We start from the raw sequence: 230686 nt of genomic DNA on the forward strand, positions 1-230686 counted from the left end.
TGTTTTTCCGAAGCGGCCCGAAATGGGACGCCGCTTGCAGGCCGGCCAACCCGTCAGTTCGGCCGCAGGAAAATTGGCCATGCAATCATGGCGCAGAGCGCGCCCACCAGCCAGACGCCAGGCCACGACCAGATGAGCAGCAAAGCCGGAATGGCGGTCGGCACCACGAAGAAGGCGATGAAGACGAAGCTGTTGGCAAGACCGAGCGCGGTTCCGGCGCGGCTGGCGCCGGCAAGCGTGGCGAGTTCGGTGTAGGCGACGCCATGCCAGGCGGAGACCGAAATGCCGGCAACGACCAGCAGCACGTCGATCGCCGGGATCAACGCGGCATGGGCGTCTGGCGTGGCTCCTGCCGCCAGGACCAGCAGGCCGACGGTCGCGAAGCCAAGCGCGCTCGTCATGCTGCAGAGGCGCAGGAACCAGCGGCGGTTGCCGTTGCGGTCGGTGTAGCGGCCGCTCCAGACGCGCATCACCATCGCGCCGGTCTGCACTGCGGCAAGGCTGGCGCTGATCGTGAGCGTGGCCATGCCGGCGAAATCGTGCAGGAAGACGGAGGCGAAGGTGAGCACCGCCACTTGCGGAAAGCAGAGCAGGCCGATGGCGGTGGCGATGCGCCAGACCTCGACATTGCGCAGCGGCGCCGGACCGCCCGACTTTGCCATGGCCATGCTGCCGGCATTGTCCAGTTCCGGCGGCTGGTGCAGCCACCGCCAGGCAAACAGCGCAGAGACGGCGTTCATGGCGGCCAGCAGCCCGAAGACCGCCGCGAAACCGTGCACCGATGCCAGCGACGGCAGGACCAGCGCGCCGAGCCCGCCGCCGAGCGGCACCGCGGTCTGCCTGATGCTCATGGCAAAGCCACGTTCGCCTTCGTGGAACCAGGCCATGATGGCGCGGCCGCTGGAACCGTTGACGCTGCCGCCGAGCAGGCCGGCGACCAGAAGGCACGCGGCCAGCATTGCGACGCCAGGCACATAGGTCACTGAGGGCACGATGAACAACCCCATCAGGGCGAGCCACGCCGCGGTCGCACCAAGGCCGGTCAACAGCACGCCGCGATCTCCCCAGCGGTCGGTGAGCAGGCCCCAAGGCAGTTCGCTCAAGGCGACGCCCAGTCCGAGAAGGCCGAGGACCAGACCGAGATTGCCATTGCTCAAGTGATAGCCCGACCGCAGAAACACCGCCGCCGCCGGTATGCCGGCGAAGGTTGCGGAGAAACTGGCATTGGCGGCAACGCCGATGCCAAGCACCTTCCAGCGATGATTGGCGCGAAATCGTTCAGCCTTCGACGTGACGGCGGCGGCTCGGCCAACCCGGCCTGGCTCACAATTTGCGTCGGCAATCGACATGGCGGGACTCCTGTTGATGCCCTTTCGGGACCTTGACGCCTCGTCTTTACCGCCATAACTTCATCCCGAATATCGGGAAGTTTTTGACAATTTCTCCCGAAAAACAGGATCGTTATGATGCGCCGCGTAACCTTCGACCTCGATGTCCTCCGAAGCTTCGTCACCGGCATGGAACTCGGCAGCTTCGCCAAGGCCGCCGACCGGCTTGGACGCTCGACCTCGGCGGTGAGCGCGCAACTGAAGAAGCTGGAGGACCAGGCGGCGACGCCGATCTTCCGCAAGTCGGGCCGCGGACTGGCGTTGACGGAAGCCGGCGAAACCATGCTCGGCTATGCCAGGCGGCTGCTCGAGTTGAACGACGAGGCGGCCTCGGCCATCCACGATGTCGAGTTGGAAGGCTGGGTCAGGCTCGGCCTGCAGGAGGATTTCGGCGAGGCGGTGCTGCCGGAGGTGCTCGGACGCTTCGCCCGCGCGCACCCCAAGGTCAAGATCGAGGCGCGGATCGGGCGCAGCTATGAACTCGCCGAGCGGATCACATCAGGCAATCTCGACATTGCGCTGGCCTGGGACAGCGGCCAGGCGCTGCCTTACAGCCGGCATGTCGGCGACGCGCAGTTGCGCTGGATCGGGCCGGCAAAGCTGATCGAGACCAGGCTGCGCGAGGGCGAGGCACTGCCGCTGGTGGCGCTGGAAGCGCCATGCCTGCTGCGCACGGTGACGACGGAAACGCTCGACCGCGCCGGCCTGCCGTGGCGGATGGCCTTCTCCAGCCCCAGCCTTGGCGGCATCTGGGCGGCGGTCGCCGCCGGCCTCGGCCTGACGATCCGCACCGATATCGGCCTGCCGGCCAATGTCAGGGCGATGGCACCGCAAACGTTGGGCTTACCCGCGCTGCCGACCATGGCGCTGGTGATGCACCAGAAAGACGCCGAACTGGACCCGGTGGCGGCGCGGCTGGCGGATATTTTGTGGCAGGCGGCGGTGGCGGCGCTGCCGCAGGACGAGCGGTTGAGAGAGGTCGCTTAGACGGAAGCGGCTGTCCAGCGTAGCGTTCCGTCACACCCCCCTCTGTCCTGCCGGACATCTCCCCCGCAAGGGGGGAGATTGGATCTCGCGAATGCTTTCGCCAATTTTCAACGTTGCAAGAGAGGCTCCAAAGACGAAACGACTGATCTCCCCCCTTGCGGGGGAGATGCCCGGCAGGCAGAGAGGGGTGCTGTCCCGCCAATGTTGCGGAGAATTTCGCAACCGTCACCGCTCACTTGCGCTTGTTCGCTCTCCCCGCGAACGGGTTGTCCGAAGTCCGCAGCGCTATCCGGATCGGCACGCCGGGCATGTCGAAGGCTTCGCGCAGGCTGTTGGAGAGGTACCGGACATAGGATTGCGGCATCGCGTCGGGCCGCGAGCACTGGACGACGAAACCCGGCGGCCGGGTCTTGGCCTGGGTGACATATTTGACCTTGAGCCGGCGGCCGGCGACAGCGGGCGGCGGGTGATGCGCCAGAATGCTTTCCAGCCAGCGGTTGAGCTTGCCGGTGGAAACGCGGCTGTTCCACACCTTGTGCGTCTTGATGACGGCATCCATCAGCTTGTCGAGGCCGCGCCCGGTCTCGGCCGAAACGGTCACCGCCTGGATGCCGCGCACCTGCGGCAAAAGCCGTGTGGTCTTTTCGCGCAACTCGGCCAGCAGTTCCTGCGGATTGTCGATCAGGTCCCATTTGTTGAAGGCGATGACCGGCGCCCTGCCCTCCCGGATGATCAGGTCGGCGATCTGCAAATCCTGCTTCTCGAAAGGGATGGTGGCGTCGAGCACGATGATGACGATCTCGGCAAAGCGGATGGCGCGCAGGCCGTCCTGCACCGACATCACTTCCAGCTTCTCGTGGATCCTGGCCTTGCGCCGCATGCCGGCAGTGTCGAACAGTTTTAGCCGGCGGCCATGCCAGTCCCAGTCGACGGAGATGGAATCGCGGGTGATGCCGGCTTCCGGGCCGGTCAACAGCCGCTCCTCGCCGATCAGCGCGTTGATCAGCGTCGACTTGCCGGCATTGGGCCGGCCGACGACGGCAATGCGCATCGGCTTGGTGTCGTCATAGGCGGGTTCGGCGTCGGGATCGGTGATGTCCTCGCCGATCAGCACCTCGCTGGCGGCGACGTCCTCGGCCTCGTCTTCTTCCTCGCCGAAGGCGCGGTCTTTGCCCAGCGCCTCGATCACCGCGTCGCGCAGATCGGGCATGCCCTGGCCATGCTCGGCCGAGACTGGGATCGGCTCGCCCAAGCCCAGTTCCCAGGCTTCCAGCATGCCGCCCTGGGCGCCCTTGGCCTCGGCCTTGTTGGCGACCAGCACGACCGGCTTGCCGGACTTGCGCACGATTTCGGCAAAGGTGCGGTCGTCGGGCAGCAGGCCGGACTTGGCGTCGATGGTGAAGAAGATCAGGTCGGCCTCGCGGATGGCGATCTCGGTCTGCGCGCGCATGCGGCCGGGCAGCGTCGAAGCGGCGGCGTCCTCGAAGCCGGCGGTGTCGATGACATCGAAATGCAAATCGTAGAGTTTTGCCGCGTGGACGCGACGGTCGCGGGTGACGCCCGGCGTGTCGTCGACAAGGGCCAGCTTCCGTCCGACCAGCCGGTTGAAAAGCGTCGATTTGCCGACGTTAGGCCGGCCGATAATGGCGACTTTGAAGCTCATCCGGCTATCCATATCATCGCCCAAACCGCAGCGCGCCCTTGGGTCAGGCCCGAGGGCAGGCTTTGGGCGATGCGTATCATGACGCGCCCGAGCCGCGGATCAATTCCGACATCAGCGTCGCCCGCTGGCGCGCGTTGCGCGGCGCGCCGTCATCGGCGGCGATCTGGTCGAACAGTTTCAGCGCATCCTGGGTCTTGCCTTCCTTCCAGGCGGCAAGACCGAGCGCTTCGCGCGCCGTGTGGCGCAGCGTGTTGTTGTCGGCGGTCAGCGCCTCGACGCGGCTGGAGACATCGGCGAAGGAGCCGTGGTCGACGAGCAGCAGGGCGGCCCGCAGGCGCGCCATGTCGCGAATACCCTGGGGAATGGCGTTGTCGGCGGCGACGCCATCGAAATCGGCGGCGGCGGCGGCAAAGTCGCCCTTGTCGGCCTTGACGGTTGCCGCGCGCATGCGGGCGAGCAGCGGATAGGCGCCGTAGCCATCCTTTTCCAGCTGTTCGAGGGCGGTCAGCGACTCGTCGCTCTTGCCGTCATTGGCAAGCTTCAGCGCCTGCGAAAACGCATCGCCCGAGCGGTTGGCGCGGGTCTCGTCCCAATAGCGGTAGCCGACGAAGGCAGCGGTGCCGAGCACCACCAGGACGGCGAGGACAAGGATCGCCGGGCCGAAACGATCCCAAAGCACCTGCGCCTTTTCGCGACGGATCTCGTCGTTGACTTCGCGGATAAAACTGTCGTCGGACATCAATCAAAACCATTGCTGCCCCAACAGGGGCGCTTCTTGAGCCCGCGTTTTAGCGAAATTTCGCGGGCATGGAAGGGGCTCGGCAGGAAAATCGGCTAATCGCCGGGCGCATAGCTGCCGACGTTGATCGCACCCACGCCACATTTTGCCGATAGCCGGCTTGGACTGCCTCCAGATCAAGCCCAGATTGCCGATGCCACGTTTGTCCCGCGTTGTTGCGTTTTCCTCAGCCGTGCTTGCCATGGCTGGTGCGGCTTTCGCCGACCCGCCGGCGCCGCCTGCCCCGGCAAAGCCGAAGCAAATCGTCATCATCTCGTTCGACAGCGCCCGGGAGATCTCGCAATGGCAGCGCAGCCGGGCACTGGCCAAGGTCACCGGCGCGCATTTCACCTACTTTTTGTCCTGCGTGTTCCTGTTGTCGCAGCAGACGCGCGCCGAATACACCGCGCCGGCCAGGTCCGCGGGCAAATCCAACATCGGCTTTGCCGTCTCGAAGCAGGAAGTCGCGGACCGACTCGACCAGATCGGGCTTGCCGCTGCGGAGGGCCATGACATCGCCAGCCATGGCTGCGGCCATTTCGACGGCAAGGACTGGAGCAAGGCCGACTGGCTGAAGGAATTCGCCTCGTTCGGGCGCATTCTGGAGAACGCCTATACGATCAACGGCCTTGCGCGCGAGCCGGCACGCTGGCGCGCTACTGCCCATTCGGTTGTCGGCTTTCGCGCACCCTACCTCTCGACCGGCAAAGGGCTCTACGAGGCCCTGGCTGAAGCAGGCTACGACTATGACGCCAGCGGCGTTTCGAACGGCCCGGTCGAGCCGCCGACCAGCGGCGGCCTCACTCGCTTTTCGCTGCCGCAGATCCCGGAAGGCCGGAGCGGCAGGCCGGTGATCGCCATGGACTACAATCTCTATGTCCGGCATTCCGGCGGCTTCGAGCGGCCGAGCCAGGCAGCCGAGTTCAGCGATCGGACCTACCAGGCCTTCCGTGCTGCCTTCGACAAGCAATATCAGGGCAAGCGCATCCCACTGGTGCTGAGCTTCCACTTCACCTTGATGAACAACGGCGCCTACTGGGACGCGCTGGAGCGCTTTGCCGGCGAAAACTGCGTCAAATCAGATGTCGAGTGCATCAGTTTTCGCGATTATGTGCAGCGGCAACGTGGTAGCGAGAGGCAGGCGGCGGTGGGCGGCTGAGCCGCCAACCGTCTATGCAGATAGGATCAAGCTGGGTCGGGTTCCTTTGCCTGTTCCTGACGCTCCATGAAGTGGCGGTCAATGTCGGGCAGCGGCTCGCCGCGAATCGTCGCCTCGAAGGCGCGAAGGCGCTTGTGAACTGACAGAAGCTCGACAATCGTCGACCAAGAATTGACGAGATACTGGAATGAGTTGGTTACCTGACTGAAGGCTGAACTGACCTGGTTGATGAGACCCAGCGTCAGCGTTCCAGCGATCATGGAAGGCACCATCAGGAAGTAGGAGAAGACGTTGTTGGTCTGAAGATAAAGATAGCGGACCACGTTGAAATACACATAGTGGAAATACAGGCGAAAGTAGTTTTGCCGCACACTCGCAAACAGCTCCGCGACGGTCGGCGGCTGCGCCCGGGCCGGATCGTCCTCACCGTAGACGAGTTCCTTGCGATATGCTGCCTCGACGCGCTGGTTACGAAACTGCAAGCCAGGAAGCTTGATGCCTGCGGTCGCAATGATGACTGTACCGAAGACTGCCCAGAAGATCGCAGCCAAAACCAGCGGCTGAGGAACATGACCGATCAATGGCAACTCTGTGACATGCTTAGAATAACTGAGCAGGATCGGCATGAAAGCGATAAGCGTCATGATGGAATCGACGAAGCTAGTGCCAAGGTCTTCCATTATCTTGGAAAACCGCATCGTGTCTTCCTGCACACGCTGTGCAGCGCCCTCAATATGGCGCAGCTTCGGCCAATAGGACATGTAGTAATTGTTCATCGCAGTGCGCCAGCGAAACACCCAGTGGCTGACGAAGAAGTTTGTCAAAACGAACACGGTAACCGCGACAAGAGCGATACCGAGGAAAGTGATTATTTGAGCGTAAAGATCAGCCTCGGTTGCCTTGACCGTTTTGCTAACGATGCCCTGAATGAGGTCCCAGAATGGTCCATACCATGCGTTGATCGCCACGCTTACCTGCACCTGAAAGTAGGTCGTGAACAGGAGCAGCGAACTGCCGAGGATAGACCATTGGTCCCACGGGTGCGGAGAATACCAGTGCCAGAAGCCATAGAATATCAAAACGCCAAGCGCATAGTAGATGTAGAACCAGAGGAACGGAGGCGACCAGAACACCGAGACGCCTATGATGGGCGGCGCGTCGGCAAGAGCCGGAGGCAAGCCGAGAAACGCGCCAAGCTGGTCAGCACCGAGGAACCAGGCTGCCACGAGAACCGCAGTCCAGACGACGGCCGAGATGAAAAACAGCTTCGGCTGCGGGAAGAAGGATACGAACACTGTGGTGAAATCCTCGGTCGGTGCGCAAATCAGCGGGGTTCGGCGGGCATAAAGTCACACATTAGGTGGAAAGCAAATGCCCGTACCCGATGCCCGGCATCGAGCAAGACCACAATCATGGCGATTTTGGCGCGGCCGACCAGGTGATCCCAGCAGATACCAGCAATACGCCAGCAGCGACGATCGAGGCCAGGAAGAAGTTGCCCGAGGCTTGCGCCAGCAGTCCGGCGACGATCGGGCCGACGATCTGGCCGATGCCGAAGGAAGCGGTCATCAGCGCAAAAATCCGGCGCGGCGCCTCCGGCACGAGCTGCCTTGCCGTCTGCAGGCCGAGCGCGGTGATGGCGATGAAGGTGCCGCCGAGCAGGACGCCCGCCAGCAGCGGCCCGGCGGTGCCGCCGATGGCGACGCTGGCGGTGACGCCGACCACCTCGACCAGGCAGCCCACGGCATAGGCGGTATAAAGCCCGATCCGTGCCGCTACCTTCTGCCACAGCCAGACCGAGGGAAAGCCGGCAAGGCCGGTGACCATCCAGACGCTTGCCTCGAAGACGCGGCCGCCGCCGCCCTGGCGCACGATGGCGACCAGGAAGGTCGCCGTCACCACATAGCCGAAGCCGAACAGGCCGTAGGCAACGATGACTTTTGCCAACGACCGGTCCCTCGGCAGTGCCGGTTCGCGGTCGGCCACGCCGCGGCCAGGTGCGGTGCCGCCGGCGAGCAAGGCGACCATCGCAAGGCCGCCGGCGGAAATCGCTGCCGACCACAGCCAGCCCGAAGCCCAGCCGGCATGTTCGGTGACCAGAACCGCCATCAGCGCTGAGGATGCCGCGATGCCGAGGCCGACGCCGCCGAAATGCAGCGCCTGCAGGTCGCTTCTGTTGGCGGCTGCCAGGTGACCGAAGACGATCGAGGCCATGAACACCATGACGAAGGCGCTGGCGAGACCGGCAAGGAAGCGGAGGACGACAAAGGCGGTCATCGTCTCGCTCAGCCCCATCAGGGCGGCGAGCGCAGCACTGGCGGCAAGGCCGCCAAACATCAGCAGGCGCTCGCGCCCATGCGCCCAGCCGCCTGCCGCCGCAAGCGCGCCGACGAGGTAGCCGAGATAATTGGCCGACGCGATCCAGCCGGCATCGGCCGGCGACAGATGCAGTTCTTCCATCATTCCGGGCAGGATCGGCGTGTAGACGAAACGGCCAATGCCCATGGCGACGGCCATGGCGATCATGCCAGCGAGAGCAAGGCCCAAGGGTGATGGAGCGGCGTTCATTGCAGCGCACCATAGAATTGGCGACCGATGAAACAATCCGCTTTGTGTTGGGCCAGCGGGCGCGACTAACGCCCCCGCATCTCAGCCGCAGCCGAGCGCCCCGGTCTCGTAGGCGGTGCGGCGCGCCGTCAGCCGGAACGGGATATCTCCGAGTTCGCGTTCCGACATGGTGTCCAGCACCGGATGCGACAATGGGTCGGTAACCCAGTCGATGACATCGCCGCCGTGCATCCCATCATAGCGGTCCGGCCGGAGGCCGGCAGCGGCTAAGATCTTGAACAATGATACGATCGTCATCCTCGCCTCCTCGGTCTGACTGTCCCACTAAAATCTGCCTTGTCGGGCTGTCTTTCAATTGAGATTTCAGCCGCGCCGGTTTAGAAAAACTGAAATGGCTATGCTGAACCGCGTCCATCTCAACGGCCTGCGCGCCGTCGAAACCGTCGCCCGCCTCGGCTCGCTCGCGGCGGCGGCCGGCGAACTCAACGTCTCGGTCAGCGCCGTCAGCCAGCAGATCAACCGCACTGAAAAGCAGCTCGGACAGGCGCTGTTCGAACGCACCGCAAGCGGGCTGGTGCTGACCGAATTCGGAACGGTTTTTTCCGCCCGACTGGGCGCCGGTTTTCGCGAGCTGGCGCAAGCGGTGGCGCTGGCCGACGAGGCGAGCCAGTGCACGCTGGTGGTGTCGGTGGCGCCGGCCTTCGCTTCGAAATGGCTGCTGCCGCGGCTGTCACGTCACTTCGACCGGCATCCCAATGTGCTGTTGCGCATCGACGCCTCGGTGCGGCTCGCCGATCTCGAACGCTCCGACATCGACATCGCCATCCGGCTCGGCGACGGCAAATGGCCGGGCGGGCGGGCGGAGCTGCTTCTGGCGCAGGAAGTTTTCCCGGTCTGCGCGCCGGTGATCGCCGAGAAACTGAAATCGATCGAAGACCTCGCGCAGACCTGCGCCATCACCGACGAGCGGGCGATGATCAATTGGGAGAGCTGGTTCAAAGCCGCTGACGTCGAACCAGTCACCTTCCGCAAGGGTGCGCGTTTCACCGACCCGATGCTGTGCCTGGAATCGGCGATCGCCGGCCATGGCGTCATGCTCGGCTGGCAATTGCTGGCCGCCGATGCGCTGGCCGACGGCCGCCTCGTCGCGCCTTTCGGCGTGCGGGCGCAGAGCGGCCTCGGCTACTGGCTGGTGACCTCGGCGACCAAGACCGAAAGCCGCAAGGTGCGCGATTTCAAGATCTGGATCCGCGAGGAAATCGCGGCGACCGTGGCGCAGTTCAGTGCGCTGGAAAGCGCTGCCTAGGGCTGTCCGTCGCGACGGTGCTGGAAAGCACAGCCGCGCCGATCTATGTTGGAAGCTTCACCTCCAAGACCAAGGCAGGCAGGATCATGACCACACATTCGCGCGGCGTTTCCGCAACCATCGACCCGGTGAAGCTCGACAGGCTGGCGGAAGTCGCCATCAAGGTGGGGCTGCAATTGCAACCGGGGCAGGATTTGGTGCTGACCTCGTCGATCGCAGCCCTGCCGCTGACCAGGCGCATCGTCGAGCACGCTTACAAGGCGGGCGCCGGGCTGGTAACGCCGATCTTCAATGATGACGAGATCACGCTGGCGCGCTTCCGCTACGGCGCGGATGCCGGCTTCGACCGCGCCGCCGGCTGGATATATGAAGGCATGGCGAAGGCCTTTTCCAACAATGCGGCGCGGCTTGCCGTGCGCGGCGAGGACCCGTCGCTGTTGTCGGCGCAGGACCCGGCGAAAGTGGCGCGCGCCAACAAGGCGAACTCGATGGCCTACCAGCCGGCGCTGGAAAAGATCACCGGCTTCGACATCAACTGGAACATCGTCGCCTACCCGGATCTCGCCTGGGCCAAGCAGGTCTTCCCCGGCGATGCCGACGATGTCGCCGTGGTCAAGCTTGCCGATGCGATCTTTTCGGCATCACGGGTCGATGTGGAAGACCCGATCGCAAACTGGACGGCGCACAATGCAGCGCTGCGCGGCCGCACAAAGTGGCTGAACGAGCACAATTTCCATGATCTGCATTTCAGCGGCCCGGGCACCGACCTCACCGTCGGGCTGGCCGATGGCCATGAATGGATGGGCGGCGCCTCGACCGCCAAGAACGGCGTCACCTGCAATCCGAACATCCCGACCGAGGAGGTCTTCACCACGCCGCATGCACGGCGCGTCTCCGGCCATGTCTCCTCGACCAAGCCGCTGTCCTACCAGGGCACGCTGATCGACGATATCTCGGTGCGTTTCGAAGAGGGCAGGATCGTCGAGGCCAAGGCTTCGAAGGGCGAGGACGTGCTGAAGAAAGTGCTCGACACCGACGAGGCTTCGCGCCGGCTCGGCGAGGTGGCGCTGGTGCCGCATTCCTCGCCGATCTCGGCCAGCGGCCTGCTGTTCTTCAACACGCTGTTCGACGAGAACGCCGCCTGCCACATCGCGCTCGGGCAGTGCTATTCAAAATGCTTCGTCGACGGCGCCTCGCTCAGCCAGGACGAAATCGCCCAGCGCGGCGGCAACAAGAGTTTTATCCACATCGACTGGATGATCGGCTCGGACAAGATCGACATAGACGGCGTGCACAAGGATGGCCGCCGCGTGCCGGTGATGCGCAAGGGCGAGTGGGCGTAAAGGGGGCGGATGGCCTTCGACCTGACGGTCAAGCGAATTTACGAAGCACCCGCGCCCGATGACGGGCAGCGGGTGCTGGTCGATCGCATCTGGCCGCGCGGCGTCAGCAAGGAGGATGCCGCGCTGACGCTGTGGCTGAAGGACATCGCGCCGAGCGATGAATTGCGGAGGTGGTTCGGACATGAGCCGGCGCGGTGGGCGGAGTTTCAGGTGCGGTATTCGGTCGAACTGGATGGGAATAGCGAAGCGGTGGCGCAACTGCGTGGCTTGCTCGGCAAGGCCAAGGTGACGCTGCTTTATGGCGCGCATGACGAGGCGCATAACAATGCGGTGGCGTTGGCGGGGTATTTGCGCGGGACGGGTTGAGAGACAGCGAACCGCTGCATACGCCGCAAGCGAAAGCCTTCACAATTAGCGATCGCCCTCCACGCGTTCGTCATCCTCGGGCTGACCCGAGGATCCTGTGTGTTGTTCCCATGCTATGTTTGGGGTGGGAAGGAGACCGACAGGATCCCATGGTCTGCGCTGCGTCGCTTCGAACCTAGCTTCGCCACAGGATGACGAAGCGAGGCTACGCTACTTCACCACCCCTTCATAAGCCTCCGGCTTGAACCCCACCAAAATCTCATCCCCGACCTCGAGCACCGGGCGCTTGATCATCGTCGGGTTGGCCAGCATCAGCTTCCTGGCCTTCTTCTCGTCGAGCCCTTGCTTGTGCTTGTCGGGCAGTTCGCGGAAGGTCGTGCTGCCCTTGTTGAGCAGCTTTTCCCAGCCAACCTTGCCGATCCATCCATCCAGTCTGCCCACCTCTATCCCCTCGGCCCGGTAGTCGTGAAAACGGTAAGGCACATCGTGGCCCTCCAGCCAGGTGCGCGCCTTCCTGATCGTGTCGCAGGTGGTGATGCCGTACATGGTGATCGTCAAAACGCACTTCCCTTGGGCTGATGGTCGAATCCGCCGGACAGCCTAAAACCGTCCTTCCCGCTTTGCCAGCACCCCGGTCACATCAGCCCATTTTTAGGGCTTGCCAATACTAAGGAATTTTCCTAAGTATATTTCTATACCCGTCGACGGACCTCAGGATCGCCCATGCCAAGCCTCCACGCCCCAACTACAAGTCTCCCGCCGATCGACGGCATCTTCCGCGCGCTGGCTGACCCGACGCGGCGGCGCGTGGTCGAGCGGTTGAACCGCAGTCCGGCCTCGGTCAGCGAGTTGGCGCAGCCTTTCGAGATGGCGCTGCCTTCCTTCATCGAGCATCTGAAAGTGCTGGAAGGCTGCGGTCTGGTGCGATCGGAAAAAATCGGCCGCACCAGGACCTATCAGCTGGCGCCCGAACCGCTGCAGCTCGCCGAAAACTGGCTGGCCGAACAGCGCACGCTGTGGGAGCGCCGACTCGATCAATTCGACGCCTATGTGATGAGCCTCAAGGAGCAAGAAAAGTGAGCTATCCCTTCAAGCCCGACCCCAGACTGGACCTTGTGCTGGAGCGCAAGCTCGACGCGCCGCGCGAACTCTTGTGGAGCGCGATGACGGTGCCGGAGCATGTCAAGCAATGGTTCACGCCCAAGCCCTGGCTGATCACCGATTGCGAGATCGACCTTCGTCCGGGCGGACTGTTCCGGACGCGCATGCAATCACCCGACGGCAAGGAGGTCAACGACCGCCATTGCTGCTATCTCGAGATCGTGCCGAACGAGCGGCTGGTGTGGACCGATGCGCTGCTGCCGGGCTATCGGCCCTCCGGCGAGCCCTTCATCACCGCAGTCATTTCGCTTCAGTCGGATGACAAGGGCACGCGCTACACGGCAACGGCCATCCATCGCGACGAGGCTACCCGCAACAATCATGAAGAGATGGGGTTCTTCGACGGCTGGGGCACGGTGGCCGATCAGTTGGCGCAGTATGTGAAGACCATTTGAGCTTTTCCCACTGCGGCCAGGACTTTGTCCCGGCCGCCTGGTTTTTGGGTCGTGCAGCGAAGTGCGCCGGAACCCTACGGCACCCGGGCTCAGTAGTAGAAGCGCTCTTCGGTGATCTTGCCGTTCTTGACCGTGTACAGGCCAACCTCGTCCATGGTGACCCGTTCGCCGGTGGCCTTGGGCGTTATGTCGAACTTGAAGCGCACCGCGAACTGGTCGCCGTTGACATAGGGGCCTTCGACAGAGCCGCCATGGACTTCGTGGTTCGCTTGCCACCATTCGCCCTTTTGCCTGAGAGCTTCCTTGCCACGGGCAATGGCCATCGGGCCCTCCATCGCTTCGAGGCTGACGATATCATCGGCATTGTACTTTTCACCAGCACCCAGGTGATCCCCCTGCTGGAGCATTTCGGTGAAATCCTTGGCAACATCCGCGATGGTCATGTGTGTTCCTCCTGTTCAGACTGGTTTGAAGTAGGGAAGCGCTTGCCGGCCCGCCACCTTTACCCGCACGACAGCTGACAAGGTGTGTCAGGACGATGATACAGCGCGGCTGTGTGACGACGATTGCGGCGGCGTCGGACAGCGACTTCGGTTGCAGACAAAAGCCAATTCCGCAATGCTGGGTGCATGTGCAACCTCTACAACATCACGACGACGCAAGAGGCGGTCCGCCAATGGACCCGCACATTGCGCGATATCAGCGGCAACCTCGAACCTTCGCTTGATGTCTATCCCAATCAACCTGGGCTTGTCGTTCGCAACAGGGCGGATGGGGAGCGTGAACTGGCGAAACTGCTTTGGGGTTTGCCAACGCCGCCCGAGCGCATGAAAGGTAAGGCCGACTACGGCACCACCAACGTTCGCAATCCGCAATATTCGCACTGGCAGCAATATGTGGGCGTCGAGCACAGATGTGTCGTGCCGGTGACCAGCTTTGCCGAGCCCAGCCCTGCGGCGAACGATAAAGACCCGGAAACAGGAATCCAGCGAAATTACTGGTTTGCCCGTGGCGAGAGCCGGCCGTTGTTCTTCTTCGCTGGTTTCTGGACGTCTTGGCAGGGCGTGCGAAAGGTCAAGGACGGTCCCGGCGACTTCGAGCTATACGCCTTCATGACCACCAAGCCTAATGCTCTCATTGCGCCGATCCATGAGAAGGCTATGCCCGTGATCCTCACCACGCCGGAGGAAACCGAGGCTTGGCTGACGGCGCCATGGTCGGAAGCACGGCATTTGCAGCGGACGGCGCCCAACGACGCGTTGGTGATCGTTGAGAAGCCAGCCACACAGATCAAGTTCCCACCACGGGCCCCGGCCCAAGGGTCTCTGTTTTAGCCCGAAATCGGCTCTCCTCAATCGTCGTCTCGCCAGATTACCCGGCGAACCATGCGGATTTCGACAAGACGTCTGACGCGAATTTTAAGGCGTTCAGCAGCGCTTGGCAGAATGATGCCTGCATCGAGCTCACGACCTTTGCAGCGCTCGCACCGCATGTGCCGCTCCACATCCCAAAAGGGGATATCACCAACCAGCTTTGCGAGATCGCCAGGCAGATAGTGTCGAGTGATGTTGCAGTTCCGACATCGAACACGAATTAGCTGCCCGACTTCATGCGCCAAGCAGAGGGTTTGCACATTTCGGCGCGGTCGGGTGCTTAGTTCGGGCATCCCGCAAAGTAGGAATATGTTCCTTTGCGAGTCAATTCACACTTAATTCCACCTTGGCGATCTTCACAGCAGGTTAAATCCAACCGTCGATGAAGGGATTGGGTTGGATCAGCTCGGCAGCATAGGGCAGTTGGCACCACGGCGCAGGCTGATATGCGCCACGTCGCCGACGCTGAATTGAAAGCCCTCGGCCTGGCGCGGCGCATCGATCACCACCGGCAGCCCCTGCCCGAGTTCAGCATGCAGGCGCAGCGTGCGGCCGTGGAAGACGATGGAGTTGACGCGCGCCGGCGTGGTGCCGGCGGCGGCGTCGGTGGTGGCCAGCAGATCCTCCGGACGGACGCCGATGGTGTGCGTCGCACCTTCGCCGGGCGTGTCGCCGGTTTCGGATGTCGCCTCCAGCGAGAGCCCGCCGGCGGCGAAGCGCAGGCGGTCGCCATCGCGGCCGATGAAGCGCGATTGCAGCAGGTTCATCGTGCCGATGAAGCTCGCGACGAATTTCGTCGCCGGCCGGTCGTAGAGCGTGGCCGGCGGCGCGATCTGCTCGATGCGGCCCTTGTTCATGACGACGATGCGGTCGGAGATCGACAGCGCTTCGGTCTGGTCGTGGGTGACCATGACGAAGGTGGTGCCGAGCCGCGACTGCAGCCGCTTCAGTTCAACCTGCATCTGTTCGCGCAGATGCGCATCGAGCGCCGACAGCGGTTCATCGAGCAACAGAACGCGCGGCTCGCAGACTATGGCTCGGGCGAGCGCGACGCGCTGGCGCTGGCCACCCGACAGTTCGGAAACGCGGGCGCCGAGCTTGTCGGCGAGGCCGACCATGTCGAGGGCTTCGCGGACGCGCTTTGCCTGCTCGGCGCCGGACAGTTTGCGCAGCGACAGGCCGAAGCCGACATTCTCGGCGACGTTCATATGCGGGAACAGCGCATAATCCTGGAACACGGTGTTGACGGGACGGTCGAACGGCCTGAGCGCGGTGATGTCGCGACCATCGAGCAGCACCTTGCCGCTCGACGGGCTCTCGAAACCGGCAATGACGCGCAGGCTGGTGGTCTTGCCGCAGCCCGAGGGCCCGAGCAGGGTGATGAACTCGCCGCTGATAATGTCGAGATCGACGGCGTCGAGCCCGACAATGCCGCCGGGGAAAACCTTCGAGACCGTGTCCAGGCGTACCAGCGCATCAGGCGCCATCGCGAACCTCGGACGGCTTGGTGGTGTTGACCCAGAGGATCTGGCAAGGCTCGGTGCCGGGATTGCGGAAGGCGTGCAGAAGCGTGCTCTTGAAGGCAAAGGAGTCGCCGCTCTTCAGCACGTATTTTGTCGAGTCCACCACCAGTTCGACCTCGCCCGACAGGACATAGCCGAACTCGTGACCGATATGCGCGTAGGCTTCCGCCGTGCCGCCATCGGCTTCCACGGTCACCAAGAGGCCGGTCAGCGCCGCGCCCGGCGGCGACAGCAGCGCCTTGGCGATGCCTTCCGACTTGACCGGGAGCTGCCGCCTTTTGTCGGCGCGCACGCAATAGAGATCGTTGGCGGCTTCGTTGCCGTCGGTGATCAGCGCCGAAGGCTCGATGTCGAGCGCGGCCGCAAGCGGCCAGATCACCTTGACGCGCAGCGAAGACAGGCCGCGCTCGATCTGGCTCAGCGCACCGATGGAGACGCCGGCTTTTGCTGCCAGCTCGGCCAGCGACAAATTGCGCTCCAGCCGCAGCGCCCGCACGCGCCGGCCGACGCGAATGTCGGCGTCGGCCTTTGGTTTCGCTTCGAGCATGTCCATCAGTTGGTCCTTGTTGCAGTCTTTGGCGCGGCGGCAAGACCCGCGGGCTTCAGGAGATTAGTCACAATTACCTGCCGTCGGCGCTGCCCCTCCCTGCCGGACATTTCTCCCCGTATAGTGACGGGGAGAAAGCGGCTGGTCGCAAACTCGGCGCCATTTCTGCAACGTTTGCGGTTTGCGAAATCGCTGGTGACAGCGCCCCTCTCCCCGTCTCTATACGGGGAGAGGATGCCGGCAGGCAGGTGAGGGGCAGCGCAACCGTCGGCGATGGATCCCTCACCCGCCCGCCTTCACTTTCTCGAACATCTTCGCCACATCGTCGTTCTGCTTCATCGGGCCGGTGAAGATGGTGGTCTTCAGCATCACCTCCGGGTCGGCCGGCAATTGCAGCTTGTCCAGTTCGTCCTTCGCCACGCCGGCGAAGGCGGTGCTCAGCGAGCTGCCATAGCCGTAGGCTTGGATCAGGTACTTACCCGAGTCGGCGTCGAGCCGGCTGTTGATGAAGTCATAGGCGAGGTCGACGTTTTTGGCGTCCTTGAGCATGACGAAGCCGCAGGCCCAGGTCAGCATGCCCTCCTTCGGCTTCATGAACTCGACCGGCACGCCCTGCTTCTTCAGCGAGGTTGCCGACGCGTTCCAGGTCATGGCGGCGACCAGCTGGCCGCTGGCCAGCGCCTGTTCGACCGAGGTCATGTCGGTGGTGTAGTTGGAGAGCAGCGGACGCTGCTCGCGCAATTTTTCCGCCACCTTGTCCATCTGCTCCGGCGTCATATCGAAGGGGTTTACGCCGGCCAGAAGTGCTGCAACGATCGGCGTGTCATGCACGGCATCGATGGTCGCCATGCGGCCGGCATATTGCTTGTCCCACAGAAGGTTCCAGCTCGCTTCCGGGTTCTTCACCAGATCGGTGCGGTAGAGGATCGAGGTGTTGCCCCAGTCCCACGGCACCATCCAGACCTTGCCGTCGCCGGCCTGGATGTCGGGCAGGTTCTTGAACACCGGGAAGATCGAATCCCAGTTCTTGATGCGCTTGGTATCGATCGGCTGCAGCAGGCCTTCCTTGTTCCAGCGCGCCACCTTGTCGTAGCAGGGATGGGCGATATCGGGGCGGAAGCCGGCCTTGACCTTGGTGAAGGCATCGTCGTCGTCGCCGAAGATCGAGGCCTCGACGCCATCGGGATGGGCCGTCAGGAAGCTCTTGTTGAAGTCGGGCAGTTCATAGCCGGACCAGGTGAAATATTGCAGCTTGTCGGCGGCGAAGGCGACAGTCGACGACAGGACGATTGCAAGCGCGGCAAGCCCGGTGCGGGCTGTCTTTGCAGTGATCGATTTCGGGCCAGTGATCGATTTCAGCCCAGTAATTGATTTCGGGTCGAATGCCATTTCGGTTCTCCTCTTTTGTTATGGTTCAGGCTGGACTGGTGGGCGCCNCGGGCTGTGCTCAGCCCGCGATGGCGCAGGATTTCGGCGATGCCGGCGATGATGACGGACACAGCAAGGATAGCTGTCCCCAGCGCCATCACGGTCGGCAGCGAGCGAGGAAAACGCAGTTGGCTCCAGATGTAGAGCGGCAGCGTCGGCTCGGTGCCGGCGAGAAAGAAGACGACGATGAACTCGTCGAAGGAAATCAGAAAGGCCAGCATGAAGGCCGAGACGATGGCCGGCAGCGAGAGCGGCAACATCACCCGCCGGAAGGTCGTCCAGTCGGAAGCGCCGAGATCGAGTGCGGCCTCGCGAATGGTTTTCGGAATTGCGGCAAACCGGCTGCGCATGATCACCACGGTGGTCGGCAGCGCCACCAGTATGTGGCCGAGAACGATGGCGATGCGCGACGGGCCGAGGCCGATGAGATTGACGAGGATCAGCAACGATATGCCGACGATGACGCCGGGGATCAGGATCGGCAGCCTGGAGATGGCGCTGATGGTGGCGGCGAGCGGCGAACGACCGTAGAGGTCCATATAGGAGACGGTGATGCCGCAGAGCGTGGCGCCGGCGGCGGCCACGACGCCAATGACGAGACTGTTCAAAAGCGCGCCGGACAGCGCCGGATTGCCATAGAGCGTGGCATACCATTCGAGCGTGAAGCCCTGCAGCGGAAACGCGGCCTGGATGGAGTTGTTGAAGGAAAACAGCGGGATCAACAGCACCGGCAGATAGAGGAAGACGAGATAGGCAAGCACATAGACGCCGAGCCAGCCGCGGCCATCATCTCTCCGCGCCGCGCTCATGTGCGGCTGCCGAATTTGCGGTCGGCGCCGCGTGCGACCAGCACCACGCAGAGGATGACCAGCATCACGCAGACTGAAAGTGCCGCCCCGAACGGCCAGTCATTGGCCTTGCCGAACTGCGACTGGATCAATGTGCCGATCATGGTGCTGGCGGGACCGCCGACCATGGCCGGGGTGACATAGTCGCCGACCGTCGGCACAAAGACGACGAGGGCGGCCGCCAGAACGCCCGGCATCGAATTGGGCAAGACGACGCGGCGAAACGCCGTGAACGGTCTGGCGCCGAGATCGGAGGCGGCTTCGAGCAGTGATTTCGGGATGGTGTCCAGCGCCACATAGATCGGCAGGATGGCGAAGGGCGCATAGGCATGCGCCAGCGTGACGACCACCGCCGCCGGCGTGTTGAGGAAGGCCAGCGTCGGCTCCGACCAGATGCCGCTTTCGATCAGCGCCGAGTTCAAGACGCCGTTGTAGGCGAGCACGATCTTCCAGGCGAAGACGCGCAGGAGATAGCTGGTCCAGAACGGCAGGGTCACCAGAAACAAAAGCAGGCTGCGGCGGCGGCCGGCATAGAAGGCGAGATAGTAGGCGACGGGATAGGCGGTGACGACGGTCGCCAGCGTCACCAGGCCGGCGATCACCAGCGAGCGCAGCGTCACCGTCCAGTAGAGCGGATCGGAGACCACGGTGATGAAGTTGCCTGCCCTGAAGCCGGCGCCGAGCAGCGAACCGTCATTGCCGCGAAGTGAGAGGAAGAGCACAAGGCCAAGGGCAAACAGGATCAGGAACAAGGTGACCAGCCCGCCCGGCAGCAACATGGCGAAGCGGAAGCCTCGGGACGACCCTGCCGGCGCTTCTGTTGCAACGATGCTCGACATCGGACTGCTCAACGGAAATATGAAATCGGCTTAGCTTTTTTCATATTTGTGAAACTGTCAAGCTGAATCCACGAGGCCTAGGCGACCGGCGCCCAATCAGCGCTCGAAGGCGTCGAGCATCCGGTACCAGGCGATGGTCGCGGCGACGCCGACCTGGCGGAAGGCGTGGAACGGGATCGGCCGGACCGGCGACAGCGGGAACGGCAATTGATTGACATCGCCGCCCGCGAGGTAGCCCGCCATGCGTTTTCCCAGCGCGGTCATCAGGCCGACGCCCCTGCCCTGGCAACCAACCACGGCGAGCAGGCCCTTTTCCGGCTCATGGATGTGCGGCAGGTGATCCGGTGTCATCGCCACGCGGCCGAACCAGCGCTTCTCGATGACGACATCGGAGAGCGCCGGATAGAGCCGCACCAGCGCGCGCTGCAGATGCGCCCAGTCGGCCTCGCTCCTCAGCCGCGCCATGCGGCCGCGGCCGCCAAGCACCAGATGGCCGTCGGCTGTTTTGCGGTAGTAGACGAGAATGCGCCTGGAGTCGGACACCGCCTGCCCTTCCGGCAGGATCGTCGCCGCAAGGTTGGATGACAGCGGCGCGGTCGCGACCTGGAAGGAATGCAGCGGCACGATCGTTTCCGCGAGGCCCGGAAGCAGTCCATCGGTATAGGCGTTCGTCGCCAGGACAACCGCTTTCGCCCGCACCTCGGCGCCGCTTTCGGTTGAGACACGCCAAAGGCCGGCCTCCTTGCGGAGTTTCACCACCTTCTGCCGCTCGGCAATGCTGGCGCCGGCGGCGGCGGCGATGCGCGCCAGTTCCACTGTATAGGCGAGCGGATCGATGATGCCGGCGCGGCGGTCGAGCCAGCCGCCGAGATAGCCTTGCGCGCCGGTCATAGCGGCGATCTCGCTTTCATTCAGAAGCCGGACATCGGCGCCACGCGCCCGCCATTGACGATCCCTGTTCGCCGCCGCTTTCAATGCGGTTTCGGTATGCGCGGCCTGGATCCAGCCCTTGCGCGTGAACGGCACCGCCAGCTTTTCGTCTTGGATGAGATCGAACACCGTATCCGCCGTCGAGGCGGCGAAATCGACCAGCGCTTGGCCACGCTCGGGGCCGAAATGCTCGAGCAGCCATTCGGGATCATATTTCAGGCCGGGAATGACCTGGCCGCCATTGAGGCCCGAGGCGCCCTGGCCGATCTCGCCAGCCTCCAGCACCTGTACACCGAGACCGAGCCGGGCTGCGTGCAAGGCGGTCGACAGGCCCATGAAGCCGCCGCCGACGATGGCAACGTCGACCGGCGCAGTGACGAGCAACTGGAAGGCGGATGCGGTCTGCGGCTTCTGCCAGATCGGAACGGAAAACGGTGCGGGCAAGGCTTCACCTGGAGTATGCGGAAAATGAAAATTCTAGTGCCAGTTTCATTTTTTTGAAAGAGCGGGCCTCATGTCAGAACCGACAATTGCCTGCGCCACGGGATAGACCTTTGGCGTGAATCCGGTGAAAGTGCAGCGGCCCAGCTGCCATCTCGATCATCAAAGGACCGTAAGCCATGACGAACCCAACGCAGCTTCCCGCCGACGGGCTCTTCATCGGCCGAGCCAAGGCAAGCGATGCCTCGCATCCGCTGGTGGTCACCGTGCGCGACGGCATCGTTTTCGACGTCACCTCGACCACCGCAGCCACAGTGCGCGACATCTGCGAGATGGCCGATCCGGCCGGACACGTGCGCTCTGCCAAGGGCGAACCGATCGGCTCGCTCGACGCGATCGCCGCCAACAGTTTTCAGGCCACCCGCGATCCGGCAAAACCCTATCTGCTCTCGCCTGTCGACCTGCAGGCGGTGAAGGCGTCGGGCGTGACCTTCGTGGTCAGCCTGCTCGAACGCGTCATCGAGGAGCAGGCGCGCGGTTCGGCGGAAAAGGCCGACGCCATCCGCGCCGACATTGCCGGGCTGATCGGCCACGATCTGTCCAAGCTGAAGCCCGGCTCGCCTGAGGCGATGGAGATCAAGGCCAAGCTCATCCAGCGCGGCGCCTGGTCGCAATATCTGGAAGTCGGCATCGGCCCCGACGCCGAGATCTTTACCAAATGCCAGCCGATGGCGTCCGTCGGCTTCGGCGCCGATGTCGGGCTGCATCCGGTGTCGACCTGGAACAACCCCGAGCCGGAGATCGCCATGATCGCCGCCAGCACCGGCAAGATCGTCGGCGCCACCATCGGCAACGACGTCAATCTGCGCGACGTCGAGGGACGCTCGGCGCTGCTGCTCGGCAAGGCCAAGGACAACAATGCCTCGGCCTCGCTTGGGCCCTTCATCCGGTTGTTCGACGCAAGCTTTTCCATCGACGATGTCAAGCGCGCCACTGTGCGGCTGAAGGTCGAGGGCGAGGACGGGTTTTCGCTGGAGGGCGCGAGCTCGATGGCCGAGATCAGCCGTTCGCCCGAAGAGCTGGTCGCGGCCGCCATGGGGCCGCACCACCAGTATCCCGACGGCTTGGCGCTTTATCTCGGCACCATGTTCGTGCCGTCGAAGGATCGCGGCGAGAAGGGCAAGGGATTCACCCACAAGATCGGCGACATCGTCACCATCTCGTCGGAGAAATTCGGCGCGCTGGTGAACCGCGTGCTTCTGTCGCCCGATTGCCCGCACTGGACCTACGGCGCCAGCCATCTCATGCGGGACCTCGCCAAGGCCGACCTGATCTGATTTCGGAGCAGCGGGACGAACGGATAGCCGATAAACGTTCGTATCCGGTCCCTGTAAGCCGTTTGTTAGCGGAATCCGGGTGACTGTATCGGAAATTCGCTCCAGGATCGGGGCGCGGTCTGTGGGGGCCGAATCGCATGCTCGGTTTGCCGATGATATCGGTGCGCAATCTCGCCATGCGTTATGGCGGCGTTGTCGCGCTCAGGGATATGAACCTGTCTGTCGGACAGGGGACCATCCATGCTGTCGTCGGTGAAAGCGGCGCCGGAAAGTCGACGCTGGTGAAGGTGCTTGCCGGCGTGCTCCGGCCCAACAGCGGCACCATCCGCGTCGGCGACCAGATCGTCACCGTCGACAGCCCGATCGCTGCACGCAAGCACAGCTTCGGCGTCGTCCACCAGGGGCTCGGCCTGTTTGCCGACCGCTCGGTGCTGGCCAATCTGTTCGTCAATCGCGAGCCGTTGCGCAATGGCTTCGTCTCCAGGCGCGAGATGGAGGCACGCAGCCGCACCTTGCTTCGGCAACTCAAGCTCGACGTCGATGTCCACGCTCCTGTGGGACAACTCGGCATGGGCGAACGGCAATATGTCGAACTCGGCCGCGCAATTCTGGAAGGCCCGAGGCTGCTGATCCTCGATGAACCGAATTCTGCGCTCGACCGGCGCCAGACCGAGCACCTGTTCACCGTACTAAGTGACCTCAAGGCCAAGGGCACGAGCGTGCTCTATGTCTCGCACCGGCTGGAGGACGTGTTTGCGATCGCAGACCAGGTCACCGTGATGCGCAACGGCCGTGACGTGCTGACAAGTGAGCGCTCGGCGTTGAGCGAAGCCGATGTGATCGACGCCATGATCGGCCAGCAGCGCGGCAGCCTGTTCCCGCCTGCACTGCCGGCCAATGCCAGCACGATAAGGCCGCGGATCACGGTGGAGGGTCTGAGCGGCGGCCGGATTTCCGGCGTCAGCTTCACCGCCCGCTCCGGCGAGATCCTCGGCTTGGCCGGGCTTGAGGGGTCGGGCGTTGAAGACCTGTTCGAGATGCTGTTTGGCCTGCGCGAGGCGCAAAGCGGCAGGGTGCGGCTCCCCGACGGCTACGGCTTGCCTGGAAATCCGACCGAAGCGGCGCGGCGCGGCATCGGCCTGGTGCCGGCCAACCGCCTGTGCAACGGCCTGATGCCCGACCGGTCGCTGGCCTTCAACATAGGCAACATCGCTACCGGCGCCCGCAACTGGGGGTCTCGCCGCTACTCGCCCAAGGCCGCGATCGCCGCCGCCGCAAGGCAGATCGATGCGCTGCGCATCAAGGGCCTGCCGGACGCGCCGGTGAATTCGCTGCTGGCCGGCGATCAGCAGAAGATCGTAATCGCCAAATGGCTGGAGACGGCGCCGCAAGTGCTGCTCCTAGACAATCCGGCTGGCGGTATCGAGGCGGCTGCCAAGCGCAAGATCTATGCGCTGATCCGGCAGATGGCGGCCAATGGCTGTATCGTTTTGCTGCGTTCGGTCGAGCCGTCCGAACTGACCAACCTCAGCAACCGCGTCCTTGTCTTCCACCGCGGCCGGGTCGCCGGCGAGCTGTCCGGCGCCGAGATGAAGCGAAGGACAGTGCTGCAACTGACCACCACCGGCGAGATGCCGGAGGCGGAGCGGCCGAAAAAGAAACTCGTGGGAGCCATGGCATGACACGATTGGATCCCATGCTACAGCTTGCCAGTTCGGCTGCCCACCCGAAGCGCAGCCTTCACCTGCCCGTCGAACTCAGGCCGCTCATCGGGCTCGTTGTCCTTGTGGCGATTACAGGCTTTGCCCGGCCGGATTTCCTCGACGAGGCCAATGTGCTGTCGTTGCTGGAAACCGCTGCGTATCCCGGCATGCTGGCGATCGGCATGGTGTTCGTGCTCGCACTCCGCGAGATCGACCTTTCCGTCGGCTGGATATTCCATCTCGCGGCCCTTCTCACCGCATTCCTTCTGGCCGCCGGCATTGACCCGTGGCTTGCCGCCCTTTCCGGCGTGCTGCTCGGCGCCGGGCTCGGCCTCGTCAACGGCCTGCTGGTGGTGGCGCTGCGACTGCCGGCCATCGTCGTTACGCTGGGCACCTTTGCAATGTTCCGGGGCCTGGCGGCGGTGGCCGTCAAGATGCAAGCGACAGCTCCGGCCAGCCCAGGCGGCGACTTCTTTGAGATCGTTCACGGCAAGCTGTTCGGCCTTGTGCCGACGGCTGTCTTTGTCTTCGTCACAATGGCGGTGGTGATGCACCTCGTGCTTCACCGCAGCCGCTTCGGCTACCGGATCCAGGCCGTCGGCAGCAATCCGCAGGCGGCGCTCTATGCCGGCATCCCGACAGGTGCTGTGCGGCTGCAGACGCTGGTGCTGATGGGCATCGTCTCGGGGCTGGCGGGCGCGCTGTGGCTTGGCTCTCCCGTTACCGACGTCGACCAAGGCGGCGGTTTCGTGCTGATGGCGATTGCCGCGGCGATCATCGGCGGCACCTCGCTTTCCGGCGGGCGCGGCACCGTCTTCGGTGCGGTGATCGGCATGCTGATCGTCCAGGTCATCTTGAGCGGCGTGACCCTGTTCGGCATCGACGCCGCATGGAGCCCCTTCGTGATCGGCGCGGTGATGGTGCTGGCGCTCGCGCTCGACCGGCTGGCCAAGGTGCTGCGCAACCGCCAGGCCGAGCACTTTCAGGAAAATCCGCGCGCCTGAGTTTAAGCCCCGCCTGCTTGCCGGGAAATATCTCTATCTCTTGGTTGACGCAATTCCGGACGGAAAACCGTTTCACACTTTTCCTGGAATCGCCCTCTAACTGATGCGATCTGATGGGATCGATGATGGCGCGTTGCATCGCGCCACCATCCATTGGGCGGATGGAGGCTTGCCATCGGCCGCAAAAGAAGATGCTCTGCGCATCCGGGTCGGCGCTGGCAGGAGGAGAGGATCAAGGGCATGGCCCGGATCATCGCCGGACGTGGAGGTCGTTTTTCAACATGGGAGGAAAGCAAATGCTGACGAGGCTACGATTACTCGTGCTTGGCTTGATTGTGGCGCTGGCCGTTCCGGCGGCGGCACAGGCCAAGACGTTCTACTGGATTTCGCATGGCGGCCCGGCCGACCCGGTCTGGACCTACTTCCTGGCCGGCGCCAAGCAATGGGCGAAGGACACCGGCAACACCGTCAACACCTCGTTCCACAATGGCGACGTTGCCTCGCAGCAGGAGGCCGTGCGCGCCGCGATCTCGGCAAAGGCCGACGGCATCGTCACCACCAGCCCCGATCCGGGCAGCCTGATCGAAATCGCCAAGGAAGCCAACACGGCCAAGATCCCGATCATCAACTTCAACACGCCCGATCCCAAGGCAAGCTTCGACGCCTATGTCGGCGGCGACAACGTCACCTTCGGCAAGCACTGGGCGCAATATCTGGTCGACAAGGGCCTGGTGAAGAAGGGCGACTTCGTCTGGATGCCGGTCGAAATCCCCGGCGCCACCTACGGCGTCCAGGAAGAGGAAGGCATCAAGAGCGTCTTCGAACCGCTGGGGATCACCTATGAGATCACCGAAGCGACCCTCGACCAGGCCGAAGCCATCAACCGCATGGTCGACTATCTCACCGCCAACAAGGCCAAGGTCAAGGCAATCATCGGCCTCGGCGATCTGGTCACCGGCTCGATCAAGCGGGTGTTCGACCAGGCCGGCATCAAGCCGGGCGAAATCCCGGTCGTCGGCTGGGGCAACTCGCTCGACACCACCCAGGAAGTGCTGACCGGCTACGTCAATGCCGGCCAGTGGCAGGACCCGCAGGCGACCAGCTACGTCGCGCTGTCGCTGGCCAACATGGCGGCGTCAGGCATTCCTCCGGGCTTCAACGTCATCACCGGCGCGCTCTATGAAAAGGACACCGCGCAGGTCTACGACGACATCCTGTCGGGCAAATAACCCAGACCTTCAACAGTCGCGGCCGCAGCCGCGGTCGCGACTGTCTTTTCGCCGAGCCCTTCGCGTTGCGCGCTGGGCTCAGCCTTCCCCTTCCTGTCGCAGGTTATCAGTGGAAAACCGTTCGCTCATCCAACGCCTGATCGCGAGGCCGGAATTCGGGCCCTTCGTTCTGCTCATCGTCGAAATCGCGGTGTTCTGGAGCATCAACCACGATTTCCTGTCGCCGCAGAACATCTCCAACACGCTGGCCTTCACCGTCGAGCTCGGGCTGATCGCGCTGGCGATGACGCTGTTGATGACGTCGGGTGAATTCGATCTGTCGGTCGGCTCGCTGTTCGGCTTTTCGCCGGTGCTGATGTGGACGCTGTTCAACAGCGGCCTGACCTCGCTGGAGGTCGGCTTCCTCGCCGCGCTGCTGATCGCGGCCTTCATCGGCCTGGTCAATGGCTGGTTCGTCACGCAGCTGAAAATCCCATCCTTCCTGGTGACGCTCGGCATGCTGCTGGTGGTGCGCGGCACCGCGCTGTTCGTCACCGACGGCTTTCCGCAGCGGACGTGGAGCGCCGAGGGCAGCTGGCTGGCCGAAGCGCTGGTCGGTGATTTCTTCATCGGCCCGTTCCGCATCTACATGTCGCTCTTCTGGTTCATCGCGGCGGCCATCGCACTGGGCTACGTGCTGACGCAAAGCCGGACCGGCAACTGGATCCAGGCAGCCGGCGGCAATCCAGGCGCCGCAAGGGCGCGCGGCGTCAACGTCAGCGGCGTCAAGATCGGCCTGTTCGTGCTGTCGTCGGTGATGGCTTCGCTTGCCGGCGTCATCTCGTCGCTGCGCACGTCGGCCGCCAACCCCAACAGCGGCACCGGCTACGAGCTCGAAGTCATCGCCATGGTGGTGATCGGCGGCACGGCGCTGACCGGTGGGCGCGGCACCATCATCGGCACCGTGCTCGGCATCCTCATCCTGCGCGTCATGCGCAACGGCATCGTGCTGATCGGCGTGCCCGGGCTGGCCTACAACATCTTCATCGGCGCCATCATCCTCGGCATGATGGCGCTGCACTCATGGCTGGAACGCCGGCATCAGGCAGGGACCTAGAACCATGGCTGAACCGCTCATCCGCATGTCCAACATCAAAAAGTCCTACGGGCGCGTGCAGGCGCTCGAAGACGCCAATTTTCATGTCAACGAAAGGGAGATCGTCGGCCTGCTCGGCGACAATGGCGCCGGCAAATCGACGCTGATCAAGGTGTTGTCGGGGGCGGTGCCGCTGACCAGCGGCGACATTTTCATCCGCGGCAAGAAGGTCAATCTGCGCAGCACCAGCGACGCCATCGCGCACGGCATCGAGACGATCTACCAGGATTCGGCACTGGTGACGCAGCTGTCGATCGCGCGCAACCTGTTCCTCGGCCGCGAGCCGATCAAACCGCCGCGCTTTTTGAACCGCATGGACCAGGAGGCGATGAACAATGTCGCCCGCGACCTGCTGAAACAGGTCGGCATCTCCAAGAACATCCCGCCGACGACGCCGATCGGCTCCCTGTCCGGCGGCGAGCGGCAGGCCGTCGCCATCGCACGCGCCATGCACTTCGACAGCGACCTGATCATCCTCGACGAGCCGACCAACAATCTCGGCGTCGCCGAGACGCAAGGCGTGCTGAGCTTCGTGCGCAACGCGCGCGATTCCGGGCATTCCTGCATCTTCATCGCCCACAACATCCACCATGTCTTCCAGGTGGTTGACCGCATCGTCGTCATGCGCCGGGGCAAGGTGGTGGCCGACGACATCGACCCGAAGAAGACCAGCGTGGCCGAGGTCGAACGCATCATCACCGGGATGTCGGACAAGGAGATCCGCGACGCCATCATCGAAGGCGGGCCATCGCACGGCTGAACCGTCTTCGCGCCGTCTGGCACGGAAACGCATCCGCTCTAACTCGTTGTAGAGCATGACCTTTTGACAAAACGGTTCCCGTTTGTCCGAGAAAACCGGCTTCCCACTTTTCGGGATCATGCTCTATGACTGCAGCCATGAAAGCCACCGTTGCCGACATAGCCAGGAGCTGCGGCCTGTCGACCGCGACCGTCGACCGGGTTCTGAACAACCGGGCCGGCGCGAGCGCCGCCAACCGCCAACGGGTGATGGAGGCGGCCAAGCAGCTCGGCTATTTGCCGGTGGTCGATCAGGTGACGCTGCCGTCGCGGCCGGCGCATCTTGAATTCTTCCTGCCGATCGGCGCCAACGGTTTCATGATCGACCTCGCCGGGCACATCGAGGACTATGCGGGACGCCTGCCGCTGGTCGCCTCGTGCCGGATCCACAATCTCGGCGGCATCTCGCCGGCAGCGCTGCAGGCGGCGGTTGAAAATCTGTCGCTGAAGGCCAATGGCGTCGGCGTCATTGCCGTCGATCATCCGCGAACGCGCAACATATTGCGCGATGTGGTCGAGGCAGGCATCCGCCTTGTCACGCTGGTCTCCGACGTTCCAGCCGCCCCGCGTTCGGCCTATGTCGGCATCGACAACCGGGTTGCCGGACGCACGGCGGCGCTGTTGATGGGGCGCTTCCTCAACGGCCGCCAGGGTCATCTGGCGATGGTCGTCGGCTCGCGTTCCTATCGCGGGCACGAGGAGCGCGAAATGGGTTTTCGGTCGGTACTGACAGAGGAATTCCCCAATCTCACCGTCTCGAGTGCGGTCGAGATCAATGACGAACCCGAAGGCAGCTACACAGCAACGATGCAGGCGCTGCACAACGAGCCGGAACTGCTCGGCATCTATTGCGTCGGGGCCGGGCGCTCAGGTGTGGCGAGAGCGCTGCTCGAGGCCAAGCCAAAGAAGAAGCCGGTCTTCATCTGCCACGACCTGACCAAGGAAACGCGCGGCTATCTCGTCGACGACCTCGCCGATGTCGTCATCGACCAGAATGCGCGGCTGATCGCGGAGCAATCTGTGATCCGCCTGCTCGGCTCGATCGCGTCCGCCGCGCCCTACCTGACGAAGAAGTTCATCGAGCCACGGCTGATCTTCAAGGAAAACGTGCCGGTGCAGTGAAGTCGCGCCGTGGCGGTTTGTCCGATTTGTACGACAAGTCGGGGTAGATGCCGCAAATCTGCACAGCAGCCATGCAACTTTCATTGTTGCCGAATCATTGGGCAACCCGTACTCATCTGGGTGTCGGCCATCTACTCCTCCCAGATGCGATGCCGACGCTGAGCGCGGTGCACCTCCTCCCGCATCTCGTTCGAAATCGAGCCCGCTGCCACCTCCTCCCGGCAGCGGGCTTTTTTCATTCTCAAATGAATCTAAATTAGAGTTGACGGGCAAGTTCGGAGAATAGCCAAAAGCCCCGCCGGATGATGGGGACTCCTCAACTCCGAAAGCTGGAATTCAGCGCGCCCTGAAAGAGCTGATCAGGCCTTCAGCCATGCGCACGAACTGCGTGCTGGGGCCCTGGCAGCCCATGGTCTGCACGCTGACGCGCGCCCCTTCGAACAGCAGCGACAGCGTATCGGCCAGAAGCTCGGCCTGACCGATGCCCGCATCCCGGCATAGCGCAGCAAGGCGATCGCGCTGAGCGCTCTTGAGCTCCTTGATCACGCTCCTGGCGGGATGGTCCGGCTCGGTCAATTCGGCGGCGGCATTGGCCATGTCGCAGCCGCGACCGTCAGCCGCCAGGCAAGCAGCGGCCATGCGAATCCAGGCATGCAACTGGGCGAGCTTGTCGCCGGGATGCTCAGCCTCGAATTGGTCCCACATCGCGGCGCCTTTAGCCGCCGACGCGCGCAGGCACTGGACGATCAGTTCGTCCTTGGACTCAAAATGACGGTAGAGCGTCATCTTGTTGGTGCCGGCGGCTTCCGTGATGGCGTCGACACCGACGCCCTTGATGCCATGCTTGTGAAACATGTCCTGCGCCGTCTCCAGGATTCGGTCCCGGGGGCGCACGCGATCGGTAATGCCGTCTGCCATCGCAGTCTCCTTGTCTCCCTAAAAATTCGGTTCACCTCTTGACTAGGGTGTTACCGGTCTGTAACTATCCGAATGTTACTTACTGGTAACACCTATGTGGCCTTCCGTCAATAACAAGGCCGTGAACTGGTCCTGCCAGATCACAAAGGGTGAAAATTGCAGGTCATGCGGCTCCGGCCGGTGAAGAGATGAAAACCGGTTCGCGATCGTCCGATGCGAATCGCTGGAATGGAGACGCTCCAATGTCGCAGCGCAAGGATTTGACCATCGATGAAGCCATCCGGGATCCGATGATCCGGTTGGTGATGAAAGCGGACCGCGTCAATCCGCGCGCCTTCGAAGCGATGCTGAGGACCGTTGCCGATGAGCAGGGCCTCAGCGGTGCGGCGCCGTCTTCGTATTTTTTGCAAGACCCGGGTTCGGTGCGCGGCCGGCGGCAGTCCCGGTCTGCCAATTCTTTTAAAGAGGCCGGTTCTTCTAAAGAGGTTTGCGTGTCGTGGTAAACTTTTTCATCCATCGTCCGATCTTCGCCTCGGCCATCGCCATCATCATGGTGCTCGCCGGGACGATTTGTTATTTCCTTTTGCCGGTTTCGCAGTTTCCCGACATCACGCCGCCGCAGGTCGTGGTCAGCGCGCATTATCCGGGCGCCAGCGCGCAAGTGGTCGCCGATACGGTGACGACGCCGCTGGAGCAGCAGATCAACGGCGTCGAAGGCATGACCTACATGTCGTCGTCGAGCTCCAATGACGGCTCCTCGACCATCACCATCACCTTCGATGTCGGCTATTCCTTGAGCACCGCGGCCGTCGACGTCCAGAACCGCGTCTCGCAAGCGGCCTCCTCGCTGCCGGCGATCGTCAACCAGGGCGGCGTGACGATCAAGAAGCAGAACCCGAATTTCGTCCTCATCGTCAACCTGACCTCGCCCGACAGTTCGGTCGATCCGGTGGCGCTGAGCAACCTCGCCTATCTGCAGGTCGTCGATCCGCTGAAGCGGCTGCCTGGCGTCGGCGACGTGCAGATATTCGGCGAGCGCCGCTATTCGATGCGCGTCTGGCTCGACCCGGACAAGCTCGCCAATCTTGGCATCACCGCTGTCGATGTCCAGAACGCCATCTCGGAACAGAACGTCCAGGTGGCGGCCGGCAAGATCGGCCAGTCGCCGGCGCCCGCCGGCACCGCCTTCGAGATGCAGGTCAACGCCGTCGGCCGCCTGAGCGACCCCAAGGAGTTCGGCGACATCGTCGTGCGCGCCAACACCGGCACCGGCTCGCTGGTGCGACTGCGCGACGTCGCCCGCATCGAGCTCGGCGCGCTGCAATATTCGTCGTCGGCCTTCTTCGGCAAGGACCCGACGGTGGTGCTGGCCGTCTACCAGATGCCCGGTTCCAACGCGCTCGATCTGCAGCAGCACGTCAAGGACAAGATGCAGGAACTGTCGGCACGGTTCCCCAAGGGCGTCAGCTACGCCATGCACTACGACACCACGCGCTTCGTGTCGGCATCGATGCATGACGTGCTGATCACGCTTGGCGAAGCGCTGGTGCTGGTCGTGGCCGTGGTGTTCATCTTCCTGCAGAGCTGGCGCACGACGATCATCCCGACCATCGCCATTCCGGTGTCGCTGGTGGCGACGATGGTGGTCATGGAAATGATGGGCTTCTCGCTCAACATGCTCTCCCTACTCGGCATGGTGCTGGCCATCGGCCTCGTCGTCGACGACGCCATCGTGGTGGTCGAGAATGTCGAGCGACAATTGGAGGCGGGCCTCAAACCGCTGGCGGCGACCAAGGCCGCGATGGCCGAGGTCACCGGACCAATCATCGCCACCACCGCAGTGCTGATGGCCGTCTTCGTGCCCGTCGCCTTCATTCCCGGCGTCTCCGGCAAGCTCTACAATCAATTCGCGCTGACGGTGGCGATTTCGGTCGGCATATCCGCCTTCAACTCGCTGACGCTCAGCCCGGCGCTGAGTGCCGCCTTCCTGCGCCATCGCGGCGAGACGCAGTTCGCCCCGTTCCGCTGGTTCAACACGGGCTTCGACAGACTGTCGCATGCCTATGCGCACGGCGTGCGTATCCTCATCCGGCTGCGCTGGATCATGCTCGGCCTGTTCGCGGCCGGCCTGGTGGCCACCTACTTCGTCTGGCAGAAGCTGCCCTCGACCTTCCTTCCGGTCGAGGACCAGGGTTACTTCTTCGTCGTCATCCAGCTGCCTGACGGCGCCTCGCTGGAGCGCACCGACGCGGTGGCCCAGAAGGCGCGCGACATATTGCAGGCTACGCCCGGGGTCGAGATTGTCGGTTCGATCAGCGGCCTGAACTTCCTGACCAGTGCGGCGCAGTCGAACTCGGCTGTCGAGTTCGCCATCCTGAAGCCATGGGAAGAGCGCGGCCCCGACCAGAGCGCGTCGAAGCTCGTAGCCGACGTGCGCGGCAAGCTGATGCAGATTCCGGAAGCCTTCGCGCTGTCCTTCGATCCGCCTTCGATCCCGGGTATCGGCACCACGGGCGGCTTCGAATTCGTCGTCGAGGATCTCACCGGGCGCGGCAGTTCAGCCCTCAACGACGCGACGCAAGCCGTGATCGCCGAGGCGCGCAAGCAGCCGGAAATCAACCCGCAGCAGCTGTTCTCGCCGTTCTCGACCTCGACGCCGCAGTTCAACTACGACCTCGACCGCAGCAAGGCCAAACTGCTCGGCCTCAACCTGCCCGACGTCTTCAACACGCTGCAGATCTATCTCGGCTCGCTCTACGTCAACGACTTCAACCTGTTCGGCCGCACCTTCCGGGTGACCATCCAGGCCGACAAGGATGCACGTGCCGACGCAGGCGACCTTTCGCGGCTCTATGTGCGCAACGCCTCCGGCGGCATGGTGCCGCTGAGCACACTGGGCAAACTGGTGCCGTTCGTCGGCCCGGAAACCGTGCCGCACTACAACAACAACGCCTCGGCCACGATCAATGGCGGCGCAGCCCCCGGCTTCTCGTCGGGCCAGGCGGTTGCCGCGATGGAACGGGCCGCCGCCACCGCTTTGCCCAGGGATTTCGGTTTCGAATGGACCGGGATCACCTTCCAGGAGCTCAAGGCAGGATCGATCGCGTCGGTCGTCTTCGGCCTCGCCATCGTCTTCGTCTTCCTGATCCTGGCGATGCAGTATGAGAGCTGGGCGATGCCGTTCATGGTGCTGCTGGCGGTGCCACTGGCCCTGTTCGGCGCCTTCGCAGCCCTGTTCCTGCGCGGCATGCAGATCGACGTCTACTCGCAGATCGGCTTCGTCATGCTGATTGGCCTCGCCGCCAAGAACGCGATCCTGATCGTCGAGTTTGCAAGGCGGCGGCGCGAGGAGGGACTGAGCATTGTCGACGCGGCGATGGAAGCTGCGCGGCTGAGGCTGCGGCCGATCCTGATGACGGCCTTCGCCTTCATCCTCGGCGTGCTGCCGCTGATGTTTGCGACGGGTGCGGGTGCGGCAAGCCGGCAGTCGATCGGCACCACCGTGTTTGGCGGCATGGTCGCGGCGACCATCCTGTCGCTGGTGTTCGTGCCGGTCTTCTACGCGGTCATCGAACAGCTGCGCGAAGGCCGCGTGCGCAGCGAACCGAACGCTGCTCATGACCAGGACAATAATGAACCGACTGCCGAACCAGCGCCGATGCGCCTGGCCGAAGCAGCCGAATAGAATTGGAGACCAAAATGCGTAAATGGAAAATAGCTTTGGGATCGGCCGTCGCCCTGGGAGCGATCTCGGTGGCAAGCGTCCACTTCCTCGACATGGGCAATCTCAGCCTCAATGCCGGCACGGCGGCAGCGACGGCAGCACCTGCGGCATTCGTTATGCCGGTGCCGGTGACGAGCGTGGTCAAGAAGACGATCCCGATCTACCTCGACTACGCCGCCCGCATCGAGGCGATCCGCAGCGTCACCTTGCAGGCCCGCGTGCCCGGCTATCTGCAGGAGCAGACGGCTAAGGACGGCGCGGATGTGCGCCAGGGTGATCTGCTCTACAAGATCTCGCCTGACGACTTCAAGGCGGCTCTCGACCAGGCCAAGGCCGAAGTGCAGCGCGACCAGGCGAGCCTCGACTATGCTCGCTCCAATCTCGGCCGCGGCTCCGAACTCGCCAAGAGCGGCTATCTGGCCAAGGATGGGTTCGACCAGCGTACGAGCACCTTGCGCCAGGCCGAAGCGTCGCTTGCCGTCAACCAGGCGGCGGTGCGCACGGCCGAGCTCAATTTGAGCTACGCCGAAATCCACGCTCCGTTTGCCGGCCGCGTCGGCCGCAACCAGGCTTCGGTCGGCACGCTGGTCAGCGTCGCCGGGACGGTGCTGAACACGCTGGTGCAGCTCGACCCGATCTACGTCACCTTCAATCCGAGCGAGACGGACCTGGCCGAAATCGAACAGGCCCGCGCCGCCGGCCCGATCGAGGTCGAGGTGCTGCTGCCCGGCGAGACCGAAGCCAGCCAGAAGGGCGAACTCACCTTCATCGACAACACGGTCGACCACTCGACCGGCACGATTACGGCGCGCGCCACCATCGGCAATGCGAAGTTCTCGCTGCTGCCGGGCCAGTATGTCCGGGTGCGGCTGCACATCAAGCAGCTGCCCGACGCGCTGATGGTGCCGCAGGTGGCGCTGGGTTCGAGCCAGCTCGGCAAATATGTCTATGTCGTCGGCAAGGGCAACACGGTCGACCAGCGCATCGTCTCGCTCGGCGCGACCAGCGGCGACCTTGTGGCGGTCCTCAGCGGCGTTGCCGAAGGCGACCAGGTGATAACGGGCAATCTGCAGAAAATCGGACCAGGAATGCCGATCTCGCCGTTGCCCCAGGAGAAACCGGCCAGCTGATAACCCCCATCAGCCCCGGTCCTGCGGCGCCTTCGGCTTCCACGCCGAGGGCGCCGTTTTTTTATGGAGCGCCGCACGCCGTTTTTGGAGTAACCGCAAGGCACAAGAATCCGGAACAATCATCTTGTAGGATTGTCGACAATCTGCTTGTCTCGTTTCCGGCTCTCACTGGAATGACGGAATGGCCAAGCTGGACTTCAGTCCGATCGCGGATACGACACGCCGGGCCGAGATCGTCGCGCTGTTGCGGCGCGCGATCCTGACCGGCCAGCTGGAACCCGGCCAAAAGCTCAACGAGCTGAGGATCGCCGAGCAGATGCGGGTCAGCCGTGCGCCGTTGCGCGAGGCGATGCGCGAGCTGGTGCAGGAAGGCATCCTGACCAGCATTCCCTATGCCGGCACCTTCGTCATCGATGTCACCGCCAAAGATATCGACGACGCCTATTCGCTGAACAAGGTGCTCGATGAATTCGCCATCGAGCGGACATGGAAGCTGCGCGACCAGCGCTTCTTCGGCGAACTCGACCGCCGGCACGAGGCAGTGAAGCAGGCGACGCGCGCGCGAGACACCACCCGCCAGATCGAAGCCGCGCTGCAATTGCACGGGCTGATCTATGAATGGGCCGACAATTCGGTGCTGCTGGAAACCTGGCAGCGGCTGACCAGCCGGCTGCAGATGTATTTTGCCCTGCACCAGCGGGCCCGCAACGAGCCGGTGCCGGCCGAAGATCTCCACGAGACCTATGTGCGGCTCTTGAAGGGCGCCGACATGCGCGCCGCCCAGCGCCATGCGCGCGAGCATATCGACCTCGATTTCGAAGAGCTGCTTGCCTATGCGCGTGGCCTCGAACAGCGGACATCGAAGGGCTGACCCTCCTCAACGCCTAGAGACAACGGACAGACAAGTGCAGATCAAAACCATCAAGGCCTATCGCGTCGTGCAGCCCTTCGTGGACGGGCCCTACCGCATGTCAAAGGGGCGGGTTGCAGACTGCTTCGATGCGGTGATCGTCGCCATCACCTCCGACAGCGGCGTGACCGGCTGGGGCGAGATGGCGCCGCTCGGCAATTTCTATTCGGCCGCCTTTCCGGCGGGAACGCGCGCGGGCGTGGTCGAGATTGCGCCGCACCTGATCGGCCAGGACCCGCGTGGCCTCGCCGGCATCGGCCGGCTGATGGATACGGTGTTCAAGGGCCATCCCTACACCAAGTCGGCGCTCGACATGGCCTGCTGGGATCTGGCCGCCCGCGCCGCCGACGTGCCGCTGGTGACCATGCTTGGAGGCCGCGAGAGCGACATGGCGGAGACCTACCGCGTCGTCACCCACGGCACGCTCGACCAGATGGCGGCACTGGCCAAAAAGATCATCGCCCAGGGCTGCCGCCGGCTGCAGGTCAAGGTCGGCGGCAATGTGCATGAAGACATCGAGCGGGTGAGCGCAGTCGCTTCGGCCGTGCCGAAAGGCACGGTGATTTTCTGCGACGCCAATGCCGGCTGGACACCCTACCAGGCGCGGCAGTTCGCCGATGCAACGCGCGGCATCGACTACACGTTCGAGCAGCCCTGCACGACGATCGAGGAGAACATGTCGGTGCGCCGCATGCTCGACAAGCCGATGGTGCTGGACGAGAGCGTCATCTCGCTCGAGGCGATGCTGGAAATCCATCGCCTGGGCGCCGCCGACGGGCTGACGCTGAAGATCTCGCGGCTTGGCGGCGTAACCAGGACAAGGCAAATCCGCGACGTCGCCGTCGATCTCGGTTTCATGATCACCGTCGAGGATACGGGCGGCGCCGAGATCGACACGGCGGCGATGGCGCATCTGTCGCTGTCGACGCCGGAAGAACGCCGGCTGCACGCCATCGCCTTCCATGAGTGGGTGACGGTGCGCACGGCCTCCAACGCCCCACCGGTCACCGGCAGCCACATGGGCATTCCCGACGGGCCCGGCCTCGGCATCGATGTCGTGCCCGACCTGCTCGGCAAGCCTTTCCTAGAGATCGGCTGAGATCAAGCGCAGCATGAAGCTGTCACCCCACGAATCCTCCGTGGGAGATGGTCCTGCAGCCATTCTCCGATTTGCGGGTTGAAATATTTTTCAAATGGAAATAGGAATGTTCAAAATGATGATTTGACGCTGCGGCGCGTCGTGACTGGAGGAAGCGATATGGCCCATCCGCAATTTGCAGCGGAACTTCTGCAGCGCGCTGAAGCCCAAGGGCCTATCACCATCGGTCTCGCCGGCGCCGGGCAGATGGGCACCGACATCGTCGTCCAGGTGGCGCTGATGCCGGGCATGCGGATCGGTGCCATTTCCGAGGTGCGCCCGCAAGCGGCGATCGATGCCGCACTGCTCGCCGGCCATGACCGCTCCGACATCGTCCAGGCTGCGACCGCCTCTGCCATCGACCGCGCCATCGAGGCCGGCAAGATCGCTGTCACCGAAGATCTGCATGCGCTGGCCGCGGCCGGCCGCATTGATGTCATCATCGACGCGACAGGCAATCCCAACATCGGCACGCTGTTTGCGCTCGAAGTGATGAAGAACGGCAAGCACATCGTTATGCTCAATGTCGAGGCGGACATTACGATCGGCCGCTTCCTCAAGGAGGAAGCGCGCAAGGCCGGCGTGGTCTACACCGGTGCGGCCGGCGACGAACCCGCCTGCACGCTGGAGATCATCGGCTTCGCCAAGAGCCTCGGCTTCAACATCATCGCCGCCGGCAAGGGCAAAAACAACCCGCTCAAGATCGACGCCATGCCCGCCGACTACGAGAAGGAAGCGGCCGAGCGCAACATGAATGCGCGCATGCTGGTCGAGTTCGTCGACGGTTCCAAGACGGCGATCGAGATGGTGGCTATCGCCAACGCCACCGGGCTGGTGCCCGACGTGCCGGGCATGCACGGCCCGACGGCGACGCTGGAGGAACTGGCCAGCGTGCTTTGCCCGCGCGAGGATGGCGGCGTGCTGCACCGCAAGGGCGTGGTCGACTATTCCATCGGCAAGGGCGTGGCGCCCGGCGTGTTCTGCATCATCGAAACGAGGCATCCGCGCGTGCTGGAGCGCATGGTCGACCTCAAGGTCGGCAAGGGCCCCTATTTCACGATCTACCGTCCCTATCACCTGACAAGCCTTGAAGTGCCACTGTCGGCGGCGCGCGCCGTGGTCTACAAACGCGCCGACATGGAGCCCCTCGACCATCCGGTCGCCGAAGCGGTGGCGGTGGCCAAGAGCGATCTCGGCGCGGGCCAATCGCTCGGCATGATCGGCGAGAACGACTATCGCGGCTTCGCCATGACCTGGGAGGACGCCCGCGCCAAGGGCGCGCTGCCGCTCGGGATTGCCGAACGCGCCAAGGTGGTCAAGCCGGTCAAGACCGGCGACTTCCTCACCTATGAAAATTGTGTACCCGACGATTCGATGGTGATAACGCAGATCCGCCGCCGTCTCGACCAGTCGGACGGACAGTTTGTGACCAACGCCGCCTGAACCTTCGGGATCTCCCTGTGATGGACGATGTCGTTATCGGGATCGATGCCTCGACGACGGCGGTGAAGGCGATCGCCTTCACCGGCGACGGCGCGGAGCTGTTCCAGGCGCGCGAGGCCTATCCGCTGGCCAATCCGAAGCCCGGCCATTTCGAGCAGGATGCCGAACATTGGTGGGCAGCCCTCATCAGTTCGCTGAAGCAGGTTGCCGACAAGGTCGGCGCAGCGCGCGTGGCGGCAATTGCCATAGCCCATCAGCGCGAGACCTTCACCCTGATCGATCAGGCCGGCACGCCGCTCATCCCGGCGATCCTGTGGCTTGACGAGCGCGCCCGGCCTCAAGTCGCCAAGCTGTCGGCCGAGCTTGGCCGCGAGACGATCCGCGACTGGAGCGGCAAGCCGCCGGATCCGACGCCGGCGCTCTATGCCATCGCCTGGCTGGCGGAACACCAGCCGCAGGTGCTGGCCAACGCCGCCGCCCTGGTCGATGTTCATGGCTTCTTCGTTCACCGGCTGACCGCACGGCTGGTAACCAGCACGGCAAGTGCCGACCCGCTCGGCTTGCTCGATGTCACGACAGGCGAATGGCACCCTGAGCTTGTCTGGGCTGCAGGGTTGCAGCCACGGCAGTTGCCGGCGCTGATCGGCCCAGGCGAAATCTGCGGCGGCCTTGCCGAAAGCATTGCCCAGCTGACTGGCCTCAAAGCGGGCACGCCAATTGTCGCCGGCGCCGGCGATGGCCAGGCCATGGGTCTCGGCATGGGCGTCTATGGTGCCGGCAGGAGCTATCTCTCGCTCGGCTCCGGCGTCGTCAGCGGCTGCTATTCCGGCACGGTCACCACATCGGATGCGTTTCGCACGCTGGTCTCGCCGACCGGCTCCGGCTTCATGCTGGAAACCGTGCTGCGCTCGGGCATGCAACTGGTCGACTGGATCGTGCGCACCACCGGCGCGTCTTCCGCGGCAGAACTGGAGAAGGGTGCGGTCGATGTTGCGGCCGGCGGCGACGGTCTTTTGGTCATGCCCTATTGGGCCGGCGTCATGAGCCCCTATTGGGATGGCGCGGCGCGCGGCGCCGTTGTTGGCCTGTCGCTCGACCATGAGCCCAGGCATCTCTTCCGCGCCACGCTGGAAGGCATCGCTTTGGAGCAGGCCATCGCCAGCGAGGCGATGGAGGCCGAAAGCGGCGGCAAGTCGGGAGAGATGATTTCCGCCGGCGGCGGCACCAATTCGGCGCTGCTGATGAAGATCATGGCCAGCGTGCTGGAGCGGCCGCTGTTCGTGTCGCCGGTCAACGAGGCGGCGGCCCTTGGCGCGGCCATGCTGGCTGCTTCGGCGATCGGCTGGTTCGCCTCGGCGGAAGACGCCGCCAAGGCAATGGCGGCGGCGCCGGCCAGGCGTGTCGATCCGGATATGACGCTGGTGCCGGCTTACCGGGCGCGCAAGGCGATCTACCGCGACCTCTATCACGCGACACGCGACATCCACGCGCGGCTCGGTGCGATCTGAGTTCAAGCGCAGCTTGCCTGCGTGAGGCTCCCATGCCCAACCTGCCCAGCTTGCCGATTTTGCGTCCTGCCCGGCCAATGCTAGACTCATCGGGCTCATGAAAGCAGTATTTCACCTTGCCGCCCTGCCCTGGATTGTCGCGCTTGCGGCAGCTCCGATGACGGCGCGTGCGCAGGACGAGCCGCCCTTCGAGGTCACGCTCGACATGGACAATGACGGCAGGATGGATCGGGCCGCGATCGCGGCGGATTCCGACACCGGGCTGGCGGATCTCTCGATCTATCTGGCTGCCGGCGAAGGAAAGCTCGATCCTTCGCGCAAGCCTGACTTTGTCAAAAAGGCGCTGACGCAGGACCGTATTCTCGGGCTCGAAAGCAAGGGCAAGGGATCGCTTGTCGTCACCTCGTGCTTCGGCTGCGGCGCCAACAAATCATGGGATACAACGCTGACCATCGTCTGGCGCGGCGGTAAATTCCTTGTCGCCGGCTACAGTCGCGACTGGGACTGGAATGTTCAGAAAGCCGACGGCTCGGTCGAGACGACGCTGGGCGGTTGCGACATCAATTTTCTCACCGGCAGAGGCGTTGCCTCAAAGGACCTGGACGACGGCAAACCGGTCGCGGGAAAATTCGTGCCGGTCGCGCTGGCCGACTGGTCGGACGACAGTCGTCCGGAGCCCTGCGAATTCTGACCGACGCCGGACAGCGCTCAACGGTTGAGCAGGCCTTTGGCCGCATCTTCATCGGTAATGAGAACCGAAATCCTGGTATTGGCGAGCGCGGCGCGCATGACGGCGACCTTCTCCTGACCGCCTGACACCAGGATGATGCTCGGAATATCGGACAGATCCTGCAGCGGATAGGCGCAGACGCGACGGTTGACCTCATGGTCGACAGAGTCGCCCTCGGCGTCGATGAAATGGCACAAGAGGTCGCCGACCGCGCCGGCCGCCTGCAATTCCTCGAGTTCGCTCGGTTTGATGAAGCCGTAATTGGCGATCGGGCTGTCCTTGGAAAACGAGCCGACGCTGAGCACGGCGATGTTGGCGCGGCGCGCGCGGAAGACGACATCCTGAACGCTGCGCTGGCTCATGAAGGCATCGCGCTGTTCCGGCTTGTCGGCATAGACCGGCACCGGCAGCAAGAAACATTCAGCGCCGATCTTTTCGGCGAACTCCCAGGCGCTTTCGGTCGGGTTGAGCGGCTGCGCGTGGGTGAGGCCGCCGAGCATCGAGACGACCGTCGTCCTGGCAATCGGCCGCCTCGGCAATTCGTTGATGGCGAATTTCAGCGTCCGGCCCCAGCCCAGCGCAATGACGTCGCCGGCATTGACGTTGTCGGCGAGATAGGCGGCAGCCGCGTGGCCGATCATCAGCGGCGCGTTGCTGCGATCAGCGGCTGATGGCACCACGACCGCCTGGCTGAGCCCGAAACGCTGCTTCAGGCTCTCCTCGAGCTGCACGCATTCGACGACACTGTCGCGAATGCGGAACTGGACAATGCCTTCCTCGCGGGCAGCCGACAGGATCCGGTGCACCTTGATGCGGCCGACGCCAAGAATCTCGGAGATGCGCTCCTGCGTCAGCCCTTCGACATAGTAATGCCAGGCGGCGCGGGCCTTCAGCTCGGCATCGGGGAAGCGCGAGGCCTTCTCATTTTCGACGGTCGCCATGCTCGTGCTCTCCCGCGGCAGATTTCGGAAATCTTTTCCGCAAAGCGCCGCCCCCTGGCCTTCCCTAGGACAAACCGCCCGGTGGCGCAAACCTTCGCCGAATGGCGCAACGGCTCTTGACAATTTTCTAATGAACAGTTTAGCTGAACAAAATTGCATATCAAAGATAAATTGTTCACAGGGAGGTGCCTGGTGAACAAGAGCGGACGGCAGGCCATCGTCGTTTCGCTGACGGAGGAGACGAAGTGGCCGTGAGTAATGATGCAAGCGAGTCGAAGGCTGGCGAGTTGAAAGCCGCGCCCGGCGCTCAAGGTGCGACGGCCGCGAAGCTTTCGGCGCTGTTTGCCGGAACCATGGGGCCGCTGATCGGGCTGCTGCTGCTTTGCCTGGCGCTGACGCTGACCACCGACACGTTCCTCACCGTGCGCAACATCCTCAACGTACTTGACCAGATCACGGTGCTCGGCATCATGGCAATCGGGATGACGCTGGTGATCCTGATCGGCGGCATCGATCTCTCGGTCGGCTCGGTGCTGGCGCTGGCCGCCATGGTGATGGGCTTTGTCTCCCACCCCGACTATCTCAATCTCGGCCTTGCGGCCGGCGTCGTCGCAGCACTGGTCGTCGCCGGCCTTTGCGGACTGGTGTCCGGCCTGCTGGTGACCGTCACCCGGCTGCCGCCGTTCATTGCGACGCTGGCGATGATGTCGGTGGCGCGCGGTCTTGCCAACATGATCACCGACGGTTCGCAGATCGTCGGCTTTCCCGACTGGTTCACCAGCCTGTCGATCATCCGCCATTTCGGCTTCCTGTCGGTCACAGTCGGGGTGATGATGGTGCTGGCGATCGTCTTCGCCATCTTCCTCAACTACCGCGCCACCGGCCGCAGCCTTTACGCCATCGGCGGCAGCGCCGAGGTGGCGCGGCTCTCCGGCATTCCGGTGAAGTCGCTGACCAACTGGGTCTATGCCATCTGCGCCGTGCTTGCGGGTCTTGCCGGCATCGTGCTCGCCGCGCGGCTGGATTCGGTGCAGCCGAGTTCCGGCCTGGGCTATGAGCTCGACACCATCGCGGCGGTGGTGATCGGCGGCGCCAGCCTGTCGGGCGGCATCGGCTCGATCGGCGGCACCGCGGTCGGCGTGCTCATCATCGGCGTGCTGCGCAACGGGCTCAATCTGCTCGGCGTCTCGCCCTTCATCCAGCAGGTGGTGATCGGCGTGGTGATCGCGCTGGCGGTCGCCAGCGATACCTGGCGGCGCAGGGCGCGATAGAGAACGGGGCACAATTGAGAATTCGCCCGGAGCGTCCGGGCGATAGACGGATCGGTCGATCCGAAACTGGGATGTTCCAAGGGGCGCGATGCGCTGGCGGGACAGTTTGACTATCAACGGAGGAAACACATGCTGACCAAACGTTCATTGCTGCTTGCCGCTGCCGCCATCATTCCTATGCTCGGGCTGACCGACATGGCCTCGGCCAAGGAGGCCAAGAAACTCGGCCTCGCGGTGGCCAATTTGCAGGCCGACTTCTTCAACCAGATCAAGCAGTCGGTCGAAGCCTACGGCAAGGAGAAGGGCATCGAGATCGTCACCGTCGACGCCAAGGGCGATTCAGCGACCCAGGTCAGCCAGGTGCAGGATCTGATCACGCAGAACATCGACGCGCTGATCTACATTCCGGCCGGCGCCACAGCCGCCACCGTGCCGACCAAGACCGCCAAGGCCGCCGGCATTCCGGTGGTCAATGTCGACCGCAACGCAGACGGCGCGCCCGGCGACACCTTCATCGCCACCAACAGCGTCGCCTCGGCGCAGGCGGTGTGCGACTACATCGCCAAGCAGGCCGGCGGCAAAGGCGAACTGATCATCATCCACGGCCAGAAGGGCACGACGCCGGAAGTGGATCGCTCGAAGGGCTGCGGCGAAGCGCTCAAGGCCTATCCCGATATCAAGGTGGTCGGCGAATTGTGGAGCGAAGGCTGGCACCAGGACGAAGGCTTCAAGCTGACGCAGGACCTGCTGCAGTCGCATCCCGATGTCTCCATCGTCATCGGCCAGGCCGATGCGCTGGCGCTGGGTGCGGCACAGGCGGTCAAGGTCGCCAATCCCGGCCACAAGGTCTGGGTTGCCGGCTTCGATGGCGACGTGGCCGCACTCAAGGCGCTGAAGGACGGCGTGTTCGACGTCACCGCGACGCAGCAGACGCAAGGCATGGGCCGGCTCGCCGTCGATGCGGCGATCAAGCTGGTGGCCGGCGAAAGCGTTCCGGCCGAACAGCTGCAGGATGCGACGCTGACCACCAAGGACAATGTCGAGCAGTTCATCGCCAAGCATCCGTAACGACCGGCACCGCTTAAGAGAGCGCCACGATGTCTCCTGATCCTCGCCACAGCGAAAGCCCGCACAACGGGCTCTTCGTCAACGGCCTTTGCAAGAGCTACGGACCGGTCCAGGTCCTGGCCGATGCAAGCTTTGAGGTGCGGCCGGGCGAGGTTGTGGCGCTGCTCGGCGAAAACGGCGCCGGCAAGTCGACGGTGTCCAATATCATCGCCGGCTCGACCCGGCCCGACGCGGGCACCATCATCTGGCGGGGGAAGCCCTATTCCCCCGCCTCGCCTGCCGCGGCAATCGATGCCGGTGTGGGCATGATCCATCAGGAACTGAAGCTGCTGCCGGATCTGTCGGTGGCGGAAAACGTCTATGTCGGGCGCCTGCCGATGCGCGGCGGTCGCATCGACCGCGCAGCGATGAACGCCAAGGCCTCGGCGCAGTTGAAGCGGCTTGGCCTCGACGTCTCGCCCGAGCGCAAGGTGGGCACACTGCGCATCGCCGCCCAGCAACAGGTCGAGATCGCCAAGGCGTTGACGCTGAATGCCGAATTGCTGATCTTCGACGAACCCACCGCAGCGCTCGGCGGCGAGGAAACGGAGCTTTTGTTCCAGCAGATCCGCAAGCTCAAGGCGGAGGGCATGTCCTTCATCTACATCAGCCATCGTCTCGACGAGATCGCGCAGATTGCCGACCGCGTGGTTGTGATGCGCGACGGACGCATCGTCGCCCGCCACGAGCGCGCCGATATTCCCGTGCGCACAGTGGTGGAGCAGATGGTCGGCCGCTCGGTCGAGCGGATGTTCCCGCATCTGTCGCCACCGCGCGAGGAGACGCTGCTCGAGGTCGACAACCTGTCTTCGCCGGAGAAAAGTTTCAACAACCTTTCCTTCTCGGTCAAAGCAGGCGAGATCCTCGGCATTGCCGGGTTGATCGGCGCCGGCCGCACCGAACTGGTGCGGGCGATCGCCGGCGCCGATCCGATCTCGTCGGGCTCGGTGCGCGTTGCCGGCAAACCGGTGCATCTCAGCGGGCCGGCGGCAGCCATCAAGGCCGGCGTCGTGCTGGTGCCGGAAGACCGCAAGGCGCAAGGCGTCGTGCTCGACCAGACCATCGGCGAGAATTTGGCGTTCGGCAATTTCGACCATGTCGCGCCGAAGGGCTGGGTGTTTCCGAAAGCGGTGCAGAAATTCGCCGAAGCCGGCATCGCAAGGCTCGGGGTCAAGGGCAAACCTGGCCAGGCGGTCAGCAAGCTTTCCGGCGGCAACCAGCAGAAGGTGATCATCGCCAAATGGGTGTCACGCCCGCCGAAGGTGTTCATCCTCGATGAGCCGACGCGCGGTATCGATGTCGGTGCGCGCGCAGCGATCTACGACGTCATCGCCGACCTCGCCCGTTCCGGCATGGCGGTGGTGGTGGTGAGCTCCGACCTCGAGGAGGTGCTGGGTCTGTCGCACCGGGTGCTGGTGCTGAGCCGCGGCCGCCAGCGCGGCATTCTCGGCCGCAGCGAGGCCAGCAATGTCGCGGTGATGGAACTCGCCACGAGCTGAGGACAGGAGTCGGAACAAAGCGCAGCAGGTGGTATCCTCCCAAGGACCGGACCGCGCGGGGCGCCAGCAAAGACTGGCGCCCCTTCATTTCAGGAGGGGGAACAACATGAAACTATTCGATCTCAGCGGCGACGTAGCGCTGGTAACAGGCGCCGGCAGCGGCATCGGGCAAGCGATCGCCATTGGATTGGCCGAAGCCGGCGCCGATGTCGTCTGTTTCGGCCACACCTCCAAGGGCGGGCTGGACGAGACGGCGCACAAGATTTCGGCACTTGGCCGCAAGGCGCTGGTGCTGACCGGCACGGTGACGTCGGAGGCCGATCTCGCGTCAGCGATCGAGCGCACCGAGAACGAACTCGGCGCGTTGACCATCGCCGTCAACAATGCCGGCATCGCCGGGGCCGAGCCGGCCGAGACGCTGCCGCTGGAGACGTGGCAGAAAATCTACGACGTCAATGTCAGCGGCGTGTTCCTGTCCTGCCAGGCCGAAGCGCGCGCCATGCTTTCACGACGCAAGGGCTCGATCATCAACATCGCCTCCATGTCGGGTTCGATCGTCAATCGCGGCCTGACCCAGGCGCATTACAATTCGTCGAAGGCGGCCGTCATCCATATGTCGAAGAGCCTCGCCATGGAATGGGCCGATCGCGGCCTGCGCGTCAATGTGGTGAGCCCCGGCTACACGCTGACGCCGATGAACAAACGGCCTGAGGTCGCGGAACAGATCAAGATATTCGAGCGCGACACACCAATGGGCCGCATGGCGACGCCGGAAGAGATGGTCGGGCCGACCGTGTTCCTGGCCAGCCGCGCCGCGAGTTACGTCACCGGCATCGACCTGATCGTCGATGGCGGCTTTGTCTGCTGGTAGGAGAAGAAAAGTGCAGAAGCGTTTTGAAGGCAAGACTGCTGTGATCACCGGAGCCAGCGGCGGCATCGGCGCGGCGATGGCGAAGCGCTTCGCCGCGGAAGGTGCCGCGGTCGTGGTCAGCGCCATCGATGCCCGCGTCGAAGAGGTTGCCGCCAGCCTGAAAGCCGCGGGCGCCAAGGTCGCGTCGATGCGCATGGACGTTACCAGGAAGGATGAGGTCACAGCGCTTTACGATCTCGCCGAGAAGGAATTCGGCCGTGTCGACATTTCGGTGCAGAATGCCGGCGTCATCACCATCGCCCGGATCGAGGCGATGACCGAAGCCGAGTGGGACAAGGTGTTGGCGGTCAACACCAAGGGCGTGTTCCTGTGCTGCCAGCAAGCGATCGCCCGCATCCGCAAGCATGGCGATGGCGGCCGGCTGATCAACACGGCATCGGGCCAGGCGCGGCAGGGTTTCGTCTACACGCCACATTATGCGGCGTCGAAGTTCGGCGTCGTCGGCATCACCCAGAGCCTGGCCAAGGAAGTAGCCAAGGAAAAGATCACCGTCAACGCGATTTGCCCCGGCATTATCGACACTGACATGTGGGCTTACAACGACGCCGCCTGGGGCAAGCTGATGGGTGACTACAAGCCCGGCGAGCTGATGGCCGAATGGGTGAAGAACATCCCAATGGGGCGCGCCGGCAGCGGCGAGGACGTGTCCGGCCTGGTCAGCTTTCTCGCCAGCGACGACGCCACCTACATCACCGGCCAAACCATCAATGTCGATGGCGGCCTGATCATGTCGTGAACGTCAGCTCCGGCGGTTGGCAATCGACCAGTCTGAAATTCCGCAGTGCACAGGGCATCAGCCGTTGCGCGGCATGAACGTTGGTATATATAATTTCATCCCATGAAACGGCCTTGGCGGGGATGGGGCTCGCCGGCCGAGACCATGGGACGTTGATGGCTCGCACGTCTGAGAGCGCCGCTGGAGCGGCGATCGATCTGTTGACGATTGCTCACGCAGCAATCCATCCGATGCCATGACGCGGGCCCGCCCGGCATCACATAAACACCAAGTCGAGGAACCATTTCGCCTGCGCAAGTTGCGGCCGCGGCAATGGCATGGTGCGAACGAACTTGCGCAACGACCCGCCTTTCCAACACAATCAAGAAAAGACGCAAGAAGGGAACGGTCAAGAAATTTCCACATGGTTTGACAGGAGAACAAGCATGTCATTTCGCAGTGTGATTTCGAACCTATCAATGGGAGCCTTGGCGCTTGCCACCGCAAGTGCGCTTACATCACCGGTCCACGCAGCAGCACCTGAATCCAACGACCCGATCAAGATCGCGCTGTTCGACTGGACCAGCGTCAACCTCAACGCCAAGATCCTTGGCGGTATCCTCGAAAAGCTCGGCTATACCGTCGAATATCCGACCGCCGACTACCTCTCCAGCCTGACCACCGGTCTCACCAATGGCGACCTCGATGTCGGCCTGGAGTTCTGGGACACGACGGCCGGCGAGGCGATGAAGGCTTCAGACGCCACCGGCCAGACCGAGCGGCTGGGCAAGCTCGGGCCGAAAGCCAAGGAGGAATGGTGGTTTCCCGAATATATGAAGGAGAAATGCCCCGGCCTGCCCAATTGGGAAGCGCTGAAGGACCCGAAATGCGCCGAGGCGTTCTCGACAGCGGAGACGGCGCCGAAGGGCCGCTATCTCGGCGGCCCGGTAACCTGGGAGGGTTTTGACGACGAGCGCGTCGAGGCGCTGAAGCTGCCCTTCACCGTCATCCATGCCGGCACCGACGCGGCGATGTTCGCCGAGTTGGACTCGGCCTATCAGCGCAAGGCGCCGATCATGCTGTGGATCTATTCGCCGCACTGGGCGCCGGCCAAGTACCAGGGCGAGTGGGTTGAATTCCCGGAGTATACGCCCGAATGCTACACCGATCCGAAATGGGGCACCAACCCGGATGCCAAATATGATTGCGGCAAGCCGCATGGCGAGATCTGGAAATACTCCTGGTCCGGCATGAAGGACAAATGGCCGATCGCCTACAAGGTGGCCAAGGCCTACACGATCNGACACCGATGAGCTCAACAAGATGAGCGGCGAGATCGATCTTGGCGGCAAGACGCCGGAAGACGTCGCCGCCGCCTGGATCGCTGCCCACGAAGCCGACTGGAAAGCCTGGGCGCAGTGATCGCCTGACTGGAAGCCAGACCCGGCCCTAGCGGCCGGGTCTTATCTCCATTTTCCAGAAGGACCATTGGATGACGGAAGCGACTGAACCGCAGGCAGTTGGCACGCCAAAGGATGCGCGGCCGATAAAGCTTGCTTGCCGCAATGTCTGGAAACTGTTCGGATCGAACGCGGCCAGCTTCATCCGCGAGCGTGACGGCAAGGCCAGCATGGCCGATGTCGCTGCCGCAGGACTGGTGGGTGCGGTGCGCGCCGTCGATCTCGAAATACGCCAGGGCGAGATCTTCATCATCATGGGGCTGTCCGGCTCCGGCAAGTCGACGCTGGTGCGCTGCATGTCGCGGCTGGTCGAGCCGACCCACGGCAAGGTCGAATTCGAAGGCAACGACCTGCTCAAGATTTCCGATGCGGCGCTGATCGAACTGCGGCGTCATCGCATGGGTATGGTGTTCCAGAATTTTGCGCTGCTGCCGCATCTTAACGTGCTCGACAACATTGCCTTTCCCCTGAGCATCCAGGGCCAGGACCGACCGACGCGCGAAACGAGAGCGCGGGAGGTGATCGATCTCGTGGGCTTACGCGGCCGCGAGCATTTCTATCCGCGCGAACTCTCCGGCGGCCAGCAGCAGCGCGTCGGCATTGCCCGCAGCCTCGCGACCAAGCCGGAGATCTGGTTCCTCGACGAGCCGTTCTCGGCGCTCGACCCGCTGATCCGCCGCGAGATGCAGGACGAACTGATGCGGCTGCAGACCATGCTGCACAAGACCATCGTCTTCATCACCCATGATTTCGACGAGGCGATAAGGCTTGCCGACCGCATCGCCATCATGAAGGATGGAGAGGTCATCCAGACCGGCACGCCGGAACAGCTGGTTGTCAACCCGGCGACCGACTATGTCGCCGAATTCACCCGCGATGTCGACCGCGCCAAGGTGATTTCGGCGCGCAGCCTGATGCGTGCCTGCGATGGCGCCGAGCACGGCGGCACGGTTTTGCCCGACGCCAAGATCGCCAGCTTCTCGGCCAGCATTGTCGCGTCGGGTAAGCCCTTCGCCGTGGTCAACGGCACCGGCAGGCCGATCGGCGAGGTGACGCCGCAATCGGTGATCGAGTTGCTGGCCGGTATCGAGCATACGAGAGCCGGCGCATGACGGTGACGGCAAGCGCCAGCCAAACGAGGCCACCGGTTCAGCGCTGGCTGCTGGTCTGGGCGCTCGCGCTGGCCGCCGTGCTGGTGGTGTTTCTGCTGCAGGACAGACTGCCCTGGGCCGTCAACTATCCGGCCGAGGCGGTTATCCCGGTCGCCGACTGGGTCAGTGCGCTGATGCGCTGGATCAAGTCGAACTTGTCCTGGCTGACCCGCTCGATCACCGCGGTGCTCGGCGTTCCCCTCGATTTCGCGCTCGACCTGCTGGCCAAGAATTTCAAGATTGGTCACGGTGCCGATGCCTATGTCCTGCCGCGCCTGTCCTGGATCGGCGTCTGCGCCGCCGCCTTCATCGCCGGGCATGCCGTGGGCGGTAGAAGACTCGGCATGCTGGTCGGCGGCTGCTTCCTCTACACCGCGCTGTTCGGCCAATGGACCAGCGCCATGCTGACACTGGCACTGATTTCCATCGCGGTGCCGTTCTGCATCGTCACCGGCCTGTTCGCCGGCATCTGGGCGTGGCGCAAGCCATGGGCCGAGCGGCTGATCATCTCACCTGCCCTCGATTTGATGCAGACCATCCCGACCTTCGCCTATCTCATCCCGATGCTGCTCCTGTTCGGCAACAGCCCGGTCTCGGCGATGATCGCCACCGCCATCTTCGCCACGCCGCCGATGGTGCGGGCGACGATGCTCGGCCTGTCGCGGGTGCCGTCAGAGATCGACGATTTCTCAGAGATGGCCGGCTGCACGGCGCGGCAGAAATTGTGGCGCGTGCTGCTGCCGTCGGCGCGGCCGACACTGATGATCGGCGTCAACCAGGTGATCATGCTGGCGCTGAACATGGTGATCATCGCCTCGATGATCGGCGCCGGCGGCCTCGGCTACGACGTGCTGCTGGCGCTGCGTGCGCTGAAGGTCGGCGAAGCGATGGAAGCCGGGCTCGCCATTGTGGCGCTCGCCATCGCGCTCGACCGGCTGAGCCAGGCGATCGCGCATAAGCAGGCAAAAGGCCACGTTCAACGGCAGGCGAACCAGAGCGTTTGGCGGCGCTATCCCAATCTGTCGCGGGCCATCGCCATCCTGGTCGTGACGACGCTGCTCGGCCTGTTCGTACCGGCCTTCGCGGCGGTGCCGAAGGCGATCACCTTCACCACTGCGCCACTGTGGAAGGCGGCGGTGAGCTGGGTGACGATCAACTTCTTCGACGTGATCGAAGCGTTTCGCGTGGCGCTCATCCTCAATGTACTGAACCCGCTGCGCGCCTTCTGCGAAGGCTTTCCGTGGCTCGGCGCGGTGGCCCTGCTCGGCCTCGCCGGCTACCAGTTCGGTGGCCTGCGTCTCGCCGCCTTCGTCGCCGCGCTGACCGCCTTCTGCGCCGTCACCGGCCTGTGGGAAAAGACCATGGCGACGGTTTATCTCTGCGGCATCTCGGCCTTCATCGCTTGCCTGATCGGCATCCCGATTGGTCTCGCGGCCGCGCGCAGCGACCGCTTCGAAAAGATCGTCACGCCCATCATCGACACGCTGCAGGTGCTGCCGTCCTTCTGCTTCATCATTCCTGTGGTGATGCTGTTCCGGGTCGGCGACGTCACCGCCATGATCGCCACGGTCGCCTTCGCCGTGGTGCCGGCGATCCGCTACACCAATCACGGCATCCGGCAAGTGCCACCGGCGCTGATCGAGGCGGCGAAGGTTTCCGGCTGCACGCCGCGCCAGACCTTCTTTCGGGTACAATTGCCACTGGCGCTTCCCGAAATCATGCTGGGCGTCAACCAGACGATCCTGATGGCGCTGGCGATGATCATCATCTGCGCCATGGTCGGCACACGCGACCTCGGCCAGGAAGTCTTCATCGCGCTGTCCAAGGCCGATTCCGGACGCGGCATTGTCGCGGGTCTCGCCATCGCTTTCATCGGCATCGTCGCAGACCGGCTGTTCAATGCCTGGACGGCGAAGGCGCGGGCAAGACTAGGATAATTGTTGAATGTCCAATCCCGGCGAACCGCCTTTTGCCGTACTCGTCTTCGACATGGCCAAGACCGGCGAGCCGGACGGGGAGCACGTAGTTTCGGGGTTTGAGACGCTGGAGGCGGCGACGTCCTACGCCATTGCGCGGGTTCGCGCCTCGGTGGAGGAGTTGCGCAAGCCCGGCATCGCCACTGCTGAGCTTCGCCAGCTCTGGCAGCTCTATGGCGAAGACTGTTCGGTGCTGAACGCCGGAGTGCGCGGCAGCGATCTACTCGACGATTTCATTGCGACGCCGGCGACGCCAGCCGAGTGCAACTGGCAGGCGCTGGCGCCCAGGCTGCGCCGCTTCCGCGCCTCGCTGCTGATCTCCAACGGCAACAACGAATCCGTCTGGGCGGGCGGCTTCTTTCGCTCGACCTACAGGCTGACGCGAGACGGCCTCCTCGAGCGCTTTGGCGACGACGCCATTGCCGCCTTCAAAGCCAAGGGGATCGAGCCGGCGGAGCCGACGAAGCTCATGGTCGCCAATTACTTCGAGCTTCCCGACCCGCCCTACCCGCCGCCAGGCTTGACGCTGCGATCCTGGAAGGTCGAGGTCGGTTTTGTCTGCCACGACGTGAAGTTCGGTGGCGACGCCGCCGGAATCTTCGCCTGGCCGCAAGAGCCGACCGACTGGGCGCTCAGAACCATGCAGTTCCTGCTGATGGCCGACATGATGGCCATGCGCGGCGATTGCCCCGACTGGGCCAACGACTGCGAGATACTAACCGCCAAGGTGACCGAGACGGAGGCGCCTCCCGACTATCCGCTGGATTGAAGTGATGATCATCACCTGCCCCGTGGCCGGCACACGCGATCTCGGCCAGAAAGTGTTCATCGCACTGTCCAAAGTCGCGGCATTGTCGCGGGCTGGCAACAACCTGCCATCGACATCATCGCGGTCGGTCTTCGACCCCTGAACCGCGAAAGCTCAAGCACGGCTCGGATAGACGGTTTCGCCTCTTCTGGAGTTCGCCTCTTCTGGAAATGGCAGGCCGCGCTCCAGCTCTTGACTTTGACGCATTTTCGCGCGGAAAGCTGCTTCATCCTCGACCAGCCTGAGCTTGCTGCCGAATGCCCGATCAGCGCGAACCGCCTTTTACTGTCGTCGTCTTCGACATGGCCAAGACCGGCGAGCATGTGGTTTCGGGGTTTGAGACGTTGGATGCGGCTACGTCCTACGCGATTGCTCGGGTTCGCGCCTCGGTGGAAGAGCTGCGCAAGCCTGGCATCGCAGCAGCCGAGCTCCGGCGGCACTGGCATATCCATGGTGAGGATTGCACGGTGCTGAACGCCAATGTGCGCGGCAGCGATCTGCTTGACGATTTCATCGCGACGCCGGGGACACCGGCCGAATGCGACTGGCGGGCGCTGGCGCCACGACTGCGCCGTTTCTACGCCGCTGTGAACGTCTTCAACAACGATGGCAAATCTATCCGGGTCAGCGGCTTTTTCCGCGCGACCTACCGGTTATGGCACGCTGGCCTGCTCGCACGATTTGGCGACGACGCCATCGCCTCCTTCAAAGCCAAAGGCATCACGCCGGCAGTGCCGACGAGAGTCTCGGTCGACCATCACTTCGAGCAGCCCGATCCGCCGCGCCCGCCGCTCAGCGATATCAGGCCGTTGCTGTCGTGGAAGGTCGAGATCGATTTCGGATGCACCGATGTGAGGTTCGGCGCCAAAACCGACGGCGTCTTCGCCTGGCCCGAGGAGCCGACCGGCCGGGCACTCAAAGACATGACACATCTGCTGATGGCTGACAGACTGTCCATGTACGGCACCGGCCCGGAGGGCGCCTATTATAGCGAATTGGTGTGGGTCAAGGTGACGGAGACCGATGCGGCTCCCGACTACCCTCTGAATTGAAACTGGGCCGGTGCCGGCGCATTGTTTTGCATCACGCCGACCTATTCCGCCGCCACGCCCTTCACCTGGAGATAGCTTTCCATCGAGTCGTCCAGCGCCTGCAGCCAGGGCGTATGGTGCGATGGCGCCATGGTGCCGGTCATCAGCGAGCGGTAGGCGTGGTCGCGGAAGCTCATAATGTCTTCCGCCTTGTGGTGCTCCCACTCCATGAAGGTCTGGTTGACCGCCTCGACGTCGAAGCCGGGATAGTCGGTCTGGTCCATCAATTCCTTGGTGTAGTCGCCCTGGAACCAGATCATCTGCTCGGCGTCTTCCAGCGTCTCTTCGCGTGCCCGCCACTTGGCGCCGTGCTCGGCCATCGCCTGTACCGACGGCAGCTTGATGCGGCCCATGATGACGTCACGGGCGAACCAAGCCTGGGCGTCGAACATGTTGAAAGTGTAGAACTGGTCCTGCATGCCGATATAGGACAGTTTCGGGTTCTTCTCCCACACGACGCCCTCATAGAGCCCGTCCGGCCACATGCGGTTGGCGGTCTTCAGCTTCAGCTCTTCCGTGAGGAACGGGAAGGAATGCAGATAGCCGGTGCACAGGATGATGGCGTCGACGTCCTTGGTGGTGCCATCCTTGAAGTGCGCCGTCTTGCCGACGACCTTCTGCAGCAGCGGCACTTCCTTCCAGTTCTCCGGCCATTTGAACCCCATCGGCTTGGAGCGGTAGCTGGAGGTGATAGATCTGGCGCCGTATTTGTAGCATTGCGAGCCGATGTCCTCGGCAGAATAGGAGCGGCCGATGATCAGTATGTCCTTGCCCTTGAACTCCATGGCGTCGCGAAAATCATGGCTGTGCAGGATGCGGCCGTTGAATGTCGAAAAGCCTTCGAAATAGGGAACGTTGGGAACGGAAAAATGCCCTGAGGCGACGACGACATTGTCGAACTCCTCGGAGTAGGTGACGTCGTTGGTGCGGTCATGCGCGGTGACGGTGAATTTCCTCGTCTCGTCGGAGAAAGTCACCATGCGCACCGGGCTGTTGAAGCGTACCCATTCGCGCAGGCCTGATTTCTCGACGCGACCCTTGATGTAATCCCACAGCACCGCGCGCGGCGGGTAGGATCCGATTGGGCGGCCGAAATGCTCCTCGAACGTGTAGTCGGCGAATTCCAGGCACTCCTTCGGTCCGTTCGACCAGAGGTAGCGGTACATCGAGCCGTGGACGGGATCGCCGTGCTCGTCGAGGCCGGTGCGCCAGGTGTAGTTCCACAGGCCGCCCCAGTCGGACTGCTTTTCGAAGCAGACGATTTCGGGTATCTCGGCGCCCTTGTCGGCAGCCGACTTGAAGGCCCTGAGCTGGGCCAGACCGGATGGCCCCGCTCCAATGACGGCAACGCGCGTTTTCATGGCAGGCCTCCCGGTGTCATTCGATTTTTGGAATTGCTCTTACGAAACAAATTTCACTCACAGGACAGTAATTGCCTCTTGGATGCTGTCAACAGGCCTTGTGGAGAAACCGCGTTTCGCCCCAGCGGATTTCCGGAAACGGATGACGGCGCAAATCCGGTGCGGACACCATTCGACTTAACGGGCTTGCTGCGCGGTTGCGTTTCTGTATCGGCACCGAATATGTTCACCTGGAGTGAAATAATCATGGGGATTCGGGGGCGAGATGGCGAAGACGAGTTCCGACTCCAAGACTGCTTCGACAAGGGCAAAGCCACCGGCGAAGGCATCCGTGGACGGGAAGACCATCCGCGCGCCGCTGACGCAGAACCCGCATGCCATTCGCGACACCCGCGAAAAAGTGCTGGAGGTGGCGATCGGGCGCGAGGTGCGCGCCTTCCGCAAGAAGCTCGGCATCACCGTCGCCGATCTCGCCGTCGCCACCGATATTTCGCTGGGCATGCTGTCGAAGATCGAGAACGGCATCACCTCGCCGTCGCTGACCACACTGCAGGCGCTGTCGAGGGCGCTCGGCGTTCCCGTCACCGCCTTCTTCCGCCGATTCGAGGAAGAGCGCAGCGCCGTCTTCGTCAAGGCCGGCGAAGGGCTAGATGTCGAACGCCGCGGCACCCGCGCCGGCCATCAATACAATCTGCTCGGCCATATCGGCTCCAACACCAGCGGCGTCGTCGTCGAGCCCTATCTGATTACGCTGACCGAGGATTCGGATGTGTTCCCGACCTTCCAGCATGAGGGCATGGAATTCCTCTATATGCTGGAGGGCGAGGTGGTGTACCGGCACGGCAGCAACCTCTATCCGATGAAGCCGGGCGACAGCCTGTTCTTCGACGCCGACGCGCCGCACGGGCCGGAGCAACTGACGAAACTTCCGATGCGGTATCTGTCGATCATTTGCTATCCGCAGAATAGCGCTGGGTAATCGGACCGCCGCAGCCCCCTCACCCGGATTGCCAAGGCCGAATTGCAAGAGCAATTCGGGGCAATCCGACCTCTCCCCGAGGGGAGAGGAGTCTGGCGTCAGCGCTGGCGATCTCTTCTCCGCTCGGGGAGAAGGTGGCCGCGCAGCGGCCGGATGAGGGGGCCTTTAGTCCGGCCCGAACCCCGGTGGCGTCGCACTGCCATCATCCAGCTTCGACAGCCATTCCACCAATGTCGGCCGATACCGCGTCAGGCCCTTGTAGGTGGCCAGCTCTTCCGGCAAATCCCGGATCACCCGGTGCAGTCGTCTTGCCCATTTCGGCTGTGTCACCAGTTCGTCCATCTTGATGAGATAGCAGCGGATCGGGAAGACGATGCCGTTCGAGCGCGGCAGCCGCCAGAAGCTTTGCAGTTCGACGCGCAGATGCACCTTGTCGCCGACATTTTCGGGCGTCACCGTCGCGCGGTCCGGGCCCCATTTGTGGTAATTCTCCGGGCTGGTGTCGAGGCGCGGGTTGATGGTCATCGTCCAGTTGAGACGCCGCGCCGGCTTGCCCTGCTGGATGTTGGTGAGGAACTTCAGCGCCCTGACGAAAATCCCCTTCTCATGCGCCAGCGGCACCGGCGCGTGCCATTCGAAGAAATTCATGCCGATGTCGAAATCGAGCGACCAGTCGGCCTGGGTGGTGACCATGCCGGCGTCCATCCACAGATTGCCGTCGCGCTGATCGAGGATGCAGAAATCGCCCTGGCTTTGGCGGGTGATGTACTCCATCGGCCCGTAAGGCAGTGTCGAGGTGTCGCCGAAGGTGAAGGTGTCGTCGATACCGAGCGGCCGGTTGATCCAGCGCCAGCGGCCGCCGTCGCGGGTCAGGGTGAAATGCTCGGGATAGCCAAGTGCCTGTTGCTCCATCAGGAGTTCGAGCAGGTCCCAGCCGGCCAGCGTCATATGCGGCAGCGACTGGCAACGCAGCGGATCCTCGGCCAGGACCAAAGCGCGGTCCTGCATCTCGGCGACATAGTGCTCGTCGACGTCGATCAGGTTTTCCAGCACGCTGCCCTTGGGACCGACGACATGCGGCTCGATGTTGACCGCATACATGTAGCTGTCTTCGTGGAACGGAAACGGAAACCGCCTGATGTGTTCCGGGCTGTTCCTGAAGGTGAAATCGTCGCGAAACGTTTCCTTGCGAAAGGTGATGCCCAAGCTCGCCTCCTATCTTTCCAGGACCAGCGACTTGCCTTCGAAGCGCGACACGCACGGCATGATCTTGCAGCCGGAACGGTGGTCTTCCTCACTCAGCCAGTGGTCGTTGTGGATGAACTTGCCGTCATGCGAGATGACGTTGGTCTCGCACTGGCCGCAGACACCGCCGCGGCAGAGATAGGGCGGATCGACGCCGGCGGCCTCGATCGCTTCGAGCAGGCTCTGCTGCTCGCCGACGCGGATGGTCTTGCCGCTGACGGCAAGTGTGACGTCGAACGGCAGGCCGGGCTGGGGTGCCGCGAAATGTTCGTAGTGCACGGTCTCCGCCGGCCAGCCGAGAGCCGCGGCGCGCTCGCGCACCCAGTTGATCATGCCGGCCGGGCCGCAGACATAGAGATGGGTGCCGAGCGGCTGCGAGGACAACAGACGGTCGAGTTCGATGCGCTCGTCGCGGTCGTCGTGATAGAGCCGGACGCGACGGCCATAGCGCTCCTGCAGCACATCGGCATAGGTGCCGAGCGAGGCGGTGCGGCAGGTGTAGTGCAGCTCGAAATTGCCGCCGGACCCGGCGAGCTGCGCGGTCTGCGCCATGAACGGCGTGATCCCGATGCCGCCGGCCAGCATCAGATGCTTCTTTGCCCTGAGGTCGAGCGAGAACAGATTGACGGGGTAGCTGACCACCATCTCCAGGCCAGGCTTGACGCTCCGGTGCATGAACAACGAGCCGCCGCGGCCGACATCGTCGCGGCGCACCGAGATGGTGTATTCGCGGGTGTCGAGCGGCGATCCCATCAGCGAATAGGGATTGAGCCTTGTGCGGTCGCCATCGCGCATCTCGACCACGACATGGGCGCCGCCGGAAAAGGTCGGCAAAAGCTCACCGTCACGGCGGCGGAAATGGAAGCGCGTCACCAGTTCGTTGACCGGGACGACGTCGCTGACGACGACATCGAGCTTGGTGGTGCCGGTGCTCATGGGAAGACCTCCTCGATGGGAGGGATCTCCGAGCGATCCTCGGCATTTATGCAGACGCCCTGGAATGCTGCCAGCCGTCGCGAATAGTGATCGCGCACCAGAAGCAGCAGGCCGCAATGCGCGCAGGTGGCCGGCTGCGTCGTCACATTTTCGGTGATGCCTTTGCAATGCACGCACTGCATGCGCCGCGCCAATGAGCCGCGATGCTCGGTCTGCATGGAGGTATGATCGATGCCGGCTTCGAGCGCCACCTGCATGGCCTGGCCGATCAGCCCTTCGGTGCCGGCGAGATAGAGGCGCAGGCCCATATGCGCGTTGGCAAGCGTCTGCTTCAGCCGGGGCAGCAGGCTGGCGAAGGTTGGCGCGACATGAAATTGCGCGGACTTCAGTGCCTCGAGAGCGGCAACGTGCTTGCCGTCGGCCCCGGGAATGAAGACCATTTCGGCGCCGTCGAAGAAGCCGGGGGGCGCCGTCCTTGCCATATCGACGATCGCCAGCGCGCCTTCCGCATCCGCCACGAAAAGATGATGCTTGCCGGGCTGCGGGGACAGGGTTCCGTAAATGGGCCGGCTGATGATCGTTTTGGCTGCCATTCTCTACTTCGTACCTCGAAACCCTCGCTGTCGATTGTGCCTCAGCCTTTCGCCGTGCGCTTGGTTTTTTTGGGATCGTCGAAGGGCAGAGGCTGCGCCGTCGCCCTGATCGAACCGCTCTTGTTGCGGATCTCGAGCCTGGTGTCCTTGACCGCGCAGTCGACGTCGAGGCGGGCGATGCCCATCGATTTCTCGACCAGCGGCGAATACATGGCGCAGGTGACCACGCCCACCTTTTTGCCGTCGCGATAGACCGGCGCGCCCTCATCCGCGGGTTGCTTGCCGTCGAGCAGCACGCCGTAGATCTTGAAGCGCTCCTTGCCCTTGAGGCGGTAATGCTCTTCGGCGCCACGAAAGCCGGTCTTGCCGGGGCTGACGGTGAAGTCGAGGCCGAGCTCCCACAGCGTGTCGCCGGGGCCTTCGTTCTCGAACGGATATTTCTGCGAGTTGTCATAGGGATAAAACAGCAAATAACTTTCGACGCGCAGCATATCGAGCGTGGTGAAGCGGCACGGAATGATGCCGGCGCTCTTGCCCTCGTCGAGGATCCTGTCCCAGATCGTGCCGGCGTCCTGACCGCGGCAGAATATCTCGTAGCCGCGCTCGCCGGTATAGCCGGTGCGCGAGATCATGACGGGAAAGCCGAACAGCTGCGCCTGCATATGATGGAAATAGTTGAGGTCGCGAATGCCCGGCACATGCTTTGAGAGATAGTCGACCGCGGTCGGCCCCTGCAGCGACAGATCGTGCAGATTGTCGTCGAAGCGCAGCGATACGTCGCGGCCGACGGAAGCGCGCTGCAATTCCTCATGGCCGGTGCCGGAGCCGTGCACCACTATCCAGGCGTTCGGCCCGGTGCGGTAGAGGATGCAGTCGTCGGTGAATTTGCCGGCCTCGTTCAGCATGCAGGCATAGGCCGACTTGCCGGGATAGATCTTCTCCACGTCGCGCGTCGTTGCCAGGTCTATGAGGTGTGAGGCGTGCGGCCCGGTGATGTGAACCTTCTTCAGGCCCGACACATCCATCAGCCCGGCCCTGGTGCGGATGGCGGTGTATTCCTCGTCGGCGTCCTTGTCGTAGGTCCAGGCGGTGCCCATGCCGCTCCAGTCTTCGAGCTTCGAGCCTAACGCGCGATGGCGATCCGCCAGGGTCGAAAATCTCCAGGATGCCGTCATGCGCAAATCCTCCGTTCGAAAATGCTATTGTGTTCCCGGCTCCCTGCGCGGAGGCGGAAGCATTTGGTTGAATTTGATCGCAAACGTCCTGATGCCGCAATACCCGCAAGCAAATAATTTCATTGTCAGGCAAAATTTGCCGCTGGGGACAAACGGTTAACCCAACGTAAAATCACCTTGACAATTGCTGGATTCGGCCCGAATTTATGAAAAAAATTTCACTCTGTTGAAAGAGGGCAGCGGGCGGCCAATTTGGGGTCAGGCGCTGGAAAAGGGGAAAACCGATGTCAGACCTGCAGCAGCGCATCGAAGCGCTGTACCGTTCCGACCTGCGCGGATCCGCGCTCCTGATCATCTGCCTTTGGGCGACGATCCTCTTCGTGCTCGTCATGACATGGCCCTACATCCCGGACACCGGGATCAAGATCGTCGTCGCTATCGCTGCCGCCGCCGTGCTGATCTTCAATACGGCCGCCATCCTGGCGATGGTCAATCACTACAAGGAAGACAAGGACTTCATCTACGGTCTCGACATCAAGAACGCCGACGCGGCCCGCAACCGCAAGTCCTGAAAACAGAACGTCCTGAGGGGTAGAAGTCATGTCGCGCTACACGCCGCCGGAACAAGGCAAGGCCGGGCAGATTTTCGATATCGTGGTCGTCGTGGTCGCCATTTTCGTGGCGCTGTGGCTGCCATTGAAACTCGGCCTGGCGGGTGCGGCGAAATCCATCGACGCGCTCGATGCCAAAACCTGGGAAGCGTTGGGACAGAACCCGACCATGGCCTCGATCTGGGAAAAGCTCGGCTATACGCCGGAGACCGCGCACGACATCATCCAGAACCGCTTCCACTACATCATCGACTGGCCGACGCTGATCATCATGGCGGCGGTGCTGATCGGCTATTTCGTCTTCCTGTTCCGCGCCTCCGACCGCGAATATCGCGACGTCATCAACGAAAAGTTCGACGACAAGTAACGCCAGAGATTTTGGGGAAGCACGCTCATGTGGGTCGCACTCTCTTACGCATCGTGGGGCATCTCGGTCGTGCTTGCGCTGTGGATGCTCTACGACTGGTTCAAGATCGACACGACCTATTCCGAGGAGGTGCTGACTTCCTCGCGCGAAGGCGAGCTTGAAGCCGCTTCCGAAAAACACCGGATCTGAGTGGGGATTGAACAATGACGATCACGCTTGAACCGGCAATACACGGCGACAGGGTTTCACTGCTACGCGTGCTCGGCCCGGCCCATGTCTGGGCGCTTGGCGTCGGCATCGTGCTGGTCGGCGAATTCACCGGCTGGAATTTCTCGGCCGACAAGGGCGGCGCACTGGCGGCGCTGATCGTCTGCTGGGTGGTCGGGCTCTTGTACACTTCGGTCGCCATGATCGACTCCGAGGTGACATCGACGGTTGCCGCCGCCGGCGGCCAATACGCGCAGGCCAAGCACATTGTCGGGCCGCTGATGGCCTTCAACGTCGCGCTGTTCCTGGTCTTTGCCTACACCATGCTGGAGGTTTCGGACGCCATCCTGCTCGGCGACACCATCGTCGCCAAGGCCGGCGTCGAAGGGCTCACCCACAACTCCTTCATTGCCGCCACCATCGTCGTGCTGGCATGGCTGAACTATCGCGGCGTGCTGATGACGCTCAACGTCAACTTCGTCATCACGGCGATAGCCTATGTCTCGATCGTTATCCTGTTCTTCTCGGTCAGCCCCTGGACGCAGGGTGCTGTGCTGAAGCTCAACGAACTGGTCACCCCCGGCAATGCGCTGCCCTATGGCTGGATCGGCGTCATCGCGGCCTTCCAGTTCGGCATCTGGTACTATCTCGGCATCGAAGGCACCACGCAGGCCGCCGAGGAAGTGCGCTCGCCGGCGCGTTCGCTGCCTTACGGCACCATGGCCGGCATGATCACGCTTTTGATCGCCGCCGCCATGACCTGGTATGTCTGCGCCTCGCTGATGCCCTGGGAGTACCTCGGTATCACCTATTATCCCTTGTGGGACGCCGGCAAGCTGACCGGCAGCCCGCTGCTGGAAAACCTGTTGTTCGTCGCCACGCTGCTCGCGGCACTGGCGTCGGCCAATGGCTGTATCAACGATGCGGCCCGCGCGTGGTTCTCGCTTGGACGCGACCGCTATCTGCCGACATGGTTCTCGGCCGTGCACCCGAAATACCGCACGCCCTATCGCTCGATCCTGTTCCTGTTGCCGATCGCGCTCGCCTTCGCCTTCATCGCCGACCTCAACCAGGCGATCACCTTCTCAATCCTGTCGGGCGTGCTGCAATACACCTTCATGAGCATAAACATCATGATGTTCCGCAAAAAGTGGCCGCTGGGCACGATCCGCCGCGGCTATACGCACCCGTTCCACCCGATCCCGGCGATCGTGCTGTTTTGCCTCTGCGTGGTGACCTTCTTTGCGATCTTCCTCGGCTACGGCACGCAGCTGATCGCCATGGTCGCCTTCTACTTCCTGATCTCGCTGTGGTTCCACTTCTACCGTTACCGCTATGTGCGCCGCGGCGACCAGTTCACCATGCCGTGGCCGAAGCCGCAGGGCTATTGACAGGAGAGGGCCTGCCGGTCTGGGCGGGCATGGCGTGACGAGGTGTCTGACGTGACGACAGCATTGCTGGCCGGGGCGGTCGCCGTGGCTCTCGTCCTGCACCTCGCCTGGCATACGCGCGCCAGCCGCAAAAAGGCCAAGGCTGATCTTGCAGCCGAGGCAGCCAGCATCCGGACCGTCATCACAGATGCCGTTGATGTCTCCGATGGCACAGCCGGCGTTGTCACCTGGGCCGGCACATGGAACGGACAGCGCGTGCAGCTGCGCACCATCGTCGACACGCTGGCAACGCGAAAGCTGCCGGCGCGATGGTTGAGTGTCACGATCACAGAGCCGGTTGCGGTGCCGGCGACCTTCGACATGATGATGCGGCCGGGCTCGCCGACGACCTTCTCCAATTTCGATCATCTTCAGCATACGCTGCCGAAGGCTCCGGGATTTCCGGCTGAAGCCGTGCTGCGAACCGACCTCAGGGCGGCGCGCTTTCCGCAGAACCTGATCGCCAGCCATCTCGACATCTTTGCCGAAGGCCGCGCCAAGGAACTCTTGATCACCCCGAACGGCGTGCGCATCGTCTGGCTGCTGGCCGAGGCCGAGCGGGCGCGCTACGGCGTGTTCCGGCAGGCCGCATTCGGCGGCGCAAGGCTGGATCCAACGCTGGTCGAGAGACTGCTGACCTCGGCCTCAGTGCTGCGCGATGCCATCAACCGACAGGAAAGGCAGGTCGCATGAGCGCACCCGCACCGACAAACCCGTATCTGGTGCTCGGCGCTGCCATCGTCTTACCGGCCAGCGGCCACGTCATTCTGGGCGTGCCCGTGCGCGGCCTGCAGTTCCTGTTCTTCATGGTGATCCTCGCCTGGGTGACGGCCAAGATCGCGCCGGCCGATGCCAGCTTCGTCGGCCGCCACGCCGGCGGCTTCCTGATCTATGCGCTGTCGATCCTCGATGCCTACAGAATAGCCCGCATCCGCACCGCCACATGGATTCACAGCGCCCGCGACGGCGGCGATAGTTCACAAGGCCGCATCGAGCCGGATACGTAACTACAGGAATATTTTTTTCATACGATTGAATTCGCACGACGCATTCGATACATCATCGTCTAGTGGTAACGTCGGGAGGCTGACATGTGTGGAATCGTCGGACTTTTTCTGAAAGACAAGTCGCTTGAGCCGCAGCTCGGCTCGATGCTGTCGCAGATGCTGATATCGCTCAGCGATCGCGGCCCCGACAGCGCCGGCATTGCCATCTATGGCGCGCCTTCCAGGAATGAAGCCAAGATCACCATCCAGTCCGCGAAGCCCGAGCGCGATTTCCGCGGCCTCGACGCCGAACTCGCGAAGGCCATCGGCGCGCCGGTGAGCATAGCGGTGAAGTCCACCCATGCAGTGTTGAGAACCGCGCCCGACAAGGTCGATGCCGCGCGCGAAGCGCTGCAGTCAATCCGCCCCGACGTGCGCATCATGGGCGCCGGCGAAGCGGTGGAAATCTACAAGGAAGTCGGTCTGCCGGAAGCGGTCGTCGACCGCTTCGACGTCCGCTCGATGACCGGCACGCATGGAATCGGCCATACCCGCATGGCGACGGAATCGGCCGTCACCACTATGGGCGCGCATCCGTTCTCGACCGGCGCCGACCAGTGCCTGGTGCACAATGGCTCGCTGTCCAACCACAACAATGTGCGGCGTGAGCTGGTGCGGGAGGGCATGAAATTCGAGACCGAGAACGACACCGAGGTCGCCGCCGCCTATCTCTCCTCGCAGATGGCGCATGGCAAGAACCTCGGCGAGGCGCTGGAAGGCACGCTGTCCGACCTCGACGGCTTCTTCACCTTCGTCGTCGGCACCAAGAACGGTTTCGGCGTGGTGCGCGATCCGATCGCCTGCAAGCCCGCCGTCATGGCCGAGACCGACCAGTATGTCGCCTTTGGCTCGGAATATCGGGCGCTGACCAAGCTGCCCGGCATAGACAATGCGAGGGTCTGGGAGCCGGAACCCGCAACCGTCTATTTCTGGGAGCATTGAGCCCATGCCGGCAACCAAACTTTCGAAGGCGGCGCAAGACCAGGCGTCCCGGGTCTTCGATCTTGATGTGTCGTCGCTGCGCGAGCTCAACCAGGCGCTTCACAATCTGACGCCCGGCTCCAACGAAACGGCGTGGGAAGTGCTGCACCCGAAGGGCAGCCATTCGGTTGCGGTCGGCGTCGACCAGCCTGTCAGCATCGATGTGCGCGGCAGCGTCGGCTACTACTGCGCCGGGATGAATGACGGCGCTGCCATCACCGTGCACGGCTCGGCCGGACCTGGCGTCGGCGAAAACATGATGTCGGGCTCGATCGTCATCAAGGGCGACGCCAGCCAGTATGCCGGCGCCACCGGCAAGGGCGGGCTGCTCGTCATCGAGGGCAACGCCTCGTCGCGCTGCGGCATCTCGATGAAGGGCATCGACATCGTCGTGCACGGCAATATCGGCCACATGTCGGCCTTCATGGCGCAGTCCGGCAATCTGGTGGTGCTGGGCGATGCCGGCGACGCACTTGGCGATTCCATCTACGAAGCGAGGCTGTTCGTGCGCGGCAAGGTCGAAAGCCTGGGCGCCGACTGCATCGCCAAGGAGATGCGGCCCGAGCACATCGAACTGCTGCAGGGACTGCTCGACCGCGCCGGCGTCACCGGCGTCAAGCCGTCGGAATTCAAGCGCTACGGCTCGGCGCGCACGCTCTACAATTTCAATATCGACAACGCCGACGCGTATTGAGGCAGCATGACCTACAAGAACCCGCCGACGACGCCGCGCAAATCCGCGACCTTCGACGACTACACGCTTTCCGAAATCCGCCGCGCCGCGGCGACCGGCATCTATGACATCAGGGGCGCCGGGGCCAAGCGCAAGCTGCCGCATTTCGACGACCTTTTGTTCCTCGGCGCCTCGATCTCGCGCTATCCGCTGGAAGGCTATCGCGAGCGGTGCGACACGTCGGTCGTGCTGGGCTCGCGCTATGCCAAGAAGCCGATCGAGCTGAAAATCCCGATCACCGTTGCCGGCATGAGCTTCGGGTCGCTGTCCGGCCCGGCCAAGGAAGCGCTCGGCCGTGGCGCTACGCTCTCAGGCACGTCGACCACCACGGGCGACGGCGGCATGACCGAGGAAGAGCGCGGCCATTCCAAGCAACTGGTCTACCAGTACCTGCCGTCACGCTACGGCATGAACCCCAGGGATTTGCGCCGTGCCGACGCCATCGAAGTCGTTGTCGGCCAGGGCGCCAAGCCCGGCGGCGGCGGCATGCTGTTGGGACAAAAGATTTCCGACCGCGTCGCCGAAATGCGCACGCTGCCGAAGGGCATCGACCAGCGCTCGGCCTCACGCCATCCCGACTGGACCGGGCCGGACGATCTCGAGATCAAGATCCTCGAGCTGCGCGAGATCACCGACTGGGAAAAGCCGATCTACGTCAAGGTCGGCGGCGCCCGCCCCTATTACGACACAGCACTTGCGGTGAAGGCCGGCGCCGATGTCGTCGTCGTCGACGGCATGCAGGGCGGCACGGCGGCCACCCAGGAAGTATTCATCGAAAATGTCGGCCAGCCGACGCTTGCCTGCATCAGGCCGGCGGTGCAGGCGCTGCAGGATCTCGGCATGCACCGCAAGGTGCAGCTGATCGTGTCGGGCGGCATCCGCAATGGCGCCGACGTCGCCAAGGCGCTGGCGCTCGGCGTCGACGCGGTGTCGATCGGCACGGCAGCGCTCGTCGCGCTCGGCGACAACGACCCGCGCTGGGAGGCCGAATACAATGCGCTCGGCACCACCGCCGGCGCCTATGACGACTGGCACGAGGGTCGCGACCCCGCGGGCATCACCACGCAGGACCCCGAACTGATGAAGCGGGTCGATCCGATCGCCGCCGGACGGCGGCTGGCGAACTACCTCAAGGTGATAACGCTGGAGGCGCAGACCATTGCGCGTGCCTGCGGCAAGAACAGCCTGCACAATCTCGAGCCCGAGGATCTCGTAGCCCTCACCATCGAAGCCGCCGCCATGGCTGGCGTGCCGCTGGCCGGCACCAACTGGATACCGGGGAAAAACGGCTTCTAAAAAACACATCAAAATAAGCGAGGAACTATAATGGGGAACGATCTCGCCGCATTCGCCAAAGAGAACGGCGTCAAATATTTCATGATTTCCTACACCGACCTGTTCGGCGGCCAGCGCGCCAAGCTGGTGCCGGCGCAGGCGATCGCCGACATGCAGAAGGACGGCGCCGGCTTCGCCGGTTTCGCCACCTGGCTCGACCTCACGCCGGCGCATCCTGATATGCTGGCGGTGCCGGATCCGGATTCGGTGATCCAGCTGCCGTGGAAGCCCGATGTCGCCTGGGTCGCCGCCAACTGCATCATGGACGACAAGGAAGTCGAGCAGGCGCCGCGCAACACGCTGCGCCGGCTGATCGCGGAAGCCGCCACTGACGGCATGCATGTCAAGACTGGCGTCGAGGCAGAGTTCTTCCTGATCTCGCCGGACGGCAGCGTCATCTCCGACAAATACGACACGGCTTCAAAACCCTGCTACGACCAGCAAGCGGTGATGCGCCGCTACGATGTCATCGCCGAGATTTGCGACCACATGTTGGCGCTGGGCTGGAGCCCCTACCAGAACGACCATGAGGACGCCAACGGCCAGTTCGAGATGAACTGGGCTTTCGACGATGTGCTCGCCACCGCCGACAAGCACTCCTTCTTCAAGTTCATGGTCAAGTCGGTGGCCGAGAAACACGGCCTGCGCGCGACCTTCATGCCAAAGCCTTTCCAGGGCCTGACCGGCAATGGCTGCCACGCCCATATTTCGGTCTGGGACAAGGCCGGCAAGGTCAACGTCTTTGCCGATAACGCGATGGAACTCGGCCTGTCGGCCAAGGGCAAGAATTTCCTCGGCGGCATCATGAAACATGCCTCGGCGCTGGCCGCCATCACCAACCCGACGGTGAACTCCTACAAACGCATCAACGCGCCGCGCACCATTTCGGGCGCCACCTGGGCGCCGAACACGGTGACCTGGACCGGAAACAACCGCACTCACATGGTGCGCGTGCCCGGCCCCGGCCGCTTCGAGCTGCGGTTGCCGGACGGCGCCGCAAACCCTTATCTGCTGCAGGCCGTCATCATTGCCGCCGGTCTCGACGGCATCCGCTCCAAGGCCGATCCCGGCAAGCGCTACGACATCGACATGTACCAGAACGGTCACACTGTGAAGGGCGCGCCGAAGCTGCCGCTCAACCTGCTCGACGCGCTTCGCGAATACGACAAGGACAAATCGCTCAAGGCGGCGCTGGGTGAGGAATTCTCGTCGGCTTATCTAAAGCTGAAGCAACAGGAATGGAATTCCTATGCTTCGCACTTCACGCAATGGGAGCGCGACCACACGCTGGACATATAATCGTCCTAGCGGTGCGAGCGACCTCGGAATGACCTGATGAAATATTCGATCTTCTCGCTCGCCCGTGCTGCCCTTTCCGGCCACAAGAACTGGCAGCGCACCTGGCGCGATGCGGCGCCCAAGGACCACTACGATGTTGTGATCATCGGCGGCGGCGGCCATGGGCTCGCCACCGCCTGGTTCCTCGCCAGCGAGTTCGGCATCAGAAACGTCGCCGTGCTGGAAAAGGGCTGGATCGGCTCCGGCAATGCCGGCCGCAACACCACCATCATCCGTTCCAATTACGGCCTGCCCGGCAATACCGGCTTCTACGAGCTTTCGATGAAGCTTTGGGAGCGGATGGAGCAGGACCTCAACTATAACGCCATGGTCAGCCAGCGCGGCGTCCTCAACCTCTATCATTCCGATGCGCAGCGCGACGCTTATGCGCGGCGCGGCAACACCATGCGCATCAATGGCATCGATGCCGAACTGCTCGACCAGGCGGCGCTGAAGAAGATGCTGCCGTTCCTGAATTTCGACCATGCGCGCTTTCCCGTGCAGGGCGGCCTCCTGCAGCGCCGCGGCGGCACCGCGCGGCATGACGCGGTGGTCTGGGGCTATGCCCATGCGGCGAGCGAACTCGGCGTCGACATCATCCAGAACTGCGAGGTCACCGGCTTTGTCCGGGACGGCAACGGCAAGGTGACTGGCGTCGAGACGTCGCGCGGCAAGATCGGCGCCGGCAAGGTCGGCATGGCAGTCGCCGGGTCATCGTCGCGTGTCGCAGCGATGGCGGGCATGCGCCTGCCGATCGAAAGCCATGTGCTGCAAGCTTTCGTCTCGGAGGCGATCAAGCCGCTCATCCCCGGCGTCATGACCTTCGGCGCCGGGCATTTCTATGTCAGCCAGTCGGACAAGGGCGGGCTGGTCTTCGGCGGCGACATCGATGGCTACAATTCCTACGCCCAGCGCGGCAATTTGCCTGTCATGGAAGATGTCTGCGAAGGCGGCATGGCGCTGATCCCGATGATCGGCCGCGTGCGGCTTCTGCGCCAGTGGGGCGGTATCATGGACATGTCGATGGATGGCTCGCCGATCATCGACAAGACACCGGTCGACGGGCTCTACCTCAACGCCGGCTGGTGTTATGGCGGCTTCAAGGCGACGCCCGGTTCCGGCTTCGTCTTTGCCCATCTTCTGGCGCGTGACGAAACGCACAAGGAGGCGGCGCTGTTTCGGCTCGACCGCTTCCAGCGCGGCGCCATGATCGACGAAAAGGGCCAAGGCGCCCAACCGAACCTGCATTGAGGCGGCCGGAACAAGATGCGTATCACCTGTCCTTTCTGCGGCGAACGCGAACTCGGCGAGTTCAGCTATCTCGGCGATGCCAAGCCTGTACGGCCGGCGGCGGATGCCGGCGAAGATGCCGTCTACGACTATGTCTATCTGCGCGACAACATCGCCGGCGTGATGGCAGAGAACTGGTATCACGGCGGTGGCTGCCGGGCCTGGCTGAAGGTCACCCGCAACACGCTGACGCACGAGATCTCGGCGGTGGAACCGGCGGCGGGGGCTGGTGCGAGCCAGGTGGAGACATGAGCTATTCTGTCGAGACCACAGCCGTCGCGAAAAGCGCCAGCCCCCTACCTCCCCCTTGTGGGGAGGTCGGACCGCAGGTCCGGGTGGGGGTCGGTGCCGCACCCCCACCCCCCTGCTGCGCAGCGGCCCCCCCCCCNCCGCACCCCCACCCCGCTGCTGCGCAGCGACCCCCCCCACAAGGGGGAGGGTGAAGAGCGCGACGGTCCCGCCTGGCATTGGATCGATGAGAGGCCGGCCATCGTGAGTTCCAGCCAATCCCATCGTCTCACATCCGGCGGTCTCATCGACCGCTCGGCGCCGCTCAACTTCCGCTTCGATGGCAAGAGCCTCTCCGGCTTCCAGGGCGACACGCTGGCGTCGGCGCTGGTCGCCAATGGCGTCAAGCTGGTCGGCCGCTCGTTCAAATACCATCGTCCGCGCGGCATTCTGACTGCGGGCTCGGAAGAACCCAACGCGCTGGTCGAACTGCGCACCGGCGCACGGCGCGAGGCCAACACCAAGGCCACGACGGCCGAACTCTATGAAGGCCTCGAAGCGGCCAGCCAGAACCGCTGGCCGTCGCTGCGCCACGATGTGATGTCGGTGAACCAGCTGTTCGCACCGATCTTCGTCGCCGGCTTCTACTACAAAACCTTCATGTGGCCGGCAAAATTCTGGGAAATGGTCTACGAGCCGGCGATCCGACGCGCCGCGGGTCTGGGTCGCGCGGCGGTCACCCCCGATCCGGATCACTACGACAAGGCCTGGGCGCATTGCGATGTGGTGATCGCCGGCTCTGGTCCGGCCGGTCTCGCCGCCGCACTCGCTGCAGGCCGCAGCGGTGCGCGCGTCATCCTGTGCGAAGAAGATTTTGCGCCCGGCGGCCGTCTGTTGTCGGATGGCGGCACGATCGACGGTCTGCCGGCCGCGGAGTGGCTGTCGCGCACACTGGCCGAGCTCAGCTCGATGCCGGATGTCCGCATCATGACCCGCACGACCCTGTTCGGCGTCTATGACGGCGGTACCTATGGCGCGATCGAGCGGGTCAACGATCATCTGCCGGTGCCGCCCGAGCATCAGGTGCGCCAGCGCCTGTGGCGCATCGTGGCCAAGCGCTGCGTCGTCGCCGCCGGCGCGATTGAGCGTCCCATCGTCTTTGCCGGCAATGACACGCCCGGCGTGATGATGGCGTCCGCCATCCGCACCTACGTCACACGTTATGCGGCGACGCCGGCAAAGCGGATCGCGCTGTTCACCAACAATGAGGATGGCTGGCGCACGGTCGAGACGGCACTCGGCGCCGGGCTGCAGATCGCGGCGGTGATCGACGCGCGGCCTGACGTCTCGCCTGCCCATCGTTCTCTCGCTTCCATGAACGGCTTCACCGTGCTGCATGGTTCGGTCAGCGGCGTCGACGGCGGCAAGGACGGCGTAAGAAAAATAGCGGTGTCGCTGACCGGCGGCGCGCGCGCCGAGGTCGAGGCCGACGGGCTTGCCGTTTCCGGCGGCTGGAATCCGGCGGTCGGGCTCACCTCTTACCATCGCGGCCGGCCGAAATGGCGAGACGACATCGCCGCCTTCGTGCCGGACGGCGCGCCGCCCGGTATGGTCGCCGCAGGTGCGGCTAACGGCGACTTCGGGCTAGGCGCCTGCCTGCGCGCAGGTTTCGAGGCCGGCGCCGCAGCGGCGCGGGAGGCGGGACGCAATGGCAATCCGGGCTCTGCAGCTGTTGCCGGCGACGAGTCCTTCTCACTGACCCCGCTCTGGCACGTCGCCGGCAAAGGCAAGGCCTTTGTAGACCAGCAGCATGACGTCACCGCGTCCGACATCGAGCTGGCGCAGCGCGAGGGTTTTGAATCGGTCGAGCATCTGAAGCGCTACACCACGCTCGGCATGGCGACCGACCAGGGCAAGACGTCCAATGTCGCCGGCCTCGCCATCATGGCGGCGGTGTCGGGCAAATCCATTCCCGAGACCGGCACGACCATCTATCGCCCGCCGTACGTGCCGGTCGCCATCGGCGCCTTTGCCGGCCACCATCGCGACGAAAATTTCCATGCGACGCGGCTGACGCCGTCGCATCACTGGGCGGCCGAACAAGGCGCGATCTTTGTCGACACCGGCCTGTGGAAGCGCGCGCAATGGTATCCGCGCGCGGGCGAGAAGGACTGGCTGGAATCGGTCACCCGCGAGGTCAAGGCGGTGCGCTCGGGCGTCGGCTTCTGCGATGTCTCGACGCTGGGCAAGATCGATGTGCACGGCCCCGATGCCGGCGCCTTCCTCGACCGCGTCTACATCAACACCTTCTCAAACCTTGCCGTGGGAAAAGCCCGCTACGGGCTGATGCTGCGCGAGGACGGCCTCGTCTATGATGACGGCACGACCTCGCGGCTGGCCGAGGACCATTATTTCCTCACCACGACCACGGCGAAGGCCGGGCTGGTGATGCAGCATCTCGAATTCTGCCGGCAGGTGCTATTCCCCGAACTCGACGTGCAACTGACCTCGGTCTCCGACCAGTGGGCGCAGTTCTCGATTGCCGGGCCAAGGACGCGAGACCTGTTGAAGGAAATCGTCGACCCTGCCGAGGACCTTTCGAACGAAGGTTTTCCCTTCATGGGCGTGCGCGAAGTCGCTTTGCGCGGCGGCATCAAGGCGCGGCTGTTCCGCATCTCCTTCTCCGGCGAGATGGCGTTCGAGATTTCGGTGCCGGCGCGTTACGGTGAAGCGATGGCACGCAATTTGATGCTGGCGGGAAAACCGTTCGGCGTGACGCCGTATGGCACAGAAGCCCTCGGCGTCATGCGCGTTGAAAAGGGCCATGTCGCCGGACCGGAACTGAGCGGCATGACGACCGCCGCCGATCTCGGCCTCGGCAAGATGATGTCGACCAAGAAGGATTTCATCGGTCGCGTCATGGCCGGCCGCGAGGCGCTGGTGGCGCCGGACCGGCAGGTCGTGGTCGGCATCAAGCCGATCGACAAGGCGCGCCGCCTGCGCTCCGGCGCGCACATCATCCCGAAGGGCCAGACGCCCGGGCCTGATAACGACCAAGGCTACGTCACCTCGGTCTGCTTCTCGCCGACGCTCGACCAGTGGATCGGTCTCGGCCTTGTCGAGCGCGGCCGCGAACGCATCGGCGAGATCGTCCACGCGCATGATCCGCTGCGCGGTGAAGACTATGATGTCGAGCTCTGCAATCCCGTCTTCTACGATCCCGATGGAGGGCGCCAGCGTGGCTGATTTTTCCTGGGATGTTCGTAGCCCGCTCGAGCGGGCACTTGTTGTCGGGCCTTACGGCGCGAACGGCAATGTCGGCGTGTTGCTGACCGAAATCCGCAATTTCGACCTGATCCAGGTGATGGCGCGGCGCGGCAAGGCGGGAGATTTGGCCAACGCTGCGAAGGCAAGCTTCGGTGTTGCGGCTCCTGAGACACCCAAGGCGGTGCAGACTTCGGATGCGACGCTGATCTGGTCGGGACCGGACCAGTTCTTCGTGCTGTTGAAGGGCGGCAAGCATGGGACTGAAGCACTCGCCCAGACGTTCGCGTCTTCCGCTTCGCTATCGGACCAGTCGCATGCGCGAGTGCTGATCAGTATCTCCGGTACCAAGGCGCGGGCGATGCTGGGCAAGCTGTCGTCGATCGATCTGCATCCCGATGCATTTCTGGTTGGGGCGGCTGCCGCGACCTCGATGGATCACACCAGCGTCACGCTCTGGCGCGGGAATGACCGGCCGGATGGGCAGGCGGTGTTCAACGTGCTGATGTTTGCGACATTTGCTGAAAGTCTGTGGCACACGATGCTGGATTCGGCGGCGGAGTATGGTGTCGAGATCGGGCATTCCGAGGATTTGGCGTAGCGCTTGTGCGCTTCTTCCTTCTCCCCTTGTGGGAGAAGGAAGATCGGCGCGTTAGTGCCGAGACGGATGAGGGGTGTTCCAGGGTACGCCAACGTCTCACCGCTGGAACACCCCTCATCCGTCGCCTGCGGCGACACCTTCTCCCACAGAGGGAGAAGGGGGAGCCAGCCTTGCCAAACGCAACTGCGCTGCTATTCTTGCAGCTAAAGTAATTTTACACACAGGCAAACTTGTTTCTCGAACCGCAAGGCTGAGATGAGCCAGTCGCCCTACCCTTCAGTGACAGCCGGGCCGCCCCGGCCAAGCCTCATCCTGCGGCCCGGCCAGATCGCGCTGCCGCCGGGCATGGAGCGGTATGCGGCCCCCGGTAACGGCGCGGTGCTGATCGATATCGAGGCCGGCGATACATTTGCCATCCGCAATGTCGAGGGCGGCCAGGCCTGCGAGCTTTTGGCCTGGGACAAGTCAGGCGCCACCGACCCCGCCATCTTCGGCGAAAAGTCCAATAGCAATGCCGCCGGGATCAAGGCGCTATTGGCCGAGGGCGACGATAGCCTCGCTTCCGTGCGCCGCGGACTCGAGCGCCGCCAGGTGCAGCTTGACCAGGCCAAGGCGGTGCGCGTCTTCGGCGGCGCCACGCCGGCAGGCACCGAGCAGGCCTTCACCGTCGCGCGCGATGGCGGCTTGCTGATTGCAGCGCCTAGCGGGCCGATGCTGGTCGACGGCCACGACACGGCAACGCCGCTCACCGTCATGGTGCGCCGCGCCACCGTGCGCCTGAAGACAAAGTCGCAGCTGGCCGATCCGCTTGCCGATCCGGTGCTCGATCTGCGCGTCCATTCGGCGACAGCCGAACCCTATTTCGTCAAGGCGGGCGACTACCTGCAGATCATCGATGTCGACGGCCGCCAGTGCACCGATTTCCAGTGCTTCTCGGCGCGCAAGCTGGACAAGGGGCTGGACCATCCGCTCGACGTAACGACCACGCGCACGCTGATGGGGTCGAGCTACCCGATGCCCGGCCTTCACTCGAAATATTACGACCAGGACATGGAGCCGTTGGTCGAGGTTATCCAGGACACATGCGGCCGGCATGACGCGTTCGCGCTGGCGTGTGCCGCCAAATATTACGACGACATCGGCTATCCCGGCCACACCAACTGCTCGGAGAATTTCAACCGCGCGCTGGCCGACAAGGGTGTCACCCCACGTGCCGGCTGGATGGCGATCAACTTCTTCTTCAACACGGCGATCGACGCCCATGGCGTCATGGTGTCGGATGAGCCGTGGTCGCGCGCCGGCGACTATGTCCTGCTCAGGGCGCTCACCGACATCGTCTGCGTCTCCTCCGCCTGTCCCGACGACACGACACCGGCCAATGGCTGGAACCCGACCGACATCCATGTGCGAACCTATTCCGGCCAACACAAATTCTCGCGAGCGATCGCCAGACGCATGACGCCCGATTCGGAACCGAAAATGACCCGCGAGACCGCCTTCCATTCAAGCTTCGCCAAGCACACCCGCAACTTCGTGGAATACCGGGGTTATTGGCTGGCCAATTCCTTCGCCAAGGAAGGCGCCATCGCCGAATACTGGGCCTGCCGGCAGGATGCCGTGATCATGGACCTGTCGCCGTTGCGCAAGTTCGAGGTCACCGGCCCGGATTCCGAGGCGCTGCTGCAATACACGCTGACCCGCGACGTCAAGAAGCTCGGCGTCGGCCAGGTCGTCTATTCCGCCATGTGCTACGAGCATGGCGGCATGATCGACGACGGCACGCTGCTGCGGCTCGGCAAGGACAATTTCCGTTGGGTCGGCGGCGACGACCTGTCCGGCGAATGGCTGCGCGACACCGCGAAAAAGCTTGGCCTCAACGTGCTGGTGCGTTCCTCCACCGATCAGATGCACAATGTCGCTGTCCAAGGGCCGAAGAGCCGTGACATTTTGCGAGAGGTGGTCTGGACCTCGCCGCTGCAACCGTCGATCGACGAACTCGAATGGTTCCGCTTCGCTGTCGCGCGCATCGGCGGCGGCAATGGCATTCCGGTCGTGGTGTCGCGCACCGGTTATACCGGCGAGCTCGGCTACGAAATCTGGTGCCACCCACGCGACGCCGAAAAAGTGTTCGATGCCATCTGGGAGGCCGGCCAGCCGCACGGGCTGAAGCCGATGGGCCTGCAGGCACTCGACATGGTGCGCATCGAAGCCGGGCTGATCTTCGCCGGTTACGAATTCTCCGACCAGACCGACCCGTTCGAGGCGGGCATTGGCTTCACCGTACCGTTGAAGGCCAAGACCGACGATTTCATCGGCCGCGAGGCTCTGATAAGGCGCAAGGAACATCCGCAGCACAAGCTCGTTGGCCTCGACATCGACAGCAATGTCGCCGTCGGCCATGGGGATTGCGTCCATATCGGCCGCGCCCAGATCGGTGTCGTCACCTCGGGCATGCGCTCGCCGGTGCTGAACAAAAACATCGCTCTGGCGAGGCTTGACGTCACCCACGCGGCAATCGGCACAGAGGTGGAGATCGGCAAGCTCGACGGTCATGCCAAGCGGCTGCCGGCGCGCGTCGTGGCCTTCGCCCACTACGATCCGCAAAAGACCAGGCCGCGATCCTGAGGGTTGCACCCCCGGCCCTTCGCAGGCTCAGGGCGTTCGAAGCTCGAAAGCAATTGGCTTCCGTCCGCTACCGCGGACCGCTTCTCACCCCACAAGGGGAGAAGGACAAAGCGAGCGTTTCGCAACCGTGATGTGCACGACGCCACAAATCACTTGACGTGAAAGCGCGCCGGATCAATCTTCACTGTTAAGAAAAAAATACGACTGAGTGGAAACACTGGAGTCGTGCGGTCATGTACCGGGGAACAAGCTTCGCGAAGCCGAGGCATCACCGGCCGGGAACACAAAATGGGGAATTCAGACAGATGAGCACGATTACCACTGCCCTGGAGCAGCCCGCTGAAGGCAAGCTGCTCCGCAACATCGACTGGCGCGGCGCCTTCTGGGTGGCGAGCGGCGTTCCTGCCCTTGTCCTGTTTTCGATCGGCGGCATTGCCGGAACGACGGGAACGCTGGCCTTCGGGATCTGGATCGCTTCCATGATCATGGGCTTCCTGCAATCCTTCACCTATGCCGAGATCGCCGGCCTGTTCCCGAACAAGTCGGGCGGCGCCTCGATCTACGGCGCCACCGCCTGGCTGCGTTATTCCAAGTTCATCGCGCCGCTGTCGGTGTGGTGCAACTGGTTCGCCTGGTCGCCGGTGCTGTCGCTGGGCTGCTCGATCGCCGCCGCCTATATTCTCAACGCGCTGGCGCCGGTGCCGCTGTTCACCGAGGCGTCGCCGGACGTCGTCGCCTATATCGCGGCGCATGCCGGAACGGTGCCTGCCGACGCCATCGCCGCGGTGACCGCGGCGGCCACGCCGGCGATCCGCAACTGGACGCTGTTCAGCCACACGCTAGGTCCTGTCTCCTTCACCCTCAATGCCACTTTCTTCATCGGCGCGGTGCTGATGCTGATCATCTTCTCGATCCAGCATCGCGGCATTCTCGGCACCGCCAATGTGCAGAAGTATATCGGCCTCCTGGTCATCATCCCGATGCTGATCGTCGGTGTCGTGCCGATCGTCACCGGCCAGATCAACTGGGCGAACTTTTCGCCGCTGGTGCCGCTGGCGGCGGCTTACGCGCCGGAGCCCGGCTCGTGGAACATTGCCGGCTGGACGCTGGTTCTAGGCGGCATGTTCATCGCGGCGTGGTCGACCTACGGCTTCGAGACCGCCGTCTGCTACACATCGGAGTTCAAGAACCCCGGCACCGACACGTTCAAGGCGATCTTCTATTCCGGCCTGCTCTGCATGCTTCTGTTCATCCTGGTGCCCTTCACCTTCCAGGGCGTGTTGGGCCTCAACGGCATGCTGGCGACGCCGATCGTCGACGGCTCCGGTGTTGCCGATGCACTGGCCGGCATGGTCGGGGGTGGCGCATTGATCCACAGCCTCTTGGTGATGCTGATGATCCTGGCGCTGGTGCTGTGCATCATGACGGCAATGGCCGGCTCGTCGCGCACGCTCTACCAGGGCTCGGTCGATGGCTGGCTGCCGCGCTATCTCAGCCACGTCAACGAGCATGGCGCGCCGACGCGCGCCATGTGGACCGATCTCGTCTTCAACCTGATCGTGCTGGCCATCGCCTCGGCCGACGCGACGAGCTTCTTCTTCATCCTCGCCGTGTCGAACTGCGGCTACATCATCTTCAACTTCCTCAACCTCAATGCCGGCTGGATCCACCGCATCGACAATGGCCACATCAACCGGCCTTGGAAGGCGCCGAGCTGGCTGCTCGGCCTCGGCGCCATCTTCGCCTATGTAAACGCCATCTTCATGGGCGCCGGCGCCAAGGTGTGGAACCCGATGGCGCTCTGGGCCGGCCTGATCACAGCCGCCTTGATCATCCCGGTGTTCTGCTACCGGCACTACGTCCAAGACAAGGGCAAGTTCCCCGACCACATGCTGGCCGACCTCGGCATGGCGGGCGCAGACCTCTCGGTCAAAAAGGCAGGCATGCTGCCCTACCTGACGCTGGTCGCCGGCCTGGTGGTGATGCTGCTCGCCAACTGGTACTTCGTCATCTGAAAGTGATGGCTTGAAAAGAATGGGCGCGCTTCGGCGCGCCCGTTTCTTTTTGTGGCAGACGTCAGCCGGCCTTGCGGATGACCGCTTCGGAGCCTTCGAAGAACCGGTTCGGCGGACGCTTCAGGCCGAGATTCTCGCGCAAGGTGGTGCCCTCATACTCGCGCCGGAAGAGCTTTCGCCGCTGCAGCTCGGGCACCACCTTCTCGGCGAAGTCGTCGAGCCCGGCTGGCAGATAGGGGAACATGACGTTGAAGCCGTCTGACCCTTCGGCAAACAGCCATTCCTCCATCGAATCGGCGATGGTTTTCGGCGTGCCGACGAAAGCAAGGCCGGAATAGCCGCCGAGCCGCTGCGCCAACTGGCGGACGGTCAAATTCTCCCGGCGCGCCAGCTCGATGACGCGCTCGCGGCCGCTCTTCGAGGCATTGGTTTCGGGGATTTCGGGCAAGGGCGCGTCGGGATCAAAGCCGGATGCGTCGTGCCCCAGCGCGATCGATAGCGAGGCAATGCCGCTCTCGTAATAGACCAGGCTGTCGAGCTTGGCGCGTTTGGCCTGTGCTTCCTCGACACTGTCGCCGACGATGACGAAGGCGCCGGGCAGGATCTTGATGTCGTCGCGCGAACGGCCAAGCTTCTCGGCCCTGCCTTTGACATCGGCGAAGAAGCGCTGTCCGGCTGCGAGATCGGAGTGGGCGGCGAAGATCACCTCCGCCGTTTCGGCTGCCAGCTGCCGCCCGGCCTCAGACGCGCCGGCCTGGACGATGACCGGCCAGCCCTGCACGGGGCGCGCAATGTTGAGCGGGCCGCGCACCGAGAGATGCTCACCCTTATGGTCGAGCACATGCAGCCTCGCGGGATCGAAATAGAGCCCGCTCTCGGGGTCGCGGATGAAGGCGTCGTCGGCAAAGCTGTCCCAGAGGCCGGTCACCACATCGTAGAATTCCCGCGCATTGTGATAGCGCTCGTCGTGCTCGACATGCTCGTCGAGGCCGAAGTTCAGCGCGGCGTCGGGATTGGATGTGGTGACGATGTTCCAGCCGGCGCGGCCGCCGCTGATATGGTCGAGCGAGGCGAAGCGGCGGGCAATGTGATAGGGCGCGTCGAAGGTTGTCGATGCGGTGGCGACAAGGCCGATATGATCAGTGACGGCGGCGAGCGCCGACAGCAGCGTGAACGGCTCGAACGAGGTCACCGTGTGGCTGCGCCGTAGCGCCTCGATCGGCATGTTGAGAACGGCCAGATGGTCGGCCATGAAGAAGGCGTCGAACTTCGCCGCCTCAAGCGTCTGCGCGAAGCGCTTCAGATGGGCGAAGTTGAAGTTGGCATCGGGATATGAGCCGGGATAGCGCCAGGCCCCGGTGTGAAGACTGACCGGACGCATGAAGGCGCCGAGCCGCAATTGCTTATTGTCTACCATGGGATGATCACCTGATGCGAATGAGCGTTGCCGCTCCGATATGTAAGCAGGATCGGACGGCTTTGCCGTCCTGGAAAGGAATTCTGTTTTGCAAAACCGGCGCCGCGAAGCATTTTCATACAGGTGGCCGTTCAACCTATTTTGATGAACCCGCCTGGTGTTGAGATACTTGCCGAGGTGCTCGGTGCCACCGGCAACGAGAAAGCCAGAACGCCGCACGTCAAGCGTACGGCGTTCCAGCCTTTTCCAAGGTGCATCCTGTGCGCCGGCAGCGCTTACTCGGCGGCCAGGGCAAGTGGCGGCCTGTCATTGTCCTGCACCGCCTCATCAGCTGGCTTCTTGCCTTGCTTCGGCTCGCGGCCGAAGAACAGCGCGTAGCCTGCCGGCAGCACCAGGATGGTGAGTACGGTGGCGACGAGGATGCCGCCCATCATGGCGTAGGCGAGCGGTCCCCAGAACACCGCACGCGAGATCGGGATCAGCGCCAGCACCGCCGTCATCGCCGTCAGCACGATCGGCCGGAAACGGCGCACCGCCGAGCCGATGATGGCCTCCGATCGGTCCATTCCCCTGGCGATGTCCTGATCGATCTGGTCGACCAGGATGATTGAGTTGCGCATGATGATTCCGAGCAGCGCGATGACACCGAGGATGGCGACGAAGCCGAACGGCGCGCCGCTGATCAACAGAGCCGCCGCCGCACCGATGATGCCGAGTGGACCGGTGGCCAGCACGAGCATCGCCTTGCCGAAATGCTGCAGCTGGATCATCAGGAGCACGACGATGACGGCCAGCATGATCGGCGCCTTGGCGGCAATCGAGGCCTGGCTTTCGGCGGAATCTTCCGCACCGCCCTGGATCTCGATCTTGTAGCCGGGCGCCAGGCCGGCGCGCATGCCCTGCATGTCATTGTAGAGCTTGGTGACGACGTCTTTCGACTGCACGCCATCCGGCAGCGTGGCGCGCACCGAGATGGTCGGCAGGCGGTCGCGCCGCCATTCGACGCCTTGCTCGAGCACCGGCACCACCTTGGCCACCTGCGACAGCGGCACGAAGCCGCCGAAATCGGTCGGGATATAGACCGAGTCGACCGAGGACAGCAGGCTGCGGCTGGCGTCCGGTTCGCGGGCGACGATGGAAACCGTCTCCTCGCCATCACGGAAGTCATCGAGCGGCGCGCCGGACATCGCTGCCTGCAGCATCTGGCGGATGCGCTGCGAGGTGACGCCAAGCGCACGGGCGCGGTCCTGGTCGATGACCAGCTTCATCGCCGGTACCGGCTCCAGCCAGTCGTCATGGACGGCGCCGAGCAGCGGATTTTCGGCGAATTTCGCCTTCACCTGGTCAGCGATGCGGCGCACCTCCTGGCGGTCCGGACCCATGATGCGCATCTGCACCGGCCAGCCGGTCGGCGGGCCGAGGAACAGACGGTCGACCTTGGAGCGGATCGAAGGGAAATCCTGCGCCAGGACTGAGCGCAGCTTGAGGATCAGCCGCTCACGTGCCGGCTCGTCATTGGCCATCACCAGAAGCTGCGCATAGTTCGGATTGCGCAATTGCTGGTCGAGCGGCAGGAAGAAGCGCGGCGCGCCTTCGCCGATATAGGTGGCGATGAAGCGCTTGTCCTTGTCGTCCATCATCCGGGCTTCCAGCGCTTTGGCCTGCGTCTCGACCTCCTTGATCGAGGTTCCCTCAGGCAACCAGAGATCGACGAGGATTTCCGGCCGCGAGGATTGCGGGAAGAAGTTTTGTGGGATGAACTGGAACGCCCACAGGCTGGTGGCGAAGGTGACCAGCGTCATCACCAGAACGATGATGCGGTGGCGCACCGCCCAGCCGACCGTGGCGCGCAGCCGCCGGTAGAAGCCGGTGTCGAAGGCGTCATGATGGTTGCCGGCGTGTTTGCGCTGCTTGAGGATCATGTAGCCCAGCCACGGCGTGAAATAGACGGCGACGAACCACGACACGACCAGCGCGATGCCGACCACATAGAACAGCGTGCGCACATATTCGCCTGCGGTCGAGGCGGCGAAGCCGACCGGGATGAAGCCGGCTATGGTGATCAGCGTGCCGCTCAGCATCGGGAAGGCGGTCGAGGAATAGGCGAAGCTCGCCGCCTCGATCTTGACCAGCCCCTCCTCCAGCTTGCGCTCCATCATCTCGACGACGATCATGGCGTCGTCGACCAACAGCCCGAGCGCGATGATCAGGGCGCCGAGCGAAATGCGCTGCAGATCGATGCCGAGCTCGTACATGATGGCGAAGGTGGCGGCCAGCACCAGCGGAATGGCAATGGCGATGACCAGGCCGGAACGCCAGCCGATCGACAGCAGCGAGACAGCAAGCACGATCAGCAGCGCCTCGCCGAGCGCCTCCATGAACTCGTTGACGGCGTCCTTGACAACCTCGGGCTGGTTGGAGATCTGGTCAACCGCAACGCCGTAGGGCAGCGCTTCCTCAAAGCGCTTGTAGGTCGCCTCGACATCCGTGCCGACGTCCCTGACGTTAAAACCCTTGGCCATGACGACGCCGACCTGGACGCTTTCGTGGCCGTTGAAGCGGTACTTGCGCTGATAGGGATCTTCGAGACCGGAACTCACGGTGGCGATGTCGCCAAGACGTGTCACCTGACCACCGGCGCGCAGGCGCAATTCCCTGATGTCGGCAGCCCTGGTGACATCGCCCTCGACCGAGATGCGCACCGAGCGCAGGCCGGTGTCGACGGAGCCCGCCGGATCGACATTGTTCTGGCCCTTGATGGCGTTCTGCAGGTCGGTCAGCGTCAGGCCGCGTTCGGCCAGGGCCTTGGACGAGACGTCGATATAAAGCTTCTCCGGCTGGTCGCCGATGATGACGGCCTTCTCGACGCCCGGCGTCGTCAGCAGCATGTCGCGAGCCTGGGTGGCGAATTTCTTCAGCTCCGGATAGCTGTAGCCGTCGCCGCCGATCGAGTGCAGGGTGATGAAGGTGTCGCCGAACTCGTCGTTGAAATAGGGCCCGAGCAGGCCTTGCGGCAGGTCGCCGGAGATGTCGCCAACCTTCTTGCGCACCTGGTAGAAGGCGTCCTTCACCTCCTCTGCATTGGTGTCGCCCTTGATCTGGACGGTGATGATGGCGCTGCCGGCGCGGGTGTAGGAACGGACGAAGTCGAGGTGCGGCGTTTCTTGCAGCTTGCGCTCGATCTTGTTGACGACCTGGTCTTCCATCTCCTGGATCGAGGAGCCCGGCCAGATCGCCTGGACGACCATGACGCGGAAGGTGAAATCGGGGTCTTCCTTCTGGCCCATGCGCATCAGGCCGAGCGCGCCGGCAATGATGATCAGACCGAACAGGAAGCGCGCGATCGAGGGATGGCCGATGGCCCAGCGCGAAAGATTGAAAGGCTGCTTTTCAGTGCTGTCGGTGGTGGTCATCGGCGTCAGTCCAATTCGTTGATCGTGCGCGCATACGCTTTGCATGCAGCTAAAATATTCCGATGCTGGCTTCCGGGCGGCGAGGCTTTCCGAGCGGAGAGACACTCATCGCGGTGGGACGCGCGGATCGATGCGGGGGAACTCGATCTTGGCGTCTCGACCATCGGGCGCTCGCCGCCCGGAAACCCTGAATTCGCTTGCCCAGCCCTTTCGCCGAAGCGACGATCAAGCCGGCTTCATGCCTGCGGTCAGCGCAGGGCCTTTGCGGCATCGCCTTCCGCAGAGGCGGCCTGGACCGCATCGCCGGTCAGCTTGACCTTGAGATTCTCGGTCATGAACTGGGTGCCGGCGGCAACGACGACATCCCCCGGCTTGAGCCCGTCGGCGACGCTGACGCCGTCGGCGGTGAACTCCGCAACCTTGACCAGGCGCTCGTGCACCGTCTCGCCGGCGCGGTCGACGGTCCAGACAATCTTGCGACCATCCTTTTCCGCAAGCGCGCTGAGCGGGATCGACACCATCTCCTGCTTCTTGGCCACCGAGGCCTCGATGTTGGCGGTCATGCCGAGCAGCACGCGCGGGTCGTCGGGCAGCGAGACGCGGACGGCAAAGGTGCGCGACTGCTGGTCGGCGCTGCCGGCGACTTCACGCACTTTGCCGGAGAGCGCCAGCGCGTCATCGGACCAGAAGCTGGCCTTGACGTCCTTTCCCGGCTTGAAGGCGGCGATGTCCATTTCGGGAACCGCGATCAGCACTTCCTTTTCGCCGTCGACGGCAACGGTCATCACAGGCGTTCCGGCGCCGACCACCTGGCCGACATCGGCCGAGACCGCCGTGACGATGCCGTTCTCGCTCGCCTTGAGATCGGTGTAGACGACCTGGTTCTGCGCCTGGGCAAGGGTAGAGCGGGCGGCATCGCGCGTCGCTACCGCCTGGTTGTAGCTCAGCGTCGCCTGTTCGAGCTGCGACTTGGAGGTGAAGTTCTTGGCAAAAAGCTGTTCGGCGCGCTTGCGGGACAGATCGACCGTCTCGACCTGCCGCTCGGCGGCGTCGAGGCTGGCCTTGGCGCTCTTGACCGACAACTCATAGTCCGTGGGATCGATACGGGCTAGCACATCGCCTGTCGTCACATGCTGGCCGATGTCGACCAGACGCTCAGTGACCTTGCCCGAGATGCGAAAGCCGAGGTTCATTTCGGTACGGGCTCGCACCGAGCCGGAATAGGTGAGTTCGCGACTCTTTTCGGCCTGGCCGATCTCGACCACCTTGACCGGACGGATGATGTCCTGGACCTCGGTCTTCTCCTGGCTGCAGGCGGCGAGCCCGAGCGTGGCGACGATCAGGCCGGCGACCGGCAGCTTGCGGATGATGGAACTGGACAAAGACACTTTCGTACTCCCGACTGGAGATGAACGGTCGACACCGGCGCCCGGCGGGCGGCGGCTATTACTTCAGAGCCTTGATCGCGTAATCGATGAGATCGTCGGGCATCGCCCGATTGGTCTTGGCAAGGCACTGCGCCACCATTTGCGGGTGGCACAGAATGACGGTGGCGGCGCCGAAGCAGCGCGATGCGATGACCGGATCCTGGTCGGCAAACTCGCCGGCCTCGATGCCCTCGCGGATGACCTCGGCAAACAGGTCGTGAATGCTGTCGATATGCTTGTCGATGACGCCCCAGTCGCGCTCGAGCGCGACGATGACCATTTCGTGGACCTTCTGGTCGTCGAGCATGACTTCCAGCGTCATCTTGTACTGCGCATGCACGTAGCGGCGCAGCCGCTCCTCGGCGCTGATCGGCAACCGGGAAATCTCGTAGGCCATGTTGTAGCTGGCGAGGAGCATGCGGCCGCAGACGGCCTGGTGGATTTCGACCTTGGAGGCGAAGAAACGGTAGATATTGGCCGGCGACATGCCGAGTTCGCGGGCGATGTCGGCGACATTGGTCTTGCCGTAACCATAGTGCCGGAACAGGCGTTCGGCACAGTCGAGAATGCGGGTGACATTCTCCTGGCGGGTGGAGTCGGCCATTATGCTGGCGGCTTCGGACATGGCTCTCTGTCGATTTATGAGTGACGAATTTCAACTTTCGTCAGTCGTAAATCGAAAAGAGGGAAGTGTCAATGCGAATTCGACGTACGCGTATAATTTGGTGACAGAGGGTGTGCGCGAACTCGACCTTGCGCGTGCCGTTGCGCTCTGGAACTAAGATCCCTTCGCCATTTCCCGCAGCTGAAACTTCTGGATCTTCCCCGTCGATGTCTTCGGGATCTCGGCAAAAATCACCGCCTTCGGCACCTTGAAGCGGGCGAGCAGCGCGCGGCAGTGTTCGATGATCTCGGCCTCGCTTGCCACCTTGCCGGGCTTCAGCTCGACATAGGCGACCGGCACCTCGCCCCATTTGTCGTCTGCCTTGGCGACGACGCCGCAGGACGCCACGGACGGGTGTTTGTAGAGGGCTTCCTCGACCTCGATCGATGAAATGTTCTCGCCGCCGGAGATGATGATGTCCTTGGAGCGGTCCTTGAGCTGGATGTAGCCGTCGGGATGCATGACGCCGAGGTCGCCGGAGTGGAACCAGCCGCCGGCGAAAGCCTCGTCGGTCGCCTTCCTGTTCTTCAGATAGCCCTTCATGACGATGTTGCCGCGGAACATGACCTCGCCGATGGTCTCGCCGTCGGCCGGCGTCTTCTGCATCGTCTCCGCGTCCATCACCGTCAGGCCTTCGAGTGCGGCATAGCGCACGCCCTGCCTTGCCTTCTTCTGCGCCTTCGATCCCTTGTCTAGATCGTCCCAGGCGCCGTGCCATTCGTTGACGACCGCCGGGCCATAGGTCTCGGTCAGCCCGTAGAGATGGGTGACGGCAAAGCCGGCATCGGCCATGCCCGACAGCACCGCTTCCGGCGGAGGTGCTGCCGCCGTATTGAAGGTCACCGTCTGGGGGAACGTCCGCTTGTCCTCGTCCCTGGCGTTGATCAGCACCGACATGACGACCGGCGCACCGCACAGATGCGTCACGCCGTGGTCGGCGATGGCATCGTAGATCGGCTTCGGCCGCACCCAGCGCAGGCAGACATGGGTGCCGGCCTGGACCGCCATCGTCCACGGAAAGCACCAGCCATTGCAGTGGAACATTGGCAGCGTCCACAGATAGACGGCGTGCTTGGCCATGCCGGCATGGATGGTGTTGGTGTAAGCCATCAGGGCAGCGCCGCGATGGTGGTAGACGACGCCCTTCGGGTTGCCTGTCGTGCCTGAGGTGTAGTTGAGTGAGATGGCGTCCCATTCGTCGTCGGGCATCGACCAGGCGTAGCCCTCGTCACCGCCGGCGACGAACCCCTCATAGTCGATCGCGCCGATGCGCTCGCCCTTGAGATAGGGTGCATCGCTGGCATAGTCGGGATCGTCATAGTCGATGACCAGCGGCTTCACCTTGGCCAGTGCCAGTGCCTGTTTGACGACAGCGGAAAATTCGCGGTCGACGACGAGCACCTTGGTCTCGGCATGGTCGAACTGGAACGCGATGACGGCGGCATCGAGCCTTGTGTTGAGCGAATGCAGCACCGCTTTGGTCATCGGCACGCCGAAATGCGCCTCCAGCATCGGCGGCGTGTTCGACAGCATCACCGTGACGGTATCGCCCTTGCCGATGCCGCGCTTCGACAACGCCGAGGCGAGCTTCAGCGAGCGCTGCCAGAAGGTGCGATAGGTGATGCGCTGGCTGCCATGGATGATGGCGACATGATCGGGATAGGTGCTTGCCGCCCGCTCCAGATAGGTGAGCGGCGTCAGCGGCTGGTGGTTGGCGGCGTTCTTGCCGAGATCCTGCTCGTAGTGACTGCCCATCCCGTGCTCCCCGAATTTTCATTGTTGAGAACTTCTAACCCCAGGTTCCCGCCACGTCACCATCGGCGATTCCCGACCGGGCACATTTGGCGCAATGATCGTCCAGATTCGATGGCCAAAGAGGTATCGTGTACCCACGCCAATTTGACTTTTGTCGAGAGCCGTGAATAATGTCAGCCGAGGAGACGGCATGGCGATCCGACCGGCAGAACAGCTTATCCACAAGGCCGCATGGCTCTATTATGCCCATGGCCTGCGCCAGGACCAGGTCGCCAGCCAGCTTAACATCTCCCGCGCCTCGGTCGCCATGTATTTGCGCAAGGCGCGCGAGACCGGCATCGTCAACATCTCGACCTCGACGCAACTGTTCACCGACGACATGCTGGCGCGCCAGCTCGAGGACGCGCTCAAGCTTGATGCGGTGTGGATCGCGCCGGAGAATGCCTATGTCGTCGACCCTTCGACGGACGTTGCGGTGCTGGCGGCGAGTGTCTTTCTCGAACTGGTCAAGAAGGGCGACCGTATCGGCGTCGCCTGGGGCCGCACCGTCTACACCATCGCCGACGTCATGTCCTATGCCGACCTGCAGGACGTCACCGTTGTGCAGCTCTGCGGCAATCTCGGCGCGCCCTACTCCTACCGTCCCGACCAGTGCACGATGGAGATCGCCCGGCGGCTCAACGCCAAGGGCCTCAATTTCTACGCGCCGCTGGTGCTGACGACGGAATTGCTGGCGCATGGGCTGCGCGCCGAACCGGTGATCCGCGAACAACTGGCCGATATTGCAAACTGCGATCTGGCGCTCTATTCGGTCGGCACGGTCGATGGCGACAGCCATGTCGTCAAATGCGGCGCGCTCAGCCCCGGCGAGATGGGGCTGTTGCGAGAAGCGGGCGCCGCCGGAGTCGTTGCCGGCCAGATCATCGATGCCACCGGCAAGGCGCTCGACTGCAGCTACAACCGCCGCGTCATCTCGGCCTCGCTGTCGTCACTGCGCCAGATCGAAAAGCGGCTGATGGTGGTCCAGGAAGACAGCAAGTTCGAACCGCTGCTCGCAGCACTCGCCGGCGGACTCTGCACGCATCTGGTCGTCGGCGCCGGCATGGCGCGGCGGCTGCTCGAATATGCCGGAGCCAGCGCGGGGGCAAAAAAGGCTTCCTGACAAAACGAAATCCTTGCAGCGGCGCATTGTCATCAAGGCGTCGCGGCACTCCTGTTCACAGCAACATCAAAGACAGCAAAGCGGACATAGCGACATGAAGAACCTTTGGAATGACGACGACGCGGAAAGACTGGTGGGCGATTATGCGAAAAAGGGCGTGGCCCGCGACCTCGCGTTGCGCGTCTACACCACCCGGCTGCTCGGCGGCGAGCCGCGGCTGGTGCTGCATGGCGGCGGCAACACTTCCTGCAAGACCAAGGCCATAGACCTCGTCGGCGACGAATGGGACGTGCTGTGCGTCAAGGGCAGCGGCTGGGACATGGGTGTGATCGAGCCGCAAGGCCTGCCGGCGGTCAAGCTCGGCGCGCTGCTGAAGGCGCGTGCGCTGGCCAGCCTCGCCGACGAGGACATGGTGGCGCTGCAGCGGGCGAACCTCATCGACCCCGCCTCCCCCAATCCGTCGGTCGAGACGCTGCTGCACGCCTTCCTGCCGCATAAATTCGTCGACCACACGCATTCGACCGCGATCCTCGCCATCGTCGACCAGGCGGACAGCAAGCCGCTGATCAAGACCATGTTCGGCGACAAGATGGGATACGTGCCCTATATCAAGCCCGGCTTCGACCTCGCCAAGGTGGCCGCCGATGTCTACGACGCCGACCCCAGCGTCGAAGGCCTGATCCTCGACAAGCATGGCATCTTCACCTTCGGCGACGATGCCAGGCAGGCTTACGACCGGATGATCCACTATGTGAACGTGGCCGAGGACTATGTCGCCAAGCACGGCAAGCCGCAGCCGGCCAAGGTCACGCTGCCGGCAAAGCTGGCGACGCCCGCGGCAATCGCGCCCATGCTGCGCGGCGCGGTGGCGGTATCGCGTGGCGAAGGCCGCTTCGATCGCATGATCAGCGACTTCCGCACCTCGGATGCCATTGTCGATTTCATCAATTCGGCCGGCATCGCCGACTATGCCGCACGCGGTGTGTCGACGCCGGACCTGTCGATCCGCATCAAGACCGGGCCGATGGCAGTTCCGGCGCCAGACGCCGACAAGGCCGGCGACTACAAGGCCGTCATCAAGAGCCATGTCGAGGCCTTCGCCAGCGACTATCGCGCGTATTTCGAAACCAACGACGCGCTGGACGACGTCGAGCGCACCATGCTCGACCCGATGCCGCGGCTGACGCTGGTGCCGGGCCTCGGCATGTTCGGCCATGGCCGCACGCTGAAGGATGCGAAGATCGCATCTGATGTCGGCGAGATGTGGATCGAGGCGGTGCGCGGCGCCGAGGCCGTCGGCAGCTTCCATCCTCTATCGAAGGCCGACCTCTTCCCGCTGGAGTACTGGTCGCTTGAGCAGGCCAAGCTCGCCTCCAACAAGCCGAAGCCGCTGACCGGCCAGGTGGTGCTGATCACTGGCGGCGCCGGCGCGATCGGTGCTGCGACGGCAAAACTGTTCGCCGCCAATGGCGCGCATGCCGTCGTCGTCGATCTCGATGCGGCCAGGGCGGCCGAGGCGGCAAAGGCAGCCGGCAACAATTCGATCAGCGTCGGCGCCGACATCACCAACCCGGCCGAGCTGCGCGCCGCCTTCGACAAAGCTGTCGCTGTCTATGGCGGCGTCGACATTCTGGTCTCCAACGCCGGTGGCGCCTGGGAAGGCCGCATCGGCGAGCTCGACGATGCCCTGCTGCGCAAGAGTTTCGAGCTCAACTTCTTCGCCCATCAGTCGGCGGCGCAGAACGCGGTGCGCATCATGCTGGAACAGGGCACCGGCGGTGTGTTGTTGTTCAACACCTCCAAGCAGGCGGTCAACCCGGGTCCGAAATTCGGCGCCTATGGTGTGCCGAAGGCGGCGACGCTGTTCCTGTCCCGGCAATATGCGCTCGACTACGGCGCGCACGGCATCCGCTCCAATGCGGTCAACGCCGACCGCATCCGCTCCGGCCTGTTGACCGACGCCATGATCGCCAGCCGTTCCGGCGCGCGCGGCGTGTCGGAGAAGGAATACATGTCGGGCAATCTGCTCGGACAGGAGGTGACGGCAGAAGACGTGGCGCAGGCCTTCCTGCACCAAGCATTGGCCGAACGCACCACCGCCGATGTGACGACCGTGGATGGCGGCAATATCGCGGCGGCGCTGCGCTGAAGATAGAGCTGGAGCGGTTCATCGTTTCACCAAAACGGCGAACCGCTCCCCCTCCCGGTCTTGCGGAAAGCCGCTTTCGCACGTCGTGCTGAAAAACTGCTTGAGCCGGTCAAAATCCCACTCCAATCCTTTGCTTATTGCTCAACAGTTTAAGGGGCATCTCGTGTTTCGCATGCGAGCTCCAACCCTGATCCTTGGTGGAGTTGTCTATGGCAGCGAAAAGACTTCGTATCGGCGTGCTCCTCGGCGGGCGCTCCGCGGAGCATGAGGTTTCGCTGCTTTCGGCGACCAATGTCATGGCCGCGCTGGATCCGGCAAAATACGACGCCGTTCTGATCTTCGTCACCCGCGAGGGGCAATGGCAGCTGAGCCACTTCAAGGACGGCGCGCTGGCGACACCGTCTGATGGGACGCAGCTTTGCCTGGCGCCGGGCGGGCATGGGCGGATGCTGGCGATTCCCGCCAAGGGTGCGCCGCACGACCTGCCTGCCATCGAATATGGTGTTCCGGTACCGCACGCCTGCATGGCGAGGACGGCGCGGTGGCTGGTGCGAGTCGGGCGGTCATGATGCAGGGGCAGATTCCTAACAGATATTGTTAGATCTTGTGATGCGCATTTTCGAAAGACTGGAGCTGGCGGCGCAGCACCCCAAGATGGGCAGCGCACGGCCCGAGTTAAGCGCAACGGCCCGCGTGCTCGTCGAAGGCCGTTATATCATCATCTACGAGCCGCAGCCCGATGGTGTCTGTGGCGATTGTCCACGGGATGCGCGATCCAGACCATTGGTTGTAGGCCGGCAGGCTTACGATCAATATGAAAAGAGCGGCCCATGCCGCCCTTCGCATCTATCAGATGTCCGATCCTACTTCGCGTTCGGGTTCGGCATCCAGGCCGGCATGGCGACATCGGCATGGGCGAATTGCGGCAGCTTGGCCGACAGGTCCTCCATGTTCTTGATGTCCTTGTCGATCAGGTCCTTCTGGGTGATCAGCGTCGGCGGCACGATGACGTTGTGGCCGGGATCTTCACCGGCGAGCAGCTGCGCCAGCGCGCGCACCGAGACCTGGCCGACGACGGCAGGGTTGGTGGCGGCGGTGGCGGCCCAGGCGCTGTCGGTCTCGCGCATGGCCGCGATGTCCGAGGTAGAGATGTCGGCGGAGTAGATCTTGATCTTCTTGTTCAGCCCCGCCTCGTCGACGGCGATCTTCACACCCTTGGCGAACTCGTCATAGGGCGCGAACATCACATTGATGTCGGGATGCGCCTGCAGCACCGAGCGCGCCTGGTTGGCGACCGAGTTGGCGATCGGGTTGTCGAGCGTGCCGAACATCGCGACTTCCTTGATGCCGGCATGTTTCTTCTTCACGTCGACCCAGGTCTCGTTGCGGCGGTCGAGCGGCGCGATGCCGGCGACATAGACATAGCCGGCGTTCCAGCTCTCGCCATTGTCCTTGACCGCCTGCTCGAGCGCCAGGCGCGCAAGGTCCTTGTCGGACTGTTCGATCTGCGGGATCTTGGGGTTTTCGACATTGACGTCGAAGGCGACGACCTTGATGCCGGCATCGACCGCGCGCTGGGCGGCGTCCTTCATCGCTTCCGTCAGCCCGTGCTGGATGATGATGCCCTGCACGCCGAGTGCGATGGCCTGGTCGACCATGTCGGATTGAAGGGCGGCGTCCTGGCGGCTGTCGAGCACGCGCAGATCGATGCCGAGCGCCTTGGACTGGGACTCGACGCCCGAGAGATAGGCCTGGAAGAAATCGCCGGTCGAGAGATAGCGCACCAGCGCGATCTTGACGCCGGGCTTGTCGAACGGCGCCGGCTTGTCGGCGGCAAAGGCCGGGACCTGCATCAGCATTGTTGCGCCGGCCAATCCGAGCGCGACCTTCCCCAAAAGTCGTCTTGTGATGTTCACGTTCTTTCCTCCGTTTGTTGAACCCAAAACTGTCCCGGCAGCCATTCTATCTCCTGCCCCGGCCGGAAAGGGCGAAGGTAAAGACAAGGGCGACGACGAGAACCACGCCCTTGACGAAATCCTGCGTGTAGTAAGGCGCGTTCATCATCGTCAGGCCTTGCAGCAGGATGCCGACGAACAGCGCGCCGATGGCGGTGCCGAAGGCGTTCGGCTTGGCGGCGCCGAGCACCGCGTAGCCGATCAGCGCCGCGGCAACCGCATCGAGCAGCAGATTATTACCCGACGCGATGTCACCGCGTCCAAGCCGTGCGGCCAGCAAAATCCCGCCGATCGAGGCAAAAACTCCTGAAATGACGTAGGCCCAGATTTTGTATGCCTTGACAGGCGCGCCGGCGAGTTCGGCGGCCCGTTCATTGCTGCCCACCGCATACATCATGCGGCCGAAGCGTGTGTATTCGAGGAAGAACCAGATCAGCACGGCGAGCACGATCAGCACGACCACCGAGACCGGAATGAGGTTCGGGATGAAGAAGTCGAAGCGGTGGCGGCCGAGCGCCAGGAAGGCGTCGGAGAATTTGCCGTTGGCGACCGAGCCGTCCGGCATTGTCATACCGGTGGCGATGGAGCGTCCTTCAGTCGGGATGCGCTGGAGGCCGACGAGCAGGAACATCATGCCGAGCGTCGCCAGCAGATCGGGCACGCGCATATAGACGATCAGCCAGCCATTGATGAGGCCGACAAGGGCGCCGATGAGCAGGCAGATGAGGACAGCGACGACAACGTTCTGCTCCAGCACCACCATGACATAGGCAGCCGCCATCATGGCCGATGTGGCAACCGAGCCGATCGAGAGATCGAAGCCGCCGACAACCAGTGTGGCGGTGACGCCCAGCGCCAGCACGCCGGTGATGGCGACCGACTGGAAAATGAAGACGGCACTTTGCGGCGAGACGAACCCGTCGGCGGCGATGGCGAAATACGCGATCAGCCCGAACAGAAGCACGATGAACCCATAGCGGATGGCGTAATCGCGCAGCGTCATTCAGCGCCCGCCGTCAATACCCAACTCAAACCCGTGCACTCCATTCCAACCCTCAGTTCTTCAATCATCGTGGCTCAGGCCGCACTGTGCAACGGCCCGCCCGCGACTTCGGCCAGCAGACGGTCGAGATCGACATCGGCGTTGCGGTGTTCGCCGACGATGGTCTGCTCGGACATCACCAATATGCGATCGGCCGTCTCCAGTGCCTCGTCGAGTTCGGTGACGAACAGCAGCGTGGCGCGGCCATTGGCGCTGGCCCTCAGCTTGGCGGCGATGTCGCGCCTGGCGGAGATATCGACGCCCTGGAACGGTTCGTCGAGAATGAACAATCGGGCGTCCTGCGCCATCCAGCGGGCCACCATCACCTTCTGCTGGTTGCCGCCCGAGAGAGTGGTCATCTCGTCCTTCTCCGAGCGGCAGACGATGCCGAGATCCTCGATCTGCCGGCGGGCAATAGTGCGTTCAAGGCCGCGTTTGAGAACTGAAAAGCGCGACATGCGCTTGTGGAAGGGCAGACTGATGTTTTCCTGGATGTTGAAGCCGCCGACGATGCCGTTTTCGGCACGGTCCTTGGCGACCAGAAACACGCCGGCGGCGATGGCTTCGCCCGTCGACCCAGGCGCATAGGGCTTGCCATATAAAGTCATCGTGCCGGACAGCGGCTTGCGCAGGCCGAACAGCGTCTCGGCGAGCGCTGTCTTGCCGACGCCGACGAGGCCGGTGATGGCAACGACCTCGCCGTCGCCGAGCGTCAGCGAGAATGGCCGGGCACCAGGGGCGATGCGCAAGGAATCGACGGTCAGGATCGGCTTGGCAGAACTCCTGGCTTCGATGCGGTCAAGATGGATCTTGCGGCCGAGCATGGCGTTAACGGCACCCTCATAGTCGAGAGGCTTGCTGTCGAAGACGCCTGAGATGACGCCATCGCGCATCGAGACGATGCGGTCGGCCAGCCGCCTGATATCCGACATGCGATGCGAGATGTAGAGGATGGCGACGCCCTGCTCGCGCAAGCGGTCGAGCAGCGCAAACAGCCGGTCGGCCTCGGCGCTGGACAGCGACGAGGTCGGCTCGTCGAGGATCAGCACTTTCGGCTGGTGCGCCATGGCGCGCGCGATGGCCACCATCTGGCGATCGGCCAGCGACAGGTCGCTGATGCGGGCCTTGAGGTCGATGGCGAGCCCCATGCGGTCGGCCACCGCTTTGGCTTCGCGGCGCACCCGGCCGGGGTTGAACAGCAGCGGCGCGCCCTTGCCGCTCAGCCGGTCGAGCGTCAGATTGGTGGCGACATCGAGATCGGCGACGACGCCGTCATTGATGTTTTGGTGCACGGTAACGACACCGGCGCGGATCGCCTCTGCCGGCGTGTTCGGCGCAAAGTTGCCGCCAGCGAGGTGCATGATGCCGCCGTCATGGTCGTAGACGCCGCTGATGATTTTGACGAGGGTGGACTTGCCGGCGCCGTTGGCGCCCATCAGCACAGTGATCTCACCGGCATGCAATTCGAGCGAGACGCCGCCAAGCACCTCGATATGGCCGAAGGATTTCCTCAGCCCGTCCACGCGGAACACGGCATCATTGCCCATTCGTTCCTCCCTAACGTTGACGCTATGGGCTACGTGATCAATTGTCAACTCGATTGACAATTGCCAGTCAGCTTCCTAGCTTGGCCTCACCGCCATCGCTCCACTATGATTGGAGCGAGCAAGCGGGAGGGTGAGGAATGACTGCGAAATTGCCGTTTGAAGCACTGTCGGTGGAGACGCTTGCAACGCGCCTCGGTACGAACGAAGCGCTGTGCGCCAAAATCGGCAAGGGCCCTTGGAAGGTGCGCGAGGTCGGCGACGGCAATCTGAACCTCGTCTTCATCGTCGAAGGCGGCTCGGGTGCGGCCGTGGTCAAGCAGGCCCTGCCCTATGTTCGCCTCGTCGGCGACAGCTGGCCGTTGCCGCTCAAACGCTCCTTCTTCGAGTATCACGCGCTGACGCGGCAAGAGGCGCGCGCGCCGGGCTCGGTGCCGGCGATCCTCCATTTCGACGAAGCCCAGGCGCTGATCATCATGGAATATCTGGCGCCGCCGCACATCATCCTGCGCCGTGCCCTGATCGACGGCCGCGAGTTGCCAAATATCGCCCGCGACATCGGCCTGTTCATGGCCCGCACTTTGTTCCGCGGCTCTGATCTCTCCATGCCCACCAAGGACCGCAAGGCCGACCTGGCGCTGTTTGCCGACAATGTCGAGCTCTGCGGCATCACCGAAGACCTGGTGTTTTCCGACCCATATTTCGATGCCAAGCTGAACCGGCATACGTCGCCGCAACTGGACGGCCTGGTTGCCGAACTGCGTGCCGACCGCGACCTCAAGGTCGAAGCGCAGCGGCTGAAGCATATCTTCGCCGCCAAGGCCGAGACGCTGCTGCATGGCGACCTGCATTCGGGCTCGATCATGGTCACCGACACCGAGACGCGGATGATCGATCCGGAATTCGCCTTCTACGGTCCGATGGCCTTCGACGTCGGCATGCTGCTCGCCAATTTCTGGATGTCCTACTTCTCGCAGCGCGGCCATGAACAGAAGGGCAAGCGTGACGCCATGCGTGCCTATCTGCTCGGGGTGACCAACGACACCTGGACGGTGTTCCGCGCCGAGTTCTCGCATCTATGGCGCACCGAGCGCACCGGCATGCTTTACCAGAAGAGCCTGTTCGAGGATCAGGGCGACATTCTCGCCTCGGAGCAGGCGCTCGACCATGTGCTGCACCAGATCTGGACCGACCTCTTGGGCTTTGCCGGCATCGAGGTGCACCGGCGCATCCTCGGCCTCGCCCACAATGCCGATTTCGAGACCATCGAGGACGAGGATCTGCGGGCCTCCTGCGAGGCCAAGGCGCTGAAATTCGGCCGTCACATCGCCGTCAACCGGCGCCAGATTCACGGCATGGACGAGGTTAATAATCTGGCCGCTTTGATCGAACGGGAGAGCAGGATTTGAACGTCGGCGAGCGCCACTACCGCACCATCTGGCTGAGCGACGACCAGCGTTCGGTCGAGATCATCGACCAGCGCTGGCTGCCGCACGAGTTCCGGGTCGAGACGATCGGGAGCGTTGCCGGCATCGCCACCGCGATCCGTGACATGTGGGTTCGTGGCGCGCCGCTGATCGGCGTCACCGCGGCCTACGGCGTCGCCATCCAGATGGCGGACGATCCGTCTGACGAAGCGCTCGACGCGGTCTGGGAGACACTGCACAAGACGCGGCCGACTGCGATCAATCTACGCTGGGCGCTGGACGAAATGCGGCGGTTCCTAAGGCCGATCGTATTGGGACAGCGCGCGGAGGCGGCCTATAAGCGCGCTGCCGAAATCGCCGACGAGGATGTCGATCTCAATCGCGCCATCGGCGAGAACGGGCTTGCCATCATCAAGGAGATCGCGGCACGCAAGAAGCCGGGCGAGCCGGTCAACATCCTCACCCACTGCAACGCCGGTTGGCTGGCGACGGTCGATTACGGCACCGCCACGTCGCCGATCTATCTCGCCGTCGAGGCCGGCATTCCGGTCCATGTCTATGTCGACGAGACGCGCCCGCGCAACCAGGGCGCCCAGCTGACCGCCTGGGAGATGGCCGGCCACGGCGTGCCGCACACGCTGATCGTCGACAATGCCGGCGGCCATCTGATGCAGCGTGGCGCGGTCGACATGGTGATCGTGGGCACCGACCGCACCACGGCCAATGGCGACGTCTGCAACAAGATCGGCACCTATCTCAAGGCGCTCGCCGCCTCCGATAATGAGGTGCCCTTCTACGTCGCTCTGCCCTCGCCGACCATCGACTGGACGGTGGGTGATGGCCTCACCGAAATCCCGATCGAGGAACGCTCCGGTGACGAGGTGTCGCTGGTCTGGGGCAAGACGGCGGACGGCAAGATCGCGCAGGTTCGGGTTTCGCCCGAAGCGACGCCGGCGGCCAATCCGGCGTTCGATGTGACGCCGGCACGGCTGGTGACGGGGCTGATCACCGAGCGCGGTGTGGCCAAGGCTTCGCGCGAAGGCTTGAAGACGATGTTCCCCGAACGCGGATAATCTCCCCCCTTGAGGGGGAGATGTCGCCAAAGGCGACAGAGGGGGTCGGCGCGTCCTGACGCGACCTCCCAGCACCGACAGATGATGCTAGCGCTCCAGTCGAACCGACCCCCTCTGACCTGCCGGCCATCTCCCCCTCAATGGGGGAGATTAGCGCCTCACCGGCTGGCTACCGGATTTCAGCCCTGCAACAAGAATTGCGGCCTCGATGGCCGCTGACGGTTGCGGTTCTGGCGAAATCCGGCCAGAAGCATCTAGGCCGGCAATCGGCCGGCCCGCGACGTTGCGCTTGAAACCAGATACGGGAGACTATTGGGTGGCTCGCATAACACTGAGACAATTGCTCGACCACGCCGCCGAGTACGGCTACGGCGTACCCGCTTTCAACATGAACAATATGGAACAGGGCCTCGCCATCATGGAGGCGGCCGAGGAGACCAAGTCGCCGGTCATCCTGCAGGCAAGCCGCGGCGCCCGCGCCTACGCCAATGATGTGGTGCTGGCCAAGCTGATCGACGCGCTGGTCGAAATCCACCCCGACATCCCGGTCTGCATGCATCTCGACCATGGCAACAACGAAGCCACCTGCGTCACCGCCATCCAGTACGGCTTCACCTCGGTGATGATGGACGGCTCGCTGAAAGAGGACGGCAAGACGCCGGCCGACTATGCCTACAATTCCGGAATCACCCGGCGCGTCGTCGACATGGCGCATTGGGGCGGCGTGTCGGTGGAAGGCGAGATCGGTGTGCTCGGTTCGCTTGAGAGCGGCGGCGGCGAGCAGGAAGACGGCCACGGCGTCGAAGGCGCCATCAGCCACGACCAGCTCTTGACCGACCCAGTGCAGGCGGTCGAATTCGTCAAGGACACCCATGTCGATGCGCTGGCTGTCGCCATGGGCACCAGCCACGGCGCCTACAAATTCTCGCGCAAGCCGGACGGCGCGGTGCTGGCGATGAATGTCATCGAGGAAATCCACCGCCGCCTGCCCAACATGCATCTGGTCATGCACGGCTCGTCCTCGGTGCCCGAGGACCTGCAGGAGATCATCAATAGATATGGCGGCCAGATGAAGCCGACCTGGGGCGTGCCGGTGGAAGAGATCCAGCGCGGCATCAAGCACGGCGTGCGCAAGATCAACATCGACACCGACAACCGCATGGCGCTGACCGGCGCCATCCGCAAGGTGCTGACCGAAAACCCGAGCGAGTTCGATCCGCGCAAATATCTGACGCCGGCGATGGCGGCGATGCGCAAGCTGTGCAAGCAGCGCTTCGAGCAGTTCGGCACCGCCGGCAATGCCCAGAAGATCAAGCCGCTGCCGGTAGCTGAGATGGCCAAGCGGTACAAGTCGGGCAGCCTTGATCCGAAGTTTGGGTGAAGTCCCTGGCGCCTCTTCCTTCTCCCCTTGTGGGGAAGAAAGAAGAGCTATTGACATAAAAAAGGCCGGGCGCGAAAGCGGCCCGGCCAATAGAAGGTCAAGAACCTTCAGAGGGGAACACCGCTCGGTGGAATGGGAGGAAACCGCCGAACGATAATTCCTATATGCGCGTATTCGCGGCAGATGGCGACGAACGGCTTTCTAAAACAACGCGAGATTCGGAAATTTCGATCTCGTTTTGAAAGATTTCAGCCGGTGAGGCGCCGGTTTCCAGGAGATCGGCGTAGTGCCGGCGCGCCACGTCGGGATGCGAGCGCAGGCGGCTCTTCAGCACATTGGTGCCGACATTGCGAAACAGCGGATTGTCGGGATCGCTGGCCGGGCCCCGCGCCTCGGCCGCCAGTTCCTCGGGCAGGTCGAGCAGCGGAATCGTGGCGTCGAGCCGGGCGCTGAAGAAGAACGGGACCGAGACGCGCTCGACGCCGGCCGGCGGTGTCACCACACGGTGGACTGTCGCCCGGAGATAGCCGTTCGACGCCAGTTCGAGCAGTTCGCCGATGTTGACCACCAGCGTGTCGGGCAGCGGATCGACGTCGACCCAGGCACCGTCATATTCGACCTGCAGCCCCTTGCTCTCGTCCTGCAACAGAAGCGTCAGGAAACCGCCATCCTTGTGCGCGCCGACGCCCTGGTTGTCGCCGGTGGCGTCGCGGCCGGGGTAGCGCACGATCTTCATGCGATGGTTGGGCTCGGCCCGGTAGACGGGATCGAAGGCGTCCTCGGCCTGATCGAGCGACAAAGCGAAGGCCCGGAGCAGCCGGATCGCCACCGCCGTCGCCTTGGCCTGCCATGCGAGTAGCGCCGGCTTCAGCTCGGGCAGCGTGGCCGGCCACTGGTTGGGCCCTTGCAGCCGCGTCCAGGCGGGCACGCCGGGGCCTTGTTCGATGGCCGGGCGTTCGACGCCGATGTCGAGCTGTTCGCGCCAGTCGGCCTTGCCTTTGGTCAGCTCGCCGCCGGCGCGCGTATAGCCGCGGAACTGCGAGGACTTCACCATTTCGATCGCCAGTTTGTCGGCTTCCGGCAAGGCAAAGAACCGGCGCGAGGCGTCGAGCACTTCTGCGGTATCCGCAGCCGATATGCCGTGGCCGGTCAAATAGAAGAAGCCGACATCGCGCGCGGCCGTGCGCAGGTCGAAGAGAAACGTTCGCCGCTCGGAAGCGCCCTGTTCGAGACGGCCGAGATCAAGCACGGGTACGATCCTGGGCATGGTCAAGCTCCTTGTTCCGCTGTCACGGTGGCACGCAGGCCGGTCCGATCAAAGCAACGCGCAATCCAATCTCGGCGCCGATAGAGAAAGCCGGCGCTGCGTTTGGCAGCCTGCCGGCAAATAACGTTCGTGGCGCTCATCCGCGCCGGTCCAGCCTGGCGACCAGCCGGTCACCGACCCACTGGATGCCGCAAACGAGGATGATCAGCACAATGACCACGGCGACCATGACGCTGGTCTCAAAACGCTGGTAGCCATAGCGGATGGCGAGGTCGCCAAGCCCGCCGGCACCGATGGCGCCGGCCATGGCCGAGGCACCGATCAGCGTTACCAGCGTCACCGTGAAACCGGCGACGATGCCGGGCAATGCTTCGGGCACCAGCACCTCGCGGATGATCGTCCAGCGGTTGCCGCCCATGGCGCGCGCCGCCTCGATCAGGCCGCGATCGACCTCGCGCAGCGACACTTCGGCGATGCGGGCATAGTAAGGCGTCGCCGCAATCGACAACGGCACGATCGCCGCCCAGGTGCCGATCGAGGTGCCGACGATCAGCCGCGTCACCGGGATCAGCGCCACCAGAAGGATGATGAAAGGCACCGAGCGGAAGCCGTTGATGACGGCGCCGAGCGCGCGGTTCACCCACAGGCTTTCGGCAATGCCGCCGCGCTCGGTGGCAATCAATGCCAGGCCGAGCGGCAGCCCGAAGACGAGCGAGATGAGGCCCGATGCCGCCGTCATGAGGACCGTCTCCCAGATCGAGCGCAGCAGAAGTTCAAACAGAACCGGCGACATGGCCAAGCACCTCCACCCGTGCGTCGCGGGCCTTCAGGAATGCGATTACTTTCGACAGATGTTTCGGATCGTTGCCCGCGACCGCAAGGAACAGCGTGCCGACCGGCTGCTGCTGGACATGGTCGATGCCACCATGGACGAGGCGGAACGGCCCCGGCACCGCCACCGCAAGATCGGACAGCAGCGGACCGCGCGCGGCCTCACCTGCGACGTCGACCCTGAGGATGAGCTCGGCGCCGCCTCCGGGAGCAAGCCGGCCGGCAATCTCGGCCGGCAGTTGCGGGCGGATGCCGCCGAGCAGGCTCCTGGTGATTTCGGAACGCGGCTCGGCAAAGACCGACCACACCGGGCCTTGCTCGACGATGCGCCCGGCATCGATCACCGCGACGCGGTCGGCGATCGAGCGGATCACCTCCATCTCGTGGGTGATGAGCAGGATGGTCAGGCCGAGCTGCCGGTTGATGTCTTTCAGCAAGGCCAGGATGGAGCGCGTCGTCTCCGGATCGAGCGCTGAGGTCGCCTCGTCGGACAGCAGCAGCGCTGGCCGCGCGGCCAGCGCCCTGGCGATGCCGACGCGCTGCTTCTGGCCGCCCGACAGCGAGGACGGATAGGCCTTCGCCTTCTCCGACAGGCCGACGAGGTGGAGCAATTCGGCGGCGCGCGCCAGCCGTTCGGCCTTTGGGCGGCCCTCGATCTTCAGCGGCAGCGCGACATTGTCCTCCACGGTCTTGGCCGACAGCAGATTGAAGTGCTGGAAGATCATGCCGATGCGACGCCGCAGCGGCTGCAATTCACGCTCGCCGAGCCGGCCGATCTCGCGGCCCTCGATGAAGACGTCGCCGGAGTCCGGCCGCTCCAGCCCGTTGAGGCAGCGGATCAGCGTCGACTTGCCGGCTCCGCTGCGGCCGATGATGCCGAGGATCTCGCCCTTCTTCACCGTCAGCGAGACGCCGTCGAGCGCAGGCGTCGCGCCAAAGCGGCGCTTGAGGTCGACGAGGCGTACGACATCTTCTTGCCCGGCCGATATATTGACCGGACCGGATGCCTCGGCCGTGACGTGCTGGTTCATCTCACTGTCCGTTTCAACGCTCGACAAATGCGACAGCGGCCCGCTCAACAGCGGGCCGCCTGCTCCTGACAACCAGGCGCCAATCAATAGGCGCTGATCCCGGTGCCCTTGTAGACCTTGTCGAACTCGGCCTTGACCGCCTCGTTCTGGTAGGACGCGACCAGCGTCTTCACCCACGCCTCGTTCTCGTTGCCGGATTTCACGGCGATGAAGTTGCGGTAGGGGTTGTCGGCCACTGGCTCCTGGGCGATGCGGTTGTCCGGGCCGAGACCGCTCTTCAGCGCCCAGTCGGTGTTGACGACAGCCGCGTCGAGATCCTCGACCGAGCGGCCGACAATGCCGGCGTCCAGTTCCTTGATGACGACCTTCTTAGGGTTCTCGGCAATGTCGGCGGTGGTCGCCAGGATGCCGGTGCCGTCCTTCAGCTTGATCACGCCTTCGTTCTGCAGAACGCGCAACGCGCGGCCCTCATTCGAGGGGTCGTTGGGCAAGCCGATGACGGCGCCTTCGGGCAGGTCGGCAACCTTGGTGTATTTCTTGGAGTAGAGGCCGATCGGCCAGACGCCGGTGTAGCCGACGCGCACGATGTGGTACCCTTGGGTCTTGATCTGGTTGTCGAGATAGGGCTGGTGCTGGAAGGCGTTGGCGTCGATCTCGCCGCGCTCGAGCGCCTCGTTGGGCTGGGTGTAGTCGTTGAACACCACGGTCTCGACGGTCAGGCCTTTTTCGGCGGCCTGGGCGACGACGACGCGCCAGACATCCTCATCCTCGCCGCTGATGATGCCGACCTTGATAGACTTCTTGTCCTCGGCGAAGGACGGCGTCGGCTGAGCCAGACCGGCAAGCGTGACGGCCGAGGCAAAAAGTGCCGCAAGGGCAGCTCGCCGGCTGATGGCTGAAAAAAGAAGAGAGCTGGAAGCGTTTCCGCGTTCGGACATTGTCGATCCCTCGTAATCCTGAAGTCATTGCGGCGAGGTGGAATACCAAGCCTTGACGACATCATCGGCAATGCTGCTTGCCGGATCAAAGAACCGCATTTCTTCTCAAACACGAAGCCGGGAATATTCTCTCAAAGATTTCGCAATTGCGAGAACGGTCACGCCGGACCGGTCAGAATGTCTCGACAAAGGGCCGCAGCTCGACCTCGAAGCTCCAGGCGCTGCGATGCTGGCGATGGGTCGCGAGATAGGTCTGCGCGATCGCATCGGGCGACAGCTGGCTGTCCGGTCGCTCGGGCTTCGTCCCGACCGGCTCGATCTGGCCGTCGATAATGAAATGGGCGACATGGATGTTCTTCGGGAAGAGTTCGCGCGCCATCGACTGAGCCAGACCGCGCAGGCCGAATTTCGGCATGGCAAAGCCGGCGGAGTTGGGAAAGCCCTTGATGCTGGCGGAGGCGCCGGTGAAAAGAATCGAACCGGAGCCGCGCGCAAGCAGCCGCCGCGCCGCTTGCTGGCCGACCAGGAAGCCGCCATAGGCGCCGACAAGCAAGGCTTGTTTGACCGCATCGGGATCGACCTCGGCGATCGGGCCGCGCGTGCGGCCGCTGGCATTGAAGACGGCAAGGGCCAGCGGGCCTTGCTTGTCGGCGGCGTCAAACAGGCCGGCGACGGAGGCCGGATCGGCGACGTCGGTTTCGACGGCCAGCGCGCCGGTTTCCCCGACCAGCGCCGCGAGTTTGGCCGTGTTGCGGGCGGCCAGCACCACACGATAGCCTTCCGTGGTGAGAAGGCGTGCCAAAGAGGCGCTCAGGCCCGCACCCGCGCCGGCGATCACTGCGACTTCGGATGCCATGTCGTTTCTCCTTGGCGATGACGTGTTCGTCTCATAGCTGGCGTCTTGAGCGGCGAGACGCAAGAACGGCGTTGCTCGATTTTCGCTGTTCGGTGAAAAACTCTGCCGGCAGGTTCGGAGCAATCGACCGCGGCCAGGGTCTTGCCTGGCGAGACAATCCGTCCGACAGGTGATTGCGTTGGAATCGCAAACGGTGTCGCAAGGGAGTCGACCGTGGAACCAATCTGGGCCGTCGGCCTGATGACCGGCACCGTGCTTGACGGCAATATCGACGTGGCGCTGATCAAGACCGATGGCGAGCGGATCGCCGATTTCGGCACCTATACGCTGGCCCCCTACCCCGCAGCGATCCGTGCCTTGCTGGAGGAGACGCTGCGTCAGGCCCGGGTGTGGAATTTCGACGGGCCCGAGCCGGCGATCTTTGCCGAAGCCGAGGAGGCGCTGACGCGGGCGCAGTCGGCGGCGGTGAAGGACCTTGTCGAAAGCTACGGCCTAACCATAGGCGATATCGGCGTGGTCGGTTTTCACGGCCAAACCGTGCTGCATCGTGCCCCGCAACCCGGGCGGCGCGGCGATACGCGCCAGTTGGGCGATGGCGCGCTGATGCATTCCATTTTGGGCGCCAAGGTCGCCTATGATTTCCGCTCGGACGATGTGCGCGCTGGCGGCCAGGGCGCACCACTGGCGGCTGCCTACCACGCGGCGCTTTTGAGGGAAGCCGACGCCAGCGGGGACACCGCTGTGCTCAATCTCGGCGGTGTCGGCAACGTCACTTGGTGGGACGGCAAGGACAACATCGTCGCCTTCGACACTGGCCCGGCCAACGCGCCGCTCAACGATTTCATCAAGGCAAACGGCCTCGGCGAGATGGACCGCGACGGCGCACTGGGCGCGGCCGGCACCGTCGATGAAGTGCGGCTGGCCAAATTGCTCCAGCATCCGTATCTGACCAAGCCCTATCCGAAATCGCTCGACCGTTTCGACTTCGGCGCCGCCATGGCCGACGGCCTCAGCGCAGAGGATGGGGCGGCGACGCTGACGGCCTTCACCGTCTCGGCCGTCGGCAAGGCGCTCGATTTGTTGCCGCGCCGGCCGAAGCGCCTAGCGGTCAGTGGCGGCGGCCGCCGCAACCCGACGATGATGGCGATGCTGGCGAGGCGCGCCAACGTCGAGGTGGTGCAGGCCGAGACACTGGGCTGGAAAGGCGATGCGGTGGAGGCCGAATGCTTTGCCTTCCTTGCCGTGCGCGTGCTGCGCGGCCTGCCGATCAGCTTTCCCAGCACCACCGGCGTGCCGCGGCCGATGCAAGGCGGGCGGCTGGCAGGTTAGAGCTTCTTCTGCAGGAAGATGCGGCTGCGGCCGATGGGAAAGTCAGGCAGCTCGCCGAAACGCCGGTAGCCTTGCCGCTCATAGACTTTGGCCGCTGTCGGATTGAACGTGTCGATCCAGGCGGTCTGGCAGCCCCGGGCGACTGCTTCGCGCTCGGCAGCGTCCAACATGTCGCCGGCCATATGCTGGCCGCGCAGGCGTTCGTCGACCCACAGCCATTGCACATAGAGCCAGCCCCAGGCGGTGTATCCCGAAATGCCGGCGACGACAGCGCCGTGCTCGTCACGAACGAAGACCGCGATCGGCTTGCGGCCGGAGGGGCCGACATCGCCGTCATTGAACGCCGTCAGCCGCTCGGCCAGGAAGGCGAGGTCGTCTGACGAGGGGTCGGCAGTGGTTTCAAGCGTCGTCTTCATCCGGGCGGGGCTCGCATGGCAAGCCAAGCTCTAGCGAAGGACGGGATGAGGACGCAAGCTTTACGGCTTGATGGGCGGCGGCGACCGCCATGACCCCGCTGCTGCCGCAACCAGCATCAGCACGGCGGCAACGATCGCGCAGATGGCAAAGCCGAATGTCGAATAAAGCGGCCCGAAGCTGGTGGTGCCGATGAAGACGGCGAGGTAGGTGACCGAGCTGTTCAGGCCCATGATGGTGCCGCGGCGCGACGGATCGAGCGCGGTAAGGCGCATCACCAGCACGTTCAGGCCGAAATGATTGGCAAGGCCCCAGATGGCGATCATAGCCAGGATCAGCACGAAATTGCTGCTTGCGAGCGCGATCGCGACATAGACGACGGCGACCAGCAGATAGGCGAAAGGCATGACGCGCCGTGCGCCGATGCGGTCGATGACGCCGTCGAGGAAGGCCGCGGCGCCGAAGCCGGCGCCATAGGCGAGCGCGGCCAGCGCATTGGCGCTGACGGGCTCGCCCAGATCCTGGTGCAGATGATCGCCGAGATAGCCGTAGACGCCGTAAAAAGCGGTCATGAAGGCGGTGCAGGCGATGAGCAGCGGCACGATCCCCGGAATGGCCAGCGCAACGAACGGCGACGGCGCCGGGCCGCCCTTCCTGACGTCGCTGAGCGAGGTCATCGACAAGGCAGCAAGCGCAATGGCGGAAAGCACCGCGACGGCGGCGAAGACGGCGCGCCAGTGCACGAGATCGGCAAGCACGGCCGACAGCGACACGCCGGCCACCATGGAGACCGTCCAGCCGGTCAGCACGACGCCGATCGTGCCGCTTTCACGGCCGGGCGGCGCAATTGCCGCTGCACTGGTATAGATGGCCGGCATGGCGACGCCCGCGGCGATGCCGGCGACGGCCTGGGCCGCGACCAGCATGATCACCGTCGGCGCCAGCGCGCTGGCGAGAAGGCCGACCGCCAGCAACAGCAGAGCGCCCTGCAGCATGCGGCGGGCGCCGACGCCGTCGATATAGCGGGCGAGGAACAACGCGCTGGCGGAAGTGCCGAGGCCGAAGGCGGCCGACGCGGCCATCACCGCCGGCACGCTGGTGCCGAAGGATGCGGCGACTGCCGGAGCAATTGGACCCAGGACCAGCGAGTTCGAGCCGATGACGGCGATGCAGCCGGTCAGGAGATAGGCCAGCGCCGGGATCGGCTGATGGAGCGTTGCAGCTTGATGCGCGTTCGTCATCGGGTCATAATGGCCGAACTGAATTCCGCGACAACAAGGAATTTCGATATGGACGAAGAAACAGATGGGGTTCTGCAGAACAAGGTAGCTCCCCGAGAGCTCGACGCAATCGACCGAAAAATATTAGGCGTGCTGGTCGAGGATGCGACGATCAGCTACGCCGAACTTGGCGAACGCGTCTGCCTGTCGCCGCCGGCGGCGCATGAGCGGGTCAAGCGCCTGCGGCGCAGCGGCGCCATCCGCGGCACCGCTGTGATCATCGACCCGAAGGCGGTGAAGAAGCCGCTGCTCACCTTCGTGCATATCGATACCAAGGGCTGGGGCAAGACACCGGAGCTGATGGCCGTCTCCCAATATCCTGAGGTCGAGGAAATCCATTCGGTGGCCGGCGACACCTGCATGCTTCTGAAGGTCCGCACCGAGGACACCAGGGCGCTCGAAGGCCTGCTGGCGCGTCTCTACGAAACGCCCGGCGTCACCTCGACGCGAAGCTATGTCGTGCTGTCGACCTATCTCGAGCGCCCGGTGCAGCCCGAGATCACGGCGCAATGGCCGACGCCCCGGCATATGGCCACGCCGTTGTACTGATCTGCGCTATCTTCGTCTTGCCGGGGCCACAACAATCCTTCACAAACGGCACCCTATATTGATGCCAGGCATTGATTTGGGGTGACAAGAGGCGCGGCTTGGAATTCGAACTGAAAACCATCGAGGCGCTGGCCCCCGATCAGGCGTCGCTAAGCGCCGCCTCGAAGCTCACCAAGCGCTCGAACTGGCCGCGGCTGGAGAAGAACGAGCAGCAGGCGCTGATCTGGGGCGAATGCCAGGGCTCGGGATCCAACCCCTATCGCACCGTCGTCGACACCGGCGACCACGGCTACAAATGCACCTGCCCGTCGCGAAAATTTCCCTGCAAGCACACGCTGGCGCTGATGTGGATCGCCGCCACGGCGCCGGCCAGCTTCACATCAGCCGAAACAACGCCGGAATGGGTCAATGACTGGCTTGGCCGGCGCAGGAAGACTGCGCCCCCGCCGGTCGACGCAAAGCCTGGCAGGGGCGCGTCTGGCAAGAGCATTGGCGAGGCCTCGCAGGCGGAGGAAAGCACCGTCGATGACGCCGCCGCGGCGGAGCGCCGCGAGACGGCGCAGCGCAAGCGGGCGGAAGATACGCGCACCGCGGTGGCAGGCGCGCTGGACGAACTCGACCAGTGGATTGCCGACCAGCTGCGGCTCGGCCTTTCCGCCTTTGCCGACGCCAGCAGCGAGCGCTGCCGCCGCATTGCGGCGCGGCTTGTCGACATGAAGGCGACGGCGCTTGCCGGACGCATCGACGAAATCCCGGCCCGGCTAATGGCGCTGCGCAGCGAGGAACGGCCGGACGCGGCGATCCGCGAACTCGGCAAGCTGGTGCTGCTGGCCAAAGCCTGGCGCTCGGCGCCCGACGATCCCGAGCTGAAGCGACTGGTGTCGGCGTCCGAAACCCGCGACCAGGTTCTGTCCAGTCCCGACGCGAAGCAGGTCGACAGCCATTGGGAGGTCGTCGGCGAGAAGATCGAGACCCGCCGCGACGGTCTCGTCAGCCATTCGACCTGGCTGCTCGATCTGAAAAGCCCGACGCCGCAGTTTGGGCTGCTGCTCGATTTCTTTCCGGCTTCGGCCGGCCGCCGCTCGGCGGCGTTCACGCCCGGTGACCGGTTCCACGCCCGCCTGGTATTCTACCCGTCGCGCCAGCCACTGCGGGCCTTGGTGGCGGAGCGCAAGGGCGACGTCGTGTCGGGCGCCTGGCCGGATTTCGGCCTCGACGCTGTCAAGGACCCGCTCGCGGCGCATGCGGCGCACCAGGACGCAGCGCCCTGGTCGACCGATAGCCCGCTGATGCTGCCTGCCGGCGCGATCCTGCTCGATGAGCGCGGCACCGCCTGGTGGCAAGCGGCGCACGACCCGCAAGGGACCGCCCTGCCTGTTAGCGGGACCGTCGATCAGACCGTGCTTGGCCTCGACCTCGCGGCCACGGCAGCGCTTTGGAACGGCGCGCGGCTCGATCTGCTGGCCGCGCAAAGCGGCTTCGGGAGGCTCGATCTGTCATGAACGAGCTCGAACTAACCGGCCTGGCGACGATGCGCGACTGCTGGATCACCGGCGGAACCGCGTTCGATCTGGCGCCAACCGCATGGAAGGAGATCGCGGGTGGCGCAAGCCCAGACGAACGGGAGCGACGTCTGCTGGCGATCGCGGCGCAGGCGCTCGATGTCGGCCTGCGGCCGTCGGCGCCGAAGACGCTGAAGCGGCGCCCGCCGCTGCCGAGGCTTGGCCTGCCGCTGCTGCCGGAGCGGTTGCGGCCGCTGTTGCGGGCGGCCCTGAAGAACGCCGCCGATGCGCAGCGCAAGTCGCGTGTCGCGACGCTCGTCGCCAGCCGCGGCTACGTGCTGCATCCGATGGACTGGATGCCGTCGGCATCAGACCAGAACAGCCCTGACATCTATGCGCCGTGGATCGACTGGCAGGCCAGCGTCGAAGGGCTGAAGATTGCCCCGCAGGAGCAGCTGACGGCGCAGAACTGGGATGACTTTTACCCCGCCGCGCGCCGTATCGCGTTGGCCGAGATGCGCCGTCGCGATCCGGCCACGGCCCGCAGCCTGATGGAAGCCAAGGCGACGGGCGAGCCGGCTGAAGTCCGGCTGGCGCTCATCGAACTCATGCATTGCAACCTGACGCCCACGGACGCGCCATTCCTGAAAAGCCTGGCAACCGACCGCTCCGGCAAGGTGCAGGAGCTGGCAGGCCGGCTGCTGGCAAGGCTGGGCGAGCATGGCCGGCCGGGCAACGACGGAGCCGACGACCCCGTTGCCGAACTCGCCGCCTTCATCACAGAAGGCAAATCCGGCTTCATCCGCCGCCGCACCACCTACACGCCGGCAAAACTCAAATCGGCTGCGCAAGAAAAGCGCCGCGCCGAATTGTTCGAGACCTGCAACCTGGTCGACCTCGCTTCCCGATTTGGGGTCAGCGAATCCGATTTCATTGCAACCTGGCAATTCGGTGCCGACAAAAATGCGGACATCCAGATCTCACGAATGGTGGCAGCGTCGGGCAGCGACGCTGCCGTAACGCAGATGGCCGACACGCTGATCGCCGAGGGTGGCAAGCCGGCACTGTTCGTGCTGCACCTGACACCGCGCCTGGATAGCCGCAGGAAGCGTGTCCTGGTCAGATTGATCCTGAAAGATACGCCGCAGTATGTTAGCACGCTCACCCTTGCCGAGGGCTTCGAAGCCAACTGGCTGGATTGGCCCGACCTGACGAACGGCCAGAGCTTGGCGGCATTGCGTTCGGCTGTCGCCGGCAATGATGACGCGATGAAGCGAACCGTCGACGACCTGTTGGAAACTTTGGGCTTTCTGGCCACTGCGGCGACAGCGGAAAAATTGATCGAGCATGTCGTTGCGGCCGGCATGCCGCCGGCGGCAGCCTCGCTCGCTTTCCTGCGCCTCAACGCGGCCCTGACGGGAACCAACCCATGACAATCCGGAGAACAGCACCATGAACGCAGCCATCCGCCTCCCTGTCGAGCAGGCCTATGCCGCTGAACTGCAGGCGCTGGCGCGCAACGACGAACGCCAGAAGCCGGCCGGATGGAGCTTGTCGCCGAAGGCCGTGCTGACCTATCTGCTCGGCGGCAAGGCAAGCGACGGCACCGTGATATCGCCGAAATATGTTGGTCGCCGCCGGCTGATGGAAACCGCGGTGGCGACACTCGCTACCGACCGCGCGCTGCTGTTGCTCGGCGTTCCCGGCACCGCCAAGTCCTGGGTGTCGGAACATCTCGCCGCCGCCATCATGGGCAACTCGACGCTGATCGTGCAGTGCACGGCCGGCACCGACGAGAACCAGGTCCGCTACGGCTGGAACTATGCGCAGCTTTTGGCCAAAGGGCCGAGCCAGGAGGCGCTGGTGCCGACGCCGCTCTACCGCGCCATGGAGAGCGGCAAGCTATGCCGGCTAGAGGAACTGACGCGCATGGGCTCGGACGTGCAGGACACGCTGATCACCGTGCTGTCGGAAAAGATGATGCCGATCCCGGAGCTCAACACCTCGCTCTATGCCCAGCGCGGCTTCAACATCATCGCCACCGCCAACAATCGCGACAAGGGCGTCAACGAACTGTCCTCGGCGCTCAAGCGCCGCTTCAATGTGGTGGTTCTGCCGCTGCCCGAAGACATGGCCGAAGAGGTGGCGATCGTCTCCAAGCGGGTCGACGAGATGGCCGGCGGCCTCGACCTGCCGGTGCCGAAGAATGTCGGCGAGGAGATTGCGCGCGTGCTGACCATTTTCCGCGAGCTGCGCTCGGGCGCAACCGCTGACGGCAAGGTGACGCTGAAGACGCCTTCGGGTTCATTGTCGACCGCCGAGGCGATCGCCACCATGGTCGGCGGCCTCAGCCAGGCGGCGTGGTTCGACAGCGGCAAACTCGGCGCCGAAGGCCTCGCCGCCAGCCTTGTCGGAGCGATCGTCAAGGACCCGGTGCAGGACAAGGTGGTGCTGGAGGAATATCTCGAAACGGTGCTCAAGAAGCGGCCGGACTATGCCGGCTATTACGCGGCACTGAACGCAGCGATCTGAGGTCATGAGCGACGTCGCCTATTTCGGCATCCGCCATCACGGGCCGGGCTCCGCCGACAGCCTGGTGCAGGCGCTGCGGGACTTGCAGCCGGTCGCGGTGCTGATCGAAGGGCCGAGCGACGCGTCCGCCCTGCTGCCATTGCTGGCGCGCCCGCAGATGCAGCCGCCGGTGGCGCTGCTCTGCTACCCCGAGGACGACCCGGCCGCGACAAGTTTCTGGCCGTTCGCCGAGTTCTCGCCGGAATACCAGGCGGCGGTGTGGGCGGTGGAGAACAAGGCGGCATTGCGGTTCATCGACCTGCCGTCATCGGCACGGTTCGCGGCACCGGCAACCGACGACACCGACAAAACGGCTGACGCCGACAAGCCCGAACCCAAGGACGAAACCGGTGAGGATGGCGAGCCCGCATCGCATCGCGACCCGATCGGCACGCTGGCTGCGGCCGCCGGCTATGAAGATGGCGAAAGCTGGTGGGCCGACATTATCGAGCAGAATCCGCAGCCGGGTCCAATCTTCGCTGCCATCACCGATGCGATGACGACGCTGCGCGACGGCGAAGGTGCGATCGCGCCGTTCGAGGCCAAGCGTGAAGCGCATATGCGATTGGAAATCGCTGCCGCGCGCAAGGAATTCGCCGGACCGATCGCCGTCGTCTGCGGCGCATGGCATGTGCCGGCCCTGCAGGCCGCGCACACGCAGAAGAACGACCAGGTGCTGATCAAGGGAATTGCCCGGCGCAAAGGCATCATGACATGGGCGCCATGGACCGGGCCGCGTCTTGCGCTGGGCTATGGTTATGGCGCTGGCGTCGTCGCGCCCGGCTGGTGCAAGCATCTGTGGCGCACACGAGGGCGGCGCGACGCCGCGACGCTGTGGCTGGCGACGATCGCGGCGGTGCTGCGGGCGAAGGGCCATCTGGTGTCGACCGCGTCGCTGATCGAGGCCGAGCGGCTTGCGCGCACACTGGCTGCCATTCGCGAGCGGCCGAAGCCCGGCTTCGAGGAATTGCGCGATGCCGCGATCGCGGCGCTGTTCAACGGCGAAGCGGTGCTGTGGGCGCTGGTCGAGGCCGAGCTGCTTTTGGGCGCGGATGTCGGCGAGATTCCGCCCGACACGCCGCTGGCGCCGCTGATCGAGGACCTGCAGCGGAACCAGAAGGCGGCGCGGCTGAAGCCGGAGGCGCTGGAACGCGAGCTGTCGGTCGATCTGCGCAGCGAAAGCGGACTGTTTCGTTCGACATTGCTGCACCGGCTGAACGTGCTTGGCGTGCAATGGGGCAGGCTGGCCGACGCCGGCCGCAGCCGCGGCACCTTTCGCGAAAAATGGACGCTGGCCTGGGAGCCGGAATATGCCGTGCGCCTGGTCGAGAACCTGATCTACGGCCCGACTATCGAAAAGGCCGCCAATGGCCGCCTGATCCAGATGCTCGGTGCGGCCGCGAGCCTCGACACGCTTGCCGCCCTTGTCCAGAGCGCCATTACGGCGGATCTGTCGGAGGCCGCGAGCGCCGGCCTTGTAGCGTTGGAGGCGCGCGCAGCGCACAGCAGCGAATGCCTGGAGATGCTGGCCTCGGTGCCGCCGCTTGCCGACATCATCCGTTACGGCGAGGCGCGCAAGACCGAAACCAACCGGCTGTCCGGTTTGTTGGAACGGCTGATCGTCGAAGGCGCGATCGCGCTGCCCTATGCGGTGCGCGACCTGGACGAGCAGGCCGCCACCACGCTGGTCGGTGCTGTGCGCAAGGCCGACGCGGCGATCCGGCTGGTCGAGCCCGGCGAAGGCGTGCTCGATGCATGGCGCAACGGCCTGACCGGCGTGCTGGAAGGTCCGCGCTCGACGGCGCTGCTCGCCGGCTGCGCCGCGCATCTGCTCTATGAAGCCGGCCAACTGTCGGCAGAGGACGCCGCCGGGCTACTCGGACGCAGGCTGTCGCCGGGGACGCCGGTCGCCCAGGCAGCGGGGTTCTTCGAAGGTTTCTTCAGCACTGCCGGCCAGCGGCTGATCTACGACGAGGGCCTGCGCGGCGCCGTCGATGGGTGGCTTAAATCGCTCGACGAGGACGCTTTCATCGCGCATCTGCCATTGCTGCGCCGCGTCTTCTCCAATCTGGACTCGATGGAGCGGCGGCGGTTGATCGAGGCCGTGCTCGGCCGCACCGCAAGGTTGCCGGCCGGCCTGACGCCGGCGCGGGATGGCGGCGAGGGCTGGCGCCGTCACCTGGAGCGGCTTGGGCCATTGCTGGCGGGCGGAGTGTGACAATGGATGACGAAGCCGAAGTGCCCGAACCCGGCCCAGCATCCTCCGATAGCGGGCGCGAGCGCCGCTGGCGGCTGGCGATCGGCGCCGATGACGAGGCTTCCTCCGCCCTATCCAGTGATGACAAAAAACTGTCTTCGGCGCTCGATGCGCTTTACGGCGACGGCGCCAATGCCGATGCCGACCCGCGCAAGCGGCGCGGCGGGCTCGGCCGCTCGGCGCCACGCGTGGCGCAATGGATGGGCGATATCCGCTCCTTCTTTCCCGCCCAGGTGGTCCAGATCGTCCAGAAGGATGCCTTTGAGCGGCTGAACCTGAAGCAGATGCTGATGGAGCCGGAATTCCTCAAGGCGATCGAGGCCGACGTCAATCTCGTCGCCGACCTGATCTCGCTGCGTTCGGTGATGCCGGCCAAGACCAAGGATATCGCCCGCACCATCATCGCCGACATCGTTGCCAAGCTGATGCAGCGGCTGGAGCAGAAGACCGCCGAGGCGATCCGTGGCGCGCTCGACAAGTCGCGACGCACCAACCGGCCGCGCCAACGCGACATCGACTGGCCGCGCACCATCTCGGCCAATCTTCGCCACTACCAGCCTGAGCACAAAACCGTCGTGCCGGAAAAACTGGTCGGCTTCATGCGCAAGCAACGCCGGCTGGTCGATCTCGACGAAGTGGTGCTGTGCGTCGACCAGTCCGGCTCGATGGCGAGCTCGGTGATCTACGCCTCGATTTTCGCCGCGGTGATAGCGTCGCTGCCGGTCGTGCGCACCAAGCTGGTCTGTTTCGACACGGCCATCGTCGACCTGACCGAAGAGCTCAGCGACCCGGTCGAGGTGCTGTTTGGCGTGCAGCTCGGCGGCGGCACCGACATCAACCAGGCGGTCGCCTATTGCGCCGACCGCATCGAGCGGCCGACCAAATCCCACTTCGTGCTGATCACCGACCTCTATGAGGGCGGCAACGGCCAGGACTTGCTGCGGCGGCTTGCGGCGCTGGTCCGGTCCGGCGTCAATGTCATCGTGCTGCTGGCGCTGACCGATCAGGGCCGGCCGGGCTATGATCCGGCGATGTCGGCTTCGGTCGCGGCACTTGGCATACCGGTCTTCGCCTGCACGCCGGACCTGTTTCCCGACATGACGGCGGCGGCGTTGCGGCGCGAGGATATCGGCGCCTGGGCAGCCGGCGCCGACATCAAGCTGATCCGCGCCGAGACGGAGCCGAGCAGTCAGGCCTGACTATTCGAACGAATAGGCAAACCCGTCGGTGGAAGCGCTGACGGTCACCTTGGTCATCTTCTCGCCGTCGAGCGACCGGTTCAGCACGCCGCGGCTGAGTTCCGGCAGCAGCGTGTTGGTGAGGATGGCGTCGATCATGCGGCCACCGGACTCGATTTCGGTGCAGCGCGCCTTGACCAGCGCCATGACGCCGTCGCCGATCACCAGTTCGGCGTCGTGGCTGGCGCGCAGCCGCCGCGCGATCTTGCCGAACTGATGGCGGGTGATGGCCTCGATCATCGAATCCGAGAGCGGATAGTAAGGGATGGTCACGACGCGGCCGAGGAAGGCCGCTGGAAACACCTTCAGCAGTGGAGCGCGCAGGGCAGCATCGAGGCCGTCGAGCCCTGTCCTCACCGTGCCGTTGCCGGTCCGCTCCATGATGACTTCGGAGCCGACATTGGACGTCAGCAGGATCAGCGTGTTCTTGAAGTCGATGCGCCTTCCCTCGCTGTCATCCATCATGCCCTTGTCGAAGACCTGGAAAAAGATCTCGTGGACGTCGGGATGCGCCTTCTCGACCTCGTCGAGCAGGATCACCGAATAGGGTTTTCGGCGCACGGCCTCGGTGAGAATGCCACCCTTGCCGTAGCCGACATAGCCGGGCGGTGCGCCCTTGAGCGTCGAGACGGTGTGCGCCTCCTGGAATTCGGACATGTTGATCGAGATCAGGTTCTGCTCGCCGCCATAGAGCGTCTCGGCCAGCGCCAGGGCCGTCTCGGTCTTGCCCACACCGGAGGGGCCGCAGAGCAGGAACACGCCGACCGGCTTTTCCGGCGCTCCGAGCCCGGCGCGGCTGGTCTGCACGCGCTTGGCGATCATCTCCATGGCGTGATCCTGGCCGACGACTCGTTCGGACAAAGTGTCGGCGAGCTTGAGCGCCTTTTCGGTCTGGCTGGACAGCATCCGTCCCGTCGGGATGCCGGTCCAGTCCTGAACCACGGCAGCTACCGCATTGCGGTCGACCGATGGCAGGATCAGCGGCGTCTCGCCTTGCGCGGTGGCAAGCTCGGCCATGAGTTCACGCAGCCGCGCCAGATCGGCGACAGGATCTGACGGCGCAGCTTCGGCAGCCGGCGCTTCGGTCTCGGACGCTTTGGCCTTCGGCTTTTCAGGCTTGAACGTTCCGGCCTTGGGCGTCTCGGCCTTGGGCGTCTCGGCCTTCGGTACCTTGGTCTTTTCTTCGTCCGGCGCTGCTGGTTCGGCATCGGTCTCGGCTGTCGCCACCGCATCGAGCGGCACGCCGTCGCCGCGCAGCCGCGCGCGCAGTTCGAGGATCTCGGCAACCAGCGCCTTTTCGCGCTCCCAGCGCTCCTCGGCGGCGGCGAGCATGGTCCCGGTCTCAGCGAGCCCGGCCTCGACCCGCGCCTGCCGGTCAGTTACTTCGATGCCGATCGCGGCCTCGCGGCCGATGATGCCGCTTTCGACCTCGAGCGCCTGGCGGCGCCGCAAAATGTCCTCGACCTCGGCCGGCGTCGCATGCTGCGAGATCGCCACCCTGGCGCAAGCGGTGTCGAGCAGGCTGACCGCCTTGTCGGGCAATTGCCGCGCCGGGATGTAGCGATGCGACAGGCCGACCGCCGCCTCGATCGCCTCGTCCAGGATCTGCACTTCGTGATGCTGTTCGAGCACGCCGGCTACACCGCGCAGCATGAGCACGGCGACCGCTTCCGACGGCTCGTCGATCTTGACCACCTGGAAACGGCGGGTCAGCGCCGGGTCCTTTTCGATGTGCTGCTTGTATTCGGCCCAGGTGGTTGCGGCGATGGTGCGCAATTCGCCGCGCGCCAGCGCCGGCTTCAAGAGATTGGCGGCGTCGCCGGTTCCGGCGGCACCACCGGCGCCGATCAGCGTGTGCGCCTCGTCGATGAACAGGATGACCGGCGTCTCGGAGGATTGGACCTCGTCGATGACCGCCTTCAGGCGCTTCTCGAACTCGCCCTTGACGCTGGCCCCGGCCTGCATCAGGCCGATGTCGAGCATGCGCACGCTGATGCCTTGCAGCGGCGGCGGCACGTCGCCCTGGGCGATGCGCAGGGCAAAGCCCTCGACCACCGCGGTCTTGCCGACACCGGCCTCGCCGGTCAGGATCGGGTTGTTCTGCCGGCGCCGCATCAGGATATCAATGATCTGCCGGATCTCCGGGTCTCGGCCGACGACCGGGTCGATCTTGCCTTCATGGGCGCGCTGGGTGAGGTCTGTGGCGTATTTGGCCAGCGCGGAATCCCCGCCCGGAGCTCGCCGCGGCGCCTCCGCGGTGGGAGCCACTGCTGCCGTGGCGCCGGCTTCGAGCGAACCGTCCACCACCTCGGCAAAGCGGGCGATGACCCCGTCGGCGTCGATCTTGTCGAATTCGCCGCTGATCTTCGCCATCAGGCCTTCCAGCACCGGCGTCTTCAGGCAGGCGAGCACGATATAGGCGCTGCGGACCTCCTCCATGCCAAATTCCAGCGTCGCCAGGTTCCAGGCTTCCTGGATGGCGTGGAAAATGTGGTCGGAAAATTCCTCGATCGAGGTGGCGCCGTAGGGCAGCTTGTCGACGGCGCGGGTCATTTCGCTGGTAAGCCGGCTGGCATCGACGCCGGCATCGGCAATGATCATCTGCACATCCGAACGCTCGGACAGCACCAGTTGTTCTATGAAATGGACGAGTTCGACGTAAGGATTGCCGCGCAGCTTGGCGCTGTCGGCGGCGGCCTTGAAGGCGCGCAGGCAGACCGGATTGAGCTTGCCAACCAGTTCCTTGCGTTTGAACCCCTGCGACGACCGGCGCTGTTCCATCGAACGTGCTCCTGCAATCTGCCCGTCGACAGCCTGCCACATAAGCAGCCGCTTGACAAAGCGCTTGATGCAGCCGGCCTTTCTCTTTGTGGAGAGTCCCGCACCGCCAAATGCAGACAACCACGATTTTTTCTAATCCTATGCGATGCGCTTCACATACGAGGTTGGGCAGGCGCGCCATGAATTGCGCCATTCGAGGCGCAGTTGCACCGACATTCATTAGCGCTCATTAACTTTTGAGCGGATGGCGAATTGTGGGAATATGCAACCGTGTGCTAACGTTGGGTCACGTACGGTTTTAGAGCCGGTCGCCGGGGGTATCTGTGATCGATCTCGCACTCTGGCTTGCTCCGCTGGACGGTGAAAATCCGTCAGGCGAAGACTTGCGCAACGATCCGGCTTTTCATGAGCTGGAGCGGCTCACGGAGCCGCAGGTCAAGGTCGTCCATGACGGGCGCAACAAGCCAGCCGCGCAATCGACCATTCCGGTCGACTGGCCTGCCGTGCTCGGCAAGGCCGAGGAGTTGCGTTCGCATGGCCGCGACCTGCGCCTGCTTGTCATTGTCGCCCGGGCGCTGGCCAATGAAGAGGGATTGGCCGGACTGGCACAGGGCCTGACCCTGATTGCAAGGACCTTCGAGACGCATTGGGAGACGATGCACCCGGCGCTGCGTCCCGGCGGCCAGCCGCGCGACGCCGCCTTGCGCCGCCTCAACGCGCTGGCCGACCTGCAGAACGGCCAGGAAGGCCTGCTGGCGAACCTCAGGCAGATGGTCTTCTTCGCGCCGCGTCCCATCGGGCCGATCAGCGGACGCGATCTCGAACAGGGTGCGCTCGACGATCGCGTCATGCTTCAGGAAGCGGCGTCGGGATTGAATGCCACGGAGAAGGCAGCGCTGGTCAGCGCGCACGGACAGCTCCTGAACCGGGTGGGCAGCGGTTGTGCCGCCCATCAGGACCAGGCCGGTGAACAGATGACAGCGCTCATCGCCGGGGCGCACGCAGCGATCGAGGCGCTCGACGCGGTCGATACGGCCCTGAATGCCCGTCTTGACGGCAACGGGGCTGCCGTCCCGGACCTGAAACGATTTTTGCAGCGCGTGCTGACGACGCTGGAACGCAACACGGCGGTCGAGACCACGGAAGAGGCAGCGACGAAGGGGGCTGCCAGCCCGGCTGCTCCCCCGGCAAGCCCGGCCGCGCCGGTCAGAAACGGTCATGGAGCCGAGACGATGGCAAGCTACGCGGAGACCGGTGCGGGGCTCCCGGACAGGATTTCCTCGCGCGACGATGTGGTGAAGTGCCTCGACCTTGTGGTCGCGTTCTACGACCGCACCGAGCCCTCGAGTCCGATCCCGCATCTCGCCCGCCGGGTGCGCAGGATGGTGCACATGGATTTCGTTGAACTGATGGAAGACCTCGCCCCGTCGGGGCTCAAGGAATTCCGGCTGCTCGCCGGCGTTCCCGACGCCAAGAAGACTGCCCAGAAGGATGAAAGGTAGCAACACATGCCAGCCGAAAGCAAAGCGAAGGTCATCGAGCGAAATCGCGCCCCGCGCGTGCAGATCGCCTACGATGTCGAAACCTACGGCAGCCCGACGACGATCGAACTGCCGTTCGTCATGGGCGTGATGGCCGACCTGTCGGGCGCATCGCAGACCAGGGAAGCGTCCAAGACGGTGCTCGACCGTTCCTTTGTCGAGACCGATGCCAACCGCTTCCCCAAATTCATGGAAGCGCTGGGACCCAGGGTCAAGGCGCGGGTGAAGAACACGCTGCCGCAGGCCGAGGGACAGGAGCGCGACGAAGAACTGGCGCTCGACCTGACCTTCACCAAGATGGGCGATTTCGCCCCCGACAAGATCGCCGAACAGGTCCCGCAACTGGCCGAAATCCTCAAGATGCGGCGCCAGCTCGAGGAGCTGCTCGGCTTCATGGACGGCCGCGTCGATGCCGAAAAGCGCATAGCCCAATTGCTGAACAACCAGCCGTTGCTTGGCCAGATCGCCGCCCAGGCGCTGTCCGACGACAAGGGTGAGGAATAGATCATGGCCGAACAGCAAAAGACCGCAGCATCCGTCGCCGAGGCCGAGGCCGTCGATCTCGGTGAATTCAGCCAGCTGCTGGAGAAGGACTTCAAGGTCAAGAAGGACGACAGCGAGAAGCTGCAGCAGCTGGTTCGCAACCTGGCGCTGGCGGCGCAGTCGCGCTCCGAGACGACGACGATTTCGTCCAACTCGATCAAGTCGATCAAGTCGTTGATCGCCGGCATCGACAAGATGCTGACGACCCAGGTCAACGAAATCCTGCACGCGCCGGAAGTGCGGCAGATGGAAGGCACCTGGCGCGGCCTCTGGTATCTCATCAATAACACCGAGACGGATCAGAAGCTGAAGATCCGGGTGATGAACATTTCCAAGGAGCAGCTGGCCGATACGCTCGAAGACTATGAAGGCCAGATGTGGGACCAGAGCCCGATCTTCAAGAAGGTCTACACCGACGAGTATTCGATGCTCGGCGGCGAACCGATCGGCTGCGTCATCGGCGCCTACGAGTTCTCCAACCACCCGCGCGACGTCGGCCTGTTGCGCAACATCTCCGGCATCTGCGCCTCGGCGCACACGCCGTTCATCGCCGCCGCCTCGCCACGGCTGTTCCGCATGGACAGCTGGCAGGAACTGCCCAACCCGCAGGACCTGCAGCAGATCGTCTCCAACCCGGCCTACGCCTCGTGGCAATCGCTGCGCGAGAGCGAGGATGCGCGCTATATCGGGCTGACCATGCCGCGCGTGCTGGCGCGGCTGCCCTACGGCTCGGAGACCGTGCCGGTCAAGGGCTTCTCCTTCGAGGAGGAAGTGCAGGGCGATCACAACAAATATGTCTGGATGAACGCCGCCTTCCCGATGGGCGTCAACATCAACCGCAGCCACAAGCTCTATGGCTGGGGCACGCAGATCCGCGGCGTCGAGAATGGCGGCACGGTGCTCAACCTGCCGGTGCACTCATTCCCGACCGATGACGGCTCGATTGCGATGAAGTGCCCGACGGAAGTCGCCATCGACGACCGGCGCGAAGCGGAACTGGCCAAGCTCGGGCTGATGCCGATCCTGCACCGCAAGAACACCGATCTCGCGGCCTTCATCGGCGCCCATTCGCTGCAGGACGATGAGACGCGGGCGGGCCGCCTGGTCGACCCCGACGCCCAGTCCAACGAGCGGCTCTCCGCCAACCTGCCCTATCTGTTCCCGGTCTCGCGCTTCGCCCACTACCTCAAGGCGATTGCGCGCGACAAGGTCGGCTCGTTCAAGGAACGCACCGACATGCAGATCTGGTTGACCGAATGGATCAACCGGTACGTGCTGGCCAACCCGGCCTTCGCCGACGACAAGGCGCGCGCCAAGCGTCCGCTTGCCGCCGCCGAGGTGCAGGTCGACAGCGTGGAGGGCCGGCCGGGCTACTACAACGCCCGCTTCTATCTGCGCCCGCACTACCAGCTGGAGGGCATCAACGCCTCACTCAGGCTGGTGTCGGAATTGCCGTCCGTGAAGACCTGATTGCAGCAACCAACCTTTGTTTGAAAGCGGTGGAGAACGAAAATGCCCACAATGAAGATCGACGGTTTTCTGAAAGTTCCGGATATCAAGGGGCCCAGCACGCGCGACGGCCATGACGACGAGATCGAAATCCATGGCGTCGATTACAAGATGGTCGCGCCCTACGACCCCAATTCCCTCTCGCGCCGAGGCCGCGTGTCGATGGGCATGATCAAGTTCACCAAGCACTATGACAAGGCCTCACCCTACCTGGCCAAGGCCCTGTTCGAAAACAAGGCGCTGGACGAGGTCAAATTCTCCGCGCGGCGGACCATCGACGGCGAGAGCAAGGACTATCTGGTCGTTACCCTGACCGACGCCTCGATCATGGAATACGACATGTCGCAGGCCGATGATGAAGCCGACCTGATCCAGGAGGAAGTCTCCTTCGCCTACAAGAAGATCAAGTTCGTCTATGACGACAATGACGAAGCCGAAATGGATGTCTATGTCGGCAAGTGACGGGCGAGCAAAGCGCCCTGCCGCCGACAAGGTACAGGCGGGCGGTTCACGGGCCAAGCGCGAGGCGGTACAGCCTTCGCTGTGGGACCGCCTCGTCAACGATCTGCCGGGCCTGAGCTCGGAGATAGACGGGCTCAGGCAGGCTCTGCAGGAGGAGCTTGGCGCAGAGCGCCTGGACGAGCTGCTGGCAGACGGACCGAGGCGCATCGACGCCGATGACGCATTGAACCCCGATCAGAAGCGCCGGCTGCACCGGCTGGCGTTTCAGAACCGGCACCGTGGCGAGCTTGAAAGCCGAGGCATCGTGGTGTCGCCCGATGTGCTGCGCGAGGCCGTGCGGCGCGACATCGAGGCGCTGTTCAACACCGAGCGTTTCGAATCCGCGCCGCTGCTATCCGATCTCGAGGCCGAGCAGATGACCGACCGTCCGACATCGCTGGCCGACTTTCCGGAGGTGCGCCGCAGCGTTGTCAATTATGGCGTGCCGTCCTTCTCCGGCCGGTCGTCGCGCGACTTCGATCGCGATGTTCTGGCACGCGAGATCCGCGCCGTGCTCGCCGCATTCGAGCCGCGGCTGAAGGAGAGCGCGACGAAAGTCACGGTCAACCTCGGCGACAAGACCGGCCTGAAGATCGAGATCGACGCCGTGCTGATCATGACGCCGACGCCCGAGCGCATGCGCCTGCGCACGACGATCAATCTCGACAACGGACTGGCGCGCACCGAGTTCAGGGAAGCCTGAGAGATGGACCGGGTCTTCGTAGAATATTACGAGGAGGAACTGTCCCACATACGCGGGCTGGCGGCGGAGTTCGCCGACATGCATCCGGCGGTTGCCCGCAATTTGTCGCTGGATACGGTGCCGTGTCCCGACCCCTATGTGGAGCGGCTGCTCGACGGCGTCGCCTTCCTCGCCGCGCGCACGCGCCTGAAGGTGGATGCCGAGCGCTCGCGGTTTTCGCGCAGCATCCTCGACGTGCTTTATCCCGATCTCGTCACGCCGGCGCCGGCAACCGCCATGGTGGTGCTGAAGCCCGGCCAGCAGGTGCAGACAATGCTTGCCGGCCACGTCGTCAAGCGCGGCACGCGGCTGGTCTCCAGCCTGCAGGCCGGCCTGTCGACACGCTGCACCTTCACCACCGCGCAGGACATGACGCTGTTTCCGATCGCGATCAGTTCGGTCGGCTATTTCCAGGACCGCAGCGCGCTTGCCGCCGCCGGCATCGGCCCGATCGCCGGCAAGGCCGGCGAAGCGGCACTTCGCATCACGCTGGCGCGGACCGGCAAAGGCAAGCTCGACGAACTGGCGCTCGACCGGCTCGACTTCTATTTCGCCAACCGCACCAAGGCGCCGCTGATCTTCGACGCCATCTTCGGAGTCCGCTCTGGTGTCGGCGCTCGACCGGAAGGCAAGACCAATCCATTGTCGCCGCTACCGCCGCCGGAGATGGTCGGCATTGCCGATGCCGAGGCGCTGATGCCGCGCACGCGGCCGACCTTCGAAGGCTACCGCCTGCTGCGCGAATATTTCATGATGCCCGAGCGCTTCCATTATGGGCGCGTCACCGGCTTGCTGCCGGTCGTGCGCAAATGCCAGGCCGGGCTCGAAATCATCTTCCTGTTCCGGCGTCCGGTGCCCGAACTCGCCGATCTGACGCCGGCGGATTTCGATCTCTTCGCCACCCCGATCATCAATCTCTTCGAGCGCGAGTGCAACATCGTCGAGCTCGACCAGCGCAAGACGCGCCAGGTGCTGCATGCCGACCGCACGCGGGCGCGCGACTTTGAAATCTACCGCGTCATCCGCGTCGAAGACGCCGATGCCGAGGGACCCGACGCGGAGATACCGGAACTCTTCAGCCTTGGGCAAAATCGCGGCAGCGGCTGGGTCTATTCGACGGAGCGGCGGCCGCGCCGGCCGACCGAGGACGAGCGGCGCCAGGGCGTGACGCGGACCTCCTATGCCGGGGACGACGTCTTCCTGGCGGTTTCGCGCCCAGTCAACAGTCAGGCCAACCGGCCGCTCAAGCGCGTCGACGTCGTGGCACTGTGCACAAACCGCGATCTTGCCATCCTCGACGACACGCCAACGCTGACGCTGGAAGCGGGCGACCCGGTGGAATCGGTCAGGCTGCTCGGCGCGCTGCGTTCGCCGCAGCCGGCCATCCCGGCAGCGCTGCCGACCGGCGCCGACAGCGAGTCGCGCGCCGACGACCTGGCCTGGCGGCTGGTCTCGCAGCTGGCGCTGAACTTCCTCAGCCTGGCCAAGGAAGGCCGCGGCGTCGATCCGCTGCATGCGCTGCTCGATCTCTATGCCGAACGCGGCGATCCCGGGCTTGCCCGCAATGTACGCTCGATCGTGCGCATCGATTCGCGCGCGGTGATCGAAAGGCTGGCGATCGAAGGACCAATGTGTTTTGGGCGCGGCACGGAGGTGACGCTGCATGTCGACCAGTCGGTGCTGGCGGGACAGAGCACTCTGCTGCTGTCGGGCCTGCTGTCGCGGCTGTTTGCCCGCCATGCCGGCATTAACGGGTTCGTGCGCACGCGCACGCGGTTGCTCCAGAAACAGGAGGATGTGCCATGGCCGATGACGCCCGGCAATCGCTACCTGATCTAGAGCGAGCCGCAACCCTGTCCGAGAGTTTCGACTTTTTCGAACTGCTGCGCCGGCTGGAGCGGCAAGGCGGCCTGTTCGGCCATTCCGGCCGGCCGGACCGCGAGCCGGCAAGGCTCGGCCAGAATGTGCGGCTGTCCTTCGCAGTGCAGGACGTGGTGGATTTCCACGAACCGACGGACAAGTCGCCGGCGCGGGTGACGGTCAACAATCTCGGCCTGCTCGGGCCTGAAGGGCCGATGCCGCTGCATCTGACGCGCTGGGTGCTCGATCGGCTTTCGCAGCGCTGGTATGCAGGCGCCGAGGCGCGGCAAACGAGCGACACGACCTTCGTCGATTTCGTCAACATCCTGCAGCACCGGATGATCGCGCTTTATTATCGCGCCTGGGCGGATGCGCATCCGGCCGTGCAGGTCGAACGCGGTGTCGGCGGCCGCGTCCGTTCGATGCTGGAAGCGATGGCCGGCATCGGGCTGCCGGGCACCCAGGACGCCGAACTCGATGCGGTAAAGCTTCGCCAGGCCGCCTCGCTCGCCAGCCAGGTCGAGGGTCCCGAACGGCTGACGCTGTTCATTGCCGAAGCCTTCAAGGTTCCGGTGGTGCTGAAGGAATTCGTCGGCGCCTGGATGACCATTCCCAAGGCGCTGCAGAGCCGGCTGGCCGGCAGCTATGCCACACTCGGCCGCAGCGCCACCATCGGCCCGCGCAGCTTCAGCCGGCAAAGCCGAATCGAACTGCGCATCGGTGCGCTCAGCTATATCGACTACAAGGCGTTCCTGCCCGGCGGCGAGCGGCTGAAGTTGTTGAAGCAGGCGGTGCGCGACCTGATCGGCGAGACCATCGATGTCGATCTCAGGATCGTGCTTGCGGCAAAGGCAGTGCCGCCGGCAAAGCTCGGCACCGTCCAGCTTGCCCGCACCACCTGGCTGGCGCGCAACCCTGCGCGAGGCGATGCCGAAGACATGCGGCTGCGCACCATCGTCGGCTGGCGCGAAGAGGTGGCGGCATGAGCCTGCTGCTGACGCTCGAACAGGGACCCCGCGCGCAAGTCACGCGGCAGGCGCGGCTGGACGAGGGTGAGCTGGTGATCGGCCGCAGCGCCGACGCCGACTGGCAGATCAACGATCCCGACATGTTCGTCTCGCGCGCCCACTGCAAGATCACCAGCAAGCAGGGCGGCTATTTCGTCACCGATACTTCCAGCAGCGGGCTGTTCATCGACGATGCCAGCAGCCCACTCGGCGCGGGAAATACCGAGCGCCTGCAAAGCGGCATGCGGCTGCGGTTGGGCGACTATGTGGTGTGCGTCGATTTGCAGACGGCGAAGACCGAGGCGCCGGCCTTGAGGCCTTCGATGCCCGCCAGCAAGCCGGTGGCGTCGCGGGCGCCGGTCAGTCTCGGTGGCGACGATTTCTTTTCGTCCACGACCCAAGAAGAGCCGGGACGGCCACGCCCTGCCGACCTGCCCGATCCGTTCGAAAAGCCGGTGCCCGGCGCGTTCGCGCGTGCGGATGAACGCAGCTCGCAGGCGTTCGACGATCCATTCAGCCTCGACCCGGTGGCGACGCCGGCGCCAGAGGCCGTCACCGACAAAAGCGGCGGCAAGCCGCTGTTCGACGACCCCTTCGGCCTCGACTCCGCGCCGCTGTCGAGAGAGCCTAGCAGATCCAATTCCGAGCAGCCGCCGGCCTACGATGACGGGTTTGGTTTTGGCCCGGCCGAGTCCACCAGCCTCGACGTTGGCGCGACGGATGGCGGCGCAATCGATGCGGCCTCGCCTGCTCCCTCCGCGGCGCCGTGGGAGCTGCCGGCTCGCGCGGCCGAGCCATCGCCAAAGCCAACCCCGCAACCACCGCCCCGCCCTCCTGTCCGGCAAGCTGCAGCACGGCCATCGACCGGACAGCCGGACGCGGACTTTCGCGCTGCTTTCCTGCGCGGCATGGGTATGGACGAGGCCGGCTTTCCCGGCCGCAATCCGGTTGCCGACATGGAGAAATTCGGCCGCGAGTACCGGCTGATGATGGATGGGCTGATGCAGCTTTTGCGCAAGCGCGCCGAAGAGAAGGGCAACGCTCGCGTCGCGCAGACCGTGGTTGGCGCGTCCGAGGTCAACCCGCTCAAATTCCTGCCCTCGGTCGACGATGCGCTGGTAACCATTCTGGCCGAGCGCAGCCCCGGTTTCCTCGGCGCCGAAGCGGCGATCAAGGACGCGGTGCGCGATCTGGCGCAGCATCACGTTCGCGCCTGGCGCGGCGTGCAAGGCGCGCTCAAGCGCATGATCGACCGCTTTGATCCGGCGGCGATCGAGCAGGAACTGAAGTCGAGCTCGGCGATCGGCAATCTGCTGACCGGCGGGCGCGGCGCCAAGCTCTGGGAATTGTACCAGAAACGCCACCGTGAAATCGCTCACAGCGCCGAGACGCGCTTTCTGGGCGAGATCGGCGCTGATTTTCGTGATGCATATGAGGAGGACTGAGACATGATCGACAGACGCGAATTTATCCTTGCCATCGGGGCGACGGGACTGCTGACGGCTTGCCAGAGCGGCCCGCCCAAACCATCCGTCATCACAGTGAATCTTGCCGGCGGCGCCGGCATGAACCCGGGACCGGGCGGCGGCGACAGGCCGGTGACGGTGATGATCTTGCGGCTGAAAAGCACCGGCGCCTTCAATTCGGCCGATTATTTCGCCCTGCAGGGCGGTGCCGGCTCCGCACTTGGCGGCGATCTCATCGGCTCCGACACGATTTCCGTCGGACCCGGCAAGACCGCATCGAAGACCATCACGGTCGAACCGGAAGTGGCCGCACTCGGCTTCGTCGCGCTGATCAGGGAACCCACCGGACGCAACTGGCGCACGACCAAGTCGGTGTCGCCGGGATCGAAGTTCACCGTCAATGTGAAGCTCGGCAGCGGCGGCATTTCCGCCTAGCGGCGGCGGGTCCGCAAAGCCGCGCCAAGGTGACGAGCAGGAAGCAGAGAGTGCCGGCATGAGCGATGCAAACAGGGTGCTGTGGTCGGAGGGGCTTTTCCTTCGCACCCAGCATTTCCAGCAACAGGACCGCTTCTTCGAAGCGACGGTGCGCGGCGCCTTGCAGGCCGGGCATCTGCATACGTTCGGCTTTCGAACGCTGACGCTCGATCAGGCACAGCTCGATGCCGGCCAGATTTCGGTGCTCTCGGCACGCGGCATCTTTCCAGACGGGACGCCGTTCGCGATCCCCGAGACGATGGATGCGCCGCGGCCGCTGGCGGTGACGCCGGAGATGGGCGCTGGACCGGTGCTGATAGCGCTGCCGCTCGAGCCGCCAGGCGGCGTCGGCTTCGACCCTGCTCACGCCGAGCCGTCCGGCGCGCGCTATCGCGGCCGGATCGTGTCGGTGCGCGACGCCGTGCATGGCGGCTCCGATCCCGAGGAAATCGAGATCGCACGGCCGCAGGCGCTGTTGCTGGCGCCGGGCACGGCCGTCGGCGGCTACACCGCGCTGCCGGTGGCCGAACTCAAGGGCGTGCGCGCCGATGGCGGCGTGGCCTTGGACGACACCTTCCTGCCGCCGACCTTGGTCATCGGCGCGGCGTCCTGGTACAGCCGCCTGCTGCAGGAAGTGGTCACCGGCCTCGACCAGATCGCCGAGGCGCATGGCAAGATGGTGCTGGGCGGCCCCGGCCGCAGCGTCGAGGATCTTCTGATCCTCAATTTGGTCAACGCCGCGCGGCCGCGGCTGGCGCACATGCTGGCGCAGGACGTGTTCCATCCGGCCGAGGTCTATATGGAGCTGGCCGGTCTCGCCGGCTCGATGGCGACCTATGGCTCGAGTGCAAGGCGGCTCGGCGAACTGCCTGTCTACGACCACATGGCGCCAGGCCCGGCCTATTCCGCGCTGGCCGACGCGCTACGCTCCCTCATCCTCAGCCTGCGCTACATCGAGCCGAAATCCCGCGCCCTGCCGGTCATGCGCCATGCGACCAATGTGTGGAAGATCCGCATCGACAACCCGAAACTTCTGGTGGCGAGCCGCATCGTGGTGCGGATCGGCTCCGAACTCTCGGAGGATGCCTTGCGCAAGATTTTCGTCAACCAGGCGACCGTCGGCTCGGCCAGCGAATTCGAAGGGCTGTGGAAATCACGCCTGCCCGGCATTCCGCTGAAGCCCCTGCATTCGCAGCCGCGCGAAATTCCCTATGACGGCGACCGGCTGTGCCTCGAACTGGACCAGAAAAGCGAGCACTGGGCCTCGCTGCTCGAAGCGCCCGGGTTTGTGATCGGCGTTTCGGGCGTGCTGCCCAGCGAACCGCAGGTCGACTGCTACTCGGTCAACAGGTGAGATGATGAGCAGGGACGATCCATTCGGACTGTCCGAGGATCGGGAGCGGACGCGCATTCGGCTGAGCGGAGCGCCAACGCCGCGCGCCATGCCGCTGCCGGCGTCAGGGGTGACCGCGAAACGCTCCGCGCGCGCGCATCCGAACGTGCTCGTCAACGCGTTCTCGCCGCTGCTGGAATTTGCACCCGAACTCGAAAACGCGCAGCCGCCTGAGAACCCGGAAGCCCTGCGCACCAGGCTGCTCGACGAACTCGTGCGCTGCCGCGACGCCACCATGGCACAGGGATCGTCACTTGAGTGCGCCGACCAGGCCGCGTGGCTGGTGGCCGCGTTGCTCGATGATCTGGCGCTGAACACGCCGTGGGGCGGCGCCAGCGCATGGCCACGCCAGCCGCTGGTGGTGATGCTGCGCGGCGACGTCGATGCCGGCGCGCAGTTCTTCGCCCGTCTTGAAGAGCTGGAGCGCCATCCCAATCGCGACCGCGAAATGCTGGAGTTGCAATATCATTGCATGGCGCTCGGCTTCCGCGGCAAATATCGCGTGCCGGGCCGCTCCGGCGACCGTTCGCTCAATGCCGTGCGTGTGGCCGCGGCGCGCTTCCTGCGCGACAGCGACGCCGAAGGCGCACAGCTTTCGCCCAACTGGAAGGGCGTGATCGCCTCCGACGAGCCGCAGCGCTTCATCGTGCCGATCTGGGTGATGGTTGCGGCAGCGGCGGTGATCGCCACCGCCATTCATATCGGGCTGTCGATGAGCCTGAGCAGCCAGGCGGTCGAGCTTTCGGCGCTGGTTCGCGCCTTGCCGCCGCCGACGCGTACGGATGTCACCCGCGCTTCGCCGAAGGTCGACGCGCCGCCGCCGGTGGCGGTGGATTTCGCGCTGCTGCCGGAATTCCAGGCGGCAGCACCCGACGAGCTCAAGAGAGCGCTGAGCGGCACGGAGAGCGTGTCGCTGGCGCGGCTGGTCATCCAGGCCTCCAATCCCGAACTCTTCCAGTCGTCGCGCGCGCAGCTGACAGACGGCTTCGATCCGCTCATCGCCTCGGTCGCCAAGGTGATCCTCGAGAACCAGGAGCTGATCGGCGATATCACCGTGGTCGGCCACACCGACGGCGTTCCCTTGCAAAAGACCAACCCACTGTCCACCAACCAGCGGCTGTCGGAAGCCCGCGCCGCGGAAATTGCCGATATCCTGATTCAGAACGGCGTGCCGAAGGAGCGCGTGCGCTCCGAAGGCCGGGCCGCCACCGATCCGGTGGCCGACGACGGCACACGCGAAGGCCGGGCCTTGAACCGCCGCGTCGAAGTGCTGGTCGAAAAGAGGCTGTGACATGTTCATCCTGCGCTTCCTCTGGGCGGTCCTGACTTCGCGTTTCCTGTGGACGCTGATCGGCCTGGCGCTGCTGTCGCTGATCATCTGGGTATTCGGCCCGATCGTACGGGTCGGCGACTATGTGCCGATGGCGTCGGAGACGGTGCGCATCGTCATCATCGCTCTTCTGGTGATCTTCTGGCTGATCTGGCTGATCGTCGCGCAGCGCCGCGCGATCCGCGCCAACCGCATGTTCGTCGCCGAGATTTCCGCCCCGGTCGAGGAAAAGCGGCTCAGCCCGGGCGAGGAAAACGTCGCCGCGGTCGGCGCCAAGTTCCAGGACGTCATGGTCGAGTTGAAGCGCCGCAAGCTCGGCGGCCGCAAGTTCCTGCGCGAGATGCCGTGGTATGTGATCGTCGGCCCCCCGGCGACCGGCAAGACGACGGCATTGCGCCAATCCGGCCTCAACTTTCCGATCGACCTCACCGACGATCTGCAGGGCATCGGCGGTACCCGCAACTGCGACTGGTTCTTCTCCGAAAACGCAGTGATGATCGACACCGCCGGGCGCTATGTCCAGCAGGAAAGCCAGCCCGATGTCGACGCCGTGGAATGGCTGGGTTTCCTCGATCTGTTGAAGAAGCATCGTGGCCGTCGTGCGCTGAACGGCGTCATCGTTGCGCTTGGGATCGACGCGCTGTCCGAGGGCGACGAAGCCGTCAAGGCGCATGGCCGCAAGATCCGCAGGCGCCTGGCCGAGCTCGAAGAGCGGCTGGAAATCCGCCTGCCAGTCTATCTGATGCTGACCAAGGCCGATCTGATCAGAGGCTTCGAGGCCTTCTTCGGCGGCCTGTCGACGGCGGCGCGCGAACAGGTATGGGGGACGACCTTCCCGCTCGATGCACGCGTCGACGCCAAGACGATCGCGGGCGAAATCACGACGCTGTCGAGGGAGCTGGAAAAGCGACTGGTGCCGCGGCTGGAAGACGAGGATAAGCTGGCCGAACGGGCCGAGATCTTCCGCTTTCCCGCACAGCTGCAAAGCCTGTCCGAGCCCATCCAGGTGCTGGTCGAGGCGATGTTCGGCGAGAGCCGCTACGAGGAGGCAGCCTGGCTGCGCGGCCTCTATCTGACCTCGGCGACCCAGGAAGGCGCGCCGATCGACCGGCTGACCGCGGCGCTCGCCTCCTCCTTCGGCCTGCCGGCACGACGCACGATGCCGGCGCAGCGCTTCGAGAAGCGCAGCTTCTTCCTCAAGAACCTTTTGACCGAGGTGATCTTCAAGGAGGCCGGGCTCGGCACCTTCGATCCGCTGGCGCAGCGCCGCCGCAGCTGGGTCTGGCGCGGTGCCGCCGCTGCCAGCGCGGCTGCGGCCATACTCGCCGGCGGCCTGTTCACCTGGTCCTACTACGACAATCGCAACGCCATCGCCGCGCAAGCCGGCCAGTTCGAAGCGCTGCAGGCGCCGCTGACGTCGACCGCCGCGACGCCCGCCTCGGTGCTGCAGCCGGCTATGGACGTTGCCCTGACCGCCATGGACGAAGTCGCCAATGCCAGGACTGCGCCTCCGAACAAGGCACAGGACCTGCTCGGACCATCGGCTTCGGCCGAGATGATGCGGGCGCAGACCGACACCTATGACCACGCTCTGCGCAACGTGCTGGAGCCGCGGATGGTGGCGTTGCTCGAAGCGACCATGTGGCGGCAGATCCGCGATCCGGACTTCATGCTGGGGGCGCTCAAGACCTACCGCATGATGACCGGCCTGTCTCAGATGGACTCCGACTTCGTCGAGAATTGGTGGGTGAACGACCTGCCCGAATTCGCGCCGGCCGCGCCCTTCCCGACAGCCGATGCGGAAGAACACCAGCTGGCAGCGATCCGCCGCATGGCGGTCGACGACAGCTACATCGCGCCCGACCAGGCGCTGGTCGCCGAAGCGCTGAAAACGGTCTGCACGATCTCGCTGCCGGCGCGGGCCTACAAGCAATTGCTGGCCGATCCGGCGGTGGCCGGATTGAAGGAATGGATCCCCGCCAATTTCGCCGGGCCGAACGGCGCCAAGGTGTTTTCGCGACGCTCCGACAAGACGCTGCGCGTCGGCATATCAGGCGCCTTCACCTATGACGGCTTCCACGATGCGATCCTCGACCGGGTCGAGGATGTCGCCGCCCAGGCGGCACTCGACCGCGCCGTGTTTGCCGGCGGCTGCTCGGAAAATTCCGAGACGTCGGTGTCGGCGCTATCGGAAGATATCCTGAAGCTCTACTATGACGATTACATCGCGCAGTGGGACAGTTTTTTGCGCGACATGCGGCTGGCGCCGCTCAGCGACCTCAACATTGCCAGCGAGAATCTGAAGGACCTTTCCAGCGCCGATTCCGCGCTGAAGCGGCTGTTGACGGCGGTGGTCCAGGAGGTCGACCTCACCCGCTCGGACGAGGCGCCGACCGACGACAAGGCGGCGGCGAAGGGCGGCTCGAAACTACTGGGCAAACTCGGCAAGCTGGGCAAGATCGTCAAGACCGGCGCCAAGCTGTTGCCGCGCGCAGGCTCGGCGAGCGAAGTCGACCTGACCGGCACGCTGGTGGCCGAGCACTTCAAGCCGCTCAAGAGCACGATTGCCGAGGTCGACGGCCAGCCGCCGGCGCTCGATGCCGCGGTCGTCGCGCTGACGGCGCTGTCCAACGTGCTGCAGACGGTGACCGCCAATCCCGACCCGCAGGACGCGATCAAGAAACAGGGCGGGCTTGCCGAACTGACCGGCGCCGTCGCCCGCCAGGCGCAAATCCTGCCCGACCCGGTCAACACCTGGCTTAGCGGCATTGCCGGCGACACCAGCGGGTTGACGCAGAAGGCCGTGGCCTCCGAGCTCAACGCCATCTGGCGCGCCGACATCCTGCCCTTCTGCCAGGCCGCGCTCAACGACCGCTATCCGTTCAGCCCCGACAGCGCGGTCGACGTCAACGTCCGCGACTTCGCCCGCTTGTTTGGGCCGGCAGGGATGATCGACGGCTTCATCAACGACCATCTCATCAGCTATGTCGACACCTCTGCGCAGCCATGGAAATGGCGTGCCGATTTCGGCCTCGACCCGTCCGCACTTGCCGCCTTCGAGCAGGCGCGGCGCATTCGCGACGATCTCTTTCCCGGCGGCCAGGGCCCGGTGATGGCCTTCACACTCGAGCCGACCGACCTGTCGCCCAACATCACCCGCGTCACCCTCAACCTCGACGGCCAGAACCTGGTCTACTTCAACAATGCGACGCGGCCGCAGCCGATGACCTGGCCCGGCAAGGACGGCACCGGCGTTATCTCGCTCGCCTTCCAGCCGATCGACGGCTCGCCCGAAATCATGCTCAACGAGACGGGAAGCTGGGCGTGGCTGAGGATGCTGCGCGGCGGCCGCTTCACCGGGACGTCGCTGTCCGATGTCTACAGCCTGCGGCTGGGGACGAAAGGCATGTACGCCGATTTCAAGCTCAAGGCGGCGAGTGTCGAAAATCCCTACAACCTCCAGATGTTCAAGAAATTCTCATGTCCGCCGCAGATCTGATCCTGCCTGGCTTCTACGGCAAAATGCCCGCCACCGGCGACTTCGTCAGCCGGCGGCTGACGGGCGAGTTCGTGCGGCTTTGGGACCGCTGGCTGGCGCAGCATCTGGTGCCGCTGTTTGGCCAGGACATCTGGCCCCCGGCCACGGCGCTGCGGTTTCTGGCCGGCCCGAACTCCTTCGGCGCGTCGGCGGGCATCATCCTGCAGAGCGCCGACAAGGTGGGCCGGAAATTCCCCTTGAGCGTCGTTGCCCTGCTACCCGAAGCGCCTGTCGCGCTGACGCATGCCGAGGCATGGTTTGCCGGAATCGAGGAGGCCGCCACCGCCGCCCAGCAGGGCGAGCTGACGCCCGAAGAACTGGATGCAGCTTTGACGGCACTGCCGATGCCACAGGCCGAGCCGGGCGAAGAGCTGATCGCCGACATGGTGATGTGGACGGCGCACTCCGACATTTTCGACATCGATCCGCACGCGCCGCAACCGACGCTGGAGACAATCCTCGCCGGCAGCTGGGAGACCAGCTGATGGGAGCGCAACTCTGATGTTCGTCAGCCAGAACACCACCCCGTTTCTCGCCGAGACTTTTCCCTATCAGGACAAGCATTGCGTGAAGTTCTGCGTCGCGGTCGTTCGCGCGACATACGATGTCGATGAGCAAGGCAACTGCACGCCCAGCACGACGCAGTCACCCTTCGTCTACGCCGATACCCACTACGGCGATCCCGAGACAACGTCGGTACGCGTCGAAAGTGATTTCGTTCCGGTCAAGCCAAAATGCGAAGTGCTGCTCGACGCCCAGGCGGTCGCACCAATCGGCCGTCCAATGGAATCGATGGAAGTTGCGCTGATCGGGCCCGGCATCGACAAACGCGCCATCCTCACCGGGCAAAGACGCTGGTTCAAGACAGGTCTGGGTGTGCAGGCCTCACGGACTACGCCCTTTGTCAGCATGCCTCTCGCGTGGCATCTCACTTTCGGGGGAACTGACAGGACGGATCCCGAGAAGCCGCACGGCGATGGCATGAACCCTATCGGCACCGGCTTCCTGGTGAGCCAAGCCAATCCCGACGGTGTCCTTTTGCCGTGCGTGGAGCACCCGCAATCACGTGTCCGCATCTGGAACGACCGCGTGAAGCCGATCGGCTTCGGCCCGGTGCCGCGCTTCGCCAAACAGCGCGCGCAATATGCGGGCACCTATGACAAGAACTGGCTCGACAATATTTTTCCCTACTTGCCGACGGATTTTGATGATCGCTATTTCCAGGCGGCGCCACAAGATCAGTGGCTTGATCTGCTCAGTGAAGGGATGGTTTTCGGCTGCCTGGGGATGACTGAAAGAGGGCGCTTCGCGGCTAGGTTGCCAAGGCTCTCCGTGCCCGTCCGGTTTGTCTACGAAGACCGCATTGAGCGCAAGACCCTCGTTCCCGACACGTTGAACATCGTGCCGCACGAAGGCAAAATCGTGTTAGTGGGCCGGGTGAGCACGAAGGTTCCGCGCAAATTCGTGAAACTGCAGCAGGTGGAGATTGGCGTTAATCTCATCCCGGATGATGATGACAAGCCACACTACGCTGGACTGGGCGTGGCAATTGAAGCCCTGAAAAACCAACGGCGCCTGTCATGAGTTGGGTCTCCTGCATCAGCCTAGTGACACCGGTTGGCTACAGCGCCGCCAGTTCGATCGCGGCCATGCGGGGAAAAATAGCCGCATTCAACGAGCTGAGCTATCATGATGCGGAAGGCGAGCCGATCATCGGCGCAACAGTCGACGCCTTGCCGCTCAAGCTGCGAGGTCGCGAGCGCATCTCGGCGCTGGTCAAACTCGCATTCGAGCAACTCGATGCCGACACCGTGACCGGTCTGCCTTGGGGGCAGATGCCCCTTCTGTTGTGCACGCGTGAGAACGAAATGCCTGGTGGCAGGCTCAAAGGAATTCTGGCGGGAATAACACTACCGGACGGACGCGGGCTGACGGGACCGAAGCTGCTGCATATCGCGGGCGGCCCTGTCGCGGTTTTCACCGCATTGTCCCATGCCGAGACGCTTTTGAAGAGCGAAGGATATCCCGCATGCATCATCGTCGCCGTCGATAGCCTGGTGGATGCGCGCACATTGTCGTGGCTTGATCTACATCAGCGATTGAAAACCAGTGCAGTCACCGACGGACTGGTTCCTGGTGAAGCTGCCGGGATCCTGGTGGTGACGCGCGATGCCGCTTCTTTGACCGCGATCAGCATTCTCGGCATCGGTTTTGGCGTCGAGGGGTCGACCTTGTTCAACGAGACGCCGTTCCGAGCCGACGGCTTGAGCGCCGCCCTGAAGGCCGCGCTTGCCGATGCCGGCGTGCCTATGCACAAAGTCTCGTTTCGCCTGTCCGACGTTGCGGGTGAAAGCTACGCTTTCGAAGAGTTGGTGCTGGCACAGATGCGCAATATGCGTGAAGTCCGGCCCTGCCAAGACGTTTGGCACGCAGCGGATTGCATTGGCGACAGCGGCGCCGCCGCCGGCATCATCCAGTTCGCCTGGGCCGAGCAAGCCTATGCGCGCAACTATGCGCCGGGAAAGCTCGCCGCGCTTCACGCAAGCTCTTGCTTCGGCCCAAAGGCCGCAGCAATTGTGGCACCCAGAAGGCCTAGTTGACCGATGACAAAGGACGTCTTCGCCGAGAAGTGGGAAATCGCCGGCAAGAACGGCATGAACAAGTCATTGGCGCGCTTTCCCGACGTGTGTCTGTCACCGCCTTCGCCGCCAGCCGGGCCTATCCCGGTTCCTTATCCTGACACGTCGTTTTCGAAAGACCTCCAAGAAGGGTCCGAGACGGTCAATATCGGCGGCAAACCCGCCGCGCTCGCCCAAAAGTCCTATTACAAATCGTCGCCTTTGGGCAACGAGGCGGCCACCCGGAGCTTTGGCGCGTCTGTCGTCACCCACCAAATCACCGGCAAGACCTACTTCCAAGCCTGGGCGATGACGGTGAAGTTCGAGGGCAAGAACGTTTGCCGGCATATCGACATAACAACAAGCAATCACGCCTCGCAGATCGGCGCAACGCCACCGGCGCCTACGAATGAAACCCAGGACATGAAACAGGCCAAGGCGGCCATCCAAGCCGGCAAATGTCCCTGTTGCGGCAACCCTTTGCATAAGTGGCAGATGGACCCCAAGACCAAGAGACCGTATCGGGTGATGACGGCGGGCGCCTTCTGGCGAAAGCAGATCAGCTTGATCAAAGTGCCGGACAAGCAGGCCGAGAAAGATACACTAACTGAGACCCTCGAGCGGATGAACAGAAGAAAGACCAGGCAGCGCAAGAAAAGAAAGGACGGCCAGCCGAGTTGCCCAAATGTCCAGACGAAGGAGAACCAGGGCTGCGCACTCCATTTCGACATACCTCAGCATCGCGATAAGATTACGCGACATCGTCCGACCGTGAAGCGACCACTTGGTCCAACAGCGGCCCAGGCAGCGGGCGACGCCTTCAGCTCGAAGAAGAAGAGCGCGGTTCTGAGTATCTGGAGCAAGATGAACCCGACGAATCCGATTCCCGCTGCTTATCCCCCTCCAAACAAGCCACCACCTAGCAAACTAAACCACAAGACGCCGCGCATGGCAGGTGGTTGCAACGATCAAGGAAACGTCGTTCCCCAGCACTACATGAACACCAAGGCGTGCAACGATATCGAAGATGACCAGAGCCAACTGGAAAAGGTCGCGAGCCTAATTTATTGAGTAGACATGGAACACTATCCAAAGATTGCCAACACCGCATTCGAGGAACTCAGCTATGGGTTTCATCCCAAATCGTTCGACCTCTATGCGTTGGACCTAGCCCGCCTCGAAACGAGCACACGCGCATGGGAGCGGATAGCAGCGGTTCTGCTAGGATGCACGCGCGGAAACTTTTCAAGGCTTCCGGAACTCGGCCCGTTGATGCGAGACAATCCGCTTTACCTACTTTGGCATGCGATCGCCAACATTTCCGGTTATGCCGGCACACTTCAGTCGGTGCGGCAGACTTTCGATCATATCGAGGACAAAAGCGGAGACAATTTCCTCTATTTCCTGGCAATTGCACTGGGAGCTACATCCAACCTCTCTGCGGTCGACTACCTTATGGAAGCGCACAAACGAGCTGGGGACATCGAGCCGCTAAGACAGATCGAGCAGGAAATATCCTTCCTTCTTGAAGCCGAGGATGGCCCATTGATGGCGGGTTCCATGGAGGAAGTCTTGACGGATGAGGGCTGGGTCGAGAGAGCTAACCGCGAGAGATATTTCGACCAAGTGAAGCAGGCGCGCGATGCGGTGCTAGAGCGCGTAGGCTCCAAGGATATTCCGATCTATGGAGGCGAGGCGATCGACATCGCCAAGATTGCGAAGCGCATGTATCGCAACTTGAAACAGGACGAGGAGCGGGAGCAAAGGCTGGCACGGGAAGCGACGCTGTTCGAGGCTACCACAGGCATCAATTGCTCGAAAATGTTCGATAGAAACGGCAACTTGAAATCGTTGCAGGCTGCCGGAATCCTCGAGACATTTTTCGACAGCGATGAGATCGGGGGCTTCAAGGCGGGGCAGAGATATTTTTTCGGTCACCCGATTGGGATCTGAGCAGTTCCACGCGTGTGCGGAGAGATCGCTGCTGCAAGGTTGGCCCTATCCGAAAAATCCACTCGCCTTGGCCCACTCCATGACTTTGTCAGCCAGCGGGATTTTTTGCTCGCCATATTCGAAGCGGTGGACAAATTCCAAACCGGCTTCGGCTGGGTCAATGGTGAACAAATCATCTTCTTGCGCAGCGTCGGGGAAGAGCTCCAGAAAAGCCGCACCCGCTGCGGCGGCCATCGCGGGTTCGCGCATGCGATCGACGAGCCAGTTGAGTTGGGTCTTGTCGTTGAGCATCCCAACTGCGCGGACAGCCGCCGGGTTCGCGGCGCGCATCAGACCTCCCAGCCAGGATCGGACTTCCCTCGACTGCGTTGTCTTGATCAAAGTACGCAGCGCGGTGAGTGCGTTAGCGTCGTCTGATGCGGCTACGGCCTCAAGATCGGGCCTAACCCGCTCCCCAAATCCAAGCTCTGCGAGTGCGACACCGGCCCAGAAGCGTACCTGGGCATCGCGATCATCGAGCAGCGCCGCGACAACCTGGACAAGCTCGATATGTCGAAGTCTCGCCGTGAGCCTAAGACCGATACACCGCGTCTCTGCGCCAGAGTCCTTTAGCAAACGCAAAAGCGTTCTGCCGGGGTCCATCTTGTGCACGTCGATCGCGTGAGCGGCAAGTTGCCGCTTAACGGGATCCTCGTGCGACACCCACTGTCTGACCCACCTCGCGATCTTGTCCGCTCGATGGATTTCCAACGCGCCAACAAAGCCGTAGGCTGCGTTCCTTTCAGCGCGGAAGAATTCAATCGACTCGTTCAGGCTTTTTTCGTCTTCCAGCTCAATTGCCAGCCATGCACACGTGAAAAGTTCGCCTTTGTCGGGAAAATCGGCCCATTGTTCGATGGCAAATGGCCAAGCCGCCGCGCCGGCGATCCGCAGCGCGTCTAGATGCACCTCAAGCCGGTCGCCAAAGCTCTTTGCCACCTGAACGTCCGGCGGGTCTGCATTCAGCAGCGTATCTCTTTGCGCCCAAAGGAATGCCACCAATTCGACATGCTGACGGAGCACGTCATCAGCCACCCTGTTGGGCCGCGCCTGCGTTGTGACCTGTGGCCCAGTCATCAGTTCAGATTCACGGAGCCACCGCGGATATTGTTCGCACCGCTAGCATGGCTCACGATGTATTTTCCGCGAAGCGAGATATGTCCATCACTGTCAAGTATGAGACTGGACTTTCCGCAGCGAAGTTCGATCCTCTTCGAGGCCTTCAGTCGGACATATTCACCATCGCTGATAACGCGCTGGGCCGCGCGCTTGCGGGCTGGTTCGATGATCGGTCCCATGATGAGCGGACGTCTCGGGTCGCCGTCCTGAAACAGCAACGCCACTTCTGATCCTATCATAGCCTGATTGAGCTCAACCAGGCTTCTGGCCCTCAGCGCCACATCCTCGGGATTGCCGGGAAATACAACCAGCGGACCCTGATCGTCGAAACCAAGGAACAGCCCGATGACCACCCCATAGATACGCTCGACAACTTTGCTCATCGCGACCTCAATTCTCGTTGATCTTCGAGCCCTTCAGGATGATGTCACCCGAGGCCTTGGCGTTGATCTTACCAGATGCCTTCAAGAAAATGTCCTTTCCCTCCACAACGATCGTGCCATCCTTTTTCATGACAACCTTCGAACTTCCGCATGTTAGGGTGATGTCGTCCGCCGCTTCGATCGACAGGCTTTTGCCAGACTTTGTAACCGAGTCTTCCTTGATGTCGGTAAGGCTACCCTTTGCAATCTTGAGCATGAACCCGCCACCAACTTCAGTGGAGTCATTCGACGTGATTTTGGCTATGCGCGAAGCGCCTACATCGGTGGCCTGTGACGCGGCGATCGCGACGGTCTGGCCAGCACCGATGCTGATGCTCTGATCGGCGCCGATGGTCCAGGTATCGCTCGTGCCTATGTTGTGCGTCTGGCTGATGCCCACGGTCATTGAGCGTGTCGCGCCGATGGTATTGGTCTGCACCGCACCCACGGTTCGGGTCTCGGAGGCCCCAACGGTATCGACCCGCGCCGCGCCAACAGTCACCGTCTGCACGATCGCGACGGTCTGGGTGTGGTTGGCGCCGATCGTCTCGGTCGAGTTCGAGCCGATGTTGATCGTCTCATCGACCCCCACCGTCAGTGAGCGGTTCTTGCCCACCGTCTCGGTGTCGTTCGACCCGATATTGGTGGTCTGGTCGACGCCGACCTTGACCGTCTTGTTGTTGCCGACGTCCTCGTCGAGGTTGTGGCCGACGGAGTGCTTGGCGTCGTGGTCGATGCGGTCGGACTGGTCGTGCTGGACCAGCTTCTGGCGATCATTCTTGATCAGAAGGTGGTGGTCCTTCTGCGCCTGGAAGTTGACCAGCTCCGAGCCGGCCTTGTCCTCGAACATCAGTTCGTTGTAGCCGCCACCGCCCTTCGACGAGTTGGACTTCCAGCCGGACTGCGTGGCGTTGCCAGGCAGTCCGTAGGGCGGCATCTGCGAGGCGTTGTAGACCCGGCCGGTGATGATCGGCAGGTCCGGATTGCCTTCGATGAAATCGACGATCACTTCCTGGCCGATGCGCGGGATCTGGATGAAGCCCCAGCCGCTGCCGGCCCAGGTCTGCGACACCCGCACGAAGCAGGAGCTCTTCTGGTCCTTCTTGCCGAGGCGGTCCCAGTGGAACTGCACCTTCACCCTGGCATATTTGTCGGTGAATATCTCCTCGCCGGACGGACCGACCACGGTCGCCGTCTGCGGGCCGCGCATGATCGGCCTTGGCGTGATGCGCGGCGGCCGATAAGCAACTGAGGTCGGCGCCACACCGAGCACCACCTTGAAATTCTCGCCATCGGTGTCGACGCCGGCGCGATAGCCCGGATCGAACAGCCGGTACTCGGCGCTGATCACCAGATACTCCTTGTTCTGGTCGTCGCGCGGAAAGCCGTCGAGCTTGAAGGTGCAGCCGGAGAACAGGCCGCGCACCGTGCCGACGGCGGCAATGCGCAGGTGTGGCGCCTGGATTTCTTCGCGCCTGATCGCCGCCAGGCTGTCGCCGCGCCCGACTTCCAGATGCGCGCCGGGGTGGCGATAGTTCTCGCCCGCGGCCTGCTTGTGGCCGAAGGGCTGCGCCGACTTCGCCATCAAATCGGCGGCGGGTTTTTCGAAGTCATAATCGGTGTGGGCATAGGCGCCGGGGCGCACCGCGCTGCCTGGAATCCAGTCGGTGATGTATTCGACGTCGCGGCGCGAGCCCTGCCCTTCGAACTGATATAGCACCGTCTCATAGCCCGGCGCCGGCTTGAGCTTGCTCATGGCGTCGGCCAGGATCAGTGTGTGCTCACCCTCGGCATGCTCGAAGAAGTACATTATGCCTTCATGCTCGAGCAACCGCTGCACGAAATCGAGGTCGCTCTCGTCGTACTGCACGCAATATTCGCGCGGCGGATAGGAGCCTTGCAAGCGCTTCTCGAACTTGGCGATGCCGCCATATTTGGAGAAAATCTCCTCCACGATCTCGACGGCGGTCTTGTCCTGGAAAATGCGGCAGTCGGTGGTATTGCCGAGGAACCACAGCCACGGCCTGACGACCGCCTCATAGTGAGCCAGCCGATCTTCGATGCGGGTAAGGCGAAACTCGGCGATGAGGCCGCTGAACCAGCGCTTGGGGTCGGCCTCGCCTTCGATCGAAACGGCGCCGCCCAGCATCTTCAGCGGGTCGATATCGGCATTGGTCGAAACAAATCCAACGGTGTAGGCAAGGCAGCGGCTGATCTCGTCGCGGCCGACGAGATGCGTGAAAGTCAACAGTTCGGCGCCGACCGGCGTCTGCACAAGCGCGGCGCGTTGTTCACTCGGCATGGGTCGTGCCCCTCCTGAGCGCTAGTGTGGCAGGTTCGAAGCCCTTCTTGTGTTAACGACCTCACGTTCAGGGATATTTCGCAACTTGCCACCCAAGCCATGTTGAGCCTACCACATGTTCTATGGCAGACCAAAGAGGACAAGCGGCAGGCCGTTGCTGTTTGCGCCGCTTTCGCCAGTGTGAAACGCCGCTCTCCCGCTGTGCCCGCAAGCTGCTAGACTGTGGCACATCGGATCAATGGAAACGGCAGCGGTCGACGGTCCATAGCGCATGTTCATCAGTCTGCAGATCAGCAATGTCGATGTCCTGCCTGCCGGGCTGCCGCCCGGCTACGCATCGCGCGACCGCGGCTTCGAGATCGGGCGGGAGAACTGCGCCTGGACCTTGCCCGATCCGGACAAGTTCATCTCCGGCCGACATTGCGAAATCCGCTACGAAGGCGGCGCCTTTTTTCTCCACGACGTCTCGCGCAACGGCACATTCGTCAACGGGTCGAGCCAGCGCCTGACCGGCCCGCATCGGTTGGCGCAAGGTGACCGGCTCCGGATCGGCCGCTATATCGTCTCGGTGTCGATCGATGACGGGAACCCAGCCTTCGGTGGCCATGGTTCGACGCAACGGCAGATGCCCGTTGCCGGATCCTTTCCAGACCATGTCGCATCGCCACGGTCACCGACCGCGCCACCCGCTTCGGTCTCCAGCCGGCCGCAGCAAGCCGACGAGATCCTGCGCGCGATTGCCGCCGGCGCCGGCATTCCGCCAGAGGTGCTTTTGCTGCGCCAACCGCAGGAGGTAGCCGGCGAGATCGGCGCGGTGCTGCGCATCGTCGTCGACGAGCTGGTGTTGCTGTTGAAGGCGCGCGCCGCTGCAAAAGTCCTGGCCAAGACCAGCGACCGGACCATGATCAATTCCGCCGACAACAATCCGCTGAAGTTCGTGCCCGGGACAGACGAAATCCTCGACATCATGTTCGCGCGGCGCAGGGCCGGCTATCTCGATGCCAGGCACAGCATCGAAGACGCTTTCCACGACCTCAAAACACATGAATTCGCCACCTTCGCCGCCATGCAGGCAGCGCTGTCGCGGTTGCTTGACGATCTGTCGCCCGAGGCGATTGCGAAAAAACTGCCGCCATCCTCCTTTGCCTCGAAGAAGACGCGCGCCTGGGACGCGCTGGTCGCGACCTGGCGGGCCAAGGAGGAAGCGCACGAGAACGGCATGCTGGACATATTCCTCACCTATTTCAGTGAAGCCTATGCCAAGGCCGCCAAACAGAAGACCGGCAAGGGCTAAGCCCGCGCACCGCTGAAGACACCGTGAAGGCGACCCGAGCACGGGCCGGCCACCAAAATTGCGCCGGGTTTCCATCGCAACCTTCTGAGACTACGATCACATACGACGATTGAGCACGCGGGTACGGTTGGTCGACCTCGGGGGTCTGCGGCACATGTCATGTCACGGCGAGATAGCGTCCTGCGGTCCGCGTTTGCGCGGACATGGCGCTGTGCGTCGCGGCGCGCGGGCGTAGAGGCAGGGATCGGCGATGAGCTCGAAGGATGATCCTTTCGATCCGACCGGCAAAACCGTCATCCGCCCCAGCCGCCCCAATCCCGGCCGCAAGCAAAAGACGGTTCTCGCCCGCGATGCGCCGGCCCCCGGCAGTACGGTGATCGCCCCTGCCAGCGTCCCGGAACCCACGGTTTTCGATCCCAACGCCGGCCGCCAGCCGCCGTCCGACGTCACGGGGACGGTGATCTATCAGGGAACGCCCTTCGCCAACGCGCCGGCCGATCCGCCCGTTCACGGCTCAGCCGGGACGGCGGGGAAAACGCCATGGGATGCGCTGCTCGGCGCCAGCGATGCCGTCGATTATGGCGCGGCCAACCCGATCGTCGCTGCCGCGGCGCCCTTGCTGATACTGCTTGGGCATCTGCGGCTGATGGCTGTCGAAAGACCGGCCGAGCCGCTGGCGCAGCATGTCGCCGGCCTGATCGAGGATTTCGACCGCAAGATCGCCAGGACCGATACCTCGGAAGAGGATGCGCGCATCGCCAGCTATGTGCTTTGCGAAACCGCCGACGATATCGTCGCCAATCTGCCCGGTTCCAGCCGGGATGCGTGGGCGCAGCACGCCATGCTGCAGCGCTTCTTCCAGGTCAAACCCACCGGCGCCGGTTTTTTCCAGGCGCTGAACACGGTGCTGGCGACGCCGGAACCTCATCGCAATCTCATCGAGCTGATGCATGTCTGCCTGTCGCTTGGCTTCGAAGGCCAGTATCGCGGCCAGCCGCGCGAGAGCCTCGAACGGGTCCGCCGCGACGTCTACGAGACATCAGCCTATTTCCGCGTCCTCGGTGACGACGACATCTCGCCGCGCTGGCAAGGCTTGTCGGTCACATCGGCGCAAGGCTCCAGGCGGGTTCCGCTCTGGGCCATAGCCGCTGCAACCGCGGCAGTTTTGACCGCAGCCTTTTTCACGCTGCGCGTGCTCATCACCCATAATGGCGAGGCTGTTGCCGGCGAGTTGCTGGCGCTCAATCCGGCGACGCCGGTCACCATCGAGCGCACCGGTTTCGTGCCGCTGACCGAGGAGGTGAAAGTCGTCGCAGCGCCAACGACGATTGCGCAGGTCGATCGCATCCGCACTGCCTTGGCCAAGGAGATCGAAGGCGGCGGCGTCAGCGTCGGCACTAAGGGTGATTTCATCATCGTGGAAATCAGCAACGCCCTGCTGTTCCAGTCGGGACGAGCCGAGGTCAAGCCGGAGTTCGAGCCGGTGGCCGCCAGCATCGCGGCGGCTCTCGACGCGGAGCGCGGGCCGATCCGGATCGTCGGCCACACCGACAACGTCAAACCGAAGAAGACCAGCGCCTTCAAATCGAATTTCGACCTCTCCGTCGCACGTGCCCAGTCGGTGGAAAAGATGATCGCAGCGCATTTCAGCGATCCGTCGCGGACAAAGGTCGAGGGCAAGGGCGAGGACGAGCCCATCGCCGACAATGCAACGCCGGAGGGCCGCGCCAAAAACCGCCGTGTCGATGTAATGATCCCGCGGGAGGAGATGCTGTGACCGGCTGGCTGCTGCGCATCTTCAGCGCGCTCGCGCTCGCCGGCTTTGCCGCCGCGGTCTGGTACGCCGGCCCGTTAATCCGCTTTGCCGGCGCCCGGCCGTTGGATCCCATCTGGCTGCGGGCAGCGATCATCGGCATCGTCGTCGGAACGGTGGCGATCATCTATGCAATCCGGTTCTGGCGCAGGCGCAAGGCGCAGAAGGCGCTGGAGGCTGCCATGGCCAGCGCCGAGGATGACGGCAGCGATGCAAAGGTGCTGGAAGCTCGCATGAATGAAGCGGTCGCGACGCTCAGGCAATCGAGCGGCAAGCGCAACTTCCTCTACGACGTGCCCTGGTACATCGTCATCGGCCCGCCGGGCGCCGGCAAGACCACCGCGCTGGTCAATTCCGGCCTGAACTTTCCGCTTGCCGGGTCGGGCCAGGCGCAGCCGGTGGCGGGTGTTGGCGGTACGCGCAATTGCGACTGGTGGTTCACCGACGAGGCGGTGCTGATCGACACGGCCGGGCGCTACACGACGCAGGATTCCCATGCACGGACCGACAGCAAAAGCTGGCTGGCGTTCCTGTCGCTGCTCAAGCGGCACCGGACGCGTCAGCCGATCAATGGCGTCATCCTGGCGATCAGCCTTGCCGATCTGATGGCGGACGGCGAGCAGGCGGCCCGTGTCGCCGAGATCCGCAGCCGCCTGCAGGAAATCCACGAAGTCCTGAAGGTCCGCTTTCCCGTCTATGTGCTGTTCACCAAGGCCGACCTGGTCTCCGGATTCATGGAATATTTCGGCGGTTTCGACGAAGCACGCCGGCGCAAGGTGTGGGGCGCGACCTTCCAGACCGCCGAGCGCGGCCTGAACATGGTCGCGGAAGCGCCAGCCGAATTCGACGCGCTGGTGAAGCGCCTGACCGAAGAGATGAGCGAGCGGCTGCAGGCGGAGACCGATCCGGTCGCGCGCATCGCCATTTTCGGCTTCGCCGCGCAGCTCGGCGCGCTGAAAGGCCGGATCGTGCATTTCCTCGAGGGCGTTTTCGAGCCGACGCGCAAGCAGCTGAACGCCCCCCTGCGCGGCCTGTATTTTTCTTCCGGCACGCAGGAAGGCACGCCGATCGACCAGTTGCTGGGCAGCATAGGCCGCAGTTTCGGCAGGAATGCCCAGGCGCATCTTTCCGGCACCGGCAAAAGCTTCTTCCTGCACGATCTGTTGAGCCGCGTCATTTTCGCCGAGTCCGGCTGGGTGTCCTATGACAGGGCGGCCGACAGGCGCGTTGCGATCGCCCGCTACGCCGGCCTGACAGCGATCGCGGCCATAGCGATCGCCGCGCTTGGCGTTCTCGGCCTGAGCTTTACGACCAACAAATCGCTGGTCGCCGCGACCGGCCAGGCGGCAGGCCAATACCGCGCGACAGCCGCGCCGCTGCTGGCCAGCACGACGGTGTTGGATGCCGACCTCGAAACCGTCATCGGCGCGCTCGATGCGCTGCGCGGCCTGCCGGCCGGCTACGATACGAGAGACCAGCCCACCCCGGCCACGGCGACGTTCGGCCTCAGCCAGCGTGAGCGTATCCTTTCGGCTTCCGAGACTGCCTACCGGCAAGGGCTGGAGCGCATGTTCCGCTCGCGCCTGCTGTTCCAGCTCGAACGCACGATCGAGGCCAGGATGGCCGATCCGATGGCGCTGTACGAGCCGCTGAAGATTTACCTGATGCTAGGCGGCAAGGCGCCGAAAGTAGATGACGAGCTGGTCGTCACCTGGCTGAAGCGGGACTGGGAACAGAACCGCTATCCCGGCGCCCACAATCGCGACGGCCGGGCGCAACTGGAGAAGCATTTGCGCGCCATGCTGGCGCTCGACGATGACCAGGATCCCTCGTTCGAACTCAACCGCGGGCTGGTCGAATCCGCCCAGCGCTCGCTCGGCCGCATGAGCCTTGCCGATCGCGCCACCGCGCTCATCCAGTCGGCCACCTATGCGGCGGCGCTGGACGATTTTTCGGTGTCATCGCAAGCCGGCGCGGAGGCGCCGATGCTGTTCGAGCGCAATGACGGAAACGATCTCGCCGGCCTTCGCGTCCCCGGTCTCTACACCCATGCCGGCTTCGACTTCTATCTGGCGCAACTTGCCAGGAGCGCGCAGGCGCTGGTCGACGATCAATGGGTGATCGGCTCGAGCGGCGAGCAAGGCGGTTTCGACCAGGAATTGCTCAAGCTCGGCCCGGAGCTGCTCGATCGCTATGGCAAGGGCTTTGCGGCGGCGTGGAACGAGGTGCTCGACAGGTTGAAGTTCAAGGCAATGGCCGCCGACAAACCGCAATATCTGGCGCTGTCCGCAGCGGGATCACCGAGTTCGCCGCTGATGCAGCTGTTCGAGGCGATCGCGCGCGAAACAGCTTTGACGCAAGAGCGCAATCCGGTTGCGCCGTCTCAAGACAGCGGCCAGGAAATCGCGGCACGCGCCAAGGGCCTCGCCCGCATCGGCATCGAGCTTGCGGCGCGCAAATCGCAGAGCAGGGCCGGGACCGCCTTTGTCAGTACGCAGAACCAGGATCCCGGCGCCAACATCGAAGCCCAGTTCCGGTCTTTCCAGGCTTTGGTGGCCGGGGCGCCGGGGCAGCGGCCGCTCGACGCCCTCACCCAGAATTTCCGCGAAATCTATCAGAGCGTGCGGCTGGCCGCCGATGTCCCCGCCCAGACGGACCAGGCCAACGCCAATCTGCAGCTGCAGATCTCGACGTTGCGCGCCAATGCTTCGCGGCTGCCGAAGGCGCTGGCCAGGATGGTGAGCGCGGCGGCGGACGATTTCGAGGGCACCGTCGCCGAAACATCGACCACGCATCTCAACGAGATGCTGGAGGAGACCGTCGGCCGTCCGTGCGAAGAGATGATTGCCGGGCGCTTTCCATTCGCCCCCGCCGGTACCGACGATGTCGCCATGGCGGATTTTGCCAGATTGTTTTCTCCAGGCGGGGTTCTCGACCGGTTCTTCGCGCAGAACCTGGCGTCGCTGGTCGACATGAGCGGCCAGGACTGGGACTGGAAGCAGGACACCAGGTTCGGCCGCAATCTGGCGAAATCGACGCTGAAGAACTTTCAGCTCGCGGCACAAATCCGCGCGGCTTTCTTTCCGCTCGGCGGGCCGGTGCCGTCGATCAACATCACCTTCACGCCGCTGTCGCTGCATGGCGATGCCGACATGGCGCTGCTCAATATCGACGGCCAGGTGCTGCAGGCCACCCAGGCCGGCAACACGCCGGGCCTGATTCCGTGGCCGGGCAAGACCGGTTCGGCCAGTCTCAGCCTGACGCCGGAGCTGCCCGGCCGCGAGTCCGCAATCAAGTTCGACGGTCCCTGGGCGTTGAAACGATTGCTGGACAAGGGGCAGGTCACCGCCAATGGCGACAGTCTCGAAGCGCATTTCCTCATCGGCGGGCGCGATGTCGCCTACACGATCAAGACCGGGGAGGACGGTAATCCGTTCACGCTGCCGGCGCTCTCCGCGTTCAGCTGTCCGAAGGCTTTCTGATGGGGAATTGCATGGCAGGACCAGCGATTGCAGGACGCAGAGACAGCGGCGGCACCACACGGTCCGTCATCAGCGGCTTAGATTTCGATACTCTAATGAATGGGGCTGTGGCAGACTGGCCAGGCACGTCAGCCAAGGCGTTGCGGAGCGTAGGCAAGTGAACGATGCCGCCTTTGAGAGCTACGGCGTGAGCCACAAGGGCTGCGTGCGCGACCACAATGAGGACAGCTTTCTGGTCGAGCCGCAGATCGGCCTCTGGGTGGTGGCCGACGGCATGGGCGGGCACGAGGCCGGAGAAGTCGCTTCGGCAAGCATTGTCGAGCATCTGGCGACGATCGGCATCGCCAGTTCGGCGCCGGATCTGCGCGCCCGCTTTGAGGATCGGCTGAACCGGGCGCATGCCGAGATTCGCCGGATTTCGCGCTCACGCGGCGTGACCATCGGCTCCACCGTTGCCGCACTGCTGGCCATGGACGGCAGGTTCGCCTGCCTGTGGTCGGGCGACAGCCGCGTCTATCTCGTGCGCAACGCCGCGATCTCGCAGATTTCGCGCGACCACACCGAGGTGCAGGAACTGCTCGACAGCGGCGCGATCAGCGCAGCCGAAGCGGAGAACTGGCCGCGCCGCAACGTCATCACCCGCGCCATCGGCGTCAACGACGAAATCGCCATCGACTTCCAGCAGGGAGAGACCCTTGCCGGCGACATCTTCATCCTCAGCACGGACGGGCTGACGGCGCATGTCAGTGACGCGGAAATTGCGGCAGCAGTGCTCTCGGCAGCGCCGCAGGCTGCCTGCGAAAAGCTGCTTTCCATGGTGCTTGAGCGCGGCGGCACCGACAACGTCACCATCGTTCTGGTCAAGATCAGAGACAAAGGCAATGGCCTGTCCCGAGCAGGAGGCCACGACCGATGAGCTCCGACGACAAGACCCGGCTATTGCCCAACATGGCGGATACCAGCGTCGGCACGCAGCTCAGCGGCATCTACGAGCTCGACGAACGCATCGCGTCGGGCGGCATGGGCGAAGTCTATCGCGGCCACAACATCCAGACCGGCGATCATGTCGCGATCAAGATCGTGCTGCCGGAATTCGCCCGCGATCAGACGATCCTGTCGCTGTTTCGCAAGGAAGCCTCGATCCTCAACCATCTGTCGCATGACGCGGTCGTGCGCTACCACGTCTTCACCATAGATCCCGGCATCGGGCGGCCCTATCTGGCGATGGAATTCGTCGACGGCCAGTCGCTGTACGACGTCATGCGCGGCGGGGCGATGGCGACTCCGGATGTGCGCAAACTGTGCCACCGGCTGGCCTCGGGCCTGAGCGCCGTGCACCAGGCCGGCGCCATCCACCGCGATCTGTCGCCCGACAACATCATCCTGCCGGGCGGCCGGGTCGAGCGGGCAAAGATCATCGATTTCGGCATTGCGCGATCGGCCGCGGTCGGTGGCGAGACGCTGATCGGCGGCAAGTTTGCCGGAAAATACAATTACGTCTCCCCCGAGCAGCTCGGGCTCTATGGCGGCGAGGTCAGCGAACAGTCCGACATCTACAGCCTGGGGCTGGTGCTGGCGGCGGCGCTGCGCGGCAAGCCGATCGATATGGGCGGCTCGCAATACGAGATCGTCGAAAAACGGCGGACCGTCCCTGATCTCTCCGGCATCGATGCCGATTTCAGGGACATCGTCGAAGCGATGCTGCAGCCTGACCCGGATGATCGACCGGCCAGCATGGCCGAAATCGCCCGGTTGACGCGCGACGACAGCGACGCGACCTTGCCGCCGGCATCGCTCGCGCCCCGGCCCGGTCTGCCGCGAACCGGGCAGACCGCAGGGCCTGTCTCCAAGATCGGGGACTCGCCGGCCCAAGGCTTCGGTTCGGCCCCGCCAAGCGGCACGGCGGAGCCGTCTTTCGTGCCGCACGTGCGCCCGGCGCACCTGTCGCAGCCGAAACCGGCTGCTGAAACTCCCAAGCGAGCAAGCACACCGCCGAAGCGTGCTACTACAGGCAGAAATCTGACGATCGCGGTGCTGGCGGCGGTGGTCATGGTATCGCTTGGAGGGCTCTATGCATCGGGTATCGTGGGATTCGGAGACCGGCCTCGCCTCACCGACCCCGGCAAGCCGCTCCAACCCGAACTGACAAAGCCGATCGTCGCTGACAAGCCCGTTCCGGACACTGCGCCGGTCGAGAAGACGGTGCCAAAGACGCAACCAGCGGAGACTGCGGCTGAAGATCAGGCCAAAGCGCCGGTCGAGCCGCAGCCGACGCCACCAGTCGCGTCGAGCGCTACGGCCCCGCTGCCGGCCGCACCAATCGACAAGACCGTCGCGCTGCAACCGCCATCCGGCCCGTCACAGTCCGATGCCGCGAAGAACCCCGAGCCTGTCAGTCCGCCGGTAGAGCCCAAGGCGACAGCGCCGGCCACGCAAACACCTGAACCAACGACCCAGGCACCCACGCCCACAGCACCGGCGCCGCAACCCACCGCTCAACCGCCCGAGCCCAAGGCGCAGGCGCCTGAACCGACCGCGCAGGCGCCCAAGCCGGACACGCAGGCGCCCAAGCCGGACACGCAGGCCCCCAAGCCGGACACGCAGGCGCCTGAAACGACCGCAGAGCCCAACCCAAGCCGGCCCAATATCGCCAGCGGCGAGCAGGCCGACAAGTCCGCAGAGCCCGACATTGCCATGAACGTGCCCAAGCCGGAGGTGCCGCCACCGGCCGATGCGGCCGCGGAGCGGGTCACCTGGGTACGCGCCTTCAATGGTGGTGACTGTTTTTTTGCGACGGTGACGTCGGCCGCCGACAAGGGTGTCGCGATCGAGGGCTTCGGCACGTCGGTGCCACCCTTCGAACAGTTGCTTGGGGAATTCCAGGCGAAGTTCCATGTCGAGCCGGATATCAGCGTCCGCCTTATCCAGCCCCCGCAATGCGGGATCACCGGCTTCCTGCGTTTCATGGGCGCGAGCACGGCCGACAGGCCGCAGCTTGTCCTCGACCAGACATCGGTGCCGGACGGCTCGCCGATCGACGGCACGCTGGTGACGCATGGCGGGCTGGTGTCGAGCGTGTTCCTGATCGACCACAGGGGCATCGCCTTCAACCTCGACGACCATGTTGTCGTACAAGCCGACAAGGCGACCTTCTCGATCCCGATCGGGCTCGGCGCCGCCGACAAGGCGGCTGGCAAGGCGTTGCCGCAGATCATCATGGTGATCACCGGGCCGCAGGACATTAAGGCGGCGGACTTCACAACGCCGACGCCGGCCTCGGTGCTGTTGCCCAGGATACTCGACGAGATCGGCGCCAGGAGTTCGGCATTTTCGGCGACCGCCAAATATTTCCGCCTCGGCGGCTAGCACCGACGCCGATGCAACGTCGTCGCCGAGATCCCGTCCTGCTTGCCCGGAACGTGCGGGTGAAGCTCGCCGCGAGCGCGGTCGCGACGCTGTTGCTGGCGCTTCTTTCCACCGGGCAAGCGCGCGCCGAATTCACCGTCTGCAACCAGACGCTCGACGTCGTCAATCTTGCCGTCGGCCAGAAGGTCGACGATGCCGACCAGACCGATGGCTGGTGGACCATCGGCGCCAATCAATGCGTCAACGTCATACGCGAGGAGCTGACCAACCGCTACATCTACATCTACGCGACGGATGTGTTCGGCCACGCCATTCTGGCAGGCTCCACCGACATGTGCATCGAGCGGCGGCGGTTCTCGATCCGCGGCATCGATGAATGCTGGCAGCGCGGCCATATCGCGGCGAAGTTTCTCGAAGTCGACACCCAGGAACAGGTGCGCTGGACCTTCTTCCTGACCGGAAGCGCGCCGTGACGCACAGCATCGACACCAGCTTCAAGGCAAAGAAGCAGGCGCGCGCCGCGCTGCGCAGGCGCAGGATCTGGATCGGGCTGGCGGCTGGCCTGGCGACAATCGTCCTCGCCGCGATTGCCACCGGCTTTTATCTTACCGCCGACTACTGGTCGTTCGGCGACGAAGACGAGGAACTGCACGCCGTCGAAGGCTCGGACGACGTGCCGGCCGACGCATCGGTCTATGTGCCGGCCATCATCGACCTTGCCGGCGACCCGATGTGGATCACACTGGCGCCGGAGGCGGGCGCTGCCAAGAGCCGCGGGATGCCGCGCCCGACGGAGCTCGACCAGGCCGGCATCTCCCCTCAGATCATGGTTCTCTCCGACGTGATGCTGAGCGCCAGCGAAAAATTCATGACGACGATCCCCTCGACGCAAGAGGATTTCGCCTTCTTTCAGGCGCAGCGGAAGACCGCGGTCGCGCCACCCGCCGAGCCCAACGATCCGCAGAATGACCTGCAGAACGATCTTCAACCATCGCCCGGCACGGACGGGGCTCCGGCGGCCTCCGGCCCAGCTCCTGACCCGCAGGTCGCTCCGGGTGCATCGGCGGCGGCCGATGACCCCGAGGCCGGCTGGGGCGAGACCATCGATGAGGGCGAAGCAGCACTCCCCGCCTTTCAGAAGACAGCGGTCGAAAACAACACCAGCGTTGCCACCGTCAGCTCGGAATACCAGCGCTTCGAGGCGACCCAGGACATTTTCGTGAAAATCCTCAACGACCGCAGCCTGGACAGCGTGGCGCTCGATGCGCATTTTTCCGCCGACGACGCAAAGCTTGCCGGCGAGGCGCTGAAGGCGCTGTTCGACAAGGACGGCCTGCAGCCTGGTTATGTCGTGGCGATGCGCGGCTTCAGGCCGACGCGCGAGACCACGACGATGTCGCTGATGCAGGTTTCGATCTACGCCAGGAACGTCTTTGTCGGCACGCTGACACGCAACGCGGTGGGCGCCTTCGTGTCGGGCGTCGACCCGTGGGTGCGCGAGGACCTGTTCAATTATTCGGGCGCCGAGACCGAAGGCACGCAGAAACGGCAATACCGCCTGCTCGACGCGATCTACTCGACGGCGGCCCGCAACAATGTGCCGAGCGGCATCATCGGCGAAGCCATTATGTATCTGTCGCGCGGACAGGATCTGGATGCTTTCGCCAGCGAGGACCAGCGCCTTGTGCTGATCTATTCGCAGACGCCGCGCGGCAAGAACGAGACCGACGGACGGGTGCTCTATGTCGGTATCCAAGGCACGCAAAAGAGCTTGGATTGTTTCGTTTTCCAGCAGGGCGACGGCCAGTTTTCCTGCGTCTCGGGCGATGACCAGGTGCGCTCGCTGACGGTGGCCAACGGCATGGTGACGCCGGTCAACGGTGTCATGACGTCGACCTTCGGGCCGCGCAAGCATCCGATCCTGGGCGTTGTTCGCATCCACAAGGGCGTCGACTGGGCAGCACCCGTGGGGACCCCGATCGCAGCAGCCTTCGACGGCGAGATCATCTTCCAGGGCGACGGCGGCGGCTACGGCAATGTGGTCAAGATCGCCCATGGCGGCGGCCGCGAGACGCGCTACGCGCATATGTCGAAATTCGCCATTGCCAGCGGTGTCGGCACCAAGGTGAAGGCCGGCGACATTATCGGCTATATCGGCACCACCGGCCTGTCGACCGGGCCACATTTGCATTTCGAACTCTATCAGAGCGGTCAGGCGATCGATCCGCTCGGAACAGTGACCGCTGCAATCGCCGTCACTTCCAGCGATCCCGCCGTCGAAACGCTGACCGACCGTATCGTCCACGTCGAATCGGGCGGTAGCGCGCGGGCCAAGAACCCGCTGTCTTCGGCGACAGGCGCCGGCCAGTTCATATCCAAGACCTGGATCCGGATGATGAACACCTATCGTCCCGAACTGGCGCGCTCGCTGTCGACCGCAGACCTGCTCGCTTTGCGCTACGACGCCACCATCTCGCGTGAGATGGTGCGCAATCTGGCGCGCGAGGGCGAAGCCTATCTCAAGGCGCGTGGCCACCAGATCACCGCCGGCCGGCTCTATCTCTGCCATTTCCTCGGTATGGAAGGCGCCCATCAGGTGCTGGCGTCGCCGGGATCGGCGCAGTTGAGCGCCGTGCTCGGCTCGTCCGTTATCCAGGCCAACCCGTTTCTTGCCGGCAAGACCGCCAGCTACGTCGTCGACTGGGCGGAACGGAAGATGGGCCGCAAATTGCCGACGCCCGCCACCACCGATGCGGGCCAGCAGACGACGACGGAAGTCCGCCAGACATCGCCGGAGTTCGAAAAATACAAGCAGGCGATAACGGCACTGGTCGGCTCGATCCAAAATACTCTTGAGCCGGGCTAGAGCTGGCAGTTCGCCCCGGCTTTCGCCAAGCCGATTGTTCTGAGGCCGGCGAATGGTATGTTTGCGGATATTTGGGAAGGTTTTTGGGTCCTTGTGAACCAAAACTGTGGCTGGGATCACATACCCCCAACAGCCATTTTGGCAGAAGCGATACAGTCGCTGGTGAAATTTAGCATGCGCAGCCATCAATAACGCGCCCCATTGGGGCGGAGGGCCGATCCCATGAAAGCGTTTGCCGTCCTTTTGAGCGGATTTTTTCTGTTAATGCTGACCGCGCTTGGCACCGTCCAGGCGGCGGCGCCGGATGCCGGTGGCGTCAAACGCGTCGCGCTGGTCATCGGCAACAGCAAATACGTCCATGCCGTCGAATTGCCCAATCCGGCCAATGACGCGCATCTCATCGCATCGACGCTGCGCAATGCCGGCTTCGAGGTGATCGAGGGCGTCGACCAGGACAATGCCGGCATGCACAGCCTGATCAGCAAATTCACCGAGCAGTCCTACGATGCCGACCTCGCCGTCATTTTCTATGCCGGCCACGGCATGCAGGTCGACGGCAAGAACTTTTTGATCCCGGTCGACGCCGAACTGACGTCACCTGCCTATCTCAAGACCCGCACCGTCCAGATCGACGACTTCATGGCCGCATTGCCACCCGACCCGGCGGTCGGCGTCATCATCCTCGATGCCTGCCGCGACAATCCGCTGGCACGCACACTGGCGGCCGCGATGCCGAAGACCCGCTCCACCGCGCTGGGCACCGGCCTGGCGCCGATCGACCCTAAATCAGAGGGCGTCGGCACCGGCGGCATCCTGATTGCCTATGCCACCGACCCGGGCGCCATCGCCTTTGACGGCAACGGCGTCGACAGCCCCTACTCGACCGCGCTCGCCAGGCACCTGACCGAACCCGGCGTCGAGATCCAGAGTGCGCTGACGCGGGTGCGCGGCGAAGTGGCCGAGACCACGCAAGGCCGCCAGCGGCCATGGCACAACGCATCGCTGGGCCGCGAGGTCTTCCTTGGCAAACCGGCCGCCCAAGCCGCGCCGATGGTAAAACCGGCCGCCGATGACGCGAACGCCGCGGCAGCGCCCGCCCCTGCTCTCGTCACCAGCGAACCGCCTCCGTGGGAAGTCGAGCAGCGGCTTTGGGACGAGGCCTCGAAGCGCAACACCGCGCCATTCTACGAAGCCTATCTCGAACAGTTCCCGAATGGCCGCTTCGCCACGGTGGCGCGGCTCAACATCGATGCGCTGAACGATCCGAAAGCCCAGGAACGGCAGGTGGCAGCGCTCGATGCCGACGAAGCGAACTCGGGTTCTGCCGTGCGCACCTCGGTCGGCATTTCGGACGACATGAAGAAGGTGCTGGGCACCGAGGCGACGGAGAACGCGATCGGTCTCGATCGCCAGGGCCGCATCGACCTGCAATTGCGGGTCGAGGCGCTGGGCAACGAGCTTGGCCGCGTTGACGGCAATATTGGCGCCAAGACCCGGCAAGCGATCGGCGACTGGCAAGAGGGGAACGGGCTGCCTCCGACCACCTTCCTGACGCGCGAGCAACTGGCGTTCCTGGTTATCCAGACGGACCCGATGATGGAGGCCGTTCGTGCCAAGCACGAGGCCGACCAGGCCGGAGTGGACAAGCAGAAGAAACAGGTGGTGCAGAAGGCCCGCACGCTGAAGCCGGTGGCGGAAAAGCCACGCAAGAAGCAGTACGCCCAGAAGCCGCGCCGGCAACAGCAGTTCGTGCAGAAAAGGCGCAACCGCGAGGTCGTGCGCGAGGATGAACCGCCGCCGCGGGACAACAATGATTTCCTGACCAAGGCGCTGATCTTCGGCACCGGCGTAGCGGTCGGCGGCGTGCTCAAGAACTGATCGATCATGTCAAACAATAAAAGCGCCGCGTGTCCGTTGGACGCGCGGCGTTGTGTTTGACGACGGCCGGAAGACGCAGCCGGCGAAGCTACTGCGCCTTGATCCGCATCTCGACCCGCCGGTTGACGGGATCGTAGGGATCGGGATTGCGTGGATTGGCCTCGCCGAGACCGACCGCCTTGATGCGGGTGGATTCGATGCCGTTGGATTCGAGGAAGGCGGTGACCGATTGCGCCCTGCGCTGCGACAGGCCTTCATTGTAGGTCGCCGAGCCGGATGCGTCGGTATAGCCTTCGACGACGAAGGACAGCTTGCTCAGCCGATCGTCCTTCAGCGCCTTGGCGAATTCGTCGAGTTCGCTGCGCGCCTTGGCGTCGAGCTCGGACGAATCCAGGCTGAAATTGATCAGCATATCGAGGCCGGTCTTCTCCGGAGGCTTTTCTTTCTGGTTGGTCTTGCTCTTGCACTCGTCCTCGGTGCCGACACAAATCCCGCGTGCCGCGCCGTGATCGATAGCGCCGGCAAAGAACTTCACAATGTCTTCCGATTTCTGAAGTGGGTCGGCATAGACGTGCGTCGAGAAAAGCACGGTCGCCAATGCCAAGACTGAAATGTGCCGCTGCATAACGGTTACTCCCGTTTCGAGCATCCGATTTTCACTCAGGCCCGATCCATGGATCCGGGCCAACTCTTCCTGTTCGACAATGATCTGTCGAGATCACGGTCGGCTGTGGAATATACCAAACCGTGAGGCGTTTGTCTGTGAACAACGTCATGGACATGTGGTGGTCGACAGACTTGACCCGCGCCTCGCAGGCGGGTTGAGTGAGGGCTGGGGGAGGATAACAGCAGCGATGGTCAACGGGCTTCGATTCCAGACCGCACGCGATCTCTTCGCCGCGAACACGGCTGTCGCCCGGGACATGACGGCTGTTCCGACCGACCAACCCTCGCTCGAGTTCTGCCGCCGGCTGATGGCCGGGCGCATCCCGGAGGAAGCGATTACCTTTTGCGCCTATCTCCTGCCTGACCGGGCCGCAATCTGGTGGGGCCATGAGTGCCTGGGGCATCTGACCGAGCTGCTCGAAGAGCAGGACCTCGCAACGCTGGCACTGATCCAGGAGTGGGTCGGCGACCCCAACAATGCAACCCGCCGGGAGGCTGTCGCCGGGGCGGCGATGACGCAGCAGCACACGCCTGCCGGCTGGATCGCGCTAGCGGCGCAACGGCACATCAATGGCCTGACGCCGCAGACCAACGGGTCGAGGCTGCGGCCGCTGCCGGCTGCGCATGCCGTCAATGCCGGCATACTGGCCGGACTGGCGCGGGTTGCGGTGGCGGACCGTTTCTCCGTGCTCACCGCCTTTGTCGAGATGGGCATCCATCTGGCCGAAACCGAGGCGCTGCGCCGAGCCTGATTGCTCCTAGATCATGACGAGATTTAGTTGAAATCTGATCTTTGATCTAAAATCGGTACCCGTTTTTTGGGTCATGCTCTAAATTAACTTGCGGCGGTTTCATTTGCAGCCGTTTTGCGCCCATTTGCCGAGCGCCACCTTGAAGCGCGTGCCCAGCGGGTGTTGCAGGCGCAACACCGAGACGTCATTGGTGACGTAGGTCTTGGCCTGGTCGCACAGCCGCTCCTCGGTCCATTGATGACAGTTGCTGCACTGGTTGTCCCAGACGGATTTTTCCAGGCCCTCGACGGGACTGAAGTGCGGCTTTCCCTGAATGAGCTGGGCGATGCTCTTGCCGTCGATCGCCGGGTCGCCAAAATTGACCGGAACGTCGAAAAGGACTGGCGCGTCCGAGCCCAGCTTCGGAATTTCCTCACGCAGCTGTTCCAGCGCCTGCTCGCCGGCGTCCGTACCCGGCGGATTGGCGGCCGCGCCGGTGCGCGCCTGCGTATCGCCTTCGGGCGCAGCCGCGCCGGAATCGCCGACGATCAGCGGCGCCTTGAGATCGACCTTGTGAAGCACGACATCGGTGGTCAGCGAAACGTTGACCCAGGGCTGCTGGCGTCCGGCTGTGGCCTTGAACACATCCGACGTAACCCGGTTCATCGCTTCGGTGATCGAGACGTTGACCTCGCCGATATGGGCAAGCAGCGCCGCCGAAAATGGCGAGTGCTCGCCCGGTCCGTCATAGGCGAGCTGGTTGGGACTGGCAGCGAAGGCGACCAGCGTGCCGGCGCCGCCATTCTCGATCGGTACTTCGGCAAGGCCGCTGCTTGCCGTGCTGTCGCCGCCAGTCTCCTTGGCAAGCACATCGGCGAGCGGGTTGTCGCGGCAGGCGTCGAGGAACACCAGCCTGATGCTGGTCTCGCGCGACATCTGCCGCAGGATGAAGTCCACCTGCACGGCTTCGAAGTCGAGCGAGGTCTCGTCCTCCAGCGCCGCATCGACAGGCAGCAGGTAATTCCTGCCCGAGACCTGCAGGCCATGACCGGCATAGAAGAACAGCGCGATATCGGCGCCACGCACCTGCCGCGCGAATTGCGCGATCTTTTCCTGCGTCTGCGCCTTGGTGAGATCGAGGCCGGAGACGATTTCGAAGCCCAGCCCCTTCAGGCGATCGGACATTGCCTGCGCATCGTTCACCGGATTGGGCAGCACCGGCGCGTTCCGGTAATGGGAATTGCCGAGCACCAGGGCGATGCGGCGTTCGGCACTGGCCGCGGTCATGGTAATGGTCATGGTCAACGCAAGCGCCAGCACGGCGAGGCCGATGCCGCGCATGAAGTTGCCGCAACTTGCAATCATGTCCAAACGCACCGGATTCCTTTTCGGTTGACGGGCCTTCTCAGTTAAGGACCGGCTCAGTTGGAGAGCGGCGTGGCGGAGAACTCGATCCGCCGGTTCAGCGCCTTGTTCTTCGGCGTATCGTTCGGCGCCACCGGCTTTTCCTCGCCATAGCCGGAAGCCGTGATCTGCGCCGATGGAATGCCCGCAGCGATGATCGCGTCGGCGACCGCCTTGGCGCGCCGTTCCGACAGGTTCTTGTTGGCCGTCGGCGAGCCGTCGGAATCGGTATGGCCCGAAACCTCGACCTTCAGTTTCGGACATTTGCCGACGACGCCGACCACCTCGGCCAGCAGTGGGCGGCTCTTTTCATCGAGCCGAGCGCTGGCTGGGCGAAAATAGACGGCGCCGGTGCGCGACAGCACCTCGAACCTGTTCAGGCATTCATCGTCGCTGAAGGACGTCTTGCCTGCATCTGTGGCGACCGGCCCGGCATCGGCTGGGGCTGCGGCGGCGACGGCAGGCGCCGCCGCCGGCTTGGCCCCATCAGCGGTGAAGACGAAGTCGAACGACACCGAAGCCGTCGGGACGATGCTGCTGACATTGGCCGCCTGCTGGAGTTTTTCGATGTTGGGCAACAGGCCGAAATCCTCGACATGCACGGCGACCGGCGCCTCCGAGGCGATCGACACCATGCTGTCGGTGATCATGGTGACCACGACATTGGCCTCAAGGTCCTTGTCGACGCCGTGCAGGCTCAGGCGAAACGGGATATGCGCGCTCATGCGCCGTTTGGTGGCGAGATCGGCAAAAGCGGCGGGATCGACTTTCGCCGTCACTTCCGCCGTCGGGAATTTGAAGGTTTCGAAGAACAGGAAGCGCATGCGGACATTGCGAAGGTCGATACCGGTGTCGACCGAGTTGAGGTCGAACGTGACCTTGGCGGCGCCATCCGATGTCAGCGTGCCCGAGAGGTTCCTGATCTTGTTGGTTTCGACAATGGTGTTCTTCTTCACCGATTGATAGGTAAGTGTCGAATTCGCCGGATCGAGCGTCCAGTTCAGCTGCGCGTTGGCCGCGTGCGGCGCAAGCAGCAACAGACCGAACACCACGACCACCAGAGCGGGCGNGGGCGGACGCCAGCGCTGCGACGGCTTTCCATGCCTTACTAATCCGACGACCCCGAACATGCATGTCCCCCGTGACAACACATTTCAGTTGCGATGACGGCGGTCGAACGCCGTGACCTCAGCCAGCATAGAGCGTTAGCCGCGGCTTAGCGAGTAGCGGAGGCGTGATATCGCCGTTGCTTGCTCGGACAGGCCCCGGTTACCGGCTGGCCCACAGCACCCCACGCTCGAAGATGGTGCGCATTTGCGGGACGGAAAACTCATCCGCGGTGTGGCCGAGCGCGCTGAAGAAGACGCGGCCCTTGCCGTAGCGGCGCTTCCAGACCACGGGCATGACGACGCCGTCGATGAAGTCGAGATGCTCACCGCTGAACGTCGTCGTCGCCAGCACCTCGTTGCTCGGGTCGACATGCATGTAATACTGCTCGGAATGGTAGGCGAAACCCTCGATACCCCTGACGATCGGATCGTCGCTGATGATGTCGACACGGTAGTCGATGATGTCGCCGGGGTGCGCGACCCATTGGCCGCCGGTCATGAACTGATAGTTCGGCTCGTTGCGAAAACTGTCGCCCATTGTGCCGTGGAAGCCGGCAAGGCCGGTTCCGCCGCTGACGGCGGCGGTGAGGTTTTGCAGCTCCGGTTTCTCGATCGTCGACATGGTGATCACCGGCACGATCAGATCGATGACCGGGAGCTGCGGATCGGCGAGCGCGGATGTGCCCTCTTCTATCCGCACCTCGAAGCCATGCCCGGTCAATATCTCGCTGACGACAGCGGCGCTGCGGGCCGGCGTGTGACCCTCCCATCCGCCCCAGAAAATCAGTGCCGTCTTGCTCATGCTCGTCTCTCCTTTGGTCGGCAATATTGATAGGCAAGCGGAACGCTTTTGTCTTCCCTTCCATGATGGGCATTCTGGGGCGGGCATTTCTGGTCGGAAATCACGACCCGGCGATGAATTCCGTGGATGAGGACCGATTGGCCGCGCTGGCGTCTTGTTTCAATGCCGGGCTGCACTCAAATCAGCTGTCTTCGCGTTTGCGCAGACATCGGTCCGATCCGCCGCAACCAGCCGGAGCCTTCCGGGGAGACCGCTCTATGAGTTTCGACCAGACGACTGTCGCCGCTTATCTGGAAGTCATCACCATCAACCTTGTGCTGTCTGGCGACAATGTCGTGGTGATCGGCATGGCGGCCGCAGGCCTTGCCAAGGCGTTGCGGCAGAAGGCGATCGTCGCCGGCATTGCCGCGGCGGCGGTGATCCGCATCGTCTTTGCGGTGATCGCGGTGCAGCTGCTTGAAATTCCGGGCATCATGCTGGTCGGCGGCATGCTTTTGTTCTGGGTGTGCTGGAACATGTTCCAGGAGTTGCGCTCGGCCGGCGACGGCGAGGACGTCGACACTGAAGCCGCAGCACTTGCGACGGCGCGGCCGGCCAAGGCGCTGCGCACCGCGATCCTGCAGATCGTCGTCGCCGATGTCTCGATGTCGCTGGACAATGTGCTGGCCGTGGCGGGCGCCGCCGCCCACGACATGAATGCGCTGGTGTTCGGTCTCATCCTGTCGGTGGTTCTGATGGCGGTCGCCTCGACGCTGGTGGCGGCGCTGCTTGCCAGGTATCGCTGGATCGGCTGGCTCGGTCTGGCGATCATCGTCTATGTCGCGGGAAATATGACTCTGGACGGCATCGAGCAGATGAGAACGGTCGACTTCCACGCGCTGCTCTCGCCAGCTGCAAGTTAGATCCCTCCTGGCGATCGAACGATATCGAAAATCCGCCCGGGATTGAGGATGTTGTGCGGATCGAACGCCGCCTTCAGCCGGCGCATGGCCGATATCTCGGCGTCGCTGCGCACGAGGTTCAGCCATTTCTTCTTGTCGAGGCCGATGCCGTGCTCGGCCGAGACGGCGCCACCGCATGCCGCCACGCCGCGATAGATAATCTCATAGGCGGCCGCCGGTTCCGTGGTGTCGACCTGATAGTGCAGATTGCCGTCGCCGAGATGGCCGAAGACGTAGATCTCGGCGCTGCTGTCGACGGCGTGGATCGCGGCTTCGGCGTTGCGCAGGAAATCCGCCATGGCCGCCAACGGGATGCTAATGTCGACGCCGAGCATTCCCTCGATCGCAAACAGGAATCGGTTAGCCTCTTCGCGCACATCCCATAGCGCACGGAATTCGCGTGGCGACTGCGAGACGACCACGTCGTCGACGATGTCGTCCTCGACCGCCTGCATCAGCACCGAAGCGAAACGCTCGCCGTCCAGCTCGGCCTGGCTGCCCTGGATCTCGGCCAGCACATAGACGGGCGCGCCGACAGGCAGCGGCGCCGGCGCGGCCATGCCGGCAATCATGGCGCCGTAGAGCGGCGAGAAGTTTACCTCATAGGCCGAAAGCAAGGGCCCGAGCCGCTGCTTGAGCAACCCCAGCAACGCAATCGCCGCCTCCAGCGAGCCAAGGGCGCAAAAGGCGGCAACCTCGGTGGCGGGCTTGGGATGCAGCCGCAGGCAGGCGCGAGTAACCACGCCCAGCGTGCCTTCGCTGCCAATGAAAAGCTGGTTGAGATCGTATCCCGAATTGTCCTTGGCCAGGCCACGCAACGAAGTCAGGATCGAGCCGTCGGCAAGCACGGCCTCCAGCCCCAGCACCTGGGCGCGGTACATGCCGTAGCGCAGCACGCGAATGCCGCCAGCATTGGTGGCGATGTTGCCGCCGACCGTCGCCGTGCCGCGCGCGCCGATATCGACGCCGAACATCAGGCCGGACGCATCGGCCGCTTCCTGCACCATTTGCAGCGGCGCGCCGGCTTCCGCGATGATGGTTGCCGCGGCGCGGTCGGGCGCTTCGACCGCGGTCATGCGCTCCAGCGACAGCACCGCTTCGCCCGGCTGCACGCGCGCGCCGCCGGCCAGCCCGGTGCGGCCGCCATGGACGACCAGCTTCTGGCCGATACCACTGCATAGGCGCAGGATTTCGGCGACGTCGGCGGCGTTGCGCGGACGCAAGACCAGTTCGGGCTGGCCGCCGCCCTTGCCGGAGAGGTCGTCGCCATAGCGCGGATCGATAGCATCGCCGATCACAATCGCGGCGGCATCGAGCCGACGATATAGCTGGGAAAGAAGCCGATCGATCTGTTGTGTCATGGTGCCTGGACTTTTCAGCGCTCTTTGTGACCGAGACTTTGATGCGCGACAATTTTCGCGTCAATTGAACAAATTTACGCACGGTATAATCTGTCATTGCGCGTTGAACCCACTGACGTTTCCTGTAAATTTCGTCTGCCGTTGCGTGGCGGACGCGCCGGCTGCAGGACCGTGGGCAGCGTCAAGGGATGACCGAGGTTCTGGCGCGTGCCAGACGAGGATTGAATGCCAATGACGCACAAGACGATGGAGGATTTCGCCCGCTCCTGCGGCGTCTCCAGGCCGACGCTGTCGAAATATTTCGACGATCCGACCAGCGTCAAGCCGGCAACGCGCAAGCGCATCGAAGAGGCGTTGCGGTCGTCCGACTACCAGCCCAATCTGTTTGCCCGCAACCTCAACCGCAAGCGCACCCGCGCCATCGGCATTGTCGTACCGACGGTCACCGACCCCTTCTATTCCGAAATGGTCAGCCGCATCGAACTTCGGCTGCGCGACGAGGGCTACTGGCCGATCGTCATCTCCTCGCATGGCTCGACCGAGCTCGAAATGGAGGCGACACGTACCATCCTGTCGCTGAAAGTTTCGGGCGCGCTGATCGCGCCGCTCGGCTTGCGCTCGGACCGGCGCACGCTGGAGAAGCTGACCCAGACAATGCCGGTCGTCTATTTCGACACCTATCTTGAAGGCGGCACGCCCTTTGTCGGCAACAACAATGCCCAGAGCGTCTCGACCATCGTCGACTATCTCTGCCGCTCCGGCGACGCCCCGGTCTATTTCGACATCCCGCATGTCAATCACAATTCGCCGGAGCGCCTGAACAGTTACGTCGCCGCGATGCGTCAGCTTGGCCAGGAGCCGGTGGTTATCGGCAACACCCGAGACTACACATGGGATTTCGAGCGCATCGGCTACGAGCAGATGGAACAGATGCTCGGGGCCAGCGGCCTGCCGGGCAAGACCAGAGGTCTGCCCGGCAAGACCGGGGGTCTGCCCGGCAAGACCATACTGTGTGCGAATGACCGCCTGGCCTTCGGCGTGATGGCGGCAGCCTTCGCGAAAGGGCTGAAGATCGGCCGCAAGGCCGATTGCGACCTGCGTATCGCCGCCCATGACGACCATCCGCTGAGCCGCTACACCTGCCCCGCACTGACCACCATCGCGCAGGATTTTGCCGCCATGGCGGGGCGCAGCGTCGAGACACTGCTCGCTTTGCTCAACGAGGATAGGGCAAACGTCGCGCCGAAGGTCAGCCTCGACGCCGCCCTGGTGATGCGTCAGTCCGCTTGAGCCTTTCCAAAGGCAGGATCGAAGCTTCGCCACGCGGCAATGGCGGCGGCAACCGCCTGTCTCGCTGCCGGGCCGTGACGGCCCATCGAGACGAAGCCGTGGATCTGACCGGGCCAGTGTTCCAGCACGACCGGCACGCCGGCCTGCTGCAGACGCCTGGCATAGGCCTCGCCTTCGTCGGCGAGGATGTCGTGACCGGCGATGGCGATGAAGGTGGGCGGCGCACCGGCGAGGCTTTCCGCCTTCAGCGGTGAGGTACGCCAGTCGCCGATGTCGGCGGCATTGCGGATATAATGGTCGCGGAACCAGGCCATGGTCGAGGCGGTCAGGCCAAAGCCTATGGCGAAGCGGCGATAGCTGTCCGTCGTCTGCCCGGCATCGGTGTTGGGATAAAACAGCAGCTGCGCTGCCGGCGGATTTTTGTCCCCCCGCGTGAGCAGGCCGAGCACCGTAGCGAGATTGCCGCCGGCGCTGTCGCCGGCAACCGCAATGCGGGCAGCCTCGATGCCGAGCTCGTCCGCGGCGCTTTGCATGTAAGCAAGTGCCGCTCGGCAATCCTCTATTGCCGCCGGGAACTTGTGTTCCGGCGCCAGCCGGTAGTCGACGGAAACGACGACAGCGACTGCCTCGTTGGCGAACCAGCGGCAGATCTCGTCATGCGAGTCGAGATTGCCGATCACCCAGCCGCCGCCATGGAGATAGAGCAGCGCCGGAGCGCCTGCCGAAGGCGCGCCCTGCCCGCGATAGATCCTGAGCCTCAGCGGACCGCCGGGTCCTGCAATGATGCGCTCGCTGATCGACGCGACCAGCTCGCGCTCGCCTTGCAGGGTCGGGAAGCCTTCATTGTAGGCACGGCGCGCCTGCTCAGGCGTTCCCGTTTCGAACGGCGGCGCGCCGGCCTGGCTGCCGAGCTCGAGCACATGCCGGGCCTCCGGATCGAGTGTCGACGGGGACGGTGGCGATGTCACGGACGAATCTCCCGTCAGGCAAGCAGGGTTGCGGCTTCGTCTTCGCCAAGCAGCGGCGGCTGGTCGACCGTGCCGTTGACGGCAACCGAGCCACGGCTTTCGCCCGAAGCCAGGATCGCCTCCATGATCTCAAGCACATGCAGCGCCAGCTCACCGGAGGCGCGCGGCTTTCTGCCCGCGGCCAGCGCGCGCGCCAGATCGGCGACGCCGAGCATGCGGTAATTGGCGCGGTCGGGCGCGGAATAGGGCCAGTTGCGGTCGCCATAGAGTTCGCTCTCGCTGGCGAAATCGGCCCAGTCGGCGCCACGCTCCGACAGCGAAACGGTGCCGCCGAACGTGTCGGGGTCGGGCAGCCTGAGCGAGCCTTCGGTGCCGTGCAGTTCGATCGGATGGTTGGAGTGTTTGAACACGTCCCAGGAGGCGCCGAAGGTGACGGTGGCGCCCGAGCGGAATTCGAGCAGCGATATTATGTTGGTCGGCGTGCCGACCTTGAATGTCGTGTTCTTGAACGGCCCGTCGGCCGTGATCAGCCTCTCCTCCTGGCCGCGCGTCGCCATCGCCATGACGCGCTCGACCGGCCCGAGCAGGTTGACCAGCACGGTCAGGTAATAGGGACCCATGTCGAACACCGGACCGCCGCCGGGCTGATAATAGAATTGCGGATTGGGATGCCAGTGCTCCATGCCCCGTCCCATCATGAAAGCGGTGCCGGTCACCGGCTTGCCGATCGCGCCGTCATCCATCAGCCGGCGCGCGCGGCGGCCGGCTGCACCCAGGAATGTGTCCGGCGCCGAGCCGATCAGCAGGCCGCGCTTCGCGGCCTCGGCGACAAGGCGGCGGCCGTCGGCGGCAGAGGTTGCCAGCGGCTTTTCGGTGAAGACATGCTTGCCCGCCGAGAGCGCTGACAACGAAATATCGAAATGCGCCGCGGGGATTGTCAGGTTCAGCACGAGGTCGATATCGGGGTCGGCCAGCAGCGCGTCAACGCCCAGGGCGCGGATGCCGTATTCCCTGGCGCGCAGCTCAGCCATGTCAGCGGAAATGTCGGCGCAGGCGCGTAGCTCGACACCACCGAAGAGCGCTGCATTGCGCAGATAGGTCATCGAGATGTTGCCGCAGCCGATGACACCGATGCCGAGCTTTGTCTCTGATTTTCCGTGCATTTCCAGCTTTCCTCCCAAGCCAAGGGCATGCTGCGCAACCGTTGCAGTTCCCACGACCCCCCGCAATCCGCTATACAGGACTTTAAATGTTGACGCGCGTAAAATTTTTATAGAGCATGTGAGAGTTCTGGCGCAGGATTGGGAGGCCGCCAGCGTGAGGAGGAGAACATGACCGGCATGAAAAACGGCCGACGGCCGCTGCGAAGCCCGTGGGTCATGCGCGCTTTCCGTCGCGCATCAGAGACCGGGATGGGTTCAGGCATAGATCACCTTGGCCCCGATCCTATCAAGCTCGCTGCGTATTGGACCGGGCAGGCCATCGTCGGTGATCACCACATCGACGGCCGACAGCGAAAATGCCTTGGACGTCCCGCTGACGCCCCATTTGCTCGAATCGGCGAGCAGGACAACGCGCCGGGCCATGCGAACGAGGTTTCGCTTCGTTCGCGCCATGTCTTCGTTCACGTCGACCACATCCAGTGACGAGTCTATCGCATGCGCTCCAACAAAGACCTGATGCGCTACCAGGCCGCCGAGAGCCGTATCGGCATCGGTGATCAGCGTGCTCACCGTGTCGGGATAGACCCGGCCGCCGATCATATGAACGTCGAGCCCGGGACGATGCATAAGATGCTGCACGATGTTCATGGCCGTGGCCGCGACCACGACATTGCTGAGCGGCGGTAACTGCATGGCAAGCTGCATCAAGGTCGAGCCACCGTCGAAGATGACCGATTGGTTGTCCTCGAACAGGTCCAGCGCCGCCCGGGCGATGCGCTTCTTTGCGTCGAGGTTCGTTTGCATCCGGCGGGCGAACGCGGCCGTCGTCGAATCGGTGGTCCGGGTCACCGCCCCTCCACGGGTCTTGGTCAGCAGTCCCTTGCGGTCCAGTATTTCGAGGTCGGAGCGCACGGTGACCTCCGACACGCCAAACCCGTCCGACAGGTCCTTGATGCGAACCTGTCCGCTGCGTTGCACCTCGCCCAGGATCGATTGGCGTCTCTGCTCCGACAACATTGCCCGGCCCTTGCCTGCCTGCGCCGAGCAATCGCGCCGGCCTCGGCTCACCTTACCGGAAATATGCAGATTCGAAAGCTTTCAAAAGATTGTTTTTCTTTTTTCTTTCGGAAACACTGGATTGAGCATTTTTAAATCAACCGATCAGGGAATTTTGCACACATGAGCCTAGGAACCAAGGTGCGTCTCGCGCGCCTCTTCTCGCATCCATCGGGGAACCTCTTTGGCGGCGCGGTCGACCACTTCGTCGGCTATGGCGACGTGCGCAAAGGCGGCCTTGCCGACCTGCCGGGTGCGCTCGCACGCGTCATGGCGGGCAAACCCGACTATGTCAGCATTCAGCCTGGCAGCGCGCGCCATCTGTGGCCGCAATATGCGGGCAAAGCTTCCCTGGTGATTCAGGCGGGCTGCTTCACTGCGGACGATCGCATCAGCGAGTTGATCGCAACACCCGAGGACGCGGTGCGCGCGGGGGCCGATGCGTTGGCCGTGGCCATTCCGGTGCGCGGCGCGACGGAGGGCAAATACATACGCTGGCTGACCGATTCGGTGAATGCAGCGGCCCGCTACGGCATGCCTGTGGTGGCGCATATCTACCCTCGCGATTTCACCGACGGGGCAAAGATCGTCTTCACCCCCGACGAGATCGCCTATGCGGCGCGCATCGGTTACGAGTCCGGCGTCGACGTGATCAAAATCGGCTACACCGGCGATTTCGAGTCGTTCCGGGAGACCGTCCGGACCTGCCCGGTGCCGGTTGTCATCGCGGGCGGTCCAAAGACCGATACGCTGCTCGGCGCGCTTCAGCAGACGGCGGATGCCATCCGTGCCGGCGCGCGCGGCGCCGTGGTCGGCCGCAATCTCTGGGGGCACGGCGATCCGGAGAAGGCAGCGCTTGCCTTTCGCGGCGTCATCCATGACGGCCTTTCGGCGCAAGACGCCCTGGCGAAGGCGGGTGCCTGAACGATGCCCACCGTCCCCGCCACCCTCGGCTTCGGCGCTATTGCGATAGACGACATCGTCTACGTCGATCAGCCATTGTCGGCGGGCAAGGGTAAGGTTCTGCAAAGTACCCGCGCTTTCGGGGGAAATGTCGCGACGGCGCTTGCCGCCGTCGCGCGGCTCGGCGGAACCGCCGGGTTCGTCGGATGGCTGGCCAGTGCCGCGGACGACGCCGTTCTGCTCGATCTCGTGGCGAGCGGTATCGAAACCGCATTCGCGCCGCGCCATCCCGACGCGCGCCCGGTGCACTCGCGGATCACCGTCGGCTCGGACGGGGAAAGGTTCATCGCGTATGACGACGATGCGATGCTGGGCACCGCTCCGGACTTTCCGGACGATATCCTCAGCCGCGCAACCGTCCTGATCGTAGATAGCTATGCGACCGGGTCGCTGGATGTCGTGGCTCGGGCTCGCGATCTCGGCCTTGCGATCCTCGGCGATATCGAATGGAGCAGCGGCCCCGCCACGGAGCGGCTGATCGCGCTCTGCGACCATCTCATTCTTCCACTTAGCTTTGCACGGACTGCCACGGGGCGCCGATCGCCTGCCGAGATGCTCGATGTCTTGTGGTTGCCATCGCGATCCGCCGTGGTTCTGACCGATGGAGGCAGGGGTGTGTACTATCGCGGCCGTGAAGAGACAGGTCTCTGGCACCTGCCCCCGCACCGGGTTGCGGTCGTCGACTCCACAGGCGCGGGTGACTGCTTTCATGGCGCCTATGCCCATGCGTTGACGCGCGGAGCCGACACCGCGGGCCGGATCGCATTCGCGGCCGCGGCGGCGGCCGTTTCGATAACGGGGCGTGGCGGGCGCGAGGCGCTTCCGACCGAGGACCAGGTCACGCAACTCCTGGCATCGGCGAACGCGCCGTCAGCAGTCGACCTGAAAAATGCGCATGTGGATGCTGGAGCATGACCTGAAACGATCCGACGAAACATTTCGCAGGCGAACACAAGCCCAGGAGAATCATAAAAATCAGGGCTTATACTTGTGGAGGGAGGAATATGGCAGAAGTCATTCTTGAGAAGATCTGCAAAACCTACGGGAACAGTTTTCGCGCAATCGACCAGTTGAACCTGTCGGTCAAGGACGGCGAGTTCTTGATCCTCGTCGGGCCTTCCGGCTGCGGCAAATCCACGGCGTTGCGAATGATCGCGGGGTTGGAAGACATCACCAGCGGCAGCCTTCGGATCGGCGGGGTCGACGTCGTCGACATGCCGCCCAAGGACCGCGACATCGCGATGGTGTTCCAGAGCTACGCGCTCTACCCGCATATGACGGTATCCGAAAACATCGCCTTTTCGATGCGGCTGGCAGGCAAGCCGAAGGCCGAGCGCAAGAAGCGCGTGGACGAGATCGCCAAAACTCTTCAGCTGACGTCTTTGCTGGACAGCAAACCCGCGAACCTGTCAGGCGGGCAGCGTCAACGGGTTGCCATGGGCCGCGCCATGGTGCGCGAGCCGGCCGCCTTTCTCATGGACGAGCCCCTTTCCAATCTGGATGCGAAACTGCGCGTGCAAATGCGCGCCGAAATCACCAGCCTGCAAAAGCAGCTCGGCGTCACGACCATTTACGTGACCCACGATCAGATCGAAGCGATGACGATGGGCGACAGAGTCGCGGTGTTGAAAGGCGGTGTGCTGCAGCAGGTCGACACACCCAAGAGGCTCTATGAATCGCCGGTTAACGCCTTCGTTGCCGGCTTCATCGGCTCTCCTTCGATGAACCTTTTCGAGGCGACCCTGAAGGGCGGCGAGCTCGCTTTTCGCGACTTCGCCGTCCGGCTGCAGGATGCAGCCTTCGTGCGCAGGCCGGCCTTGAGGTCGTATGCGGGGCGCAAGGTCGTGTTCGGGATCAGACCGGAGGATCTTTATGACAGCAGCCTTGAATCCGGTCGCAAGTATCAGACGATACCGGCCAGGGTGACCTCGATCGAGGAACTCGGCTCCGAACAGATCGTCCACATGAACATCGACGCGGTCCGGGTGGACTCCGGCGATCCGGATGCGGTGGACGATTTCGGCCTGGCGTCGAACGCGGTGGCGAGGTTCGAGCCGATCAGCGCCGTCCGCTCCGGCTCGGAAATCCGGTTGGCCGTGGATGATGCCAAGTTCCATTTCTTCGATCCCGAAACGCATCTGGCGATCTGAAGATCTGCGGAAGACCGCGGGCGGGAGCGAGGTGCCTGCGGAAGATACAAGAAGGCTTCTGAATGAACAGACGATCGTCCGCATTGTGCGGCCGATCTTGAAGAAGGAGGAGAAAATGATGTTTCGGATACGACCCGCGATGCTGAAAATAGCCGCGGTCGCATGGTTGCTTGGTGCAACCGGCGCCATGGCGGACACGACGCTGGAATTCACCCAATGGTGGGAGCCCGAATTGCCGGCGGGATCGCTCAGGGCAATCATGAACGACTTCGAGGCTGCAAACCCCGGCATCAAGGTGACGCTGGTCAGCGGTCCCTATGCGACCACGCGAGACCAGATCTCGGTCGGCGCCGCAACCGGAACGCTTAGCGACGTCGTCGGTCTCGACGGCGCCTGGGTGAACAATCTGAACGCGCAGGGTGCGCTGGCCGACATGAACCCGATGATGGATGCGAGCGGGTTCGACAAGACCCAGGTCGCTGATATCATCAAGGTGGACGGCAAGGCGGTGATGTTTCCCGTGGCTTCGTTCGTCTATCCGGTCTTCGTCAATCTGGACCTCGCCGCCCAGGCAGGCGTGACCAAGCTGCCGTCGACCCGCGCGGAGTTTCTCGAAGCCGCCAAGAAGATGACCCACGCCGACAAGAACCAGTATGGCTGGGTGCTGCCCTTGTCGCTGCAAACGCCGTCCGGTGTCCAGAACGACCTGATGTCGTGGGTCTGGGCCTCGGGCCAATCGATGATGGTTGAGGGCAAGCCGGCTCTCGAGGGCAAGCCGGTCGTCGATATGCTCACCTTCGTCAAATCACTGAACGACGCCGGCGTCATCTCGCCCGGCATTGCCACCAAGACCGAGCAGGAGAAGGTCGAGGAATTCGTCAACGATCGGGTCGGAATGATGATCGACTCGCTTGCGCATGTGAACCTCATCCGCAAACGCAATCCCAAGCTGAACTTCGACCTGATCCCGGTCCCGGTCGTGGCGGACTACAGCGGCAAGCGCGGCCTTCCCTACGCCTCCTGGGGCATCGGCATCTCCGCCGCCTCGAAACATCAGGATGAAGCCTGGAAGCTCGTCCAATATCTGATGAGCGAAAAGGTGAATGCCAAGCTCGTGTCGCTTGCAAACGCCTTCCCGGGCAACGTCAACGCCAAGCCCGATTTCGTGACCTCGGACAAGGCTTTCGCCAAGGCTTTCGAAATCTTCAAGACCGGCTATCTCGCCAACGAGTTCACGGGCCTGCCGGTGGCTGAAGACCTGATGACCCAGTTCGACGTGGAGGCTCAGAAGATGCTTGCCGGCGAGCAGTCTCCGGAACAAGCCGCAACCAACGCTCAAAAGGGCTGGATGGCGAAATTCTGAGCGGCCCATTGCCCGTTTGCTATCTTCCACCGGGTGTCCCGGCCTCGGCCAGGCCACCCGTCAACAACGGATCGGCAATTTGAGATGGACCTGTTTTTGAAGCGCACCTTCCTCCTGAAGGCACATCCCAGGGGTCGCACATGACCGGGCAGAAGCGCTCCCACCATCGACTGAAACGAGCGGTCGCACCCTATCTCTATCTGTCACCATCGCTCCTCATAATCGGCCTTCTGATGCTGCTGCCGATGGTGACGGTGATTGGCTATTCGTTCCAGAACAGCGCGGTGCTGCGTCGCGATCCGTCCTTTGCCGGACTGAAACACTACCAGGCGATCTTTGCCGATCCGGTGTTCTGGGCCTCGCTGTGGCACACGCTCTATTTCACCTGCATGAGTGTCGTCTTCCATATGACCATCGGCATGCTCTTCGCACTCATGCTGAACAGCGACCGCATCAATCCGACGCTGCGCAACATCCTGCGCGTGCTGTACATACTGCCCTGGCTGTTCACCGCGGTGATTATCGCGGTGATCTGGCGCCTGCTGCTTGAGCCGAATGGTGTCGTGAACAGTGTTCTCATGCAGATCGGCATCATCGGCTCCAAGGTCGAGTGGTTTTCCTCGCCCGCGACCGCGCTGCACGCCGTCACCTTCGCCAATATCTGGGCGGGCTACCCGCTTTTCATGGTCAGCCTGCTCGCAGGCTTGCAGGGCATTCCCAAGGATTTCTACGAGGCCGCCGATATCGACGGCGCGAAGGCCTACCAGAAGCTGATCTTCATCACCATTCCGCAGCTGATGCCGATCATCATCAGCATCTCGCTGCTCGACTTCATCTGGACCATGCAGGTCTTTCCATTGATCTGGATAACGACGGGTGGCGGTCCGATCTACTCGACCGAGGTCCTCAGCACCTACACGTACAAGCTGGCGTTTTCGAGCTACAACCTGTCGCAGGCCTCGGCGAGCGCCGTGGTCATCCTGCTGATCTCTCTCGGCCTGACGCTGTTCTACATCCGCTATCAAAAGGCTCGGTAGTCACATGAGGAAAATGCACACGCCCAAAGACAGGCTGATCACCGCCGCGCTCCATGTCGCGCTTGCCGCAGGGCTCTTTTTCGCGGCCTTCCCGATCTACTGGATGCTGAGCAGCTCGTTCAAGTCGAACACCGAAATCTTTGCCCTGCCACCAACCGTCCTGCCGAAGGCCTTCACGCTGGAAGCGTATGCGGCCATCCTGGGCGACCCGGTAAAGCTGCGCTTCTTCTTCAACAGCTACTTCGTGGCCGGAGCGGTGACCGTGCTGACGGTGCTGATCGCCTTGCTGGCGGCCTATGGGTTCAGCCGTTTCAATTTCCGCGGCAAGGGCAGCCTCAACACTCTCATCATCAGCACGCAGACGATCCCGCCGATCACGCTTTTAATCCCCTTCTTCGGGCTTGTCGTCTCGTATGGCATCTTCGACACCTATGTCGCGCTGATCCTGACCTATCTGGTGTTTACGCTGCCCTATGCGATCCTGCTGATGACGGGATATCTGAACACCTTGCCCCGCGACCTCGATGAAGCGGTGGCTGTCGACGGCGGCACCAGTTGGACCGCACTGTGGCGGGTGATCGTGCCGATTTCACTGCCTGGTATCGTGGCGACGTCGGTCTACACCTTCCTGTTGTGCTGGAACGAATTTCTCTTTGCGCTGACACTGACGAAGTCGACGTCCATGCGCACCGTCCCGATCGGCATCCAGTTGTTGATGGGGCAACACGCATTCGAATGGAACCAGATGATGGCGATGAGCGTGCTCGGCTCGCTGCCGCTCCTGGTCATCTACCTGGTTGCCCAGAGGTTCTTCCTCGCCGGCATGACCGCAGGGTCGGTCAAGTAGGATGTCCCTCCAACGGAGGTGGAATCAAGGAATGAAAGGATGACCGTGAAAGACCTGGAAGTCGGTTGCCAGACCTTTACCTGGGAAATGCTCGGCGACCGTTTTGGCGGCGGCCCGGACGATCTGCTCAAGGCGATCGCCGATGGCGGCTATGCCGGCATCGAGATCACCGACACGATGATCGGCCGCTATGCCGCCAAGCCAGCGGAGTTCGCCGCCGCGCTGAAGTCATCCGGGCTGACGCTCGTCTCCTTCGCCTTCGGCTCCAAGAGCGGTTTCACGCTCAGGGATGAGATCGGCGCCGACCTGGAGACCGCCAAACGCTGGATCGACTTCGCCGCCGCCTTTCCCGGCGCGCTGGTGTCGATGGGCTCGGCCACGATCGTTTCCGACGGGCCGCGCGACGACAAGTTTGCCATCGCCGCCGAGGTCTACAACAAAGCCGGCGAGCTCGGGCGCGAGGCCGGCGTCCAGGTCGCGGTGCATCCAAGCTCGCATCACAACACGCTGCTGTTCGACCGCGCCGACTACGACCGCATCTTCGGGCTGCTCGACGCCTCGCTGGTGGGCTGGGTGCCCGACACCGGCCACATCTTGCGCGGTGGCCAGGACATGGCGGATACGCTCACCACTTATCGCGACCGCATCCGCTATGTGCATCTGAAGGATGTCGACGCGAATGGAACCTGGGCGATGCTCGGCAAGGGCGTCTGTGACACGGCGAAGGTGATCGAGATCGCTGGTGCTGCACCCAATTTCAACGGCTGGCTGGTGCTGGAGGAAGAGTCCGAAACGGCCGCCGCCGACCCTGCCGGCGCCGTCAAAACCAACCGCCAGACAATGCGCGGCTACGGAGCCTGAGACGATGACGACGAACAAGCCCCTGTCCGGCCCCGCAGCAATTGCCGCCCTGCCGCGCAACCGGCTTATCGGCGAGTTTTCGCTGTGGTCGGCCGACCTCGCCAATATGGAGCGCGATTTGAAGCGCATCGAGACCCATGCCGATGTCCATCATATCGACGTCGCCGATGCCCGCTTCACCCCTGGCTTCCTGTTCTTCCCGGACCTGGTGGCGCACATCGCCAAGCTCACCGCAAAGCCTATCCATGTCCATTTGATGGTCGAAGCCGAGATCGTCGAGGAACAGACGCGCCAGTTCATCGAGGCCGGCGCCGACCTGATCAGTGTGCACGCCGAAAACGGCGAGACCGGTCTGCGCGCCGTGAGACTGGCGCGTGAACTCGGGGCCGAGGCCGGCGTGGTGCTGCGGCTGGAAACACCGGTCGCGGCCGTCACGCCCTTCCTGCCGGAAGTGGCGTTCGTGACGCTGCTCGGCACTTCCATCGGCGTCAAGGGCCAAAGCCTGTCGGAGCAGGCGTGTCCGCGCCTGATCGAGGCGCGCGTGCTGATGCGCAAAGCCGGCCGCGAGGCCGACATCGTGCTCGCCGCCGATGGCGGCATCCGCCACGAGACCGTGCCCTTACTGCGCGCCGCAGGTGCGGAGACCGTGGTGCTGGGCTCGCTGGCCTTCGGCGATCCCGACCTTGCCCGGCGCATGGCCTGGCTGCACGGGCTGGAGGTCGCCGCCTGATGACCAAGCTTGCGCTGGCCTTCGATCTCGGCGGCACGGCGCTGCGCGGTGCGCTGGTCGAAAGCGATGGCCGCATCGTCGCTCATGCTTCAGCGCCGACGCTTGCCGGTGCGGGATCCGAGGCGGTGATCGGCCAGATCGTCGCTCTGGCAGGCACGCTGCTTAGGGAACACCCGCAGGCAAACGTCGCCGGCATCGGCGTCGGCGCGCCGGGACCGCTCGACCCCAAGGCGGGCATCGTGATCGCGCCGCCGACGCTGGCCGGCTGGCACGACGTGCCGCTGATCGACATTCTGGGGCAGCATTTCGGCCTGCCGGTGCGGCTGGAAAACGACGCCAATGCGGCGGCGCTCGGCGAATGGCGTTTTGGCGCCGGACGCGGCAGCGGATCGCTGGTGTTCGTGACCGTATCGACCGGCATTGGCGGCGGCGTCGTCGCCGATGGCCACATCTATCACGGCAGGCGCGGACTGGCGGCTGAGATCGGCCACATGACCATCACCGGCGAAGGCGACCGCTGCTTCTGCGGCGCCATCGGCTGCTTCGAGGCTGTCGCATCGGGAACCGCGCTTGGCCGCCGCGCGACGCGATTGACCGCGCCCGGCGACGGCTCGCTCTTACGACGGCTGTCAAATGACGGTGACGTCTCGGCCAGGCATGTCGTAGAGGCTGCCAAGGCCGGCGACGCCAACGCTCTCGACCTGATCGAGGCGGAAGCAAAATGGCTGGGCATCGGCTTCACCAATCTCTTGCATCTCTATTCGCCCGATCTGATTGTCATGGGTGGCGGCCTTTCCAACGGGTTCGACCTTCTGGCACCGTCGATCAGAGCGGTCATCCAGCAGCGAGCGATGCCGGCATATCGCGACGTGCCGGTCGTGCAGGCTGAACTCGGCGACCGCGCCGGGCTGATCGGCGCCGCGAGCCTGATCCTGTGGGAAGGCGAACCGGGTGCGCCGCTGGCGATGGCGCAGGACGACAAGGACAGAGGCGCGACCGCCGATGCCACGGAGGCACGCCATGGCTGAACTCGAGCTGCGCGGCGCGCGCGAAGATGGTGAATAGTCCAGTTTTGAATGCAGCGCCAAGGTCCCCGAAGAGGACCCCTACCCTTCGCGATTCCAGCTGGCGTATTTTCGGATCGTTTGCCGCTTGTCTTCCGACAAGCCAACAAGGAGACTCTCCTCGAGATAGCCTTGATTGGCGAAGACCTGTATTAGCTGTGAATAGCGATAGTCGAACATCTGGTCTATCTTCCGTCGCTGCTGCCGCAGAAAGTCTTCGACATCCCATATTTCGGAAGGCGTTGCCGCAACGTGGGCCCTGCTCTTGAGTTCAGCCAACGTCTTGTCGAGCGCCACCTTCAGCGCTGCGTCATAGGCAGTGCGGGCGACTTTCTTTTCGGACGGAGACCATTTCTCACCAGCGGTCATCGACTGTCTCTATCGTGTTCGCGGCGGCCGTCATCCGGTAACCCTGGGACGCAGGACCCCGCCTTTGGGACCAATCTACTTTCCGCAATGGTGATCGTTGACCTTGTTCAGCGCATTCGCGTCCGGCCCGACCCGGTCGTAAGAGCACGGGCCGGCCGCCGTGGTGATCAGCATTTTGTCATAGTAGCGCGGGCCGCCGAACAGGGCGTAGATGAGGTCGCGATGGGCGGGGACGTAGCGTTCGGGTTCTGGCTGACGATGGCGATGCTTGTCCTTGGCGACACCCGCTGTGGACAGGCTGCAGCCGACAGCGAGAGCGAGCATGCAGGTCGCAAAGATCTTGGTGGTCATCGGCAGTACCCCTTCTGACGGTTCGGAATCGCAGCATATCCAAAAGCGCCTGCCGAACAAAGGTTCCCTCGCCGCCATTGCCGGCTGGTGCCGAAATCAGCCCGCACTGCGCGCGCGCCGCCGTTCGGCTGCAACCAGGAGGTCGACGAAAGCGCGCACCTTGGCCGGCCTGAAGCGCGCCGGCGGGAAGACGGCATGGATGCCACCGGACGGCAAGGTCCAGTCCGCGAACACCCGCACCAGCCGGCCGCGCGCAATGTCGTCGGCGACACTGTAATCCGGAAAGATGCCGAGGCCGATGCCGGCCAGCACGCAGGACAGCACGCCTGGTGTCTTGTCGCAGCTGACGACGGGGTTGAGTTCGGCCAGCACCGTTTCCGTGCCCCTCGAGAACAGCCATTGGCCGACCCCGCGCAACTGGGCGTTGCCGACCCAGGGCAGCGACTTCGCCTGCCTGGGGCTGGCTTCCCCAGGCAGCCTGGCGGCCAGTTCCGGGCTGGCGACGACGAATTGCTGCAGGCTGCCCAGCCGCCGCGCCAGATTGCTGGAATCGGCAAGCCAGCCGACGCGGATGCCAAGATCGATCTGCTCGTCGACCAGGTTGCTGACCGCATCGTCGAAGATCGTCTCGACCCGCATTTTCGGGTATTTTCTGATGTAGGCGGCGATGGTCGGCGCCACGACCTTCTCGCCATAATCGAGCGGCGCCGTCAGCCGCAGCGTCCCCGTCGGCTGCGCCGCTCGCTGCGAAATGTCGCCATAGGCTGCCTCCGCCTCGCGCAGGATGATCGCGGTCCGGTCATAGAACAGACGACCCTCTTCGGTCGCCGTCACGCGCCGGGTCGTGCGCCGCAACAGCGTGGCGCCAAGCTCTTCTTCGAGCTTGCCGACCTGATGGCTGACCACAGCCTTGGCAACATCGAGACGGTCGGCAGCGGCCGTGAACGAGCCGGTCTCCACCACGGTGGCGAAGTAGACGAGCCGATTGAGATTGAGGAGTTCGGTCACAGGCCACTCATTGTCTGATTTTATCAGACAGTTTGTATGATTGATCGCTATTTTTCGCAAGCGGTCCAGCTGTCATCTATCGGGCAACAGAATGAGGCCGCCATGACCAATGCAACCCTAACCTATCTTTTCGACCCGCTCTGCGGTTGGTGCTATGGCGCCACGCCGATGCTTGATCGACTGGCCGCCGGCGGGACCGCGCTCCAACTGCTGCCGGTGGGGCTTTTCTCCGGTGCCGGCGCGCGGCCGCTGGATACAGGTTTTGCCGCCCACGCCTGGGACAATGACCAGCGCATCGCGCGGCTGAGCGGACAGCGCTTCAGCCAGGCCTATCTCGACAATGTGCTCAATGTCAGCGGCACCTTGCTCGATTCTTCCGCTGCCACCATGGGCATCAACGCCGCCGGGCTGGACGACTGGCGCCAGGAACTTGCGGCACTGGAGGCGATCCAGCATGCGCGCTATGTCGACGGCCGCGATATTGTGACGGTTGACGGCGTCGCCGCGGTACTGACCGACGCCGGCATGAGCGACGCGGCAAAGCTCTTGAAAGCGCCGACGCAGCCGTTTCTGGCGAAGCATCACGACCTGGTCAGCCGCGGGCGGATGTTGTTCCAACGGCTGCATGCCAATGGCGTTCCCGCGCTGGCGGTGATCGGCCAAACGGCGCCGCGCCTGATCGGCGCCAACGCGCTGTTCGGCAGCTACGACAATCTCGTCGCTCACATCGAGGCGGCGTAATCCCAGAAATTCTCCCCAGATGAAATTCTCCCCAGACGAAAGGAAAATCCCCATGAAAATCGCACTTATCGGCGCGTCCGGCCAGGTCGGCTCCCGCCTGCTTAAGGAACTCTCCGATCGCGGGCACAGCATCACCGCCATTGCCCGGCATCCAGACAAGATCGCGGCACTTCCGGGCGTGACTGCCAAGAAGGGCGACGTCTTCGACAAGGATGGCCTTGCCGCCCTGATCAAGGGTCATGACGCGGTGATCTCCTCGGTTCATTTCCTCGACAGCGATCCCGATACGCTCATCGCAGCCGTGCGTGCTTCCGGCGTCAAACGCTACCTCGTCGTCGGCGGCGCCGGCAGCCTTGAGGTTGCGCCCGGCAAGCGCCTGGTCGACACGCCGACCTTCCCTGATATCTACAAGGCCGAGGCGCAGAAGGGCGCCGACTTCCTCGACACGCTGCGGACGGTCGACGATCTCGACTGGACCTTGCTGTCGCCTTCGGCGCTGTTCGTCGCCGGCGAGCGGACCGGCAAATACCGCATCGGCAAGGACACGCTGCTGACGTCCGACAAGGGCAGCAGCATTTCCTTCGAGGACTACGCCATCGTCATGGCTGACGAGATCGAAAAGCCGGCGCATATCAAGCAGCGCTTTACGGTCGGCTACTGAGCGCACTTCATTGACAGGCGGGCACTCGACGGAGCGGCCCGCGTCGGTTCCTATCGACGATAGTGCCATCGGAGCCTCCGATGGCACTATCGCTTTCTTCCGTTTCCACTCCTGCCGCCGGTCTGCGACTCTCGCCGGAGCGGTTCAGGACAGGAACGGAAACATGGCAGACATCGCAAAATCGAAAATCGCTATCATTGGCGGCAGCTCCGGAATGGGGCTGGCGTTGGCAAGGCGGTGCCTGGACTCAGGCGCCGAAGTCATCATCGTCAGCCGCAGTGAAGCCAGGCTCAAGCGTGCCGGCGAGGCGCTGCAGAACCCTTCCGCTTTGAGCGCCGTCGCGGCCGATATCGCCAGGGAGGATCAGGTCGCTGACCTGTTCAAGCGAATTGGCCGGCTCGACCATATTGTCAGCACCGCCGCCGACATCGAAGGCGCCTATGAGCTATTGCCTTCAGTCGACCTGAAGGCGGCGCAGCGGGTCGTCGAAAGCAAATTCTACGGGCCGCTGCTGCTCGCCAAGCATGGCGCGCCGCAGCTTTCGGCCAACGGCTCCATCACCTTCACCTCAGGCATTGCCGCCTACCGGCCGGCGGCGCGCGGCTCGGTCGTTGCCGCTGTCAACGCTGCGCTGGAAGGGTTGGTGCGGGCGCTGGCGGTCGAGCTGGCGCCGGTCCGTGTCAACGCCGTCTCGCCGGGCTGGGTCGACACGCCGATCTGGAGTTTTGTGGCCGGCGACAAGAAGGACGAGACGCTCGATGCAATAGCCAGGCGCCTGCCGGTCGGCCGCGTCGGACAGCCGGACGACATTGCCGATGCCATCGCCTTTCTGATGGGCAACGGTTTTACGACAGGGACGGTTCTGCATGTCGAGGGCGGTCACCGGCTGATCTGAGCGCAGCGAAATTCCTGGCCGCGGCCGCCAGCAGCAGTTTCAGCGCCGGCGGCTGGACGCGCCGGCGGCGCCAGATCATGACCAGCGACGCCGTGCGGGCCGGACCCGGCCATGGCAATTCGACGATCTCGCCGCGATCGAGCGCGTCGGCAACGGCCAGCCGCGGCACCAGGCTCACGCCGACACCAGTCGCCACCAGGCCCCCAATGGCGCCGATGCTGCCGACTTCGGCGGCAAGTTCTGGCGCTGCAATCTCGGCAAAGGCAGTGTCGAACAGATGCCGGTAGACGCATCCGGTTTCCGTCACCACGAAACTCATCGCGGCGAGCGCGGCCAGGTCGTTCTGTCGCGATGCGGCCGCATGCTCAGCTGATGCGACAAGGACCAGCGGCTCGGCCAATATCGTGCGCCGGGCCAGACGTTCGTCCAGACCGCCCTTGTCGAAACAGAAGGCGACGTCGATCTCGCTCTCTTCGAGCTGCCGCAGCAGGGCATCGCTGCCGGCGATTTTCAGCCGCAGACCGATCTCCGGGTGGTCGNCGCTCTCTTCGAGCTGCCGCAGCAGGGCATCGCTGCCGGCGATTTTCAGCCGCAGACCGATCTCCGGGTGGTCGCCTCGAAAGGCCGCCAGCCATTGCGGAAGTCTGACGGTGGCAATCGTCTCCAGCGCGCCGACCGTAACCGTTCCGGCGGTCATTCCCGTCGTTGCCTCGACGGCAATACGCGCCTCCTCCGCCATTTGCAGAATCTCTTCCGCATAGGGTTTCAGCGCGCCGCCGGCCGTCGTCAGCTCGAGGCCGTGGCGCGAGCGGATGAAGAGGACGACACCAAGTTCGCTTTCCAGCGACTGGATCTGGTCGCTGACGCTCGACTGCGCCAGATGAACCTCCCGCGCTGCGCGGGTGATGTTGCGGTGCCGCGCCACGGCGAGGAAGGTCTTGAGCAATCGTGGATGCATGCCGTTTCCAGATCTGTCTCTGTTCGACATTTCGGGCTTGGCTGGTCCATTTGCAACCCTGGTCCATTTGCAACCCCGGTCCATTTGCAACCCCGGTCCATTTGCAACCCATTGACGCCGGCGTCATCTGGTTGCGGCAGACCAGGGGCCAGAATTTCGCGGCAATGACCCGCAAGTTTTCTCACGGCCGGCGCGGTGGCCCAAGAGATCGCCTCTGGCAGATCGCATCGCACGTATGCTCTATGCCAAGCTGATTTCCAGCACCGATGGAAGGACCGACATGCCCCGCCCGCAAGGAACCATCGCCCCGATCCTGACGCCGTTCGAGAACGATGGCCGCATTGCCCGTGACCTGTGGATCTCACATGCCAAATGGGTGCTGGGCCAGGGCGCGCATTTCTTGTCGCCGTTCGGCACCACGGGCGAGGCACTGTCGCTCTCGCTCAACGAGCGCATGCAGGCGCTGGAATGGCTGGTTGCATCAGGCATTTCGCCGGGGCGCATGATGCCCGGCACCGGCGTCACCGCACTGCCCGAAACCGTCGAACTGTCGAAGCACGCGGTCGGCCTCGGCTGCGCCGCCGTGATGGTGCTGCCATCGTTCTTCTACACGGCCGCCGGGGACGATGGCCAGGCGCGCTACTACAGCGAGCTGATCGAAAGGGTGGCCAACCCGGCGCTGAAGATGATCCTCTACCACATCCCGCAGAACTCCGGCGCGCCGGTAAGCCCTGCCCTGACCGCCCGGTTGAGCGCGGCGTTTCCAGAGACGGTCGTCGCCTACAAGGATAGCGCCGGCGACTGGAACAACACGGCGGCGGTGATTGCCGCCGCACCCGACGTCGCGGTGTTCCCCAGCTCGGAGGCGCAACTGACCAAGGGGCTCGCCAGTGGTGCTGCGGGCTGTATCTCCGCGACCGTCAATCTCAACGCTGCGGCCATCCGCGCCCTCTACGACGCGACGATCGCTGGCCAAGACGTCAGGGAAGCGGACGCCGCGATCAGGGCGTTCCGCAAGGTGATCCAGGATGCAGGCCTGATCCCGGCAATGAAGGCCGTGCTGGCGGTGCGCTCCGGCGACAAACGCTGGCTCAACCTGCGCGCGCCGCATGAGAATGCGACGCTGGAAAGCGGCAAGGCGCTGCTCACTGCGCTCGGTCCCGCGGCGGACCATATTGGTCGAGGTCGGGCATGATGGTGGCTGGTGCATGCTCGCATCTTTTCAATCGGCCTAAAGTGACGACCAGCCGCTTCTAACGCCGACTCGGGCTTAGGCAGCCGCGGACGATCAGCCCCTTCCAGGCACAGTGCGATACCGCCATTGGCCCTTGAACGGTCAAAATGGAGGCGTACCATCGCGGCATCTGAAACTGAGTCTTCTTCATTCGTCTGGGCTAATGTCCGGACCGGATTGGATATTTTCCTTGGCAATGGACGCAACCAGCGGCGCGGCGAAGCGCGGCAAATCGTTTGCCCATGTGGCGGAGGCGTCTTGGGGCAAGGGCCTCAGCACGCTGCTGCGCATCGTGCGCATGACGCTGCGCCATCCCTGGCAGGTTGCGATCACCATCGCCTCGACCTTTATCGCCGCGACGCTGCAGCTGTTCATCCCGCGCCTGCTGGGCCACGCCATCGACCAGGCGCAAGGCGTGATGGCTGGAGGCGGCGGCGCGGCGGCTGAGCAGGCGCTGTGGACGACGGCGATCACCTTGCTCGTCGTCAGCATTCTGCGCGGCCTCTTCACCATGGCGCAGAATTATTATGGCGAGGCCGTTGGCCACCGCACCGGCTATGAGCTGCGCCTGGCCTTCTACGAGAAGATCCAGCGGCTGAGCTTCTCCTTCCATGACCGGGTGCATACCGGCGACCTGATTACGCTTGGCCTGCTCGACCTCGACGGCGTGCGCATGTTCTTTTCCACCGGCATATTGCGCGTGGTGCTGCTCGGCGTGCTGATCGGCGTCGGCTCCTATCTCCTGATCAGCACCGATCTCGAGCTCGGGCTGCTCAGTCTGAGTTTCGTGCCGTTCGTCGCCTGGCGCTCCTCGGTCACACAGCTCAGGCTGCGCAGCACCTGGCTGACGCTGCAGGAGCGGCTGTCAGTGCTGAGCCGGGTGATGGACGAGAACCTCGGCGGAATCCGCGTCGTGCGCGCCTTTGCGGCGCAGCGGCATGAGCTGGAAAAATTCGACCGCGCCAAGAAGTCGGCGCTGGAGCTTGCCGACCAGCGCGTCGACATCCGCGTCTCTAACACCAGCGCCATGAATTTTTCCTTCCTGGCGGCCATGGGCCTGGTGCTGTGGTTCGGTGGCCAGAAGGTGATCGCGGGCCAGATCAGCGTCGGCACGCTGGCGCAGTTCCTCACCTTCATGACCATCCTGCAGATGCCGGTGCGCCAGCTCGGGCTGATGGTCAACTCGTTCGCCCGCGCCTCGACCTGCGGCACAAGGCTGTTCGAACTGCTTGACGCCGAACTTGACATCGAGGATGCGCCTGATGCCAAGGATCTCGTGGTCACCGAAGGCGTGCTGCGCTTCGACAATGTCGGCTTCCGCTACGTGGGCGCCGGCGGCCGGCCGGCGCTGTCGGGCATTTCCTTCGAGGCCAGGTCCGGCGAGACCGTCGGCATTGTCGGCCCGCCGGGCAGCGGCAAGTCGACCATCGCGCATCTGATCCCGCGCTTCTACGACGTGACGTCGGGCGCGATCACGATTGACCGGCAAGATATCCGCGAGGTCACGCTGCAATCGCTGCGCAAGGCGGTCGGCGTCGTGCAGCAGGACGCTTTCCTGTTCACCACCTCGATCGAAAACAACATCGCCTATGGCAATCCGTGGGCGCGCGAGACCCGCATCGGGCAGGCGGCTGAATACGCCCAGCTGCACAATTACATCATCGGGCTTCCGGCCGGCTACACCACGGTCGTGGGCGAGCGCGGGTCATCGCTTTCCGGCGGCCAGCGGCAGCGCCTGACCATCGCCCGCACCCTGATGCTGCGGCCTTCGGTGCTGGTCTTCGACGATTCCACCGCGGCTGTCGACGCCGGCACCGAGCAGCGAATCCGCACCGCGATGAAGCGTTTCGCCAAGGACCGCGTGACGCTGATCATCTCGCACCGGCTGAGCTCGCTGATGCATGCCGACCAGATCCTGTTCGTCGAGAATGGCCGCATCGCCGAGCGCGGCACGCACCAGGAATTGCTGGCGCTCGGCGGACGCTACCGCGCGCTTTACGACCTGCAGCTGCGGCCGGACGACGATTTGCCGGTGGCGGTGGGAGCCGCATGATGTCGACACAGAACGACGACCAGAAGGAAGACACCAGCCGGCGGCCCACCAGGGCCGTTGTCGGTTCGCACCGCGACGAGGAAGAGGTCTTCGGCAAGGTCTACGATCCGCGTATCCTGCGCCGCATCTGGAGCTTCGTGAAACCGTATCAGGGCCGGGTCTTCATCTCGGTTGCCGCCGTGCTGGTGTTCACGCTGACGCAATTGGCGATCCCGCTGGTCATCCGTTACGCCATCGACCACGGCATGGCCGCTGGCAAGGCCGACCGCTCGGTGATGAACTGGGCGATCGGCGCCTTCGCTCTGATCATCCTGATCAACTATGGCGCCAGCTATGTCCAGGAAAGTGTCGTCGGCAAGGTGGCCGAGAATGTGCTGTCGGATTTGCGCCGCGCCATGTTCAGCCATCTGCAGCGTGTGTCGCTGAGCTTCATGGACAAGACCGAAGTGGGACGGTTGATGTCGCGCCTGCAGGGCGATGTCAATTCCATGCAGGAATTCCTCGAGACCTCGGTGATGTCGGTGGGCGACATCGTGCTGATGTTCGGCATCGTCAGCGTGCTTTTGTGGCTCGATTTCCGGCTCGGTCTGCTGACGCTGTCGACCATGCCGGCGTTGTTCATCGTGCGCCTGTTCTGGCTGCCGCGCGCCAAGGTCGCCTTCATGGCCGCGCATGAGACCAACTCGATCGCCAATGGCGCGCTGGCCGAAGGCATCCATGGCGTTCGCACGGTGCAGAGCCTGGAGCGCCAGCACGTCAATTTCGACCTTTATGACGAGAAGGTGCTGGCCAATCTCAGGGCTCACCTGACCTCGGCCAAATATGCGCAGGTGATGGTGCCGATCGTCGACACGCTGACCGGCATTGCGATGGCAACCGTGATCGTCGTCGGCGGCTCGATGGTGCTGTCGCACAGCCTCGACATCGGCGTCATGGTGGCGTTCCTGTTCTATATCCAGCGCTTCTTCGACCCGATCCGCTCGCTCACCATGCAGTACTCGGTCATGCAGCGCGCCATGGCGTCGGGCCAACGCATCTCCGAAGTGCTGGACGTACCGGTCGACGTCAGCGACAGACAGGGCGCGGTGACGCTGACGCGCGACATGGACGGTTCGGTCGAGTTCAGGAACGTCACCTTCGGCTACCGGCAGAACCAGCCGGTGCTGAAAAACATCTCCTTCCGCGTCAATCCGGGCGAGACGGTTGCGCTTGTCGGCCCCACCGGTTCGGGCAAGTCGAGCTGCATGGCGCTGGTGCACCGCTTCTATGATGTCTGGTCGGGCGAGGTGCGGGTCGGCGGCCACGACGTGCGCGACGTGACGCAGGATTCGCTCGGCGACCAGGTGGCGATGGTGTTGCAGGAGCCGTTCCTTTTTTCCGGCACGGTGCTGGAGAACATCCGCTACCACAAGACATCGGCTACCCGCGAGGAGGTGGTGCGCGCCGCGCAGGCCGTCGGCGCGCACGACTTCATCAAGCATTTGCCCGATGGCTACGACACCGAGCTCGAACAGCGCGGCGGCAATCTGTCCCTCGGCCAGCGCCAGCTGATCAGTTTCGCCCGGGCGCTGGTCGCCGACGCAAAAATCCTGGTGCTCGACGAGGCCACGGCGAGCATCGATTCCTACACCGAGATGCTGATCCAGAAGGCGCTGGTCACGCTGCTGGAAGGCCGCACCGGGCTGGTCATCGCGCATCGGCTGGCGACCATACGCGGCGCCGATCGCATCATCGTTTTACAGAACGGCGAGATCGTCGAAAGCGGCAACCACGAGCAGCTGATGGCGGCCAAGGGCCTCTATGCCAGGCTCTACAACATGAACTACGCATCGTTCGACGATATTGCCGAGGAAGACATAGGCGCGCCGGCCGGCAAGGCGACGTGAGCTGCTGCCGGTTCAGCTCGACTGGGAATGGTGCGGGGCCAAAACTCGTCGTCGACCAATTCGGCTTCAGATGACGACACGTTTCAGCTCGCCTTCCAGCGTAAGCCCGGCGTCACGCCTGCCGCGCGTTCAGGTGGAGGAGCGGCCGGCCGCCTAAAGGGCAATCCCGCGTAAATTCTGAATTCTACGCGCCGCCTGGCGCGCGATGCACGCGCAGCTTGCGCCTGAACCTCAGCAAACGCCGTCATGATGGCTTTCGTTCCTTAGCCGTCGGATGAAAATCGCCGGGGAACAGGAAGGCTTGCTGGGAGTTTAGTTCTTCGAGCCGCGCCGTGAACGGCGCGGCAGCGAAGGAGACGGCATATGGGCCTGGGTACCATTCTTATTATCATCCTGATCATCGCGTTGCTCGGCGGCTTCAGCGGCCTCGGCGGCGGCCCGTTCTACGGCACTGGTTACTATGGCGGCGGTGGCCTCGGGCTGGTGCTGATCATCGTGATCATTCTGGTTGTTCTCGGGCGAATATAGCGTCGCCATTGGCGGCCGCCGAGTTTCTACGGCGGCCGCGTTTTCGCCTGACATTGAGGTTTGAAGACATGGCAGCTGAAGACATTGCTGGTCCGGAAACACTGGGCCGGCGTCGGCGCGAGCGAACGCGACGAGCTGGGATATCCTAATGGTGGCACTATCCGAAGGCGCCGGGCGTAATGCTGCAGACCCCGACACCCGCCTGGCGGCCGTGGCGTTCATCGAGGCGGATCGGACGCTTCGAGAAACCCAGGACGGCGACGAGGCGGGTTCGGCCTTTCTCGCTCTGTCGACAAGGGCAGCACCGGCCCGAAGGCAGCAATGGCAGGCACGCCTCACGCCTGAACGCGGTCAACCCGCCGTAGTTCCGCCAGCAGAAACACCACCAGCACGCAGCACAGCAGGCCAAGCGACGATGGCAGTCCCTGATGTCCGGTCAGTTGCATCGCCAGCCCGGCCACCGGGGAGCCGACGATGCCGCCTACGCCCCATACGAACGCAAAGGCGGCATTGCCGGCGATCAAGGCTTGACCGGTGAAACGCTCGCCGAGCTGGATCAGTGACAGCGTGTAGATCCCGAACGAGACACCGCCCCAGACGAAGAAGAGCGGCCAGATAAGCCATGTAGCGAAGAGCAATGGCAACAGCAGGCAACCGGCCAGGCAAGCCATGACACAGAACAGCATCATCGGCTTCGAGCCAAACCGTTCGGCGGCGCGCCCAAGCACGACCTGCAGCACGGCATTGCCGGCGATAAAACAGGTGATGAGCGAAGCGATGCGCTGCTCAGTGCTGCCGAGCGCGGCACCATAGACCGCGAACAGCGAAAGCAGGACTTGCTCGAAGGCGGCAGCCGTGAAGACTGCGAACAAGAGCAGCGGCGCCAGCGCGAAGAAGCCGCCGACCGACACCGCTTCGCCCTCACGCGGCATGTCGGGCAGGCGTGGCGCGACGGCAAGCACGATCAGGCCGCAGACCAGGAAAGCCGTGCTGCCGACGATGAAGGGTGGCCATCCTTGCGTGCCGACCAAGCCTAGCGACAGCGGGCCGAGGCCGAAGCCGGCCGAAACGATCGACGAATAAAGGCCCATGATGCGGCCTCGGCGTGCGGCGGGTGTGATCGAGACCAGCCAGGTTTCACTGATCACGTAAAGCGGATTGGCAAAGAAGCCGAGCAGGAAGCGCAACGGCATCCAGGCCCATACATCCTGCGTCCAGGCAATCGCGATCAGGACGGTTGCTGCCAGGATCGAACACACAACCGCAAAGCGCGCCGCGCCCACCCGCCGGACCAGCGCCGGCGTGAAGAGCGACGATATAATGAAACCCAGAGGCGTCATCGCGGCCGAGAGGCCGATAAGGCCCGGTGTCGTCCCTTGCCGTTCCAGGATGAAGCTGAGCAGCGGATACGTCAGCCCCTGTGCTATGGCGAACACCGTAACTGTCGCGATGATGCCGGCCATCGCGGCCCATGCGATGTGGTTCTCCGGCGGTGACGTCGCGTCTTCGGCGCTCATGCCGACTTCGAAGCAGGATCGGCACGTTCCGGCAAGTGCAAATGCCGGCAAAACGCCGCGGTACGCCCAAACAGGCGGGCGGGTCTTATCCGCGACATCAGCTCACACTTGCCAGAAGCGTTTGACGATTTCGGCCTCGACCTGGCGTCTGGTCAGACCGATATCGTCGATCAGGTGCGGATTGGCCTCCGCCATCTGCTTGAGGTCCCAGCGAAAGCGTATCCGCTCGCGCCAGGCCGCGATCATGCCCCGCGGGCCTGTCGGACGCCGGCCCGATGACACCGCCTTTTCCGGCAAGGCTGCACGAGCAGAAGCAAGGGTATCGTTCATGGCAACCTCCATTCGGTTTGAGGGGCGACAGCCCTCTGCTTGAAAGAGGTTGAATTCTGCCGCATGCGGACGGCGCCGTAATTAAGCCCGGCCAAATAGTTCTCAAAAGTTCCAAACCGGCTAGAGCACCTCGCCGTTTCATGGAAACGCGAGGTGCTCAACTCTTTGTTTTGACGCCATACGTCCGTGAAGCGCTCCGCCGCGCTTTCCCGTGGGAAAACCGCCTTCACACCTTTCCTGGAATTGCTCTATAGATGCGCGTTATGCAGGGATCGCGCTTTGCCTTTGGTCCGTTCGTGCTTGATCCGGGTGCGGGAACGCTCCTTCGGGACCAAGTTCCCGTCGCCGCCGGCCACCGCGGACTGCAGCTGCTGGCGGCGCTCGTCGCCCGGCCCGGCGAGATCGTGGCCAAGGCCGAGTTGATGGATGCGGCATGGCCAGGCACCGCCGTTGAGGAAGGCAACCTCACCGTCCAGATTGCGCAATTGCGCAAGCTGCTGGGTCCGGCCACGAACGGCGGAGAATGGATATCGACCGTTCCGCGCGTCGGCTATCGCTTCGCCGGCGCCATCGAACAGCTCGGCGACGAGAAGCGACAGGCTTTGCCGCTGCCCGCCAAACCGTCGATAGCCGTGCTGCCCTTTGCCAATTTCAGCAACGACCCCGAGCAGGAAGCCTTCGCCGACGGGTTGACCGAAGACCTGATCACCGACCTGTCGAGGATCGGCGGCCTGTTCGTCATCGCGCGCAACTCGACCTTTGCCTACAAGGGCAAGGCGGTGGATGTGCGCGAGGTCGCCAGAGAACTTGGCGTGCGCTATCTCTTGGAGGGCAGCGCCAGACGCGCCGCCGGGCGCGTGCGCATCAACGCCCAGCTGGTCGACGCGCTGAGCGGCGAGCATTTATGGGCAGACCGCTTCGATCGCGGCCTGGAAGATATCTTTGCCGTTCAGGACGAGGTGACGGCCAAGATCGTCGAGGCGCTGCTTGGCCGGCTGCGCGCGCCGCTGCCGCGCAATCGGCCCCGAAATCTCGAGGCCTACGATCTGTGCGTGCGGGCCCGCAACCTGATCGACGTCTCGCCGGAGACGGCGCGCGAAGCGCATCTGTTGCTGACGCGCGCGCTTGCGCTCGATCCGGACTATGCCGAAGCCTATCGCTGGCTTGCCATGAACCACTGGATGGGATGGGTGCATTGGGGAGAGCCCATTGAGCCCGCCCGAGGCCTTGCCCTGGAGCTGGCGCGCAAGGCTGTGGCGATCGATCCCAACGATGCCGGCTGCCACTGGGTGCTTGCCAACCTGCTTGCCTATGAGCGCAGATTCGACGAGGCGGATGTGGGATTTGCCAAGGCGTTCGAACTCGACCCGAACGAGGCCGATGCCTGGGCGACATTGTCCGACATCGCGGTCCTGGCCGGGCGCGTCGAGGACGGCCTCGACTATATCAGCAAGGCGTTCCGGCTGAACCCGTTTCCGGCAAGCTGGTACTACCTGACGCTCGGCCAGGCGCAATATGCGGCGCGCGACTATGAAGCCGCGGTCGAGACGACGCGCCGGGACGAGACGTATCGGACAAGCTCGCGCCGTTTCCTTGCGGCAAGCCTTGCGCAACTCGGCCGGATCGATGAGGCGCGCGCCGAGGTCGACCTGTTCCTTGTCGCGAACCCACATTTCACCACCCGCCACTGGGTCGAGACGGAGCCGTTCCGCGACACGGCCACGCTCGACCATTTCGTCGATGGCTTCCGAAAGGCCGGCCTTCCGGAGTGACGGACCGGCGTGCTCGATCGATGCCAGGCACCGTCGGTTGCGGCTCAATCTGTCAATGTTTGCAAGTCGCGAGGCCGCTCGACCGATCTTGCTTCCGCGTGCAGTCATCCAACAGCGATTGCAGCGAAGCGGCGCGCGAAACCTCTGTCACGGTGAAGCCGGCTGGAACGGCCACGATCGATCCGGCCACGGGTGAGCGCTGGGTGGCGGCTGGCGACTGCCTGATTGCGCTCTCGTCTGCAATGCCGGCATCGCGGTCGCCGTGGGCAATGATCGGCTTGCCTCGTTGAGCTTTCAGCGACGCGCTCCGACAACTCGCGACGATTTTTCTAGATGCCGGATGATTTTTCTAGATGCCGTTTGTCGAAGCATGATCTTTTCCGAAAACCGTTTCCCACTTTCTGGATCACCCTCTAGCGGCTTGCGTGATCGGAAGTCACCCGCACAACCTGGTTATCTGAGCGCCCTTTAGCTTTCCTTGTTTGAGGTCGGCGGCGGGAGTAATAGTCGCCAAGGAATTGCGAGGAGGAAGAGATGACGCTGAACTTCGACCCGAAGGCGAAGGCCACGGCGTTGTACCATGGCGAATTCCGACCGATGTTCATTGGCGGCAAGTGGGTCGCGGCGCAGTCCGGCCAGGGCATGCAGGCACTCAATCCGGCAACAGGCGAGGTGCTGGCGACAGTGCCGCGCGGCGGGGCTGCCGATATCGACTCGGCGGTGGCCGCCGCGCGCGCGGCCTTCGAAGGCCCATGGTCCAAATTCTCGCCCTACGAGCGGCAGTGCGTGCTGCTCAGGATCGCCGATCTCTTCGAGACGCATTGGGAAGAGCTCAGCGTTTCCGACACGCTCGACATGGGGCTGCCGATCACGCGCACGCTCGCCAACCGGCGCCGCGTCATCGGCATGCTGCGCTTCTATGCTGGCATGGCGACGGCGCTGCATGGCGAGGCGATCGACAATTCGATTCCCGGCGAGATCGTCACCTTCACCCGGCGCGAGCCGGTGGGCGTCGTTGGTGCGATCATTCCCTGGAATGCGCCGACCGCCGCCTCGATCTGGAAGATCGCGCCGGCGCTGGCGACAGGCTGCACCATCGTGCTGAAACCGTCCGAGGATGCGTCGCTGACGCCGCTGCTGATCGCGCAACTGATGCAGGAAGCCGGCGTGCCCGACGGCGTCGTCAACGTCGTCACCGGCACCGGGGCCGAAGCCGGTGCGCGGCTCGCCGAACATCCAGACGTCAACAAGATCGTTTTCACCGGATCGACGCTGACCGGCCAGGCCATCGCGCGGGCAGCCGTGGCCAACCTCAAACGCGTTTCACTGGAGCTCGGCGGCAAGTCGCCGATCATCGTCTGCCGCGACGCCGACATCGACAAGGCTGTTCCGATCGCGGCGATGGCGGTGTTCGTGCATTCGGGCCAGATCTGCATTGCCGGCTCGCGGCTGTTCGTGGCGCGCGAAATCCATGACGAGTTCGTCCGCCGGCTCGCCGATTTCGCCGGCAGACTGCGGATCGGCCATGGCATCGAGGCCGAGACGGAAATCGGACCGCTCATCAATGCCAGGCAGGCAGCCAAGGTGGAGGGCTATATCAGGGCCGGCAGCGACGAAGGCGCCGAACTGGTCGCCGGTGGCTCGCGGCTGACCGGCGAGCTCTACGATGGCGGCAACTTCATTGCGCCGACGGTCTTCGGCGCCGTGTCGGACCAGATGACCATCGCGCGCGAGGAGATTTTCGGCCCGGTGATTTCGGCGATGCCCTTCGACACGCTCGACGAAGCGGTGGCGCGCGCCAATGCGACGCCCTATGGCCTGGCCGCCGGCATCTTCACCACGCATCTGGGCACCGCCCACAAGCTTGCGCGCCGCGTCAAGACCGGCTCTGTCTGGGTCAACATGTACCATGCCATCGACCCGGCGGTGCCGTTCGGCGGCATGAAGATGTCCGGCTATGGCCGCGAGGGCGGCATCGAGCATCTGCACGAGTATCTGGAGACCAAGTCGGTCTGGATCCAGACCGACTGATATTCGCGCGGCGTTCTCTGCGAAATCACGATGAAACCAAAACGGCCAGGACGGCCGCGCAGTCACCGGCTTTGACCAGGCCGGGGAAATGCCGCGCAGCCAGCATGCCGGACATTTTTGCCTTGATCTCCTGCGGGGCGATGCCAGTGCGGCCGGTGGAATGGATGCGCGCCAGCACCGAGCCTTCTTTCACAGGCTCGCCGAGATCGACCATGGTCTCGATCATGCCGTCGTCCTCGGCGAAGGAGAAACAATCGCCTGACGGCATGTCGAGCCACTGAGTTCTGCCCTTCTCGACCGCACCATCAACAATGCCGGCATGGCGCAGCACATTGCTGATGCCGCGCCGCGCGATCCGCACGGTCTGGGCACGCGAGGTGCCGCCCCCGCCAAGCTCGGTGCTGACGAAGACCTTGCCCATTTCCTCGGCCGCCGTGTCATACATGCCGACGGAGTCAATCTCGATCATGCGCATCGAGAATGGAGCCGCGAATGCGGCGACCGCGTCGAAGGCTTTCTGCTCCAGCGCCTTGTCGGGCACCGTGTGGGCGGCACAGAAGGGCACGAAATCCAGCGTCCTGCCGCCGGAGTGGAAATCGAAGACGAGGTCGGCCCGCGGCAGCAGTTCGCGTTGAAAGTAGTCGGCGATCTTCTCGGTCACCGTGCCGTCGGGACGGCCGGGAAAGCTGCGGTTCATGTTGCCCTTGTCGATCGGCGACGTCCGGGTGCCGGCGCGGAAGGCCGGATAGTTCATCGCCGGCACGATGATCACCGTGCCGCTGACCTGTTTGGGATCGAGCGTGCGGGCGAGATCGTAGAGCGCCAGCGGCCCCTCATACTCGTCGCCATGGTTGCCACCGGTGAGCAGCGCGGCCGGCCCCTTGCCGTTGCGGATGACGCAGATCGGGATCGTCACCGAACCCCAGGCCGAGTCGTCGCGGCTGTAGGGCAGGCGCAGGAAACCATGTTGCACGCCGTCCTTGTCGAAATCGACGGTCGGGGCGATCGGGGAAGGGCGGAGGCTAGGCATCGGGCTCAATTCTTCAGCACCAGTTTGCGCGGTACATTGGCGAGGCACTCTACACCGGTTTCGGTGATCAGGATGGATTCGGTGATTTCCAGTCCCATGGTCTCCAGCCAGAGACCGGTCATGAAATGGAAGGTCATGCCAGGCTTGAGTTCGGTGCGGTCGCCGGGGCGCAGGCTCATGGTGCGTTCGCCCCAATCCGGCGGATAGGAGAGACCGATGGAATAGCCGGTGCGGTTGTCCTTGACGATGCCATATTTCTTCAACACGGCGAAAAAGGCGTTGGCGATGTCCTCACAGGCATTGCCGGGCTTTGCCGCCGCCAGCCCCGCCTCCATGCCTTCCAGTGTCGCCTTCTCGGCATCGAGGAATTCCTGTGTCGGCTTGCCGAGAAAGACGGTGCGCGACAGCGGGCAATGGTAGCGGTTGTAGCAGCCGGCGATCTCGAAGAAGGTGCCCTCGCCCGACTTCATCGGCTGGTCGTTCCAGGTGAGATGCGGCGCCGAGGCGTCGGCGCCCGACGGCAGCAGCGGCACGATCGCCGGATAGTCGCCGCCGACGCCATCGACACCGCGCGTGCCGGCATCGTAGATCTCGGCGACCAGATCGCATTTGCGCATGCCTACTTCGATCTTGTCGACGATGCGCTGGTGCATGGCTTCGACGATCCGAGCCGCCTTGCGCATATAGTCGATCTCGGTTGAACTCTTCACGGCGCGCTGCCAGTTGACCAGCGCTGTCGCGTCGACGAAGCGGGCGTTGGGCAGGTGCTTCTGCAACGCGGCGAAGGCGGCAGCCGAGAACCAGTAATTGTCCATCTCGACGCCGATGGTCAGCTTGCCCCAGCCGCGATCACTAAGCACGCTGGCCAAAAAATCCATCGGGTGGCGCTCGGTCGACTGCACGTAGTGGTCGGCATAGCCGACGATGTTGTCATGCGCGAGGTAGGCGGTGCGCTTGGCGCCATTGGCATCCTGGCCGCGGCCGTACCAGACCGGCTCGCCCGATGGGGGCACAATCACTGCTTGGTGCACATAGAACGACCAGCCATCGTAGCCGGTCAGCCAGGCCATGTTGGAGGGGTCGCTGGTGACAAGCAGATCGACGCCTTTCCCCTCCATGGCTTTCCGCGTCTTGGCGAGGCGATCCGCAAATTCGGCGCGCGAGAATTTCAGGTTCGGTTGCATTGTTCTTGGTCCTCGTTTGTTGGGCCTTGCGGCCAGCATCAGCTTTCAAAAATGGTTCCGGCATTGGCCGCCCGCGCCCGGTCGCGAGCGAGCGTGGCGATCGCCGTATCCTGCACGCCGGTGCCGGTGAGGTCGGCGATGGTGATATCGCTGGGTGAGCGCCTTCCGTGCCGTTCGCCGGCGATGATCTGGCCGAGTTCGGTGACCTCGGCATCGGCTCCCATCACGCCCGATGCGATGGCGTGATGCAGTTCTCCCAGACGCCGTGTCTGCTTGGCGCTGTCGGCGACATAGAGATCGGCCATGCGCAGGATCGCCGGCGCGATCTCGTTCTTGTGCTCGGCGTCGGAGCCCATGGCGGTGATGTGCTGGCCGGCAACGACAAAGCCGGCCTTGATCAGCGGCTCGGTCGACGGCGTGGTGGTGACGATGATGTCGGCGCCGATGGTTGCTTTGGCTGCATCCGGCTCGGCGCGCACGAGAATAGCTAGTTTTTCGCGCAGCGCGCCTGCGGCCGTCTCCGCCTTGACCGCATCGCGCGCCCAGATACGTGCCTCGGCGATCGGCCGCACCAACATGAGCGCTTCGAGTTGCAGCCCGGCTTGCACGCCGGCGCCGAAGATTGCGGCGACGGACGAATCGGGCCGCGACAGATGTTTCGCCGCGACGGCGCCGGCAGCAGCGGTGCGGACATCTGTGAGATAGCCATTGTCGAGCAGCAGCGCCTCGACCACACCGGTTCTTGCCGAGAGCAACACCATCATGCCGCCCCCGCTGGGCAGACCGAGCTTCGGATTGTCGAAGAAGCCCGAGCTTATCTTGACGGCGAAACCGTCTATTCCTGGCACATAGGCGGACTTCACATCCACCTCGCCGCGCTGCTCGTGAATGTCCAACCGCAGAATCAGCGGCATCGCCACCGGCAATGTGGCGAGCGCGCGGAAAGCGTTTTCGACGCAGGCGACCGCGTCGAGATCGAGCGTCACAATTGTGCGCAGTTCCTTCTCGGTGAGGATCGTCATCCGGCTCATGCGACGCGCTCCGCGAAGGCGCGCACTGCGAAGGATAGTGTTCCGTCACACCCCCCTCTGGCCTGCCGGCCATCTCCCCCGCAAGGGGGGAGATTGGACTGCACTCCTGCCTTCGCCAATCTCCAGCGCAGCAAGAACAGCGACCGCATCGAAGCTGCCGATCTCCCCCCTTGCGGGGGAGATGTCCGGCAGGACAGAGGGGGGTGGGCGGGAATTCGGCGTGGGAGAGTTTTCATGCCGCGCGCTCCGCGATTGCGTCACCGCAGACGATCTTGCGATGCGTGTTCATGTCGATATTGCGGCCCGAGAGAAGAACGACCACCGGCCCGGTCGCCCTGACCTTGCCGGCGAGTAGCGCAGCGATGCCGACCGCACCGGCGCCTTCGACGATCTCGCGCTCTTGTTCATAGGCATGTCGGATGCCGCCGGCGATCTCGTCCTCGGTGAGCAGGATGACGTCGTCGAGCAGATCGCGGCACATGGCGAAGGTCAGCCGGTTGTCGAGACCGATGCCGCCGCCGAGCGAATCCGCCAGTGTCGGCAGTTCTTCAACCTCGACCGGCCGGCCGGCGTCGAGGCTGGCCTTCATCGCAGCGCCACGTTCCATCGAAACGCCGATCACTTTTGTCCTGTGGCTAGTGCCTTTGATAGCTGCGGCGATGCCCGAGGCCAAGCCGCCACCGGAAAGCTGGACGAGGACGAGAGCGGCATCCGGGACCTGCTCGATCATCTCCAATCCAAGCGTGCCCTGCCCAGCGATGATGGCCGGGTGGTCGAAGGGCGGCAGCATCACCAGTCCCTCCTGCGCCACCAGCCGTTCGACCTCCTGCTGCGCCTCGTCCTGACTGTTGCCGATGATGCGGACATCCGCGCCAAGCCGACGGATTTCGTCGAGCTTGTTGCCCGGCACCAGTCGCGACATGCAGATCACCGCACGCACGCCTTCGAGCTTCGCGGCATGGGCCAGCGCACGGCCATGATTGCCGGTCGACGCCGCGACCACGCCGCGCGCCTTCTCCTCGGCGCTCAGCGAAGCAACGGCATTCGAGGCGCCGCGCAGCTTGAAGCTGCCGGTGGTCTGGCGGTGTTCAAGCTTGAGGTGGACGGGGATGCCCAGTCGTTCGGAAAGGCTGTGAGATAACCCTGTCGGCGTGCGTTCGATTTTGCCGGCAATTCGCTCCCGGGCGGCACGAATATCGTTAAGGGTGACTGTCGTCATGATCGTCAACCGCGCGGCAAAGGCAGCGTCATCAGACGGCCAAATTCGGGATGCGACGTCCCGTCGCCACACAACCGCAAACAATTCCAGGCGCTCGCCTGATTGCTGGTGACGACCGGGCGGTCGATCGCCTGTTCAATGCCGGCAACCGCGAGCGCTCCGCGCAATGCGGTGCAGGACACGAACAGTGCATCGGCCTGCGCATGCGTCGCCTCACGAGCCAGGTCGACGATCGCTGCCGGCGCAATGCGCGCCATCTCGCGATCGTCCTCGAAGCCGAGGCAGGTGAAGCTGACGATCTCAAAGTCGCGCTCGCCGAAATACGTCGCCATCGGCCTGGAGGTTTCGACGGTGTAAGGGGTGAGGATGCTGATCTTTTTCGCGCCCAGCGCCTGCAGCCCGCGCACGCCGGCCATCGGCGGCGTGACCACGGGAACCCCTGATTTGGCAGACTGGATCGCGGCCTCGATTTCAGCGTCGCCAATCACTACCGAGGCCGAGGTGCAGGAGTAGCAGATCGCGTCGAGGTTTTCGTCGGGCAGGATCAACGCCGCACCCGCCGCCAGCTCGGGCTGCATCTTGCGAAGGTTTTCCGGCGTCGTCGGATTCTTGTAGGGAATGCGCGCGACATAGACGCCGACCCGCTCGCTCGCCACCATGCGGCGGAAATCCGGTTCGCTGGTGTGGTCGGTGGCAAGGATGATCAGGCCGACGCGCTTTTCCAGCGGGCGCGCATCGAGCGCCGGCCTTGTCGGCATCAGCCTGATTTCGGGCAGCGGTTTCATCTTGAGAATTACCTTTCGATCTTGCCGTAGCGATGTTCCAGCCAGCGCAGCAGCACGACCGAGAAGAGGCTGATGACGAGGAAGAAAGCGCCGACCAGCGTGATCGGCTCAATGTAGCGGTAGTAGGTGTTGGCGACGCTCTTGGCCTGGTTCATCAGCTCCAGCACGGTGATCGCCGATAGCAGCGGCGTCTCCTTGAACATGGCGATGAAATAGTTGGCCAAAGCCGGGATCATCGGTGGGATCGCTTGCGGAATGATGATGTTGGTCCAGGTCTGCGTGGCGCTCAGATTGCAGGCCTTGGCCGCCTCCCACTGGCCGCGCGGCACGTTGTCGATGCCGGCGCGATAAACTTCCGCCGTGTAGGTGCCGTAGTGCAGGCCGAGCCCGATGACGCCGGCGACCAAGGGCGGCAAAAGGATGCCGAAATCCGGCAGGACATAGAAGATGAAATAAAGTTGCACCAGAAGTGGCGTGCCGCGGATGAATTCGGCCGCCCAGCCGATGCTGCGTGACAGGACCTTGTTGGGCGAGCGTCGCGCCAGCGCGATGCCCAGACCCACGACAGCGGCCAGCACGGAGCCGAGCAGCGTTGCCAGGATGGTGATCTTCACGCCCTGGATCAGCGTCGGCAGGATCTCCCAGACGAAGTTCCAGTCCCAATCCATCAGCAGGCCCAATTTATCAGAAGGGCATTGGCCATCAGACGCGCACCCCGTCGAGGCCGCGCGCCATGCGGCGTTCCAGAGAACGCACGCCCCAGGAGATGATCAGCGCCAGGGCGAAATAGATGATCAGGATGGTGGTGAACGGCGCCATCGTGTTACCGGTCTGCGAGCGCACGACCTGCGCCTGAAAGGTGAGATCGGCGAGCGAGATCAGCGACACCACGGAGGTCGCCTTGAGCAGTTCGATGGCATTGTTGCCGAAGGTCGGCAGCATGACCAGCAGCGCCTGCGGCAGGATGACATGGCGCATGCCTTGCCAGCGGCCGAGGTTGAGCGCGATGCAGGCTTCATATTGTTCGCGGCCGACCGACTGGATGGCGCCGCGTACCACCTCGGCCGCATAGGCGCCGACATTGAGGCCCAGCGCCAGCACACCCGCCTGCAGCGGGGTCAGTTCGAGGCCGATCAACGGCAACACGAAATAGGCAAAGAACAGCTGCACGAAGATCGAGGTGCCGCGGAAGAATTCTATATAGGCGGTGGCCAGCCAGCGCAGCGCAAAGAAGCGCGACACGCGGCCCATGCCGGCGAGGAAGGCCATGATCAGGGCGAGCACCGACCCCATCAGCGTCAGCTCGATGGTGACAAGCGCTCCCTGCAATATCAGGCCGAGGTAGCCGGACCACTGGGTCATTCGGGTTCCAACGTTGGCGGTTAGCTTCCTTCTCCCCGTTCACGGAGAGAAGATGCCAGTCCACCCTCCGAAGCTGCAGCGCAGCTGCTGCGGAGGACGGGCAGGCAGATGAGGGGCAGCGCTAAATTCTCAGAACCTGGCGCCGCCCCTCATCCGGCCCTTCGGGCCACCTTCTCCCCGTGAACAGGGAGAAGGCAAAAACGGCGCTATTTCGCCGCGCAGAGCTTGTCCCGCGTGGTCGACATCGCGGCTGCGGCCGAGAAGCCGTAGGGCTCGATGATCTTGGCAAACTCGCCGGATTTCTTCAGCTTGGCGAGCTCGACATCGAAGGCGTCGCGCAGGGCCTCATCGCCTTTCTTGAAGGCGGCGCCGTCGCAATAGACCGGCGCGCCGACCACCGGGGCGATGACTTCGAGGTTCGGATCGTTGGCTTTCTTGACGAGGTCGTTGATTGACAGGACGGGAAGCGAATAGGCATCGATGCGACCGTCCTGCAGCATCTTCAGGCCGCTCTGGCCGTCCGGCACGACGATGACGCGCTCGCGCGGCACGCCGGCGTTGAGCGCCAGCTTCTCCTCGGTGCCGCCACCGGGCGCGCCGATGGTGGCTGACGTGTCCTTGGCGACGTCCTCGTAGCTCTTGAAGCCCTTCGGATTGCCCTTCTTCACCAGCATCGCCTCGGCGTCGCACAGCACCGGCTCGGAATAGACGACCGCCGCGCAACGCTCCGGCTTCATGAACAGGCCGGCGGTGACGACGTCGAAGCGGCCGGCCTGCAGGCCGGGGATCATCGCGCCATATTCGGAGATCGAAGCGACGATGTCGGCAACACCGAGACGCTTGAAGACCTCGCGCGCCACGTCGGGCGCCGCACCCGAAACTTTGCCGTCGGCGGCGACCGCCGTATAGGGCGGCTCGTTGGCGATCGCGACGCGGGCAAAGCCCTGCGCCTTCAATTGCTCGAGCTTGCTGTCATCGGCCGAACCGGTGCTCGACGCGGCGAGCACCGCCGTCAGTGCGAGACCGGCGACGCCGGCCAGAATGCCAAGTTTCTTCATTGTTCCCAACTCCTTGTTGTCTTCTTGGTTTTGTCTGGGGCGGTCTTCCGCCCCGCAAAGCGGTCAGACACGATGTCCGGCCGCGATGATCTTCTTCAGGAAGCCTTGCGTGCGCTCCTGCTTGGGATGGCGGAAAATCTCGTCGGGTTTGCCCTCTTCGACGATCTTGCCGCGGTCGAAAAACAGCACGCGGTCGGCGAAGTCATGGGCAAAGCCCATCTCGTGGGTGACCAGCAGCATGGTCATGTCGGTCTCGGCCGCGAGCTTGCGCATGACGTTCATCACCTCCTCGACCAGCTCCGGATCGAGCGCCGAGGTCACTTCGTCGAACAGCATGATCTTGGGCGACAGCGCCAGCGCGCGGGCAATCGCCACGCGCTGCTTCTGGCCACCGGACAATTGCGCCGGCATCGACTTCGCCTTGTCGGCCATGCCGACCATGTCGAGCAGTTCCATGGCCCGCTTTTCAGCGGCGGCGCGAGGCGTGCCCTTGGTCAGCATCGGCGCCAGCGTGACGTTATCCATGACGCATTTGTGCGGAAACAGATTGAACAGCTGGAAGACCATGCCGATCTTCTGCCGCATCTTGGTCAAATGCCGCTCGTCGGCGGGCAGCAGCTGGCCGTTGCGCTCCATGTGGTAGAGCTGCTCGCCATCGATCTGGATATGGCCGCCGTCGATCTTCTCCAGCGTCATCAGGATGCGCAGGATCGTCGTCTTGCCCGAGCCGGACGGGCCGATCAGCGCCAGCTTCTCGCCGGGCATGACCTGCATCGACAGGCCGTCCAGCACCTTGAACGAGCCGAAGCTCTTCGAAATGGCGTCGACCTTGATGATGGGTGAGGACAAATGAATTTCCCCTGCTGGAGAAGCCTGTGCCCTTAACGATGCGGAACGCGCCAAATCATGTCAATTGGGAAAATAAAATCATGACAATATTTCCGGCGCTGCATGATTCCAGAGCAATTCCCGCTTAGATTGCGAGCAGCAGATGCTCCGGATCGCCAAGCAGCAACTTGGTGACAACGCCGAGGCCGGCGCGCAGTTCCCCCTCGGTGGTCGAGCCGAGCGAGATGCGCACCGCCGGATGCCAGGGCGCATCCGAGATGCGGAAGGAGGTGCCGGGCGCGATCGCCACGCCTTGCAGGCGGGCCTGGGCGACGAAGCTTTCCTCGGCACGGTCCGCGGGCAGTTGCAACCAGACATGCAGCCCGTCGCGCCTGGCGCGATAACCAACCCCGCCCAGCACCTCGGCTGCGATGTCCTGGCGGCGGCGCAATGCCGCGCGCTGCCAGCGAACGAGTTCCATCGCCGTGCCGTCGGTCACCCATTTGGTGGCGATCTCGGCCACCAGCGGCGTCGCCATCCAGTTCGACACCAGATGCCGGTTGGCAACGGCGGCGACATAGCGGTCGGGCGCCGCGAGATAGCCGATGCGCAGGCCAGGTACGGTGATCTTGGTGAAGGACGTGACGTAGAGCGTGCGCTCCGGTGCAAAGGCCGCGACAGGCGGCGGCCGGTCCTCCACCAAGGGACCCAGCACATCGTTCTCGATGATGGCGATGTCGTGCTTGCGCGCGACCGCGGCGATCTCTTCGCGCCGTCTGGCGTCCATCAGCGTCGCCGTCGGGTTGATCACCGAGGGCTGCACGAATACCGCGCGAATGTCGGTGAGCCGGCAGACCTCGTCCAACGCCTCCGGGATCAGGCCATTGCCGTCGATCGGCAGGCCTTCCAGGTTGAAGCCGAGATAGCGCGCCAGCGGCACCAGCGTGTGGTGGCCGATAGCCTCGGTGGCGACAGTCGATCCCGGCGGCGCAACGCTCATCAGCGCCACGGTCATCCCGGCGGTCGCGCCATTGGTCAGGCTGATATTCTGTGCGGAGGTGTCGAGCCCACACAGTTTCAGCCATTCGACAGCCACCGCGCGGTGACGCGGGAACACCATGTTGGGCCGGAACGACAACGCCGAACTGGATGGCAGGTTTTCGGCCAGCCAGCCCAGCGCCTGCTTCAGCCGCTCCAAATGCATCGGCTCGCAGACCGGCTTCAGGATTGACAGATCGATGACCTCGCCGAGGCGCTCCGGCAGATAGGGCGGCTCCGGGTCGCGGCGCTGCGTCTGGACAAAGCTGCCACGGCCGATCTCGCCCGAAATCAGGCCGCGCCGGATCAGTTCTTCGTAGGCGCGGCTGACCGTCTGCACCGACAGTTTTAAATCGTCTGCCAGCCTTCGATGCGTTGGAAGCCGCGCGCCATTGGCCAGCCGCCCGTCATGAATGGCGCGCGCGAACTGGTCGGCCAGCGATTGATAGGCTGGCCGGCGGAGGAGCGCAGGGTCGGGTTGCCATAATGTCATGACTTATTAGAGATCGAAATCAGTGCAATTGACAATCGAAATAATGCGCCGTCATGGTGATGCCGACAAAAAGCGGACGCCGATGACATCAAAACTCGACGCGGTCGACCTCAGGATACTCGACGCCATCCAGCGCGACGGGCGCATCACCAAGCTGGCGCTGGCCGAACAGGTCGGGCTGTCGCCGACGCCGTGCTGGATGCGGTTGCGCAAGCTGGAGAAGGCCGGCATCGTCTCGGGCTATCACGCAAGGATCGCCATGCGCGTCGTGGCGCCGGTCGCAACGGTGCTGATGGAGGTGACGCTGGCCAGCCATCGCCAGGCCGATTTCGACCGCTTCGAACGCGTCATCCGCGACATCCCCGAGATCGTCGCCTGCTGGTCGGTTGGCGGCGGCGTCGACTATGTGGTGAAGGTGATGGCGCGCGACATCGACGCCTATCAGCGGCTGGTCGACGGCCTGCTGGAGCGCGAGATCGGCATCGACCGCTACTTCACCTACATCGTCACCAAGACGGTGAAGGAAGAGATCGTTCTCCCCATCGCCGACCTGCTGCCCGCATCGTCGTGAAGCCGGAGAGAATATCTGCCGGAACGACACAATAGAGAGACTCTCTCTCCTTCAAGCCATGCAAACAGCCTCTCTGTCTGCTTCTGGCCGATAGTCTTCCCCCATCGTCCGTACCGGGAGGCCTCGACCATGTCCGCGCATTTTGCCCGCTCGCATCGCCATGAGGCGCTCGACCGCCTCTCCGACCGCCGGCTACTGCGCGAGCTTGCCTATGTCGATGGGCATTGGACCGCGAGCGAAGCGGCCGAAAGCTTTGAAGTCACCGATCCGGCCACAGGCGCGACGGTCGCGTTTGTCGCCGCGCTCGATGCGCAGCAAACGACAAGGGCAATCGGTGCCGCCGCGCGTGCCTTCCCGGCTTGGCGGTCACTGCTGCCGCAGGAGCGGTCGAGAATTCTGCGAAAATGGTTCGGGCTGATCATCGCGGCGAAAGACGACCTTGCCCTGCTGATGACTTTGGAACAAGGCAAGCCGCTGCAGGAATCGCTCGGCGAAATCGACTATGCCGCCTCTTTCGTCGAATGGTATGCCGAAGAGGCAAAGCGCCTCAACGCCGAGAGCGTCACCAGCCATCTGCCGAATGCCGAGATGATGGTGAGGCGCGAGCCGCTCGGCGTTGTCGGCGTCGTCACGCCCTGGAATTTTCCGGCGGCGATGCTGACCCGCAAGGCGGCCGCCGCACTCGCCGCCGGCTGCACCATCGTCGCACACCCATCCTCGGAGACGCCGCTGTCGGCGCTGGCGCTGGCTGAACTCGGCGAGCGCGCCGGCCTGCCCGCCGGTGTCTTCAACGTCATCACCGGCAAGGCAGCGACGATCGTCGGGCGCATGTGCGAAGACCCGCGCGTCCGCGCCATGAGTTTTACCGGCTCGACGGAGATCGGCCGGTTGATCGCCGCACAGTGTGCTCCGACGATGAAGCGGCTGGTGATGGAGCTTGGCGGCCATGCGCCGCTGGTCGTCTTTGCCGACGCCGATGTCGACAACGCAGTGAGCATTGCCATCGATGCCAAGTTTGCAACGTCAGGCCAGGACTGCCTTGCCGCCAACCGCATCTATGTCCAGCGCCCGATCTACGATCGCTTCTGCGCCGCCTTTGCCGAGCGCATCGAGGCGCTGCGGACCGGCAATGGGCTTGTCGAAAAGATCGATATCGGACCGCTGATGCATGATCGCGCCGTGACCAAGGTCGAGGAACAGGTCGCCGATGCCGTGGCCCATGGCGCGCGCTGCCTCACCGGCGGCAAGCGGCATCAGGCCGGGCCGCTGTTCTACCAGCCGACGTTGCTGGCCGATGTCAGCGACGAAGCGCTGATCATGCGCGAGGAGACCTTTGGGCCGGTCGCCGCAGTCACGCCGTTCGACAGTGAGGACGAGGTGATCGCCCGTGCCAACGCCACAGAATATGGCCTCGTCGCCTATGTCGTTACCGAGAATGGCGCCCGCCAGCAACGTATGGGCCGCGCGCTCGACTACGGCATGGTCGCCATCAACCGCGTCAAGATCACCGGAGCGCCGATCCCCTTCGGCGGCGTCAAGCAATCCGGCATCGGCCGCGAAGGCTCGCGCCATGGGCTCGAAGCTTTCGCCGATCTGAAGTACCTCTGCCTGGACGTCGCATAAGTCCGTCCGGCCATCTCTCAAGGAGTCAAAAAATGCTCGACCAATCCAACGAACTCAATGCCTGGGATCGCGACCACTTCTTCCATCCTTCGACCCATATGGGCACGCATGCGCGGGGTGAATCGCCGACCCGCATCATGGCCGGCGGCGAAGGCGTCACCGTCTGGGACAACAATGGCAGGAAGAGCATCGATGCCTTTGCCGGTCTCTATTGCGTCAATGTCGGCTATGGCCGCCAGAAGATCGCCGACGCGATCGCCACCCAGGCGAAGAACCTCGCCTACTACCACGCCTATGTCGGCCACGGGACCGAGGCCTCGATCACGCTGGCCAAGATGATCATCGACCGCGCGCCGAAGGGCATGTCGAGGGTCTATTTCGGCCTCTCGGGTTCGGATGCCAACGAGACCAACATCAAGCTGATCTGGTACTACAACAACGTGCTTGGGCGGCCGGAGAAGAAGAAGATCATCTCGCGCTGGCGCGGCTATCACGGTTCGGGCGTGATGACGGGATCACTGACCGGGCTCGACCTGTTCCATAACGCCTTCGACCTGCCGCGCGCGCCGGTCCTGCACACCGAAGCGCCCTACTATTTCCGCCGCGCCGACCGCTCGATGAGCGAGGAGCAGTTCTCGCAGCATTGCGCCGACAGACTGGAAGAGATGATCCTGGCCGAAGGTCCCGAAACCGTCGCCGCCTTCATCGGCGAGCCGATCCTCGGTACTGGCGGCATCGTGCCGCCGCCGGCCGGCTACTGGGAGAAGATCCAGGCGGTGCTGAAGAAGTATGACGTGCTGCTGGTCGCCGACGAGGTGGTGACGGGCTTCGGCCGTCTGGGCACCATGTTCGGCTCCGACCATTACGGCATCAAGCCAGACCTCATCACCATCGCCAAGGGGCTGACCTCGGCCTACGCGCCGCTGTCGGGCGTCATCGTTGCCGACAAGATGTGGCAGGTGCTGGTGCAGGGCTCCGACAAGCTCGGTTCGCTCGGCCATGGCTGGACCTATGCCGCGCATCCGATCTGCGTCGCCGCAGGTGTCGCCAATCTCGAACTGATCGACGAACTGGACCTGGTGACGAACGCCGGTGAGACCGGCGCTTATTTCCGCGCCGAACTGACCAAGGCTGTCGGCGGGCACAGACACGTCGGCGACGTGCGCGGCGATGGCATGCTGGCGGCGGTCGAATTTGTCGCCGACAAGGACGACCGGGTGTTCTTCGACGCCTCGCTCAAGATCGGGCCGCAAGTGGCGACAGCACTTGCCGCCAGCGGCGTCATCGGCCGCGCCATGCCGCAGGGCGACATACTAGGCTTCGCGCCGCCGCTCTGCCTGACGCGTGAGGAAGCCGACATCGTCGTTTCGAAAACCGCCGATGCCGTCAACAGCGTGTTTTCCAATCTCTGAGATCGACCCATGAATGCCATGACCAAGACCCTCCCCGCCACCATGGCCGCCGTGCTGCTCACCGGGCATGGCGGACCGGAAAAGCTCGTCTATCGCAGCGATGTGAAAGTGCCTGTGCCTGCCGCCGGCGAGGTGCTGGTTAAGGTCAGCGCTTGCGGTATGAACAACACCGATGTCTGGGTACGCCAGGGCGCCTATGGCACGGAGGAGGACGCTGCCGCCGTGTCGACGTGGCGGCGGCAAGGCAACACGCTTACCTTCCCGCGCATCCAGGGCACCGACACGGTCGGCACCATCGCTGCCGTCGGCGAAGGCGTTTCCCCGGGCCGTATCGGCGAACGGGTAATGGTCGATTTTTCGATCTACAACCGCGACGACGATTCCCTCGCCGACATTGACTATATGGGCCACGGTCGCGACGGCGGGTACGCCGAGTACCAGACGGTGCCGGGCGAGAATGCGCATTTCGTCGATACTGACATGAGCGACGTCGAACTCGCCACCTTCTGCTGCGCCTACCTCACCGGCGAACAGATGCTGGAGCGCGCCGGGCTGAAAGCCGGCGAACGCGTGCTGGTCACCGGCGCCTCGGGCGGCGTCGGTTCCGGCATCGTGCAGCTGGCGCGGGCGCGCGGCGCCATTCCCTATGCGGTCGTCGGCAAGGGCAAGGAGCAGGCGGTGCGCGACATCGGCGCCGAAGCGGTCATTACCCGTGGGGTTGCCGATCTTCCCGCCGCCGTGAATGAAGCCACTGGCGACCAGCCGATCGATGTGGTCGCCGATCTCGTCGGCGGCGCGATCTTCAACGACCTGCTGCGCATCCTGCGACCTGAAGGCCGGTACACCACCGCCGGCGCCATCGCCGGCCCGGTCGTGCAGCTCGATCTCAGGACCATGTATCTCAAGCAGCTGCAACTGCACGGATCGAGCCAGGGCACGCGCGCCGACTTCCGCCGCATCATTGGATACATCGAAGCGAAGAAAATCCGGCCGCTGGTCGGCGGCGTCTACAGGCTCTCCGATTTTCACAAGGCGCAGGCAGACTTTATTGCCAAGGACTTCGTCGGCAAGCTGGTGATCGTGCCGGACGCCATGTGGAACCCGAATATCCGCACATAACGCCCCTACGTCAGAGCTCGTCGTAAACGGCATCATCAACACCTTGCGGCGTGGAGTCGTCGAAACCCAGCATGCGGTTGGTGACGTAGCCGAATCCGACACCGGCGCCGGGATCGGCAAAACCGAGGGCGCCGCCCCAGCCGCCATCGCAGCGACGCGCGGCTGGCATAGGCGGCGTCGTCGAGTTGAAAGCCGGCGGCGAATTGTCGGCGCTTGAGACATAGCGCGCATGAGGCGAACCGGAATCATCGCAACGAATGCAATCCACAGGCCGGCAACCAGACCCTGCATCTTGACAGACGAGGCGAAAGCCAAAAGAGTGAAACCGGTTTCACTGGGGACCGCCGGTGCATTTCGATCTGTCCACTCTGCTCCCGCATCTGGGTTTTCTGGCGCGCGGCGCCGAACTCACGGCCGCGGCTTGCGCGCTGTCGCTGGTAGGAAGCGTCTTCATGGGCGCGTTGGTGGCGATCGCACGCACCTCCGCCTCGGCACTGCTTCGACGGATCGCCTTCGTCTATGTCGATCTCTTCCGCAATGTGCCGTTCATCGTCCAGCTGTTCTTCTTCTATTACGGCCTGCCCGAGCTCGGCATTTACATCGATGCCTTCACCACCGGCGTCGTGGCGCTTTCGATTGCCGGCGGCGCCTATGCCTCCGACATCATTCGCGCCGGCATCCTCGCCATCGACCAGGGCATCATCGACGCCGCTGAAGTGAGCGGCCTGTCCAGGCGCAAGATCTTCACCCGCATCGTGCTGCCGATTGCGCTGCGCACCTCCGTGCGACCGCTCGGATCCGTGCTCATCAACATGATCCTTACGTCCTCGATCCTCTCGACCATCACGCTCAACGAGCTCACCGGCTCAGCCCAGATCGTGGTCTCGCAGACCTATCGGCCCTTCGAGGTCTATATGGTGCTGCTCTGTGCCTATGCGGCCCTGACCTATCTGGTCTCGCTGGGCGTCACCCTGCTCCACCGCCATCTCAATCGGGACATGATGGAGGCGGTCGACTGATGCGGTTCAGCGACTTCACCTCCTACGACCTGATCCTGCTGGCGCAAGGTCTCGGCACCAACGTCGCGCTGTTTCTCATCACGTCGCTGATCGGACTGCTGATTGGCCTGAGCTGGGCGCTGGTGCGGTTCTACCGTGTGCCGGTTCTGGCCCAGATCGTCACCTTCCTGTCGGAGCTGTTGAAGAACTCGCCGGTGCTGGTGCAGCTGTTCCTGGTGTTCTTCGGCCTGCCGGCGCTGCTGCATATAAGGGTGACGCCGGTCACCGCAGCGACCATCACTCTGTCGGCGAACACCGCGGCATTCGTCTATGTCATCGCGGTCTCGGCGGTCGAGTCGATCGAACGCGAGCAGGTCGAGGCCGCGCGTGTCTTCGGCCTGACCCGGTGGCAGGTCCTGCGCCATATCGTTTCGCCCCAGGCTGCCGCCTTCGCGGTCGGCCCGCTCGTCGCGCTGCTGGTCAACCAGCTTCAGGTGACGTCGCTGATTTCTGTCATCGGCGTCGTCGACCTGACCAAGATCGGCCACATCCTCAACATGCGGACCTTGAAGCCGTTCGTGGTCTGGACCGTCGTCGGACTGCTCTACTATGGCGCGGCAAAGCTGGTCGCCCTGCTTGGCGAGCGTCTTGAAAACCGCCTGCGGGCGCACAGCGCCTGGCGGGGGCTTTAACATGCTCAAGATCGAAAACGTGCACAAAGCGTTCGGCGAGGTCACTGTGCTGGACGGCGTCGACCTGACGATCGCGCCCGGCGAAGTGGTCTCGATCCTCGGGTCGTCAGGGTCCGGCAAGTCGACATTGATCCGTTGCATCAACGGCCTCGAAAAGCTGAAGTCGGGCCGCATCACGGTCGACGATTTCGATGTCAGCAAGCCGAAGGAGCTGGCCGAGGCGCGCAAGCGCTCAGGCACCGTTTTCCAGCTGTTCAACCTCTATCCGCATATGAGCGCGCTTCAGAACATTACGCTCGCCCCGATCGAGGTGCTGAAGATGCCGCGCCCTGAGGCCGAGGCGCTGGCGCGCAAGCTGCTCGAGTCCGTCGGCCTTGCCGATCGGGCCAACGCCTACCCGGCGCAGTTGTCGGGCGGGCAGCGCCAGCGTGTCGGCATCTGCCGGGCGCTCGCCATGCAGCCGCGCTATCTGCTGCTCGATGAAGTGACCAGTGCGCTCGACCCGGAAATGACGGCCGAGGTGCTGGCCATCCTGGCTAATCTCGCCGCGCAAGGCACGACGATGCTGTTCGTCACCCACGAGATCGAATTCGCGCGCGAGATTTCCAACCGCATCGTCTTCCTCGACAAGGGCAGGCTGGTGGTCGATCTGCCAACGGATCGTTTCTTCGCCGCGGACGGCGGCCGGGCGCAGCCGCGGGTTGCGCAGTTTCTCTCCAAGATGCGCAAGGACTAGGAATGCTGCTGTTAGCCAACAACGAAGCATGGCCGGGATTCGAAACCTCGGTGCAAATGCTGCGCGATGGCGCCGTCAGCCTGGACGCGATGGTTGCCGGCATCGGCATGGTGGAGAAAGAGGTCAAGGTTCGAAGCGTCGGCTATGGCGGCTGGCCGAACATGCTGGGCGAGATGGAGTTCGACGCCGGCGTCATGGATGGCAATACAAGAGAGGTCGGTTCAGTCGGCGCTGTGCCAAGGACCTTGGCGGTCGCTGCCCTGGCGCACCAGGTGATGAAGCGCCTGCCGCATGTGATACTGACCGGCGAAGGGGCGCAGCGCTTTGCCAGCGAAATCGGCTTTGCCGAAGACAAAGTCTTGTTCGAGGACTCCAGGCGCGTCTGGTGGGAGCGGCTGCAACAGGAACTCACACCGCAACAGCTGGCGAAATTCCCCAATATCGATCTGGCGCCGCTCAGCCGTACTATCACCGATCCCGAGCGCGTCCGCGACACCACCGTCTTCCTGTCGGCGGATGCGCGGCGCGGCATCCATGCCGCGACTTCGACCTCGGGCTGGGCCTGGAAATATCCGGGCCGGCTCGGCGATTCTCCCATTCCCGGCGCAGGCTTTTACGCCGACAGCCGCTATGGCGCGGCGGCGTGCACCCATACCGGCGAGATGACGATGCGCTGCGCCACCGCACGGACCGTCGTGCTGGCCATGAAGCTTGGCCGATCCTTGTCGGATGCGGTCGCGCTGGCGGTCGAGGAACTGGCTGAACTCGACACCGGCTTCCTGGCCGGAGTGGTCATCCACGCCGTCGACGCCGAGCAGAACCACGAGGTGGTGAATTTCAGATGCGAGGGCGAGGTCCGCTACTGGCTCTGGAAGGATTCCATGTCCGCACCCGAATTGCGGGCGGCAAGACGCGTCACTTGAAAATAAGGAGAGGAACCATGAAAACCGTACTGCGTGCCTTCGCCGCGCTGGCCATCGTGGCCGGTTCGGCATTTCCAGCCCTTGCCGGCATGATTGACGACATCCGCTCACGCGGCACCATTCGCATCGGCGTATCGCTCGGCGGCGAGCCGATCGGCTTTCGCGATGCACAAAACAACCCTGTCGGCTACGATGTCGATGTCGCGACGCTGCTGGCGCAAAAGCTCGGCGTGCCGGTCGAGTTCGTCGACGTCTCGGGCGATGCGCGTATTTCCATGCTGGTGTCGGGACAGATCGATGTCGCGGTCGCAAACACCTCTGCAACGCTCGAGCGGGCCAAGACCGTCGACTTCACCATCCCCTACAACCGGGCCGGGCTGCGCGTCATCGTCCAGAAAGATGCCGGGATAACCGACCTCAAGGGGCTCGCCGGCAAGAAGGTTGTCGTCGGCCGCGGCACCACGGGCGAAACCTTCCTCAAGGCGGCCGTGCCGGAAGCAGAGCTCGTCTATGTCGACCAGTTCGCGCCCGACGGGGTTCTGCAGCTGCAACAGAAGCGCGTCGATGCGGCGATCGAGGATTCCTCGTTGCTCGATTACCTCGCGACCAAGACACCGAGCCTGGTGACGCTGCCAGGCCTCTATTCCAACGATCCGATCGGCATCGCCGTCGCCAAGGGCGATCCCGAATTCGTCCGCTGGCTCGACATGTTCGTGTCCGACTTCATCCAGTCGGGCACCTACGAGACGACCTACAAGAAGTGGTGGGGGCCGGACTCCAACCCGCCGGCGCTCAACCCGCTGTGGTGACACCCATTACCGGCAACCGATCGGCGCACACTCGAGGCGCCGTCGCAACGATCGCCGACGTCGCGCGGCTGGCAGGCGTGTCGCGTGCCGCGGCCAGCCGTGCGCTGTCGAGCGGACCGCGACCGGTCTCGGCGGACAAACGCGAACGTGTCGTGCAGGCCGCCGCGCAGCTCGGCTACAAACCCAATCTCCTGGCGCAAAGCCTGACCACCAAGACCGTCAATCTGGTTGCCGTCGTGGTCAACCACATTCACGACCTTTCAGATCTCGACCTGTTCGACCGGCTGCTCGACGCAATCCAGTCGATCGGCAAGCAGGTCATCCTCATCCGCATCGGCTCGGCGGAAGGGGTCGAGGATTTTCTGCGCAACGGCGTTGCCTATCATGTCGATGCCGCCGTGGTGTTCTCCGACTTTGCCGATGCAGCGACGGTGCGGCGCTTGTTTCGCTCGGACCTGGTCATCATGCTGAACGGACTGCATGACGATCTGTCACCCACCGTCATTCCCGATGAAGGTGTGGGCATCGCCGAGGCCGTGGCGGATGCGGCGGCCAAGCGCGTGCGCACGGCCAGCCTACTGACCGGCCGTTCGTCCTCGCGCGTCGAACAGCTGCGCATCGGCCACTACCTCGAAGCGTTCCGGCATCATGGAATTGAACTGCTGCAGACGGTCCAGGGAGACTATTCCTACGAGTCGGGCTATGCGGCAGCCGCCGGCCTGACGGGACGCGGCTGTCCCGATGCGGTCTTTTGTACGTCCGACGCGATGGCCATGGGTGTTCTGGATGTCTGCCGGGCGGATTTCCCCGACAACCGGCCCAGCCGCTTCCGCCTCTATGGCTTCGACAATGTGTCCCTGACAAATTTCGACGCCTACCCGATATCGTCAATCGGCTACGACAAATCGGACTATGTGGGTCATATCGTCGGCGCCCTCTCCAATCCGCAGGTCTTCATGCCCGGCCAGCCGCCTGTCGTTATATTGACCCGGCTGATTTCGCGCTTGACCGCGTAACTAGCGCCGATGTTGGACTGCTTGTCCGGCGTCGATCTCCCAGAGATCGAACGGAGATCGCGCCGGACAATGTACCAGCGCCTACTGCAATTTCGCCTGCAGCGCGTTGACGTCGTCGGTTGTCATTTCACCGTCGGTCGTCACCTTGCCGTCGACGATCTTCCACAGCCGGAACGGACCGGTGATGTCGCCATATTTGTCGAAGCTGACCGGACCGATGACGCCTTCATAGCGGATCGGCTTGCCGTCCTTGATCAGGCCGAGCGCCTTGGCGAACTCGTCCTTGCCGGCATAGATCGGTGTGCCGGCAGGATCGACCGCCTTGTACATGGCATCCTTGATCTTGGCTGGATCCTCGGAGCCGGCAATGGCAATGGCGAGGCCGACAATGGCGCCGGCATCATAGGAACGGTCGGCTGCCGGGTTCGACGGCTCGATACCCGAAAACTCCTTGTAGTTTTTCAGGAAGTAGTCGGTGGAGGCCGTCGGGCTGGTGCCGGAAGAGGTGCCATAGGCATCCTTGAGATAATCGGCGCCGACGGATTCGATGAAGTCCGGGCTGTTCATGCCGTCATTGAGCAGGAATTTCTGCACGCCGCCCTGCGATATCCAGGTGCGGGCGACCGTTGCGCCGTCGACCGGCGTGCTGACGAGGTAGAGCCCGTCCGGTTCGCCTCCCATCGCCGCCGTGACCTCCGAGGCATAGCTCGACTGCTTTTCGTTGTAGGGCGTGTCGGAGACGATGGTGCCGCCGAGCGCTTTGTAGGCGCGCGAGAATTCCGCCACCATGTTGACGCCGAAGTCGTTGTTGACGTGGATGATCGACAGTTTCTTAAAACCCTTGTCGATGGCGTATTTGGCGGCGGCCACGCCTTGCAGCGCATCCGACGTGATGGTGCGGAAGAAGATGCCGTTGGTCTTGCCATCGCGGCCAAGGGCGGTCAGCGTCGGCGAGGATGAAGCCGGCGACACCTGCACGATCTTGGCCGGCCCGGTGACCGAGGTCAAAATCGGGATCGACACCGAGGAGATGATGCCGCCGATGATCACCGGCACCTTCTTGACCTGTACCAGCTGGGTCGCGGCATCGACCGCGATATTGCCCTGGCTCTGGCTGTCGCGCGTGTCGGTTGCGAGATCGCAGCCGCGTACGCCACCGGCTTCATTGATGTCGCGGAAGGCCATTTCGACGGACTTCGCGCCGGCCTGGCCGTATTCGCCGGCCGGACCGGTGAGCTCCATGACCAGGCCGACGGTGATCTTGCAGTCCGCTGCGTGTGCGGCGCCGGCCATCGTCACGAGAGCCAGTGCTGTGGTGATTTGAAGTATCGTCTTCTTCATTGCCGTTCCCCTTTTCTTGTTTGAACTTTTGCCTGTTCAGCCTTCCGGCGCCTGCAGCCAGGTCTCATGCAGATGCCGCCATTCGACGCCGTTTGGTGCCGATGAACTGGTGGTGAAGACCGCACTGGACTGCCGGCGACTGTGTTTGCCGGCGCGCAGTTGCGCCTCGATGTAGAAGATGACGATCGTGTCCGCGTCCTGCCAACCCGGCCTGATGTCCTCGATCGATATGGCAAAACCGTCGTCGCAAGTGGCGCGGCTTGTCCGGACATGATCTACGACCGCGTCGCGATCGAGGATCTGGCCATTCGGCGCCACCATGGTGAGGCCTTCGCCCATGACAGCCTCGAAGCGGCCGAACTCCACAGCGTCGGCTCGCGCGGCGACAAACCAGTCGACGAAGAAGCGATGCAGGTCGATGATTTCAGCGCTGGCACGCGAAAAAAGGGAAGGCTCTCCGCTCATTTCTTCCCCGCATTGAGGTTGTAATGCATGATCGAGCCGTGGCGGCCATGACGGTCGCGCTCCAGCGCGTAGACATCGCCCGCGAGGCCGGTGCCTTGTGCGATGGCGGCAGCAATCCGCGCGCGATCGTCGGCGTCGAGCGCGACGTCCATGATTTTCGTATTGGCCAGCGCATGTGCCTGGTTGCGCGCACCGACAATGACGGCCGCGACCTGCGGCTGCTCGAGCACCCATGCCGAGGCGATGGTGGCAATGTCGACGCCGTGGCGATCGCCGACCGCTTTCAGCGCCTTGAGCAGGGACTGGAACAGCTCCCAGCCGCCGAAGTCGTCGATGATCAGCTTGTATTTGACCAGCGAGCGGTTTTCGAGCGGCGTGGAGGGCTCGGCCACGCCAAGCCATTTGTCGCTGAGGAAGCCGCCCGCCACCGAGCCGTAGCAGAGGAAGCGGACACCGTTCTTAGCGGCAAGGCCCGCAAGGCTGTTTGCCGGCCGCTGGTCGAGCACTGAATATTGCAGTTGCTGGCTGACCAGCGGGATGCCCGCGGAGAGGATTTCGGCTAGCCTCGGCGTATCGAAATTGGTGGTGCCGAGATTGCGCACCTTGCCTTCCAGCCGAAGCTCGTCGAGCCAACCCATCGCCTCGACGTAACGAGGCTGGTCATAATCCCACCAGTGAAACTGCACGAGGTCGATCCGCTCGGTCTTGAGCCTGCGAAGCGACTGATCGACGATGCCCCTGATGTAGTCGCGGCTGATGCCTGCCAGTCGTTCGAGGTCCGGCACCAGCTTGGTGTGCACCTTCATCCTGGCCGCGACATCGAGACCGCGCTCGCCGGCCAGCCGCAGGCGCGCGGCGCCGATCAGTTCCTCGACGCCGGTGTAGATGTCGGCGCAGTCATAGGTCCAGATGCCGGCATCGAAAGTGGCGATGAGGTCGGTCACCGCCTGGCTGCGGTCGACGGCGCCATGCCCGCCGGCCAGCTGCCAGCCACCGCGGATGACTCGCGAGATCCCATAGCCGGGGCTGAGTTCGATGGTCCTGGCGGTCATCCCTTGTCGGTCTCCTTCGGCAGCGGCACGGCCGTGGTTTCGGCATGGCTGAACCGCCGCTTGGCAAGCCTGACGATGCGGAGCCGGCTGGCGCAATTGGGATCGGGACAGGCGATCTCGGCATCCGAGGTCATCCAGTCATTTGCATGCGTCGGGCGCTGCTTTGCCGCCAGGAGCGGCAACACGGCCGAGATCGAATAGATCGAAAAACCCTGCCCTGCCGGCAGCGAGAGCATTTCGCCCTTGAGTTCGAAATAGTCGCCGGCCCTGGCGCCGCAATAGACCGGCTTGCCCTCGGGGATGACCGCTTCGACGCGCAGATCGAAGAGTTCGAAACTGTCGTCGGCCATTCAGGCCTCCACCAGGCTGAAGGTGATGTCACAGGCGCCGTTGCGGCGGATGACGCCGCAGGCGGCGGCAAACTGATCGCGCTCTCCGGCAAGCACTTGCGCGACCACGCTGCCGGCCAGCCAGCCGATCGGGAACAGCAGCCGCGTCCCCTGCCCGTAGTACAGGCCGATATCGAAGATGGCATTGGGATTGCCGCCCCACACGCGTGGCGGCACATAGGACAGCACGATATCGCCGGGCTGCGGCGTCACCGTTGCATTCTCCGGTGGCAAAGACTGGGCATAGGCCTGGCCGTGGAGATCGGCTGACGGAACCGGGCACGAGATTTCCGGTCCTGTCCACATCGCATGGATGCCTGGGATGATGCGTGGCTGCGCCAGATACGCCAGCAGGAAGGCGGCATTCTCCGGCGCCTTTTCGGGCAATAGCAGCGCCGTCACGGAAAGCTTCGAGCGTGGTTCTGTGATGCCGATGGCGGGCTTGGGCATGTCAGTCCTTCGCCGATTGAAGTTTGTCGCGCAGGAAGGCGAAGGGGCGGCTGATGTCGGCTACCAGCGCCTCGCGCGCCGCTTGCGCATCCTGTTTGGCAAGTGCCGCGACAATTCGACGATGATAGTGGGCGGTATCAACCTCGCCTGCCTCGGAGAAGGCATAGATGGCGACGCGGATGCAGGGACCCGATTGAAGCCAGAGGCTTTCGATCATCGGGATCAGCACAGCCGAGCCGCAGCAGCGGTAGATCTCAAAATGGAAGCTCTGGTTGAGCGTCGCTTCGCGATCGATATCCTTCTTGTGCTTCAGGGCCCGCATCTCGTCCCACTCGCCCAGCATGGCTTCGATCGATGCGATCTGGCGCGGGCTCATGCGCCTGGCGGCAAGCGCTATCGCTTCGCCTTCGATGAGGGAGCGGGCACGCAGGAGGTCGTCGATGCGCTCCAGCGTGATCGGCGGCACGCGCACGGAACGGTTGGGCAGCGCCTCCAGCGCCTTTTCCGTGATCAGCCGGCCGAGCGCTTCGCGTACCGGCATGGTCGAGGTGACCAGCGCATCGGCAAGACCACGGATGGTCAGCACCTGGTTTGGCTCGAAAAGGCCACCGATCAGAGCACGGCGCAGCTCGGAATAGACGCGATCCTGCACGGTCTCGCGGCCGACCGGCGTAAGCTGGGCTGCGATCGTCTCGTTGTTCTTTTCGATGGCAGCCTTCTGCATTACCGGCATTTGCCCCGTTTTCGGCTTGCGAATGAAATTAAAGCCGAATAGCGTGATCAAAGCAAGTGTGATCACAAATCAAAAATCAGGAGGCGACAACGATCGTCTTCGGCCAGAGGGTTTGATGAGCGATGCAGCGCAGCGCCAAGGGCAGGAGACCCGTGCGCCGGTTCTGACGGCACGAAACGTCATCAGGCGTTTTGGCGGCCTTGTCGCCGTCGACAATGTCTCGTTTGATGTCAAAGCGGGCGAAATCCTCGGCCTGATCGGACCCAATGGAGCCGGCAAGACGACCATGTTCGACCTGCTCGCCGGCAGCATATTGCCAACCAGCGGCGACATTCTGCTCAATGGCACGCGCGTCTCCGGCGAAGCCGCTCATCTGCGTATCGGCCGTGGTCTTGGACGCACCTTCCAGATCCCACGCCCGCTGCCCAATCTGACGTTGATCGAAAACATCATGCTGGCGGCACAGGGCCAAGCCGGCGAAAAATTGCTCGCCAACTTCGTCACGCCTTGGCGGGTCGCAGCACAAGAAAGGGCTGCCAGGACAAAGGCGCTCGAGCTGCTGGAGTTGGTCACTCTCACCCATCTCGCGCACGAGCCGGCACGCGTGCTTTCCGGCGGCCAGCGCAAGCTGCTCGAACTCGCCCGCGTCATGATGGCCGATCCGGCGATCATCCTGCTCGACGAACCGGCGGCCGGCGTCAACGCGACGCTGCTCGAGATCATCATCGACCGTATCCGCGGCATCAACGCGCGCGGCATCACCTTCCTGCTGATCGAGCACAATATCGACATGGTGACGCGGCTCTGCCACCGCGTGCTGGTCATGGCGAGCGGCCAGTTGCTCAGCGAAGGCACGGCGGAAGAGGTCGCCCGCGACCCGCGCGTCATCGAGGCCTATCTCGGAGGTGCGGCATGAGCGAAACTGTCCTCAACGTCCGCAATCTCGAGGCCGGCTATGAGCTTGGCGTGCCGATCGTGCGCGGCGCCTCGATCACCGTCGGCAAGGGCGAGATCGTCGTCGTGCTCGGCCCCAACGGCGCCGGCAAGTCGAGCTTCATCAAGGCGATCGCCGGCCTTGTCCCGATCACCGGCGGCGCGGTGTTCCTGGACGGCAAGGACATAACCGCCGCGCCCGCCCACACCATGGTCCGGCTCGGCCTCGCCTTCGTACCGCAGACGGAGAACATCTTTCCGCTGATGTCGGTCGAGGACAATCTGAAAGTCGCCTGCGGCATCCTCGAGCGACGCGAAATCCCTGCCCGCATCGAGGAAATGTATGCGGCCTTCCCCGACCTCGTCCGCCAGCGCCGCACCGCCGCCGGCAATCTGTCGGGCGGACAGCGGCAGATGCTCGCCGTCGCACGCGCCCTGATCGTCCATCCCAAGGTGCTGGTACTCGACGAACCGTCGGCCGGCCTGTCGCCGAAATTCGTATCGACGGTGTTCGAGATGCTGGCCGGCATCCGCAGGTCCGGCGTCACCATCCTGCTGGTCGAACAGAACGCCAAGGCAGCGCTTGCCATCGGCGACCGCGCCTATGTGCTGGTCGACGGCAAGGACCGGCACGAGGGCGTTGCTTCCGAACTGTGGAACGATCCTGTCGTCGCCGAACTCTATCTCGGCCAACGCCCGTCCCCCGTCGGCAAGGGAGGCGCGGCATGAGCCTGCAATTTGTCGTCGATGGGCTGCTGACCGGCTCGATGATCGGCCTTGGCGCCATCGGCGTGACGCTGACCTACTCGATCCTGCGCTTCTCGAACTTCGCCCATGGCGACTTCATGGCCTGGGGCACCTATGCGACGCTCGCCGTCGTCAGCGCCATCGGCGCGATCTTCGGCAAGGTGGCGCCCATTGGACCGCTGTCTTTCGGCTGGCCGCTGCTGGTTGCGCTGCTTGTCGGCATGACTTTCACCGCCCTGCTGGCGCTGTTGCTCGACAAGGTGCTGTTTTCGCGGCTGCGCTCGCAGGGGCAAGCGATCATCGTGGTGATGGCGAGCTTCGGCGCCTCGATGGCACTGCGCAGCCTGCTCGAATTCACCTTCAGCTCACGCCCGACCTATTTCAGCCGGGCGATCCAGATCGCCATGCCGGTCGGCTTCGGCATCCGCATCACGCCCGATCAGATCGCGCTGCTGCTGCTGACCGCAGTGCTGGTGCTCGGCGTGCATCTGTTGATGACACGCACGCAGACCGGCCGCTCCATGCAGGCGCTGAGCCAGAATGCGGCCCTGGCCCGCATCGTCGGTATCGACGTTGCCTCCGTTGTGCGTGTCACCTGGATCATCGGCGGGGCGCTGGCCTGCGTGGCCGGCGTGATGATCGGCATTCTGGTGCAGATCCGCCCGTTCATGGGCTTCGACATGCTGCTACCGATGTTCGCAGCCGCCATCCTGGGCGGCATCGGCAGCATACCGGGCGCCGTGCTCGGCGGCCTGATCATTGGCCTTGCCGAAGCCGGTGCGGTGCAGCTGATCGGCGCCGAATGGCGCGCCGCAATCTCCTTCATCATCCTGATGGCGGTGCTGTTCGTGCGGCCGATCGGCCTGTTTGGTGTGAGGGAACGCTGATGGACCTGCTCGGCTACGGCGCCTTCTTCCTGACCACCGCACTGATCTTTTCGCTGGTCACACTGGGGCTCAATCTGCAGTGGGGGCTGACTGGCCTTTTCAATGTCGGCCTTGCCGGATTCGTCGCCATCGGCGCCTATACATCGGCGCTGCTCACGACCCCGGACGATGCCGCGCGCTTCGGCGGCTTCGGTCTGCCGATCCTGGCCGGCTGGGCGGGCGCCATGATCGTCGGCGGTATCGCCGCAGCAATTACCGGCATGGCCACGCTGCGTCTGCGATCAGACTACCTGGCGATCACCACCTTCGGCGTCGCCGTCGTCGTGCAGCTGGTCGCGCTCAACGCGCAAAAACTCACGGGCGGCCCGTTCGGCATCGGTTTCATCCCGCGCCCGTTCGGCGGCCTTGCCGAAACGCCGCTGTTGTTCAACCTGTCGAACCTCGCCGTCGTTTCGGCTGTGACGCTGATCGCCTATCTCGCTCTGGAGCACCTGTCGCGCAGCCCCTGGGGCCGCGTGCTCAAGGCGCTGCGCGAGGACGAGCGAGCGGCGATTTCGCTGGGCAAGAGCGCGCGCTTCTACCGCGTCCAGGCCTTTGCCGTCGGCGGCGCCATCATGGCGCTGGCCGGCGCTTTGCAGGCGCATTTCACCGGCTTCATCGCGCCCGATAACTATCTGCCGATCCTGACCTTCCAGGTCTGGGTGATGCTGATCGTCGGCGGCTCGGGCAGCAATGCCGGCGCCATTGCCGGCAGCATCCTGGTCTGGGCGATATGGGCGGGGTCGGGCACGCTGACCAGCGTGCTGTTTGCGCCCGAGCAGCAAGCACGCGCGGCCTCGCTGCAGATCGTCGCCATCGGCGTCATGCTGTGCGTCATCCTGCTGATCCGGCCGAACGGATTGTTCGGCGATCGGCCGCGCCGGCCGAAGCCCGGCAAACAGAAAAAGGCAGCGGCCAGCGAGAACGAGGCCGGACCATGAATGCCATGATCCGGCAAGACGTGCATGGCGTTTCACTCTGGCATGCCGTCAGCCGCAACCGCTGCGACCGGGGCACGCTGCAAGGCGGGCTCGACGTCGATCTCGCAATCGTTGGCGGCGGCTTTTCCGGCCTGTCGACGGCATTGCATGCCGCCGAGAAGGGGCTTTCGGTCGCGGTCCTCGAAGCCGAATTCATTGCCTGGGGTGCGACCGGCCGGAATGCCGGCTTCGTCGTTCCGAACTTCGCCAAGCGGGATCCAGACGACATCATCGCCGAACTCGGACCCGAGCGCGGCGGGTGCCTGGTTGACTTCGCCGCCGGCAGCGCCGACCTGGTCTTCGGGCTGATCAAGCGGCATGGCATAGAATGCGACGCTGTGCAGAATGGTTGGATCCAGCCGGCGCATTCGTCCGCCGCGCTGGAAAAGACGCGATCGCGCGCCGAGCAATGGGCGGCGCGGGGCAGGCCGACCGTAACGCTCGATGCCAAGGCGGTCACGACGCTCACCGGTATCGGCGGCTACGCCGGCGGTTGGATGGATAACTCGGGCGGCGTCCTCAATCCGGTCGAGTATGCGCGCGGCCTGGCCGATGCCGCCGAAAAAGCCGGCGCGCGGATCTTCGAGCAGACGCGCGTCGCTTCCATCGACCGCGCTGCGGATGGCTGGACCTTGACGACCGCATCCGGCGCCGTGCGTGCGGGCAAGGTGGTGATCGCCACCAACGCCTATGGCGGGGCACTGAACCGGACACTGGCGCGGACCTATATCCCGCTGAAAGTCTTCCAGATCGCCACTGCGCCGCTGTCGCGGGCCATACGCGCGCGCCTGCTGCCCGGCGGCCAGGGCGTCGGCGACACCAGGCGAAACCTGTTCACGTGCCGCTTCGATGGCCAGAACCGGCTGATCAGCGGCGGCATGCATGTCGTCGGAGCCGGCGCTGAGACGCGCATGCCGCAAACGATCTGGCGACGGCTCGCCAGGCATCTCGATTTGCCTGACCTGCCGCCGCTTGCCTACAGCTGGACAGGCGTGGCGGCGGTGGTGCCGGATTTCCTGCCGCGCCTCATCGACCTCCGCCCGGGCCTGATCGCCGGCTTCGCCTGCAACGGCCGCGGCATCGCCATGACCACGGTAATGGGCAAAGTGCTGGCGGACTGGGCGAGCGGAACGGACGCCCGATATCTGCCGCTCCCCTTCGCACCGCCAGCGCCGATCCCGCTGCACAACCTCGTGCGCTATGCACCGAATATGCTGCTCCCCTGGAGCATCCTGCGCGACCGGCTGGATTAGACAGCCAAGCCAGGTGATCCTCCTGCCGGCGCACTCACAGCGACCCGAAAAGGACCGCCACACCTTCCGCAATCGATGACCGTGGTGGCCCAAGAGGATATAGTCAGATCCCCTCCCCATCCAGCCGCATCTACTCCGCAGCCTGAACCCGATTGGCCTGGATGACCGCCCGGATCTCGGACCGGCAGGAGCCGCAATTGGTGCCGGCCTTCAGGGCGCCGCCTATGGCTTCGACTGTCGCGAACCCGGCTGCCACTGCCGCCGCGATCTGGTTGACCCCGACGCTGAAACAGGAGCAGACGGTCGCGCCCGCATCGGGCCGATCGGCGCCGGCGCGACCGGCGACGATCCTGAAGCGTTCGCGCTGGCTGGTGTGAACCTCCTGGAGTTGCTGTGCCGCCCAACCCCGCGAAACCGCCACCGGTCCCGACGCGATAAACAAAGCCCCGGCGAGGTGCTGGTCGTCGAAGGCAGCAATACGATGCTGGCCGGTATCGCGGTCGTGATAAGCGAGCGTATCGGCTACGGGAACATCGAAAAGCGAACCAGCAAAACCAGCCCAGTCGATGTCGTCGTCAGCAAAGGCAAGCTCCACCCGCCAGCCGCCCTTGCATTTGGCCACGGCCCAGTAATCTGCTGCGACCGCCACCGGCTTGCGGCGCACCACGGCGAAGCCGAAGGCTCTCGCGGCGAACTTCTCGATGCGGGCGCCGACATGTTTCAGCGCAGGCTGACCGGAAACCGGATCGGTCAGAGGCGCGGTCAGCGTGTCGAGCCGGCCTTTTGCCGAAAACTGGTCAGTCCAGTGCATCGGCGCAAACACGCTCCCCTGGCGCTGGCGTGCCGTCACCAGCGCGCGCACCAGCACATCGCCGCGCGGGCTGGAGACGCGCACGATGTCGGCGTCGCCAATGCCGTGATGCGTGGCATCCGCCGGGTGGATCTCGACGAAGGGCTCGGCCATGTGCTGGGAGAGACGTGGGCTTTTGCCGGTGCGGGTCATTGTGTGCCAATGGTCGCGAACGCGGCCGGTGTTGAGGATCAGCGGATAGTCCGGGCTGGTGCGTGTCTCGACGATGGGACGAATGGCGATGAAGCGGGCCTTGCGGTCGGGATTGTAGAAATTGCCGTTGGCGAAGAAGCGGGTGTTGGAAGGGTCAAGTCCCGCTTGAACACCCCCCTCTGTCCTGCCGGACATCTCCCCCGCAAGGGGGGAGATTGGCAGCTTTGACGCCGGCATATCTTCTGCATCGTTGGTAATTGGCGAAGGCCGAGGCGACGGCTGATCTCCCCCCTTGCGGGGGAGATGGCCGGCAGGCCAGAGGGGGATGGCTGGGCTCGGCGCCGGCCATTGGAAAGGCTCAAGCGCTGCATAGGCCTCCTTATCAACACCAGCATAACCACCAATATCGAAATCCCGTGCGCCGTCATTCTCGAACCCCGACAGCGCGGCGTGTTCGGCGAAGATTTCCGCTGGCGACGAATAGGAAAACGCCTCGTCAAACCCCATCAGCTTGCCCACCTCGGCGACGATCAACCAATCCGGCCGCGCCTCACCAGGCACCGCAAGAAAGCTGCGCTGGCGCGAGATGCGGCGCTCTGAATTGGTCACGGTGCCGTCCTTCTCGCCCCATGCGGCGGCGGGCAGCCGCACATGGCCGTGGCGCACGGTGTCCGTGCTCGCCAGCACATCCGAAACCGCGACAAACGGGCAGGCCTTGATCGCTGCCTCGACGGCATCGGCATCCGGCATCGAATCGACCGGGTTGGTGGCCATGATCCACAGCGCCTTGATGCGCCCGTCGGCCACCGCCTGAAACATCTCGACCGCCTTCAGACCGGGCTTTTGGGCGACGGCCGGCGCATTCCAGAAACGCTGCACGCGGTCGCGGTGCTCGGGGTTTTCGATCTCCATATGGGCGGCCAGCATATTGGCCATGCCGCCGACCTCGCGGCCGCCCATGGCGTTGGGCTGGCCGGTCACTGAAAACGGCCCTGCCCCAGGTTTGCCGATGCGGCCGGTGGCGAGATGGCAGTTGATGATGGCGTTGACCTTGTCGGTGCCCGAAGACGACTGGTTCACTCCCTGGCTGTAGACCGTGACGGTTTTCGCAGTCGCGGCGAACAGGTTGTAGAAGCGGGTGAGCTCGTCCTCGCTCAGGCCGGTGGCGGCGGCGATGCCGGCAAGGTCGAGCGCCGATGCGGCGAAGAGAGCTTGGCCGAAGCCGGTCGTGTGTGCGGTCACATAGCCACGGTCGAGTGCGTTGTGCCGGCCGAGCCAGGCGAGCAGGCCGGTGAACAAAGCAACGTCGCCATCCGGCGCGATCGCCAGGTGAATGTCGGCGATATCAGCGGTCATGGTTCGGCGCGGGTCGACCAGCACGACCTTCATCTCCGGTCGTTTTTCCCGGGCCGCCGCGATGCGCTGGAAGAGCACGGGATGGCACCAGGCGAGATTGGAGCCGACCAGCACGATCAGGTCGGCGAGCTCGAGATCCTCGTAGGTGCCGGGCACGGTGTCGGAGCCGAAGGCGCGGCGGTGGCCGGCAACCGAGGAGGCCATGCATAGCCGCGAATTGGTGTCGATGTTGGCCGAGCCGATGAAGCCCTTCATCAGCTTGTTGGCGACATAGTAGTCTTCGGTCAGCAACTGGCCGGAGACATAGAAGGCGACGGAGTCAGGACCGTGCTCGACGATGGTTTGCGAAAAGGTCGAAGCGACGCGGTCGAGCGCCTCGTCCCAGCCGGCACGGCGACCGTGGACTTCGGGGTAGAGCAGCCTGCCGTCGAGGTCGATGGTTTCGGCCAGGGCCGAGCCCTTGGAGCAGAGCCGGCCGAAGTTCGCTGGATGGTCGGGGTCGCCGCGGACGCTGACTTCACCGTTCGCGGCGACTTTCGCCAGCACGCCGCAACCCACCCCGCAATAGGGGCAGGTGGTCCTCACCTCGCGCGCTTCGCCCAGTTCCATGCTTCAGGCCGCGCGGCTGGCCAGCGCTTTCAGCGCAATGAACAGGAGCTCGCCCTCGATCCGCACAGGAATGGTGCGCACGGCGCCCTCGTCGGCGCCGAGCGCCTTGCCCGTCTCCAGCGAGATGACCCAATTGTGCAAGGGACAGGTGACGGCGGTGCCGTGGACGATGCCTTGGCTCAGCGGCCCACCTCTGTGCGGGCAATGATCGTCGATGGCGTAGACCTGATCGTCCTGCGTGCGGAAGACGGCGATCTTACCCTCGGGTGTGTCGACGCAGCGCGCGCCACGCCGCGGGATGTCGGAGAGTGAGCCGATCGATATCCAGTCCATTTTGATCACTCCGCCGCCTGCGCAAACCCGACAGAAGCCATTGGCCGGAACTCGTGCTTGTCCTTGCCGGAGACGCGTTCCGACCACGGGTCGACCTGGGCGAATTTCTGGCTGAAGACGAAGCGCTCGTAATAGGCCTTGCGCTTTGCACCGTCGTCCATGATCTGGCGCTTGATCTCGGGGATGCCGATGCGCTTGGCCCATTTGTAGATGCGCTCGAGATAGCGGCCCTGCTCGCGATACATCTGCGTCAGCGCCACGATATGCTCCAGCGCCTCGTCCTCGGTCTTGACCAGGCCAAGCACTTCGGTGCCCTTGATGTCGAGGCCGGCGGCGCCGGCGAAATGGATCTCGTAGCCACTGTCGACACAGATCACGCCGACATCCTTGCAGGTCGCCTCGGCGCAGTTGCGCGGACAGCCCGACACCGCCATTTTGACCTTGGCCGGGGTCCACGAGCCCCACATGAATTTCTCGATGCGAATGCCGAGGCCGGTCGAATCCTGCGTGCCGAAGCGGCACCAGTCGGAGCCGACACAGGTCTTCACCGTGCGCAGGCCCTTGGCGTAAGCATGGCCTGAGACGAAGCCGGCCTGGCCGAGATCGGCCCACACCGCCGGCAGATCCTCCTTGCGGATGCCCAGCATGTCGATGCGCTGGCCGCCGGTGACCTTGACCATCGGTATCTCGAACTTATCGACGACGTCGGCGATGGCGCGCAGTTCGGCGGCGTTGGTGACGCCGCCCCACATGCGCGGCACCACCGAATAGGTGCCGTCCTTCTGGATGTTGGCGTGGACGCGTTCGTTGATGAAGCGCGACTGATAGTCGTCGGCGTAATCGTTCGGCCAGTCGCAGACGAGGTAGTAGTTGAGCGCCGGCCGACATTTTGCGCAGCCGCAGGAGGTCGTCCATTCCAGCTCCTGCATGACGGCGGGAATGGTCTTCAGGCTCTTGGCGATGATCAGCCGGCGCACCTCGTCATGGCCGAGCGTGGTGCAGCCGCACATGGGTTGCACGGCGGCCGGGTTGTATTTGTCGCCGATGGTCAGCACCATCAGCTTCTCGACCAGCCCGGTGCACGAACCGCAGGAAGCCGATGCCTTGGTGTGGGCGCGCACGTCGTCGAGCGAAGCCAGGCCCTTGGCCGTGATCGCGCCGGTGATCTTTCCCTTGCAAACGCCGTTGCAGCCGCAGATTTCCGCATCATCCGGCAAGGCTGCAACGGCCGCCATAGGGTCCAGCGGGGCACCCCCCTGGTAGGACTGGCCGAAGATGAGCGTGTCGCGCATCTCCGATATGTCGGTCTGCTTCTTCTTGAGATCGTTGAACCAGGCCCCATCCGCCGTCTCGCCATAAAGCACGGTGCCGATGATGCGGTCGTCCTTGAGCACAAGGCGCTTGTAGACGCCGGCGGCGGCATCGCGCAGCACGATCTCCTGGCGGTCCTCGCCTTCGGCGAAGTCGCCAAGCGAGAACAGGTCGATGCCGGTGACCTTGAGCTTGGTCGGCGTGTCCATGTGGACGAAGGCCGCTGCCTCGTTGCCGGCCAACTGGTTCGCGGCAACGCGCGCCATCTCGTAGAGCGGCGCGACCAGCCCGTAGACCTGGCCGTTGACCTCGGCGCATTCGCCGAGCGCGTAGACGTCGGGGTCGTTGCTGCGCATGCCGGCATCGACGACAATACCACGATTGACGGCTATGCCGGCCTCCTTGGCCAGCGCCGCATTCGGCCGGATGCCGACCGCCATCACCACCAGCGTTGCCGGGATGATGGTGCCATCGGCAAGCTCCACCTGCCCGACCTTGCCGTTGCCGGTGATCGCCTGGGTGTTGGCCTTGGTGATGACCTTGATGCCGCGCTGTTCCACCGCGCGCTGCAGGAGATAGCCGGCGGCTGGATCGAGCTGGCGCTCCATCAATGTCGGCATGACATGCAGCACGGTGACGTCCATGCCTTGGGCGTTCAAACCTGCTGCCGCCTCCAGCCCGAGCAGGCCGCCGCCGATGACCACGGCCTTGGCGCGCGACTGGGCGGCAAGCATCATGGCCTGAACATCGTCGAGGTCGCGATAGGTCAGCACGCCCGGCAGATCGTGACCGGGCACCGGAATGATGAAAGGCACTGATCCGGTGGCGATGACGAGCTTGTCGTAAGGCTCGGTGACGCCGTGGTCGGAGGTGACGGTCTTGGCCGCCCGGTCGATGGCGACGATCTTGTGACCCTTGTAGAGGGTGATGTTGTTGGCGATGTACCAGCCGTCGCCGTGGATGATGATTTCCTCATAGGCCTTTTCGCCGGAGAGAACCGGCGACAGCATGATGCGGTCGTAGTTCACTCGCGGCTCGGCGTTGAAGATGGTCACGGTGTAGCGGCCCGGCGCCTGTTCGAGCAGATGCTCCAGCATGCGCCCAGGGGCCATGCCGTTGCCGATGATGACGAGCTTTTCGGTCATGGCGTTACTCCGCGGCTTCGACGAAGCGATGACGTTCATAGAGGAACTTCAGCACCGCTTCGCGGCAGCGCAAAAAGGTGCGGTCGGAAGAGAGTTCGACGCGGCGACGCGGCCGTGCCAGCGGCACCGCAAGCACCTCGCCGATGGTAGCCGCCGGACCGTTGGTCATCATGACGATGCGATCGGACAACAATACCGCCTCGTCGACATCGTGGGTGATCATGATCGTCGTCGAGCCGAGCCTGGAATGGATGTCCATGACCGCGTCCTGAAGATGGGCGCGCGTCAGCGCGTCGAGTGCACCGAACGGCTCGTCGAGCAACAGGATCTTCGGCTCCATGGCAAGCGCCCGGGCAATGCCGACGCGCTGCTTCATGCCGCCCGATATTTCGGCCGGCCGCTTGTCCTTGGCATGGGCCATCTGCACGAGATCAAGATTGCGCATGATCCAGTCATGCCGTTCGGTCCTGCTCTTGGAACGACCAAAGACTTTCGACACCGCCAGGCTGATGTTTTCGTAGACGGTGAGCCATGGCAGCAGGCTGTGGTTCTGGAACACCACGGCGCGCTCGGGTCCGGGGCTGTCGACCTCCTTGTTTTCAAGCAGCACGGCGCCGGCGGAAACCTTGGTCAGCCCGGCGATCAGATTGAGCAAGGTCGACTTGCCACAGCCGGAATGGCCGATGATGGAGACGAATTCGCCCTTGTCGATGGTCAGCCTGATGTCCTTGAGCACCTCGCTGACCTGACCGCCGCGGGCAAAGGATTTGTCGATATGGTCGAGCTTCAGATAGGCCGTCATCGCCCTCTCCTCACTTTGCCGTTGTGCCGCGGGTGACGAAAGCGCCGACCGCAGCGACCAGGCGGTCGAGGCAGAAGCCGGTGACGCCGATATAGGCGAGCGCGACGATGATGTCGGGCAGCCGCGACGAGTTCCAGGCGTCCCAGATGAAGAAGCCGATGCCGACGCCGCCGGTCAGCATTTCGGCGGCGACGATGGCGAGCCAGGACAGGCCGATGCCGATTCTGAGGCCGGTGAAGATGTAGGGTGCGGCGGCCGGAACCATGATCTTGACGAAGAATTCGAACTGGTTGAGCCGCAAGATGCGCGAGACGTTGCGGTAGTCTTCCGGAATGTTTCGCACGCCGACGGCGGTGTTGATGATGATCGGCCAGATCGAGGTGATGAAGATAACGAACAGCGCCGACGGGCTGGAATCGCGGAAAGCAGCCAGCGACAGCGGCAACCAGGCCAGCGGCGGCACGGTGCGCAGTATCTGGAACACCGGATCGAGGCCACGCATGGCCCAGATCGACTGGCCGACCAGGGCGCCGAGCGCGACGCCGACGATCGCCGCCAGGCCGAAGCCGATGGCGACGCGCTGCAGAGAGATCAGCACCCGCCACGCAAGGCCGATATCCTGCGGGCCGTTGTTGAAGAACGGATGCGCGATCAGGTCATAGGCCTCGTTCCACACCTGGCTGGGCGGCGGTAGGCTGGCGGTCGGCGACGAGCAGGCGATCTGCCACACGACCAGCATGAAGGCGATAACGATGACCGGCGGCACCAGGGCGGTGGCCAGCCTGCCGGCGATCGCGATCGGGTCGAAGCGGCGCCGCGCTTTGGCGGTGAAAGCGATGACTGCGGCAGGCTTCGCGGGGAACGCCTTCACCGTGGTTTCCTCAATGGCTTGGATGGACATGTCTGGGTATAACTCCGGGGTCGGTGCGGGCGACAACGGCGAAGCGCCGTTGCGCTGGGGCGACAAACGGCGGAACGCGCCGTTTGCGCTGGTCAAGCCGATGCCTTGATCTTCAGGCTGTCGAGATAGGCCGACGGGTTGGCCGGGTCGAAAATCTTGCCGTCGAAGAAGGTCTCGACGCCGCGCGACGACGAGGCCGGAATATCGGCTGCGGCAACGCCGAGATCCTTCGCCGCCTCGCGCCAGATATCCTCGCGATTGACCTGATCGACCAGCGTCTTGATGTCGGTGGTCGGCGCGAATTTTCCCCAACGGATGTTTTCGGCGAGGAACCAGCTGTCGTGGCTCTTGTAGGGATAGGAGACGCCACCCTTCCAGAATTTCATGTAGAGGTCAGTGCCGGTGGCCACGCGGCCGTTGCCGTAGTTGATGTCGCCCTTGAGGCGGCCGATAATGTCGGCGACAGGCACGTTCATCCATTGCCGCTTGCCGATGATGGCGGCCATCTCGTCCTTGTTCTCCGTGGCCTCGCACCATTGCTGGGCCTCCATGACGGCCATCACGATCGCCTTGGTGGCGTTCGGGTATTTGTCGATGAATTCGGCGCGCAGGCCGAGCGCCTTTTCGGGATGACCCTTCCACAGTTCGCCGGTGGTGGCGGCGGTGAAACCAACGCCTTGGTGGACGAGCTGTTCGTTC

The 230686-nt window shown here is 63.9% G+C and carries 200 protein-coding genes and 2 pseudogenes (1 of these 202 only partly in view); 125 read left to right on the forward strand and 77 right to left on the reverse strand.

Annotated features, from left to right (window positions below; genetic code table 11):
* Positions 1-53: 53 nt before the first annotated feature.
* Positions 54-1349, reverse strand: coding sequence for an MFS transporter (locus X728_RS165505; protein WP_023830309.1), 1296 nt, complete (start codon positions 1347-1349; stop codon positions 54-56).
* A 117-nt stretch (positions 1350-1466) separates the two neighbouring features.
* Between X728_RS165505 and X728_RS165500 the strand changes: the two genes are divergently transcribed.
* Positions 1467-2375, forward strand: a complete 909-nt coding sequence (locus X728_RS165500) for a LysR substrate-binding domain-containing protein (protein WP_023830310.1) — start codon at positions 1467-1469, stop codon at positions 2373-2375.
* A gap of 232 nt (positions 2376-2607) precedes the next feature.
* On the opposite strand, the gene der is transcribed toward X728_RS165500, so the two are convergent.
* Together der and X728_RS165490 are read right to left on the reverse strand one after the other, a co-directional pair.
* Positions 2608-4038 (reverse strand): ribosome biogenesis GTPase Der, encoded by a 1431-nt coding sequence (der, locus tag X728_RS165495; RefSeq protein WP_023729305.1) that lies wholly within the window; start codon positions 4036-4038, stop codon positions 2608-2610.
* A 76-nt stretch (positions 4039-4114) separates the two neighbouring features.
* Entirely contained in the window at positions 4115-4777 is a 663-nt protein-coding gene (locus X728_RS165490) for a tetratricopeptide repeat protein (RefSeq protein ID WP_023830311.1), read from the reverse strand.
* Positions 4778-4970: 193 nt separating this feature from the next.
* Between X728_RS165490 and X728_RS165485 the strand changes: the two genes are divergently transcribed.
* Positions 4971-5975 carry a polysaccharide deacetylase family protein gene (locus tag X728_RS165485; RefSeq protein WP_023830312.1) on the forward strand — a complete coding sequence of 335 codons (1005 nt, stop codon included), beginning with the start codon at positions 4971-4973 and terminating at the stop codon, positions 5973-5975.
* Positions 5976-6001: 26 nt separating this feature from the next.
* Here X728_RS165485 and sbmA read toward each other — a convergent pair whose 3' ends face one another.
* The 3 genes from sbmA to X728_RS165470 form a co-directional block, all read right to left on the reverse strand.
* Positions 6002-7270, reverse strand: a complete 1269-nt coding sequence (gene sbmA / locus X728_RS165480) for a peptide antibiotic transporter SbmA (RefSeq protein ID WP_023704870.1) — start codon at positions 7268-7270, stop codon at positions 6002-6004.
* Between the two features lie 115 nt (positions 7271-7385).
* Entirely contained in the window at positions 7386-8543 is a 1158-nt protein-coding gene (locus X728_RS165475; RefSeq protein ID WP_023740672.1) for a YbfB/YjiJ family MFS transporter, read from the reverse strand.
* Between the two features lie 81 nt (positions 8544-8624).
* Entirely contained in the window at positions 8625-8840 is a 216-nt protein-coding gene (locus tag X728_RS165470) for a hypothetical protein (protein WP_031194592.1), read from the reverse strand.
* A gap of 94 nt (positions 8841-8934) precedes the next feature.
* On the opposite strand from X728_RS165470, the gene X728_RS165465 reads away from it, so the two are divergent.
* The 3 genes from X728_RS165465 (at position 8935) to X728_RS165455 (ending at position 11558) form a co-directional block, all read left to right on the forward strand.
* On the forward strand, positions 8935-9849 hold the full coding sequence (locus X728_RS165465; RefSeq protein ID WP_023729300.1) for a LysR substrate-binding domain-containing protein: 915 nt from the start codon (positions 8935-8937) through the stop codon (positions 9847-9849).
* A gap of 86 nt (positions 9850-9935) precedes the next feature.
* Complete coding sequence (locus tag X728_RS165460) at positions 9936-11192, forward strand: aminopeptidase (RefSeq protein WP_023830313.1); 1257 nt, start codon at positions 9936-9938, stop codon at positions 11190-11192.
* A gap of 9 nt (positions 11193-11201) precedes the next feature.
* Positions 11202-11558: a DUF488 domain-containing protein gene (locus X728_RS165455; RefSeq protein WP_023701480.1), complete on the forward strand. Its 357-nt coding sequence runs from the start codon at positions 11202-11204 to the stop codon at positions 11556-11558.
* Between the two features lie 210 nt (positions 11559-11768).
* Here the strand turns inward: X728_RS165455 and X728_RS165450 are convergent, their stop codons facing one another.
* Positions 11769-12116, reverse strand: a complete 348-nt coding sequence (locus X728_RS165450) for an ArsC family reductase (protein ID WP_023687095.1) — start codon at positions 12114-12116, stop codon at positions 11769-11771.
* A 165-nt stretch (positions 12117-12281) separates the two neighbouring features.
* On the opposite strand from X728_RS165450, the gene X728_RS165445 reads away from it, so the two are divergent.
* Positions 12282-12638: a metalloregulator ArsR/SmtB family transcription factor gene (locus X728_RS165445; protein ID WP_023687094.1), complete on the forward strand. Its 357-nt coding sequence runs from the start codon at positions 12282-12284 to the stop codon at positions 12636-12638.
* Positions 12635-13114: an SRPBCC family protein gene (locus X728_RS165440; RefSeq protein ID WP_023668501.1), complete on the forward strand. Its 480-nt coding sequence runs from the start codon at positions 12635-12637 to the stop codon at positions 13112-13114. Before X728_RS165445 ends, X728_RS165440 begins: the two co-directional genes overlap by 4 nt.
* A gap of 89 nt (positions 13115-13203) precedes the next feature.
* On the opposite strand, the gene X728_RS165435 is transcribed toward X728_RS165440, so the two are convergent.
* Positions 13204-13557, reverse strand: coding sequence for a nuclear transport factor 2 family protein (locus X728_RS165435; RefSeq protein ID WP_023668502.1), 354 nt, complete (start codon positions 13555-13557; stop codon positions 13204-13206).
* A gap of 186 nt (positions 13558-13743) precedes the next feature.
* On the opposite strand from X728_RS165435, the gene X728_RS165430 reads away from it, so the two are divergent.
* Positions 13744-14448: an SOS response-associated peptidase gene (locus tag X728_RS165430; RefSeq protein ID WP_023701482.1), complete on the forward strand. Its 705-nt coding sequence runs from the start codon at positions 13744-13746 to the stop codon at positions 14446-14448.
* Positions 14449-14888: 440 nt separating this feature from the next.
* Here the strand turns inward: X728_RS165430 and X728_RS165425 are convergent, their stop codons facing one another.
* The 6 genes from X728_RS165425 to X728_RS165400 all read right to left on the reverse strand — a co-directional run bounded on the left by X728_RS165425 (position 14889) and on the right by X728_RS165400 (position 21046).
* Positions 14889-15974, reverse strand: a complete 1086-nt coding sequence (locus X728_RS165425; RefSeq protein ID WP_023735598.1) for an ABC transporter ATP-binding protein — start codon at positions 15972-15974, stop codon at positions 14889-14891.
* Positions 15964-16563 (reverse strand): cupin domain-containing protein, encoded by a 600-nt coding sequence (locus tag X728_RS165420; protein ID WP_023684396.1) that lies wholly within the window; start codon positions 16561-16563, stop codon positions 15964-15966. Before X728_RS165420 ends, X728_RS165425 begins: the two co-directional genes overlap by 11 nt.
* A gap of 276 nt (positions 16564-16839) precedes the next feature.
* On the reverse strand, positions 16840-17946 hold the full coding sequence (locus X728_RS165415; RefSeq protein WP_023668506.1) for an ABC transporter substrate-binding protein: 1107 nt from the start codon (positions 17944-17946) through the stop codon (positions 16840-16842).
* Positions 17913-18794, reverse strand: a complete 882-nt coding sequence (locus X728_RS165410) for an ABC transporter permease (RefSeq protein WP_023830314.1) — start codon at positions 18792-18794, stop codon at positions 17913-17915. The genes X728_RS165415 and X728_RS165410 overlap by 34 nt, the downstream gene beginning before the upstream one ends.
* Positions 18791-19672 (reverse strand): ABC transporter permease, encoded by an 882-nt coding sequence (locus tag X728_RS165405; RefSeq protein ID WP_023830315.1) that lies wholly within the window; start codon positions 19670-19672, stop codon positions 18791-18793. Before X728_RS165405 ends, X728_RS165410 begins: the two co-directional genes overlap by 4 nt.
* Before the next feature lie 96 nt (positions 19673-19768).
* Positions 19769-21046 carry an FAD-binding oxidoreductase gene (locus tag X728_RS165400; RefSeq protein ID WP_023830316.1) on the reverse strand — a complete coding sequence of 426 codons (1278 nt, stop codon included), beginning with the start codon at positions 21044-21046 and terminating at the stop codon, positions 19769-19771.
* Positions 21047-21222: 176 nt separating this feature from the next.
* Here X728_RS165400 and X728_RS165395 point away from each other — a divergent pair, with 176 nt between their 5' ends.
* From X728_RS165395 to X728_RS165365, 7 genes are all read left to right on the forward strand, one after another.
* The gene (locus X728_RS165395; protein ID WP_023830317.1) at positions 21223-22380 is read left to right on the forward strand and encodes a fumarylacetoacetate hydrolase family protein; all 1158 of its coding nucleotides are present in this window, start codon (positions 21223-21225) and stop codon (positions 22378-22380) included.
* Positions 22381-22517: 137 nt separating this feature from the next.
* A complete protein-coding gene (locus tag X728_RS165390; RefSeq protein ID WP_050589836.1) occupies positions 22518-24062 on the forward strand; it encodes a sugar ABC transporter ATP-binding protein in 1545 nt (514 codons plus the stop codon).
* Entirely contained in the window at positions 24059-25087 is a 1029-nt protein-coding gene (locus X728_RS165385; RefSeq protein WP_196815040.1) for an ABC transporter permease, read from the forward strand. The genes X728_RS165390 and X728_RS165385 overlap by 4 nt, the downstream gene beginning before the upstream one ends.
* Before the next feature lie 296 nt (positions 25088-25383).
* A complete protein-coding gene (locus X728_RS165380; protein WP_023687083.1) occupies positions 25384-26316 on the forward strand; it encodes a substrate-binding domain-containing protein in 933 nt (310 codons plus the stop codon).
* 109 nt (positions 26317-26425) lie between these two features.
* A complete protein-coding gene (locus tag X728_RS165375; RefSeq protein ID WP_023668514.1) occupies positions 26426-27412 on the forward strand; it encodes an ABC transporter permease in 987 nt (328 codons plus the stop codon).
* Between the two features lie 4 nt (positions 27413-27416).
* Positions 27417-28211, forward strand: coding sequence for an ATP-binding cassette domain-containing protein (locus tag X728_RS165370; protein ID WP_023668515.1), 795 nt, complete (start codon positions 27417-27419; stop codon positions 28209-28211).
* A gap of 137 nt (positions 28212-28348) precedes the next feature.
* Positions 28349-29371: a LacI family DNA-binding transcriptional regulator gene (locus X728_RS165365; protein ID WP_023668516.1), complete on the forward strand. Its 1023-nt coding sequence runs from the start codon at positions 28349-28351 to the stop codon at positions 29369-29371.
* A 336-nt stretch (positions 29372-29707) separates the two neighbouring features.
* Here the strand turns inward: X728_RS165365 and X728_RS165360 are convergent, their stop codons facing one another.
* A complete protein-coding gene (locus tag X728_RS165360) occupies positions 29708-30289 on the reverse strand; it encodes a TetR/AcrR family transcriptional regulator (protein ID WP_023830320.1) in 582 nt (193 codons plus the stop codon).
* A gap of 242 nt (positions 30290-30531) precedes the next feature.
* Here X728_RS165360 and X728_RS165355 point away from each other — a divergent pair, with 242 nt between their 5' ends.
* The 8 genes from X728_RS165355 to X728_RS165320 all read left to right on the forward strand — a co-directional run bounded on the left by X728_RS165355 (position 30532) and on the right by X728_RS165320 (position 40833).
* A complete protein-coding gene (locus tag X728_RS165355) occupies positions 30532-30792 on the forward strand; it encodes a hypothetical protein (RefSeq protein ID WP_023735604.1) in 261 nt (86 codons plus the stop codon).
* Positions 30786-33974, forward strand: a complete 3189-nt coding sequence (locus X728_RS165350; protein ID WP_023687080.1) for a multidrug efflux RND transporter permease subunit — start codon at positions 30786-30788, stop codon at positions 33972-33974. The genes X728_RS165355 and X728_RS165350 overlap by 7 nt, the downstream gene beginning before the upstream one ends.
* A gap of 14 nt (positions 33975-33988) precedes the next feature.
* Positions 33989-35143, forward strand: a complete 1155-nt coding sequence (locus X728_RS165345; RefSeq protein WP_023830321.1) for an efflux RND transporter periplasmic adaptor subunit — start codon at positions 33989-33991, stop codon at positions 35141-35143.
* A 181-nt stretch (positions 35144-35324) separates the two neighbouring features.
* Positions 35325-36014 carry a GntR family transcriptional regulator gene (locus X728_RS165340; RefSeq protein WP_023735607.1) on the forward strand — a complete coding sequence of 230 codons (690 nt, stop codon included), beginning with the start codon at positions 35325-35327 and terminating at the stop codon, positions 36012-36014.
* 34 nt (positions 36015-36048) lie between these two features.
* The gene (locus tag X728_RS165335; RefSeq protein ID WP_023830322.1) at positions 36049-37152 is read left to right on the forward strand and encodes a mandelate racemase/muconate lactonizing enzyme family protein; all 1104 of its coding nucleotides are present in this window, start codon (positions 36049-36051) and stop codon (positions 37150-37152) included.
* A 159-nt stretch (positions 37153-37311) separates the two neighbouring features.
* On the forward strand, positions 37312-38634 hold the full coding sequence (locus X728_RS165330) for a homoserine dehydrogenase (protein WP_023729286.1): 1323 nt from the start codon (positions 37312-37314) through the stop codon (positions 38632-38634).
* 20 nt (positions 38635-38654) lie between these two features.
* Positions 38655-40142, forward strand: coding sequence for an FGGY family carbohydrate kinase (locus X728_RS165325; RefSeq protein WP_023830323.1), 1488 nt, complete (start codon positions 38655-38657; stop codon positions 40140-40142).
* Between the two features lie 97 nt (positions 40143-40239).
* The gene (locus tag X728_RS165320; RefSeq protein ID WP_023830324.1) at positions 40240-40833 is read left to right on the forward strand and encodes a hypothetical protein; all 594 of its coding nucleotides are present in this window, start codon (positions 40240-40242) and stop codon (positions 40831-40833) included.
* A gap of 17 nt (positions 40834-40850) precedes the next feature.
* Here X728_RS165320 and X728_RS165315 read toward each other — a convergent pair whose 3' ends face one another.
* Positions 40851-41813, reverse strand: a complete 963-nt coding sequence (locus tag X728_RS165315) for a sugar-binding transcriptional regulator (RefSeq protein ID WP_023696613.1) — start codon at positions 41811-41813, stop codon at positions 40851-40853.
* A 245-nt stretch (positions 41814-42058) separates the two neighbouring features.
* On the opposite strand from X728_RS165315, the gene X728_RS165310 reads away from it, so the two are divergent.
* The 11 genes and pseudogenes from X728_RS165310 to X728_RS1000000167590 all read left to right on the forward strand — a co-directional run bounded on the left by X728_RS165310 (position 42059) and on the right by X728_RS1000000167590 (position 53783).
* The gene (locus X728_RS165310; protein ID WP_023696614.1) at positions 42059-43084 is read left to right on the forward strand and encodes an ABC transporter permease; all 1026 of its coding nucleotides are present in this window, start codon (positions 42059-42061) and stop codon (positions 43082-43084) included.
* Positions 43085-43213: 129 nt separating this feature from the next.
* Positions 43214-44152: a sugar ABC transporter substrate-binding protein gene (locus tag X728_RS165305; protein WP_023668529.1), complete on the forward strand. Its 939-nt coding sequence runs from the start codon at positions 43214-43216 to the stop codon at positions 44150-44152.
* A gap of 29 nt (positions 44153-44181) precedes the next feature.
* Positions 44182-45690, forward strand: a complete 1509-nt coding sequence (locus X728_RS165300; protein WP_023830325.1) for a sugar ABC transporter ATP-binding protein — start codon at positions 44182-44184, stop codon at positions 45688-45690.
* A 106-nt stretch (positions 45691-45796) separates the two neighbouring features.
* Positions 45797-46561 (forward strand): SDR family oxidoreductase, encoded by a 765-nt coding sequence (locus X728_RS165295; protein ID WP_023754060.1) that lies wholly within the window; start codon positions 45797-45799, stop codon positions 46559-46561.
* The gene (locus tag X728_RS165290; protein ID WP_050589837.1) at positions 46539-47357 is read left to right on the forward strand and encodes a glucose 1-dehydrogenase; all 819 of its coding nucleotides are present in this window, start codon (positions 46539-46541) and stop codon (positions 47355-47357) included. Before X728_RS165295 ends, X728_RS165290 begins: the two co-directional genes overlap by 23 nt.
* A 425-nt stretch (positions 47358-47782) precedes the next feature.
* A pseudogene (locus X728_RS01000000166080) lies at positions 47783-48758 on the forward strand (ABC transporter substrate-binding protein).
* A 70-nt stretch (positions 48759-48828) separates the two neighbouring features.
* The gene (locus tag X728_RS165285; protein WP_023830327.1) at positions 48829-49908 is read left to right on the forward strand and encodes a glycine betaine/L-proline ABC transporter ATP-binding protein; all 1080 of its coding nucleotides are present in this window, start codon (positions 48829-48831) and stop codon (positions 49906-49908) included.
* Positions 49905-51884: an ABC transporter permease subunit gene (locus X728_RS165280; RefSeq protein WP_023830328.1), complete on the forward strand. Its 1980-nt coding sequence runs from the start codon at positions 49905-49907 to the stop codon at positions 51882-51884. Before X728_RS165285 ends, X728_RS165280 begins: the two co-directional genes overlap by 4 nt.
* Before the next feature lie 7 nt (positions 51885-51891).
* The gene (locus tag X728_RS1000000167585; RefSeq protein WP_023830329.1) at positions 51892-52692 is read left to right on the forward strand and encodes a hypothetical protein; all 801 of its coding nucleotides are present in this window, start codon (positions 51892-51894) and stop codon (positions 52690-52692) included.
* 4 nt (positions 52693-52696) lie between these two features.
* Positions 52697-52834 carry a hypothetical protein gene (locus X728_RS1000000170020; protein ID WP_023696622.1) on the forward strand — a complete coding sequence of 46 codons (138 nt, stop codon included), beginning with the start codon at positions 52697-52699 and terminating at the stop codon, positions 52832-52834.
* A gap of 154 nt (positions 52835-52988) precedes the next feature.
* Positions 52989-53783, forward strand: a complete 795-nt coding sequence (locus X728_RS1000000167590) for a hypothetical protein (RefSeq protein WP_023729278.1) — start codon at positions 52989-52991, stop codon at positions 53781-53783.
* 41 nt (positions 53784-53824) lie between these two features.
* Here the strand turns inward: X728_RS1000000167590 and X728_RS165275 are convergent, their stop codons facing one another.
* The gene (locus X728_RS165275) at positions 53825-55183 is read right to left on the reverse strand and encodes an NAD(P)/FAD-dependent oxidoreductase (RefSeq protein WP_023704844.1); all 1359 of its coding nucleotides are present in this window, start codon (positions 55181-55183) and stop codon (positions 53825-53827) included.
* Positions 55184-55448: 265 nt separating this feature from the next.
* On the opposite strand from X728_RS165275, the gene X728_RS165270 reads away from it, so the two are divergent.
* On the forward strand, positions 55449-56162 hold the full coding sequence (locus X728_RS165270; RefSeq protein WP_023692149.1) for an XRE family transcriptional regulator: 714 nt from the start codon (positions 55449-55451) through the stop codon (positions 56160-56162).
* 165 nt (positions 56163-56327) lie between these two features.
* Here X728_RS165270 and X728_RS165265 read toward each other — a convergent pair whose 3' ends face one another.
* Genes X728_RS165265 through X728_RS165250 form a run of 4 tightly spaced genes read right to left on the reverse strand, consistent with a single transcriptional unit; the run spans position 56328 to position 60111 of the window.
* Positions 56328-57368, reverse strand: a complete 1041-nt coding sequence (locus tag X728_RS165265) for a DUF3445 domain-containing protein (RefSeq protein WP_023830330.1) — start codon at positions 57366-57368, stop codon at positions 56328-56330.
* A gap of 9 nt (positions 57369-57377) precedes the next feature.
* Positions 57378-58343 carry a PDR/VanB family oxidoreductase gene (locus X728_RS165260; RefSeq protein WP_023830331.1) on the reverse strand — a complete coding sequence of 322 codons (966 nt, stop codon included), beginning with the start codon at positions 58341-58343 and terminating at the stop codon, positions 57378-57380.
* Positions 58340-58936, reverse strand: a complete 597-nt coding sequence (locus tag X728_RS165255; RefSeq protein WP_023830332.1) for a dimethylamine monooxygenase subunit DmmA family protein — start codon at positions 58934-58936, stop codon at positions 58340-58342. Before X728_RS165255 ends, X728_RS165260 begins: the two co-directional genes overlap by 4 nt.
* A 41-nt stretch (positions 58937-58977) precedes the next feature.
* Positions 58978-60111: an aminomethyltransferase family protein gene (locus X728_RS165250; RefSeq protein WP_023830333.1), complete on the reverse strand. Its 1134-nt coding sequence runs from the start codon at positions 60109-60111 to the stop codon at positions 58978-58980.
* Between the two features lie 284 nt (positions 60112-60395).
* On the opposite strand from X728_RS165250, the gene X728_RS165245 reads away from it, so the two are divergent.
* The 16 genes from X728_RS165245 to X728_RS165170 all read left to right on the forward strand — a co-directional run bounded on the left by X728_RS165245 (position 60396) and on the right by X728_RS165170 (position 78182).
* Complete coding sequence (locus X728_RS165245) at positions 60396-60683, forward strand: hypothetical protein (RefSeq protein WP_023668544.1); 288 nt, start codon at positions 60396-60398, stop codon at positions 60681-60683.
* 28 nt (positions 60684-60711) lie between these two features.
* Positions 60712-61089, forward strand: a complete 378-nt coding sequence (locus tag X728_RS165240; protein ID WP_023668545.1) for a hypothetical protein — start codon at positions 60712-60714, stop codon at positions 61087-61089.
* A 27-nt stretch (positions 61090-61116) separates the two neighbouring features.
* Entirely contained in the window at positions 61117-61278 is a 162-nt protein-coding gene (locus tag X728_RS1000000168175) for a hypothetical protein (protein ID WP_023668546.1), read from the forward strand.
* 14 nt (positions 61279-61292) lie between these two features.
* Complete coding sequence (locus tag X728_RS165230) at positions 61293-62687, forward strand: APC family permease (RefSeq protein ID WP_023668547.1); 1395 nt, start codon at positions 61293-61295, stop codon at positions 62685-62687.
* A gap of 42 nt (positions 62688-62729) precedes the next feature.
* On the forward strand, positions 62730-63419 hold the full coding sequence (locus X728_RS165225; RefSeq protein WP_023704841.1) for a hypothetical protein: 690 nt from the start codon (positions 62730-62732) through the stop codon (positions 63417-63419).
* On the forward strand, positions 63416-63733 hold the full coding sequence (locus X728_RS165220) for a hypothetical protein (RefSeq protein ID WP_023668549.1): 318 nt from the start codon (positions 63416-63418) through the stop codon (positions 63731-63733). The genes X728_RS165225 and X728_RS165220 overlap by 4 nt, the downstream gene beginning before the upstream one ends.
* Before the next feature lie 84 nt (positions 63734-63817).
* A complete protein-coding gene (locus X728_RS165215) occupies positions 63818-64714 on the forward strand; it encodes a glutamine amidotransferase family protein (protein WP_023668550.1) in 897 nt (298 codons plus the stop codon).
* 4 nt (positions 64715-64718) lie between these two features.
* A complete protein-coding gene (locus tag X728_RS165210) occupies positions 64719-65447 on the forward strand; it encodes a GXGXG domain-containing protein (RefSeq protein WP_023668551.1) in 729 nt (242 codons plus the stop codon).
* A gap of 6 nt (positions 65448-65453) precedes the next feature.
* On the forward strand, positions 65454-66782 hold the full coding sequence (locus tag X728_RS165205; protein ID WP_023687061.1) for an FMN-binding glutamate synthase family protein: 1329 nt from the start codon (positions 65454-65456) through the stop codon (positions 66780-66782).
* Between the two features lie 30 nt (positions 66783-66812).
* Positions 66813-68120, forward strand: coding sequence for a type III glutamate--ammonia ligase (gene glnT, locus X728_RS165200; RefSeq protein WP_023684436.1), 1308 nt, complete (start codon positions 66813-66815; stop codon positions 68118-68120).
* 36 nt (positions 68121-68156) lie between these two features.
* Positions 68157-69410 carry a sarcosine oxidase subunit beta family protein gene (locus X728_RS165195; protein ID WP_023668554.1) on the forward strand — a complete coding sequence of 418 codons (1254 nt, stop codon included), beginning with the start codon at positions 68157-68159 and terminating at the stop codon, positions 69408-69410.
* Positions 69411-69425: 15 nt separating this feature from the next.
* The gene (locus X728_RS165190) at positions 69426-69701 is read left to right on the forward strand and encodes a sarcosine oxidase subunit delta (RefSeq protein WP_023684437.1); all 276 of its coding nucleotides are present in this window, start codon (positions 69426-69428) and stop codon (positions 69699-69701) included.
* A 240-nt stretch (positions 69702-69941) separates the two neighbouring features.
* Positions 69942-72923 (forward strand): sarcosine oxidase subunit alpha, encoded by a 2982-nt coding sequence (locus tag X728_RS165185; RefSeq protein ID WP_023830334.1) that lies wholly within the window; start codon positions 69942-69944, stop codon positions 72921-72923.
* On the forward strand, positions 72916-73542 hold the full coding sequence (locus X728_RS165180) for a sarcosine oxidase subunit gamma family protein (RefSeq protein ID WP_023687059.1): 627 nt from the start codon (positions 72916-72918) through the stop codon (positions 73540-73542). Before X728_RS165185 ends, X728_RS165180 begins: the two co-directional genes overlap by 8 nt.
* Before the next feature lie 255 nt (positions 73543-73797).
* Positions 73798-76167 (forward strand): aminomethyltransferase family protein, encoded by a 2370-nt coding sequence (locus tag X728_RS165175; protein WP_023701513.1) that lies wholly within the window; start codon positions 73798-73800, stop codon positions 76165-76167.
* Positions 76168-76472: 305 nt separating this feature from the next.
* Positions 76473-78182 (forward strand): APC family permease, encoded by a 1710-nt coding sequence (locus tag X728_RS165170; RefSeq protein WP_023668560.1) that lies wholly within the window; start codon positions 76473-76475, stop codon positions 78180-78182.
* A 61-nt stretch (positions 78183-78243) separates the two neighbouring features.
* Here the strand turns inward: X728_RS165170 and X728_RS165165 are convergent, their stop codons facing one another.
* From X728_RS165165 to X728_RS165145, 5 genes are all read right to left on the reverse strand, one after another.
* The gene (locus X728_RS165165) at positions 78244-79599 is read right to left on the reverse strand and encodes an LLM class flavin-dependent oxidoreductase (protein WP_023830335.1); all 1356 of its coding nucleotides are present in this window, start codon (positions 79597-79599) and stop codon (positions 78244-78246) included.
* A 275-nt stretch (positions 79600-79874) separates the two neighbouring features.
* The gene (locus X728_RS165160) at positions 79875-83012 is read right to left on the reverse strand and encodes an efflux RND transporter permease subunit (RefSeq protein WP_023830336.1); all 3138 of its coding nucleotides are present in this window, start codon (positions 83010-83012) and stop codon (positions 79875-79877) included.
* Positions 83013-83260: 248 nt separating this feature from the next.
* Positions 83261-84400 (reverse strand): efflux RND transporter periplasmic adaptor subunit, encoded by a 1140-nt coding sequence (locus X728_RS165155; RefSeq protein WP_023692166.1) that lies wholly within the window; start codon positions 84398-84400, stop codon positions 83261-83263.
* Between the two features lie 58 nt (positions 84401-84458).
* The gene (locus tag X728_RS165150) at positions 84459-85064 is read right to left on the reverse strand and encodes a TetR family transcriptional regulator (RefSeq protein WP_023668564.1); all 606 of its coding nucleotides are present in this window, start codon (positions 85062-85064) and stop codon (positions 84459-84461) included.
* Positions 85065-85217: 153 nt separating this feature from the next.
* Positions 85218-86858, reverse strand: a complete 1641-nt coding sequence (locus tag X728_RS165145) for an acyl-CoA synthetase (RefSeq protein WP_023830337.1) — start codon at positions 86856-86858, stop codon at positions 85218-85220.
* Between the two features lie 190 nt (positions 86859-87048).
* On the opposite strand from X728_RS165145, the gene X728_RS165140 reads away from it, so the two are divergent.
* The 3 genes and pseudogenes from X728_RS165140 to X728_RS165130 all read left to right on the forward strand — a co-directional run.
* Positions 87049-88020 (forward strand): sugar-binding transcriptional regulator, encoded by a 972-nt coding sequence (locus X728_RS165140; protein WP_023830338.1) that lies wholly within the window; start codon positions 87049-87051, stop codon positions 88018-88020.
* Between the two features lie 94 nt (positions 88021-88114).
* Positions 88115-90169, forward strand: a complete 2055-nt coding sequence (locus X728_RS165135; protein WP_023830339.1) for a bifunctional aldolase/short-chain dehydrogenase — start codon at positions 88115-88117, stop codon at positions 90167-90169.
* A gap of 203 nt (positions 90170-90372) precedes the next feature.
* Positions 90373-90725, forward strand: a pseudogene (locus X728_RS165130) (D-alanine--D-alanine ligase A); the annotation flags it as partial.
* A 307-nt stretch (positions 90726-91032) separates the two neighbouring features.
* On the opposite strand, the gene X728_RS165125 reads toward X728_RS165130, so the two are convergent.
* The 3 genes from X728_RS165125 to X728_RS165115 form a co-directional block, all read right to left on the reverse strand.
* The gene (locus X728_RS165125) at positions 91033-92085 is read right to left on the reverse strand and encodes a substrate-binding domain-containing protein (protein WP_023830341.1); all 1053 of its coding nucleotides are present in this window, start codon (positions 92083-92085) and stop codon (positions 91033-91035) included.
* A 46-nt stretch (positions 92086-92131) separates the two neighbouring features.
* Complete coding sequence (locus X728_RS165120; RefSeq protein ID WP_023668572.1) at positions 92132-93127, reverse strand: ABC transporter permease; 996 nt, start codon at positions 93125-93127, stop codon at positions 92132-92134.
* A gap of 74 nt (positions 93128-93201) precedes the next feature.
* Positions 93202-94713 (reverse strand): sugar ABC transporter ATP-binding protein, encoded by a 1512-nt coding sequence (locus X728_RS165115; protein ID WP_023830342.1) that lies wholly within the window; start codon positions 94711-94713, stop codon positions 93202-93204.
* A gap of 137 nt (positions 94714-94850) precedes the next feature.
* Between X728_RS165115 and mtnK the strand changes: the two genes are divergently transcribed.
* From mtnK to fba, 3 genes are all read left to right on the forward strand, one after another.
* Positions 94851-96119 carry an S-methyl-5-thioribose kinase gene (mtnK, locus tag X728_RS165110; protein WP_023830343.1) on the forward strand — a complete coding sequence of 423 codons (1269 nt, stop codon included), beginning with the start codon at positions 94851-94853 and terminating at the stop codon, positions 96117-96119.
* On the forward strand, positions 96116-97210 hold the full coding sequence (mtnA, locus tag X728_RS165105) for an S-methyl-5-thioribose-1-phosphate isomerase (RefSeq protein ID WP_023830344.1): 1095 nt from the start codon (positions 96116-96118) through the stop codon (positions 97208-97210). The genes mtnK and mtnA overlap by 4 nt, the downstream gene beginning before the upstream one ends.
* 316 nt (positions 97211-97526) lie before the next feature.
* Positions 97527-98591 carry a class II fructose-bisphosphate aldolase gene (fba, locus tag X728_RS165100; protein WP_023830345.1) on the forward strand — a complete coding sequence of 355 codons (1065 nt, stop codon included), beginning with the start codon at positions 97527-97529 and terminating at the stop codon, positions 98589-98591.
* A 160-nt stretch (positions 98592-98751) separates the two neighbouring features.
* Here the strand turns inward: fba and X728_RS165095 are convergent, their stop codons facing one another.
* The 5 genes from X728_RS165095 to X728_RS165075 all read right to left on the reverse strand — a co-directional run bounded on the left by X728_RS165095 (position 98752) and on the right by X728_RS165075 (position 103514).
* Positions 98752-99858 carry an isopenicillin N synthase family oxygenase gene (locus X728_RS165095; protein ID WP_023701524.1) on the reverse strand — a complete coding sequence of 369 codons (1107 nt, stop codon included), beginning with the start codon at positions 99856-99858 and terminating at the stop codon, positions 98752-98754.
* Between the two features lie 136 nt (positions 99859-99994).
* Positions 99995-100651, reverse strand: coding sequence for a methionine ABC transporter permease (locus X728_RS165090; protein WP_023668578.1), 657 nt, complete (start codon positions 100649-100651; stop codon positions 99995-99997).
* The gene (locus X728_RS165085) at positions 100632-101720 is read right to left on the reverse strand and encodes a methionine ABC transporter ATP-binding protein (RefSeq protein WP_023704825.1); all 1089 of its coding nucleotides are present in this window, start codon (positions 101718-101720) and stop codon (positions 100632-100634) included. The genes X728_RS165090 and X728_RS165085 overlap by 20 nt, the downstream gene beginning before the upstream one ends.
* Positions 101721-101803: 83 nt before the next feature.
* Positions 101804-102658 (reverse strand): MetQ/NlpA family lipoprotein, encoded by an 855-nt coding sequence (locus X728_RS165080; RefSeq protein WP_023668580.1) that lies wholly within the window; start codon positions 102656-102658, stop codon positions 101804-101806.
* A gap of 172 nt (positions 102659-102830) precedes the next feature.
* Entirely contained in the window at positions 102831-103514 is a 684-nt protein-coding gene (locus X728_RS165075) for an SDR family NAD(P)-dependent oxidoreductase (protein ID WP_023668581.1), read from the reverse strand.
* A gap of 213 nt (positions 103515-103727) precedes the next feature.
* On the opposite strand from X728_RS165075, the gene X728_RS165070 reads away from it, so the two are divergent.
* Complete coding sequence (locus tag X728_RS165070; protein WP_023709179.1) at positions 103728-104843, forward strand: anhydro-N-acetylmuramic acid kinase; 1116 nt, start codon at positions 103728-103730, stop codon at positions 104841-104843.
* Here X728_RS165070 and X728_RS165065 read toward each other — a convergent pair.
* Together X728_RS165065 and X728_RS165060 are read right to left on the reverse strand one after the other, a co-directional pair.
* Positions 104840-105259 carry a GNAT family N-acetyltransferase gene (locus X728_RS165065; RefSeq protein WP_023692175.1) on the reverse strand — a complete coding sequence of 140 codons (420 nt, stop codon included), beginning with the start codon at positions 105257-105259 and terminating at the stop codon, positions 104840-104842. The two genes, X728_RS165070 and X728_RS165065, sit on opposite strands and share 4 nt — an antisense overlap.
* A 60-nt stretch (positions 105260-105319) precedes the next feature.
* Positions 105320-106498 carry an MFS transporter gene (locus X728_RS165060; protein WP_023701530.1) on the reverse strand — a complete coding sequence of 393 codons (1179 nt, stop codon included), beginning with the start codon at positions 106496-106498 and terminating at the stop codon, positions 105320-105322.
* 48 nt (positions 106499-106546) lie between these two features.
* Here X728_RS165060 and X728_RS165055 point away from each other — a divergent pair, with 48 nt between their 5' ends.
* From X728_RS165055 to X728_RS165030, 6 genes are all read left to right on the forward strand, one after another.
* On the forward strand, positions 106547-107086 hold the full coding sequence (locus tag X728_RS165055) for an Lrp/AsnC family transcriptional regulator (protein ID WP_023687041.1): 540 nt from the start codon (positions 106547-106549) through the stop codon (positions 107084-107086).
* A 98-nt stretch (positions 107087-107184) separates the two neighbouring features.
* Positions 107185-108588 carry an SWIM zinc finger family protein gene (locus X728_RS165050; protein ID WP_023830346.1) on the forward strand — a complete coding sequence of 468 codons (1404 nt, stop codon included), beginning with the start codon at positions 107185-107187 and terminating at the stop codon, positions 108586-108588.
* The gene (locus X728_RS165045) at positions 108585-110021 is read left to right on the forward strand and encodes a DUF5691 domain-containing protein (RefSeq protein ID WP_023830347.1); all 1437 of its coding nucleotides are present in this window, start codon (positions 108585-108587) and stop codon (positions 110019-110021) included. The genes X728_RS165050 and X728_RS165045 overlap by 4 nt, the downstream gene beginning before the upstream one ends.
* A gap of 19 nt (positions 110022-110040) precedes the next feature.
* Complete coding sequence (locus X728_RS165040; protein ID WP_023687038.1) at positions 110041-111120, forward strand: AAA family ATPase; 1080 nt, start codon at positions 110041-110043, stop codon at positions 111118-111120.
* A 4-nt stretch (positions 111121-111124) separates the two neighbouring features.
* Positions 111125-113377 (forward strand): DUF5682 family protein, encoded by a 2253-nt coding sequence (locus tag X728_RS165035; protein WP_023830348.1) that lies wholly within the window; start codon positions 111125-111127, stop codon positions 113375-113377.
* Positions 113378-113379: 2 nt separating this feature from the next.
* Complete coding sequence (locus X728_RS165030; protein WP_023830349.1) at positions 113380-114615, forward strand: VWA domain-containing protein; 1236 nt, start codon at positions 113380-113382, stop codon at positions 114613-114615.
* Here X728_RS165030 and tssH read toward each other — a convergent pair whose 3' ends face one another.
* Positions 114616-117435 carry a type VI secretion system ATPase TssH gene (gene tssH, locus X728_RS165025; RefSeq protein WP_023830350.1) on the reverse strand — a complete coding sequence of 940 codons (2820 nt, stop codon included), beginning with the start codon at positions 117433-117435 and terminating at the stop codon, positions 114616-114618. It abuts the gene before it with no gap.
* Between the two features lie 323 nt (positions 117436-117758).
* Here tssH and tssA point away from each other — a divergent pair, with 323 nt between their 5' ends.
* From tssA to X728_RS164955, 17 genes are all read left to right on the forward strand, one after another.
* Entirely contained in the window at positions 117759-118937 is a 1179-nt protein-coding gene (tssA, locus tag X728_RS165020) for a type VI secretion system protein TssA (RefSeq protein ID WP_023830351.1), read from the forward strand.
* A 6-nt stretch (positions 118938-118943) separates the two neighbouring features.
* Positions 118944-119480 carry a type VI secretion system contractile sheath small subunit gene (gene tssB / locus X728_RS165015; protein ID WP_023673718.1) on the forward strand — a complete coding sequence of 179 codons (537 nt, stop codon included), beginning with the start codon at positions 118944-118946 and terminating at the stop codon, positions 119478-119480.
* A gap of 3 nt (positions 119481-119483) precedes the next feature.
* Entirely contained in the window at positions 119484-120989 is a 1506-nt protein-coding gene (tssC, locus tag X728_RS165010) for a type VI secretion system contractile sheath large subunit (protein ID WP_023682611.1), read from the forward strand.
* Between the two features lie 51 nt (positions 120990-121040).
* Complete coding sequence (locus X728_RS165005; protein WP_023673716.1) at positions 121041-121490, forward strand: Hcp family type VI secretion system effector; 450 nt, start codon at positions 121041-121043, stop codon at positions 121488-121490.
* The gene (gene tssE / locus X728_RS165000; RefSeq protein ID WP_023804372.1) at positions 121477-122232 is read left to right on the forward strand and encodes a type VI secretion system baseplate subunit TssE; all 756 of its coding nucleotides are present in this window, start codon (positions 121477-121479) and stop codon (positions 122230-122232) included. Before X728_RS165005 ends, tssE begins: the two co-directional genes overlap by 14 nt.
* A gap of 3 nt (positions 122233-122235) precedes the next feature.
* Complete coding sequence (gene tssF, locus X728_RS164995; RefSeq protein ID WP_023830352.1) at positions 122236-124110, forward strand: type VI secretion system baseplate subunit TssF; 1875 nt, start codon at positions 122236-122238, stop codon at positions 124108-124110.
* Positions 124074-125117 carry a type VI secretion system baseplate subunit TssG gene (gene tssG / locus X728_RS0133885; RefSeq protein WP_031194673.1) on the forward strand — a complete coding sequence of 348 codons (1044 nt, stop codon included), beginning with the start codon at positions 124074-124076 and terminating at the stop codon, positions 125115-125117. The genes tssF and tssG overlap by 37 nt, the downstream gene beginning before the upstream one ends.
* A complete protein-coding gene (gene tagH / locus X728_RS164990; RefSeq protein WP_023830353.1) occupies positions 125114-126583 on the forward strand; it encodes a type VI secretion system-associated FHA domain protein TagH in 1470 nt (489 codons plus the stop codon). The genes tssG and tagH (X728_RS164990) overlap by 4 nt, the downstream gene beginning before the upstream one ends.
* 3 nt (positions 126584-126586) lie before the next feature.
* Complete coding sequence (gene tssJ, locus X728_RS164985) at positions 126587-127039, forward strand: type VI secretion system lipoprotein TssJ (protein WP_023735638.1); 453 nt, start codon at positions 126587-126589, stop codon at positions 127037-127039.
* A gap of 58 nt (positions 127040-127097) precedes the next feature.
* Entirely contained in the window at positions 127098-128432 is a 1335-nt protein-coding gene (gene tssK, locus X728_RS164980; protein WP_023709959.1) for a type VI secretion system baseplate subunit TssK, read from the forward strand.
* A gap of 4 nt (positions 128433-128436) precedes the next feature.
* The gene (gene icmH / locus X728_RS164975) at positions 128437-129762 is read left to right on the forward strand and encodes a type IVB secretion system protein IcmH/DotU (RefSeq protein WP_023830354.1); all 1326 of its coding nucleotides are present in this window, start codon (positions 128437-128439) and stop codon (positions 129760-129762) included.
* Position 129763: 1 nt separating this feature from the next.
* Complete coding sequence (gene tssM / locus X728_RS164970; RefSeq protein ID WP_023830355.1) at positions 129764-133300, forward strand: type VI secretion system membrane subunit TssM; 3537 nt, start codon at positions 129764-129766, stop codon at positions 133298-133300.
* On the forward strand, positions 133282-133824 hold the full coding sequence (tagF, locus tag X728_RS164965) for a type VI secretion system-associated protein TagF (RefSeq protein ID WP_023830356.1): 543 nt from the start codon (positions 133282-133284) through the stop codon (positions 133822-133824). The genes tssM (X728_RS164970) and tagF overlap by 19 nt, the downstream gene beginning before the upstream one ends.
* A gap of 16 nt (positions 133825-133840) precedes the next feature.
* Positions 133841-134923, forward strand: coding sequence for a DUF2169 domain-containing protein (locus X728_RS164960; RefSeq protein ID WP_023830357.1), 1083 nt, complete (start codon positions 133841-133843; stop codon positions 134921-134923).
* Between the two features lie 149 nt (positions 134924-135072).
* Positions 135073-135939 (forward strand): hypothetical protein, encoded by an 867-nt coding sequence (locus X728_RS0133890; RefSeq protein ID WP_155923223.1) that lies wholly within the window; start codon positions 135073-135075, stop codon positions 135937-135939.
* 3 nt (positions 135940-135942) lie between these two features.
* Positions 135943-137028, forward strand: coding sequence for a DUF4150 domain-containing protein (locus X728_RS1000000167595; protein WP_023830358.1), 1086 nt, complete (start codon positions 135943-135945; stop codon positions 137026-137028).
* A gap of 6 nt (positions 137029-137034) precedes the next feature.
* Complete coding sequence (locus X728_RS164955; protein ID WP_023823520.1) at positions 137035-137910, forward strand: hypothetical protein; 876 nt, start codon at positions 137035-137037, stop codon at positions 137908-137910.
* Between the two features lie 45 nt (positions 137911-137955).
* Here X728_RS164955 and X728_RS164950 read toward each other — a convergent pair whose 3' ends face one another.
* Genes X728_RS164950 through tssI form a run of 3 tightly spaced genes read right to left on the reverse strand, consistent with a single transcriptional unit; the run spans position 137956 to position 141792 of the window.
* The gene (locus tag X728_RS164950) at positions 137956-138984 is read right to left on the reverse strand and encodes a hypothetical protein (RefSeq protein WP_155923912.1); all 1029 of its coding nucleotides are present in this window, start codon (positions 138982-138984) and stop codon (positions 137956-137958) included.
* A gap of 41 nt (positions 138985-139025) precedes the next feature.
* The gene (locus X728_RS164945; RefSeq protein WP_023823522.1) at positions 139026-139451 is read right to left on the reverse strand and encodes a DUF6484 domain-containing protein; all 426 of its coding nucleotides are present in this window, start codon (positions 139449-139451) and stop codon (positions 139026-139028) included.
* Between the two features lie 7 nt (positions 139452-139458).
* Entirely contained in the window at positions 139459-141792 is a 2334-nt protein-coding gene (tssI, locus tag X728_RS164940; protein ID WP_023830360.1) for a type VI secretion system tip protein TssI/VgrG, read from the reverse strand.
* 271 nt (positions 141793-142063) lie between these two features.
* On the opposite strand from tssI, the gene tagH (X728_RS164935) reads away from it, so the two are divergent.
* The 8 genes from tagH (X728_RS164935) (at position 142064) to X728_RS164900 (ending at position 156491) form a co-directional block, all read left to right on the forward strand.
* Positions 142064-143086 carry a type VI secretion system-associated FHA domain protein TagH gene (gene tagH / locus X728_RS164935; protein WP_023692193.1) on the forward strand — a complete coding sequence of 341 codons (1023 nt, stop codon included), beginning with the start codon at positions 142064-142066 and terminating at the stop codon, positions 143084-143086.
* A gap of 250 nt (positions 143087-143336) precedes the next feature.
* On the forward strand, positions 143337-144863 hold the full coding sequence (gene tssL / locus X728_RS164930) for a type VI secretion system protein TssL, long form (RefSeq protein WP_023830361.1): 1527 nt from the start codon (positions 143337-143339) through the stop codon (positions 144861-144863).
* Entirely contained in the window at positions 144860-148381 is a 3522-nt protein-coding gene (gene tssM / locus X728_RS164925) for a type VI secretion system membrane subunit TssM (protein ID WP_023830362.1), read from the forward strand. The genes tssL and tssM (X728_RS164925) overlap by 4 nt, the downstream gene beginning before the upstream one ends.
* Positions 148382-148538: 157 nt before the next feature.
* Positions 148539-149297, forward strand: a complete 759-nt coding sequence (locus X728_RS164920; RefSeq protein WP_023687014.1) for a protein phosphatase 2C domain-containing protein — start codon at positions 148539-148541, stop codon at positions 149295-149297.
* On the forward strand, positions 149294-151747 hold the full coding sequence (locus tag X728_RS164915) for a serine/threonine-protein kinase (RefSeq protein WP_023830363.1): 2454 nt from the start codon (positions 149294-149296) through the stop codon (positions 151745-151747). Before X728_RS164920 ends, X728_RS164915 begins: the two co-directional genes overlap by 4 nt.
* An 11-nt stretch (positions 151748-151758) precedes the next feature.
* Positions 151759-152220: a DUF1036 domain-containing protein gene (locus X728_RS164910; protein WP_023667922.1), complete on the forward strand. Its 462-nt coding sequence runs from the start codon at positions 151759-151761 to the stop codon at positions 152218-152220.
* Positions 152217-154613: a M23 family metallopeptidase gene (locus tag X728_RS164905; RefSeq protein WP_023830364.1), complete on the forward strand. Its 2397-nt coding sequence runs from the start codon at positions 152217-152219 to the stop codon at positions 154611-154613. The genes X728_RS164910 and X728_RS164905 overlap by 4 nt, the downstream gene beginning before the upstream one ends.
* Positions 154614-154877: 264 nt before the next feature.
* The gene (locus X728_RS164900) at positions 154878-156491 is read left to right on the forward strand and encodes a caspase family protein (RefSeq protein ID WP_245261815.1); all 1614 of its coding nucleotides are present in this window, start codon (positions 154878-154880) and stop codon (positions 156489-156491) included.
* 88 nt (positions 156492-156579) lie between these two features.
* Here the strand turns inward: X728_RS164900 and X728_RS164895 are convergent, their stop codons facing one another.
* The gene (locus X728_RS164895; protein ID WP_023815176.1) at positions 156580-157116 is read right to left on the reverse strand and encodes an OmpA family protein; all 537 of its coding nucleotides are present in this window, start codon (positions 157114-157116) and stop codon (positions 156580-156582) included.
* A gap of 229 nt (positions 157117-157345) precedes the next feature.
* On the opposite strand from X728_RS164895, the gene X728_RS164890 reads away from it, so the two are divergent.
* The gene (locus X728_RS164890) at positions 157346-157909 is read left to right on the forward strand and encodes a hypothetical protein (protein WP_023735648.1); all 564 of its coding nucleotides are present in this window, start codon (positions 157346-157348) and stop codon (positions 157907-157909) included.
* Positions 157910-158008: 99 nt separating this feature from the next.
* On the opposite strand, the gene X728_RS164885 is transcribed toward X728_RS164890, so the two are convergent.
* The 3 genes from X728_RS164885 to X728_RS164875 form a co-directional block, all read right to left on the reverse strand.
* Positions 158009-159253 (reverse strand): caspase domain-containing protein, encoded by a 1245-nt coding sequence (locus X728_RS164885; protein ID WP_031194609.1) that lies wholly within the window; start codon positions 159251-159253, stop codon positions 158009-158011.
* 56 nt (positions 159254-159309) lie between these two features.
* A complete protein-coding gene (locus X728_RS164880) occupies positions 159310-160422 on the reverse strand; it encodes an OmpA family protein (protein WP_023830365.1) in 1113 nt (370 codons plus the stop codon).
* Positions 160423-160561: 139 nt separating this feature from the next.
* The gene (locus X728_RS164875; protein WP_023699774.1) at positions 160562-161203 is read right to left on the reverse strand and encodes a ThuA domain-containing protein; all 642 of its coding nucleotides are present in this window, start codon (positions 161201-161203) and stop codon (positions 160562-160564) included.
* A gap of 257 nt (positions 161204-161460) precedes the next feature.
* Between X728_RS164875 and X728_RS164870 the strand changes: the two genes are divergently transcribed.
* Complete coding sequence (locus tag X728_RS164870; protein WP_023699775.1) at positions 161461-162105, forward strand: YjbE family putative metal transport protein; 645 nt, start codon at positions 161461-161463, stop codon at positions 162103-162105.
* On the opposite strand, the gene X728_RS164865 is transcribed toward X728_RS164870, so the two are convergent.
* Positions 162102-163505: an FAD-binding oxidoreductase gene (locus X728_RS164865; protein ID WP_023830366.1), complete on the reverse strand. Its 1404-nt coding sequence runs from the start codon at positions 163503-163505 to the stop codon at positions 162102-162104. The two genes, X728_RS164870 and X728_RS164865, sit on opposite strands and share 4 nt — an antisense overlap.
* Positions 163506-163730: 225 nt before the next feature.
* On the opposite strand from X728_RS164865, the gene X728_RS164860 reads away from it, so the two are divergent.
* Positions 163731-164795: a LacI family DNA-binding transcriptional regulator gene (locus X728_RS164860; RefSeq protein ID WP_031194612.1), complete on the forward strand. Its 1065-nt coding sequence runs from the start codon at positions 163731-163733 to the stop codon at positions 164793-164795.
* Here the strand turns inward: X728_RS164860 and X728_RS164855 are convergent.
* The 3 genes from X728_RS164855 to X728_RS164845 all read right to left on the reverse strand — a co-directional run bounded on the left by X728_RS164855 (position 164783) and on the right by X728_RS164845 (position 167943).
* Positions 164783-165763, reverse strand: a complete 981-nt coding sequence (locus tag X728_RS164855) for an alpha/beta hydrolase (protein ID WP_023830367.1) — start codon at positions 165761-165763, stop codon at positions 164783-164785. The two genes, X728_RS164860 and X728_RS164855, sit on opposite strands and share 13 nt — an antisense overlap.
* 14 nt (positions 165764-165777) lie before the next feature.
* The gene (locus X728_RS164850; protein WP_023830368.1) at positions 165778-166926 is read right to left on the reverse strand and encodes a Gfo/Idh/MocA family oxidoreductase; all 1149 of its coding nucleotides are present in this window, start codon (positions 166924-166926) and stop codon (positions 165778-165780) included.
* A 255-nt stretch (positions 166927-167181) separates the two neighbouring features.
* Positions 167182-167943 carry a DeoR/GlpR family DNA-binding transcription regulator gene (locus X728_RS164845; RefSeq protein ID WP_023692210.1) on the reverse strand — a complete coding sequence of 254 codons (762 nt, stop codon included), beginning with the start codon at positions 167941-167943 and terminating at the stop codon, positions 167182-167184.
* Positions 167944-168105: 162 nt separating this feature from the next.
* On the opposite strand from X728_RS164845, the gene X728_RS164840 reads away from it, so the two are divergent.
* The 9 genes from X728_RS164840 (at position 168106) to X728_RS164800 (ending at position 176961) form a co-directional block, all read left to right on the forward strand.
* Positions 168106-168906: a class I fructose-bisphosphate aldolase gene (locus X728_RS164840; RefSeq protein WP_023709984.1), complete on the forward strand. Its 801-nt coding sequence runs from the start codon at positions 168106-168108 to the stop codon at positions 168904-168906.
* 3 nt (positions 168907-168909) lie between these two features.
* Positions 168910-169860, forward strand: coding sequence for a PfkB family carbohydrate kinase (locus tag X728_RS164835; RefSeq protein ID WP_023830369.1), 951 nt, complete (start codon positions 168910-168912; stop codon positions 169858-169860).
* A gap of 89 nt (positions 169861-169949) precedes the next feature.
* Positions 169950-171095 carry an ABC transporter ATP-binding protein gene (locus tag X728_RS164830; RefSeq protein WP_023686996.1) on the forward strand — a complete coding sequence of 382 codons (1146 nt, stop codon included), beginning with the start codon at positions 169950-169952 and terminating at the stop codon, positions 171093-171095.
* A 115-nt stretch (positions 171096-171210) separates the two neighbouring features.
* Entirely contained in the window at positions 171211-172458 is a 1248-nt protein-coding gene (locus X728_RS164825) for a sugar ABC transporter substrate-binding protein (RefSeq protein ID WP_023830370.1), read from the forward strand.
* 140 nt (positions 172459-172598) lie between these two features.
* Entirely contained in the window at positions 172599-173495 is an 897-nt protein-coding gene (locus X728_RS164820) for a sugar ABC transporter permease (protein ID WP_023699786.1), read from the forward strand.
* 4 nt (positions 173496-173499) lie between these two features.
* Positions 173500-174342, forward strand: a complete 843-nt coding sequence (locus X728_RS164815; RefSeq protein WP_023686993.1) for a carbohydrate ABC transporter permease — start codon at positions 173500-173502, stop codon at positions 174340-174342.
* Positions 174343-174381: 39 nt separating this feature from the next.
* The gene (locus X728_RS164810; RefSeq protein WP_023830371.1) at positions 174382-175203 is read left to right on the forward strand and encodes a sugar phosphate isomerase/epimerase; all 822 of its coding nucleotides are present in this window, start codon (positions 174382-174384) and stop codon (positions 175201-175203) included.
* Between the two features lie 4 nt (positions 175204-175207).
* On the forward strand, positions 175208-175933 hold the full coding sequence (locus X728_RS164805) for a ribulose-phosphate 3-epimerase (protein ID WP_023807540.1): 726 nt from the start codon (positions 175208-175210) through the stop codon (positions 175931-175933).
* The gene (locus tag X728_RS164800; protein ID WP_023732218.1) at positions 175933-176961 is read left to right on the forward strand and encodes an ROK family protein; all 1029 of its coding nucleotides are present in this window, start codon (positions 175933-175935) and stop codon (positions 176959-176961) included. The genes X728_RS164805 and X728_RS164800 overlap by 1 nt, the downstream gene beginning before the upstream one ends.
* A 78-nt stretch (positions 176962-177039) precedes the next feature.
* Here X728_RS164800 and X728_RS164795 read toward each other — a convergent pair whose 3' ends face one another.
* The 3 genes from X728_RS164795 to X728_RS164785 all read right to left on the reverse strand — a co-directional run bounded on the left by X728_RS164795 (position 177040) and on the right by X728_RS164785 (position 178725).
* Complete coding sequence (locus X728_RS164795) at positions 177040-177366, reverse strand: hypothetical protein (protein WP_023830372.1); 327 nt, start codon at positions 177364-177366, stop codon at positions 177040-177042.
* 75 nt (positions 177367-177441) lie between these two features.
* Positions 177442-177717: a hypothetical protein gene (locus X728_RS164790; protein ID WP_023732219.1), complete on the reverse strand. Its 276-nt coding sequence runs from the start codon at positions 177715-177717 to the stop codon at positions 177442-177444.
* A 96-nt stretch (positions 177718-177813) separates the two neighbouring features.
* On the reverse strand, positions 177814-178725 hold the full coding sequence (locus X728_RS164785; protein ID WP_023699792.1) for a LysR substrate-binding domain-containing protein: 912 nt from the start codon (positions 178723-178725) through the stop codon (positions 177814-177816).
* A 102-nt stretch (positions 178726-178827) separates the two neighbouring features.
* On the opposite strand from X728_RS164785, the gene X728_RS164780 reads away from it, so the two are divergent.
* The 3 genes from X728_RS164780 to X728_RS164770 all read left to right on the forward strand — a co-directional run bounded on the left by X728_RS164780 (position 178828) and on the right by X728_RS164770 (position 181022).
* Complete coding sequence (locus tag X728_RS164780; protein WP_023830373.1) at positions 178828-179466, forward strand: DsbA family protein; 639 nt, start codon at positions 178828-178830, stop codon at positions 179464-179466.
* A gap of 52 nt (positions 179467-179518) precedes the next feature.
* On the forward strand, positions 179519-180127 hold the full coding sequence (locus X728_RS164775; protein WP_023667893.1) for an NAD(P)-dependent oxidoreductase: 609 nt from the start codon (positions 179519-179521) through the stop codon (positions 180125-180127).
* 163 nt (positions 180128-180290) lie between these two features.
* Entirely contained in the window at positions 180291-181022 is a 732-nt protein-coding gene (locus X728_RS164770) for an SDR family oxidoreductase (protein ID WP_023830374.1), read from the forward strand.
* On the opposite strand, the gene X728_RS164765 is transcribed toward X728_RS164770, so the two are convergent.
* On the reverse strand, positions 180973-181980 hold the full coding sequence (locus X728_RS164765) for a LysR family transcriptional regulator (RefSeq protein WP_023830375.1): 1008 nt from the start codon (positions 181978-181980) through the stop codon (positions 180973-180975). The genes X728_RS164770 and X728_RS164765 overlap by 50 nt on opposite strands.
* A 280-nt stretch (positions 181981-182260) precedes the next feature.
* Here X728_RS164765 and X728_RS164760 point away from each other — a divergent pair, with 280 nt between their 5' ends.
* The 4 genes from X728_RS164760 to X728_RS1000000168185 all read left to right on the forward strand — a co-directional run bounded on the left by X728_RS164760 (position 182261) and on the right by X728_RS1000000168185 (position 187681).
* Positions 182261-183175: a dihydrodipicolinate synthase family protein gene (locus X728_RS164760; RefSeq protein ID WP_023830376.1), complete on the forward strand. Its 915-nt coding sequence runs from the start codon at positions 182261-182263 to the stop codon at positions 183173-183175.
* A gap of 229 nt (positions 183176-183404) precedes the next feature.
* Positions 183405-185267: an ABC transporter ATP-binding protein gene (locus tag X728_RS164755; protein ID WP_023830377.1), complete on the forward strand. Its 1863-nt coding sequence runs from the start codon at positions 183405-183407 to the stop codon at positions 185265-185267.
* Positions 185267-187153 carry an ABC transporter ATP-binding protein gene (locus X728_RS164750; RefSeq protein WP_023830378.1) on the forward strand — a complete coding sequence of 629 codons (1887 nt, stop codon included), beginning with the start codon at positions 185267-185269 and terminating at the stop codon, positions 187151-187153. The genes X728_RS164755 and X728_RS164750 overlap by 1 nt, the downstream gene beginning before the upstream one ends.
* Positions 187154-187516: 363 nt before the next feature.
* Positions 187517-187681: a DUF3309 family protein gene (locus X728_RS1000000168185; RefSeq protein WP_023667887.1), complete on the forward strand. Its 165-nt coding sequence runs from the start codon at positions 187517-187519 to the stop codon at positions 187679-187681.
* A gap of 335 nt (positions 187682-188016) precedes the next feature.
* Here X728_RS1000000168185 and X728_RS164745 read toward each other — a convergent pair whose 3' ends face one another.
* The gene (locus X728_RS164745; protein ID WP_023830379.1) at positions 188017-189198 is read right to left on the reverse strand and encodes an MFS transporter; all 1182 of its coding nucleotides are present in this window, start codon (positions 189196-189198) and stop codon (positions 188017-188019) included.
* 102 nt (positions 189199-189300) lie between these two features.
* On the reverse strand, positions 189301-189528 hold the full coding sequence (locus X728_RS164740; RefSeq protein ID WP_023692229.1) for a hypothetical protein: 228 nt from the start codon (positions 189526-189528) through the stop codon (positions 189301-189303).
* 254 nt (positions 189529-189782) lie between these two features.
* Between X728_RS164740 and X728_RS164735 the strand changes: the two genes are divergently transcribed.
* Positions 189783-191300 (forward strand): winged helix-turn-helix domain-containing protein, encoded by a 1518-nt coding sequence (locus tag X728_RS164735; protein WP_031194617.1) that lies wholly within the window; start codon positions 189783-189785, stop codon positions 191298-191300.
* A 534-nt stretch (positions 191301-191834) separates the two neighbouring features.
* Positions 191835-193331: an aldehyde dehydrogenase family protein gene (locus X728_RS164730; protein WP_023830380.1), complete on the forward strand. Its 1497-nt coding sequence runs from the start codon at positions 191835-191837 to the stop codon at positions 193329-193331.
* Between the two features lie 25 nt (positions 193332-193356).
* Here the strand turns inward: X728_RS164730 and doeB are convergent, their stop codons facing one another.
* The 10 genes from doeB to X728_RS164680 form a co-directional block, all read right to left on the reverse strand.
* A complete protein-coding gene (gene doeB, locus X728_RS164725) occupies positions 193357-194361 on the reverse strand; it encodes a N(2)-acetyl-L-2,4-diaminobutanoate deacetylase DoeB (RefSeq protein ID WP_023830381.1) in 1005 nt (334 codons plus the stop codon).
* Positions 194362-194366: 5 nt separating this feature from the next.
* On the reverse strand, positions 194367-195545 hold the full coding sequence (gene doeA / locus X728_RS164720) for an ectoine hydrolase DoeA (protein ID WP_023830382.1): 1179 nt from the start codon (positions 195543-195545) through the stop codon (positions 194367-194369).
* Between the two features lie 38 nt (positions 195546-195583).
* The gene (locus tag X728_RS164715; protein ID WP_023830383.1) at positions 195584-196576 is read right to left on the reverse strand and encodes a cyclodeaminase; all 993 of its coding nucleotides are present in this window, start codon (positions 196574-196576) and stop codon (positions 195584-195586) included.
* 232 nt (positions 196577-196808) lie between these two features.
* Entirely contained in the window at positions 196809-197795 is a 987-nt protein-coding gene (eutB, locus tag X728_RS164710; protein WP_023830384.1) for a hydroxyectoine utilization dehydratase EutB, read from the reverse strand.
* A 5-nt stretch (positions 197796-197800) separates the two neighbouring features.
* Positions 197801-198580 (reverse strand): ectoine utilization protein EutA, encoded by a 780-nt coding sequence (eutA, locus tag X728_RS164705; protein WP_023830385.1) that lies wholly within the window; start codon positions 198578-198580, stop codon positions 197801-197803.
* A gap of 8 nt (positions 198581-198588) precedes the next feature.
* Positions 198589-199248 (reverse strand): ectoine/hydroxyectoine ABC transporter permease subunit EhuD, encoded by a 660-nt coding sequence (gene ehuD, locus X728_RS164700; RefSeq protein ID WP_023692236.1) that lies wholly within the window; start codon positions 199246-199248, stop codon positions 198589-198591.
* Between the two features lie 34 nt (positions 199249-199282).
* The gene (gene ehuC, locus X728_RS164695; RefSeq protein ID WP_023830386.1) at positions 199283-199942 is read right to left on the reverse strand and encodes an ectoine/hydroxyectoine ABC transporter permease subunit EhuC; all 660 of its coding nucleotides are present in this window, start codon (positions 199940-199942) and stop codon (positions 199283-199285) included.
* Positions 199943-200148: 206 nt separating this feature from the next.
* Entirely contained in the window at positions 200149-201000 is an 852-nt protein-coding gene (gene ehuB / locus X728_RS164690) for an ectoine/hydroxyectoine ABC transporter substrate-binding protein EhuB (RefSeq protein ID WP_023682674.1), read from the reverse strand.
* A gap of 63 nt (positions 201001-201063) precedes the next feature.
* The gene (gene ehuA / locus X728_RS164685) at positions 201064-201849 is read right to left on the reverse strand and encodes an ectoine/hydroxyectoine ABC transporter ATP-binding protein EhuA (protein WP_023682675.1); all 786 of its coding nucleotides are present in this window, start codon (positions 201847-201849) and stop codon (positions 201064-201066) included.
* Positions 201850-201973: 124 nt separating this feature from the next.
* Positions 201974-203359 (reverse strand): PLP-dependent aminotransferase family protein, encoded by a 1386-nt coding sequence (locus tag X728_RS164680; protein ID WP_023830387.1) that lies wholly within the window; start codon positions 203357-203359, stop codon positions 201974-201976.
* An 82-nt stretch (positions 203360-203441) separates the two neighbouring features.
* On the opposite strand from X728_RS164680, the gene X728_RS164675 reads away from it, so the two are divergent.
* The 4 genes from X728_RS164675 (at position 203442) to X728_RS164660 (ending at position 208084) form a co-directional block, all read left to right on the forward strand.
* The gene (locus X728_RS164675) at positions 203442-203930 is read left to right on the forward strand and encodes an Lrp/AsnC family transcriptional regulator (protein WP_023740582.1); all 489 of its coding nucleotides are present in this window, start codon (positions 203442-203444) and stop codon (positions 203928-203930) included.
* A 129-nt stretch (positions 203931-204059) separates the two neighbouring features.
* Entirely contained in the window at positions 204060-205553 is a 1494-nt protein-coding gene (locus tag X728_RS164670) for an NAD-dependent succinate-semialdehyde dehydrogenase (RefSeq protein ID WP_023830388.1), read from the forward strand.
* A 32-nt stretch (positions 205554-205585) separates the two neighbouring features.
* Entirely contained in the window at positions 205586-206965 is a 1380-nt protein-coding gene (locus X728_RS164665; protein WP_023682678.1) for an aspartate aminotransferase family protein, read from the forward strand.
* Between the two features lie 9 nt (positions 206966-206974).
* Complete coding sequence (locus tag X728_RS164660; RefSeq protein ID WP_023753982.1) at positions 206975-208084, forward strand: alcohol dehydrogenase family protein; 1110 nt, start codon at positions 206975-206977, stop codon at positions 208082-208084.
* Between the two features lie 10 nt (positions 208085-208094).
* Here X728_RS164660 and X728_RS1000000170025 read toward each other — a convergent pair whose 3' ends face one another.
* Complete coding sequence (locus X728_RS1000000170025) at positions 208095-208253, reverse strand: hypothetical protein (RefSeq protein ID WP_196814892.1); 159 nt, start codon at positions 208251-208253, stop codon at positions 208095-208097.
* A gap of 178 nt (positions 208254-208431) precedes the next feature.
* Between X728_RS1000000170025 and X728_RS164650 the strand changes: the two genes are divergently transcribed.
* Genes X728_RS164650 through X728_RS164630 form a run of 6 tightly spaced genes read left to right on the forward strand, consistent with a single transcriptional unit; the run spans position 208432 to position 213258 of the window.
* Entirely contained in the window at positions 208432-209103 is a 672-nt protein-coding gene (locus X728_RS164650; protein ID WP_023682680.1) for an amino acid ABC transporter permease, read from the forward strand.
* Positions 209103-209774: an amino acid ABC transporter permease gene (locus tag X728_RS164645; RefSeq protein WP_023682681.1), complete on the forward strand. Its 672-nt coding sequence runs from the start codon at positions 209103-209105 to the stop codon at positions 209772-209774. The genes X728_RS164650 and X728_RS164645 overlap by 1 nt, the downstream gene beginning before the upstream one ends.
* Before the next feature lies 1 nt (position 209775).
* Complete coding sequence (locus X728_RS164640) at positions 209776-210510, forward strand: amino acid ABC transporter ATP-binding protein (RefSeq protein ID WP_023830389.1); 735 nt, start codon at positions 209776-209778, stop codon at positions 210508-210510.
* 2 nt (positions 210511-210512) lie between these two features.
* Positions 210513-211433 (forward strand): isoaspartyl peptidase/L-asparaginase, encoded by a 921-nt coding sequence (locus X728_RS0133905; protein WP_023807550.1) that lies wholly within the window; start codon positions 210513-210515, stop codon positions 211431-211433.
* 17 nt (positions 211434-211450) lie between these two features.
* Entirely contained in the window at positions 211451-212242 is a 792-nt protein-coding gene (locus tag X728_RS164635; RefSeq protein ID WP_023830390.1) for a transporter substrate-binding domain-containing protein, read from the forward strand.
* Complete coding sequence (locus X728_RS164630; RefSeq protein ID WP_023692245.1) at positions 212236-213258, forward strand: LacI family DNA-binding transcriptional regulator; 1023 nt, start codon at positions 212236-212238, stop codon at positions 213256-213258. Before X728_RS164635 ends, X728_RS164630 begins: the two co-directional genes overlap by 7 nt.
* An 81-nt stretch (positions 213259-213339) precedes the next feature.
* Here the strand turns inward: X728_RS164630 and X728_RS164625 are convergent, their stop codons facing one another.
* The 6 genes from X728_RS164625 to X728_RS164600 are packed head-to-tail and all read right to left on the reverse strand — an operon-like array spanning position 213340 to position 217679.
* A complete protein-coding gene (locus X728_RS164625) occupies positions 213340-214599 on the reverse strand; it encodes an ABC transporter substrate-binding protein (protein ID WP_023692246.1) in 1260 nt (419 codons plus the stop codon).
* A 36-nt stretch (positions 214600-214635) separates the two neighbouring features.
* Entirely contained in the window at positions 214636-215064 is a 429-nt protein-coding gene (locus tag X728_RS164620; RefSeq protein ID WP_023667860.1) for a hypothetical protein, read from the reverse strand.
* Positions 215061-216116 carry an aldo/keto reductase gene (locus X728_RS164615; RefSeq protein ID WP_023667859.1) on the reverse strand — a complete coding sequence of 352 codons (1056 nt, stop codon included), beginning with the start codon at positions 216114-216116 and terminating at the stop codon, positions 215061-215063. Before X728_RS164615 ends, X728_RS164620 begins: the two co-directional genes overlap by 4 nt.
* Complete coding sequence (locus X728_RS164610; RefSeq protein ID WP_023667858.1) at positions 216113-216466, reverse strand: TIGR04076 family protein; 354 nt, start codon at positions 216464-216466, stop codon at positions 216113-216115. Before X728_RS164610 ends, X728_RS164615 begins: the two co-directional genes overlap by 4 nt.
* The gene (locus tag X728_RS164605) at positions 216467-216955 is read right to left on the reverse strand and encodes a DUF3830 family protein (protein WP_023830391.1); all 489 of its coding nucleotides are present in this window, start codon (positions 216953-216955) and stop codon (positions 216467-216469) included.
* Position 216956: 1 nt separating this feature from the next.
* The gene (locus X728_RS164600; RefSeq protein ID WP_023686960.1) at positions 216957-217679 is read right to left on the reverse strand and encodes a GntR family transcriptional regulator; all 723 of its coding nucleotides are present in this window, start codon (positions 217677-217679) and stop codon (positions 216957-216959) included.
* Between the two features lie 124 nt (positions 217680-217803).
* Here X728_RS164600 and X728_RS164595 point away from each other — a divergent pair, with 124 nt between their 5' ends.
* The 5 genes from X728_RS164595 to X728_RS164575 are packed head-to-tail and all read left to right on the forward strand — an operon-like array spanning position 217804 to position 222527.
* Positions 217804-218604 carry an ABC transporter ATP-binding protein gene (locus tag X728_RS164595; protein WP_023804428.1) on the forward strand — a complete coding sequence of 267 codons (801 nt, stop codon included), beginning with the start codon at positions 217804-217806 and terminating at the stop codon, positions 218602-218604.
* Positions 218601-219350 carry an ABC transporter ATP-binding protein gene (locus X728_RS164590; RefSeq protein WP_023804429.1) on the forward strand — a complete coding sequence of 250 codons (750 nt, stop codon included), beginning with the start codon at positions 218601-218603 and terminating at the stop codon, positions 219348-219350. Before X728_RS164595 ends, X728_RS164590 begins: the two co-directional genes overlap by 4 nt.
* Entirely contained in the window at positions 219347-220255 is a 909-nt protein-coding gene (locus tag X728_RS164585; protein ID WP_023804430.1) for a branched-chain amino acid ABC transporter permease, read from the forward strand. The genes X728_RS164590 and X728_RS164585 overlap by 4 nt, the downstream gene beginning before the upstream one ends.
* Positions 220252-221235, forward strand: coding sequence for a branched-chain amino acid ABC transporter permease (locus X728_RS164580; RefSeq protein WP_023830392.1), 984 nt, complete (start codon positions 220252-220254; stop codon positions 221233-221235). Before X728_RS164585 ends, X728_RS164580 begins: the two co-directional genes overlap by 4 nt.
* Positions 221232-222527, forward strand: a complete 1296-nt coding sequence (locus X728_RS164575) for an FAD-dependent oxidoreductase (RefSeq protein WP_023830393.1) — start codon at positions 221232-221234, stop codon at positions 222525-222527. The genes X728_RS164580 and X728_RS164575 overlap by 4 nt, the downstream gene beginning before the upstream one ends.
* Before the next feature lie 130 nt (positions 222528-222657).
* Here the strand turns inward: X728_RS164575 and X728_RS164570 are convergent, their stop codons facing one another.
* The 6 genes from X728_RS164570 to X728_RS164545 all read right to left on the reverse strand — a co-directional run.
* Positions 222658-225495: a nitrate reductase gene (locus X728_RS164570; protein WP_023830394.1), complete on the reverse strand. Its 2838-nt coding sequence runs from the start codon at positions 225493-225495 to the stop codon at positions 222658-222660.
* A 3-nt stretch (positions 225496-225498) separates the two neighbouring features.
* A complete protein-coding gene (nirD, locus tag X728_RS164565; protein ID WP_023686954.1) occupies positions 225499-225828 on the reverse strand; it encodes a nitrite reductase small subunit NirD in 330 nt (109 codons plus the stop codon).
* A 5-nt stretch (positions 225829-225833) separates the two neighbouring features.
* Positions 225834-228284 (reverse strand): nitrite reductase large subunit NirB, encoded by a 2451-nt coding sequence (gene nirB / locus X728_RS164560; protein WP_023708118.1) that lies wholly within the window; start codon positions 228282-228284, stop codon positions 225834-225836.
* Between the two features lie 4 nt (positions 228285-228288).
* A complete protein-coding gene (locus X728_RS164555) occupies positions 228289-229086 on the reverse strand; it encodes an ABC transporter ATP-binding protein (protein WP_023682696.1) in 798 nt (265 codons plus the stop codon).
* A gap of 10 nt (positions 229087-229096) precedes the next feature.
* Positions 229097-229987, reverse strand: a complete 891-nt coding sequence (gene ntrB, locus X728_RS164550) for a nitrate ABC transporter permease (RefSeq protein ID WP_023682697.1) — start codon at positions 229985-229987, stop codon at positions 229097-229099.
* Positions 229988-230079: 92 nt separating this feature from the next.
* Positions 230080-230686, reverse strand: partial view of a CmpA/NrtA family ABC transporter substrate-binding protein gene (locus tag X728_RS164545; protein ID WP_031194619.1) — the 3' portion only. It continues 722 nt past the right edge of the window; 607 of the gene's 1329 nt are visible here — the last part of the coding sequence; its start codon lies beyond the right edge, outside the window; the stop codon is at positions 230080-230082.

The sequence above is a fragment of the Mesorhizobium sp. L103C119B0 genome, from assembly GCF_000502235.1.
Classification (GTDB): domain Bacteria; phylum Pseudomonadota; class Alphaproteobacteria; order Rhizobiales; family Rhizobiaceae; genus Mesorhizobium.

Coding starts and splice junctions, on each gene's coding strand:
- X728_RS165505 (WP_023830309.1), bottom strand. CDS start 1,349: ATGTCGATTGCCGACGCAAATTGTGAGCCAGGCCGGGTTGGCCGAGCC.
- X728_RS165500 (WP_023830310.1), top strand. CDS start 1,467: ATGCGCCGCGTAACCTTCGACCTCGATGTCCTCCGAAGCTTCGTCACC.
- der (WP_023729305.1), bottom strand. CDS start 4,038: ATGAGCTTCAAAGTCGCCATTATCGGCCGGCCTAACGTCGGCAAATCG.
- X728_RS165490 (WP_023830311.1), bottom strand. CDS start 4,777: ATGTCCGACGACAGTTTTATCCGCGAAGTCAACGACGAGATCCGTCGC.
- X728_RS165485 (WP_023830312.1), top strand. CDS start 4,971: ATGCCACGTTTGTCCCGCGTTGTTGCGTTTTCCTCAGCCGTGCTTGCC.
- X728_RS165475 (WP_023740672.1), bottom strand. CDS start 8,543: ATGAACGCCGCTCCATCACCCTTGGGCCTTGCTCTCGCTGGCATGATC.
- X728_RS165470 (WP_031194592.1), bottom strand. CDS start 8,840: ATGACGATCGTATCATTGTTCAAGATCTTAGCCGCTGCCGGCCTCCGG.
- X728_RS165465 (WP_023729300.1), top strand. CDS start 8,935: ATGGCTATGCTGAACCGCGTCCATCTCAACGGCCTGCGCGCCGTCGAA.
- X728_RS165460 (WP_023830313.1), top strand. CDS start 9,936: ATGACCACACATTCGCGCGGCGTTTCCGCAACCATCGACCCGGTGAAG.
- X728_RS165455 (WP_023701480.1), top strand. CDS start 11,202: ATGGCCTTCGACCTGACGGTCAAGCGAATTTACGAAGCACCCGCGCCC.
- X728_RS165445 (WP_023687094.1), top strand. CDS start 12,282: ATGCCAAGCCTCCACGCCCCAACTACAAGTCTCCCGCCGATCGACGGC.
- X728_RS165435 (WP_023668502.1), bottom strand. CDS start 13,557: ATGACCATCGCGGATGTTGCCAAGGATTTCACCGAAATGCTCCAGCAG.
- X728_RS165430 (WP_023701482.1), top strand. CDS start 13,744: ATGTGCAACCTCTACAACATCACGACGACGCAAGAGGCGGTCCGCCAA.
- X728_RS165425 (WP_023735598.1), bottom strand. CDS start 15,974: ATGGCGCCTGATGCGCTGGTACGCCTGGACACGGTCTCGAAGGTTTTC.
- X728_RS165420 (WP_023684396.1), bottom strand. CDS start 16,563: ATGGACATGCTCGAAGCGAAACCAAAGGCCGACGCCGACATTCGCGTC.
- X728_RS165415 (WP_023668506.1), bottom strand. CDS start 17,946: ATGGCATTCGACCCGAAATCAATTACTGGGCTGAAATCGATCACTGGC.
- X728_RS165405 (WP_023830315.1), bottom strand. CDS start 19,672: ATGTCGAGCATCGTTGCAACAGAAGCGCCGGCAGGGTCGTCCCGAGGC.
- X728_RS165395 (WP_023830317.1), top strand. CDS start 21,223: ATGACGAACCCAACGCAGCTTCCCGCCGACGGGCTCTTCATCGGCCGA.
- X728_RS165390 (WP_050589836.1), top strand. CDS start 22,518: ATGCTCGGTTTGCCGATGATATCGGTGCGCAATCTCGCCATGCGTTAT.
- X728_RS165385 (WP_196815040.1), top strand. CDS start 24,059: ATGACACGATTGGATCCCATGCTACAGCTTGCCAGTTCGGCTGCCCAC.
- X728_RS165380 (WP_023687083.1), top strand. CDS start 25,384: ATGCTGACGAGGCTACGATTACTCGTGCTTGGCTTGATTGTGGCGCTG.
- X728_RS165370 (WP_023668515.1), top strand. CDS start 27,417: ATGGCTGAACCGCTCATCCGCATGTCCAACATCAAAAAGTCCTACGGG.
- X728_RS165365 (WP_023668516.1), top strand. CDS start 28,349: ATGAAAGCCACCGTTGCCGACATAGCCAGGAGCTGCGGCCTGTCGACC.
- X728_RS165360 (WP_023830320.1), bottom strand. CDS start 30,289: ATGGCAGACGGCATTACCGATCGCGTGCGCCCCCGGGACCGAATCCTG.
- X728_RS165355 (WP_023735604.1), top strand. CDS start 30,532: ATGTCGCAGCGCAAGGATTTGACCATCGATGAAGCCATCCGGGATCCG.
- X728_RS165345 (WP_023830321.1), top strand. CDS start 33,989: ATGCGTAAATGGAAAATAGCTTTGGGATCGGCCGTCGCCCTGGGAGCG.
- X728_RS165340 (WP_023735607.1), top strand. CDS start 35,325: ATGGCCAAGCTGGACTTCAGTCCGATCGCGGATACGACACGCCGGGCC.
- X728_RS165330 (WP_023729286.1), top strand. CDS start 37,312: ATGGCCCATCCGCAATTTGCAGCGGAACTTCTGCAGCGCGCTGAAGCC.
- X728_RS165325 (WP_023830323.1), top strand. CDS start 38,655: ATGGACGATGTCGTTATCGGGATCGATGCCTCGACGACGGCGGTGAAG.
- X728_RS165320 (WP_023830324.1), top strand. CDS start 40,240: ATGAAAGCAGTATTTCACCTTGCCGCCCTGCCCTGGATTGTCGCGCTT.
- X728_RS165315 (WP_023696613.1), bottom strand. CDS start 41,813: ATGGCGACCGTCGAAAATGAGAAGGCCTCGCGCTTCCCCGATGCCGAG.
- X728_RS165305 (WP_023668529.1), top strand. CDS start 43,214: ATGCTGACCAAACGTTCATTGCTGCTTGCCGCTGCCGCCATCATTCCT.
- X728_RS165300 (WP_023830325.1), top strand. CDS start 44,182: ATGTCTCCTGATCCTCGCCACAGCGAAAGCCCGCACAACGGGCTCTTC.
- X728_RS165295 (WP_023754060.1), top strand. CDS start 45,797: ATGAAACTATTCGATCTCAGCGGCGACGTAGCGCTGGTAACAGGCGCC.
- X728_RS165290 (WP_050589837.1), top strand. CDS start 46,539: ATGGCGGCTTTGTCTGCTGGTAGGAGAAGAAAAGTGCAGAAGCGTTTT.
- X728_RS165285 (WP_023830327.1), top strand. CDS start 48,829: ATGACGGAAGCGACTGAACCGCAGGCAGTTGGCACGCCAAAGGATGCG.
- X728_RS165280 (WP_023830328.1), top strand. CDS start 49,905: ATGACGGTGACGGCAAGCGCCAGCCAAACGAGGCCACCGGTTCAGCGC.
- X728_RS1000000167585 (WP_023830329.1), top strand. CDS start 51,892: ATGTCCAATCCCGGCGAACCGCCTTTTGCCGTACTCGTCTTCGACATG.
- X728_RS1000000170020 (WP_023696622.1), top strand. CDS start 52,697: ATGATCATCACCTGCCCCGTGGCCGGCACACGCGATCTCGGCCAGAAA.
- X728_RS1000000167590 (WP_023729278.1), top strand. CDS start 52,989: ATGCCCGATCAGCGCGAACCGCCTTTTACTGTCGTCGTCTTCGACATG.
- X728_RS165275 (WP_023704844.1), bottom strand. CDS start 55,183: ATGAAAACGCGCGTTGCCGTCATTGGAGCGGGGCCATCCGGTCTGGCC.
- X728_RS165270 (WP_023692149.1), top strand. CDS start 55,449: ATGGCGAAGACGAGTTCCGACTCCAAGACTGCTTCGACAAGGGCAAAG.
- X728_RS165260 (WP_023830331.1), bottom strand. CDS start 58,343: ATGAGCACCGGCACCACCAAGCTCGATGTCGTCGTCAGCGACGTCGTC.
- X728_RS165255 (WP_023830332.1), bottom strand. CDS start 58,936: ATGGCAGCCAAAACGATCATCAGCCGGCCCATTTACGGAACCCTGTCC.
- X728_RS165250 (WP_023830333.1), bottom strand. CDS start 60,111: ATGACGGCATCCTGGAGATTTTCGACCCTGGCGGATCGCCATCGCGCG.
- X728_RS165245 (WP_023668544.1), top strand. CDS start 60,396: ATGTCAGACCTGCAGCAGCGCATCGAAGCGCTGTACCGTTCCGACCTG.
- X728_RS165240 (WP_023668545.1), top strand. CDS start 60,712: ATGTCGCGCTACACGCCGCCGGAACAAGGCAAGGCCGGGCAGATTTTC.
- X728_RS1000000168175 (WP_023668546.1), top strand. CDS start 61,117: ATGTGGGTCGCACTCTCTTACGCATCGTGGGGCATCTCGGTCGTGCTT.
- X728_RS165230 (WP_023668547.1), top strand. CDS start 61,293: ATGACGATCACGCTTGAACCGGCAATACACGGCGACAGGGTTTCACTG.
- X728_RS165220 (WP_023668549.1), top strand. CDS start 63,416: ATGAGCGCACCCGCACCGACAAACCCGTATCTGGTGCTCGGCGCTGCC.
- X728_RS165215 (WP_023668550.1), top strand. CDS start 63,818: ATGTGTGGAATCGTCGGACTTTTTCTGAAAGACAAGTCGCTTGAGCCG.
- X728_RS165210 (WP_023668551.1), top strand. CDS start 64,719: ATGCCGGCAACCAAACTTTCGAAGGCGGCGCAAGACCAGGCGTCCCGG.
- X728_RS165205 (WP_023687061.1), top strand. CDS start 65,454: ATGACCTACAAGAACCCGCCGACGACGCCGCGCAAATCCGCGACCTTC.
- glnT (WP_023684436.1), top strand. CDS start 66,813: ATGGGGAACGATCTCGCCGCATTCGCCAAAGAGAACGGCGTCAAATAT.
- X728_RS165195 (WP_023668554.1), top strand. CDS start 68,157: ATGAAATATTCGATCTTCTCGCTCGCCCGTGCTGCCCTTTCCGGCCAC.
- X728_RS165190 (WP_023684437.1), top strand. CDS start 69,426: ATGCGTATCACCTGTCCTTTCTGCGGCGAACGCGAACTCGGCGAGTTC.
- X728_RS165175 (WP_023701513.1), top strand. CDS start 73,798: ATGAGCCAGTCGCCCTACCCTTCAGTGACAGCCGGGCCGCCCCGGCCA.
- X728_RS165170 (WP_023668560.1), top strand. CDS start 76,473: ATGAGCACGATTACCACTGCCCTGGAGCAGCCCGCTGAAGGCAAGCTG.
- X728_RS165165 (WP_023830335.1), bottom strand. CDS start 79,599: ATGGTAGACAATAAGCAATTGCGGCTCGGCGCCTTCATGCGTCCGGTC.
- X728_RS165160 (WP_023830336.1), bottom strand. CDS start 83,012: ATGACCACCACCGACAGCACTGAAAAGCAGCCTTTCAATCTTTCGCGC.
- X728_RS165150 (WP_023668564.1), bottom strand. CDS start 85,064: ATGTCCGAAGCCGCCAGCATAATGGCCGACTCCACCCGCCAGGAGAAT.
- X728_RS165145 (WP_023830337.1), bottom strand. CDS start 86,858: ATGGGCAGTCACTACGAGCAGGATCTCGGCAAGAACGCCGCCAACCAC.
- X728_RS165140 (WP_023830338.1), top strand. CDS start 87,049: ATGGCGATCCGACCGGCAGAACAGCTTATCCACAAGGCCGCATGGCTC.
- X728_RS165135 (WP_023830339.1), top strand. CDS start 88,115: ATGAAGAACCTTTGGAATGACGACGACGCGGAAAGACTGGTGGGCGAT.
- X728_RS165120 (WP_023668572.1), bottom strand. CDS start 93,127: ATGACGCTGCGCGATTACGCCATCCGCTATGGGTTCATCGTGCTTCTG.
- X728_RS165115 (WP_023830342.1), bottom strand. CDS start 94,713: ATGGGCAATGATGCCGTGTTCCGCGTGGACGGGCTGAGGAAATCCTTC.
- mtnK (WP_023830343.1), top strand. CDS start 94,851: ATGACTGCGAAATTGCCGTTTGAAGCACTGTCGGTGGAGACGCTTGCA.
- X728_RS165095 (WP_023701524.1), bottom strand. CDS start 99,858: ATGCCCAGGATCGTACCCGTGCTTGATCTCGGCCGTCTCGAACAGGGC.
- X728_RS165090 (WP_023668578.1), bottom strand. CDS start 100,651: ATGTCGCCGGTTCTGTTTGAACTTCTGCTGCGCTCGATCTGGGAGACG.
- X728_RS165085 (WP_023704825.1), bottom strand. CDS start 101,720: ATGAACCAGCACGTCACGGCCGAGGCATCCGGTCCGGTCAATATATCG.
- X728_RS165080 (WP_023668580.1), bottom strand. CDS start 102,658: ATGTCCGAACGCGGAAACGCTTCCAGCTCTCTTCTTTTTTCAGCCATC.
- X728_RS165075 (WP_023668581.1), bottom strand. CDS start 103,514: ATGGCATCCGAAGTCGCAGTGATCGCCGGCGCGGGTGCGGGCCTGAGC.
- X728_RS165065 (WP_023692175.1), bottom strand. CDS start 105,259: ATGAAGACGACGCTTGAAACCACTGCCGACCCCTCGTCAGACGACCTC.
- X728_RS165060 (WP_023701530.1), bottom strand. CDS start 106,498: ATGACGAACGCGCATCAAGCTGCAACGCTCCATCAGCCGATCCCGGCG.
- X728_RS165055 (WP_023687041.1), top strand. CDS start 106,547: ATGGACGAAGAAACAGATGGGGTTCTGCAGAACAAGGTAGCTCCCCGA.
- X728_RS165045 (WP_023830347.1), top strand. CDS start 108,585: ATGAACGAGCTCGAACTAACCGGCCTGGCGACGATGCGCGACTGCTGG.
- X728_RS165040 (WP_023687038.1), top strand. CDS start 110,041: ATGAACGCAGCCATCCGCCTCCCTGTCGAGCAGGCCTATGCCGCTGAA.
- X728_RS165035 (WP_023830348.1), top strand. CDS start 111,125: ATGAGCGACGTCGCCTATTTCGGCATCCGCCATCACGGGCCGGGCTCC.
- X728_RS165030 (WP_023830349.1), top strand. CDS start 113,380: ATGGATGACGAAGCCGAAGTGCCCGAACCCGGCCCAGCATCCTCCGAT.
- tssH (WP_023830350.1), bottom strand. CDS start 117,435: ATGGAACAGCGCCGGTCGTCGCAGGGGTTCAAACGCAAGGAACTGGTT.
- tssB (WP_023673718.1), top strand. CDS start 118,944: ATGCCAGCCGAAAGCAAAGCGAAGGTCATCGAGCGAAATCGCGCCCCG.
- tssC (WP_023682611.1), top strand. CDS start 119,484: ATGGCCGAACAGCAAAAGACCGCAGCATCCGTCGCCGAGGCCGAGGCC.
- X728_RS165005 (WP_023673716.1), top strand. CDS start 121,041: ATGAAGATCGACGGTTTTCTGAAAGTTCCGGATATCAAGGGGCCCAGC.
- tssE (WP_023804372.1), top strand. CDS start 121,477: ATGTCGGCAAGTGACGGGCGAGCAAAGCGCCCTGCCGCCGACAAGGTA.
- tssF (WP_023830352.1), top strand. CDS start 122,236: ATGGACCGGGTCTTCGTAGAATATTACGAGGAGGAACTGTCCCACATA.
- tssG (WP_031194673.1), top strand. CDS start 124,074: ATGGCCGATGACGCCCGGCAATCGCTACCTGATCTAGAGCGAGCCGCA.
- tagH (WP_023830353.1), top strand. CDS start 125,114: ATGAGCCTGCTGCTGACGCTCGAACAGGGACCCCGCGCGCAAGTCACG.
- tssJ (WP_023735638.1), top strand. CDS start 126,587: ATGATCGACAGACGCGAATTTATCCTTGCCATCGGGGCGACGGGACTG.
- tssK (WP_023709959.1), top strand. CDS start 127,098: ATGAGCGATGCAAACAGGGTGCTGTGGTCGGAGGGGCTTTTCCTTCGC.
- icmH (WP_023830354.1), top strand. CDS start 128,437: ATGAGCAGGGACGATCCATTCGGACTGTCCGAGGATCGGGAGCGGACG.
- tssM (WP_023830355.1), top strand. CDS start 129,764: ATGTTCATCCTGCGCTTCCTCTGGGCGGTCCTGACTTCGCGTTTCCTG.
- tagF (WP_023830356.1), top strand. CDS start 133,282: ATGTCCGCCGCAGATCTGATCCTGCCTGGCTTCTACGGCAAAATGCCC.
- X728_RS164960 (WP_023830357.1), top strand. CDS start 133,841: ATGTTCGTCAGCCAGAACACCACCCCGTTTCTCGCCGAGACTTTTCCC.
- X728_RS1000000167595 (WP_023830358.1), top strand. CDS start 135,943: ATGACAAAGGACGTCTTCGCCGAGAAGTGGGAAATCGCCGGCAAGAAC.
- X728_RS164955 (WP_023823520.1), top strand. CDS start 137,035: ATGGAACACTATCCAAAGATTGCCAACACCGCATTCGAGGAACTCAGC.
- X728_RS164945 (WP_023823522.1), bottom strand. CDS start 139,451: ATGAGCAAAGTTGTCGAGCGTATCTATGGGGTGGTCATCGGGCTGTTC.
- tssI (WP_023830360.1), bottom strand. CDS start 141,792: ATGCCGAGTGAACAACGCGCCGCGCTTGTGCAGACGCCGGTCGGCGCC.
- tagH (WP_023692193.1), top strand. CDS start 142,064: ATGTTCATCAGTCTGCAGATCAGCAATGTCGATGTCCTGCCTGCCGGG.
- tssL (WP_023830361.1), top strand. CDS start 143,337: ATGAGCTCGAAGGATGATCCTTTCGATCCGACCGGCAAAACCGTCATC.
- X728_RS164915 (WP_023830363.1), top strand. CDS start 149,294: ATGAGCTCCGACGACAAGACCCGGCTATTGCCCAACATGGCGGATACC.
- X728_RS164910 (WP_023667922.1), top strand. CDS start 151,759: ATGCAACGTCGTCGCCGAGATCCCGTCCTGCTTGCCCGGAACGTGCGG.
- X728_RS164900 (WP_245261815.1), top strand. CDS start 154,878: ATGCTGACCGCGCTTGGCACCGTCCAGGCGGCGGCGCCGGATGCCGGT.
- X728_RS164895 (WP_023815176.1), bottom strand. CDS start 157,116: ATGCAGCGGCACATTTCAGTCTTGGCATTGGCGACCGTGCTTTTCTCG.
- X728_RS164890 (WP_023735648.1), top strand. CDS start 157,346: ATGGTCAACGGGCTTCGATTCCAGACCGCACGCGATCTCTTCGCCGCG.
- X728_RS164885 (WP_031194609.1), bottom strand. CDS start 159,253: ATGATTGCAAGTTGCGGCAACTTCATGCGCGGCATCGGCCTCGCCGTG.
- X728_RS164875 (WP_023699774.1), bottom strand. CDS start 161,203: ATGAGCAAGACGGCACTGATTTTCTGGGGCGGATGGGAGGGTCACACG.
- X728_RS164870 (WP_023699775.1), top strand. CDS start 161,461: ATGAGTTTCGACCAGACGACTGTCGCCGCTTATCTGGAAGTCATCACC.
- X728_RS164865 (WP_023830366.1), bottom strand. CDS start 163,505: ATGACACAACAGATCGATCGGCTTCTTTCCCAGCTATATCGTCGGCTC.
- X728_RS164860 (WP_031194612.1), top strand. CDS start 163,731: ATGCCAATGACGCACAAGACGATGGAGGATTTCGCCCGCTCCTGCGGC.
- X728_RS164850 (WP_023830368.1), bottom strand. CDS start 166,926: ATGCACGGAAAATCAGAGACAAAGCTCGGCATCGGTGTCATCGGCTGC.
- X728_RS164845 (WP_023692210.1), bottom strand. CDS start 167,943: ATGTTGTCGGAGCAGAGACGCCAATCGATCCTGGGCGAGGTGCAACGC.
- X728_RS164840 (WP_023709984.1), top strand. CDS start 168,106: ATGAGCCTAGGAACCAAGGTGCGTCTCGCGCGCCTCTTCTCGCATCCA.
- X728_RS164835 (WP_023830369.1), top strand. CDS start 168,910: ATGCCCACCGTCCCCGCCACCCTCGGCTTCGGCGCTATTGCGATAGAC.
- X728_RS164830 (WP_023686996.1), top strand. CDS start 169,950: ATGGCAGAAGTCATTCTTGAGAAGATCTGCAAAACCTACGGGAACAGT.
- X728_RS164825 (WP_023830370.1), top strand. CDS start 171,211: ATGATGTTTCGGATACGACCCGCGATGCTGAAAATAGCCGCGGTCGCA.
- X728_RS164820 (WP_023699786.1), top strand. CDS start 172,599: ATGACCGGGCAGAAGCGCTCCCACCATCGACTGAAACGAGCGGTCGCA.
- X728_RS164815 (WP_023686993.1), top strand. CDS start 173,500: ATGAGGAAAATGCACACGCCCAAAGACAGGCTGATCACCGCCGCGCTC.
- X728_RS164810 (WP_023830371.1), top strand. CDS start 174,382: ATGACCGTGAAAGACCTGGAAGTCGGTTGCCAGACCTTTACCTGGGAA.
- X728_RS164805 (WP_023807540.1), top strand. CDS start 175,208: ATGACGACGAACAAGCCCCTGTCCGGCCCCGCAGCAATTGCCGCCCTG.
- X728_RS164800 (WP_023732218.1), top strand. CDS start 175,933: ATGACCAAGCTTGCGCTGGCCTTCGATCTCGGCGGCACGGCGCTGCGC.
- X728_RS164795 (WP_023830372.1), bottom strand. CDS start 177,366: ATGACCGCTGGTGAGAAATGGTCTCCGTCCGAAAAGAAAGTCGCCCGC.
- X728_RS164790 (WP_023732219.1), bottom strand. CDS start 177,717: ATGACCACCAAGATCTTTGCGACCTGCATGCTCGCTCTCGCTGTCGGC.
- X728_RS164780 (WP_023830373.1), top strand. CDS start 178,828: ATGACCAATGCAACCCTAACCTATCTTTTCGACCCGCTCTGCGGTTGG.
- X728_RS164775 (WP_023667893.1), top strand. CDS start 179,519: ATGAAAATCGCACTTATCGGCGCGTCCGGCCAGGTCGGCTCCCGCCTG.
- X728_RS164770 (WP_023830374.1), top strand. CDS start 180,291: ATGGCAGACATCGCAAAATCGAAAATCGCTATCATTGGCGGCAGCTCC.
- X728_RS164760 (WP_023830376.1), top strand. CDS start 182,261: ATGCCCCGCCCGCAAGGAACCATCGCCCCGATCCTGACGCCGTTCGAG.
- X728_RS164750 (WP_023830378.1), top strand. CDS start 185,267: ATGTCGACACAGAACGACGACCAGAAGGAAGACACCAGCCGGCGGCCC.
- X728_RS1000000168185 (WP_023667887.1), top strand. CDS start 187,517: ATGGGCCTGGGTACCATTCTTATTATCATCCTGATCATCGCGTTGCTC.
- X728_RS164745 (WP_023830379.1), bottom strand. CDS start 189,198: ATGAGCGCCGAAGACGCGACGTCACCGCCGGAGAACCACATCGCATGG.
- X728_RS164740 (WP_023692229.1), bottom strand. CDS start 189,528: ATGAACGATACCCTTGCTTCTGCTCGTGCAGCCTTGCCGGAAAAGGCG.
- X728_RS164735 (WP_031194617.1), top strand. CDS start 189,783: ATGCGCGTTATGCAGGGATCGCGCTTTGCCTTTGGTCCGTTCGTGCTT.
- X728_RS164730 (WP_023830380.1), top strand. CDS start 191,835: ATGACGCTGAACTTCGACCCGAAGGCGAAGGCCACGGCGTTGTACCAT.
- doeB (WP_023830381.1), bottom strand. CDS start 194,361: ATGCCTAGCCTCCGCCCTTCCCCGATCGCCCCGACCGTCGATTTCGAC.
- doeA (WP_023830382.1), bottom strand. CDS start 195,545: ATGCAACCGAACCTGAAATTCTCGCGCGCCGAATTTGCGGATCGCCTC.
- X728_RS164715 (WP_023830383.1), bottom strand. CDS start 196,576: ATGAGCCGGATGACGATCCTCACCGAGAAGGAACTGCGCACAATTGTG.
- eutB (WP_023830384.1), bottom strand. CDS start 197,795: ATGACGACAGTCACCCTTAACGATATTCGTGCCGCCCGGGAGCGAATT.
- eutA (WP_023830385.1), bottom strand. CDS start 198,580: ATGAAACCGCTGCCCGAAATCAGGCTGATGCCGACAAGGCCGGCGCTC.
- ehuD (WP_023692236.1), bottom strand. CDS start 199,248: ATGGATTGGGACTGGAACTTCGTCTGGGAGATCCTGCCGACGCTGATC.
- ehuC (WP_023830386.1), bottom strand. CDS start 199,942: ATGACCCAGTGGTCCGGCTACCTCGGCCTGATATTGCAGGGAGCGCTT.
- ehuB (WP_023682674.1), bottom strand. CDS start 201,000: ATGAAGAAACTTGGCATTCTGGCCGGCGTCGCCGGTCTCGCACTGACG.
- X728_RS164680 (WP_023830387.1), bottom strand. CDS start 203,359: ATGACATTATGGCAACCCGACCCTGCGCTCCTCCGCCGGCCAGCCTAT.
- X728_RS164675 (WP_023740582.1), top strand. CDS start 203,442: ATGACATCAAAACTCGACGCGGTCGACCTCAGGATACTCGACGCCATC.
- X728_RS164670 (WP_023830388.1), top strand. CDS start 204,060: ATGTCCGCGCATTTTGCCCGCTCGCATCGCCATGAGGCGCTCGACCGC.
- X728_RS164665 (WP_023682678.1), top strand. CDS start 205,586: ATGCTCGACCAATCCAACGAACTCAATGCCTGGGATCGCGACCACTTC.
- X728_RS164660 (WP_023753982.1), top strand. CDS start 206,975: ATGAATGCCATGACCAAGACCCTCCCCGCCACCATGGCCGCCGTGCTG.
- X728_RS1000000170025 (WP_196814892.1), bottom strand. CDS start 208,253: ATGCCAGCCGCGCGTCGCTGCGATGGCGGCTGGGGCGGCGCCCTCGGT.
- X728_RS164645 (WP_023682681.1), top strand. CDS start 209,103: ATGCGGTTCAGCGACTTCACCTCCTACGACCTGATCCTGCTGGCGCAA.
- X728_RS164640 (WP_023830389.1), top strand. CDS start 209,776: ATGCTCAAGATCGAAAACGTGCACAAAGCGTTCGGCGAGGTCACTGTG.
- X728_RS0133905 (WP_023807550.1), top strand. CDS start 210,513: ATGCTGCTGTTAGCCAACAACGAAGCATGGCCGGGATTCGAAACCTCG.
- X728_RS164635 (WP_023830390.1), top strand. CDS start 211,451: ATGAAAACCGTACTGCGTGCCTTCGCCGCGCTGGCCATCGTGGCCGGT.
- X728_RS164625 (WP_023692246.1), bottom strand. CDS start 214,599: ATGAAGAAGACGATACTTCAAATCACCACAGCACTGGCTCTCGTGACG.
- X728_RS164620 (WP_023667860.1), bottom strand. CDS start 215,064: ATGAGCGGAGAGCCTTCCCTTTTTTCGCGTGCCAGCGCTGAAATCATC.
- X728_RS164615 (WP_023667859.1), bottom strand. CDS start 216,116: ATGACCGCCAGGACCATCGAACTCAGCCCCGGCTATGGGATCTCGCGA.
- X728_RS164610 (WP_023667858.1), bottom strand. CDS start 216,466: ATGGCCGACGACAGTTTCGAACTCTTCGATCTGCGCGTCGAAGCGGTC.
- X728_RS164605 (WP_023830391.1), bottom strand. CDS start 216,955: ATGCCCAAGCCCGCCATCGGCATCACAGAACCACGCTCGAAGCTTTCC.
- X728_RS164600 (WP_023686960.1), bottom strand. CDS start 217,679: ATGCAGAAGGCTGCCATCGAAAAGAACAACGAGACGATCGCAGCCCAG.
- X728_RS164595 (WP_023804428.1), top strand. CDS start 217,804: ATGAGCGATGCAGCGCAGCGCCAAGGGCAGGAGACCCGTGCGCCGGTT.
- X728_RS164590 (WP_023804429.1), top strand. CDS start 218,601: ATGAGCGAAACTGTCCTCAACGTCCGCAATCTCGAGGCCGGCTATGAG.
- X728_RS164585 (WP_023804430.1), top strand. CDS start 219,347: ATGAGCCTGCAATTTGTCGTCGATGGGCTGCTGACCGGCTCGATGATC.
- X728_RS164575 (WP_023830393.1), top strand. CDS start 221,232: ATGAATGCCATGATCCGGCAAGACGTGCATGGCGTTTCACTCTGGCAT.
- X728_RS164570 (WP_023830394.1), bottom strand. CDS start 225,495: ATGGAACTGGGCGAAGCGCGCGAGGTGAGGACCACCTGCCCCTATTGC.
- nirD (WP_023686954.1), bottom strand. CDS start 225,828: ATGGACTGGATATCGATCGGCTCACTCTCCGACATCCCGCGGCGTGGC.
- nirB (WP_023708118.1), bottom strand. CDS start 228,284: ATGACCGAAAAGCTCGTCATCATCGGCAACGGCATGGCCCCTGGGCGC.
- X728_RS164555 (WP_023682696.1), bottom strand. CDS start 229,086: ATGACGGCCTATCTGAAGCTCGACCATATCGACAAATCCTTTGCCCGC.
- ntrB (WP_023682697.1), bottom strand. CDS start 229,987: ATGTCCATCCAAGCCATTGAGGAAACCACGGTGAAGGCGTTCCCCGCG.